Annotated in this window: 167 protein-coding genes and 10 pseudogenes (2 of these 177 only partly in view); 93 read left to right on the top strand and 84 right to left on the bottom strand. The window is 57.5% G+C overall.

Going from position 1 to position 230,686, the window contains the following annotated elements; translation table 11 throughout:
* The 5 genes from ABQ278_RS19015 to zigA all read left to right on the top strand — a co-directional run.
* A protein-coding gene (locus ABQ278_RS19015) for a PAS domain-containing methyl-accepting chemotaxis protein (protein WP_349322594.1) crosses the window boundary here: on the top strand, positions 1–1,297 show its 3' portion. Its footprint begins 182 nt before the window's first position; the window shows 1,297 of its 1,479 coding nt (coding positions 183–1,479); its start codon lies beyond the left edge, outside the window; the stop codon is at positions 1,295–1,297.
* 65 nt (positions 1,298–1,362) lie between these two features.
* The gene (locus tag ABQ278_RS19010; RefSeq protein ID WP_349322593.1) at positions 1,363–1,791 is read left to right on the top strand and encodes a response regulator; all 429 of its coding nucleotides are present in this window, start codon (positions 1,363–1,365) and stop codon (positions 1,789–1,791) included.
* A 69-nt stretch (positions 1,792–1,860) separates the two neighbouring features.
* Positions 1,861–2,271: a DUF6265 family protein gene (locus ABQ278_RS19005; RefSeq protein ID WP_349322592.1), complete on the top strand. Its 411-nt coding sequence runs from the start codon at positions 1,861–1,863 to the stop codon at positions 2,269–2,271.
* 342 nt (positions 2,272–2,613) lie between these two features.
* Positions 2,614–3,507 (top strand): universal stress protein, encoded by an 894-nt coding sequence (locus ABQ278_RS19000; RefSeq protein ID WP_349322591.1) that lies wholly within the window; start codon positions 2,614–2,616, stop codon positions 3,505–3,507.
* Positions 3,508–4,130: 623 nt separating this feature from the next.
* Positions 4,131–5,330 (top strand): zinc metallochaperone GTPase ZigA, encoded by a 1,200-nt coding sequence (zigA, locus tag ABQ278_RS18995; RefSeq protein ID WP_349322590.1) that lies wholly within the window; start codon positions 4,131–4,133, stop codon positions 5,328–5,330.
* Between the two features lie 333 nt (positions 5,331–5,663).
* On the opposite strand, the gene ABQ278_RS18990 is transcribed toward zigA, so the two are convergent.
* Positions 5,664–7,610, bottom strand: coding sequence for an EAL domain-containing protein (locus tag ABQ278_RS18990; protein WP_349322589.1), 1,947 nt, complete (start codon positions 7,608–7,610; stop codon positions 5,664–5,666).
* A 520-nt stretch (positions 7,611–8,130) separates the two neighbouring features.
* Here ABQ278_RS18990 and ABQ278_RS18985 point away from each other — a divergent pair.
* From ABQ278_RS18985 to ABQ278_RS18975, 3 genes are read left to right on the top strand one after another with little or no spacing between them, the layout of a single operon-like run.
* Positions 8,131–9,042, top strand: a complete 912-nt coding sequence (locus ABQ278_RS18985; protein ID WP_349322588.1) for a hypothetical protein — start codon at positions 8,131–8,133, stop codon at positions 9,040–9,042.
* Positions 9,043–9,094: 52 nt separating this feature from the next.
* A complete protein-coding gene (locus tag ABQ278_RS18980) occupies positions 9,095–10,270 on the top strand; it encodes a nucleotide disphospho-sugar-binding domain-containing protein (protein ID WP_349322587.1) in 1,176 nt (391 codons plus the stop codon).
* Complete coding sequence (locus tag ABQ278_RS18975; protein WP_349322586.1) at positions 10,267–11,118, top strand: alpha-1,2-fucosyltransferase; 852 nt, start codon at positions 10,267–10,269, stop codon at positions 11,116–11,118. The genes ABQ278_RS18980 and ABQ278_RS18975 overlap by 4 nt, the downstream gene beginning before the upstream one ends.
* A gap of 8 nt (positions 11,119–11,126) precedes the next feature.
* On the opposite strand, the gene ABQ278_RS18970 is transcribed toward ABQ278_RS18975, so the two are convergent.
* Positions 11,127–12,446, bottom strand: coding sequence for a hypothetical protein (locus ABQ278_RS18970; RefSeq protein ID WP_349322585.1), 1,320 nt, complete (start codon positions 12,444–12,446; stop codon positions 11,127–11,129).
* 232 nt (positions 12,447–12,678) lie between these two features.
* Between ABQ278_RS18970 and ABQ278_RS18965 the strand changes: the two genes are divergently transcribed.
* Positions 12,679–15,435 (top strand): TonB-dependent receptor, encoded by a 2,757-nt coding sequence (locus ABQ278_RS18965; protein ID WP_349322584.1) that lies wholly within the window; start codon positions 12,679–12,681, stop codon positions 15,433–15,435.
* A 98-nt stretch (positions 15,436–15,533) separates the two neighbouring features.
* Positions 15,534–16,601 (top strand): hypothetical protein, encoded by a 1,068-nt coding sequence (locus tag ABQ278_RS18960; protein ID WP_349322583.1) that lies wholly within the window; start codon positions 15,534–15,536, stop codon positions 16,599–16,601.
* On the opposite strand, the gene ABQ278_RS18955 is transcribed toward ABQ278_RS18960, so the two are convergent.
* Positions 16,598–19,588: a TonB-dependent receptor gene (locus tag ABQ278_RS18955; protein WP_349322582.1), complete on the bottom strand. Its 2,991-nt coding sequence runs from the start codon at positions 19,586–19,588 to the stop codon at positions 16,598–16,600. The genes ABQ278_RS18960 and ABQ278_RS18955 overlap by 4 nt on opposite strands.
* A gap of 223 nt (positions 19,589–19,811) precedes the next feature.
* Between ABQ278_RS18955 and ABQ278_RS18950 the strand changes: the two genes are divergently transcribed.
* The 15 genes and pseudogenes from ABQ278_RS18950 to ABQ278_RS18880 all read left to right on the top strand — a co-directional run bounded on the left by ABQ278_RS18950 (position 19,812) and on the right by ABQ278_RS18880 (position 40,443).
* Positions 19,812–20,402, top strand: coding sequence for an RNA polymerase sigma factor (locus tag ABQ278_RS18950; protein WP_349322581.1), 591 nt, complete (start codon positions 19,812–19,814; stop codon positions 20,400–20,402).
* A 33-nt stretch (positions 20,403–20,435) separates the two neighbouring features.
* The gene (locus tag ABQ278_RS18945) at positions 20,436–21,314 is read left to right on the top strand and encodes a FecR domain-containing protein (protein WP_349322580.1); all 879 of its coding nucleotides are present in this window, start codon (positions 20,436–20,438) and stop codon (positions 21,312–21,314) included.
* Positions 21,315–21,341: 27 nt separating this feature from the next.
* A complete protein-coding gene (locus tag ABQ278_RS18940; RefSeq protein ID WP_349322667.1) occupies positions 21,342–22,832 on the top strand; it encodes an alkaline phosphatase in 1,491 nt (496 codons plus the stop codon).
* 765 nt (positions 22,833–23,597) lie between these two features.
* The gene (locus ABQ278_RS18935) at positions 23,598–23,870 is read left to right on the top strand and encodes a hypothetical protein (RefSeq protein WP_349322579.1); all 273 of its coding nucleotides are present in this window, start codon (positions 23,598–23,600) and stop codon (positions 23,868–23,870) included.
* Positions 23,794–26,859 (top strand): TonB-dependent receptor, encoded by a 3,066-nt coding sequence (locus ABQ278_RS18930; protein WP_349322578.1) that lies wholly within the window; start codon positions 23,794–23,796, stop codon positions 26,857–26,859. The genes ABQ278_RS18935 and ABQ278_RS18930 overlap by 77 nt, the downstream gene beginning before the upstream one ends.
* 95 nt (positions 26,860–26,954) lie before the next feature.
* Positions 26,955–27,575, top strand: a complete 621-nt coding sequence (locus tag ABQ278_RS18925) for a CC0125/CC1285 family lipoprotein (RefSeq protein ID WP_349322577.1) — start codon at positions 26,955–26,957, stop codon at positions 27,573–27,575.
* Between the two features lie 342 nt (positions 27,576–27,917).
* Positions 27,918–28,604 (top strand): DUF6445 family protein, encoded by a 687-nt coding sequence (locus tag ABQ278_RS18920; RefSeq protein WP_349322576.1) that lies wholly within the window; start codon positions 27,918–27,920, stop codon positions 28,602–28,604.
* Between the two features lie 100 nt (positions 28,605–28,704).
* On the top strand, positions 28,705–30,246 hold the full coding sequence (locus ABQ278_RS18915) for a tryptophan halogenase family protein (protein WP_349322575.1): 1,542 nt from the start codon (positions 28,705–28,707) through the stop codon (positions 30,244–30,246).
* Positions 30,247–30,250: 4 nt separating this feature from the next.
* Positions 30,251–31,741 (top strand): tryptophan 7-halogenase, encoded by a 1,491-nt coding sequence (locus ABQ278_RS18910; protein ID WP_349322574.1) that lies wholly within the window; start codon positions 30,251–30,253, stop codon positions 31,739–31,741.
* A complete protein-coding gene (locus ABQ278_RS18905; RefSeq protein ID WP_349322573.1) occupies positions 31,738–33,246 on the top strand; it encodes a tryptophan halogenase family protein in 1,509 nt (502 codons plus the stop codon). The genes ABQ278_RS18910 and ABQ278_RS18905 overlap by 4 nt, the downstream gene beginning before the upstream one ends.
* Positions 33,247–33,271: 25 nt before the next feature.
* On the top strand, positions 33,272–34,783 hold the full coding sequence (locus tag ABQ278_RS18900) for a tryptophan halogenase family protein (protein ID WP_349322572.1): 1,512 nt from the start codon (positions 33,272–33,274) through the stop codon (positions 34,781–34,783).
* An 82-nt stretch (positions 34,784–34,865) separates the two neighbouring features.
* Positions 34,866–35,840: a hypothetical protein gene (locus ABQ278_RS18895; protein ID WP_349322571.1), complete on the top strand. Its 975-nt coding sequence runs from the start codon at positions 34,866–34,868 to the stop codon at positions 35,838–35,840.
* A gap of 7 nt (positions 35,841–35,847) precedes the next feature.
* Positions 35,848–36,867 (top strand): glycoside hydrolase family 43 protein, encoded by a 1,020-nt coding sequence (locus ABQ278_RS18890; RefSeq protein WP_349322570.1) that lies wholly within the window; start codon positions 35,848–35,850, stop codon positions 36,865–36,867.
* Between the two features lie 92 nt (positions 36,868–36,959).
* Positions 36,960–38,844: pseudogene (locus tag ABQ278_RS18885) on the top strand (NPCBM/NEW2 domain-containing protein).
* A gap of 33 nt (positions 38,845–38,877) precedes the next feature.
* A complete protein-coding gene (locus tag ABQ278_RS18880; RefSeq protein ID WP_349322569.1) occupies positions 38,878–40,443 on the top strand; it encodes an alpha-L-arabinofuranosidase C-terminal domain-containing protein in 1,566 nt (521 codons plus the stop codon).
* 113 nt (positions 40,444–40,556) lie between these two features.
* Here ABQ278_RS18880 and ABQ278_RS18875 read toward each other — a convergent pair whose 3' ends face one another.
* From ABQ278_RS18875 to ABQ278_RS18865, 3 genes and pseudogenes are all read right to left on the bottom strand, one after another.
* On the bottom strand, positions 40,557–41,084 hold the full coding sequence (locus ABQ278_RS18875) for a prolyl oligopeptidase family serine peptidase (RefSeq protein WP_349322568.1): 528 nt from the start codon (positions 41,082–41,084) through the stop codon (positions 40,557–40,559).
* Between the two features lie 83 nt (positions 41,085–41,167).
* A pseudogene (locus tag ABQ278_RS18870) lies at positions 41,168–41,211 on the bottom strand (hypothetical protein); the annotation flags it as partial.
* Between the two features lie 1,788 nt (positions 41,212–42,999).
* Complete coding sequence (locus tag ABQ278_RS18865) at positions 43,000–44,064, bottom strand: alpha/beta hydrolase-fold protein (protein ID WP_349322567.1); 1,065 nt, start codon at positions 44,062–44,064, stop codon at positions 43,000–43,002.
* A 547-nt stretch (positions 44,065–44,611) separates the two neighbouring features.
* On the opposite strand from ABQ278_RS18865, the gene ABQ278_RS18860 reads away from it, so the two are divergent.
* Positions 44,612–47,206, top strand: a complete 2,595-nt coding sequence (locus tag ABQ278_RS18860; RefSeq protein ID WP_349322566.1) for a TIM-barrel domain-containing protein — start codon at positions 44,612–44,614, stop codon at positions 47,204–47,206.
* Between the two features lie 215 nt (positions 47,207–47,421).
* On the opposite strand, the gene ABQ278_RS18855 is transcribed toward ABQ278_RS18860, so the two are convergent.
* A complete protein-coding gene (locus ABQ278_RS18855) occupies positions 47,422–48,252 on the bottom strand; it encodes an IclR family transcriptional regulator (RefSeq protein WP_349322565.1) in 831 nt (276 codons plus the stop codon).
* Positions 48,253–48,354: 102 nt separating this feature from the next.
* Positions 48,355–49,980, bottom strand: a complete 1,626-nt coding sequence (locus ABQ278_RS18850) for a DUF5597 domain-containing protein (protein WP_349322564.1) — start codon at positions 49,978–49,980, stop codon at positions 48,355–48,357.
* A 244-nt stretch (positions 49,981–50,224) separates the two neighbouring features.
* On the opposite strand from ABQ278_RS18850, the gene manD reads away from it, so the two are divergent.
* The 4 genes from manD to ABQ278_RS18830 all read left to right on the top strand — a co-directional run bounded on the left by manD (position 50,225) and on the right by ABQ278_RS18830 (position 58,696).
* On the top strand, positions 50,225–51,460 hold the full coding sequence (gene manD / locus ABQ278_RS18845; protein ID WP_349322563.1) for a D-mannonate dehydratase ManD: 1,236 nt from the start codon (positions 50,225–50,227) through the stop codon (positions 51,458–51,460).
* A 14-nt stretch (positions 51,461–51,474) separates the two neighbouring features.
* Positions 51,475–53,634: an alpha-glucuronidase family glycosyl hydrolase gene (locus ABQ278_RS18840; protein WP_349322562.1), complete on the top strand. Its 2,160-nt coding sequence runs from the start codon at positions 51,475–51,477 to the stop codon at positions 53,632–53,634.
* A gap of 244 nt (positions 53,635–53,878) precedes the next feature.
* Complete coding sequence (locus ABQ278_RS18835) at positions 53,879–56,557, top strand: glycoside hydrolase family 3 C-terminal domain-containing protein (protein WP_349322561.1); 2,679 nt, start codon at positions 53,879–53,881, stop codon at positions 56,555–56,557.
* Positions 56,558–56,608: 51 nt separating this feature from the next.
* On the top strand, positions 56,609–58,696 hold the full coding sequence (locus ABQ278_RS18830) for an alpha-L-arabinofuranosidase (RefSeq protein WP_349322560.1): 2,088 nt from the start codon (positions 56,609–56,611) through the stop codon (positions 58,694–58,696).
* Positions 58,697–58,931: 235 nt separating this feature from the next.
* On the opposite strand, the gene ABQ278_RS18825 is transcribed toward ABQ278_RS18830, so the two are convergent.
* The 5 genes from ABQ278_RS18825 to ABQ278_RS18805 all read right to left on the bottom strand — a co-directional run bounded on the left by ABQ278_RS18825 (position 58,932) and on the right by ABQ278_RS18805 (position 67,305).
* The gene (locus tag ABQ278_RS18825; RefSeq protein ID WP_349322559.1) at positions 58,932–61,307 is read right to left on the bottom strand and encodes an alpha-L-rhamnosidase C-terminal domain-containing protein; all 2,376 of its coding nucleotides are present in this window, start codon (positions 61,305–61,307) and stop codon (positions 58,932–58,934) included.
* Positions 61,308–61,574: 267 nt separating this feature from the next.
* On the bottom strand, positions 61,575–61,820 hold the full coding sequence (locus tag ABQ278_RS18820) for a hypothetical protein (RefSeq protein WP_349322558.1): 246 nt from the start codon (positions 61,818–61,820) through the stop codon (positions 61,575–61,577).
* Between the two features lie 64 nt (positions 61,821–61,884).
* Entirely contained in the window at positions 61,885–62,040 is a 156-nt protein-coding gene (locus ABQ278_RS18815) for a hypothetical protein (RefSeq protein ID WP_349322557.1), read from the bottom strand.
* A gap of 73 nt (positions 62,041–62,113) precedes the next feature.
* The gene (locus ABQ278_RS18810; RefSeq protein ID WP_349322556.1) at positions 62,114–64,216 is read right to left on the bottom strand and encodes a Tat pathway signal protein; all 2,103 of its coding nucleotides are present in this window, start codon (positions 64,214–64,216) and stop codon (positions 62,114–62,116) included.
* Between the two features lie 137 nt (positions 64,217–64,353).
* The gene (locus tag ABQ278_RS18805) at positions 64,354–67,305 is read right to left on the bottom strand and encodes a TonB-dependent receptor domain-containing protein (protein WP_349322555.1); all 2,952 of its coding nucleotides are present in this window, start codon (positions 67,303–67,305) and stop codon (positions 64,354–64,356) included.
* Between the two features lie 327 nt (positions 67,306–67,632).
* Between ABQ278_RS18805 and ABQ278_RS18800 the strand changes: the two genes are divergently transcribed.
* On the top strand, positions 67,633–68,631 hold the full coding sequence (locus ABQ278_RS18800) for a cupin-like domain-containing protein (protein WP_349322554.1): 999 nt from the start codon (positions 67,633–67,635) through the stop codon (positions 68,629–68,631).
* On the opposite strand, the gene ABQ278_RS18795 is transcribed toward ABQ278_RS18800, so the two are convergent.
* Positions 68,628–70,205 (bottom strand): family 43 glycosylhydrolase, encoded by a 1,578-nt coding sequence (locus ABQ278_RS18795; protein WP_349322553.1) that lies wholly within the window; start codon positions 70,203–70,205, stop codon positions 68,628–68,630. The two genes, ABQ278_RS18800 and ABQ278_RS18795, sit on opposite strands and share 4 nt — an antisense overlap.
* Positions 70,202–72,634, bottom strand: coding sequence for a beta-L-arabinofuranosidase domain-containing protein (locus tag ABQ278_RS18790; RefSeq protein ID WP_349322552.1), 2,433 nt, complete (start codon positions 72,632–72,634; stop codon positions 70,202–70,204). The genes ABQ278_RS18795 and ABQ278_RS18790 overlap by 4 nt, the downstream gene beginning before the upstream one ends.
* A 107-nt stretch (positions 72,635–72,741) precedes the next feature.
* On the opposite strand from ABQ278_RS18790, the gene ABQ278_RS18785 reads away from it, so the two are divergent.
* The gene (locus ABQ278_RS18785) at positions 72,742–74,502 is read left to right on the top strand and encodes a DUF885 family protein (protein WP_349322551.1); all 1,761 of its coding nucleotides are present in this window, start codon (positions 72,742–72,744) and stop codon (positions 74,500–74,502) included.
* 70 nt (positions 74,503–74,572) lie between these two features.
* Positions 74,573–75,436, top strand: a complete 864-nt coding sequence (locus tag ABQ278_RS18780; protein WP_349322550.1) for a glycoside hydrolase — start codon at positions 74,573–74,575, stop codon at positions 75,434–75,436.
* On the opposite strand, the gene ABQ278_RS18775 is transcribed toward ABQ278_RS18780, so the two are convergent.
* The 5 genes from ABQ278_RS18775 to ABQ278_RS18755 all read right to left on the bottom strand — a co-directional run bounded on the left by ABQ278_RS18775 (position 75,433) and on the right by ABQ278_RS18755 (position 79,627).
* Positions 75,433–75,705, bottom strand: coding sequence for a type II toxin-antitoxin system RelE/ParE family toxin (locus tag ABQ278_RS18775; protein WP_349322549.1), 273 nt, complete (start codon positions 75,703–75,705; stop codon positions 75,433–75,435). The genes ABQ278_RS18780 and ABQ278_RS18775 overlap by 4 nt on opposite strands.
* A complete protein-coding gene (locus ABQ278_RS18770; RefSeq protein WP_349322548.1) occupies positions 75,705–76,004 on the bottom strand; it encodes an antitoxin of toxin-antitoxin stability system in 300 nt (99 codons plus the stop codon). The genes ABQ278_RS18775 and ABQ278_RS18770 overlap by 1 nt, the downstream gene beginning before the upstream one ends.
* Before the next feature lie 62 nt (positions 76,005–76,066).
* On the bottom strand, positions 76,067–77,044 hold the full coding sequence (locus ABQ278_RS18765) for a class 1 fructose-bisphosphatase (RefSeq protein ID WP_349322547.1): 978 nt from the start codon (positions 77,042–77,044) through the stop codon (positions 76,067–76,069).
* 140 nt (positions 77,045–77,184) lie between these two features.
* Positions 77,185–78,366 carry a Xaa-Pro peptidase family protein gene (locus ABQ278_RS18760; protein WP_349322546.1) on the bottom strand — a complete coding sequence of 394 codons (1,182 nt, stop codon included), beginning with the start codon at positions 78,364–78,366 and terminating at the stop codon, positions 77,185–77,187.
* Positions 78,367–78,376: 10 nt separating this feature from the next.
* Positions 78,377–79,627, bottom strand: a complete 1,251-nt coding sequence (locus ABQ278_RS18755; protein ID WP_349322545.1) for an FAD-binding oxidoreductase — start codon at positions 79,625–79,627, stop codon at positions 78,377–78,379.
* Between the two features lie 82 nt (positions 79,628–79,709).
* On the opposite strand from ABQ278_RS18755, the gene ABQ278_RS18750 reads away from it, so the two are divergent.
* The 3 genes from ABQ278_RS18750 (at position 79,710) to ABQ278_RS18740 (ending at position 82,543) form a co-directional block, all read left to right on the top strand.
* Positions 79,710–80,624: a dihydrodipicolinate synthase family protein gene (locus ABQ278_RS18750; protein ID WP_349322544.1), complete on the top strand. Its 915-nt coding sequence runs from the start codon at positions 79,710–79,712 to the stop codon at positions 80,622–80,624.
* 71 nt (positions 80,625–80,695) lie between these two features.
* Positions 80,696–81,694: a 4-hydroxyproline epimerase gene (locus ABQ278_RS18745; RefSeq protein WP_349322543.1), complete on the top strand. Its 999-nt coding sequence runs from the start codon at positions 80,696–80,698 to the stop codon at positions 81,692–81,694.
* A gap of 183 nt (positions 81,695–81,877) precedes the next feature.
* A complete protein-coding gene (locus tag ABQ278_RS18740) occupies positions 81,878–82,543 on the top strand; it encodes a GntR family transcriptional regulator (protein ID WP_349322542.1) in 666 nt (221 codons plus the stop codon).
* On the opposite strand, the gene ABQ278_RS18735 is transcribed toward ABQ278_RS18740, so the two are convergent.
* From ABQ278_RS18735 to ABQ278_RS18725, 3 genes are read right to left on the bottom strand one after another with little or no spacing between them, the layout of a single operon-like run.
* Positions 82,540–83,205, bottom strand: coding sequence for an N-formylglutamate amidohydrolase (locus tag ABQ278_RS18735; protein WP_349322541.1), 666 nt, complete (start codon positions 83,203–83,205; stop codon positions 82,540–82,542). The two genes, ABQ278_RS18740 and ABQ278_RS18735, sit on opposite strands and share 4 nt — an antisense overlap.
* Positions 83,206–83,264: 59 nt before the next feature.
* Positions 83,265–84,086 (bottom strand): transglutaminase family protein, encoded by an 822-nt coding sequence (locus tag ABQ278_RS18730; protein ID WP_349322540.1) that lies wholly within the window; start codon positions 84,084–84,086, stop codon positions 83,265–83,267.
* Between the two features lie 9 nt (positions 84,087–84,095).
* Positions 84,096–84,992 (bottom strand): transglutaminase family protein, encoded by an 897-nt coding sequence (locus ABQ278_RS18725; RefSeq protein WP_349322539.1) that lies wholly within the window; start codon positions 84,990–84,992, stop codon positions 84,096–84,098.
* Positions 84,993–85,201: 209 nt separating this feature from the next.
* Between ABQ278_RS18725 and ABQ278_RS18720 the strand changes: the two genes are divergently transcribed.
* On the top strand, positions 85,202–85,396 hold the full coding sequence (locus tag ABQ278_RS18720) for a hypothetical protein (protein ID WP_349322538.1): 195 nt from the start codon (positions 85,202–85,204) through the stop codon (positions 85,394–85,396).
* A gap of 260 nt (positions 85,397–85,656) precedes the next feature.
* Entirely contained in the window at positions 85,657–86,397 is a 741-nt protein-coding gene (locus tag ABQ278_RS18715; RefSeq protein ID WP_349322537.1) for a Crp/Fnr family transcriptional regulator, read from the top strand.
* A gap of 7 nt (positions 86,398–86,404) precedes the next feature.
* On the opposite strand, the gene ABQ278_RS18710 is transcribed toward ABQ278_RS18715, so the two are convergent.
* The 4 genes from ABQ278_RS18710 to ABQ278_RS18695 all read right to left on the bottom strand — a co-directional run bounded on the left by ABQ278_RS18710 (position 86,405) and on the right by ABQ278_RS18695 (position 88,984).
* The gene (locus ABQ278_RS18710) at positions 86,405–87,004 is read right to left on the bottom strand and encodes a nitroreductase family protein (RefSeq protein WP_349322536.1); all 600 of its coding nucleotides are present in this window, start codon (positions 87,002–87,004) and stop codon (positions 86,405–86,407) included.
* A 77-nt stretch (positions 87,005–87,081) separates the two neighbouring features.
* Entirely contained in the window at positions 87,082–87,489 is a 408-nt protein-coding gene (locus ABQ278_RS18705; RefSeq protein ID WP_349322535.1) for a c-type cytochrome, read from the bottom strand.
* Positions 87,490–87,615: 126 nt separating this feature from the next.
* On the bottom strand, positions 87,616–88,167 hold the full coding sequence (locus ABQ278_RS18700; protein WP_349322534.1) for a BLUF domain-containing protein: 552 nt from the start codon (positions 88,165–88,167) through the stop codon (positions 87,616–87,618).
* A 271-nt stretch (positions 88,168–88,438) separates the two neighbouring features.
* On the bottom strand, positions 88,439–88,984 hold the full coding sequence (locus ABQ278_RS18695; RefSeq protein ID WP_349322533.1) for a hypothetical protein: 546 nt from the start codon (positions 88,982–88,984) through the stop codon (positions 88,439–88,441).
* 468 nt (positions 88,985–89,452) lie between these two features.
* Here ABQ278_RS18695 and ABQ278_RS18690 point away from each other — a divergent pair, with 468 nt between their 5' ends.
* From ABQ278_RS18690 to ABQ278_RS18670, 5 genes and pseudogenes are all read left to right on the top strand, one after another.
* The gene (locus ABQ278_RS18690; RefSeq protein WP_349322532.1) at positions 89,453–91,582 is read left to right on the top strand and encodes a TonB-dependent receptor; all 2,130 of its coding nucleotides are present in this window, start codon (positions 89,453–89,455) and stop codon (positions 91,580–91,582) included.
* Positions 91,557–92,435: a TonB-dependent receptor domain-containing protein gene (locus ABQ278_RS18685; RefSeq protein ID WP_349322531.1), complete on the top strand. Its 879-nt coding sequence runs from the start codon at positions 91,557–91,559 to the stop codon at positions 92,433–92,435. Before ABQ278_RS18690 ends, ABQ278_RS18685 begins: the two co-directional genes overlap by 26 nt.
* Before the next feature lie 90 nt (positions 92,436–92,525).
* Positions 92,526–93,411, top strand: a pseudogene (locus ABQ278_RS18680) (rhamnogalacturonan acetylesterase).
* 18 nt (positions 93,412–93,429) lie between these two features.
* A complete protein-coding gene (pelA, locus tag ABQ278_RS18675) occupies positions 93,430–94,740 on the top strand; it encodes a pectate lyase (protein WP_349322530.1) in 1,311 nt (436 codons plus the stop codon).
* A complete protein-coding gene (locus ABQ278_RS18670) occupies positions 94,737–96,344 on the top strand; it encodes a carboxylesterase/lipase family protein (RefSeq protein ID WP_349322529.1) in 1,608 nt (535 codons plus the stop codon). The genes pelA and ABQ278_RS18670 overlap by 4 nt, the downstream gene beginning before the upstream one ends.
* A 7-nt stretch (positions 96,345–96,351) precedes the next feature.
* On the opposite strand, the gene ABQ278_RS18665 is transcribed toward ABQ278_RS18670, so the two are convergent.
* A complete protein-coding gene (locus ABQ278_RS18665) occupies positions 96,352–97,725 on the bottom strand; it encodes a pectate lyase (protein WP_349322528.1) in 1,374 nt (457 codons plus the stop codon).
* A 164-nt stretch (positions 97,726–97,889) separates the two neighbouring features.
* On the opposite strand from ABQ278_RS18665, the gene ABQ278_RS18660 reads away from it, so the two are divergent.
* From ABQ278_RS18660 to kduD, 3 genes are all read left to right on the top strand, one after another.
* Entirely contained in the window at positions 97,890–98,957 is a 1,068-nt protein-coding gene (locus ABQ278_RS18660) for a LacI family DNA-binding transcriptional regulator (protein WP_349322527.1), read from the top strand.
* Positions 98,958–99,077: 120 nt separating this feature from the next.
* Entirely contained in the window at positions 99,078–99,938 is an 861-nt protein-coding gene (kduI, locus tag ABQ278_RS18655; protein ID WP_349322526.1) for a 5-dehydro-4-deoxy-D-glucuronate isomerase, read from the top strand.
* Positions 99,939–99,970: 32 nt separating this feature from the next.
* On the top strand, positions 99,971–100,729 hold the full coding sequence (gene kduD, locus ABQ278_RS18650; RefSeq protein ID WP_349322525.1) for a 2-dehydro-3-deoxy-D-gluconate 5-dehydrogenase KduD: 759 nt from the start codon (positions 99,971–99,973) through the stop codon (positions 100,727–100,729).
* Between the two features lie 149 nt (positions 100,730–100,878).
* Here the strand turns inward: kduD and ABQ278_RS18645 are convergent, their stop codons facing one another.
* From ABQ278_RS18645 to nhaA, 10 genes and pseudogenes are all read right to left on the bottom strand, one after another.
* A complete protein-coding gene (locus tag ABQ278_RS18645) occupies positions 100,879–102,294 on the bottom strand; it encodes a metallophosphoesterase family protein (RefSeq protein ID WP_349322524.1) in 1,416 nt (471 codons plus the stop codon).
* A gap of 67 nt (positions 102,295–102,361) precedes the next feature.
* Complete coding sequence (locus tag ABQ278_RS18640; RefSeq protein WP_349322523.1) at positions 102,362–105,517, bottom strand: TonB-dependent receptor; 3,156 nt, start codon at positions 105,515–105,517, stop codon at positions 102,362–102,364.
* Between the two features lie 98 nt (positions 105,518–105,615).
* Complete coding sequence (locus tag ABQ278_RS18635; protein ID WP_349322522.1) at positions 105,616–106,584, bottom strand: FecR domain-containing protein; 969 nt, start codon at positions 106,582–106,584, stop codon at positions 105,616–105,618.
* Positions 106,577–107,140 (bottom strand): sigma-70 family RNA polymerase sigma factor, encoded by a 564-nt coding sequence (locus ABQ278_RS18630; RefSeq protein WP_349322521.1) that lies wholly within the window; start codon positions 107,138–107,140, stop codon positions 106,577–106,579. The genes ABQ278_RS18635 and ABQ278_RS18630 overlap by 8 nt, the downstream gene beginning before the upstream one ends.
* Before the next feature lie 194 nt (positions 107,141–107,334).
* Positions 107,335–108,732, bottom strand: a complete 1,398-nt coding sequence (locus ABQ278_RS18625) for a glycoside hydrolase family 30 beta sandwich domain-containing protein (RefSeq protein ID WP_349322520.1) — start codon at positions 108,730–108,732, stop codon at positions 107,335–107,337.
* A gap of 17 nt (positions 108,733–108,749) precedes the next feature.
* Positions 108,750–110,283: pseudogene (locus tag ABQ278_RS18620) on the bottom strand (tryptophan halogenase family protein).
* Complete coding sequence (locus ABQ278_RS18615; protein WP_349322519.1) at positions 110,280–112,205, bottom strand: glycoside hydrolase family 3 protein; 1,926 nt, start codon at positions 112,203–112,205, stop codon at positions 110,280–110,282. Before ABQ278_RS18615 ends, ABQ278_RS18620 begins: the two are co-directional and overlap by 4 nt.
* Positions 112,206–112,402: 197 nt before the next feature.
* Positions 112,403–115,243, bottom strand: a complete 2,841-nt coding sequence (locus tag ABQ278_RS18610; RefSeq protein ID WP_349322518.1) for a TonB-dependent receptor — start codon at positions 115,241–115,243, stop codon at positions 112,403–112,405.
* Between the two features lie 298 nt (positions 115,244–115,541).
* Positions 115,542–116,597 carry a LacI family DNA-binding transcriptional regulator gene (locus tag ABQ278_RS18605; RefSeq protein ID WP_349322517.1) on the bottom strand — a complete coding sequence of 352 codons (1,056 nt, stop codon included), beginning with the start codon at positions 116,595–116,597 and terminating at the stop codon, positions 115,542–115,544.
* Between the two features lie 202 nt (positions 116,598–116,799).
* Positions 116,800–117,966: a Na+/H+ antiporter NhaA gene (gene nhaA, locus ABQ278_RS18600; RefSeq protein WP_349322516.1), complete on the bottom strand. Its 1,167-nt coding sequence runs from the start codon at positions 117,964–117,966 to the stop codon at positions 116,800–116,802.
* Positions 117,967–118,173: 207 nt separating this feature from the next.
* Between nhaA and ABQ278_RS18595 the strand changes: the two genes are divergently transcribed.
* Positions 118,174–119,739: a dienelactone hydrolase family protein gene (locus ABQ278_RS18595; RefSeq protein WP_349322515.1), complete on the top strand. Its 1,566-nt coding sequence runs from the start codon at positions 118,174–118,176 to the stop codon at positions 119,737–119,739.
* A 43-nt stretch (positions 119,740–119,782) separates the two neighbouring features.
* Here the strand turns inward: ABQ278_RS18595 and arsC are convergent, their stop codons facing one another.
* The 6 genes from arsC to ABQ278_RS18565 form a co-directional block, all read right to left on the bottom strand.
* Positions 119,783–120,205, bottom strand: a complete 423-nt coding sequence (arsC, locus tag ABQ278_RS18590) for an arsenate reductase (glutaredoxin) (RefSeq protein ID WP_349322514.1) — start codon at positions 120,203–120,205, stop codon at positions 119,783–119,785.
* Positions 120,202–120,897, bottom strand: coding sequence for an MIP/aquaporin family protein (locus ABQ278_RS18585; RefSeq protein ID WP_349322513.1), 696 nt, complete (start codon positions 120,895–120,897; stop codon positions 120,202–120,204). The genes arsC and ABQ278_RS18585 overlap by 4 nt, the downstream gene beginning before the upstream one ends.
* A gap of 21 nt (positions 120,898–120,918) precedes the next feature.
* Positions 120,919–121,251 carry a metalloregulator ArsR/SmtB family transcription factor gene (locus tag ABQ278_RS18580; protein WP_349322512.1) on the bottom strand — a complete coding sequence of 111 codons (333 nt, stop codon included), beginning with the start codon at positions 121,249–121,251 and terminating at the stop codon, positions 120,919–120,921.
* Between the two features lie 150 nt (positions 121,252–121,401).
* Positions 121,402–123,609, bottom strand: a complete 2,208-nt coding sequence (locus ABQ278_RS18575) for a TonB-dependent receptor (protein ID WP_349322511.1) — start codon at positions 123,607–123,609, stop codon at positions 121,402–121,404.
* Positions 123,528–124,622 carry a TonB-dependent receptor plug domain-containing protein gene (locus tag ABQ278_RS18570; protein ID WP_349322510.1) on the bottom strand — a complete coding sequence of 365 codons (1,095 nt, stop codon included), beginning with the start codon at positions 124,620–124,622 and terminating at the stop codon, positions 123,528–123,530. Before ABQ278_RS18570 ends, ABQ278_RS18575 begins: the two co-directional genes overlap by 82 nt.
* 1,288 nt (positions 124,623–125,910) lie before the next feature.
* Positions 125,911–126,993 carry an IS5 family transposase gene (locus ABQ278_RS18565; protein WP_349320966.1) on the bottom strand — a complete coding sequence of 361 codons (1,083 nt, stop codon included), beginning with the start codon at positions 126,991–126,993 and terminating at the stop codon, positions 125,911–125,913.
* A gap of 82 nt (positions 126,994–127,075) precedes the next feature.
* On the opposite strand from ABQ278_RS18565, the gene ABQ278_RS18560 reads away from it, so the two are divergent.
* From ABQ278_RS18560 to ABQ278_RS18500, 13 genes are all read left to right on the top strand, one after another.
* Entirely contained in the window at positions 127,076–130,294 is a 3,219-nt protein-coding gene (locus ABQ278_RS18560) for a hypothetical protein (protein WP_349322509.1), read from the top strand.
* A 346-nt stretch (positions 130,295–130,640) separates the two neighbouring features.
* The gene (locus ABQ278_RS18555; RefSeq protein WP_349322508.1) at positions 130,641–131,120 is read left to right on the top strand and encodes an Lrp/AsnC family transcriptional regulator; all 480 of its coding nucleotides are present in this window, start codon (positions 130,641–130,643) and stop codon (positions 131,118–131,120) included.
* Positions 131,121–131,333: 213 nt separating this feature from the next.
* The gene (locus ABQ278_RS18550) at positions 131,334–131,804 is read left to right on the top strand and encodes a PLP-dependent transferase (RefSeq protein WP_349322507.1); all 471 of its coding nucleotides are present in this window, start codon (positions 131,334–131,336) and stop codon (positions 131,802–131,804) included.
* Positions 131,805–131,839: 35 nt separating this feature from the next.
* Positions 131,840–132,547 carry a PLP-dependent transferase gene (locus ABQ278_RS18545; RefSeq protein ID WP_349322506.1) on the top strand — a complete coding sequence of 236 codons (708 nt, stop codon included), beginning with the start codon at positions 131,840–131,842 and terminating at the stop codon, positions 132,545–132,547.
* A 190-nt stretch (positions 132,548–132,737) separates the two neighbouring features.
* Positions 132,738–135,173, top strand: a complete 2,436-nt coding sequence (locus tag ABQ278_RS18540; RefSeq protein WP_349322505.1) for a TonB-dependent receptor — start codon at positions 132,738–132,740, stop codon at positions 135,171–135,173.
* A gap of 94 nt (positions 135,174–135,267) precedes the next feature.
* A complete protein-coding gene (locus ABQ278_RS18535) occupies positions 135,268–136,689 on the top strand; it encodes an amidohydrolase family protein (RefSeq protein WP_349322504.1) in 1,422 nt (473 codons plus the stop codon).
* 31 nt (positions 136,690–136,720) lie between these two features.
* Positions 136,721–138,028 carry an MFS transporter gene (locus tag ABQ278_RS18530; RefSeq protein ID WP_349322503.1) on the top strand — a complete coding sequence of 436 codons (1,308 nt, stop codon included), beginning with the start codon at positions 136,721–136,723 and terminating at the stop codon, positions 138,026–138,028.
* Positions 138,025–140,820: a M14 metallopeptidase family protein gene (locus ABQ278_RS18525; RefSeq protein WP_349322502.1), complete on the top strand. Its 2,796-nt coding sequence runs from the start codon at positions 138,025–138,027 to the stop codon at positions 140,818–140,820. The genes ABQ278_RS18530 and ABQ278_RS18525 overlap by 4 nt, the downstream gene beginning before the upstream one ends.
* 6 nt (positions 140,821–140,826) lie before the next feature.
* Complete coding sequence (locus ABQ278_RS18520) at positions 140,827–141,660, top strand: carbon-nitrogen hydrolase family protein (RefSeq protein ID WP_349322501.1); 834 nt, start codon at positions 140,827–140,829, stop codon at positions 141,658–141,660.
* Entirely contained in the window at positions 141,657–142,466 is an 810-nt protein-coding gene (locus tag ABQ278_RS18515; RefSeq protein WP_349322500.1) for a creatininase family protein, read from the top strand. The genes ABQ278_RS18520 and ABQ278_RS18515 overlap by 4 nt, the downstream gene beginning before the upstream one ends.
* Positions 142,467–142,482: 16 nt before the next feature.
* Entirely contained in the window at positions 142,483–143,112 is a 630-nt protein-coding gene (locus ABQ278_RS18510) for an RraA family protein (protein WP_349322499.1), read from the top strand.
* Positions 143,113–143,142: 30 nt separating this feature from the next.
* Positions 143,143–143,493 (top strand): carboxymuconolactone decarboxylase family protein, encoded by a 351-nt coding sequence (locus ABQ278_RS18505; protein WP_349322498.1) that lies wholly within the window; start codon positions 143,143–143,145, stop codon positions 143,491–143,493.
* Between the two features lie 78 nt (positions 143,494–143,571).
* The gene (locus tag ABQ278_RS18500; protein WP_349322497.1) at positions 143,572–144,237 is read left to right on the top strand and encodes a TetR family transcriptional regulator; all 666 of its coding nucleotides are present in this window, start codon (positions 143,572–143,574) and stop codon (positions 144,235–144,237) included.
* A 411-nt stretch (positions 144,238–144,648) separates the two neighbouring features.
* Here the strand turns inward: ABQ278_RS18500 and ABQ278_RS18495 are convergent, their stop codons facing one another.
* The 3 genes and pseudogenes from ABQ278_RS18495 to ABQ278_RS18485 form a co-directional block, all read right to left on the bottom strand.
* The gene (locus ABQ278_RS18495; RefSeq protein WP_349322496.1) at positions 144,649–145,734 is read right to left on the bottom strand and encodes a GSU2403 family nucleotidyltransferase fold protein; all 1,086 of its coding nucleotides are present in this window, start codon (positions 145,732–145,734) and stop codon (positions 144,649–144,651) included.
* A 140-nt stretch (positions 145,735–145,874) separates the two neighbouring features.
* Positions 145,875–146,090 (bottom strand): annotated as a pseudogene (locus tag ABQ278_RS18490) (glutathione S-transferase N-terminal domain-containing protein); the annotation flags it as partial.
* Positions 146,091–146,164: 74 nt separating this feature from the next.
* Complete coding sequence (locus ABQ278_RS18485; protein ID WP_349322495.1) at positions 146,165–147,052, bottom strand: LysR family transcriptional regulator; 888 nt, start codon at positions 147,050–147,052, stop codon at positions 146,165–146,167.
* A 179-nt stretch (positions 147,053–147,231) separates the two neighbouring features.
* Between ABQ278_RS18485 and bla the strand changes: the two genes are divergently transcribed.
* Together bla and ABQ278_RS18475 are read left to right on the top strand one after the other, a co-directional pair.
* Entirely contained in the window at positions 147,232–148,077 is an 846-nt protein-coding gene (bla, locus tag ABQ278_RS18480) for a subclass B3 metallo-beta-lactamase (protein WP_349322666.1), read from the top strand.
* A 606-nt stretch (positions 148,078–148,683) separates the two neighbouring features.
* The gene (locus ABQ278_RS18475) at positions 148,684–150,753 is read left to right on the top strand and encodes a TonB-dependent siderophore receptor (protein WP_349322494.1); all 2,070 of its coding nucleotides are present in this window, start codon (positions 148,684–148,686) and stop codon (positions 150,751–150,753) included.
* Between the two features lie 617 nt (positions 150,754–151,370).
* Here the strand turns inward: ABQ278_RS18475 and ABQ278_RS18470 are convergent.
* Positions 151,371–152,642 (bottom strand): aminotransferase class I/II-fold pyridoxal phosphate-dependent enzyme, encoded by a 1,272-nt coding sequence (locus ABQ278_RS18470; protein ID WP_349322493.1) that lies wholly within the window; start codon positions 152,640–152,642, stop codon positions 151,371–151,373.
* 305 nt (positions 152,643–152,947) lie between these two features.
* Positions 152,948–153,481, bottom strand: a complete 534-nt coding sequence (locus ABQ278_RS18465) for a response regulator (RefSeq protein ID WP_349322492.1) — start codon at positions 153,479–153,481, stop codon at positions 152,948–152,950.
* A gap of 179 nt (positions 153,482–153,660) precedes the next feature.
* Here ABQ278_RS18465 and ABQ278_RS18460 point away from each other — a divergent pair, with 179 nt between their 5' ends.
* Entirely contained in the window at positions 153,661–153,987 is a 327-nt protein-coding gene (locus ABQ278_RS18460; protein ID WP_349322491.1) for a response regulator, read from the top strand.
* Complete coding sequence (locus ABQ278_RS18455) at positions 153,884–154,186, top strand: helix-turn-helix domain-containing protein (protein ID WP_349322490.1); 303 nt, start codon at positions 153,884–153,886, stop codon at positions 154,184–154,186. Before ABQ278_RS18460 ends, ABQ278_RS18455 begins: the two co-directional genes overlap by 104 nt.
* Positions 154,187–154,200: 14 nt before the next feature.
* Here the strand turns inward: ABQ278_RS18455 and ABQ278_RS18450 are convergent, their stop codons facing one another.
* Positions 154,201–154,725: a copper chaperone PCu(A)C gene (locus ABQ278_RS18450; protein ID WP_349322489.1), complete on the bottom strand. Its 525-nt coding sequence runs from the start codon at positions 154,723–154,725 to the stop codon at positions 154,201–154,203.
* Between the two features lie 134 nt (positions 154,726–154,859).
* Here ABQ278_RS18450 and ABQ278_RS18445 point away from each other — a divergent pair, with 134 nt between their 5' ends.
* The 11 genes from ABQ278_RS18445 to ABQ278_RS18395 all read left to right on the top strand — a co-directional run bounded on the left by ABQ278_RS18445 (position 154,860) and on the right by ABQ278_RS18395 (position 166,010).
* The gene (locus ABQ278_RS18445; RefSeq protein ID WP_349322488.1) at positions 154,860–155,525 is read left to right on the top strand and encodes a Plug domain-containing protein; all 666 of its coding nucleotides are present in this window, start codon (positions 154,860–154,862) and stop codon (positions 155,523–155,525) included.
* Entirely contained in the window at positions 155,494–156,903 is a 1,410-nt protein-coding gene (locus ABQ278_RS18440) for a TonB-dependent receptor (RefSeq protein WP_349322487.1), read from the top strand. Before ABQ278_RS18445 ends, ABQ278_RS18440 begins: the two co-directional genes overlap by 32 nt.
* Positions 156,904–156,955: 52 nt before the next feature.
* On the top strand, positions 156,956–157,387 hold the full coding sequence (locus tag ABQ278_RS18435; RefSeq protein ID WP_349322486.1) for a copper uptake system-associated protein: 432 nt from the start codon (positions 156,956–156,958) through the stop codon (positions 157,385–157,387).
* A gap of 33 nt (positions 157,388–157,420) precedes the next feature.
* Positions 157,421–157,711 (top strand): hypothetical protein, encoded by a 291-nt coding sequence (locus tag ABQ278_RS18430; protein WP_349322485.1) that lies wholly within the window; start codon positions 157,421–157,423, stop codon positions 157,709–157,711.
* 76 nt (positions 157,712–157,787) lie between these two features.
* Entirely contained in the window at positions 157,788–159,155 is a 1,368-nt protein-coding gene (locus tag ABQ278_RS18425; RefSeq protein ID WP_349322484.1) for an ATP-binding protein, read from the top strand.
* A complete protein-coding gene (locus ABQ278_RS18420) occupies positions 159,145–159,705 on the top strand; it encodes a response regulator transcription factor (RefSeq protein WP_349322483.1) in 561 nt (186 codons plus the stop codon). The genes ABQ278_RS18425 and ABQ278_RS18420 overlap by 11 nt, the downstream gene beginning before the upstream one ends.
* A gap of 295 nt (positions 159,706–160,000) precedes the next feature.
* Positions 160,001–162,139: a TonB-dependent siderophore receptor gene (locus ABQ278_RS18415; protein WP_349322482.1), complete on the top strand. Its 2,139-nt coding sequence runs from the start codon at positions 160,001–160,003 to the stop codon at positions 162,137–162,139.
* 261 nt (positions 162,140–162,400) lie between these two features.
* On the top strand, positions 162,401–163,255 hold the full coding sequence (locus ABQ278_RS18410) for an MbnP family copper-binding protein (protein ID WP_349322481.1): 855 nt from the start codon (positions 162,401–162,403) through the stop codon (positions 163,253–163,255).
* A gap of 3 nt (positions 163,256–163,258) precedes the next feature.
* Positions 163,259–164,443 carry an MbnH family di-heme enzyme gene (locus ABQ278_RS18405; protein WP_349322480.1) on the top strand — a complete coding sequence of 395 codons (1,185 nt, stop codon included), beginning with the start codon at positions 163,259–163,261 and terminating at the stop codon, positions 164,441–164,443.
* Complete coding sequence (locus ABQ278_RS18400; protein ID WP_349322479.1) at positions 164,440–164,790, top strand: copper resistance CopC family protein; 351 nt, start codon at positions 164,440–164,442, stop codon at positions 164,788–164,790. Before ABQ278_RS18405 ends, ABQ278_RS18400 begins: the two co-directional genes overlap by 4 nt.
* Positions 164,787–166,010 (top strand): copper chaperone PCu(A)C, encoded by a 1,224-nt coding sequence (locus ABQ278_RS18395; protein WP_349322478.1) that lies wholly within the window; start codon positions 164,787–164,789, stop codon positions 166,008–166,010. Before ABQ278_RS18400 ends, ABQ278_RS18395 begins: the two co-directional genes overlap by 4 nt.
* A 218-nt stretch (positions 166,011–166,228) precedes the next feature.
* Here the strand turns inward: ABQ278_RS18395 and ABQ278_RS18390 are convergent, their stop codons facing one another.
* The 3 genes from ABQ278_RS18390 to ABQ278_RS18380 are packed head-to-tail and all read right to left on the bottom strand — an operon-like array spanning position 166,229 to position 169,757.
* Positions 166,229–167,584 (bottom strand): DUF3526 domain-containing protein, encoded by a 1,356-nt coding sequence (locus tag ABQ278_RS18390; RefSeq protein WP_349322477.1) that lies wholly within the window; start codon positions 167,582–167,584, stop codon positions 166,229–166,231.
* A complete protein-coding gene (locus ABQ278_RS18385) occupies positions 167,581–169,011 on the bottom strand; it encodes a DUF3526 domain-containing protein (RefSeq protein ID WP_349322476.1) in 1,431 nt (476 codons plus the stop codon). The genes ABQ278_RS18390 and ABQ278_RS18385 overlap by 4 nt, the downstream gene beginning before the upstream one ends.
* Positions 169,008–169,757, bottom strand: coding sequence for an ABC transporter ATP-binding protein (locus ABQ278_RS18380; protein WP_349322475.1), 750 nt, complete (start codon positions 169,755–169,757; stop codon positions 169,008–169,010). Before ABQ278_RS18380 ends, ABQ278_RS18385 begins: the two co-directional genes overlap by 4 nt.
* A gap of 82 nt (positions 169,758–169,839) precedes the next feature.
* Between ABQ278_RS18380 and ABQ278_RS18375 the strand changes: the two genes are divergently transcribed.
* Positions 169,840–171,945 carry a TonB-dependent siderophore receptor gene (locus ABQ278_RS18375; protein WP_349322474.1) on the top strand — a complete coding sequence of 702 codons (2,106 nt, stop codon included), beginning with the start codon at positions 169,840–169,842 and terminating at the stop codon, positions 171,943–171,945.
* A 156-nt stretch (positions 171,946–172,101) separates the two neighbouring features.
* The gene (locus ABQ278_RS18370) at positions 172,102–172,353 is read left to right on the top strand and encodes a hypothetical protein (protein WP_349322473.1); all 252 of its coding nucleotides are present in this window, start codon (positions 172,102–172,104) and stop codon (positions 172,351–172,353) included.
* Between the two features lie 26 nt (positions 172,354–172,379).
* Here ABQ278_RS18370 and ABQ278_RS18365 read toward each other — a convergent pair whose 3' ends face one another.
* The 7 genes from ABQ278_RS18365 to ABQ278_RS18335 all read right to left on the bottom strand — a co-directional run bounded on the left by ABQ278_RS18365 (position 172,380) and on the right by ABQ278_RS18335 (position 183,346).
* Entirely contained in the window at positions 172,380–173,006 is a 627-nt protein-coding gene (locus tag ABQ278_RS18365; RefSeq protein WP_349322665.1) for a histidine phosphatase family protein, read from the bottom strand.
* 73 nt (positions 173,007–173,079) lie between these two features.
* Positions 173,080–174,975, bottom strand: coding sequence for a sodium:solute symporter family protein (locus tag ABQ278_RS18360; RefSeq protein ID WP_349322472.1), 1,896 nt, complete (start codon positions 174,973–174,975; stop codon positions 173,080–173,082).
* Between the two features lie 45 nt (positions 174,976–175,020).
* Complete coding sequence (locus tag ABQ278_RS18355) at positions 175,021–176,133, bottom strand: AGE family epimerase/isomerase (protein WP_349322471.1); 1,113 nt, start codon at positions 176,131–176,133, stop codon at positions 175,021–175,023.
* Positions 176,134–176,207: 74 nt separating this feature from the next.
* Positions 176,208–177,431 carry a glycosidase gene (locus ABQ278_RS18350; RefSeq protein WP_349322470.1) on the bottom strand — a complete coding sequence of 408 codons (1,224 nt, stop codon included), beginning with the start codon at positions 177,429–177,431 and terminating at the stop codon, positions 176,208–176,210.
* 273 nt (positions 177,432–177,704) lie between these two features.
* Positions 177,705–179,192, bottom strand: a complete 1,488-nt coding sequence (locus tag ABQ278_RS18345; protein ID WP_349322469.1) for a tryptophan halogenase family protein — start codon at positions 179,190–179,192, stop codon at positions 177,705–177,707.
* A gap of 19 nt (positions 179,193–179,211) precedes the next feature.
* The gene (locus tag ABQ278_RS18340) at positions 179,212–180,231 is read right to left on the bottom strand and encodes a cupin-like domain-containing protein (RefSeq protein ID WP_349322468.1); all 1,020 of its coding nucleotides are present in this window, start codon (positions 180,229–180,231) and stop codon (positions 179,212–179,214) included.
* Positions 180,232–180,316: 85 nt separating this feature from the next.
* On the bottom strand, positions 180,317–183,346 hold the full coding sequence (locus tag ABQ278_RS18335; protein ID WP_349322467.1) for a TonB-dependent receptor: 3,030 nt from the start codon (positions 183,344–183,346) through the stop codon (positions 180,317–180,319).
* 475 nt (positions 183,347–183,821) lie between these two features.
* On the opposite strand from ABQ278_RS18335, the gene ABQ278_RS18330 reads away from it, so the two are divergent.
* A complete protein-coding gene (locus ABQ278_RS18330; RefSeq protein WP_349322466.1) occupies positions 183,822–185,039 on the top strand; it encodes an ROK family transcriptional regulator in 1,218 nt (405 codons plus the stop codon).
* 284 nt (positions 185,040–185,323) lie between these two features.
* Here the strand turns inward: ABQ278_RS18330 and ABQ278_RS18325 are convergent, their stop codons facing one another.
* The 5 genes and pseudogenes from ABQ278_RS18325 to ABQ278_RS18305 all read right to left on the bottom strand — a co-directional run bounded on the left by ABQ278_RS18325 (position 185,324) and on the right by ABQ278_RS18305 (position 191,670).
* On the bottom strand, positions 185,324–186,133 hold the full coding sequence (locus ABQ278_RS18325; RefSeq protein ID WP_349322465.1) for an oxidoreductase: 810 nt from the start codon (positions 186,131–186,133) through the stop codon (positions 185,324–185,326).
* A gap of 42 nt (positions 186,134–186,175) precedes the next feature.
* Positions 186,176–187,522: an efflux transporter outer membrane subunit gene (locus tag ABQ278_RS18320; protein ID WP_349322464.1), complete on the bottom strand. Its 1,347-nt coding sequence runs from the start codon at positions 187,520–187,522 to the stop codon at positions 186,176–186,178.
* On the bottom strand, positions 187,515–190,583 hold the full coding sequence (locus ABQ278_RS18315; protein ID WP_349322463.1) for an efflux RND transporter permease subunit: 3,069 nt from the start codon (positions 190,581–190,583) through the stop codon (positions 187,515–187,517). Before ABQ278_RS18315 ends, ABQ278_RS18320 begins: the two co-directional genes overlap by 8 nt.
* A pseudogene (locus tag ABQ278_RS18310) lies at positions 190,580–191,158 on the bottom strand (efflux RND transporter periplasmic adaptor subunit); the annotation flags it as partial. The gene ABQ278_RS18315 and the pseudogene ABQ278_RS18310, both read right to left, overlap by 4 nt.
* Entirely contained in the window at positions 191,092–191,670 is a 579-nt protein-coding gene (locus ABQ278_RS18305) for a biotin/lipoyl-binding protein (protein WP_349322462.1), read from the bottom strand. The gene ABQ278_RS18305 and the pseudogene ABQ278_RS18310, both read right to left, overlap by 67 nt.
* Before the next feature lie 90 nt (positions 191,671–191,760).
* Here ABQ278_RS18305 and ABQ278_RS18300 point away from each other — a divergent pair, with 90 nt between their 5' ends.
* Positions 191,761–192,420 (top strand): TetR/AcrR family transcriptional regulator, encoded by a 660-nt coding sequence (locus ABQ278_RS18300; protein ID WP_349322461.1) that lies wholly within the window; start codon positions 191,761–191,763, stop codon positions 192,418–192,420.
* Positions 192,421–192,590: 170 nt separating this feature from the next.
* Here the strand turns inward: ABQ278_RS18300 and ABQ278_RS18295 are convergent, their stop codons facing one another.
* Positions 192,591–193,076 carry a MarR family winged helix-turn-helix transcriptional regulator gene (locus tag ABQ278_RS18295; protein WP_349322460.1) on the bottom strand — a complete coding sequence of 162 codons (486 nt, stop codon included), beginning with the start codon at positions 193,074–193,076 and terminating at the stop codon, positions 192,591–192,593.
* A 66-nt stretch (positions 193,077–193,142) separates the two neighbouring features.
* Here ABQ278_RS18295 and ABQ278_RS18290 point away from each other — a divergent pair, with 66 nt between their 5' ends.
* Entirely contained in the window at positions 193,143–193,433 is a 291-nt protein-coding gene (locus ABQ278_RS18290) for a DUF1330 domain-containing protein (protein WP_349322459.1), read from the top strand.
* Between the two features lie 560 nt (positions 193,434–193,993).
* Here the strand turns inward: ABQ278_RS18290 and ABQ278_RS18285 are convergent.
* The gene (locus tag ABQ278_RS18285) at positions 193,994–195,484 is read right to left on the bottom strand and encodes a LytTR family DNA-binding domain-containing protein (protein WP_349322458.1); all 1,491 of its coding nucleotides are present in this window, start codon (positions 195,482–195,484) and stop codon (positions 193,994–193,996) included.
* A gap of 134 nt (positions 195,485–195,618) precedes the next feature.
* Between ABQ278_RS18285 and ABQ278_RS18280 the strand changes: the two genes are divergently transcribed.
* From ABQ278_RS18280 to ABQ278_RS18265, 4 genes are all read left to right on the top strand, one after another.
* The gene (locus tag ABQ278_RS18280) at positions 195,619–197,058 is read left to right on the top strand and encodes an alpha/beta hydrolase (protein ID WP_349322457.1); all 1,440 of its coding nucleotides are present in this window, start codon (positions 195,619–195,621) and stop codon (positions 197,056–197,058) included.
* A 411-nt stretch (positions 197,059–197,469) separates the two neighbouring features.
* Positions 197,470–197,676: a hypothetical protein gene (locus ABQ278_RS18275; protein WP_349322456.1), complete on the top strand. Its 207-nt coding sequence runs from the start codon at positions 197,470–197,472 to the stop codon at positions 197,674–197,676.
* Between the two features lie 493 nt (positions 197,677–198,169).
* Positions 198,170–198,877 carry a HAMP domain-containing sensor histidine kinase gene (locus tag ABQ278_RS18270; protein ID WP_349322455.1) on the top strand — a complete coding sequence of 236 codons (708 nt, stop codon included), beginning with the start codon at positions 198,170–198,172 and terminating at the stop codon, positions 198,875–198,877.
* Positions 198,874–199,191: a hypothetical protein gene (locus tag ABQ278_RS18265; RefSeq protein ID WP_349322454.1), complete on the top strand. Its 318-nt coding sequence runs from the start codon at positions 198,874–198,876 to the stop codon at positions 199,189–199,191. The genes ABQ278_RS18270 and ABQ278_RS18265 overlap by 4 nt, the downstream gene beginning before the upstream one ends.
* A 181-nt stretch (positions 199,192–199,372) precedes the next feature.
* Here the strand turns inward: ABQ278_RS18265 and ABQ278_RS18260 are convergent, their stop codons facing one another.
* The 4 genes and pseudogenes from ABQ278_RS18260 to ABQ278_RS18245 all read right to left on the bottom strand — a co-directional run bounded on the left by ABQ278_RS18260 (position 199,373) and on the right by ABQ278_RS18245 (position 202,854).
* Entirely contained in the window at positions 199,373–199,756 is a 384-nt protein-coding gene (locus tag ABQ278_RS18260; RefSeq protein ID WP_349322453.1) for a hypothetical protein, read from the bottom strand.
* Between the two features lie 43 nt (positions 199,757–199,799).
* Positions 199,800–201,399: pseudogene (locus tag ABQ278_RS18255) on the bottom strand (oleate hydratase).
* Between the two features lie 591 nt (positions 201,400–201,990).
* A complete protein-coding gene (locus ABQ278_RS18250; RefSeq protein ID WP_349322452.1) occupies positions 201,991–202,287 on the bottom strand; it encodes a response regulator in 297 nt (98 codons plus the stop codon).
* Between the two features lie 87 nt (positions 202,288–202,374).
* Entirely contained in the window at positions 202,375–202,854 is a 480-nt protein-coding gene (locus ABQ278_RS18245; RefSeq protein ID WP_349322451.1) for a hypothetical protein, read from the bottom strand.
* Between the two features lie 243 nt (positions 202,855–203,097).
* Here ABQ278_RS18245 and ABQ278_RS18240 point away from each other — a divergent pair, with 243 nt between their 5' ends.
* On the top strand, positions 203,098–206,292 hold the full coding sequence (locus ABQ278_RS18240) for a chemotaxis protein CheB (protein WP_349322450.1): 3,195 nt from the start codon (positions 203,098–203,100) through the stop codon (positions 206,290–206,292).
* Positions 206,207–207,547, top strand: coding sequence for a response regulator (locus tag ABQ278_RS18235; RefSeq protein ID WP_349322449.1), 1,341 nt, complete (start codon positions 206,207–206,209; stop codon positions 207,545–207,547). The genes ABQ278_RS18240 and ABQ278_RS18235 overlap by 86 nt, the downstream gene beginning before the upstream one ends.
* Here ABQ278_RS18235 and arcC read toward each other — a convergent pair.
* Together arcC and ABQ278_RS18225 are read right to left on the bottom strand one after the other, a co-directional pair.
* Positions 207,544–208,452: a carbamate kinase gene (gene arcC, locus ABQ278_RS18230; protein WP_349322448.1), complete on the bottom strand. Its 909-nt coding sequence runs from the start codon at positions 208,450–208,452 to the stop codon at positions 207,544–207,546. The genes ABQ278_RS18235 and arcC overlap by 4 nt on opposite strands.
* Positions 208,453–208,455: 3 nt before the next feature.
* A pseudogene (locus ABQ278_RS18225) lies at positions 208,456–209,112 on the bottom strand (agmatine deiminase family protein); the annotation flags it as partial.
* A 1-nt stretch (position 209,113) separates the two neighbouring features.
* Here ABQ278_RS18225 and ABQ278_RS18220 point away from each other — a divergent pair.
* The 3 genes and pseudogenes from ABQ278_RS18220 to ABQ278_RS18210 all read left to right on the top strand — a co-directional run.
* Positions 209,114–210,079, top strand: a pseudogene (locus tag ABQ278_RS18220) (aldehyde dehydrogenase family protein); the annotation flags it as partial.
* A gap of 531 nt (positions 210,080–210,610) precedes the next feature.
* On the top strand, positions 210,611–211,627 hold the full coding sequence (locus ABQ278_RS18215; RefSeq protein ID WP_349322664.1) for a zinc-dependent alcohol dehydrogenase: 1,017 nt from the start codon (positions 210,611–210,613) through the stop codon (positions 211,625–211,627).
* 144 nt (positions 211,628–211,771) lie between these two features.
* Complete coding sequence (locus ABQ278_RS18210) at positions 211,772–212,326, top strand: heme-binding protein (protein WP_349322447.1); 555 nt, start codon at positions 211,772–211,774, stop codon at positions 212,324–212,326.
* 56 nt (positions 212,327–212,382) lie between these two features.
* Here the strand turns inward: ABQ278_RS18210 and ABQ278_RS18205 are convergent, their stop codons facing one another.
* The 11 genes and pseudogenes from ABQ278_RS18205 to ABQ278_RS18155 form a co-directional block, all read right to left on the bottom strand.
* A complete protein-coding gene (locus ABQ278_RS18205; protein WP_349322446.1) occupies positions 212,383–214,905 on the bottom strand; it encodes a cation-translocating P-type ATPase in 2,523 nt (840 codons plus the stop codon).
* Positions 214,906–215,051: 146 nt separating this feature from the next.
* A complete protein-coding gene (locus ABQ278_RS18200) occupies positions 215,052–216,050 on the bottom strand; it encodes a zinc-dependent alcohol dehydrogenase family protein (RefSeq protein ID WP_349322445.1) in 999 nt (332 codons plus the stop codon).
* Complete coding sequence (locus ABQ278_RS18195) at positions 216,047–217,534, bottom strand: NAD(P)H-hydrate dehydratase (RefSeq protein ID WP_349322444.1); 1,488 nt, start codon at positions 217,532–217,534, stop codon at positions 216,047–216,049. The genes ABQ278_RS18200 and ABQ278_RS18195 overlap by 4 nt, the downstream gene beginning before the upstream one ends.
* Before the next feature lie 95 nt (positions 217,535–217,629).
* Positions 217,630–218,277 carry a BON domain-containing protein gene (locus ABQ278_RS18190; protein ID WP_349322443.1) on the bottom strand — a complete coding sequence of 216 codons (648 nt, stop codon included), beginning with the start codon at positions 218,275–218,277 and terminating at the stop codon, positions 217,630–217,632.
* A 314-nt stretch (positions 218,278–218,591) separates the two neighbouring features.
* Positions 218,592–219,632, bottom strand: a complete 1,041-nt coding sequence (locus tag ABQ278_RS18185) for an Acg family FMN-binding oxidoreductase (protein WP_349322442.1) — start codon at positions 219,630–219,632, stop codon at positions 218,592–218,594.
* Positions 219,633–219,686: 54 nt separating this feature from the next.
* A complete protein-coding gene (locus tag ABQ278_RS18180) occupies positions 219,687–220,277 on the bottom strand; it encodes a general stress protein (protein ID WP_349322441.1) in 591 nt (196 codons plus the stop codon).
* A 96-nt stretch (positions 220,278–220,373) separates the two neighbouring features.
* A complete protein-coding gene (locus tag ABQ278_RS18175) occupies positions 220,374–221,690 on the bottom strand; it encodes an efflux transporter outer membrane subunit (RefSeq protein ID WP_349322663.1) in 1,317 nt (438 codons plus the stop codon).
* Between the two features lie 44 nt (positions 221,691–221,734).
* Positions 221,735–223,738 carry a MacB family efflux pump subunit gene (locus tag ABQ278_RS18170; protein ID WP_349322440.1) on the bottom strand — a complete coding sequence of 668 codons (2,004 nt, stop codon included), beginning with the start codon at positions 223,736–223,738 and terminating at the stop codon, positions 221,735–221,737.
* 3 nt (positions 223,739–223,741) lie between these two features.
* A complete protein-coding gene (locus ABQ278_RS18165; protein WP_349322439.1) occupies positions 223,742–225,031 on the bottom strand; it encodes an efflux RND transporter periplasmic adaptor subunit in 1,290 nt (429 codons plus the stop codon).
* Between the two features lie 8 nt (positions 225,032–225,039).
* Positions 225,040–225,246, bottom strand: coding sequence for a hypothetical protein (locus ABQ278_RS18160; RefSeq protein ID WP_349322438.1), 207 nt, complete (start codon positions 225,244–225,246; stop codon positions 225,040–225,042).
* A 291-nt stretch (positions 225,247–225,537) separates the two neighbouring features.
* Positions 225,538–225,861: pseudogene (locus ABQ278_RS18155) on the bottom strand (hypothetical protein); the annotation flags it as partial.
* 388 nt (positions 225,862–226,249) lie between these two features.
* Here ABQ278_RS18155 and ABQ278_RS18150 point away from each other — a divergent pair.
* The 4 genes from ABQ278_RS18150 to phnE form a co-directional block, all read left to right on the top strand.
* The gene (locus tag ABQ278_RS18150; protein ID WP_349322437.1) at positions 226,250–227,602 is read left to right on the top strand and encodes a ferric reductase-like transmembrane domain-containing protein; all 1,353 of its coding nucleotides are present in this window, start codon (positions 226,250–226,252) and stop codon (positions 227,600–227,602) included.
* A gap of 707 nt (positions 227,603–228,309) precedes the next feature.
* On the top strand, positions 228,310–229,233 hold the full coding sequence (locus tag ABQ278_RS18145; RefSeq protein WP_349322436.1) for a phosphate/phosphite/phosphonate ABC transporter substrate-binding protein: 924 nt from the start codon (positions 228,310–228,312) through the stop codon (positions 229,231–229,233).
* The gene (locus ABQ278_RS18140; protein ID WP_349322435.1) at positions 229,233–229,997 is read left to right on the top strand and encodes a phosphonate ABC transporter ATP-binding protein; all 765 of its coding nucleotides are present in this window, start codon (positions 229,233–229,235) and stop codon (positions 229,995–229,997) included. The genes ABQ278_RS18145 and ABQ278_RS18140 overlap by 1 nt, the downstream gene beginning before the upstream one ends.
* On the top strand, positions 229,994–230,686 hold the 5' portion of the coding sequence (phnE, locus tag ABQ278_RS18135) for a phosphonate ABC transporter, permease protein PhnE (RefSeq protein ID WP_349322434.1). Its footprint extends 321 nt past the window's final position; 693 of the gene's 1,014 nt are visible here — the first part of the coding sequence; its start codon is at positions 229,994–229,996; its stop codon lies beyond the right edge, outside the window. The genes ABQ278_RS18140 and phnE overlap by 4 nt, the downstream gene beginning before the upstream one ends.

The raw sequence follows: 230,686 nt of genomic DNA, 5'->3' as shown, positions 1-230,686 counted from the left end.
TGTCAGCAGCGACGTCTATCGGCAGTTCTGGCGGAACCTGTCGTCTGGGACGTTTCAATCGGGCGCCTTTAAGCGCGTGGGCCGTGGCGGACGTGTCGTTTGGCTGCAGGCGACCTACAATCCGATCATCGATCGCAAGGGCCTGGTATGTAAGGTTATCAAATTTGCTGCCGACATTACGGAGACGAAGCTGCGGGAACTGGATTCAATCGGCAAGATGGCGGCCATTGACCGCGCTCAAGCCGTCATCGAATTCAGCCCGGATGGAACAGTCCTTGCCGCGAATGAAAACTTTCTGGACGTCCTTGGATATCGTCTGGATGAGATCAAGGGCCATCACCACCAGATGTTCTGCGACCCGACCTATGTGGCCTCTCCAGACTATAAGCGTTTCTGGTCGAGGTTAGCGGCAGGCGAGTTCATTGCCGACGAATTCCGCCGGATCGGCAAAGGCGGTAAGATCGCTTATATCCAGGCGTCCTATAACCCGATTTTCGACGACACGGGCGCCGTCATCAAGGTGGTGAAATTCGCGACCGACGTCACCCCCGGTGTTGAGCGTAGGTTGGCCAATGACACGATCGGTCGGGCCATCGACGGTCAGCTTGGCGATGTGCTCTCCCAGATGGATGGCGCTAATCAAATGGCCTCTGGCGCGTCGAGCGCGTCGACCGAAACCAGCGCCATGGTCAATGCCGTCGCGGCGGCGGCCGAGGAGCTTAGTGCGAGTGTTCGTGAAATCGCCGAAAGCATGACGGCGGCGAAGTCAGGTGTTGAGAGCGTGTTCCGCCATGCTGAGACGGCCAACGGCTCTGCCGCCAGCCTGGCGACATCGGCCGAGTCCATGAACAGTGTAGTGACGTTCATTCAGGACATCGCCTCCCAGATAAATCTCCTGGCGCTGAACGCAACCATAGAGTCGGCCCGCGCCGGAGAAGCCGGTAAAGGCTTTGCGGTTGTGGCCTCCGAGGTCAAGTCACTAGCCAATCAGGCGTCGACCTCTACCAAGACCATTGGCGACGAAATTGCCAGGATCCAATCGATCAGTGGTGAGGTGGCGGCCGCCCTCAACCTCATTTCGGACTCTCTGACCCACGTGCTTGACAGTGTCGGCAATGTTGCCAGCGCGATCGAGGAGCAGCATGCGGTGACGGGTGAGATTTCCTCGAATATGCAATCCGCCGTGTCGGCGATTCAAGACATCGAGAATAGCCTAATCCGGATAACAGGGGCGTTTGGCGCCGTGGTCACCGCGTCAGGGGATGTGAAGATCAATGTCGAACGCCTTGTGGCGTAGGATAGCTACAGCGGGCGCGACCCCGGTGATGTGTTCAGCTGACGCTTTTTTTAGCGAGTAACCCTATGACGAAGACAGTTTTAATCGTGGAAGACAGCCGCGTCCAAGCCCAGGCGATCGGGGCTATGTTTCAGCAACTCGGCTTTCGGACAGACAACGTGGCGTCCCATGCGGAGGCGCGGGAGAAACTGGCTGGAGCGTCTTTCGACCTGCTTTTGCTGGACGTTTTTCTGGCGGAGGATAATTCGCTGGATCACCTCCACGAATATAAGGCGCTTCAGCCCGGGCTGGCGATCGCGGTTATGACCGCCGGTGATTTTAAGGAAAGTGACAGCATCGCTAAGGCGATCAATCGCGCGCGCAGGTCCCATGTCGACTACGTCCTCGCCAAACCTTTCAAGCTCATTGATGTCGAGCACATCAGCAAGGAACTGGAAAGCCGGCAGGTCGACGCTATGATCAGTATTGAGTTTGGCACGGTTTTTCTTCAATAAATCATCTGATATAAGTGACTATATCAGAGGTGTCGAATGCTAAAAATCGTTCTGCTGGGGGTGTCCCTGATGTCTGAACCTGCTCTCCCGAACTGGATGGCCGGGCATTGGCTCCAATGTACGCCGGGGCGCGAGGTGTCAGAAACCTGGACGGACGCGCGAGGCGATGTTTTGCTGGGCATGAGCAAGACGCTTGGTCGTCGCACAAGCTGGGAATTTTCGAGAATTGGCCGAGGGTCTGAGGGGATTAGTTTTTTTGCCTATCCATCCAACCAGCGTCCTGCAGAGTTTCGCGCCATTGAGAATGCCGATCTTCGGATTGTGTTTGAGAACACCGGGCATGATTTCCCTAACCGTATAACTTATCGGCGGGAGGCTGATCATCTGATTGCCCGCATTGAAGGCACGGTCGATGGTAAGCCTCGGTCGAGTGAATGGACCTACACGCTCTCACCGCTCAAGGCTCTTTGTCCTTTGTAGAGGCTCCGGGGCCCAGAAGGATTAAACCGCGGGGGGCGCGTGCGCCTGATGCTCATTACGTAAATCTTGCCACTCATGCATCACTGCGACTTTGTGACACCAACCTTACGAAGTCATCGCCCTATTGCGACCGGAGCGTCGACGGGATGTAGGAATTGATCAAGTGCACCCTGCTGACCCGTGATTGTTCGACTATCTTATGCGCCGCAATTCCGAGCGTATGGAAGGCGCCAAAGCCCTCTCAAAAGCCGTTAATGTGCATCTATTTTTTGGATTTGATTACAGACAAACCGAAATCCCGGCATTGGCCTATCCTGCAACCCATCAGATAGGATCCACGTCATGTCTATAAGATCAATCCTGTGCGTTTACAGCGGCAACGCCGATGAAGCGAATGCACTGACTACGGCCTTCAATCTTACGCACACGGTCAAGGGCAGCCTTCGGGTTTTACATCTCGCCGAGCCCCCCCTACTTTATGCGGCGACAATTGGCGCCGGTTATGCCTCAGGTCAGTATCGAGATGGGGCCGCAGTCAAAATCCTGGAACAAAGCGCCCGCGAATTGACCGAGACGGCCCTTAAATCCGTCACGAGCCTTTCACAGGCCCATTCTGTTGAGCTTGTCGAAGATAGTGTCAAGGCGGTGGCAGGCCTTGCACAGGCAAGTTTTCGAACCTTGGTCGGGACGACGGCGGAGTGCCTGCCAAAGGACGGGCGTTCCGTAGATATAATTGTGGTAGGCTCTGATAACAGCTCTGACGGCAATCTTGAAACCGTGTTGACGGCCCTGTTTAAGACGGGCAGCCCGGTTTTGGCCATTCCCAGATTGCTCGGAGCCGCCCTGTCAACGACGGGTTTCGCGCGCAAGGTTGCGATAGCCTGGGACGGTAGCTTGACAGCATCACGCGCCCTTCGAGCCGCCCTGCCTTACCTTTTGCAGGCTGAAAGCGTCTACTTGGTCAGTATCGAGGGTATGAGCGATCCTGTCGATACGATGGGTGACGCCGATATCGTCCGCTATCTGGCGGTTCACGGAATTTCTGCCGAGTTCATTCACTGTGAGCGCGTCGCGCACGGTATAGGCCACATTTTGCTCGAAAAGGCTAACGACCTGAAGGCGGATATGTTGGTAATGGGGGCTTATGGCCACGGTCATTTGGGCGAGATGATTTTAGGAGGTGTGAGCAATCACCTTCTAAAGCACTCGCGAATTCCGCTTCTCCTTGCCCATTAAGAATTGGTTTGTCGATTATCACCAAAAACATGGGATAATCGCGAGGGCGCGCTTTCCTCTATAAAAGCATTCGGCAACTTGGCTTGAGGCGTTTCTCTCCGATCATAAGATGAAATACGGGATCACGACGCGGTGTCAGTCCCAGCGTCAAAAGAAGAGCAACGTGTTTGATTATATCTGCTTAGAAGTCTCTTTGGAAGAGACGGGAATATCGATTAGAGCCCTCGCAAGCGTTTGATCTCAATCAAGGCCTTGTCGCATTTTTAGCGCTGGCGCCCAGAAGCGGCTAGCGGGTTGCACTTAAGTGTCTTCCTGACGTCGCGAAGGGGGTACTGATTGTTCGCATAATCTAAACGGCCGGAAAGCCTGAACGTTTTGTGTGCATATCTGGGCGACATTGAGATGCGCGAAGCCACTCGTCGACCAAGCAAGCCGTGGTAGAGCCGGGTCGCAACCTGTGCGGCGGGTTGATGTACAGCTTCCAGTTTCGTCGCGAACAGCCTGAACAAAAGCTGTTCATCGCAAGATGAGCAATTTTTTCTACGTCTTACTGTCACAAACACCTTGAACACGTTCCATTTAATGTTACGATATAACATATCGAAAAACGTATGGAGCTCCTCATGTTACCTGTAACCGTTTTATCCGGCTTCCTGGGGGCTGGGAAGACGACCTTGCTGAATCATGTGCTGCGCAATCGTGAGGGGTTGCGCGTGGCGGTGATCGTCAACGACATGAGCGAGGTCAATATAGACGCCGCCCTGGTAAAGGGAGGAGATGCCAATCTGTCGCGGACCCAGGAAAAGCTCGTCGAGATGTCGAACGGCTGCATCTGTTGTACCTTGCGCGAGGATCTTCTGGAAGAAGTGCGCGATTTGGCTCAGTCTGGTCGGTTTGACTATCTGCTTATCGAAGGCACGGGGATTGCCGAGCCGTTGCCGGTGGCTGCGACCTTCGATTTTGTAGAAGAGAGCGGGGCAACGTTGAAGGACTTCGCGCGCCTCGACACGATGGTCACGGTCGTTGATACCTTTAACTTCCACCGGGACTATGCCTCGCGCGATTTTCTCGCCGACCGAGGTGAAAGCCTGGGCGAGGATGACAACCGCACCGTCGTCAACCTCTTGGTGGAGCAGATCGAGTTTGCCGATGTCATCATCCTCAATAAGCTCGACCTGGTAACGTCCGAAGAGGCCCGCACAGTCGAGGGTATATGCCGGTCTTTCAACCCGCTTGCCAAAATCCTGCGGGCAGAGAAGGGGGTGGTACCTCTGACCGAAATACTTAACACGGGCCTGTTCGATATGGAGCGCGCGCAGACGGCAGCCGGGTGGCGTCAGGCGTTGGAATTCAACAATGTACCCGAAACCGAAGAATATGGCGTATCGAGCTTTGTCTATCGTGCCCGTAAACCGTTCCATCCCGCCCGGATCAAGGCTGTGTTCGACAGGGAGTGGCCGGGCGTTTGGCGTTCCAAAGGTTTCTTCTGGCTTGCATCGCGTATGGACTATGTCGGGACGTGGTCACAGGCAGGCGCTGTCGCGATCAATGAGTGGGGTGGATACTGGTGGGCGGCCGTGCCGGCGAAACGCCGTCCGACCGATCCGGAAAGCCGCTCGTTCATCGATACCATGTGGCGTGCACCATATGGGGACCGCCGTCAGGAAATCGTCATCATCGGCAGCGGTATGGACAAGGATAAGATAGAGGCAATGCTCGACGCGGCGCTGTTGACCTCGCACGAAATGCGGCGCGGCGAGAAGTGGTGGGCTAGGCTTCCCGATCCGTTCCCGAAATGGGGACCGCGGCGCGATGCCGCCTGAATATACGCAAGGAATGGCCAATGGACTGGGGCGCTATCGAGCGCTTCACTCCCAGAGCTTTTAAAATCGCCGGGGCGTACTGAGTGTCGGGTTACCGTTGTTGCCGAAGCCTTTGTAGAGGGGCTCACGTGACGGAATTGTCTCCGGAATAAATCGCTCATACCGTGCCGCAAGCCGACGTCGCCCACAGGCTTGGTGTCACCGAAATTGCTGCTTTCAGTATACTTCTGTACGCCTGTCAACGACAAACGATAAAAGCGTAATAGTTGTATAGGGTTATGGAGCTTATTCAGGCGTTCTAGGCGGCTGCCAGGCTCTAAGTGTGGGTTAGGCTTATCGGAGGCCGGAGTAGGACAAGAAGGAAGCGCCATCCCCGTCTGTCGTCAGCGGGACTTCAGACGTCCATTGGGGATCAAAGCCCTTCTGGCAAGCCACAGCCGAAGGCCGCCCGAAATAATAGCCCTGAAACTTGTCAACGCCGATGTCGTACAGGGCTTTTGCCTGCTCAAGCGTTTCGACGCCTTCGGCGATCACCTCAAAACCAAATCGCCGCGCGATCATGACCGCGCTTTCGACGATGACACGGCCCTGGCCATTGACATCATTGACAAAGTGGCGGTCGATCTTGACACCGGTCACAGGGAATTTGTGCAGACGTGAGAGGGATGAATAGCCGGTGCCGAAGTCATCAATTTGGATCTCGACGCCGAGTTCGCGCAGGTTTTTTACGCAGCCCAGAACCTGTTCGAGATGCTCATCATCGAAAAGGGATTCGGTGACTTCGATCTCAAGGCGCGACGGGCTGAGGCCAGTCCGGTTCAGTATCTGAACGACCTTGAGATCAAAATGGCCGTGAAGCAGTTGTTTGATGGACGCATTTACCGCAATCTTAACGCCTGCGCCGTCCTGCCCCCAATTGACGGCATCTGTGCAGGCACGCTCTAACGCCCAGTCGCCCAAGGCCACGATCCTGTCGGTATCTTCTGCCAGTTTTATGAATTCATCGGGGCTTATGGCGCCCAGAACAGGATGCTTCCAGCGAGCGAGCGCTTCCTGGGCCACCACGCGACCCGTTTTGGCGCTGATGAGCGGCTGATACACCAGACTGAGTTCATCCTTACCGATGGCCTCACCCAAAGCGCGGCTCAGATCGTATCTGCGGCGCTGAATTTCCGCGTAGGTTTCGCTATAGGCAAGGGCGCGTCCGCGCTCAGTGCGCTTGACCTCGGTCACCGCTAGATCCGCAGCGTGAATGACGTCTGTAAAGGACTTGTCGTCATCCGGGTAGAGCGCCAACCCGATGCTGACGCCCAATTTGATGGTTTCGCCGTTGAGCGTAAAGGGCAGGCTGACCGCCTCGATTATCTGATCAGAGAGGCTATGAACCCGGCCGGGTGCTTCGACTGTGCGGGGGACGGCCACGATAAATTCGTCGCCCCCCCAGCGGGCCAGTATGGCGTCCGGCGGCAACTGGGTTTTGATCTGCTCTGCCACGCTGACCAGAACGCGGTCCCCGATGTCGTGTCCCAGGGCATCATTGATCTGCTTGAAGCGATCGAGATCCAGAAACATGACGGCGACGGATAAGTTGTTATGGTCTTTTATAAAGGCCCTGGCCCACTCCATCAGTCCGCGCCGGTTGGGCAATTGTGTGAGAGCGTCCAGATGCGCGATCTCTTTCAAGGCGCGAGTGCGGTCGATGATTTTTGTTTCGAGCGTGCCATTGAGATCCTTAAGATCTGCAATCAACTTGATGTTTTCATGCTGCAAATTCAGGCTTTGGCGCAGAATGGCGTTGTTGTTGTTGTGGCTCACAAGCATCACAACCCAGAAGACAAGACCAAGCGCCGCAATAGCGATATCGACGGGGCTGAAGATAGCGAGCGCCAAAGACCCCGAGAGCAGCAATATGCTGATGTAGCATCGGCCCTCATATTTCAAGGCAGCGGTGACCCCGGTGGCCCCGCCCGCCAGGGCGGAAACGATGATAATCAGGGTATATTTTGCCACGCACCCTTCATGCTGTGCCTCGCCGTCAATCACCGCGCAGGCAAGAACAGCCCACAGAACGGCCGAGGCACATAACCATACGCCATAATTTTGTTGCCAATACGCAATCTGCGCCGGGGCGCCGACCGCGCCCGATGTCAGGGCGGATCTGTATTTCCACCAGTCAAAGAGCCGAATAGCGGTCAAGACCAGCATCAAGACGAGCCAACCCCATGCAAGCTGGTAGCCTTCTCCCAGCACAGTCCAGGTCGCCCCAAAGGCGGCCGCCATGTTCACGCACAGCATGGGCGGTATATTTTTATAGGCGGCTTCTATCAGCTTGGCCTGAAGGGGGAGGTCTCTCTTGATATCTGAAGTCATATCAATGCTGCCACCTTGGCGGCTTCATTTTATCCGGCAAAACAGGCGCGATGAAAGTCATAATTGGCAATTTTAGTATCCGGTAAAACTTCAGGGTGGCTGTCGCCATGCGAATATTCACGATCAAATCCTGGCCTGGCCGATATCGCCCCGACGGTTTTACAAGGCTTGCGCTTGGCGAGACGAACCTGTGAACCATGTTACGCCAATTTCACTAACGCTCAGTTTACAAAAGAAATGTTCGTGTGAGCTGGGTTTCATCGGTTTGGCGAAGGCCTTGCAAATCGAGGCCTTGAGAGGCGTTGCAAACTGTTGCAACGGCGTAAAGCAACCATACACCTCGCTTTGCAACACCTTACCGTCTTCTCCATGCCGGGGAAGTGCGAAAGTCTGGCGTCCTGTACTCATCTCTCAATCAGGGGTCTATTGGATGCTTCAAAATTTCTCACGATCAAAACTGGCGCTTGCTCTTGTCGCCACGACGGCTGTGGGCCTATCGCCGGAACTGGCGGCGGCTCAGTCCGCGGCGGATAGCCATGCTTGGTTCCGTGTCGAAGGGTTTGCCGGGACAACAACGGACACACGCCCCCTTGGCAAGCGGGAGACAAAAGATAGCAAAGGCCTTCTGCCTTCCTTAAGCTTCTCTTACGGTGAAACCTTCAAGGGACAGGTTGATCTCTTGGCGGCTGAACATGCCGGCGACAGCACGGTCGCCGGCGCAGCACATCTGGGTTTCAAAGCTTCCGCGCACACCACATTGGGCGTCTACGCCTCAAAAACCCATGTTAAAACGCCGGTAAAACTAAACAGCGAGCGCGTGGGGCTCGAACTTGTCTATCAGGGCGATAAGACCGCTTTCACCTGGGTCGCCGGTCATGAAAAGGTGGGTGCCGCGACGGTTATCGCCGGTACGATTCCAGGTTACACGGTGGTCGATACCTATGGTGCCAAGGATGGCTTTTTCAGCCTGGCTGACGTTACCTACTATCCGCGGCCCAACTGGGCGCTGACGCTTGGTCATCGTTATGGCAGCGGACGTCATGGCGGTGTGGCGGGTGTTGAGCGTGCCTATAAGTGGCAATCCTCGACGGTCTCTGTGTTTGCTGAGGGGCGTTTCGGTGACAAGGCCTATAGCGGCGCATGGGTGGGGCTGCGCGTGCGTTTTGGCGGCGATGGCGGGTCGCTCAAGGCCATTCGCGATCAGGAAACCTACACCAACCATCTGAAGGACGATATGTATGGCATCGGTCATTCACGTCGCCGCACCGATGTTGCCTTGCCGCCGCCGCCGCCGGAAGATGACGATAATGACTGCGTTTGCGGTGCCTGCTACGCTCAGTAAGCCTGTGGCGACTGAACATGGCCAGTCTCCCAGCGTGGCGGAGTTTTGACCTATGAAGCCAAGAGTTCTGCTGGCCTGGGAGGCGGGCGCCGGGCGAGGGCATGTTGTCACCTTAAAGACGGTGGCGGCGGCCCTCGGTGATGGCTTCGTCTACGATGCCGCTCTGTGCCGGATGGATTACGTGGCGGAGCTTCAGCCTTTGTGCGAAATGGTCTTTCCGGCGGCACGTCTCAGATATGACGCGGCCCGTCGAGAAGGTCCGGTGCGCACCGCCACGTGGGGTGAATTCCTGGGCGATAGCGGATTCCGCGATCCCGCGTTTCTGGCCCGACAGGTCGGCTGGTGGAAAGCCGCCCTGACAGCGCGACGCAGCGATCTGGTTATTGCCGACTATGCGCCATGCGCCATGCTGGCTGCACAAAGCCTTGGCATACCGACGGTTATAACCGGTACTGGCTATGGTATTGTGGCCGAGGGACTGACGGAATTTCCACTTTTCCTGCCCGAGTATGGCCAGCGGCTTTATGACGAAGCGGAAATGGTGCAGACGATCAACACCGCTTTGGAACCGCTGGGCGTGCCTAGGCTTGGTGTCCTGCCGGATATCTATCGGCGCTCGCAGGAATTGGTCCGCACGCTTGACATACTCGATCCCTACAATGGTTTACGTACGCAAAGGCTTCTGCCGCCCGTCGCGGATGTGGCGGCTGAATATGGCGGGGAAGGCGATGAGGTCTTCTGTTATTTTTCCACAACCGAACTGGCCGATGCGGACGTACTTGACGCCATATGCTCGCTGGGACTGCCCACACGGGCCTATTGTCCAGGCCTTGACAACGATCACGCCAGCCGGCTCGTGGCGGCCGGCGTGCGCCTTGAAAATGGTCCGGTGCCGGTCGATCTGATCGCGCGGCGCTCTCGTCTGATGGTCCATTCCGGCCAGCACGGCATCTTGTCTTTGGGCCTTGCCGCCGGTGTGCCGCAGGTGGCTATCCCGCAGCATCTTGAACACCTCTACCACGCGCGCCGGTGCGAAGGCCAGGGTTGCGCGCACGTGGTGACGATCTCCGAGCGCGCGGCGCCAAGCGTGCGCCAGGTCATTCGTGACCGTTATGACGACACGGCCTTTCATCAGGCGGCCCAGGATGTCGCCAACAGGATAAGACCGCAATTTGCGGTCACGCCGGGGGCGCTTATTCGCGAACGCATCGGGGGCTTGGTCACATGACCACCTATATCCGAGTCCAGCCTGGCAATCTCGGCAATCAGATGTTTCGTTACATGGTGGCGCACCATTTGGCCGATCAGGTGCCCGGCGCGCAGATCGTTGGTTACCAGATGCCTGACTGGGGGTTATGCTCGACCGTGGAGGTACCGCCCTGGCGTGCGCCTTTCGTCGTACCGGCACGGCACCGCATCGACATAAAGGCCGTGCTGCGCCGACTGGCAACGCATGAGAACGATGGACTGGACATCTATGCCTACGCTCAGAGGTTGGAGTATTTTGGCCACAATCTCGCGCGCTTTCGCAACCTATTTGATGCGCGTGTCGCCGGGGCACCGATTGGTGATGACGAGATTGCCGTCAGCATACGGGCAGGTGACATTCTGGCAGGTATACATCCCGATTATTTTCCTCTGCCGATAAGCTTCTACCGATCTTTATTGGCGCCGCTTCGTTTGAGGCCTGTGTTTGTCGGGCAACTGGATGACAGTTGGTATGAACATGCCCTGCGCGATGCCTTTCCCGACGCCCGCTTTCTGACCCACGATACCGCGTGCGAGGATTTCCAGAGCCTGCGCCATGCCCGTCACAAGGTTCTGGCAATCAGCACCTTTTCCTGGCTGGCGGGTTGGCTCTCCGCACCCGACAGCATCATTCACTATCCGTTGGCAGGCCTTTTGAATCCCAGCCAAAGGCCCCAGATTGATCTGGCGCCCTTGGGTGACGCGCGGTACAGATTTTACGTCTTTCCGGTATGGCACTATGGCGGTCATGCTGAAGATGTAGCCGCGCTACTTAGCGCCCGATCTCGCTTTGGCGGGTATCCAGAAACCATGTCGGTGCGGTTATGATCCACGACTTACTCGACCGGCTCGGCCCGGCGGCGCCGCACAAGTTCGGCAATCTCCGTATCATCAAGCCATATCTTGTTGATCTGAGCTGTGGTTGCAGCATTTCCCCAGACCTCCTTGCGCGCTTCCGCCTTTTCGAGCAGGGCGATTGTCTGTTTTCGGTTTTGCGCCAGCGAGGCCAGAAAGACCGGCTGAATGTGCGTTTTTTGTTCGCCAGACGCGATCGCGGCCAGGGCGCGCTGCATCAGGACGTCCTGAACGGACGCTGTACCTGTTTGCAACGCTGCTCTCAAAATCTCGACATCCTTGAGCAAGGCTTCGTCCTTGCGCAGGCGCGCATAGGTGCCCAGGTTTTGAATATAACCCACATAGTCCCCGTCGCTCAGCTTGATTTCGCCGAGGCAATCGAAGGTGACGGCAAAGTCCGGATGACTGCGTGCCAACTCACTCAAGGCCTGTCGCGCTTCGGTTTCGTTACCGGCGCCCCATTTCGCCCACGCCAGATCGACCTGAATGGCGACGGATCCCGGCTCAATCAGGCGCGCCATATTCAGCTCGCGCATGGCGGCGATGTGCAGACCGTTATCTGCCAGAATATTTCCATACCAGAAATGGGTTTGAGCATCGCGCGGCGTCAGCGCCAGCGCGCGACGAAAGTCGAGACCGGCTTCACGTGGGGCATTGTCCCACCAGTAATGCACAAAGCCAAGCGCACGGTGCGCGCTGGCAAGATCGCGATCAAGACGCAAGGCGGTTTCAGCGGCGGCCTTCGCCTTGGGGAAGGCGTTGGCATCAGGGATTGTGCCGAACTCCCGCGCCAGAATGTAGGCATCGGCCAAACCAGCCCAACCGGGGGCGTAATCGGGTTGCGCTCGGGTGAGGGTTTCAAAACTCACGATGGCGCGCGCCAGGGTTTCCGGTCGTCTCTGCGCCCAGTCGTCCCGGGCCTGCAGATAGAGTTGGCTGAGGGCGGGATCGGATGGCAGGGCCTGCGCAGTCGGTGCGTTAGCGTCGTGCGACCACAGAAGAGCTATGGCTATGACAACAGCTATCAGGACGGCCACGCCCGCCGTCAGAAACAACCAGATCCTTCTTGACGGAATGGTCCCTTTATCCGGTGTATCGCCAGGCGAATCGTCATCAAGGTTGGATTGGCTGGAAGCCCATTGATCCAGGTCTTCGCGCAACGCAAAGACCGTTGAGGTCTTGCCACCCGGGAGGCGGCGAACCGGCAGGTTACGCGTACGAGCCCAGCGCATCACCGTCGTGCGATCCCGGTTGAAGTACGCCCCGATAGCCTTCCACCCGTTGATACGATCTGATGACACCGCGCCCCCTCATTGCGGTGCAACTATAGTGTAGGGTTGCCGTAATGATCAATCCTCTTCATGACAGGTTCTGCTTCTTAGTCTGGCGGCGGAGGGTGCTGGGGCTTTTAACACGCCGGCGCCGATGTCAGAGTTTTGTGAATTTTTTATAAAAATCTGCGTGTTGTGCCAGGCCTTGCGTCTCTCGCTTTGGGGGGCGGCGTCGTGTCGCCCTGTCTCGCTGAGGACTCACATGACAAAACGCAATTTCAAACAAGGCCTGATGGCTTCGGCCCTTACGGTCATGACTTTGGGCATGGCCTGGACGGCTGCCCACGCTCAGGATGCGGCGCCGAGCGATACTGAGGCTGCTGACCAATCGACCGTCGTCGTGGTCTACGCTACCCGCGACAAGGCCATCAACGCGCAGATGAAGGCCATCAATACCATTTCGGTCCTGTCCAAGGACGATCTCGATCACACCGCCGTGCACAATGTGGCCGAAGCGCTCGGCACCTTGCCGGGTGTCAACGTCATGAACACCGGCAACTCCTTCTTTGGTGGCATCGATGGCGCCTCGCGCGGTGAGGGCATGTTCGTGTCGCTGCGCGGCATGAACAGCGAATACAATGTCAACATGATCAACGGCGTGACGGTGGCGCAGGGCATGCCCTATTCGCGCGGCGTCCAGTTGTCGCTGCTGCCGCCTTCCGGTTTGCAGACCATCGTGCTCAACCTGACCTCGACCGCGGATATGGACGGCGACGCCATCGGTGGCACGGTCGATTTCCGCACGCCGACGGCCTTCAACTTCTCCGACAAAACCCACGCCAGCGTTACCCTGTCGGGCCGTCTGGAAAGCCGTGCGCGCGATTACGACGACTCCGGCCTCGGCGGTGGTATCGCTGGTGAATACGCCATCAAGTTTGGCCAGAATGAGCAGTTCGGCTTCTACGGCAGCCTGTTCTATGACGAACGCGCCTACGCCAACTCGGAATTGGCCGGCATCATGGCGGCCCAGAACGACGGCGGCTGGGATTACCTGGTCACCGATGTGAACGGCAAGAGCTATGCGGGCATCGATAAGGAAGCCAACATGGTCCAGACGGGGCTCAACGTCGGCGTCTCGAACGGTTCGACTAAGCGCTGGGGTGGCAATCTGTCATTCGACTGGAACGTCGACGACACCCTCAGCCTCTATGCCCGCGCTTCTTACGCCCGTGCCGACACCGAGCAGAACTCGACCCTGTCGCAATTCGCCAGCGCCTCCAAGAGCCACAAGCAGGTGGGCACGACAGATCGCTACGCCCTGAGCGTCGATCAGATTTCAACGCGCGTCTGGTATGAAACCAATCCGGAAGTGGCGACCCTCTCCACCTTTACTTTGGGCGGCGAAAAGCGTGCCGGCGCCTGGACCCTATCGCCCAGCGTCTTCATGAGCTATGGCAATAACGACCGTCCTGATCACATCGAGGCATCGGCTCGCATCAATCAGAGCGATAACTACAATCATGGTGTCAACCGTCCGCTCGGTGGCCTGTCTATCGGCTATGATAATAACGGCTTCCCGATCCCGCTTTACACGACCGACATCTATAACGACCTCAACAATTCGGACACCGCGCTGCTGGCCCGTCGTTCCGGTCAGTTGACGGAGAGCTTCTCCAACCAGACCAAGGGCGGTTTCAAGCTGGATGCCCGCTATGACGCCGATGGCGGCGCGCTGCAATATATCAAGACAGGCTTCAAGTTCACCGAGAGCCTGCGCCGCGTCACCAACCGTGACTGGACCAATGCCCACTTCGCCAATTCGCTGGGTCATGGTGGCGAGACCTGGGCATCGCTCGGTATCGCTGATGGCGAATATAGCTCTGTCTTCCCGGGCGTTTACAACTGGGCTGTTCCCAAGGTGAATGAATCCGTTCTGCTGAATTACTTCAACAAGTTCAAAACCGACGCCAGCTTCGACACCTGCGGCGGTGACTATGCCAACAACTATAACTGCAATACGCAAAAGGGTAACGAAGCCGTCACAGCGGCCTATGTGATGGCGGACTATAGTTTCGGCAGTCTGGAAGTTCTACCGGGCGCCCGTTATGAACATTCGCAGATCCACAACACCTACTGGGTCCAGGGGAAGGGGCAATTCGACAGCAACACGACGACCTACGACAAGGTCTTGCCGAGCGTCTTTCTCAACTATCGCCCCGCCGGCAATGCCGTATATCGTGCCTCGATCTGGACATCGTACACCCGTCCGCCCTTCACCCAACTGGGCGGTGGCGCGCAGACCTCAACCTCCGAAGATGGCACCACCACCATCACCAAGGGCAATCCGGACCTGAAGGCGATCGACGCGGTCAACTATGATCTGGCGGCGGAATGGACGACCTCGGCCGGCGGTCACGCCCAGATATCGGCCTATTACAAGGCCCTGTCGAACTACATCTTCGACAATGGCAGCAATTACCTGAACGGCACGGAAGCGGTTGAGGGCAAGGTCTATACCACCATGCCGCAAAACGGTGGCGATGGTCATGTCACCGGCCTGGAAGCGCAAATCCGCCAGAAGTTCACGACCCTGCCGGGCTGGATGAGCGGCTTTGGTCTGAGTGGCAATGCGACGCGCCAGTGGACGATCGTCGATCTGGGCTCTGATCTTGGCAGCGGCCAGAAAAAGCCGATGCAAAACGCCCCGGAATGGCTCGCCAACGCCTCTATCTTCTATGAAAAGTACGGCATGAGCCTCGACCTGAACTATGGCTACAAGGGCGCCTATCTGGCCAACTACGCCGTGATCGGTGGCGTCGATGTCTGGGTCAAGCCGACCCGTCGCGTCGACCTGCACGCCGGTTACAAGGTCAACGACCATGTGAAGATCGACCTGTCGGTGGCCAACCTGCTGAAGGACTACAGCTACTGGGCGCATGTCGGTAAGCGCAGCTTTGCCATCAATGACATTGTCGATACCGGCCGCACCACCTTGCTGACCGTGAAGTACGATTACTGATCCCCGGAATGCCGACCGGTAGGCGTTCCGACCGGCGTTCTTAACTTGGAGCGGAAGGCCATAAGGCTTTCCGCTTCTCTTTTTTCAAGGTTAAGGCTGTGAAGATATTGTTTGTGATTGCGCTCATTTTGAGCCTGCCGACCTGTGCGTATGCACAGACCGGTGCTGGCAATCAGGCCGCGACTGCTATCGCCGCGGCTTCACCCTTTGTGCAAAGAGCCTATGCCGAGCTGAAAGCCGCCGCCGAGGGCATAGGCGACCGCAGACTCGCAGGGGCGACGCGCGACGGGCTTGAACCGGAGACCTGCATCGCGCACCGCGTCGGCCTGACCGATAAGGACAAGCAAGGAATTGTAACCGCGCTCATCGCTCAGGGTTTTCTAAAGGGCGGAGGAGATTTGACGGACGGCGTTTTCCCGCTGGTTGTCGGGGATGAAAGTCCGTGTCCGCATCTGCCACAGCCGATTTTTGCGGCGCCGGGTGGCAACGAGGGCAGCCACCATGACTGGCCCGGTGGTCTTGTACAACATGAGGCGTTCAATTTGCTCAACGCGCTTGATCTGGCAGAGGCCTACCATGATCAGTCGGGCTTGACGCCTGACCGTGACACCTTGACGGCCGCTGTTATCTGGCATGACTGGGCCAAGAGCCTGGTCTTCCAGTGGCAGGATATTGGGGTGGAAATGCCAGAAATCAGCATAGCCGGCACAGGCGCGCATCATATTCTAGGGCTGGCCGAAACCATGCGACGCGGTTTGCCGGCGAGCCTGGTTCAGGTGCAGGCCTGTGCCCACGCCGCACCGGAAGACGGTGACAGGATAGAGGTAGACAACTGGCTGCGGGCGGCGGCGATCATAGCACGTGTCGATCCCAGCAAATATCTGCCGGCGAAGGGCGTCTGGCCGGAAGAGTGTCATATCCACACCCTTTCCGATCAGAACTGGATGGTGGCCGAGCCTGCTGCTGTCATGGCCAATGAAGCTTTGGCGGCGGCTGCCGGTGCATTCGGGTTCGATCCGGCTGACGTGAAAACCTACACCTGGCACTTCCGGTTGATTGCTCTCAGTACATTAGGCGCTGATCGCATAGCCGAGGCCTGGCGCAGAGAGGGCGATCGTGGCGTACTGGCGCTCCTTGAGCCGCTCAGGGCACGCGGTCTGTTTTAAAACGTATATTTGAGGCTGATGTTCAGGGTCTGTCCCGACTGGATGACATCCGAAATATTGAGCGCATGTTTGCCGACGTGCGCCCAGTAGGAATACCCTCCCAGCACATGGGCGAGGCTGGCGTCGAGCTGAATACGGGTATTGACGCGGTAACCCAGATGGAGATTGACGTCGTGATGGGGCCGCACCCAGGTGTCATCCCATGTGCCGGTGGCGCCCAGCGTATTGTAGACCGAGAGATAGGCCGAGGTGTAGCTGTAGATCACGTCGCCGCTCCAGTTTGCGCCCGTATACCGGAGGGTGCTGCTGGCCAATATCCCCGGCGCGTTCTGGATCGGCTTGCGGCGGCCAAGCGCATCGCTGCCCAGATCCACCTGCGTATGTTGCCCGGTCAGGGCCATGCCGGCGGTGAGACGGTCGGAAAGATGTTGCTCGATCTCGACCTCGACACCGGTGACCTGACCCTTCCCGCCGTTGCGCGGCTGAACATATCGGACCGTGCCCGTTTGCCCGTCCATCGCCGTGTCTAAGGTGGTGCCGTAATCGAAGAGGTAATCCCGAAGGTGCTTGCTATAGAGGTTCAGGGTGACGCGCCGGTTCTGCGTTCGCCAGGTGCCGGACATGTCGAGATTGAGCGCGGTCACTGGCTTCAGATCGGGATTGCCCTGGGTGATGGTGGTGACACCGTTCGTTACCGTCGTCTTGGCACCGCCGGCGAGTTGGACGAAGGAGGGGCGGGCATAGGCTTGCCATAAACCGAAGCGAAACTCACCGCCGGCGCCCTGCCACGTCATGAACAGGCTGGGCAGCCATGCCTCATATGTTGACCGGCTCTGCCGCCAGCCTCCCGGCTGCTCGACTTCGTCGTTATAGGGTATGAGCCAGTAGGTGTTCTGAAGGTCGCTGTGCTCGAAACGCAGGCCCGGCACGATCTCCAGCCTCTGCGTCACAAAACGGGCGGAGATATAGGCGGCGGAGACGTCTTCCTCGCCTTCCTGCGTGTCGCAATTGTAGTTGTTGACCGCCAGCACGCCGCAGGTGTCGAGGCTGGCCTCGGTCTTGTAGGTGTTGAAATAATCCACCAGACGATTGTGGTCGACCTTGGGAATGCGCCAGTCATAGAGACCGGGAAAGGCATGATCGTAATATCGGTCGGAAATCCCAAGCGCCGCCCACGTCAGGCCGGCTTGCCCCGTCACATCGGCGAAAAAGCCGTTGGTCCAGTCCCGGTAGGTGGCGCGCCTGTGGCTCGCGCTGTATTTGAGGCCGGCGTCGAGACTTTGAAGGGCGCCTGAATTTAGGGTGTAGCTCGCATCCAGCTTCACACCCCAGCGAATCTGACTTGAGGTTTGCGCGGTGACCTGTCCCGCCCGGCGCGCCAGCAGGGCAGTGTTGGCGTTGTCGAGATCGCTATAGATAGCGTTCGTCATCATCGGCACGGGCAAACCGTTGTCGTCATAATATATAAGATTGCCGTTGAGCGGCCTGGCGGTCTGGTCGATATTCTGGCTGTCGTTCTGGTTGACGCGCGTAGAGGCCTCAATGTGGCCTGGCAAGGTGTTTTCGGAATAGCCGGCAAAGAGGGTGGGGGTGAGCGTCAGGCGCGCGATGCGGAATCGACCGCCCAGTTTAAACTGGGCCAGGGTCATGGCTTCGGGGTTGGTCTCATACCAGACGCGCGTCGATACCGTGCCGACGTTCAGGCCAAAGAGACCAGTCGTGGCATCGGCGAGCCAGGTAACATCACCCGGCACCAACTGGCTTAAGGTCGAGTTCTGTTCGGTATCGGCATGGGCTGCGGCCAGTTTCAAAAACAGGCTGATCGCGTCGGACGGGCGCCAGTCCGCCGAGACAAATCCGCCGGTACGTTGGGTAGAGCCTGTGGAAACACCGGCGTCAAGTCCGGTCAGGATGGCGTTATCGGCCGGATCGACGCCATCCGGATTGTCACCGGTCGGACCATCGGCCAGACGAAAGGCCCAGGCCCTGTCATTCTGAGCGCTCATGATGCCGGCCAGCTCGGCGTTTGCGTAGTAACGCTGGTCAGAATAAAGGCTGAGATAAAGACCCAGAGTATCCGAGGCGCCGAACCGGCCGGCGAATTCGGCAGAGACGGCATTGCCGGTCCTTGTGTCGCCGTAAGCCACCGCCTGACTTTCCGATCGCAGGCCGATGCTAAAGCCAGCGTATCGCCTGCGGCTGAAATCAAAAGCGCTTGGGGTGCGCCAGTCAAGCGTGGCGCCGATGGCGTCGCCGTCCATATCGGCCGAGGAGGTTTTACGGATGACGACCTCGGCCAGACCGTCGGGCGGGAGCAGGCTGAGTTGCACCGCGCGGGTGTAGGGCATGCCCTGAGCCATGGCTATGCCATCGATCAGGTTGAGCGACAGTTCGGTATTGAGCCCGCGAATGGCGGCGTACATGCCCTCACCGCGAGAGGCGCCATCGACCCCGCCGATAAAGGAATGGCCGGTATTGAGCACGGTAACCCCGCTCAAGGTCGCCAGAGCCTCGACGGCATTGCGCGTCCCGCTTCGCTCAAGGCCGGAACGTGACATGACAGCGGCCGGCGCGGTGGCTAGGCTGGCAAGGTTTGGAGCGGATGAGGCATCCAGTTTGTGGCGCCGGGCAATCACGGCGACCTCGATCGGCCTGGCTGCTTCCACACGGGTGACGACAGGTTTCGCGCGTGGCGGCGGCGCTGGCGATATCACGAAGGTGGTATCGCCGACGGCGCTGACCACGAGATCGCTGCGCGCCAGCGCGCGCTGAAAAGCCGCCAGTGGCTCCATATGACCGCGCACCGGTGCGCTGTTCCGGCCCGAGAGATGATCGGCGGAAAAGAGTAGCTGCACATGACCTTGGGCGGCGAGCTGGGGAAGGGCGTCTGCCAGACTTTGTTCGGGCACATTGAAGGCACGCGGCATGGCCGTTGCCGACAGGGGAAGGCACAAGCCCGCAGCTATGAACCAGGCGATCTTGAACATGAAAGCGCCGGCTATCCCGTACCAACGAAGGGTGATAATCGTGGCGAAACAGGCGTCAGGGCCTGTCGGCCATCGTCTGGCCTTAGCGGGCTATTGCTATGGATTTGTGACGTCAGGCGGTGATCCTCCGCCCTTTCATAAAAATGTTGGCATTTGTGGCGTAAAGGCCGCAGGCGCGCGTCTGTTAGTAAAAGGGGCATATGCTGTGCCTGAAGGTCATGACATGAGTAGGGCGGGTTCCGCTATGGATCTCGAAGATGCGGTCTTGCCGTCGAAAACTATTGGTGTAACCACCTTAGGTGATGACGCGCGTCTGATGCATGAGGTCATGGCGCGTTTCGGGGTGCGGCTGAAGCGCTACCTGTACCGGGCTGTCAAGCCCGAAGACGCCGATGACGCCTTGCAGGATATTTACGCGCGGCTTTCGCGCCTGGCCAGGGGCGTGCCACCGCCGGACTTTAATGCGACCTACGTCTTCAAGACGGCAGACAGCGTCTTAAGAGACCTCTATCGCCGGCGCCGGACGCGCGAGAGCGAGACACACATTGAATTGCCCGAAGCCCTGGCGACGGAAAGACCATCGCCGTTCGATGAGGTGAGGTGGCGGCAAAACGCTGACCTGATCCGTCAGGCGATCGGGCGTTTGCCGCCGGCGGAGCGAAGGGTGCTCTTGCAACATCGCGTTGAAGGCCGCAGTCTGGCCGATATATCGCAAAGAAGCGGGACGCCAATGCGCACCGTTCAGCGTCAGTTGAGCCAGGCCCTCATTCAGTGCCGCGCCATACTTAAGGATAGCGGATGGTTCGAAACATAATTTACAAAGTTCAGGGACGATCAGAAGTCATCAATGACCGACAAGCGTAACACAACGGCCGCCAATGATAGCGCGGACTTTCCGGACGACGTGGAACTGCAGGACGTCTGGGACGCCATCGGCTTGCTGTCCTTGGATGATGCGGCGGAATTGACCGCGCCGGTGCGCAAGCCTGCTCGCTATGCCACTTTCGGTGTATGGGGTGCGCTGGCCGCGACTCTGGTGGTGGCCGTGTGCGGCTATGGGGTGTGGCGCGATCGCCCCTTGACCTATCAAAGCGCCATTGGCGAACAAAAGAGGGTGGACCTGGCCGATGGTTCGCACGTCACCTTGAACACCAACAGTCGTATCGAGGTGCGTGTCCGCGGTGACAAGCGTGAGGTGGCTCTGCTGTCGGGCGAGGCCTTCTTTGATGTGGCTCATAAGTCCGATACCCAACCCTTTTATGTGGTCAGTGGGGAGACCCGGGTACGGGTAACGGGCACGAAGTTCGACGTCAGTCTGCGACCGGATCGCACCGTCGATGTCAGCCTGCTTGAAGGCCATGTCAGGACCGGTCCGCGACGGGACAAAAACGTGGAGGGTAATGGGGTTGTGGCCTTGTCGCCGGGTGAGGGGGTGCGTATGAGCGCTGAGGGGGTGGCTGTGGCGCGCTATCCGGCGGCACGCCTGCGCATCGAAAACTGGCTTGAGCATCGCATCTATTTTTCGGATACGCCGCTGGCCGAGGCCTTGAGCGAAATGAACCGCTATAATCCTGTGCCGATCAAACTGAGCGACCGCAGGCTGGAAACGATCCGTGTCAGCGGTATTTTCGATGCTGGAGATTCAGATCATTTCGTTATGGCCCTGCAAAAGCTATACGGCATAGATGCCAAGACGACCGGCAGTGCGACCGAACTGTCGAAATAGGCCTTAAAATTTTTGGAAAGTACCGTGATGCGTTCTTTTGCTCTGTTGTCGACCGTTGCCATGCTGGCCTTCCTGCCGCTGACCGTTCAGGCGCAATCGGCTGACAAGGTTCCGCCGACCGTAGATGCGAAAACCAACATCTATTTCTACCAGGGTGAGCAGGCTCTGGCTGAGGCCCTCAAGCGCACGCCCAATACCGGTCGCGCCAGGAACGTCATCCTTTTCATCGGTGACGGCATGGGCATTAATTCGGTGACCGCCGGACGCATCTTCGCCGGCCAGCAGCGCGGGCTTGATGGCGCCAGCTATGCCCTGTCGTTCGACAAACTCCCCTATACCGGCTTCTCAAAGACCTATTCGACCGACAAACTGGTCACCGATTCCGCCAACGGCATTTCGGCGATCACGACCGGCATCAAGACAATCAACGGCGCGATCGGTGTAGATGGCACGGTCGTCGGGAAAAAGTGCCGTGGCTCGCTGAAGGCGCGGGTGCAAAGCGTGGCCGAACTGGCGAAACTCAATGGCCTGTCGGCTGGGGTTGTCACAACGGCCGGGATTACCGACGCCACCCCGGCGGGGGGCTATGGCCACACACCGTATCGCAACTGGCGCGCCGACAGCGACCTGACGGCCGAAGCGGTTGAAAACGGCTGCATTGATCTGGCGCGGCAACTCGTCGAAGCGCCTGCCGCCATCCGCATGGATGTGGCCTTAGGGGGCGATTTGACCAAATTTCTGCCCGATACCGATCCGCGCAAAGGGGGGCGCGTCGACGGCCGTGACCTGACGAAAGAATGGCAGGGTCAGTCCTCCAGTGCCCAGTTCGTCAGTGGCGCGGCCGATCTCAAGGCGGTGGATGCAACAAAGACCGACCATCTGCTTGGCCTGTTTGCCGAAGGCGACCTTCCGTCGCCCGTTGATACGGCACAGCATTTCGATGTGCCTGGACTCGACGACATGACGGCCAAGGCGATCGATGTGCTGGCGAAAAATCCTAAGGGCTATTTTCTGCTGGTGGAATCGGCCTCCATCGACAAGTGGCATCACCAGAATAACGCCTATCGCGCCATGACCGACGTGGATGAATTGTCGAAGGCCGTCCAGGTGGCGATGGAAAAGACCAGCGCCGCCGATACCCTGATCATTGTGACGGCGGACCACAGTCATGGTCTTGTGTTCTCAGCCGGCTCGACCCGCGAGGAGCCGATCATGGGGCTGGCGCGCAATCACGGGAAGGACGAACTCGACGGCAATGGCCATGCGCGCACGACGCTTTCCTACGCCACCGGTCCCGGCGGTCCCAAGAACGGGGTAGCGAGACCCGCGCCAACCGAAGACGAGGCCGTAAGCCCCGACTATACCCAGCCCGCCCTGACCTATGTCGACAGCGCCCAGCACGCCGGTGAGGACGTGCCGATCTATGCCAGCGGCCCGCAGGCCCATCTGCTGACCGGAACGGTCGAGTTGAGCTACATCTACCAGGTTATGGCTTATGCACTGGGGTTGAAGCGTTAAGAGCTGTTTGACACGCGATGCTCGGTAGGGAGACCTGTGTCGATTCGCGTGTCTTTATCCGCATTTGTTCAGGATCACTCCAGAGTAACGTCAAAGTCGTTCGGTCAATAGGGCTAGTAAATTGCTATCCAAAAGTGTGCGCGCCACCAGCGCCCGGCAAGGTGGCGTTGTGATTATTAGCAAAAATAATTACCATATATAATTCGCCCGGGTATTATTTGACAGTTTTGTCAAATTTGAACTAAATGGCAAAATTCCTTGTCATATTGATTTAATGTTCAAATACAATGCCTTGTTTTAAGTCGGCTTTGTAAATTCTCTTGCGGGTCTAATAAATGTAGGCGGATGTTGACCTAATCGTAGTCCGTCGCTAAAGTAGCATTATTGCAACAAAATTTCATATATTTTACATAACGCAGAGACGCCGATTGCGTTCAAAATGCGTCCATGTATTGTCTGAGTTATAAATAAGCTTCTCAGAGTAACGGCTGGATAGCCAAATCTCCGAGATTCAAAACAACATAGGGAGGTTAAAAACCAGGTATCGCTGCGGACGCGTGCGTCTGCATGGCGTCATTGAAACTGTATCCGAGAATGAAAGCGTGTGGTTTTCGGGGTCGCCGCCCCAAGCTTGACGCGTCGGTCCAGGTTCGCGGTCGTCTAAAAAATCTATCAAAAAAAATGAAATAAAACGGGGAGTTCATGATGAAATCAAAGTCAGTTATTTATCGTCTTTTGTTGGGATCTACAGCCATTGCGGCGGCTATGTCCTACACGACGGCTTTTGCGCAGGACGCTGCGCCAGCGGCTCAGCCTGCCGCTACCGAAACGACCGCAGCGCCCGACGATACACAGGTCGTGGTCGTCACCGGTATCCGTAACTCGCTTCAAACTGCCGCTACGACCAAGCGCAAAGCCTCGACCTTTGTCGAATTCGATCAGCGCCTCGGACGTGGCATCCTTGCCCGACCTGTCTGTCGCAGAAGCCCTGCAGCGCGTGCCAGGCGTAACCGTCACCCGCTTCTCCATTGGTGGTAGCCCTGACTTCCCGTCGCCCGAAGGTCGCGGTAACCTCATTCGTGGCTTGGGTTTCGTGCGCTCGGAGTTCAACGGTCGTGACGCATTTTCGGCCAATGGTGGCCGTTCGCTCGATTGGTCAAGCATCCCGCCCCAGCTCGTCGGCGGCGTCGACGTTTACAAAAACACCTCCGCCGACCTGATCGAAGGCGGCATAGGCGGTTCGATCAATCTGCGCACTCTAGAGCCGTTTGATCGCAAGGGCTATTTCGCCGCCGTCTCAATGGACGTGAACTATGGCGATCTCGCCAAGAAGTTTTCGCCCTCCTACAATGCCGTCATCGGCAATCGCTGGTCGACCAGCGTCGGTGAATTCGGTCTGATGGGCGCGCTGTCGACGTCGAACCTGAAGTCCACCTATAACGGTTGGCAACAGCCGGCGCCGATTCCGCGGGGTGCCAATACTGGCAATCCGGACACTAGCGCCAACGAGCCTTCGTCGGTCACCGAGATTGTCCCCGGCAAGACCGTGGGTGTCATCGAAGGCTTCCAGTTGCGTGCCAGTGACATTGATCGTGACCGTTCCAGTGCCTATCTGGCTGCGCAGTGGAAAAACGACAATATGCGCCTGACGGGTAAGTATATTAAGGTCATCAACAAAACCGCGAGCGTTGAGCATACGCTCGAATTGTTCCCTGCTGGTGGCAACAACCAGAGATATAAGATCACGGATGCGACCTTTGATAATACCACGTTGGCAGGTCTTAACAGATGTAACGTGCCTGAGGTCAGCACGTCTCCGGTGCGCCCCGTAGACTATTGCGAAACGCAGTTTGCGGTCGATGGTGGCCTGATGACGTCTGGCATGGTGACGAACGATTTCGACAGCTGGATTGGCGCCTATGGTCTGGGGCCAACGGTTCTGGGTATCGGCAAGCGCGAAACGACCACCACGGAAGATTTGAGCCTGAACTTCAAATGGCGTCCCTCGGATCGCTTGTTTATTGAGCTCGATGCGCAAAAGACCAAGGCATCGGCGAAATCTACCGAAATCTGGGGCGGTGCTCAGACCTGGGCAAATGCCTTCATCGTGCCGGGCCTTGATAACCCACAGGTTACCCTGACAGCGGATCCGCGCACGAAAATCAATCCGGGGCAAGTTGCTGGCGCTGTGCAAACGGGAGTGGATGGCAATGGCGACCCCGTCTACGCCTATACTCCCACTGCGCAAAACGGTATGGCTGACCCAAACGCCGCCTTCTGGCTCTATGCCGGTGAGGGTCACCACGATGGTACGGGCGAACTGACGGCGTTCAAGGCCGACGTGCAGTATGATTTTGCCGGTGAGACCTGGTTCAAGTCGGTCAAGTTTGGCGCGCGTTATTCGGAACGCAGCCAAGTGAACCAGGAAATGGATGTTAACTGGGCCAGCGTTGCACCTGCCTGGGACGATACCGGCCTTGGTCTGTTCGCCAGTCAGGCGACGCCCGCCTATGAAACGATCGACTATGCCGATTTCTATCGTGGCGGTGTGTTACAAGGCGAGAACACCAAGTTCCTCGCTATCCGGTCTGACTTGCTGCTTGATCCGATCAAGTTGACCAACTACATGAACAACGAGCCAACCTTCAACAATGCCGATGGCACCTCGAAGCTGGGCTGGAAGTCGCAACTGAAAGCGGATGGTTCGCCGAACTACGATCCCGCGCGTACCTCTGACGTCATTGAAAAAACCACCAACCTTTACGCCATGATGAATTTCGGCAAGGAATTCAACAACGGCATGTCGATCGATGGTAATTTCGGTGTGCGCTATACCTCAACCGAACTCGCCTCGACCGGCTTCATGGCCTACAAGCCGTTTGATGAGGATTTACAAACAGCGTCGACGGTGGGTAGTCCGCGGACGCCGGACGCCGAATCCCGTGACGCGCCGCAAGACTTCCTGCCGGAAACAACCCTGTTCCTGCAGAGCCTGGCGACCCCTCGCACGGTTTCTGTCAAGGACACACATTGGCTGCCTTCGTTTAACCTGAAGTGGAACCTGAACAGCGAGATGCTTATCCGTTTTGGCGCCAGCCAAAACCTGAGCCGCCCGAACATTCAGGACATGCGTGCCGGACAGGTGACCAACGCCGTCACTACCCGAACCGCGTATCCACCAATCGTGAAGTGCACTCCAGTAGCTCCAGCTACGACTTGCATAGAGGATCCTCTGTTCGGTGTGGATCGTGGCGCCCAAAATATCTCGCTCGACCAGATCCGGATCACCGGTGGTAATCCGAACCTGAAGCCCATCACCTCGGACAACTTCGATCTGTCTTGGGAATGGTACTTCAAGGGGGGTACTGTTTCGACCGCTCTCTTCTATAAGGATCTGCAGAACATCATTCAAGGCGGCGATGTTACCTTGGGTTCGAAGACGCTGGATGGCAAGACCGTCAATATCGTCTATGGTGGTCAGGTCAATGCCGACGAAGCCCAGATCAAGGGCGTGGAACTGGCCTATCAACAGTTCTATGACTTCTTGCCCGGTATCTTCTCGCATCTGGGCCTGCAATCGAACTTCACCTATATCGAAGCCAGCGCCACCCCACCTCCGGCGTCTATCGATACCGATGGTAATGGAGTACCTGACGACTTCGGCACCATCTACCGCTTCGGTGTCAAGGATCTCTTGGGCCAGTCCAAGTACATCTTCAACATCGTCGGTATCTACCAGGACAGCAAATGGGAAGCGCGTGCGGCCTATAACTGGCGGTCCGAGAACCTGACGACCTACCGTGACTACATCACCGGCGACCCGATTTATCTTTCGGATGTCGGATTCCTCGACGGATCGATCAAGTACAAGGTCAATCGCCAGTTGCAGATCAGCCTGAACGGTTCCAACCTGTTGGATACCAAAAACAAGGCGACGGCTCTGGTCAACGCCAATGGGCAGCGTGTCGACCGGTTCAGCTTCATGAACGACCGCCGCTTCGTGCTGAGTGTTCAATACCAGTACTAGGGCCTATGATGATCAAGGAGCGGCTTTCTGACCGCTCCTTGAGTCATGTCCCCCTTCAGACGCGTTCAAAACGCAAAAGACAAAGGAAGCGCAAGATGAGGCAATCTTTAGGACTGTTATCGGCCTTGCTGTGCCTCGGCACAGCCACGGTCGTCCTGTCGGGTCCGGCTTTGGCCAAGGCTCCCGTATATCAAGCGGCCGGCCCAAAGGGCGGTGTCGGATATTCAACCACGGCCATTGATAATGGCCGTTACGTTGTCACTTACACCGGTGACGCCAGAATGAAGCGCGATCAGGCAGCGAACCTGGCCTTGCTTCGGGCGGCCGAGTTCACTCAAGAATCTGGCTTTGAATGGTTCGCGGTCATCGCCACCACCATTCGCGAAGTCGAAGTCGGTAGCGCCAATGATATCGCCGGCCGGACGGGTGCATTCATGGGCAACGAGACTGCCGGTACCGGCTCCGGTGGAGATCAATCCGCCGGCTCTGGTGGCGGAGATGCGAATGTCAATATGGGGCCGTCTACCGGCGGATATGGTGGTGGTGATGTTCCGCCCTCGGTCCTGGAACGCTGGCGGCCAAAGACTGTCGTTCAGGCCGTACTCATCATCCAAATGGGCAAGGGCGACGAGGCCAATTTTGCCGGCCTCTCCAAGCAGCCTGAGATTTTTGACGCCAAGGCTACAAGCGAGGAAATTCGTGCCGGATTGAAGTAGGCTGTTCAATACCCCAAATGCACAGCCTTCATGGAAGCAATGAGGGTTGCGCATTATTGCAGATTTGACATTTTATTTAATTATTTCAAATAATTGCAGGTAAATGGGATTGATTTTTTAGTCAAATATCATACGATGTAATCGGTTTCAGTCTTCTCCCGAAAATTGACGCCATATGTGTGTTGGGGTGTCGCACCCGAGACGTGCGGCGCCCCTTTTTCTCATTTTAGGCATGGCTTCTTGCGTCGAAATCGGTCTTTAGTGGATTCAAAAACAAAAAGCCTTCAAAAAAGGCCCTAGTGCCCAAGCCATAGGGAGGCAAGCCTGGAGATGAAGGTTGACGTGCATGACATCGGAAACTCCGGATCGCGCGTTGTTGTCATCGATGACTTTTTAGATGACGCGCATAAGGTTGTGGAGGCTGCTGCGGCCCTTGCGCCATTCCCGCCGGAGGGCGCCACCGCATATCCTGGTCAGAGGCGTCAAATCTCACCCGGTGATGCGGCGTCGGTCTACGTGCTGTCCGCTTTGCAAACAGCGGCGCCGTATATCCTCAAAGGTTTTGCCGCCAAGGACTTTGCCGTTGTCGAGGCCAGTTTTTCACTACTGACAACAAGGCCTGAGGGACTGCGCGCGGTCCAGCGCGTCCCGCATGTCGATTGCGACGATCACAGCGTGTTGGCGGTTCTGCATCACCTGCATGATTTGCCGGGGACAGGGACCGCCTTCTATCGTCATATCGGCACAGGGCTTGAGCGGGCCGACACGGGTAACTCTCAAAGGTTACGGCAGGCGCTTTCCACGGAAGCGCAAAGCCTCGATCGCGCCTCGGCCAGTTATGTCTCGGCTTATGACGATCTGTATGAGAAAATTTTCTCGGTTGAAGCGCGCTTTAATCGCCTGGTGATCTATCAGGGCTTTCTGCTGCATTCCGGTTATATATCGCCAGATTTCGCCTATAGCGATGATCCGCGAAAGGGTCGCCTTACGGGCAATATATTTGTGCGCACCCAAGGGGCTACAGCATGAGTGTCTTCCTGTCTGGTCGTGATCTTCATGCTTTTCAGCAGCAGATGCAAGCTGGTGCCGTTACGGCAACCAGCCCAAATAAACGTGGAGACGACAGGCCATGAGTTTACCTCCTGACGCCATCGATACGGTATGTATCTTGGGTGGCGGCACGGCCGGCTGGATGACGGCTGCCGCGCTGTCGCATAAGCTGAAAGGCCTGCCGGTATACATCGTTCTGATCGAATCCGACGAAATCGGAACGGTCGGTGTGGGGGAGGCCACCTTGCCTGCCATCCGCAGCTTCAACAATGCACTGAACATAGATGAAGCCGGCTTTATGAGAGCGACAGAGGCCACGTTTAAGCTCGGTATCGAGTTTTGCAATTGGGGGCGGATCGGCGATCGCTACATCCATCCCTTTGGCGACTATGGACAAGAGCTCAACAATTTACCGTTTTACCAACATTGGCTTCGCCTGCAAAAGCTTGGCGAGACACACAGGCTTGATGAGTATGCCTACTCCATTATGGCGGCAGAGCAGTCTCGATTCCGGCATCCTTCCACGGATAAAAGCCAGATTGAATCGTCCTTTGGCTATGCCTATCAATTCGACGCCACGCGCTATGCGGCGTTTCTTCGCCAGTTTGCCGAGGCCAATGGCGTTGTCCGCGTTCAGGGCAAGGTCATGGCTACCGCTCTGGACGCCCGCACTGGTCACATTGACAGCGTCACTCTGGACAGCGGGCAGACGCTTCATGCCGATCTCTACGTCGACTGTTCCGGCTTCCGTGGTATCTTGATCGAGCAGGCCCTGCACACAGGGTACGACGACTGGAGCCAATGGCTGCCGTGCAATCGCGCGATCGCCGTACCTTGCGAGTCGCGCGGGACTTTGACGCCGTTTACGCGCGCGACGGCGCTGGAGGCGGGATGGCAATGGCGCATCCCCTTGCAACACAGAACGGGCAATGGCCACGTCTATTGCAGCGAGTTTATCTCCGACGATGCGGCGGCCGACCGTTTGCTGGGCAATCTCGATGCGCCAAAACTGGCTGACCCGCGGCAGCTATATTTTACGACCGGCCGCCGTCGCGCGTTCTGGAACAAGAACGTTGTCGCCATCGGTCTGGCGGCGGGCTTTCTTGAGCCGCTCGAATCCACCTCTATCCACCTGATTCAGGAAGGCATTACCGAGCTGCTTCAGATCTTTCCTGACAAGCGGTTCATGGAGTCAGACCGCACGGAATACAACCGCCGCATGGGTTTGAATTTTGAACGGGTGCGTGACTTCCTGCTCCTGCATTACGTCGCCACACAGCGCGATGACACTGAGATGTGGCGCCATTTCCGCAATCTGACCTTGCCGGACAGTTTGCAGGAAAAGATATCGGCGTGGCTGACACGTGGTCATCTGACCCGCTATGAATTCGGGGTGTTTCTGCCGCCAAGCTGGGTGGCTGTCATGCTGGGTCAAAATCTTTTGCCTCAAGGCTATGATCCTCGGGCCGACAAGGCGCCGGAGCAAGAGGTCAGGCAACATGCCGAGGCGTTGCGCCGACGTATCCAGATGTCGGTGGCGGACTTGCCGGATCATGCCGCCTATCTCAAACAATTTGGCGCGGCGTCGAAGACTGAACCGCTTGTGGCGAAGGCAGGGTAGGGCCATGACCGAACAGACGGCAACACCCTCCGACCCTGGTCCTCAGCATATCGTGCTTTACGGCTCTGGCCTGGCCGCACAAATGACGGCGGCAGCGCTGGCGCATCAGGCACCGGCGTCGCTTCGCATAACTTGGCTTGGCGGTAGCGATGCGTCAGCCACGGATGTGTTTTATGGCAGCGTCACGCCACCTTCGGCCTATGATTTCAATCTGGCCGCCGGCGTCTCCGAGCCGCAACTGGTCCTTCAAAGCAACACGGCTTTCTCATTTGGTACGCTCTACAAGGACTGGGGTTTAGATCGGGCATCGTGGGCACAGACCTTTCAACTGCCGTTCCCGATTCTTGAGGGCGTACCTTTCCAGCACTACCTGACGCAACAGGCTATCTATGAGATCGAGCCCTACCTCGCCTCTGCAGTCGCGGGGCGACGGGGCGTGTTTGCTCATCCACCCGAGGGGCAGGGGCATGCCCTGTCCCGTGCGGAATACGGTTATCAGATTGAGGCCTCGTCGTACGGGGCTGTGTTTGAACGCGCCGCCAGCGGTCGTGTCACAAAGCTCGCCGCCGCAGTGACCCGGATTGACCAGGCGGCTGGGGAGATTAACGCTCTTCATCTGGCGGATGGTCAAAGGCTGACCGCCGATCTCTATGTCGATTGTTCCGGCCCTGAGGCGCAGCTGATCTCGACGCTTGGCGTGCCTTTTAACGGTGATCGCCGGCTGGGCGCCCTGGCTGACTTTACGCTCAGAGCTGAATTGGGCGCCCCGTTGAGGACCGTAACGGGTGATGCGTTTGGATGGTCAGCCGAGACAACGCTTCAGGGGAAAGTGGCGCGATTAGTGGTCTTTGATCCGGACTCGGAAGATCAGGCGAGACAGGCTCACGAAGAGTCTGCGGCTCTCCAGACTGAGCTTACACTGGGACATCATGATTGCGCGTGGTCCGGCAATTGCGTCGCGATCGGCCAGGCTGCCGCTGTTGTTGAGCCGGTGACGCCGGCGCCCCTTATCTTGCTGCAACGCGATATTCAACGTCTGCTGAACCTGCTGCCTGTAAGCCGGCGCATGTCGGTAGAACGAAAAGCGTTTAACCGTGGCTATGTGGACGATTACCAGCACGCCGGTCTGTTCAATCGCGCCCTGTTTGAAGGTTTCGACTTCCCTGACACGCCCTACTGGCACGCCGCCCGCTTGGCCCCTGTCGATGAGCGGCTGACCGCCAAGATAGAGCAGTTTGAGAGCCGGGGCTTGCATGTCGCCTTTGACCTTGAGCCTTTCACGCCGGAAGACTGGATCATCCTGCATTACGGCATGGGGCGACGGCCCGCACGCCATGACCGCGTCGTCGATCGTGCATCCCGGGAAAAGGTCGCCCAGTATCTTTTGTGCATGCGGCGCGACATAGATCAGGCGGTAAACTCCATGCCGAGCCATAGCACCTACATGCAGGGACTGGCACGATTTCTGAAACAACAAAGCCTTGTGACGCCATGACTCAGCCATTCAAAAACATAGTCATTCTGGGCGGTGGATCGGCGGGCTGGATGACGGCCGCTGCGCTTTCCAGCCTGTTAAATCCGAAGGACGTTTCCATCACCCTGGTGGAATCCGATCAGATCGGCACCATCGGTGTTGGCGAAGCGACCATTCCCGATATCATCAATTTCAATCGTCTACTTGGCATCAAGGAAGACGAGTTCATGAAGGCGACGCAAGCTACCTTCAAGCTCGGTATTGAATTTGTCGACTGGAGGCGCAAGGGCGATAGCTACATCCATCCGTTCGGGAGCCACGGCGTCGATATGAATGGCATAGATTTTCACCATTACTGGCTGCATAGCCGCGCCGGCGGCAATGCCCACCCCATCGGCCACTACAGCATGTGCGCTGTGGCGGCCGCAGACAACCGTTTTGCACTGCCAGACCCCAACCCCCAGAGCGTGCGTTCGCATATCCGCTACGCCTACCATTTCGACGCGACTCTTTATGCGCGCTTCCTGCGTCAGTATGCGGAGCTGCGCGGGGTGCGACGTGTTGAAGGCAAGGTGGATGAGGTCGTCCAGGCGGCCGACACGGGCTATGTGACCGGGCTGAAGCTCGACAAAGGCGACCTGGTTTCGGGCGAACTTTTTTTTGACTGCACGGGGTTTGCGGCGCTCTTGCTCGGCAAGACGCTGGGGGTGTCCTATAAGGACTGGAGTCACTGGCTGCCGTGTGATTCCGCTCAGGCGGTTGCCTGCACGCATGCGGGGCCTTTGCGGCCCTATACGCGCTCGACAGCCAGATCGTCAGGCTGGCAATGGCGGATTCCGACACAACACCGTACCGGCAATGGCCATATCTATAGCGGTGCCTTCATGAGCGACGATGAGGCCGCTTCGATACTGGTGCAAAACCTGGACGGTGACATGATCGGATCGCCGCGCAAGATAAGCTTCAAGGCCGGTCATCGTGACACCTTCTGGAGCAAGAACTGCATCGCCATAGGCTTGTCGGCGGGCTTCCTCGAACCGCTGGAATCGACATCGATCTATCTCATTCAGGAAGGGATCAGCCGCTTCATAGCTCTCTACCCCGACGCTTCGATCCCCAGCATTGTCCGTGACGAATACAATCGGCATATGCGTACCGAATTCGAGCAGGTGCGCGACTTCATCATCCTGCATTACAGTGCGACTGAACGCGACGACAGTCCCTTCTGGAACTATTGCCGCACAATGAATCTGCCTGACAGTCTGTGCCACAAGATCGAGCTGTTCCGCGAAGCCGGACGCGCCTTTCGATACGAAGATGAATTGTTCGCCAAGGCGAGCTGGATCGCAGTTTTCCTGGGCCAGGGCGTGATGCCAAAGTCCTACGATCCGATTGTGCGTAATCTTCCATACGCGTCCGTCAGTGAAAGCCTGGAGTTGATGCGCACGGCGATGATCAATGAGGCGGGCCGTATGCCGAATCACGCCGACTTCATCCAACGTTACTGCGGGTCTGCTTCCCTTTAGATATCATAGAATTTAAATAGTGATTATGACTGATCTTAAGATACGTAACATTGTTATCGTCGGAGGCGGTACCGCGGGCTGGATGGTTGCCGCCGGCATGGCAAAGCTTTTGCGTGATGATGATATCAAGATATGTCTGGTTGAATCCGATGCGATCGCCACGGTCGGTGTCGGTGAGGCGACCATACCCCATATCCTTTATTACAATCGCCTGCTCGGATTGGATGAAGACGAGTTCATGCGCAGAACCCATGCCACCTTCAAGACGGGCATCGAGTTCGTGAATTGGGGGCGCAAGGGACAAAGCTACATACACCCCTTCGGCCCTTACGGTGCCAACATGGAAGGGTTGCACTTTCATCACTTCTGGATGCGCTACGACCATATGGGAAAGGCGCCGCCGTTAGATAATTACAGCCTGATGATACAAGCCGCGCGGATAGGCAAGTTTCAACGACCCGATACCCGGCAACCGAATTCGCCCCTTAGCGCGATTGCGTATGCCTTTCAGTTTGACGCGGCTCTTTATGCCAGATACCTCCGCGAGATAGCGGAGAAGGGTGGTGTCAAACGAACGGAGGGCAAGATCGTCAGGGTCAGCCAGCACGCTGAGACGGGGCATGTGCAGAGCGTCAGTCTGGAAAGCGGCGAGGTCATTCCTGGCGATCTGTTTGTCGACTGTTCCGGTTTTCGCGGATTGTTGATTGAGCAGACCCTGCAGTCAGGGTTTGAAGACTGGAGCGCCTACCTGCCCTGTGACCGGGCGGTTGCCCGGGGGTGCGAACGTGTCGGGCCGCCCTTACCCTATACACGGGCCACCGCCAAGTCAGCGGGTTGGCAATGGCGCATCCCTCTTCAGTCGCGCACAGGAAACGGGCACGTCTATTGCAGCGAATTTATGAGCGATGACGCCGCCCTTGAAAGTCTCAATCGCGATCTGGATGGCGCGCCGATATCTGAGCCAAATTTTCTAAGGTTCAAGGCCGGCGTTCGCAAGAAGCCTTGGAACAAGAATGTCGTCTCCATAGGTTTGTCGTCTGGTTTTCTGGAGCCTTTGGAGTCAACCTCGATCCACTTGGTGCAAACCGCCGTGGCGCGGTTGATGACGAACTTCCCGGACAAGCTTTTTAACCAGCCCGATATCGACTATTACAATCGCCGCACCCAGCTTGAATATGAGCAAATCCGCGACTTTATCGTTCTACATTACCACGCAACCCAGCGCGACGACAGTCCGTTTTGGAACTATTGCAGGACGATGGAGATACCGAAGACCCTATTGGAACGTCTTCAAATCTATCAGGAAAACGGCCGGCTTTATCGCCACGATAATGAATTGTTCAATGAGGTTAGTTGGTTGGCTGTCCTGCATGGGCAAAATATCAACCCCAAGCGGTATCATCCCATCGCAGACATCCTGCCGGAAGCGGAGCTGGAAAGTCGCATGCGTCGTATGGAAGCGAACGTGGCCACCTCGCTTGACCTCATGCCATTGCACCAGGCCTTCATAGAACGGCACTGTAAAAGTCGCGACTAAGGTGCGAAATCTGTCTTGTCGGCACCGCCGCGCTATGGTAGCGGTATCAATAGTCTGACAATTATAAAAACAGGTGGGAAACATGACGAAGCATGGCCGTGCTATGAGCGAGCGTTTGCGTGGATTTCCCAATTTAGCGCCTTATGCGGGCAAGCTATTCGCCCTCATCGCCCTTGGGTTTCTTGTTACATCGGGCCAGGTTGTGGCGCGCGAAACGTTACTGGCTGGCGATGAGCAGGGGAGCGGAGCATATCCAGCGACCTTTGAGGAAGACGCCACCCTGCCAGCGCATGTTGTGTATCGCCCGAAGACTTTAGCAGTCCTGAAAGGTGATAAACTCGGCGTCTATGTCTTCGGCAACGGCGCCTGCAGCGCAGATGGCACTAGTTCGCGCAATCACCTGCTCGAAATTGCCTCGCATGGCTATGTGGCTATTGCCGCAGGTGTAGACCCTGCTCGCCACGATGCGCCCCCGCCGGCGCCTCAGATGGCGAACGGCCAGTTGTCAGCGCCCACAAAGTCCAGTGACCTGACCGACGCTATCGACTGGATCATGCGCGAAAACAGCCGGGCGGAAAGCCCATATTTTGGCAAGATCGATACCCACCAGATCGCGGTATCCGGCTGGAGCTGCGGTGGCCTGCAGGCGCTGACGGTTGCGGCGGATCCGCGTATCCGCACTGTAGTTGTCATGAACAGCGGTGTTTTCAATGACAACGCGATGAAAATTTCGGGCATAGAGGTCGATAAATCGGCGCTCGGACGCCTCCATGGTTCCGTGCTCTATGTCATGGGAGGGCCGGAAGATATCGCCTACAAGAATGGCACAGATGATTTTAGTCGCTTGTCGGGTTTGCCGGCAGCCATGGTCAATATCCCCGTCGGCCATGGCGGCACCTACATGCAACCCCATGGCGGCATCGCAGCCGAGGTCGTAGTCAACTGGCTGGACTGGCAATTGAAGGGCCGCAACGCCGCCGGCCAGAGATTCCAAGGGGCAGATTGCGGCTATTGCCACGATGCCCGACTGACCTTCGAGCGCAAAGATATCAAGTAGGATTGTCATGACCAACCAAACTCGTCGCCAGTCACTGGCCATACTGGGCGGTGGCGCTTTCGCCCTTCTGGCGAACCGCGCCAGCGCTGCCGTTGCCGCGCCTGTGCCCGGCAACAATCCGATCATCACCAACGCCTTTACGGCCGATCCCGCACCGCTCGTTCATAACGGCCGGGTCTACCTCTATGTCGGCCACGACGAAGCGCATGGCCAACAGTTGTTCAATATGACCGAATGGCTGGCCTATTCCTCGGAGGACATGAAGACCTGGACGTCACATGGTGCCATCATGAAGCCGACCGATTTCAAATGGGCGGTCGGCGATGCCTGGGCGTCACAAGTCACCTACACCAACGGCAAGTTCTATCTCTATGCCACGGTCCAGCATGACAAATCTGACAATGGCAAGGCCGTGGGTGTGGCGGTCTCCGACAGCCCGACCGGTCCGTTTGTGGACGCGCGCGGCACGGCGCTGGTGGGCAACACCAAGACGACTCCCAATGGTCTCAGGCCGTGGGAAGATATTGACCCGACGGTTTTCACCGATACGGACGGTACCTCCTGGCTGGCCTGGGGGAATGGCCAATGCTATCTCGTGAAGCTAAAGTCCAACATGATCGAACTGGACGGTGAAATCCACACCTTCGACCTGCCGGACTATACCGAGGGGCCCTGGCTGCATAAGCGTGGCGAGTTATATTATCTGACCTATGCGGGCATGGATAAGGAAAAGCACGCGGAGAACATCGCCTACGCCACCTCTCACGCCATTACCGGTCCCTGGACCTACCGTGGTCTGATCACCGGGACGGCACAGAACAGCTTTACCATCCATCCCGGCATTATCGAATTCAAGAATCAGTGGTACCTCTTTTACCACAAAGCGACCTTGACGATTAATGGCGAAGCCGGCGCCACTGGGCGTCGCTGCGTCTGCCTCGACTACATGTACTATAACCCAGACGGAACAATCCAGGCGGTTGTGCAGTCGGAGGCAGGTGTCAGCCTGCCGCCGAAAGCCCTTTGAAACGCGTGGATATCCAAACAATTGAAAGATCAGGGCCTATGAAACCTCTCAACCTGCTTGGTCGTTGCAGCCTCGTCGCCATTGTTTTGGCGATGTCAGCCCTGTCGGTCGAAGCCGAAACCACCAAAACCGATCCCCTGGCGCCGACCGGCCAATGGAGCGCCTATACCGCCGGCCGTGCCACCACACCGCCTATGGGCTGGAGTTCGTGGAATGCTTTCGGCACGGACGTCACCGAGGCGCGTGTGCTTGATTCCGCCAATACCATCGTCGAGAGCGGTCTGGCCGCCAAGGGCTATCGCTATATCAATATCGATGACGGCTGGTGGTTGAAGCGCCGGCAAACAGATGGCCGGATGCAGGTGCGCAGCGCGATATTCCCCTCCGCAGCGGTCGGCGGTGCAGAAGAAACCAGTTTCAAACCCTTTACCGACCGCATCCACAGCATGGGACTGAAGGCCGGCATCTATTCAGACCTCGGTCGCAATTCGTGTTCGCAGGCCTATGGCGGACCGAACACGCCGAACCTGCCCGAAGGCACAGTGGCTGAGCGCGAGGTCGGCCTCTATGGTCACATGGCGCAGGACATGAAGCTCTATTTCGCCGACTGGGGTTTTGACTTCATAAAGGTGGATGGCTGCGGCGTTCGGGCGTTCACGGCCGAACTCTGAAAAAGTCAAAAGCGGCCAGTATCGCGTCCTGGGCCCGCTGATCGACTTCCAGTCAGTTAACCGCACCGATGTGGCCGAGGTGAAAAAGCTCTATGGCGAGATCGGCGAAGCCTTGAAGCGTGACAATCCGGACGGCGATTTTGTCTATTCCATCTGTGCCTGGGGTTCGGCTGACGTGCGGGCCTGGGGCAAAAATGTCGGCAATCTATCGCGCACCAGCGACGACCTGACGCCGAGCTGGGGGCGTATGCTGACCAATTTCGACAGTGCTGCGACCCGTGCCCTCTACGCCAAGCCTGGCACCTGGAATGATCCGGACATGCTGTTCGTCGGCCATGGTGATTTTGACGAACATCACTTGACGGAGGCGAAATCGCATTTCGCGCTTTGGGCCATGATCAATGCGCCCTTGATCATCGGTTATGACCTGCGCAAGGCGCCCAAGGAACTGATGGATATTTTCGGCAATGCCGACATCATCGCCATCGATCAGGATGGGGCCGGAAACCAGGCCGTGCTCGCCTATGACACCGACGACGTGCAGATATTCGTCAAGACTTTGGGGACCGATCCTGCTCACAAGGCGGTGGCCATCTTCAATCGTGGCGATGTGGCCCGCGATGTCAACCTCACCGCTGCGCATCTGAAATATGCGACGGATGGCAATATCCGTCTCAAGGATCTGTGGACGAAGGCCACGCTGCCGGATTTCAAGGGCGACGTCAAACTGCGCGTCGAGCCGCGTCAGACACTGATTTTCGATGCGCAAGGCACGCACGCTCTGGCCGGCGGCACCTACCTGTCCGAGGTGCCGGGGCGCGTAAATCCGGCCGTGGACGGCGTCGTCGTGCCCCAGGCTGATCCGTATATTCACCGCATGGTCAACCCGTGGGGTGGCACCTATGGTCGCGGTGATCTGCCGATGTATGCCGGTTGGGGCGGCGCTCAGGCCGATACCACGCCCTATGGCCGGTCGCTTCAGGTCGGCGGGCAGGTTTTTGCCAGTGGCCTTGGCGTTCTGGCCGGTTCGCGCCTTGAGGTGCGTCTGGCGGGTGAGCGGCGGTTTGAAGCGCGGGTAGGGATCGATGACTCGACCCTCAATCCCTCTCAATCGGTCACGTTCTTCATCTATGGCGATGGCAAACTTCTGAAGACCTCGAAACCTCTGCGCTTTGGACAGGCGCCTGAGCTTTTGACAGCGGATGTGATGGGCGTAAAGATTCTCGAACTGGTTGCACGTCCGGGCGGCGTGTCGAGCGTTCAGCCGACCACGGTCACCTGGGGCGATGCAGCGCTCTTAAAATAATAGCCACACAAAAAAATCAGACAGGGAATGACTATGCGCCACCTTATGACCGCCAGCCTGTGCGCGCTGGCCCTTGCCTTACCTATGTCGGCGAAGGCCGCCGATCCTGTGATCCAATTGACCGTCGATTCTGGCAAGCCAGGCGCCACGATTGATCGCCATATCTTCGGTCAGTTCGCCGAACAGTTAGGGCATGGGGTCTATGATGGTATATGGGTCGGCAAGGGCTCAAGCATCCCCAATACCCGCGGCATCCGCAACGATGTGGTTGCGGCGCTCAAGGCGATCAAGGTGCCAAACGTGCGCTGGCCGGGCGGTTGCTATGCCGACAGCTATCACTGGCGCGATGGCGTGGGTGAAAAACGCCAGACCCGGGTCAATACGGCGTGGGGCAATGTCGTCGATTCCAATGAATTCGGCACGGACGAATATATGGACTTCATCGACCAGATCGACTCGGAAGCCTATGTGTCGCTGAATGTTGGTTCTGGCACCGTGGGCGAGGCTCAGGACTGGATGGAGTACGTGACTGCCGACCAGCCGACAACGCTTGCCAAGGAGCGCGCCGCCAATGGTCATCCTGCGCCTTACCGTGTTGCCATGATGGGGATCGGCAATGAAAGCTGGGACTGCGGTGGCCTGATGACGGCGGATGACTATACCGCCGAACTGCGTAAATATGCTCGTTTCGTTGGCAGCTATAACCCCAAGGAACCCTCTCTTAAGATCGCAGTCGGCCCTGGCACACCGGATACTCGCTGGACAGAAGCTGTGATGAAAACGTGGAAGGAACGCCACGGCTGGTCCTTCGATATTCAGGGGCTGTCTCTGCATTCCTACACCGTCTATGACGGCTGGCCGCCGCACATGCCGGCCACCGGCTTTGATGAAGCGGCCTATGCGCACGTGTTGCAGGAAACGCTGAAAATGGGGCCGTTGATCGACAAGCAGTCGGCCGTCATGGACAGTTACGACCCGGAGAAGAAAATCGCGCTTGTTGTGGACGAGTGGGGCGCCTGGCTGGCACCAACTCCCGGCACGAACAAGGACTTCCTGATGCAACAGAATTCGCAGCGTGATGCGGTGATTGCTGCCCTCAACATCAATATCTTTGCGCGCCGTGCCGATCGGGTGCGCATGGCCAATATCGCCCAGATGATCAATGTGCTGCAGGCCATGATCCTGACCGATGGGCCCAAGATGGTGCTGACGCCGACCTATCATGTATTCAAGCTGTATGTCCCCTTCCAGGACGCCACCTTCCTGCCCGTCACCTATGACGCCGGCAGCTATGTTCAGGGCAATACCACCCTGCCACGCTTTGACGCCATTGCGGCTAAGGGCAAGGATGGCAAGATCTGGCTGTCCCTCACCAATCTCGATCCGAAAACGCCCCTTTTGGTCGATGCCGCAGCCCTGGGTTTCAAGGCGAAATCAGCTAGTGGTCAGACCTTGAGCGCCCCCAAGGTTGACAGCATCAATACATTCGAAAAGCCCGACGTGGTGACGCCTAAGGCTATCAGCGGGAAGCTGAAAAATGGCGCGGTCATGCTGACCCTGCCGCCCGCCTCGGTCACGGTCGTATCTCTGGAGCCATAAAAAAGCGGGCCGTTCCAACTGGAGCGGCCCGCTTTCCATCTGCAAGGATTGACGTGATTGCCGCTGTAAATTCCAATCCGTTGGCGACACTTCAGCCAATGTGAAATTACAGCCTACTTTGCGGGGTTGTTGATAGCCAGGAAATCGACCACGGCTTGGGCTGTGCCAAGGCGGCAGGCCTCGGTGGCGAGGTCATGGCCGCAATCAGCCAGTTCGACATAGGTGACCGGCTTGTCGGCCTTCTGCAGGGCATCGCGCAAAGTGCGGCTCTGGCTGGCCGGTACGGTCTTGTCGTATTGGCTGTGCACCAGCAGCACCGGCGTGCGGACCGCCGCCGCCGTGATGGCCGCAGGCGTCTGGCTGCCGAAGTAGCGCTGAGCCAGGGCCGGCGAGTTGGCATCGGCGCGGAAGGCGCGCGGTTGCGTCGGATCGGCCTTGAGCGCGGCGATCTCGTCGGCCACGGCGTTTTGCTTCGCGCTCTTCAGATAGTCATCAGGATCGGCAATGCCGTTGATGGCGATGGCGCAGCGATACGGGCTGCCGCTTTGCGCACCGGCCAGCGCCGCGTAGCCGCCATAGCCCTCGCCGGCGATGCAGACGCGCTTGGGATCGACCAGACCTTGCCTGGCGAGATAGCGCACGCCATCGGCCATGTCGCTCAAGATTTCGGCCCGACCATTCGCCCTTGCCGGCTTCGGTCAGGGCGGCGCCATAGCCATCGGAACCGCGGTAGTTCGGTTGCAGCACGACATAGCCGCGTGACGCCATGGCCTGTGCCAGCCCGTCAAAGCCACGTGCATCGTGGCCAAGCGGACCGTCATGCGGCAGCACGACCAGCGGCCGGTTCTTCGCCTCGCCCTGCGGCGGCAGGGTGATCAGGGCGCGGACCTCCAGGCCATCGGCCGCCGTGTAACGGACCGGCCGCTGCGACGCCACCCATTCCGCCGGCACCGACGGATACTGGCTGCCGATATCGACGCGCTTGCCGGTGGCGAAATCGTAATAGTGCCACGAACCCGGATCATCACCGCCCTGATTGAACAGGATCATCTGATGCGGATCGCGCGCGGTGGCGACGACGCGAACGGCCTGACCCGGCGCGGTATCGACGGCGTGCTTGTAGACCTCGGCGAGATCAGGATCGAAGAAGGTGTAGGTGGTGATTTCGCCATCGTGGGCGAAGCCTGACAGGGCGCCGGTCTGCGGATCGAAGAGCGGCCGGTCGCGGGTGGCGTCGCCGCTATCGAGCGCTTCGGACAGCTTGCCATCGGCCGACAACTCGTAATAGTGGAAGCGGCGCTGGCCATCGCTACCAATGGCCACATCGAGGATCAGCAGGGACTGGCCGTCGCGGCCTAACCCTGCCAGAAACGGCGCAAAGGTATGCGCCTTGGCGTCGATCTTGCGCTTGAGAATCGGCGTCCACTTGCCGGACTTTCTCATCTCGATGCTGAAGGTCTCATCGAGATAGGTGTAGAGCGCCCTGACGGTGGGTTGTCCGGTCTCATCGGTCAGCCAGTCATCGACATAGCTGCCAATGCGATCGAGGTCTCCGCCATGGTCATCGATGATGCGGCCCCGGCCGGTCTCGGGATCGACCCGCCACAGATAGGCACGCTGCGCCACCTGGCCGGCAATCGATTTGTCGCGCAGTTCGAGGAAGGGGCCAACGAGCGCAAGCTTACCGTCAACCATCACCGGCTTGGGCAGACCCAGCGCCATATGGTCATAGTCGCCTGCCATCTTAGCGCCCAGGCTGATGGATTGCTTGGTTCGTAAATCGACGATCGTTCCCGCGTCGTGCGACCGCACGCCGTAATCAGCACAGGCCGGCGGGGTTATGGCATGTGAGATCAATGTTCCAGTAATGCCCTCGTGGGGTTTATTCTGGCCGTCGGAAAAGGTTGGGGCTTCAGCATCAATACGATATGCCAAATCCGACAGAGCCTGAGCCGCTTTAAAGCTTTGACCTGAGCCCGACGGGCAAGTGCTGCGGAGGGCGGTCTCAGTCGCCGACAATATAATATGGTCATTGCCAAACCATGTGATCGCTGAAATGGGGTCTTCACTCAGCTTAATCGCCTGATTGCTGCCATCGATCACTTTGTACGTTGTCAGAAGACGTTGACCGCCTTTGCGCGTGACGAAGGCGAAGCGGCTGCCATCTGAGGACAGGGCGATGTGTTCGACGCGCGGGGATTGCGTAAACACTTCAAGGGGCGGAGGCGACGCCTCTTCGGCCAGTTTGGGGCGGATGGCGCCCTTGACGACGACCTCTGTGGCATCTTCTGGCGCCGTCTGAGCCATAGCCGCTGGAACTGCCAAAATCATGACGACAGCCAGCGTGGCGGTCAACCTATACATATAATTCCCCCTGATTGTTATTTTAAATCTATGTCATCATGGTTGCGCATTGATGGCAACCTTAAAATGCACCAAGATCATGTCCTGTTTGTAAGCCGGCCTTGGCCAACTTCGAACCACCTTGCCCGAGTCAGCGAGGGATGTGATGGGCCGTTCCAACCGGAGCGGCCCGCTTCCATCTGCGACGGCGATTTACTTTTTACTGTCGAAGACCAGGTTCTTTCCGAAGAAGGGCAGCACATGGTTCTGAAAGCGATCGGCGACATTGCTGACGTGATTGCCGCTGTAAATTTCAAAACCGTTGGCGATCCCGTAATTGTCGAGTGTTTCGTGCAGCTTCGTGGTATCGGTTTTCAGACCATCCTGATCGCCGACGTCCATTGAGATGGCGTGATATTGGCGCAGGTTGGAAATATACTGGTCGATCATCGCCAGGGGCGCGTTGGCGGCCCATTTGGCCAGGATGTCCGGCTGCGGCTGGCCGTTCTTGACGGGCAGATCGAGATAGAGCGGCGGGTTCTTGGGATTTGGCGACCAGGCGGCGGCGGTGGCCAGCGTCGCGCGTTCGCCCCACCCCAGCTTGGTGGCGTCTTCGGGGGTCTTAACCGCTTCGATGGCTTTCAGCGCTTCGGCCGGTGGCGCTTCGCGCGCCGACATGCAGCACGGGCTCATGATGTAGAGGGCGCTGAAGACCTCTGGATATTTCATGCCAATGCGTGTGGTGCCATATCCACCCATGGAGTGACCGGCCAAACCCCGGCTCGTGCGGTTGGCGATGGTGCGGTAATGCGCGTCGATATAGGCCACCAGATCATGCGCGATGAAACCCTCGAAATTGCCCACGGTCGGCGAGTTGGAATACATCGAGCCGTTATGCAGGGTGCGAGAGTTAGGGAGCACCACGATCATATCCTTGGTGCCGGTGGCGAAGGCGCCCTCAATCGTCTGTGGGGTCTTGATCTCATTCGACCACATCTCATGGCTGATCGAATAGCCGTGCAGGGCATAGACCACGGGATAGCGCTTTTCCGGGTGGCTCTTATAATCGGGCGGCAGGTAGACGATAACGTCACGATCCGCCGATTCCCCTTCCAGATTGCCTTCCAGGGCCGGGCTGTGGACCTTGATTTTTTCCACGATGACCGGCGCGGCGCCAGCGACGACCGGCGGTACAACAGTGGGGGGAGGGGCGGGCTGCTGAGCGTAAACGGGTGCGGCGGATAGCAGCAAAAACGCGGTGAGAGTAGAGATTTTCATGTCGGTTTCCTTATGTGGCGCTAGTGGCCACTTTGCCTGTCGGATAGATAAAATGCCTGAAGCGCATGTCATCTTCCTGTTGTGTTTGCCTTATAGGCTTATCTTTTAGGATCTGCCGCATCATAGGTCTCTGGAGCGCAATCCATGACGGGCCAGGTTTAGGTAACGGGCGGCCTGAGGTACGGTTTAGTACCGAGCAACCGGAACGCTGTCATACACGCGGTGTAGATGCCTTGAAGCTAAGGCAATGTCGCCACCGAGATTAACTCAGACATTTTATATTTGTAAAGGTGCTTTTACCGGTGGTCATGCACAATCAAAGGGCCGGATCAATCACACGCAGAAAGCTTTGCGAAAGTTAATTTCATATTTGACACTCAAGGCCAGTGTGCGATTGTCATGCCTATAAACAACCGAGGCGAAAAGCCTGGACGGGTACGAAAGGCCTCTGGTTCGATCAGTGCGCCAGACCAATGCCCGATAATTATAAAAGGGATGGAACATGCAGACGCCGAAGCCTCTTGCGCTTAACCGCAGGCACGTGTTGATGGCCGGCGCCGCAACCGCCGCGGCGGCTTTTTCTGTCGGCGATCTGCTGGCCGTCACGCACAGCCCGCCCGACTTTGTCTCCGCAGTGCCCGGTGGATCGCTTGAGGTGATAGCCTTGACAGATCGCGCTTTTCGCGTCCGGTTTGTTCCCTCATCGCGCCTTGCCGAAGCAACAAGTTCCATCCTGTTGGCGCAGGCCTCCAAGCCCCGGGTTCGCGTCACGCAGACCCGTCAGGGACGAAAGCTTCGCCTTCTGCATCTCATCTGCGACTGGAACGATCAAACCGAAACCCTGAGCTTTCTTGATGCGTCGGGCAAGGTTCTGTTGCAGGAGTCGGCAAGGCGGCTGACGCCCTCAACCGTCAGAGGCCAGCCAACGTTTGTGGCCGAGCAGACCTTTCAATCGCCGGCTGACGAACGCCTTTTCGGGACGGGATGCTTCCAGGATGGTTATCTCAATATCCGTGGCTTGCCCAGGCGGCTGACGCAGGTCAATACCCAGATCAGCCTGCCGTTCGTCCTGTCGAGCAAGGGTTATGGCTTGCTGTGGCATAATACCGGCATGAGCGAGCTTAACCCGCCCTCCCGCCCGATTGCTCTGAAACGGGTCGACGTTGAAGCAAAGGTGGAAAGCGCCAATGTCACGACCGCCGGCGGCAACGCGCAGGTGATGCGGCGCATGGCGACCTATACGGGCCGTTTTGATGTTGAAGAGACAGGACGCTTTGCCTTCATGCTCGATATCGGTCGCAAGATGGCCTCGCGTCACTATGTGGAAATCGACGGCGTCGCCTGTTGCGATTTCAGCAATCTGTGGCTGCCGCCGACGGCCAGTTTCATCACGGACCTATCGGCTGGATCGCATGACATCAAGGTGGTGGCCAATGAGGAGGACGCACCGTCCCTCCGCTTCGATCCCGTACGCGATCAGACCGTATGGCGCTCAACTGTGGCAAACTCCCTTGACTATGTAGTGATTGCTGGCCCCGAAGCGGCCGAAGTGATGGCGGGGTATCGAGCGCTTACCGGTGAAACGCCGATGATGCCGCTATGGGCCTATGGCTACATCCATTGCCGGGAGCGGTTTCATTCTTCAGACGAAATCTTGGAGACGGCGGCCGAGTTTCGCAAACGCAAGCTGCCGGTCGATATCATGGTTCAAGACTGGCAATACTGGGGCAAGCACGGCTGGAACGCCATGCAGTTCGATGAAGATCACTACCCGGATCCTGCCGCGCTGGTGCGAAACCTTCACGGCATGGACATGCGTTTCATGCTATCCGTCTGGTCGAAAATTTCGCGCGATACCTTGCTTGGCAAGGAGGTTGAACGTCAGGGCTTTTACATTCCGAAGACCGATTGGGTCGACTTTTTCAATCCGAAGGCAGCGGCCTTCTACTGGCAGAACCAGAGTCAAAAACTGGCCGCGCTGGGTATTGACGCCTGGTGGCAGGACGCGACTGAACCGGAAAACGACGATCTGGATGGCCGCGAAACCGCGGGCGGTGCGGGTGAGCGAGTCCGCCTCATCTATCCGGTTCAGGTGGCGCGCACCGTCTATGAGGGACACAGGCGGGACTTCCCCGACCGCCGCGTCATGGTCCTGACGCGATCAGCCTTTCTCGGTCAGCAAAGATATGCCGCAGCAACCTGGTCAGGGGACATCGGCCATGATTGGGAGACCCTGAAGCGGCAGATCCCCGCGGGCCTGAACATGGCGGCGGCGGGCTATCCTTACTGGACCGTCGATGCGGGCGGCTTTTTCCGGCCCGGTGAGGGCCAGTACAGCGATCCCGCCTACCACGAACGCTTCATCCGCTGGTTTCAATACGCCACCTTCCTGCCGCTTCAACGCGTCCACGGCTATATGACCAATACGGAGTTCTGGCGCTACGGCGACACGGTCGAGACCCTTTCGCGGGCCTTCCTTGAGTTACGTTACAGGCTGCTGCCCTATACCTATAGCTTAGCCGCTGCGACCCATCGCACAGGCACGCCGATTATCCGACCTCTGGTGTTTGATTTTGCCCACGACCCGCAGGCGCTGGATCAGTCTCACAGCTATATGTTTGGCTCGGCGCTGCATGTTGCGCCCGTGCTGGAACCGGGTGTCGCGCGTTGGCCGGTCTATTTGCCGCAAAGGCAAGGCGGATGGTTTGACGCCTGGAGTGGTGAACGTCGCGCCGGCGGACAACGCCATGATATTGCGACGCCAATCGACCACATTCCCCTGCACATGCCCGCGGGCGCGATCATCCCGCTCGGGCCCGTCGTGCAATCTACAGCGAATATCCGACGCGAGGATATCGACCTGTTTGTCTGTCCGGGGCAGGATGGTGCGTTCACACTCTACGAAGACGACGGCTTGACCTACGATTACGAGAAAAAAGCCTGCGCGCGCATCCCCATGTCGTGGAACGAAGTCCGTCGGCATTTCACTATCGGGGATCGTGAAGGCCAGTTTCCCGGCATGTTAGAGACCAGACGTTTTCGGGTTCATTTGGTGGGACCTGAACAAACGCCTTTAGCGTTTACGGGCGGCGTGGTGCTTGACTATAACGGGACAAAGATTTCCGTCACTTTGCCGAAATGACGTCAGGTGTCGAAGGATAGCCGGTATCCTCAAACGCTTGACGCGGGAACCTTGCGGTCCCGCTTTCAATTGTGATCTGAGTGCTCAATTCGAAGAAGATGCGGTATTTTTAAACGATTATGGGTACGATGGTCGTTCGTTTGGCAAGGGTTTGAACTCTGGTCGTGCTTGAACAGCCGGTTATCAATCTCGATACTCTGATGTGTGATTTAGGTTTATGCTAGGAGGTGGCCACCGGTGAGTTTTGAGAGACGGTCGGCGGTTTCCCGCACTTTGAGACCCAGTTCGGATAAACGGTCTGCTGTGAGCCGTGTGCTCGGCCCGGAGAGGGAAATGCCAGCACGCGCCTCGCCAAACTCATTGAAGACGGCCGCTGCCACGCACCGCATGCCTGGATTGGCTTCTTCATCATCGATGGACCAACCGCGTTCTCGGATCCGAGCGAGATTTTCGCGCAAATCACGCGGTTCTGTTATTGTGGCGGCTGTAAAACGTGTCAGGGCATGGGAGTTGAGAAAAATATCGATGCGTGACGCTGCCATTTCTGCCAGCAGGGCTTTGCCGATACCAGAAGCATGAATTGCACGTCGCTCTCCTATACGAAAGAAAGCGCGAATAGGCTCCTGACATTCTACCTGCGAGACAAAGACAATCTCATAACCGTCGAGCATCGCCATGTTGACGGTCTCGCCAGTCGCTTCCATCAATTCCGTCATAAGGGGGCGTGCAGCAACCAGAATCTTGTTGCGGCGCTGGAAGGCCATGCCAATGCGCAGAGCTTCGATGCCGATCGACCATTTTTGTGTCAAGTCGTCACAGGCGACCAGCTCGTGCGCGGCGAATGTCGCTAGAAGGCGGTGCGTGGATGACACCGGAAGGCCAGCTTTGTCCGCCAGCGCGGTAAGGGTCAGACCATCATGATGCGACAGAACTTTTAGCAAGTTCAGCCCTTTTTCAAGAGACTGATTGATTTTGGCGTCGCTGTCCTTTTGAAATTTGTCTTCGCGGGGACGCCCGCGAGGGCGACGTTCTGGGGAAGGACTCATGATGCACCTTAAGCTCAAAAGAGTGCACAGACTATGCCCAAACCTCAGAAATAGACATAGGCTTCAATGAAGGGGCTTATGGTTCATTATCATTCAGATGCCTTAGCGATAGGTGTAAAGTCTCAGCCGTAAGATAGAGGTCTTGCCATCCGGAATGGTCAGGTGACGCCCTTGATGGCTTTGATCACCATTCAGCCATCGCCCCTCAATGAACTTGCCCTCTTCCATATGACCTTCGACAATCTGCTCAATGCCGATCTGGTCGCGGCCGTTTGGGTCCTTGAAGGTCAGTGTGATGCCGGTGCCGGCGACGATAAACTCGTTCTTGCCGGTCTTGATGATCAGGCCGCCGTGGGCGGCGAGGTCCTGCTTATCCTTAGGCATCCACGGATAGATCATGTTGGCGCTAAAGCGATAGCCGTCGAGATCGAAGGTTTGCGACGTCTCGTCGACCTTGCCATCCAGAGTGACCGGCGCGCGAAAGCCGCGCATGGTGCCCTTGCCCTGATGGGCGAGGATCAAAGGCGTCAGACTTTTCAGCGTGGCGTAGGTTTCGATAAGTGGATCGCCGTTGGGCAGGTTCTCGATCGAGAAGGGGGAAAAGCTCATGGCGTCCAGTTCGCCGAAAGCGAAGAAGGCATTGCCTGGCGCCTGATGGAAGCCGGCCTGATTGGATTCCGGGATGAGCAGGGGATTGTCGTAGCGCTTGAAGCGCCTCGCCCAGTCGGTGAAATCGGCCCAGTAGTGGTCCATGGCCAGGATATCGATGGAGGGCGCGCCGGCCTTCCAGATATCGAACAGATGCGGCAAGGGGCCGGCGCTAGGATAGTCTCCAGGTCGCTTGTCTGGGCGATTGAGCGCAGCATTGACGTACATTGGCAGGTCATAGGCTGCCTTGCCTGCTTTGGCTTCGGCCTCGACAAAGGTGGCAAAGCTCCAGGCCTGGAAAATTTCCTCGGTCGCGTCGCTGTCGCCGAACACCTCGATCCATGTCCCTTGACTGCGATAGCCAGCCGCGGCCCACTGCGCTTCCAGTTTGGGGTCGAGCTTGGCCTTATGGGCCTTAAGCCAGGCGATGAGGGTGGTCGGAACTTGGCCGGCATAGGCCGCATTGGCCGCGGGGCTATAGTCTCTGACGACCGGCAACATGCCGATTTCATTCTCGACCTGCACCATGATGACCGTGTGGTGGCTATCCGTGGCCTTGAGATGTGTCATCAGCGCCACGAAGGCTGTCTTATCAGCCTTCAGGTTATCGGGATCAAACGGACTGAGAATATTTTGCGCCACACCGGTGTTGTCGCGCGCCAGAGCATAGGTGGTGCTATTCTGTTTGACCCAAGCCGGCGCGTAGGTGGACATCGAGTTTTTCCATGCGCCGAACCACAGCAAAACAAGGCGGGTGTCGTTCTGGCGCGCCTGAGCTATGGCAGCATCGATGACATGGAAATCGAACTGGCCCTGCACCGGCTCGATCTGATCCCATTCGACCGGCACAAACAGGGTGTTGATCCCCATGGCGGTCAGGTTTGGCCACAATGGCTTGAGATAGTCCGGATCGGAGGCCGTCGAATTGCCCAGTTCTCCCCCCAGTATAAGAAAGGGCTGACCGTCGACGATCAGTTGCGTCGCAGTACCTTGCCGTTGCAGTTGAGGCGCCTCATCGGCGTGCGCTGCACCGAACGAAATTATTGATATAAGGCCGGTAAGAATTGTCAGTTGGCGCATATAATCTATCCCTAGCGTCTTTCGTGTTTATCTGTTTAATCTGGTCGGAAGTCGGGACTGCTAAATTTGGTCATACCAAAATAGAAATCTTGAATCCCTTGTGTGCCAGGTTTTATAAGCATGATATGTTTAAAAGGCTGCATTTTTTCGTTGAGACGTTGGTCGCAATGGCATATTGGTCTGACCAACTCCATCGGTGAAGATTCCCTTGTCATTACTTTAGGCTGCAACAGGAAGCACGATTTTGGCTAATACTCCATCCTCCACACGCGCAAAAATACTATCCGCCAAGGTTATTGTGACCTGTCCGGGACGCAACTTCGTCACGCTGAAGATTGAGACCGATCAGGGCGTTTATGGCCTGGGTGACGCGACGCTGAATGGCCGCGAACTGTCGGTCGTCTCCTATCTCGAAGATCACGTTATTCCCTGCTTAATTGGCCGCGACGCCCATCAGATCGAGGATATCTGGCAATATCTCTATCGTGGCGCCTATTGGCGACGCGGACCGGTCACGATGTCGGCCATCGCCGCGGTCGACATGGCCCTGTGGGACATCAAGGGCAAGATCGCCGGCCTGCCACTTTATCAGCTTCTGGGTGGTGCCTGCCGCACCGGCGTCATGGTCTATGGCCACGCCAATGGCACAACTATCGAAAATACGGTCGAGGTGGCGCAAAGCTATCAGGCGCTCGGCTATAAGGCGATCCGCCTGCAATGCGGCGTGCCCGGTCTCAGCAGCACCTACGGCGTTTCCAAGGACAAGATGTTCTATGAGCCAGCGGATGCTGACCTTCCGACCGAAAACGAATGGAACACTGAAGCCTATATGCGCGTGGTGCCCAAGCTGTTCAAAGCGGCGCGTGAAGCCCTGGGCGACGACGTGCATCTGCTCCATGACGTCCATCACCGCCTGACGCCCATCGAGGCGGGACGTTTGGGGCATGATCTTGAACCTTATCGTCCGTTCTGGATGGAGGACGCCACACCCGCCGAGAATCAGGAAAGCTTCAAGCTCATCCGCCAGCACACCACCACGCCGCTTGCGGTCGGTGAAATCTTCAACACGCTCTGGGACTGCAAGGATCTGATCAGCAACCAGTTGATCGACTATATCCGCGCTACTGTCGTCCACGCCGGCGGAATCACCCACCTTAAGCGCATCGCCAGCTTCGCCGATGTCTATGGCGTCAAGACCGGCTGCCACGGCGCCACCGACCTGTCGCCGGTCTGCATGTCAGCGGCGCTGCATTTCGACGTGTCGATCCCCAATTTCGGCATCCAGGAATATATGCGTCACACCGAACTGACCGACGAAGTCTTCCCGCACAACTACAGCTTCACGGCCGGATCGCTCCATATCGGCGACGCGCCGGGCCTCGGCGTTGACATCGATGAGGAAAAGGCCGCCAAATACCCCTATCAGCGCGCCTACCTGCCGGTGAACCGACTGCAGGACGGCACCCTGTTCAACTGGTAATAAGGATCACCCGCATGACCCAGCGCATAGCCCGAATTGTCTCGCTTGTGCTGGGATTGATCCTTGGTCTGGTTACCATGGCCCATGCCGAGGACGGCTATGATCTGTGGCTGCGCTACCGGCCCTTACCGGTGGCGCGGGCTCAGGTCTATTCGCCGCATCTGACCTCGGTCGTCGCTGGCGACAGCCCGATGCTGAGCGCCGCGCGAAGCGAACTGCAGCGCGGTGTCTCCGGCTTTTTCGGCCGGGAGCTACCGGCTGCCACCTCGATCGGCGACGGTGCGCTCGTGATCGGCACACCGGCAGAGCAGCCTGTCATCAAGGCGCTGAACCTACCACTCTCCGGCTTGGGCGATGAAGGCTATCTAATCCGCTCGGTTACCGTGGACGGTCACAAGGTCACGGTCATCGCCGCCAACAGTGATCGCGGTAGCCTCTATGGCGCTTTCCGGCTGCTGCGACACATACAAACGGGCCAGAGTATAGATAAGCTCGACATAGCCGATGCGCCCAAAATCAAGGTGCGTGTGCTCAATCACTGGGATAATCTCGACAGCTCGGTGGAGCGCGGCTATGCCGGGGCGTCGATCTGGGACTGGTGGCGGCTGCCCGATCTCAAGGATCAACGCTATACCGATTACGCCCGCGCCAATGCCTCCGTCGGCATCAACGGCACGGTGGTCAATAACGTCAACGCCAAGGCGCTCAGCCTGACGGCGCCCTATATCGTCAAGACGGCGGCGCTCGCCGATAGTCTGCGGCCCTACGGTATCAAGATCTATCTATCGGCGCGTTTCTCTTCGCCCATGGAGCTGGGCGGCCTGAAAACAGCCGATCCGCTCGATCCGGCCGTGCGCGCCTGGTGGCAGGCCAAGACGGATGAAATCTACAAGGCGATCCCCGATTTCGGCGGCTTCCTCGTCAAGGCCAATTCGGAAGGCCAGCCGGGGCCTGGCGATTATCACCGCAGTCATGCTGATGGCGCCAATATGCTGGCCGAAGCCTTAGCGCCGCATGGCGGTATAGTGATGTGGCGCGCCTTTGTTTATAGCGAGCATGATGCCTCGGACCGCGCCAAGCAGGCCTATAATGAGTTCCATCCGCTCGATGGTCAGTTTGCCGACAACGTGCTGGTCCAGATCAAGAATGGCCCGATCGACTTCCAGCCACGCGAGCCTTTCTCGCCCTTGTTCGGTGCCATGCCAAAGACCCGCGAGATGATGGAGTTCCAGATCACCAAGGAATATACCGGACAGGCGACGCACCTCGTCTATCTGGCGCCGATGTTCGAGGAGACGCTGAAGGCTGATACCTTTGCCAAGGGCTCAGGCTCGACAGTTGCGCGCATCATCGATGGCTCGCTGGAAAAGCACGCCCTTACCGGCATGGCTGGCGTCGCCAATATCGGCGCTAACCGCAACTGGACGGGCTCGGATTTCGATCAGGCCAACTGGTATGCCTTTGGCCGATTGGCGTGGAATCCGGACGCTTCCAGCCGCGACATCGCCACTGACTGGGTGCACATGACCTTCTCGGATGATCCCGCCTTTGTCACGCCGGTGGTCGATATGATGATGAACTCACGAGAGGCTATGGCCGATTACATGACCCCGCTCGGCCTGCATCATCAGATGGCGACCGGTCATCACTATGGTCCCGGCCCGTGGGTACATGAGCTTGCGCGGCCGGAGTGGAATCCGGTCTATTACAACAAGGCCGACGCCGGCGGGATTGGCTTTGACCGCACAAAGACCGGCAGCGACGCCCTGGCGCAGTATAATCCACGCGCGGCGAAAACCTGGTCTGACCCGAGCAAGATGGATCAGCGCTATCTCTTGTGGTTCCATCACCTCTCCTGGGACTATCGTTTGCAGGATGGCCACACGCTTTGGGACGGCCTTGTCATGCGCTACCAGTCCGGTGTTGATCAGGTCGGCGTCATGCAAACGACATGGGCAGGACTTGCGCCTTACATAGATGCGCAACGCTTTGCCGCCGTCTCGCAAAACCTGACCATCCAGCGCCGGGAAGCGCAATGGTGGCGCGATGCCTCGATCAGCTATTTCCAGTCGAAATCAGGCCTACCTCTACCCGCAGGCTATCAAGCGCCAGCCTTACCTCTCGAAGCCTACGAAGCCCTGACCTTCCCCTATGCACCGGGGCAGGGCCATTAATTTGCTGGCGGCGTCCAACAGAAAGATGCCTTTGATACTGTGTCCGAAAAGTCGGGCACACGATGCCAAATAGGCCAGGCCGCCCGTTATAACGGTTAAGCCTTACAGGCCCTATTGGTTGTGTCTGCCAATTTTCAAAGGTCAGACAAATTAACTTTTCAAGTCGGTTTTTTCATGGTAGCGCTATCAGAAAGGCGACCTGATCGCCAAAAATATCGCGATAAAGCGGTACTGGGAGGACATCGTGAAACTGAAACACCCCAAATGGGCGTCAACTGGCCGTGGCCGTCATGTGGCTCTGAGCGCACTTGTCATGCTGATATCCATCGGCATGCTGCAGACCGCGCAGGCGCAAAATCCATTGGATGCTCAGGGCTATCATGACCTGACAAAACCCGCCGAACAGCGCGCCGCCGATCTGGTCTCGCGCATGACTCTCGAAGAGAAAACCGCCCAGCTCATCAATGACGCGCCGGCCATACCGCGCCTCGGCGTGCGGGAATATAATTGGTGGAACGAAGGCCTGCATGGCGTGGCGGCGGCCGGCAACGCCACGGTTTTTCCGCAGGCCGTGGGCCTGGCCGCGACCTTTGACGCGCCGCTGATCCATCAGGTGGCTGACACGATCAGCGTAGAATTTCGCGCCAAGAACCTGGAGCGCCTTCATCGATTCGGGGGTTCGGACTGGTTCCGCGGACTGACCGTCTGGTCGCCCAACATCAACATCTTTCGTGATCCGCGCTGGGGAAGGGGGCAGGAGACCTATGGTGAAGATCCTTATCTGACCTCGCGCATGGGGGTGGCCTTTGTTCAGGGGCTTCAGGGCGATGACCCCACCTATTATCGCACCGTGGCCACACCCAAGCATTATGCTGTTCATAGCGGACCTGAATCCGGTCGCCACCGGGATAATGTGACGCCCTCGCGCTATGATCTGGAAGACACCTACCTGCCGGCCTTCCGCGCCACGATCACCGAGGGCAAGGCGGCATCGATCATGTGCGCCTATAATGCCATTGATGGTCAGCCGGCCTGTGCCAACGACGACCTCCTCGTCACACACCTGCGCAAGGACTGGGGTTTCAAGGGCTTTGTGGTATCGGACTGCGATGCCGTGGGCGATATCTATTACAAAACCTCGCATCATTATCGCGCAACACCCGAAGACGGCGTGGCGGCTGCCTATCAGGCCGGTACGGATCTGATCTGCGGCAACGCTAATGAAGCCGATCACCTGACCAGCGCTGTCCGCAAAGGCCTGCTGCCGGAAACGGTTCTTGATACGGCGCTTGTGCGTTTGTTTACCGCCCGCTTCAAGCTTGGGCAGTTTGACCCGGCGCCAAAGGTTTTCCCATCGATCACGGCCGCTGATTATGACACCCAGGCCAATCGCGATCTGTCGCAGCGTGTGGCGGAATCCGCCATGGTACTGCTCAAGAACCAAGGCAACCTTCTGCCGCTCAAATCCGAGCCTCGCTCGATCGCGGTGATCGGGCCAAATGCGGACTCGATTGATTCTCTGGTCGGCAATTACAATGGCGAGCCTTCGCACCCCGTGACGGTTCTGGCGGGTATACGCGCCCGTTATCCGAATGCCACTGTTCATTATGCGCAAGGCTCAGGCCTGATCGACCCGGTCTTATCTGCCGTGCCGGACGCGGTGTTGTGTCGTGACAAGGCTTGCGCTGATAAAGGCGTGACCGTGAGTCGTTTCACCTCTCACGATGTGACGGCTGCACCTCGGGAAACAACGACCGAAGCCGGTATCCACCAAAGCTGGAGTGGGGAACTGCGCAGTGGCGCCGTGCGGTTTGAGGGCTACCTGACCGCTCCGGAAAGTGGAGAGTACCGTTTCCGCTACGATGCCGATGGCGGTTACCGCATCTGGATCAATGATAAGATGGTGGTGGACGCCTGGCGCGTCGATTGGCGGCCGTCCATTGCCACCGGTGCGATCAAGCTGGAAGCTGGCAGCCGTAATTCCATTCGTGTCGAATCCTTCCAGCGTCAGCCCAAGGGCGATGAAAGACTGATCTGGAGCGTACCTTCCGATGCGGGCGCACAAGCCGCCGTGGCGGCAGCCAAGGATGCCGATCTCGTGATTTTTGCCGCGGGCTTATCTCAGCGCGTCGAAGGCGAAGAAATGCACGTTGACGCCGTCGGATTTTCCGGCGGTGACCGAACCAGCATTGACCTGCCACCCATTCAGCAAAACCTGTTGGAGAAGGTGAGCGCGACCGGCAAGCCGGTTGTGCTGGTGCTCCTGAACGGTAGCGCCCTGGGCGTGAACTGGGCGGACGAGCATGTGCCGGCCATTGTTGAAGCCTGGTATCCGGGTGGGCAAGGCGGCGCGGCTGTGGCACGTCTGATCGCGGGTGATTTCAGCCCGGCGGGCCGCCTGCCTATGACCTTCTATCGTTCGGTCGATCAGCTTCCAGCTTTCAACGACTACGCCATGAAAGGCAGGACCTATCGCTATTTCAAGGGTGAGGCGCTTTATCCGTTTGGTTATGGCCTGTCCTACAGTCGTTTCCAGTACGCGCCGGTGACACTATCGGCGCGCCAGGTGCGCGGTGACGAACCCGTTACGGTTTCGACAAAGGTCAGCAATACCGGCGGTGTCGATAGCGACGAAGTCGTTCAGCTCTATGTCAGCCATCCCGGGGAAAAGAATGTCCCTATCCGCGCGCTGGAGCGCTTTGAACGCATCCACCTGAAGGCGGGGGAAAGCAAGACGGTCAGTTTCACGCTCGACAGTCGCGCCTTAAGCACGGTCAACCAGGATGGCACGCGTTCGGTCAAGCCCGGCAAGGTCACCATCTGGGTCGGCGGTGGACAACCGGACAATCGCAAAGGGTTGGAGAAAACTGCAGGCGCCGACGCCGCCTTCACGATTACGTCCACTCAGGTCCTGGCGCCATAGGTGCCAGGGGGCGGGTGACTATCCATCATAAATCAGAACAGGGGAAAAACCGTGACCAAAATAATGCCACAGATCTCGCGCCGGGACGCGCTTACAGCCATGAGCGCGCTCAGCCTAAGCATAACCCTGCCAGCCTATGCGGCCGGTAATCCATCCTTGGGCGGAAGCGTCAATGCCGCCGACACAAAGCCGCCCATTTCGCCGTTCATTTACGGTGGCTTCATCGAGCATATCGGTGATCTGATCAATGACAGCCTGTGGAGCGAGGTCCTTGACGACCGCAAGTTCTACTGGCCGGTGGTCAAGCCGGAACCGGCCCCTGCCGCCGCAGCCAACCGTCGCAGAGGCGCGCCGCCGAAAAAGTGGCACCCTACCGGGCCAGATGACAGCGTGACCATGGATACAAAGGCGCCTTATGTGGGCGCGCACAGCCCAGTGGTCCGCCTGACCGGCGGCACCCCGCTCGGCATAGGGCAGGGTGATCTGTCATTGGCTAAAAAAGCCTACAGTGTGCGTCTGGTGGTCGCCGCTGATGCCGGCGTCGCCGTCACGGCGACACTGATATGGGGCAGTGATCCGGCCATGCGCCAAAGCGTACCGGTCGCGACGAAGACAGACTGGACGACGGTGCCACTTAAGTTCGACTGTGGCGCGGCATCAACCACCGGGCGTCTGGAAATTACCGGCACGGGCACAGGCACATTCCGCGTTGGCGCCGTCTCCCTGATGCCAGCCGACAACGTCGGCGGCTTCCGGGCCGATATGATAGCTCTGATGCGTGAGATGGACTGCAAGATCATGCGCATGCCGGGCGGCAATTTCCTGTCGGCCTATGACTGGCATTTCACGGTCGGCGACCTCGATAAGCGCCCGCCGATCCTGGACCCGGTGTGGCATGCGGTTCAGCCGAACGATGTCGGTGTCGACGAACTCCTGCATATGGCCCGCCTGATCAATGTCGAGCCGTACTGGTGTGTCAGCACCGGATTTGATTCTCCGCGATCGGGCGCGGAACTGGTCGAATATGTGAATGGTGCTGCGACTACCGAATGGGGCGCCAAGCGCGCAGCCAACGGTCATGCTGAGCCCTGGCGTGTCAAATATTGGGACATCGGCAACGAGATGTACGGCCACTGGCAGATGGGCCACATCTCGCCGGAGCAATATTACGTCAAGCACAACCTGTTCGTTGACGCCATGCGCGCTGTCGATCCGACCATCTATATCGCGGCACCCGGCGGCTTCGCAGACGAAATGACGACGGGGCAGGGCATCTTTATCGAAGGCCAGCCCCAGGTCGCCATCGGCTCGGAGCGTGACTGGGCCTATGGCATGTTTAAAAACTGCATGGGCCGTTTCGACGCCCTGCAGACGCATGCCTATCCGGCGGAAAACAAGCGCTATGATCTGTCGACGGGCAAGCTGGTGGATATCACTCAGTCTCTCAATGAATGGTCACGCGGTATGGCGCAGCGCATCCAGACCATGGCGGATTGCTGGGAAGCCTATAAAAAAGCCTTTCCTATGCTGAATGACGGCAAGATCAAGGTGTTCTTCGACGAATGGGCCTACCATTTCCAATCGGACTATAAAGGCTGTCTGGCCGTGGCCATCGCATTCCATGAGTTTTACCGGCACACTGATTTCATCGACGCGGCTGGCTACACCATGGCGACCGGCTGGCTCAATTTCTCACCAACCGACTCGGTGATCAGCGCCACAGGCCGGGTGTTCCAGCTCTATAATCAACACTTCGGTGTCATTCCGGTGGCTGTGACCGGCACGTCGCCCGTGCCGCCGCCACGGTATCCGATTGGCGGCGACCAGCCCAGCGTCAATACGGGGAGCGCGACCTGGCCGCTTGACGTCTCCGCCGCCTTGACGGCAGACCGCAAGGAGCTGATCGTCTCTGTGGTCAACGCCACCGAAGAGCCCCAGAGCCTCAAACTCGCGATCAACGGCTTCGCGCCTGGCCGCACCGGCCGCACCTGGCGTCTGGATGCACCTGGCCTCGATGCGCAAAATGTGGTCGGGGCAGCGCCTCAGGTGAAGATCAAGGAAGGCAGCTTCAACCCGCGCGCGGGCACGCTTTCCTTACCTGCAACGAGCATTACGCTGTTTGAATATAAACTGGCCTGATCGCGATAATATGAATTCTCAAGTTCTGCGCGTACAGGTCTCTATAACATATATTACACGTGATAACATCCATTATCACGTGTATTAAATTGCCATATTTGTAGGTTTTGACTGAATATAGAGCCGAGCATCCGGCGAGAGTTCCGCCCCCTTTTCGGAAGAGCTCTCCACCCTCAGTGGAGGTTGTGTCGGATGATTTTGCATCTAAATGGAGCGCTAAAAAATCATCGCGCCTTCACAGGCCTGGAATATTCAATCGATTGCGGCCGGCATGTAAGGGATAGGACTTCCCCTGCCACACAAACCGGGTCGGCAGGCCTTTGGGAACTGTTATGGTCGCGCGCACCGATTTACCCGTTACGCGGTAACGAACGGAGAGACGTCCATTGGGCGTCGGGGTTGCCGCATCGACGGCCTTGAGCGTGCCGAGGTGGGGCGCAATAACGGCCGATCTGTAGCCGGTCGCATCGGGTCTGAGGCCTGCCACAATACCGATGAGATCGGCCGTGGGATGCGCTGACCAGGCGTGCGTATCTGAACGGGTCTCTCCACGGGTTTCTGGCCACGTTGTGAAGTTCTGTTTCAGCAGGTCGCGCCAGGTTTTGACCAGACCGAGATACTCGGTATCGAGATCTGCATGGTCAAAGGCCTTGATGAGGTACCAGGAGAAATAATAGCTGGTTTCGATCATGCCTGTCGGGGCATCCACGCCATTTCCTTTTGTAATCTGTCTTAGGATATCCGCTGCCTTATCCTTTGGGGCGACGTCATAAAGCACGGCCAGGGCATTGGCGTGCTGGCTGAATACAGTTCTGTCGGGCGAGTCGGCATACAGGCCTGTGCGCGCGTCCCAGCACTGATCCTGAATGGCGCGTGTGACGGTTTCGGCCTTTTGCAGGTCTTGGCTTGCCAAAGCCGGATCACCCGCGGCCATTTCGACGGCCGCCATGTCCTTCAGCGCGCCGAGATAGCTTAATGTGACGACGCAAGACGTTTTCGTTGTTGCATCGAACGAGGGAAAACGATCCGCTCGGGTCGCCTCACCCGGCTGTTGCGCTTCGCCAGCCCAGTCAATGTAGTTCCAATAGGGCGTCATGCCGACGAGCCCGTTTGTGGCGACATAAGGCGCATACCAGTCAAGGACCCGGCGTGCACCGGCCAGATTACGTTTCAGGACGGCGGTCTCCCGGTGGTATTGCGCATAGTCGCGCATCATCCCAATCCACAAAAGACCGAACGGCGGGATGATGTTATCTCCGCTTGAGGGATAGGCCGACTGAACCATGCCGTCCTTGGTTTGCGAGTGTCCGTAGGCGTCGATCGCCTGTATGGTCAGACGAGGATCGCCAGAGACCGTATGGGCGATGACGCTCTCTATTCGGGTGTCGCCCACATATTGAAGCTGTTCCCAGTACGCGCTGTCCATGAAAGTCTCATGGGCATTTATGGACAGGGTGCGCCAACCAATCTCCCAGATCTGATTGAGGCCGTCGTCGTCTGATTTAAAATAGCCGTGTTGCTGAAAGGGATAACCCGTCTGATAAAGGCGCAGGCCTTCGAGCGTAAGCGGCTGATCGGCTGTCTCAACATGGATCTGAAGGAAACGCCAGGTCCGCCACCACAGAGGGCGGAAGGCGACATGCGTCTGGCCGTCGGGCAAGAATGTATCTTCGATGCCAAGCGCCCGGCGGTCCTCAATGGCATTGCGATCCCCCTTCTTCTTGTCGTGGTCGTACAAGGCCTCAGAATAGGTGACGGTGATTTTGGCGCCCTTGCCGCCAGACACGATATAGGTCGGATAGGCTGACACCATGTGGACCTGATCGATGAGAAGGATGGCCGATTGCCTGGCGGCGATGGTCACGGCCGCCTTTGGGAATGCCGGTGCGGTCGGGAGATCAGTCCGGACAACCTTCCCGGGCGAAATTGGGGAATAGCGCATCGCGGGCAGTCTGTCCGCTTCCAGCGTCCAGGGAGCGACCTCAGCCGGTCCTGCGGTCGGAACTGCCTCAACCCAATCGGATCTGGATTCAGTCGCGCCGTTCCATGTCCAGTCCGCCTTGGAGGCGTCGACGATTTCTGAATTGCCAGCGGCATAGTAGGTGCCACCAAGAACCGCGTTCAGGTGGGGCCACGGGGCAGCGAACGTCCGGCTGGGGTCACGCGACACGCGCCAGCCTGCGCCTGTCTCAAAAACTGAAGCCTTTCCTGTCCCCCGTATCCAGAAGCCGGTGCGGGCGCTGATCTGCGCCAGAGGGGAAATGCCGCCAGAAACACTGTTCCAGACCTCGGCGGCCACGATATTTTTGCCCTTACGGAGATAGGGTCTGATATCAATCTGTTGATATCGCCAGTGCGCCAGGTCGCCACGAGACGGGCCTTGGGCCACACGCCGGCCGTTCACATAGAGCACGAAACGATTATCGGCGCTGACGTCAATCAGATAGGCGCTGGCCAGCGTGTCCAGATTTACTTCCCGCCGAAAGTGCAACACGACCGGCTTTTGGGCGTCCAAGGCTGGATGGGTGATCCACTGTGGCTCGGCCTGTGCGGCTGTCGCGCTCAAATCCAGGACCATGAGCAGAGCGCACATGAAGCTTAATCTGATCATGGGTATCCGCCTCCGTTTTCCACGAGAAGACGGCATTGTAAGCTTGTTGTAAAGTCTTGTGAGAGCTTTGCTGATAGAAAAATAACTGCCCCCTCCATCCTATTGTCGGGCAAAAATGAGTGTCTGACAGATAGGGGCGCAACGGAGCATAGAATAGAGCCATGCAATAACTAAAAGCCGTAAATCCCTAAGGATTACGGCGCTTTGCCCGCAATGCATGCCAAGCTGATCATGTTGAGAAAGTGTTTGCCGCTGTGATCAGCTTGCTTAAACCGTCGGGTCGATATCGCGATTGTAGGCCGTACGCAAACCAGCTTCCTTGGCCGATTGCAGGCTATGCAGGCTGACGATCGGCGGCGCGCCGGCCGAGGTGCTCAAGGCACGGCCGTCGATATCATACTGATGTTCGCCAACGTTGAACGCCGCCGGGTTACGACCGTCTTTATGTACCTGCAAAGGTTCCTGGCCGTTTTCGACAATTACCCAGGCACTGTCATATAGTCTGATGCTCATGCCCAGATCCTCACTTTATCCAATGACGAGGCCTTAGCATGGCCTTGTCTCTTTGTCGCGGAACTTAAACGCGTTCGGCTTGCAAGGTAAAGCGTGATGCGCTGCCGGGCGTAAAAATCAGCGTTTCTGTACCCGCTTCCTGGATTGTTTTCACGAGCTTGCCGTTCAGTTTCAGGCGCGAAAGCCTTTCTCCTGTTGGTAAACGCAGACGCAGGCGCACCTCTTGCGGACGGCTCTGGCCGTGGAAAATAATTTCACCGCTCAGAGTTTTTTTACCGCCCTGCAGCGACAGATCAACCCGGCCCCAACGCGTGGGCGCCCCCTGAAATCACTATGGGATCACCTGAGGCGATCCAGTCACGCGGTATAGCCTTGCCGAGATGAAGCGTTTCAGAATCTGATGCCTCAAACACCAGCATCCAGCGCACCAGCTTCGGAATCGTGAGTTGTGCCGGGATGCAGTAAAGCGGCAGGTCGCCGTCGATACCGGTCACCTCCCCTGCCACCCAGGTGCCGGGTGTATGCGAGTGGTAGCGATGCGAATGGAGGAACAGAAGATATTCCTCGATGCGATCCGAACGCAGAAGCTGTTGCGCATAGCCATACGAGATGAAACCCAACTGATCACGGTGCGTTTCATTGGCTGGTGCTATATTGGCGACCACCCCGATGCAGGTGCCGCCATGGCCTCGCACGCCATTGATCACGGTTTGCGCCAGATCATCGGGCAAAACATCGGCGTGCAGCATTTCGGCGTAGACGCGATGTGCCCAGCCATGTTCCGAGCTTTGTTTCTTCGCCTGCGCCTCAGCATAGGCCTCGCGGTGGGTCAGCTTCGTGCCTGGGAGCACCGCCAGATAGGGCGGCGTCACATCCTTGCGGATATTGGCGCGCATGGTCTTGACCAGTTGGACTTGCAAGGTGTCAGCACGTGCGTTCCAGTTCTTGGCCAGCGCCGCCTGATCGGGTGCGATCAAGGGCCAGACGCGGGCGATATCGCGCCAGCCGCGCACAGCGAAGGCCGAATTGTTCCAGTATGGTTTCCACCAGACGGACGGATCGGGATGCAGGCAGGCATCGGATTCGCTCCAGCCATCGAGCAGACCGAAGCCTGCGTCGCCGGCAGGTTTTTTCAGGCTGAGATCGTGCAGGTCGGTTAGGATGGCCGCCGTGCTGGCGATCTTGCCTGCATGCGCACGCACCGTGGCGAGATCGCCGGTATAGTTGAGATAACGCGCCAGCAGGCTGAGCGTCAGACCGAACTGCGGCACTTCCGGCCCACGCATGTTGATCATGCCGTCAGGTGCCGTGAAATCGTTGAAATAGTTATCGAGCACGCGCTTGGCCTGATCGAAACGGCCCCATTCGAGATTGGCGTAGAGCGATGAGGTCAGGATGTCCTGGAAGCCATCATATTCCGGCCCGAAATAGTCACGATCGACGACGCCATATTTGGGATAGACGCCTTGCGGGCGGGTGATCAGTTCCTTGGCGAAGGCGTGGGTGACCATGTCGCTTAGCGCCTTGTCAGGTATGGTCAAGGCGGATTGATCGCGCACTTCATTTTGCCAATAGGTCGCGAAATCGAACAGGCCCTTGTAGAAATCGGCGGCCTCAGGCTCAACACGACGCGGCGGGAATGGCGCGTAGGAATAGCCAAAACTGGTCTTGACCGGCTTGCCATTGTCGTACTGGATGGTGCGGTGCCAGGTCTGGACCAACAGAGCATCCGGCGCCTTGACGTCGGCAAAGATCAGCAGGTCGTAATAGCGCGTCGGCGATACCTCGATGATCTTGTGGATCGCCGGCATCCAGCCGCCAAGCAGACCTTCCCAGCGCTTCTTCACGCCATCGTCACCCTTCAGGTCTGGGAAGGCGTGCTCCGGGCGATAGCCGCGCGTGCGGCCATTAGGGAAGACGGGCATGGTGTCGCCTTGCTGGCGTGTGCCGACGAAATTGGTCCAGGCCATACGGGTACCGAGTTCATCGGCCTTGAAGTTCCAGCCGGCCGGCGGGGCCGCACGCCTCACCTGTTCCGGGTCGGGGTCCCCTCCTCCCGCCAGCAGTTTGTCAGCCAGCAGATCGGCATCGGCCAGGCAGATGTCTTTCAGTGCAAGGCCCAGCCATTTCGGCTCGATATCGTCGAAACAGGCTTCCGGGCGCTTTGACACAACGAGCGCCTGATCCCCTTTGAAAAAGGTTATGCTGCCATCCCGGCGGCCCTGATCCTCATAGACCGTCCAGCCGTCGAATTCGGCCAGTTTGGCGTGTCCGGCTACAGGTGCATCTTTGGCTGCAGAGAAAGCCGGAGCCGCAATCGCTGGCGCGGCTGCTGCGCCCATAGCCGCTATAGTCGAGCCTGTGAGGAAAGTACGGCGGTCGAAGGATAGAGGCATGGCGGTCTCCTGGATTGAAAGTGTATACGGTATATTATTTTGTCGACTGCGCTACTGCAATTTTCAGCAGCCGGACAGAAAAACGGCGCCGCCAGCTTTCGCTAACGACGCCGTCATCCGATCACATGATCATACTCTTAGAAGGCGGCCGAAAGGCCGATAAAGAACATGCGGCCCAAGGCATCATAGGTGCTGGGGAAGGTGTTGCCGTTACCATTTTCGAACAACAGGTTTGCCATGATAGCAGGTGGGTCCTTGTCGAAGAGGTTGTTGATACCGGCCCGTAGCACAACACCATGCGGCAGGTTCTTGGTCGCTGCCAGGTCGAAGTAATTATAGGCTTCGATCTTGGCATTCAGGGTCGACTTGGTGCCGGTCAGGTACTTGTCTGTGCTGTTGGTCGCGAGCTTTGCTTCACCGAAGTAACGCCAGTTGAGGGAGATCGAGGACGGGGCCCAGACCGAGGTCGATGAAGGCGTCCAGGTGGTGCGCAGGTTGTGGCGCCACTTGGGAGAAGGCTGACCGCAGGCGCCGCCGAAGAGGCCCTTACAATCATAGGACCCAAGACCCGGCAGAACTTCGGTTTCAAGCAATTCCAGCAAAGTCCCGACCATCGAGAAGTTCACATTGCCATACTGGGTATCGAGCAAATAGGAACCCGAAAAGTCGTAACCGGTTGTCTCTAGGTAACCAGTATTGACGTTGGTCGATGTGACATATCCACCCTTCGTATCACTGCCATACAAGGCGCCATTGTTCGGATTGCGATGAATCAGACCGCAATAGAATGCGTCACCCGTAGTGATACACTGCGAAACAGCCGTCTGAGCTTGGACTGAACCGATATAGCCATCAATGTGAATTTTATAGTAGTCGACGCTAACCGCGAGGTTGCGCACGGCGCTCGGGGTGAAGACCAGACCGAAAGTGGTTGTCTTGGCGGTTTCCGGATCGAGGTTCGGATTGCCACCTGACAAGGCCGTACCAGTACCTGCCAAAGTGTCCGGAATCTTACTGACGTCATACTTCGTGGCATCTACGCCCGTCGCCGCACATTGTGCCGCCGTAGGTGCGCCGGTCTTTACGATTTCGCTACGCGAACAAGGGTCGGTCAGGGCCACATTGCCCACGGCCTGTGATGAGAACAGTTCGTTGATATTGGCGGCGCGCATAGCCTTGTTGTAGCTTGCGCGGAATAGGATATCCCGTGTCGGCGCATATTTGACTTCGATCTTGGAGGTCTCGGTCTTCTTGGAATTGCCTTTGGATTTTGACGAGGACACATCGTAGTTTGACGTGCGGTAACCAAGTGAAGCATCCAGAGAGTAAATCCAGGGCTTATCAGAGACGATCGGCACAGCCAGTTCGGTGAAGACTTCTTCAACCGAGACCTTACCGTCTGAGTTGGTGGCATAGGAGAGCTGCAACTCGTCAAGCTTGATGTCGAGAGTTTCCTTACGATGCTCGACACCGAGAACGAGGGCGAGGCCCTGATCAGCCCAAGGCGACTTGATACCATAGTCACCCAGGTTTCCGCTTACGAAAGCATTGAAGACGTTGATAGTTTGCTCATTGTGGGTAAAGGTCGGGGCATAGATGAAGGCATAACCTTCCGCCGAAGGCCCTTTGGCGCTGAAGACGTCGATTGGCACGCACCCGCCCGAGGTGTCCTTACAGACAACCTGACCATTGACGGTGACGGCTTGCAGGGCCTGAGCTGCCTTGCTCTGATTGATGTCGTTCTGATAGTTCGATTGTGCAATCGTGCTGGCATACATATAGTTGGCGTCATACGACCAGGTGTCATTGATAGCGCCTCGGAAACCGCCGGCGAAGCGGTAATTGGTATGACGCATGTCGTTGCGACGCGGGGTGCCCGTCACAGCGCGCAGACCCAGCCATGTTGTCGCATCGGCTGTAGAGGTGGTCGAGCCGCACAGCATCATTTTTTGCGCATCGCTCATGAGTGGGTTGTCGCAGTTGACGACGAAGTCACGACCCGACCAGATGGCCGAAGGTGCAACCTGGCTGACCGAGTGATCATCCATGAACATGAAGCTGCCATAGGCTTCTACATGTTCGTTGAATGCGTAGTTAGCAAAGGCGCCGGCTTGATAACGTTCCGAATCGCGCAGCAGATAGTTGTCGGGCGCATAGTTGTAGGCATATGCCGAGCTATTAGGCACCCATGTCTTGGAACCGTCAGGGTTGTTGGCGTAGGCCTCCCCCTTGTTCGGGCCGGTTTGCGGCGTAAAGAAACCAAGGCCGTGCGTACCTGAACCGCCGCAGCCAAACTTGGATCCGGCGTCGTCGGCGAAAACCAAGGCGCAGTTCGAATAGTCACGCGCGTCCTGACGCACGGATTCCATCTTGCGATAGCCAAAATAAGCCATCACATTGCCCTTGCCGTCGTCAATATCGCCGCCCGCGGCAATGTTGAAGTCATACTTCTTGCCGTCCCAAACGTTCTCCTTGGCCAAGGCGATGCCCTTAGCCTTTTGAACCCCGCGCAAGCTATCGTCGTCATTGGTATGTTGGTAGATGCTGAACTGTAAATCAACGCGCACACCCTTCAGCTTTTTGCGCATGATGAAGTTGACCACGCCGGACATGGCGTCAGAACCATAGACCGACGACGCGCCGCCGGTAAGGACATCAGTGCGTTCAACGAGGGCCGCAGGGATAAAATTGAGGTCGACGCCGAGGGTTGGTAGGAAACGCTGCCCGTCGATAAGCACCAAAGAGCGGTTAACACCGAGGCTGCGTAGATTGACGCCGGCGGTACCATCGGAATTGTTCGACTGGTTTTCGTTGTTGCCGGCCTCGACCTGTGGCAAGGTCTTAAGAAAGCTATCGACCGCGATGGCACCCTGAAGCTGAACTTCCTTGGAGTCGACCGACGTGATCGGCGAGGCGCTTTTCAGGTTGGGGCGGCGGATACGTGTACCTGTTACCACGACCTGGGTCGCTTCAGGCTCAGCCGCACTTACCGGTGCGTCCTGAGCGAAGGCCGGCGTGATGAAGCAGGCTGTGCCGAGAGCGGCCAAAGCGACCCCGGACATGATCAGCGCTCTATTACTCGTTTTCATTGTTTAAATCCCTTTGCCATGATGTCGATACAAGTGCTGTCGCCCGCGCCAAATGTCGCAGAGGTGAAACAATTGTGACAAATATGAAAAAAACACCGATACAATGTGACGTCAATTATAAAATATACGATTTTATGTCATAAAGTATACAATAAGCGAAATGATGTGGCGGGTGAGACTTTTATATCAGCCTAAAGGTGTAAAAATACCTTATTTGTCCGACTATTAAGTCGTATAAAATGAAACAATGTCTCTGAAAGAATTGGGTTTGCGCCATCCGCAGCGCCCTGTAAACTTGCGCAGACGCGTATTTCGAGATTTGAACCTATGTCCACAGTTCCTGTATTTCAGCACATCACACCTGCAGAGTTTGAGGCCGTGGTGCGACCCCTCGGACAACCGGCAGTGCTGAAGGGAGTGATCAGCGACTGGCCCGCTGTAAAGCTCGCGCAGGAATCCGATGAAGCGCTGGTCGACTATTTAAAAGCCCATGAGAATGGGGAAGTTGTTGGTGTCTATGTCGGCGCGCCAGAAATACGCGGGCACTTCTTCTATGGTGCCGATACGCGCAGCGAAAACTACCGTCATGGCCCGACACCGCTGGCGATGGCACTGGATCGCTTGCTGGCCGAGCGCGATAAACCCAACCCGACCTCTATCTACGTCCAGTCCACCCTTATCGACAAGCATATGCCGGGCTTCGCTGTCGAAAACCATCTCGACCTTCTGCCGCCCACCGTCAGGCCACGTATCTGGATCGGCAATGAGGCCGTCACACGCGCGCACTACGATCTCAGCTTCAATATCGCCGCCGTGGTGGCCGGCAAGCGCCGCTTCTTGCTCTTCCCGCCGGAGCAACTGGTTAATCTCTATCCAGGCCCGTTCGATCGCACCATTGGCGGCGTGCCGGTCAGTATGGTCGATGTCTCAAACCCGGACCTTGAACGCTATCCGCGCTTTGCCGAGGCGCAGAAAACCATGCTGACGGTCGATCTCGAAGCTGGCGACGCCCTCTACCTGCCCTACGGCTGGTGGCACCAGGTGCATTCGCTGTCGCGCTTTAACGTGCTGGTCAATTACTGGTGGGACGATGCCCAGACCGCAGCCCAGCCTTACGATGCCCTCTTCCATGCTATCCTGGCCATCCGCGACATGCCGAAAAGCCATCATCCGCTATGGAAAACGCTTTTCGACTATTATGTCTTTGGTGAACACGGCGATCCTGTGGGGCACCTTAAAGCCCAGGATCAGGGATCGTTGGGATTGCTGACGCCGGAGCGTATCCGTCTCATCAAGCAATCCCTGATCAAAGCGCTGCAAGCTTAATTGGCAGCACAGACCGGCGACGCTGGCTCCTTGGTATCAGCGGCTTCGACTAGGACAGGCTTAGGATACAAAGCTTCCCATTCCTGCGCGGCCACGGCGGCATAGGTCTTCCCATCGGTTGAGGCATCGAACACCGCCCGCAGACAGCGTGTCGTCACCGTATCAAAGCTGACCGCGTTGAAGCCTTCGTTGGATGTGCCGTACGCGCTGGCGTTCGTAACCGGCACCCAGGCTTTTTCATTCCAGTATTCGATATGCCAGTCTTTCGGCGGCGCGACCCCAACACCGGAGCCGGCTGGCTGGTCATTCCAGAACTGGATGCGTGAGCCGTTGAACTTGAGCGGCTGTTCCCACTGGTAGACGACCCACTGCTGCTTTGGATTGTTTGGCGACCAGGTTCCCCAGGTATCGGGCGGCAGCGGATTTTCATGTACCTTGCCGTCATTCAGCGCACGTATCCAGTACTGCACCGGCACCGGCGAGTTGGACGCCACGATGCGGGCGGCGGGCGCAATATTGCGCGTCGGTACGGGGGCGCCTGCTGGCGGATGGGTCGGCTCGACCAACTCGATACGCGCTGGCGTTACGCTGTCGTCCCACTTGACCTCGTCGAGCGAGACACTGCGGCGGAAGTGATCGCCGCCCTTGGCGTCGGCATTGTGGTAGGCGATGTACCACTTGTCCTTGAACTGGACGATGCCGGCGTGCGAGGTGGTGGAGGATACCGGATCGAGCAACACGCCCTGATAGGTCCAGGGACCGAGCGGTGATTTCGCTGTGCCATAGGCCTGACAGGCGTAATAGACAGCCTCGGTGCATTCGGACTCCGGGCCCGCCGTATTGCCGGCATACATCATATAATAGGTGCCGTTGCGCTTGAAGAGCCAAGGCGCCTCGAAGAATCCCTTAAGCGTGCTGACATCGACGGTCTTGCCCTTGAAGGTCATCATGTCCTTCTCAAGCTCGACGCCTTTCAGGCGGCCAAACGTGCCCCAGTAAAAATAGATGCGACCGTCGTCATCGATCAGAACGGTCGGATCGATGTTCTGGATATCGTTGGCCACCGGCACGGATTGCGACACGATCGGACCGGACGGGTGGGCATCGATCCACGGACCTTCGGGACCGTCGGAGACGGCCACACCAATGGAAAAAGCATCTTTGTTCTTGCTGTCGGCCTCGATAACGGGGGCGTACATGTAATAGCGCTTATCGGGACCCTGTACGATCTGGGCGCCGTAGGCACGCGCCGCGGTCGCCCATTTGAACACCGCTTCCGGTCGCATGAAATGCGGATTGTGCCGCCACGTGCCGGACGCCGGATCGTCGGTCTCCAGCATCTGCCATTCCGGCATGATGAAGTCGTTGACGCCCGGTGCCGCAGTATCGCGGCCCGTCAGGATGTACAGTTTGCCATTGGCGACGAAAGGCGCCGGATCGGTCGTGTAGTCCTTGCCATCGGGCAGGATCGGGTTGGAGGCCGCCTTGATCGTTTCCCAATCAGAAGACGTTTGCGCGTGGGCGCAGGCGAGCAAAAGCGGCAAGGCGCAAAGCGCAGGGATCAGGCGCTTCATGCGGCGGTCCCCGTATTGGCAGCGGCGGTAAAGAGCTTGACGCCGAAGACCGGACCGGCGGTCTTGCCTTCCTTCGGATCGAACTTGATCGTCACCTTGGCCTTGCCCTTGGTTAGTTCAAGCGGGATCGGATAGTTGATGTCGATCCAGGCGCCGGGCTGGCGGCCGGTCAGTCGTTCGTGGGCAATGGTGACGCCATCGACCAGAATGTCAAACACGCGGTTGTTTTCCGAACCCCAATAGGTCGCCTGCAGGATCAGAGGTCCCACGTCCTTGCCGTCGCGTTGCGTCTTCATTTCGAACGAGAAGAAGCCAAGTGTGCGGGCGTCGCGGCCCTGACGGCCACGATAGACGACCGGGAACGAGATATCCGATTTCAGATTGTGGTCACGCTCGGGCTGCATTTCGCCAAGGTGCATCACATCGACCGAACGCGCCGCCTCGTCCTTGAGACGGGCCTGCTCGGCGGTATAGGCCACCTGTGCCGTCGCCCATTCTGAGTCGTTGTATTTGCTGAAATAGACGGCGTTGCGGCGCTCATATTGCGCATAGAAGGGCTTGAAGGTCATGTCGCCCGGACGGCCAATGCCGTTGGTCTTGTAAACCGCCTGCTCTATCGAGACCGGCGTAATGCCGGCCAGCAGATCCGCACCAACCAGGGCCGGTGCATCACCCTGCCAATCATCACTGGCCGCGCCGAGATCGGCCGCCATAACCATCGGGCCACGCAGCAGGGCTACGACCTTATCGTCGCCGGCTGTGTGCTCAAAACGCAGATCGAGCGGCAGGTCGAGCGTCACCACGTCGCCGGCGCGCCACTTGCGATGGATCAGGGCGTAACCTTTTGCCGTTTTTGCCAGGGCCGGCTTGCCATTGACAAGCAGGGTGGACGACTTGGCCCATGCCGGAATCCGCACGGCGACGGTGAAGGCTTTGGCGCCGGAAAGCTGGCTGACTTTGAAAGCGATATGACCCTCATAAGGGTATTTCGTCGTCAGTTCGAACGCGGCCTTTTGCGCCGTCCAGTTCAGCTTCGACGGGATGAACAGGTTGACGAACAGGGTCGGATTCAGTGTATTTGGCTGCTCCCAGTAGATCGAGTCGCCATGCTTGGAGTGGCTCTCTATGCCCGACAGCACGCAGCACCAGAAATCATTGTCCGGTGAGGAGTATTCACGCGCCGTGCCCGACATCAGCGGCATCATATAGGTGAACATGCCGGTCTTCGGGTTCTGATGCGCCAGAATATGATTGAGATGGGCGCGCTCGTAATAGTCGAAATAGGCCGCGTCCGGCGACCAGCTATAGAGGTGGCGCGTCAGCTTCAGCATGTTGTAGGTGTTGCAGCTTTCGCAGGTCTGCTCGGTGATATGGGTCGCGATCGTATCCGGCTCGAAGAAATATTCACGGTCGGCATTGCCGCCGATGACGAACGAATGGTGCTGGGTGACGCGCTGCCAGAAGAAGGACGCGGCCTTAGCGTCTTCGGGCTTGCCGGTCAGTTCATAGAGCCGCGCCAGCGCGATCACCTTCGGGACCTGGGTATTAGCGTGGAAATTGGCCAGTTTGTCCTCGCCAGCCTTTAGTGGATCGAGCACCTTATTATCGTAGATACGCTCGGAAAGCTTGAGCCAGCGCGGGTCCTTTGTCCGGCTGTAAAGTTCGGCGAAGGATTCGTTGAGCCCACCGTATTCGCAGTTGAGCATCTTCTGGGTCTGCGCGTCATCAAGCGCGTTGAAGACCTTCTCGATATAGCCGCCGAAGCCGACCGCCACCGTGATGGCCTTCTTGTTACCGCAGAACTTATCGGCATCGAGCAGGCCGGCAAACAGCTTATGCAGGCTGTAGAAGGGCGACCAGGCACCGTTGAGGTCGAAACCAGCCGAGCGAATATCACCCGCCATGATTTCCGGAAAGATTTCCTTGCCATCGACCAGACTGCCGTCCTTGCGCTTTCTCATAATGGCGCCGGTGTAGCCGTCGCCTTGGGCGGCCTGCACCTTGGCCAGTTCATCGACGATATAGTCGACGCGCGCCTTGCATTCCGGATTGCCGGTCTGGGCGTACATCAACGACAGGGCGCTTAAGTAATGGCCAAGCCCCTCGCCCGCGATGGTGTCCGATTCCCAGCCACCATAAAGTTCACCCTTGACCGGCAGACCGGCGAACTTATGGTAATTATGTAAGAAGCGATCGGCCGACAGATAGGTAAGGTATTTTGTGTTGGCCTCGATGGCATCGTAAAAAGGCGAAGGTGTCAGGCGTACATCCTGCATCGGCACCGGTTGCGCCATGGCGGGCAGAACTGCGTCGCCCGTCTTGGCGAAGGCGGTGCCTGAAAGGCTGCTGAGCAGGGTGCCCGCAGCGGCGGTACGGAAGAGGAAACGGCGGTCGACGGTGGCTGCACTGTGTGGCATTGAGCGGGTCATGAACGGCCTCGTTTTTGTCATTGGAACGGTTGCACCGAAATTATTATACTGTATACAATTCTCTTGCAACACCAGATACGTGTCTTTTGAACCGAGGTAATTCCCTGATGAAAGCCCTTCTGCGCGCCACCGCCATGGCCATCGTCCTATCCACCTTAAGCACGGCGCCCGCCTTCGCCGACGCCGCTACGGATCAAAAGTTCGAGACGATATATAAGACTGAATGGGACTGGCGTAGCAAGCAGGAAGCCGCCAATGAGGACAGCCCGTCGGGCGATGTGGCGCCTCACCTGCCAGATGTTTCCAAAAAAGCGCAGGACGCCAAGCTTGCCTACTGGCAGGACGTGCTGAAACAACTTGATGGGGTTGACACTAAAGCGCTGTCGCCGCGTGCGCTAGAGAATTATCAGGTCTATCGTTTCCAGATCGAGACCCTCATCGCCGGCCAGACCTTCAAGCTTTACGAGCGACCGCTGACCGGCGACACCTCCTTCTGGGGTGACCTGTCGGGCATGGCACGCGGCAGCTTCCGCACCGAGCAGGACTATCGCAATTACATCGCGCAACTGGGGGATATCCCGCGCTACTTCAAGGACAACACAGACAACATGCGCGCGGGTCTGAAGCGTGGCTTCACCCTACCGCAGATCTCGCTGCAAGGCCGTGATGCGACCATCACCAGCGTGACGGACGCCAAGACCCTCGAAGACAATATCTATTACCTGCCGTTCAAGTCCCTGCCCGCCACCCTCCCCGCGGACAAGCAGGCCGAGCTCAAGAAACTGGCCGCCGCCGCCATCACCGACAAGGTCGTGCCGGCGCACAAGGCCCTGCTGAAATTCATGCGCGAAGAGTATATCCCTGGCGCCACCAAATCGATCGCCGCCTACGACCTGCCCAATGGCAAGGCCTTCTATCAGGCTCAAGTGCACGAATACGCCACGGTCGATATGACGCCGGAGCAAATTCACCAGATCGGCCTCGATGAGGTGGCCAAGATCAAGGCTGAGATGCAGGCCGTCAAGACCGAGGTCAAGTTCGACGGCGACCTGCCCGCCTTCAACAACTTCCTGCGCACCGACCCGCAATTCTACGTCACCAAGCCGCAGGACCTGCTCGATCGCGCCGCCTGGACGGCCAAGGAATTCGACGGCGTGGCCGCCAAGTATTTCGGCCGGATGCCGCGTTCGCGCTTCGCCATCATTCCGGTGGCGCCGGAACTCGCGCCCTTTTACACCGGCGGCCGTGGCGGCCCTGGCGGCTACTGGGTCAACACCTGGAACCTGCCGGCCCGTCCGCTCTATTCCTTGCCCGCACTCACCCTGCATGAATCGGCGCCGGGCCATGCCTGGCAGATGCCGCTGGCTGCCGAAAACAAGGCGCTGCCGCCCTTCCGTCAATACACCTATATCTCGGCCTATGGCGAAGGCTGGGCGCTTTACAGCGAACGCCTCGGCGTCGAAATGGGCATCTATCACACGCCTTACGAACAGTACGGCATGCTGAGCTATCAGATGTGGCGCGCGGCGCGCCTGGTGGTCGATACCGGCATTCATGCCAAGGGCTGGACGCGCGAACAGGCGCAGAATTTCCTGCTAGAAAACACGGCCCTCTCAAAGCATGAGGTGACCACCGAGGTGGATCGCTATATCGCCTGGCCAGGTCAGGCGCTCAGCTACTATCTCGGTGAAATGGCGATCTGGAAGGCCCGCCACAAGGCTGAAGTGGCTTTGGGCGAAAAGTTCGATATCCGCAAGTTCCATGACGCCGTGCTGGAACTGGGATCGGTGCCACTGCCGGTGCTGGAAGCTCGCATTGACCGCTTCATCGCCGAAGGCGGCAAGGGCCCCTATGACGATGAAGAGTAGAGCGCTTTTTGCTCTCGTTGTCACGCTTCTGCCCTCCGTTGCCCTGGCCACGGAGGCGGAACGCTCAGTAATGAGCAAGGCTGAAATTTCGTCACTGGAGGCGCGCGTCATCACGACGCCGCCGGCCGCGCTGAACCTCGATCCCTTCTATCAGAAATATAGCGACGCCGATGGCATCCCGGTGATCGGCTCGCAGACTGTGCCCGATGCGGCCATCGTGGTCGCGCGCGATATCCTTCTCTTTATGCTGTCGGAACGGCCGGATATACGCAAACAACTGGTCCACGATGGCGCGCGCGTCGGCATTATGGCGATTGACGAGACCACGACCGATCTGCCGGAACAGAGCGACTGGAAGAAGCCGGCCATCGATGATCCGCGCCTGTCGAAATGCGATGTGCGCGATTACGCTAAGACCATAGGTTTGCAATCCGACCGCGATTACTGGGCTGCGCGCGCGCGCGGCATGGGCGGTATCTATACCACCGGCGCGGCTGAGAATATTCTGGGCGTGCCGGACACGCGCTATTACGGCGAGAACATTCTGGTGCATGAGTTTTCGCACAGCATTTTCAACGCCATCCGCAGCGCCGATCCGGCACTGGCGGCGCGCGTCGAAACCGCCTACGCCCACGCCAAGGACAAGCGTTTGTGGCAGGGCGCCTATATGGCAAACACGCTCGATGAATACTGGGCCGAGGGCACGCAGTTCTGGTTCAATTCCAACAAGGCATATATCACCGATACCCTGACGGTGGTCGATGCCGAAGACTTCCAGGCGCATGACGCAGAGCTCTATGCGCTGCTGGCCGAGGTCTATCGTCCAGATCACCACATTCCGGCCGACGCCTATTACAAACACCCGGCACGCATGAATAGCGCGCACATCAATCTCGACGCCAGCGGCAAGGCGAAGGACGATTGTTTTTCCTAACGGTTTTGGGCTCCGTGCAAGAAGCGGACGATTTGCACGACGTCGCCCTTGACCCGATAGCCGATGATAAAAGGCGTCTGCCGAATAACCAGCTCGCGCGTGCCTCTTATTTTGCCTGGACGCCCCATATTCGGATGTTCGAGAAGGCGGTCAGCCTGAAGTTCTATTTCATTCAGTTGGTTGAAAGCTGCCCGCAAACTTTCTTGCGCGACATATTCGATCGCCTGGTCGCGCTTCTGACGGGCGGACACCGTCCAGACAATTCGCATTATTCACCAGAGGCCTTCAAGCGTGCCAAGAGCGACTGGCGCTGACGCTCCATGTCAGCCTTGACCTCTTCATGCGAATTCCAGACTGTATCGGGATCATCGGCTTCGCGCAGCCCTTCTTCCATTTCCGCCACAAACCACGCATCGTATTCGCGTTGCTTTTTCTGCTTGTCGATGAAATCGCGCATGGCCTCGCGCACGATTTGCGACGCAGGCCTATGACTAGCCGCCGCTTCCGCCATAAAGGCCTCGCGCAGTTCAGGCTCTATCTTCATCGTGAAAACGGCATCTTTCGGCATGATAGCGCTCCCGGAAAAGGTACTGACAAAATATACACTTCGTCAGTACTTTTCACAAGCCATCAGCCCTCTTTGTGATAGGCCGTCACGCGTTCGACCTCCTCACGCGAACCCAAGACAACACCCACACGTTGATGCAGGGCCTCCGGCGCGATGTCGAGGATCGGGTTGACGCCATCGGTGGCCACACCGCCGGCCTGCTCGATCAGGAAGGCGATCGGATTGGCTTCATACATCAGGCGCAACTTGCCGATGCCCTTGCGGCTATCGACCGGGTACATGAAAATGCCGCCGCGCGTCAGCACGCGGTGCACATCACCCACCATCGAGGCCAGCCAGCGCATATTGAAGTCCGCGCCGCGCGGGCCGGTTTTTCCGGCCAGACATTCGTCGATATAACGACGCACCGGGGCGGCCCAGTGACGATGGTTCGACATGTTGATGGCGAATTCGCGCGTCGCGGCGGGGATCGTCATGGCAGGCACGGTCATTAGCCAGTCGCCCGATTTTTGATCGAGCGAGAAGGCTGAAACCCCCTTGCCGATCGACAGCACCAGGGTCGTTTGCGGACCATAGATGGCATAGCCCGCCGCCACCTGATGACGGCCGGATTGCAGGACATCGGCTTCGGTCACCTTACCTACTGGTGCCTTCAGAATTGAGAAGATGGTGCCAACCACGCCGTTCACATCGACATTGCTGGAACCATCGATCGGATCAAACACGAGCAAAAAGTCTCCGCCTTTCAACGGATAGATCTCTTCCATTTCCTCGGATACGAGCGCGGCGACCAAGCCTTGACCATCCACTCCGCTCCAGCGCTTTTCCTCGAGCATCATGTCATTAGCGATGACGTCGAGTTGCTTCTGCACCTCGCCCTGAACGTTTTCCTGATTGAGCGCCCCCTGCACGCCGTCGATGGCGCTGGTGTTGACGGCGTGGCCGATCTCGCGGCAGGCGTCCGCGACGGCGAGGATCAACTGGCGCAGACGATCAGGCGCGGTCTGTTCGGTGAGGTATTGGGAGAGAGGTTTCAGCATGGCATCCGATGTGGCTTGTTACTATGCCAAAATGCTGTGAACCGATCACAGCCTTTTGGCAAGGCCGAATGGCCGCCCGAGTCTAGGCGAGGTGCCATTCGGCCCTTGAGCTAAAAAGTGCCATCACCATAGCCCTCCTTTTATACCCGATCTATGGCTTCCTGCGGCTCGGTGAACCATTTCGCACCGTTCTCGGTGACGTACATATGGTCTTCGAGACGAACACCGAAGGTTTCCGGCACCACGATCATCGGCTCATTGGAGAAGCACATGCCGACATCGAGCGGCGTCTTGTCACCACGCACCAGATAGGCCGGTTCGTGGATGCTGAGGCCTATGCCATGGCCGGTGCGGTGCGGTGTGCCCGGCAGGTTGTAGTCCGGCCCCAAGCCATGCTTTTCGAGCACAGCGCGCGCCGCATAATCGACGGCTTCGCAAGGCAAGCCGATCTCGACACGCGCAAAAGCCGCAGCCTGGGCTTCTTTTTCGATATCCCAGATGCGCTGATACTCCGGCTTCGGCTGGCCGAAAATATAGGTGCGCGTGATATCGGAGGTATAGCCTTGCACATAGCAGCCGGTATCGACCAAAACGAGGTCACCCTCTTTCAGGCGCTGCTCGCCGGGCAGGCCATGCGGATAGGCGGTGCCATGACCAAACTGGGTGATAACGAAGGAATTGCCCGAAGCGCCGAGCTTGCGGTGCGCTGCCTCGATGAAGTTATTGACCTCACCCGTGGTGATGCCCTCATACAGCATCCGCGCCGTCGCCTTATGCACCAGGATGGTCATGTCCTTGGCCTGCTGCATCAGGGCGATTTCAGTGGCTGACTTGTACATGCGACAGCCATTGATAACCGACGAGGCTTCCTTGATTTCAAGACCGGTTTCGCGCCCCAGGCGGCTGACCATTTCGAACGATATGGCCGGATCAACGGCCAGTACGGCCGCGCCCAAGTCCTTCATGGCCTGCGCGATCAGGGCGTGCGGGCTTTCATGTTCCTGCCACAGACGCATATCGGCGGTGATCTGAAGATCGGCCTCCAGCGATCCGCGCTCAAAGAACGGGCAGATCAGGAGCGGTTCACCCGCCACAGGTATGATCATGCCGACCAGGCGCTCAGACGCGCCCCACGGCACACCGGCGAAATAGCGCAAGGAGGCACCTGCCCCGATCAGAAGCGCATCGGCGCCCATATCGCGCGTCAGCTTGCGCGCCTTTTCGATGCGTACCTGGCGCTCGGCCACGGTGATGGCGGGGGCCAGATGCGGATAGGCCGAGAGCTTGGCCAGTTCGGTGGCAGGTGTGGAAGAACCGATCATCAAAATACTCCTAGTTGAACCGGGCCAGATCAAAGGGCTTCGGCCCTTCGCCGCTGCGGATCATGTCGGCGACGATTTCGCCGGTAATTGCGGCCAGGGTTAGGCCGAGGTGCTGGTGCCCGAAGGCATAATAGAGATTTTTGACAGATGCCGCCCGACCGATCGCTGGCAGATAGTCCGGCAGGGTCGGGCGCGTGCCGATCCACTCCTGACCTTCCCCGCCAAACGAAAGGCCGAGGTCGCCGACATGCTTGCGCAAGCGCGCCCACTTGCGCGGATCGGGCGCGGTGCCGGCACGGGTAAACTCAACGAAACTCGCGGCGCGCAGCCCGCTTTCAAAGCCGGTGACGATCATCGAGCGATCTTCGAAGACTACCGGAGGCAGGCCCTGCGGCCACTGATGTTCATGGCTTTGAATATGATAGCCGCGCTCAGAGATCATCGGCACCTTAAGGGCCGCCTGTTCCATCAGTCTTTTCGAACCAATACCGGCGCTGACGATGATGGCGTCAGCCGTGCGCCAGTCGCCATCTGACAACAGGACGGCCGCACCCTCCGCCGTGATCGACAGTTTATCGGCGCGCGCCTTGATCAGCTTGCCGCCGCGTTCGATGAAGCGCTGCTGAAGCGTCTCTAACAGGCGTTTTGTATCGGCAATCTGCGCCGTGCCTTCAAAACGAATTGCCCCGTGGATCTTAACCGTAGAATTTCTGTGGATAAGAGACGACAGTTCGACCATTTCCGCCTCGGTCACCTCCCGAAATGAGGCCGTGCCGGTATCCGTGGCCCGCCATGAGCGCAGGCCTTTTGCGGCGCTTTCCGGCGTTTCCCAAACGACAAAATGACCGTCTTCGCGCAGCAAATCGGTCGCCTCCAGATCGGCCACACGGCGCTGCCAGGCGGGCATGGCTTTGGCGATAACCTCGCTCAAAGCCACCTTTCCTGACTTGAAATGTTGCGGTGCGGCAGCTCTCAATAAGCGTAATGAGAAAGGTAACCACGCGCCAATCCCTTGTGGTGGAAGGGAAAGCGCCCCTCCCCTGATGAACAGTCGGCGCCACGCAGAGCGCACCGTCGCCAATGACGCCAAGGGCTCAACCTGCTCTATAGCAATATGCCCGGCATTACCGTAAGATGCCGAAACGGGGGCATTTCCATCATCACACAAGGTCACGCTCTTGCCCTCCTTAAGGAGTTGCAAAGCCACGTTCAAACCGACAACGCCGCCGCCGAGTACGAGTATGTTTTGGGGTGCCGTCATGGAAGGCCATCATCCTTGTTGCAATAGACTATCGCATATAGTATACAGTATATGTTCTTACGCAAGCTCTAGGAGTATATAGATGAAAATCGATTGGCGGGGCGTGTTTCCGGCCGTAACGACGCAATTTAATGAAGATCTTTCGATCAATTATGTCGAGACCCAACGGGTTGTCGACGATCTGATCAAGGACGGCGTCACCGGGATCATCGCCATGGGCACCTGCGGTGAGAACAACTCACTGACGGCTGATGAAAAGCGCACCCTGCTGAAGGCGATCGTCGAAGTCGTTGCCGGCCGCGTTCCGGTGGTAACCGGTGTCTCTGAGCTGACCACGCCGCTCGCGATCTCCTGGGTTAAGGATGCCGAAAAGCTTGGCGCTAACGGTCTAATGCTTCTGCCGGCCATGGTCTATGTGCCGAAAACCGCCGAACTGGTCGAGCACTTCACGCAGGTCGCCAATGCGACAAGCCTGCCGATCATGCTCTACAACAACCCGACGGCTTATCGCGTGGCCATCACCAACGAAGCCCTCGAAGCGCTCCGCCCCGTGAAGAACATCGTCGCCGTGAAAGAATCGACCGCCGACACCCGCCGCTTCACCGACATGATCAATGCCTTTGGCGATCGCTACGTTGTCTTCGCCGGTCTTGACGACGTTGCCTTTGAAGGCCTGTTGCTCGGCGCTCAAGGCTGGGTTTCCGGCCTGACCTCGGCCTTCCCGCATGAATCCGTCATGTTGGTCAAGGCTCTGGAAGCTGGCGACATCAACACCGCCCGCGAAATCTACCGCTGGTTCCTGCCACTGCTGCACCTCGATGCCGAGCACGATCTCGTTCAGTCCATCAAGCTGGCCGAGCAGATCATGGGTCGCGGTTCCGAGCGCGTGCGTATGCCGCGCATGCCTCTGACCGGCGCCCGTCGCGCCGAAGTTACGGCCATGGTTGAGAAGGCGGCGGCTACGCGCCCGTCGCTCAAGATCACCAAAGCCGCTTAACTTAAGACTATTGCGTCATGAGGGCGGCTTGCGGTAACGCGAGCCGCCCTTCTTTGCCCTGGAGACAGCTCATGCGCCACACCTTCTTCTGTATCGATGGCCATACGGCCGGCAATCCGGTCCGTCTTGTCGCCGGTGGCGCCCCCCTGCTCAAGGGTTCCAACATGTCCGAGCGCCGTCAGGATTTCCTGGAGCGCTTTGACTGGATTCGCACGGGCCTCTGTTTTGAGCCACGCGGTCACGACATGATGTCGGGCGGCTTTCTCTATCCGCCCACTCGTGAAGATACCGATGCCGGCATCTTGTTTATTGAGACCTCCGGCTGTTTGCCAATGTGCGGACACGGCACCATCGGCATGGTCACCTTCGCGCTTGAAAACGGTCTGGTGACGCCGCGCACCCCTGGCAAGCTGAAGCTGGAAGTGCCCGCCGGCCTTATCGATATCGCCTACACAACCGAAGGCGCCAAGGTCACATCGGTCCGCATCACCAATGTGCCGTCCTATCTCGCCGCCACCGGCATCGAGATCGATGTGCCGAATTTCGGAGCGCTTAAGCTCGACGTCTCCTACGGCGGTAACTATTACGCCATTATCGAACCTCAAGGGGCTTATACCGGCCTCGACGACCTCGGCGCCGCGCGCATCATCGAGTTGAGCCGCACCATTCGCCAGCTCGTGCGCGACACGTACGAACCCGTGCATCCGGTAGATCCGACTATCCGCGGCGTCAGCCACGTCCTGTGGGCCGACAAACCTAAGAGTGAAAACGCCGACGGTCGTAACGCCGTCTTCTATGGCGAACGCGCCATCGACCGTTCGCCCTGCGGCACCGGTACCTCGGCTCGACTGGCGCATCTGCACGCCACTGGCCGCCTGAAAAAAGGCGATCGCTTCGTGCACGAGAGCTACATCTGCAGCCAGTTTATTGGTCGCGTGGAAGATGAAGTCATGCTGGGTGACCAGAAAGCGATCATCCCGTCGATCGAAGGTTCGGCTCTATCCACCGGATTCAACACCATCTGGATCGACCGCGAAGACCGTTTCTGGCAGGGTTTTCAGGTCCTTTAAGACAACATTGCGACAAAAAGGCCGCGTTAACGAACAAATTGTATACTTTTTATCACCGCAACCCTCGCTGGTCCCTTGTCAGCATGGAAAACTAATGCCTAGATAGCGGTAACAATAGAAAAAACAGGATTCGATGTGAGGGTAAGCGCTGTCACACCGCATCCCAATTAGCCGGACACACATATGACCCTCGTGGTTCAGACCCTCTCCGAACAAATTTTCTCGCTGGTGCGCGATCGCATTATTTCGGGCAAAATCCCGACCAACTCGGCTATTCGTCAGGATGCGCTGGCGGCTGAGCTCGGCGTCAGCAAAATCCCGTTGCGCGAAGCCCTGGCCCGTCTTGAGCAAGACGGGCTTTTGCTTTCCCAGGCCAATCGCGGCTTTTTCGTGCGTCCTCTCAACGCCGATGAGGTCGAAGAGGTCTACGCCCTGCGTCTGAAACTGGAACCCGACGCAGTCGGCGAGGCTTCCAAGGTGGCGACCGACGCCGACAAGCGCGCCGCCCGGCTGGCGCTGGACGCGCTCGATGTCGCCGCCAACACCGACAAGACCCAGGTCGGCAAGCTTAACCGCGCCTTCCATATGTCGCTGGTTCGTCCCCTGCACCGTCAGGTGACCATCCAGATCATCGAGCGTCTCAACATTATTTCGGAACGCTATGTCGGCAAGCATCTTGAGCCGGCCGGCCGCGATGACCGTGCGCACAGTGAACATCTGGCCCTGCTTGAGCTATGGGCGGCGGGCAAGTCCGAGGAGGTCTCGGCCCTGATGCGCAACCACATCGCCATGACTTTCGAGGATTTGCGCAAGCAGTTCGATAGCGACCACGCCGCCATCTCGGCTTAAGACCGCAAGGCATCCGCCAGACGCTGCGCCCATAGGGCAGCACCTTCATCACGGTCTATCAGATCATTGCGGATCTCGACCAGCACAGAAGGGATAAGTCTGTCGTCGCCATGAATGGGCACACCGTAATCCTCGGTGCGATCGCTCTGGTAGGGCACATTGGTGCCGACCTTCAGACCTGATGCCGCCAATCGCGCCACGAGGTCATGGCCAAAGGCCTGCGCCTTGTCGAACAGCACGCCGCCCTGCCATATGCGCGTTGTGCCCAAAAATACTGGCGTGAAACTGTGGATCGATACAAAGCGCGTCGGCCGGTTTTGCCGTTGACGCGCATCAAGATGATCGCTGATCGTCTGGTGAAACGGCTGGAAAAGATGGTCTCTTCGCCGCATAATTTCCGCTTCGTCCAGATCCCTATTGCCAGGTATATCCGTATCTTCGGAGCGGGTGACGATACTGGTTGGCGCATCCAGAGGCCGGTTGAGATCGATCAAAAGCCGCGAACAGGTGGCCAGATAGGCCGGCGCATCAAGAAGCGCCGACAAGCGTCGCGTGACATTGGCCGCACCGATATCCCAGCCAATATGCCGCGCCACATCCGAGGCCCTCAGGCCGAGATTGGCGTAGGCTTCGGGGATATGGTTCGAGGCGTGTTCGCACACCAGCACAATATCGGATGTGCCGGTCTCATTGAGCGTTTCAACCGCTGGCGGCCACGAGATTACGTTGGCAATGATGGCTTAACCTCCTCGGTGATCACCTTGAACGAACTGAGGATCGCCGGACCAAACTGCGTCGAGATGGCGACATCGGTGGCATCACGCCCAATTGCCATCAGTATGCGACCGACGCGTGGCTTGTTGTGGCGTGCATCAGCCGTGTACCAGTGACCGCCGAGATAGACTTCGAACCAGCCGGAAAAATCCATTGGGCCCGGCACCGGATCGACCTTGATATCACCAAGATAACCGGTGCAGTAGCGCGCCGGAATATTCATGCAGCGGCAAAGCGTCAGGGCCAGATGGGCGAAATCGCGGCAGACACCGACCTGTTGCATATAGCCGTCAAAGGCGCTGCGTGCGCGGTCGGCGAGCTGATAATCAAAGCTTAGATGATTATGAACAAAATCGAGAACGGCCTGGACGCGCGGCCATCCGGGCGCCACCTGACCGAACAGGTTCCAGGCCAGATCGGTCAGTTTATCGGTTTCGCAGTATCTGGAGCCCAGCAGGAAGACGAGTACTTCATCGGGCAGGTCACGGATGTCATGCTGAGGGGCCTCGAACGGTACAAAATCGGGCAGGCCGGTATCGTAAATCTCGAACACCGTCGAAATGGTGGTGCGGCCCGCCGGCGCGGTGATCCGCGTACACACATTGCCGAAGCTATCGACATAGTCCCATGACTTGAGATTGTTTGAAAACTTCAGCTCTTGCGCGGACAAAAGATCTACGCGCCGTGAGGTATGAATATTCAGGCAGAGCAGCACGGCGGTCGGCTGCGGACAGTCATAGGTGAGAGCGTAGCCGGCCTTAATCTGCATGGAATATCCCTATGTGATGATGGCCGGCGCGTCCTTTACGCCGACCGATGTCACATTAACCTGCACGGTCATGCCTAAAGAATTGATGCGTGAACCTGTGTGCGTGCCCCATAAAGGAATGGCCTGTCGCGGATCGCGCGTCACCCCGACGCGGATGAGATCACGATTACCGATGATGCCGTTGGTGGGATCGAATTCAACCCAGCCTGCGCCCGGCACAAACACCTGCACCCAGGCATGGGTAGCACCGCCGCCCAGATTTTCACCGGTATCTCGCGCTGGCGCATAGATATAGCCCGTCACGAAGCGCGCCGCGAAGCCAAGTGAACGTACAGCCTCCATCATCAGCAAGGCGAAGTCCCGGCAGGTGCCGCTCAGGCTATAGAGCGTCATCTCCGGTGTCTGCGTGCCCGGATTTGTGCGCCGGTTGTATCTGAAGTCATTCTTGATCGCGTGGGTCATGTTTTCAAGGATCGTCGCTGTAGCGGTTGACCCTACCCGGTTGATGAAGCGCCGCGCCCAGGTTTCGGTCACATCGTCAGGATATTGCCGATGCATGGAGGGGCGCAGATCAGGCGAGGTTTCGTTGTCATAGTGGAAGGGCCAGGTTCGAGCATCTTCGTCAGCGCGGAAGTGGGGGCTATGCTGCGGCGTATGATCGAGTACGATCGTCGTTTCAAAGCACAGGGCATCGGCGAGGCTGTCGAAGTCGGCGCAGGCGACGCAATTACCGAAAGCATCATGAATCCAGAAGATGTCGCTCGGTTCCGGCGATATCTTCAACTCCGAGCTTATCAGGCGCTGGTCATAGCTGTCGCGCGGACGAAACATCAGACGATGCTGTCCAAACCCCACCGGCCGGCGATATGCGTATCGGGTCAGGTGATGCACCCGTAGAATGGTCATGTCCGTGCCTGCCATCTTTTCAAATGCCGTGCGTGAAGCGTATGCGGCCGCGGGAAGCCATAGGCTTTTTTCTAATATTGAGCCACTTCCAATTAAATTTTTTCGCGCATCAGGCTTATCACGCGCACGTTATTAACGTTTTGTTAACAAAGGCTGGAGCCGCTTTCCAAATTCTGCTTACATGAACATGTAATCAGGAGTTTCTACCCGTGTTGGCTCGTATCAAGCGTCTTGCGCCCTATTTCCTCGTTGGCCCGATCAGTGGTCCACTTCTGGCCGGGGTGGTACATAATTTTCAGAAGGGCCGTCCGGTATTGGCCACCATGTACATGGTGGCGCTTGTCGAATGCGCCATCGCCCTGCCCCTCCTCGTGGCAAAGCTCGGCGTAAACGCGCTTAGTTAAGTTGGCTGCCTGCCGAATTGGAGCAGATTTAAGAGCCCGTTGGATAACTTCCGGCGGGCTTTTTCTTATCGTGGATCGATTTGCCAAAGGGAGGGCTTCCGCCCGAAGACAGAGATCACTTTTGCCGAAGGGAAGCCGGCGTTGACCGCTTTCGTCCTTCTGTCGCCTTTTCCCTGTCTTTCATCCTTGCGATAGCGTAAGGATAGCACATCATCCCGTGGCGTATCCGCCACCATCTTTGCGCATAACGCTGGGAAGCGATGAACAAACATATAGAAACACTGAAAACCTTGCCGCTCTTCAGCGATCTATCTGATGACGATGTGCTACGTTTGTCCGTCCACACTCACTTGCGAAACGTGCGACGCGGCGAATTCCTTTTCATGCATGGCGATGCGATAAAGAATTTTAAAATCCTACTGCGCGGAACGATTCAGATTTTTCGCGAGACCCCCGACGGCCATGAAGTCACCAGCGACATTCTAATTTCCGGCGACTGCATAAACGCAGAAGAAGTCATAGCCCGGCAGGTGACCCACATGACCAATGCGCGCGTCGTCGACGACGCCCAGATACTTGAAGTGCCGATTGCCTGGATGCGTGAGCATCTGAAGAATTTCAACACATTGGCGCCGCGTTTGCTTCAAGGCCTGGCCGAACGCCTTCATGATGCGCAAATGGAAGCCGAACACCGCTCGACCATGTCGGCAACGCAGATGGTGGCCTGTTATCTGCAAGGGTTGTGCGTTCTTTATAACTTTGATCCTGCCGGCTTTGACCTGCCCTATTCCAAAACCCTGATTGCCTCGCGTCTGCGGATGGAACTGGCAACCTTTTCGCGCACACTGCGAAAACTCAAGGAGGTCGGCATCGATATCCAGGGCAATCGGGTATCTTTCACCAATCTCAACAAGGCAGGCCGATTCGTTTGCGACAACTGCTCGATCGCGGAAGATTGCCCAACTCATCAGACGCTAATGAGCCCAGGTTCGCTCCCTTAAGCCTTCGTCAGAGAAGCCAGTTGAGAATGTCCGGCGGACGACGCTCTGTAGGGTCTATGCCCGGCGCCGGCTTACCCAAAGCAATGATGGCGACGGGGACCATACGGTCAGGCAGACCAATGAGCGTTCGTCCGCGTATGTCGTCTAAAGCCGGAACGGCCTCATGGATCAGACAACTGCCAAGCCCCATGCCCGCTGCCGCCAGCATGATGTTTTCAGCCGCCATCCAGGCTTCGGGAACAGCCAGAGGCGTCTGTTGCCGGATGCAGACCACAATGAGTGTCCCGGCATTATGAAACAAGGTAAAGTTGCTGACCGAAGCGACGTTAGCCGGCTCTCTTTCAATTGCATTATAGAGCCGGCCAGTATGCCCCGACAGTGCGCGCAGACGTTCCCGCCCCTGGACAACCAGAAACGCAGGTGCCGACAGGGAGTTTGTCGCCGGTGCCTGAGCGGCGGCATACAGCAAGGCATGTACGGCGTGTTCTGTAACATCATCGCCGGTAAAGGCCTGCACCGCGTGTCGGCTATAGATCGCATCCATGATCGTCATCGTGCGGCGCGGCGGTGCGCCATCCCCCGGCATCGGTTCGTGGATACGCGACATGGAGAAGGCCTCTTGGTAAGCGAGCAAAAGGCAGCCTTGGCCGGGGCAGCCCAAGAGGCAAACCCAACTAAGTGCCGCTATTTTCTGGGTGTCAGTGTTTTAAGATAGGCGGTTATAGCGGCCCGGGCGTTTGGCGTTTCAAAGTGCATGGGCATGCCGGTTCCCGGATACATGGCTTCCGGGCCGGACAGGAATTTTTTCAATCGCGTGACCGTCCAGGTGTCGCCGCGCGCTGCGGCCGCCATGAGCGCCGGTGAATAGGCGTAGCCCTCAACGGAGCCTACGCGACGGTCGACAACGCCAAAAAGCGCCGGGCCATTATCATTGACCATATATTGGCTATTGTCGTGGCACAGAGCGCACTTTTCGGAAAAAATCTGCGCCCCCTGCTCTGAAAGAGGTTGTGCCTGCGCACCGACGACATCGCTCACCAGAGCTGCTATAAGGCACCCGGCGATGATGTGCGTTTTCAATCTGACAACCATGCGAACGCTTCCTATGCAAAGGTTCTCAAGAGTTGCACGGGATTTTGTTTAAGGATTTGATCGCAATCAAAAACATGATCAATCTTTGATCAGGTCGCGGTTTTGTAAGGCGTGCTCCGCCAAATCTTACGAATTTGCGCGGGTTGTAATTCCGTCATGGTCGGGCGCCCTCATCGCTTCGTAAAACCGTGTCTGGCCACTTTGGGCTTGTGGCTCAGGGATTTTTACAGCAGGCCTGATATCAGACAGTATCGACGGTTGATCCAGAGCCACAAGAGCATTGGCCAAATCTATCAGGCGCTGAGGCTCGAAGCGACCGGTAGATTTCTGTGTCAAGAAGCGATGGCTGCGGAACAGGCTTTCATTCGCCTCGGATCTCACGAATCCCGCCATGGCCCAGACCGGAAAGTCACGAGCCGGTATAGGCGCATCCTGAATGATTCGTACAGCCTCGTGACGGTGGTCACCGGCTATCCGTTCAAAAGAAGTGCGCACCTTGTCCTCGCCACCTTCTATGATCTGAACGAAAATCTCCCGGTCAAACAGGAGGCAGCCCGTAAGTTGATTGTGATAGTTGTTGGTGCGGGATGACGTTAGAATGTTGCGCATTTCGCTAAGCATGCCTCGGTTGCCGGCAACAAAACGGCTGACATAGATAAGTTGAATGAGGCGGGTCACGCTACAGCCTTCCTGACGATAACCTTTCACCCGAAGTCGACTGTCGCTATCGCGAGGCTGAAACGGTCTGGAAGCCCGCGTCAGTTTCACATTGAGCCAACAAGCCGGTCGTTGAAGGTTTTCAATTACAATGGACGAAAGGTGCGTGAAAATACTTTCCACTTTGTTAAATCTGATATTTAACTCTTATAAATCAGACGCTTGATAAAAGTTGGAAAATCTCTTGATATTTATCAAGCTTCAAAATCGGCGCGCGGCGCCTGGCCGAAGGTCAATTCAGTTGCCTACTGATCGATGATAAGGCCCAGCCTCGTCCCGACGCCAGTCTGTCTGAAAGCAAGCCAAGCTCCATTGTCGGTGTACGTAGCCTCAATAGGGGCAGACCAATCGCCGAGAATAAAGCCAGATGCTGCCGTTCACAGGCCGCAAGGTGCAAAATGTCATCCCTCAGCGCCATAGGTACAATTGTCTTGTTCGCCATAAATCCCAGTAGATGCTCGACCTGCACCTCGGCCAGGCTGTAGTTTTTTTGCAGACGTTCCACGAAAGCCGAGACATCATCATCCGATTCCGTTCGTTCCATAAGGAACGGTATAAGTTCGTCGCGCTCCTGGGCTATGTGCAGCCTTATATCGCTTCTCAGCCAGGATGTGACCATCGAAACAAGCAGATCGTCGTCGAACACGGTCGCTTGCAAGCGAACACAGGCCCACTTCAGGCGATCATACTCGGAAGCCAGCCAATCAAAAGGTGAGGCGCACAGCAAGGCCAGCTCTCCGGCTGGTGACTGAGCACCATTCGCGTATTTTTCTGTCATCACACCCTCAGGATTGACAAGGCGCTCACGAGAGCCGGTGGAAATTATTGCAAGTAATATATTACATTGTACAATTTATGCAAATAAATCGCATGCGCATATATCTTGATAAGTTTCGGACGCGCGATTGATTTTTATCATGTCGAGCTAACCCCCTGCATGTCCAGCGGCTCAGTTGTCGCAAGGGCGCCAGCTCAAGAATTAAATCAGCTGTAAGACTATGGCATAATTACCGCAGTTTTGACGGAACAGCGATTTTTAATGCCACCGGTGTCATTTTCGTGCAGCGGCACCCTTGCCAGTCTAAAATTTCTATGTCTAGCTGTATTGTATCGAGGTCTGTTGTGTTTTGTACACCATCATGACACCGGTGTCACAACACAAGCCGAACCGGAGCTTGCTCCATTCATATAAGCGGCCGGACGTATGCACGACCGGACCGCCGGCCAAAACGGGGAGTAGAAACCTATGCTGAAAAAGACCGGCGCCCGAGTCGCGTCCAAATTTAACCACGCTCTCGCTTTGAGCGGTTCTGTGGCAGCCATCGCGCTCGCCATAGGTGGATTATATGTAGCCCCCGCATTTGCTCAGGAGACAGCGCAAGACGCCGCACCGGCAACTGCACCGGAAGACGAGTCGACACTCGTTATCGTCACCGGTTTCCGCGGATCACTGCAAACCGCCATCAGTGAGAAAAAACGTTCCAATGACATGGTCGATGTGATCAAGTCGGAAGATATCGGCCAGTTTCCTGACCTCAACCTGGCGGAAAGCCTGCAACGCGTTCCAGGCGTCTCGATCGACCGCGATGGCGGTGAAGGCAAGCAGATCACCGTGCGCGGCCTCAATTCAGAGTTTTCCCGCACACGCCTGAACGGTCTCGAGGCGCTCGCCACGACAGGGTCAAAGGATTCGTCCGGCGGCACCAACCGCGGGCGTGGTTTCGACTTCAACGTTTTCGCGGCAGACCTCTTCAACTCCCTGACCGTGCGCAAGTCGCTGTCGGCTGAAATCGAAGAAGGTTCGCTGGGTGCGACTGTCGATCTGCAGACCGCCCGTCCCTTTGATTACAAGGGCTTCACCATGGCCGGCTCCCTTCAGGCGGGCTATAATGACGCGTCTGAAAAAACAGAGCCACGCGGTACCTTTATGGTATCCAATCGCTGGGCCGACGGCCGGCTGGGCGCCCTGCTCTCTGTTGCTTACGGCACACGCACCGTCATCGAAGATTCAACCAACACAACACGTTGGGAGAACGCCTATGCAGCGTCTAATGTGGGACGTTTCCAGAGCTACAGCACGAATGGGGGCACGACTTTCATCCCTATTGCGCCCTGCACGCCCGCTGCGGCGGCCGTTTGTAACGTTGATGAAACCCACGTCAGCGGCACGGCGCCACTTAATCCGGCACTGACCGGCGAAGCGCAAAAGATCAGCCGGGCTGAGCATCCGCGTATCCCGCGCTACAATCACTTCGAAACCGAGCAGAAGCGCCTGGGCGTCACCGCCGCCTTCCAAATGCGGCCGAACCCCGCCACCTTGGTCACCCTGGAGGGCATGTACGCCACGTTTGGCTCGAACCGCGACGAATGGGAGATCGAGGCTATTTCGTTCAGCCGCTCCGGACAGGGCCTGCCGAAGACGGACGTGTATGATTACACCATCGACGATCAGGGCACGCTGGTAAAAGGCTCCTTCAACGATGTCGATATCCGCTCAGAGCACCGTTACGACGAACTGAAGACCACCTTTCAGCAGCTTAACCTGACCTGGGATCAGAACTGGGGTGACCGTCTTACCTCCAAACTGTTGTTGGGCGCCTCCAATTCGCTTCAGGACAATCCGGAACAGACCACCTTCACGTTCGAATCCTATGATGTCGATGGCTATAGTTATGACTATACCAACATGACCAGCCCGACCTTCAATTATGGCGCGTCATCGACCGGCTGCAACCCCGATCAGGCATGCTACTGGACCTATTCCAGCAGCACAACCAGTGGCGATGCTTCGCTCATCCGCCTGCGCCCGCAAAGCGTTGAAAACGGTTTTGCCACCGCCAAGCTTGACCTCAAGTACGAACTCAACGACCACTTCGACCTCAAAGGCGGCGTCTCCAGCAAGAAGTACGAGTTCACCTCGACCGAATACGGTCGGTACACGACCAGCGCCCTGACGCGCAACGAAAACGCCTCCGGCGCTATTGTCGCGGCCATCAATAGCGATATTGCCGGCTATTCCGAGACCGTCACTGTCAATGGCAACACTTACCTGATCCCGAATCTCGATAAGATCCGCGACACGTTCGATTACAACTGTAACTGCACCAACAGCTACGGCACGTTTAAGGTGAACAACACCAACTCTTCTTCGCGTGCTGGTAATCGTAACGCTCAGGAAATCGACACCGGTTATTACCTTCAGGCCGACTTCAGCGGGCAACTGGGTTCCATGCCTTTCCGCGGCAATATCGGTACGCGTGAGGTGCGCACGCAGCTCTCGGTGAGCGGCTATGTCGGCACCGCCTCGTCCTCGGTCCTGACCACCATCGAACGCAGCTACAGCGAACTCCTTGCCTTCATTCAACGTGATGATTGAGCCGATCGAAAACCTTTACTTGCGCTTTGCTGCCGCCAAGACGATGGCGCGCCCGACCCTCTTGTCCATGACGCCCGGCGGGGGCTCGATCAGCACCACCAACAAGACCATCACCACAGGCAACCCTTACCTCGAACCGACGCGCGCCAACACAATGGACGTCTCGATCGAATGGTATCCTGACCGTGATACACTTGTGACGCTGGGCATCTTCCAGAAGGAACTGAAGAGCTATATTCAGTCGCGCGCTCAATATTTTAAGCTGAGCGACCTGGGCTACAACTACGCCGAACTGGGTGAAACCAGTGACGTGGCCTATCTCGTGACCACACCGGTCAACACACCGGGTGGCGATCTGAAAGGTTATGAACTGAACCTGCAGAAGCCCTTTACCTTCCTGCCGGGCTTCCTCGGTCGCACCGGCGGCATCCTAAACTACACCCACGTCGAATCCAGGATCCAGTACTATACCTCGCCGACCGCCACGACGACGACCGAAGCGGATCTTCTTGGGCTCTCACCCAATGCGTGGAACGCGACACTGTACTATGAGGGTGAGGCGTTCTCCGGTCGGGTCGCGGCTTCCTACCGTGATGGTTACCTGTCTCAGCTCGCCCCCGGCTCGTCGGCTGATTTCTGGGGCAAGCACGAGACACTCAATATCGACGCTCAGCTCACCTGGAAGATCAACAGCCATCTGACAGCTGTGCTCGAAGGTATCAACCTGACCAATGAGCCCGACGATCGCTACATCGCTTACAACACAGCTCAGGGCAATACGGCACAGGATCTGCTGTATGACTACGGAACCTCGGGCCGCCAGTATTATTTCGGCCTGCGCTACAAGTACTAAACGCCTGAACTCCCATTGAACTGGGGCGCCGGATCTGTCCGGCGCCTCTTTTTATGAGCAGGACGTTCTGCCATGAGAAGAGGACTGCATATGACCTATAACTGTCGTTGCCGCTCTGATATGAAATCCTGGCTCGCGACTATAGCTTTTGCCCTCCTGGCGACGGGGGCCTATGCCCAGACAACGCCCCTGACCGATGCTGAAGCCCGCGCTCAGACCAGGAAGATCTCGGCGGTGCGGGTCATTCTGGTAGGCGAATTCGACCACCGCGGTGCAAAGTGGATGGGGGGGCGCCTTTTGTGCCGACCACGTGACGTCCTTCACCGCCTGCCTCAATCTGGCGCGCGGCGGACGCTCCAGCTATAGCTACCGCGCCGAAGGGTCTTGGGACATCGCGCTGGCCGAAATGCGTTCCGGCGGTTACGCAAAAACCTGGGTTCTGATCCAGTTCGGCCACAATGACCAGCCGGGCAAACCAGGACGCTCGACCGACCTGCAAACAGAATTTCCTGTGTTTATCCGACAATATGTCAATGATGTGCGCTCTGCCGGTGCCATACCGGTTCTCATCACCCCCCTGACCCGCCGTGGTTTTAAGGATGGTCAGCTTCAGGACGACCTTGCCCCCTGGGCCGCCGTCACGCGCCAGATCGCCGCCGACATGCAGGTGCCTCTGGTTGATCTCTACGCCCGCAGCCGGCAGGTGGTGCAGGCGCTTGGTCCAGTGCAGGCCATGACGCTGGCTCAGGCCTCGCCACCGCCCGAACGGGTGGCTGCCGCTGAGACGGGCACCACGATATCGGCGCCGGTTTCGGCGCCACCGAAGGCACCCACGCCGTTCGACCAAATGGCCTTCGCCAAACCCTCTTTTGATGACACCCATCTCGGCAGGACCGGCGCTGCGGCTATTTCCGGTCTTGTCAGCGAAGAGCTATCGAAAGCCGTGCCCGAATTGCGTGCCTTTATCATCCCCTGAATGTCCGGAGCCTGGATCATGACCTTGCGAGCCTTCGCGCTTTGCAGCCTCACGGCAGCCTTCGTGACAGCACACGCCTTTGCCACTGTGGTGGGCGTCAATAGTCCTCCTCAGGCCATTACGCTTGAGCGCATCGCCGGCCTTGCGCCTGAAGCGCAACCGGCCTGGCGTGCCTATCTCGCTCGCTCAATAGCGCAGATGAAAGCGGATCGTTCCGCACTCGCCGCCGAGGGACCGCCTTCGCACATCCCGTCCATCACGTTGCGGGGTGACAGCGAAAAGACCATGCCACTTGATCAGGAGTCCGCCTGGTACGTCACGGCCCAAGCCCGCCATATCGCCGATGTCATCGTCAGTTTCCAGACACCTGCCGGCGGCTGGAGCAAGAACCAGCCGCGTGATGGCGACCTGCGCGTGCCCGGCCAGCCCTATGCCGGCGCTGAAGGCATACGCAACGAGCCATCGGAACGGGGGGATACGGCGCAGGACACAAGCTGGCATTATGTCGGCACGCTTGATAATGACGCCACCATCACCGAACTTCGGTTTCTCGCCCGCGTCATAACTGCCCTCCCCGCCGGTGACGGCTCATCTTACCGCGTGGCCTTTGAAAAAGGCGTGAGCTATCTGTTCAACGCCCAGTTCCCCAATGGTGGATGGCCGCAGATCTGGCCGCTCGAAGGCGGCTACCATGACGCCATCACCTATAATGATGACGCCATGGTCCATGCCACCGAACTGATGTCGGCGATCGCCAGCGGCACTGGTGATTACGCCTTTGTCCCCGAAGCCATGCGGCGAAAGGCAGCAGATGCCCGCGATCAGGCCATTGCCTGCATCCTGGCCACCCAGGTGAGCGTGGCGGGCCGTCGCACGGTGTGGGGCCAGCAACACGACGCCCTGACCGAACGGCCGGTAGCCGCGCGCAATTTCGAGCCCGATGCGCTCTCCAGTTCCGAAAGCGCCGGTCTGCTCCTCTATCTGATGACCTTGCCCGAACCCTCGCCCGCGGTGACGGCGGCGGTGCATGAGGGTGTGGCATGGCTGCACGAAGCCGCCCTTCATGACGTGGCGTGGACCGATGGCGGCGACAAGACGGCGGGCCGGCGGCTGATTGCCAGCCCCGGCGCGCCGGATCTGTGGGCGCGCTATTATGTGGCAGCGTCCGGCAAGCCAGTGTTCGGCGACCGTGACAAAAGCCTGCATGATGATGTCAACGAGATCAGTCTGGAACGCCGCAACGGGTATAGCTGGTTCAACACCGCGCCCATGAAGGTCTTCAAAGCTTACGAAACATGGCGTCTTACCCATCCGGATACCAGACCATGACGCCCAGCCGCCGCGCATGCCTGAAACTGACTGCGGGCGCTCTCGCCAGCGCGATGGCCGCACCGGCGATAGCACGATCTGATCAGAATCCCACCCTCATGACGCAGGCTGGCCCTGTCACCGGCCAGAACAAGGCCGGCGTGCACGTGTTCCTTGGATTGCGATACGGACTGGATACGGCCAGAACGCGCTTTCGTCCGCCCCTCAAACCTGCCCCTTGGACCAGCCCTCAAGCCGCCACGCGCTATGCGGCGGCGGCGCCGCAAGCGGGCACACCAGACGACTGGGGCCAGAGCGAGGACTGCCTGTTTCTCAACGTCTGGAAGCCGGCGAAGGCCGCCACCCAACTGCGCCCGGTCATGGTCTATATCCACGGCGGCGCGTACACCACCGGCTCGGGTGGAAGCCCGCTCTATGATGGCACCCATCTCGCCCTGCGCGGTGATGTGGTGGTGGTGACCCTCAATCACCGTCTCAATGCCTTTGGTTACCTCTATCTGGCGCGGCTTGAGCGCGACGTGACCGGTGTGTCCGGCCCCCTCGCCTATTCCGGCAATTGTGGCCAGCTCGATATTCATCTGGCGCTGGAATGGGTGCGTGACAATATCGCTGCCTTCGGCGGTGACCCGGCTATGATTACGGTATTTGGTCAGTCCGGCGGTGGCGCCAAGATCGCCACCATGATGGCGACGCCGGCCGCAAAGGGCCTGTTTCATCGCGCCGCCACCATGAGCGGTCAGCAGGTCACGGCGTCAGGGCCAGGTAATGCTACCCTGCGCGCCAACGCCTTTTTGACGGCGCTCGGCTTACAGCCGGATGCGACCGGCCTGGCGCAGGTGCAGGTTCTGCCGGTGGCAGAACTGGTGAACGCTCTCAAAGCCACCGATCCGGTTATAGGAAAGGGTGGCCTTTATTTTGGTCCGGTGCTCGATGAGACGACCCTTTTTCGTCACCCGTTCTGGCCGGATGCACCGGCGCAATCGCATGCCATTCCCATGATCATCGGCAATACCCACGATGAGACCCGCGCCTTTCTGGCCGGAGATCCGCGCAATTTCGAGCTGTCCTGGGAAGACCTGCCGGCAAGACTTGCGCCGCAACTGCGTGTCGATATCGATCCGTATCTGGTGGTCGACACCTACCGCAAACTCTATCCCGCCATGTCGGCGTCGGACGTCTTCTTCGCCGCCACAACCGCCGGCCGGTCATGGCGCGGCGCCATCGAGGAGGTCGAGGCGCGCGCAAGGGCTGGCGCGGTGACCTATGCTTATCAGCTCGACTGGAAAACCCCCAAAGACGGCGGCAAATACGGTGCACCACATACGCTCGACATTCCGCTGGTCTTCCACAACACCGCCGTGCCCGATAGCCTCAGCACGGATAGCCCGGAGGCGCGTCGCATGGCCGATCTCATGTCAGACGCCTTCATCGCTTTCGCCCGCACAGGTGCGCCGCAGAGCTCCTCCCTGCCGGCATGGGCGCCTTACACGCTGGAACAACGCGAAACCATGCTGATGGATCTGTCGCCGCAACAGGCCTACGATCCGCGCGGTGACGAACGCAGGCTGTTCGGCAAGGTGCCCTTTGTACAGCAGGGCACCTGAACCGGCTTCAGTGCTTGGGGGCGGAGTGCGCGAACAGGGAAGCCCAGCCGGCTTTCGGGCTCATATCGTCGAGATTCCAGTCGGCTTGAACGAAGACTTGTTGCGTCGGTTTGTATTGGGGATAACCATAATAGTTCTGCGTTTCGGAATCGATGATCTCGCCGCGTCCTTCGGCCACATCCGACAACAGCTTGAAATCGACATCGTCGCGATCCCACGGCCGGGCGCCCGCCGCTCCATAGATTTCGTCTTCCAGGCGCGCCGCGGGCATGATGCGGATATCGCCTGGCAGATAAGGCTTCTGTGCCTTAATCATTTTCGCCGAGCCGGTCGTGTAGCGCCCCGTCTGAGGCACCGCCTGGCCGTTGGGATCGACGGCGATATTGTCGCGCATGTACAGCGAAACGTCACCCTCTCCCCCCAGCGAAAACAGCGGCGTTCCCGCCACGGTATCCGGTCCCTGGCGATAAACGTTGCCGATCAGGGTGATGACCCCGGTTTCGAACGGATAGGTTTCCCATTCATGGCCGATGAGGTTGTAATGGATGGCCTTGCGCTTGGGATTATAGATCATCGAATTGACCTCGGCAGCATGGACGCCACCTTTGAACAAGGCGTTGCGTTCCTCGTTGGAGGCGTAAAGATTGGCGTACAGCAAGATGCCGGTAGCATTGTCGTGAATCAAACCGCCCTTGGAGTGTTCGCCCTTGTTATGCGTGGATTTCGCCAGGCCTTCATAGACCAGATTGTTGCTATAGGTGATGTCGTGCGAGGTGTTTTGCCGCCACTCGGTGATGTTGGCACCTTTGAATCGCGGGCCGGAAGCCGACAGGTTCTCGTCGGTAGCCCAGGAAAAGCTGCAGTGATCGACGATGACATTATAGGCGCCGTTGGTCGATAAACCATCGGCGTTCCAGCCGCCTTTCTTGGCATGGCCGGCCTCGCCGGTGCGTATCATGACGTGCTGCATGATGACGTCATGGGTAGCGATATTGAACTCGCCGCGTATAAAGGTGATGCCGGGCGACGGCGCGGTTTGGCCGGCAATGGTGAGGTAGGGATTTTTGACGCGGATCGAAGCGCTGTCGAGATCTATGACCCCTCCGACTTCAAAAACGATAATGCGTGGTCCCTCAGCTTCGACCGCCGCGCGGAAAGACCCTGGTCCTTCGGCGTTTAGTGTGGTGACGCGAAGAATCCTGCCGCCCTTGCCGCCTTTGGTTGCCTTTGCCCACCCCAGAACGTCATAGGTGGCACGGTTGAGATGTACCTCTGGGGCCTTGGCTGAGGCTCGGGTCTTGGATGGGGTTGCGGCCATAGGTATGGCCGGTATGGCCAGAGCTACAAAACTGCACAGCAAAAGCATTTTTCGGAACGACATGCGCTTCCCTTTCATTGACCCTGTAATGACTTTATCGTCTTATTCGGAGCGCCGTTGCAATCGAGGCGTGACGTCCGTAGATTATTATGGTAACCGGTGTCATAAGCGCAAAACAAGGCTTTTGCAAGAAGCAGAATTCGGGAGCGCTCTTTAAAACGAGCCCAATGGACGAGATGACAGAGACAATTGAAACCTTCTTAAGCTTGCGCAGGAAAGCCACCATCAACGATGTGGCACGACTGGCGGGGGTGTCGAAAAAAACGGTTTCGCGCGTCATCAACAATTCACCGAGCGTACACGCCCGTACACGCGATACGATCGCCGAGGTAATCGCCCGCATCAGCTTCCAACCCGATCCGCAGGCGCGCGGCCTGGCGTTTCGCCGGTCGTTTCTGATCGGCCTGATCTACGACAATCCGAATGCGCAATATATCGTCAATATGCAGATGGGCGCTCTGGATCGCCTGCGCGGCACGGGCAACGAACTGGTGGTTCACCCCTGCGATTGGCGCAGCGCGGACTTCATACCTGAACTGCGTCAGTTTCTTGAACACCAGCGCCTGGCGGGCGTCATCGTTCTGCCGCCGATCGCCGAAGACCGCCGCCTGCTCGATCTGCTCGACGAGATGGAGGTGCCGCGCGTCCGCGTCACGGCGCGCGCCGGGGCCAGTAACCAGCCCACCATTTCAGGCAGGGAAATCGTTTCGCATGACCATATCGGTTGCGCCGAAGCTGGCGCCCATATCGCGCTTCTCGGTCATCGCCGCATCGGCTATATTGGTGGCAATCTCGACTACCCTTCGGCACACGAACGTCGCCGCGGCTTTGACGCCGGTCTGGCCCTTCACGGTTGCGCTATCGCGCCTGATCTGGACGAAGGCGGCAATTACGGCTTCGCTTCAGGTTATGAAGCGGCGCAGCGCCTGCTGAAGCAATCCGATCGGCCGACCGCCATCATTTGCGCCAACGATGAAATGGCGGCCGGCGCCTACAAGGCGGCCTATGAAAGCGGCTTGCGTATACCCCAGGATCTGACCGTGGTCGGGTTCGACGATGCGCCGATAGCCGATCGCCTGTCCCCTCCCCTGACGACGGTGCGCCTGCCGACGCGAGATATGGCCCGCATGGCCGCCGATCTCCTGATTTCACCGGAACAAGCCGCCATTTCTCACCTGCAGGTCGATTCCAAACTCGTGGTGCGTGGCTCGTCCGCCAAAGTGCCCAACGCTTAGAGCGCCTTTTGCGCAAATCTTGTTGTCAAAAGAAATGACACCGGTTACCAAAACTGATAAACACACCGCATCGGGGGTAAGAACCGGCCCCAAGACGCTTTTTTAGACAGGGACAGGCCTATGTGCACCAAGCACTTCACCAAGACACTTTACGCCACGCATCCGGACATGATGAAGGGCGCTGATAACGCTGATCTGCGTGACAAATACCTGATGACAGGCCTGTTCGCACCCGAAGCGGTCTCGCTGCACTACACCCACTTCGAGCGCTTCGTTATCGGCGGGGCCGCCCCCGTTAACAGCATCGTTAAGCTGCCGGACCAGACCGAGCCCGCTTCGGCCGCCGGCCATCCCTTCCTGGAGCGTCGCGAACTGGGCGTTATCAACGTCGGCGGCGGCTCCGGTAAGGTCAAGGTGGATGGTGTCGATTTTGACTTAAGCCCCAAGGATGGCCTCTACATTCCCATGGGCACGGCCGAAGTGCTGTTCTCATCAAATGACGCGGCCAATCCCGCCCTCTTTTATCTGACATCCACCCCGGCCCATGCGCGCTATGAAACCGTCAAGATTTCGATCGACAAGGCCGTGCCGCTGGAACGTGGGTCGCTTGAGCAATCCAACCAACGCGTGATCTACCAGTACATCGTGCCGACGACGGCCAGGTCCTGCCAGCTCCTGCTTGGCCTGACCATTCTGGCGCCCGGATCGGTCTGGAACACCATGCCGCCGCACCTTCATGATCGTCGTTCCGAGGTCTATTTCTATTTCGGCCTGGGTGACAATGATCGTGTCTTCCACTTCATGGGAGAGCCGGATAATGCCCGCCATATCGTCATGGCCAATAACGAGGCGGTCGTGTCGCCGCCCTGGTCCATCCATATGGGCGCCGGCACGTCCAACTACAGCTTCATCTGGGCCATGGGCGGGGAGAACCTCGACTATACCGACATGAAAGTGCTCGATATTTGTCAACTTGCTTAAAATCATAAAAAATTCAACGGGAAACCAGAAACATGTCAACAGCACTGTTTGACCTGACCGGCAAGGTAGCGCTTGTCACCGGCGCCAATACCGGATTGGGGCAAGGCGTCGCCCTGGCGCTTGCCGAAGCGGGCGCCGATATTGCCGCCGCCGGCATCGTGCCTGCCACCGAAACGGGCGAAAAAGTCGAGGCGCTCGGCCGCCGCTTTTTCAATATCGAAGCCAATCTGATGTCGATTGAGCCTGTCGAACGCATCGTGGCCGAAACCCTGTCCAATCTTGGCGGTCTCGACATTCTGGTCAACAATGCCGGCCTGATCCGCCGTCAGGACGCCGTCGATTTTTCGGAAAAAGACTGGGACGACGTCATGAACGTCAATATCAAGGGGGCTTTCTTCATGGCGCAGGCCGCCGGCCGCCACATGATCGCACAAGGCTCGGGCAAGATTATCAACATCGCCTCCATGCTGTCCTTCCAGGGCGGTATCCGGGTGCCGTCCTACACGGCCTCCAAGTCCGGAATCGCCGGGATTACGCGCCTCCTCGCCAATGAATGGGCGTCGAAGGGGCTCAATATCAACGCTATTGCCCCCGGTTACATGGCCACGGACAATACCGCTCAGATTCGCGCTGACCCCGCGCGGGAACAGGCGATCCTTGACCGCATCCCCGCTAACCGCTGGGGGCTGCCCTCCGATCTCGGTGGCGCGGTCATCTTCCTCGCATCCTCAGCGTCAGACTATGTCAATGGCGCGATCATCCCGGTCGATGGCGGCTGGCTGGCGCGCTGACAGCTCGAACTCTATGCTGAACTTCCAGGTCAAGCGTTTCAAAATGAAGTCACTTTTTTAAACCGGTCGTGCCCGGCCATAGAAAGCATGTCGAAGACATGCCCCGCCATTGCCGGGCGCGACCATAATTTTTAGGCAGAGGCTTCGTCCTATTGCACCAGATCGCCGGTCTTTGACACCTTCTTGCCGGGTAACCAGAGTTCCGGTGTTCCTGGTTTCATGTCCGTACGGGTCTTCAGGCCCTGCGCATTCTTGTGCAGGCTGAAGGCGTCGTACAGCACACCATTGGCCGTATAGGCCTTGTAGGTCAGGTCGTCACCTTCGACGCCGATCACCTGAAAAAGCTGGGTCTGTGAGGCCTTGCGGTCAGCCCAGGCAAGATCGGAAACCGCGTACATTTTTGGACCGGCGACAGACACGACATAGACCGTGGCGTTGTCGTCGGAGCGTGCCTCACCTGTAGGGGTTGGGGCAGCGCCACGGGCATAGCCGTGGTCATGCCCCTGCAGCAAAAGATCGACCTTATACTTGTCGATTAAGGGTTTCAGGGCTTCCCGCACATCGGGATTGTCACGTTCCGGTTCGGAAGAATAGAGCGGGAAATGCAGGGTGATAATCGTCCAGCGGTTCGGGTTATTGGCCAGAAGACCGTCCAGCCATTTTACCTGCGCGGCGCGCTCGGCCGGATCGCCATGCAGAAGCGGCGCATCCACCGAAATAACGCGCACACCCTGATAATCGACATAGAATGCGGTTTCCTTCAGTTTTACGCGGCCTTCGGGGCCGTTTTCCGGCAAGGTATATTGCGCCCGCCATTGCGGCGACAAGCGCGCGCCCGTCGCATCTATAGGGCGGCCATATTCATGGTTACCCGGCGTCATCAGTGACGGTGTCTGGGCGTGGATGAAACCGCCGGCGGCGAACCATTCGCCCCATTCCAGATCGGCATTGTGACGGTTGATCAGGTCACCGGCGTGCAGCATGAAGGCGGCCTTGCCGTCCTCGCGTTGGGATTCGCGCAAGACCCGTGACCAGTGCGACAGGATATCGTTCTGCGCGTCGCCCAGGTATATGAAGCTGAAGCGCTCGCCCGGCTTGCCGGCCGTCGAGAACTGGAACCATTCCGACCAATTTGTGCCATCACCAACACGGTAGACATAGCGCGTCGACGGCTCAAGTCCGGTCAGGACGAGCGAATTATAGCGTGCCTTGAAGCCGGCTTGTTCCTCAACATCCAGCGTAAGGACATCGGATTTCGCCATAACCTCGCGGATGTTTTTGACGAAGTTCGGGCCGGGTTCGGAGACGGCGTACTGCACCCTGCCCCCCGGACGGTCGGCGCTGGTCCGCCAGGTCACCGCCATTTCGTGCTGGGTGTCGTTCGTCAGGTTGAGGATGATGCGTTCGGGCGCGGCTGTGGCAGGCGTCAAAGGGCCTTGTGGTGGTGTTGCGACCGCTTGAACCGGCGCAGGCGTTGCCGCGGAGACGCGCGGCTCAGCCTGAGCGTTGCTTGCCAGCATGAGGACAGCGAGACTGAGACCCGACGCAACAAAAAATTTAGACATGAAATACTCCAAAAAAAGACGGCGGAGCCCCCGCAAGGAGGCTCCGCCAGTTACGCACAGGGGAGACTTAGTAGATGTAGTTAAAGCTGAGGCTGATCGTGCGGCCGTTCTTGGTGAAGGCGCGGCTGGAGGCCGTCGTCGGACCGTAGGACAGCCAGTAGGTATGGCTGTCGAACATGTTCTGAACGTTGAAGCTGACCGTGGCTTTCGGCGTCAGTTTCTTGCGCAGATTCAGGTCGACGAAGGTGTAATCCTGCTCATACGGATTGTTGCCGAAGTCCTGGATGCTCGACAGCATTTCCGACTGATAATTGGCTGCCAGATAGGCTTCCCAACCGTACTTTTCGTAGAACAGTTCGAGGTTCAGCACCTTCTCCGGCGTTTCCATCAGCGGCAGTTCATAGCCTTCCGGATGCCAGCTCATGCCGGTTACCGCACTTGAGGACTGGAAGGTTCCGTTGAAGGATACGCCAAAGCCGTCATAGGGCGATGGCAGCCCGTCGAATATCTGACGGGCGCTGACTTCAATGCCCTGAACATGCGCCTTCTTGCCATTATTGGCCATGGTGATGATGACGCCATTCGGGTCTTCGTTTTCACCAGCCGTACCGTTGCGGATGTTCGACGACGAAGACCGGAACAGGAAGTTCTTGATGTTCTTGTCGTAGAGCGCGATCGAATAGGCCCCGGTCTTACCGCGATACCATTCCAGCGACAGATCGACATTGACAGCCTTCATCGGCTTCAGATCAGGGTTGCCCTTTTCGATCGCCACCAGAAGCCAGTCGGCCACCGGATTGTCCGTGCCATCACCATCGGGATCCTGATTGTAGCTGTACTCGCTGGCCGAACTCATCCGCGCGATGTCAGGGCGTGCAAAGCTGGTCCAGACGGCGCCACGCAGGTAAAGGTCGGGGCGGAACTTGTAGGTAGCGTGCACCGATGGCAGGACATTGGTGAACTCGCTCTTGCTCACGCTGTACTCGTTGCCGAGCTTCTGGTCCATCGTATAGGCCGTAATGCTGTTTTCCGTCTTTTCGACGCGCACACCGGCGATGACATTGAGCTTGCCGAACGCAGCCTCACCCATGACATAGGCGGCGGTCACCTGTTCGTTGAACTTGAAGGTGTCTTCGTCGGATATGACGGGATCATCGGCGTTCAGAGCCGTGCCGGTAAAGAAGGTGCTCTTGCCTTCATTGGCGAGATTCAGCTCCGCAAGCATCTTGTCGTCATCGAGTACGATGCCCAAGCGATGATCGCCCGTATACTGGCCATCGAAGAGATCGGTCACCGGCGTGTCGTAGAACTGCGCGAAATCCGCCAGGGTGCCACTGCGAGACAGGTTCAGGAAGCTGCCCTCGAACTTCTTGCGGTCCGATTTATACAATTTGGCACCGGCCTTGATGTTGCGCAGCCAGTCATGATCGAACTCATAGTTGGCATTGATCTGCACCTGCTTCAGCTTTTCCGTCGATGATGAGACATCGGCGGTCATGCTGGCAAACTTGAAATTCGCGGGGTCTTGCGCCCCTTCTAGGCCCGCCTGGTTCAGCACCCATTTCGGGTATCGGCTGTCACCGGATGAATCGACCCCGACGCCTTCATTGCCCAGCCAGTGATACATGTCTGTGCGGAATTCCATCTCATAGTCGCCATCCGATTCATCGCGCGATTCCGAGACCGATACGTCATAATCGAGGGTCAGCTTGCCGAAGCGGCTGACACCGCCGGCATTCAATGAGCTGAGCAGGCCGGTCGAATAGCTGCCTTCCCAGAAGCGGCGCATACGGAAACCTTGCGGGTCCCAAACACCCGAACCACCGTCGAGCGAATAGAGCGACTTGGTTGACTTGTCCTTATCCGTGATGACGCCATCCTTGTCGCGGTCGACGATCTGGCTGGTGGTATAGCTATAGATATTGCCACGGCTGTCGCTTCCGGTGATCATGTCATCGGGATTGCCCAAAGAGGTGTCGGTCTTGTCGACCTGAGACAGGCGTGTGGAGAACTTGCCCGTATCGTTACGGAAATTGAGGCGGGTGGAGAATTCCTTTTTATTGTATTCGTTATAGGTGCCGCGCAGGTGGAACTGGTGGTCGTCACCGTGCCAGTCAAGTGAGGCATTGAGACCCTTGCGCTCGACCTCAGCGTGGCCCGTGGCGAGTTGCATACCACGAAAGACGAAGTCATTCAGATCGGCATCCAGGGTTTCCGAATTAGAGTACCAGGTGCGCGGCTGGCTATCACCATCGCCCCCGTTTTCTTCAAATTGCGTCTGTCGCTTCGAATAGGAAGCCGTGGCAAATATGCCCAACCGGTCACCGAACTTCTTGGCGAAGGACAAAGCCCCCTTGGCTGAGGTGGGGTTGTCGAACTTGTCCATCACGCTACCCTGAACGGACAGGCCCAGATGCGTTTTCTTGTAGTTGAATGCGGTGGGCGTATCGATCTCGACCGTACCCCCCAGGGCGTCACCATCCATGTTTGGCATGATGGTCTTGTGCACCGTGATGCCGGCAATACCTTCGGGCGGCAGGAAGCTCAGGCGCACGCCGCGATAAAACTGAGCGTCACGCGAACCAGCGCCCGACATTTTCACGCCGTTCATGGTGTAGTTGTTCAATTCCGTCGACAGCCCGCGAATGGTGATACGGTCGCCTTCGCCGGTGCGGCTATCGCGCACGGCGTTAACGCCCGGCACCTTGGCCAGGGCTTCTGCGACGTTCTCCACCGGTAGCTTGCCCATATCATCGGCGCTCACCCGGTCCGAGATGGTCTTGTTGCGACGCTTGTCCTCGACCGAGTTGGTCATCGCCTTCGCATAGCCGGTAACGATCACCTCTATAGAGGCCTCTTCAGGTGCGATGTCATTCTGTGCGGCCGGCGCGACAACGCCCGACCGGCGGATGATGACCGAACCGTCAGCGATCTGGCCGGAAAGGCCGGTGCCGGCTAGGAGTTGCGCCAGTGCCGCGCTGGCCGTCAGATTGCCGGAAACCGCTGAGGAGCGCTTGTTCGTCAGCAAATCCGGATCGGCCACGACCTGCAGGCCGGTGGCGCGTGAAAAATCCTTGAGCGCCGCGGCAAGGTCCTTGGCGGCGATGCGGAAGCCCTGTTCCTGGGTGGTGGCTTGCGCCTGCGCCATAGCCGGCACGGACAGCCCCGCAGCGACCAAAGCCAGCACAGATAGACCGTGCGCAAGTTTAAATTTCGTCTTCACGTTTAGATCTCCGGTAAACGCGGCCCCCTTGGCCTCGCCTTTGGAAGATGAAAAAAAGACGCGTCACCCGACACGGAAAATTATGAATTATTTATGACTTACAATGACTTCGTCAGTACAATGACGTTTTTTTCGCGCTTTATTCTGACGCCGTATACCTGTTTCAGGCTGCTCAAAACCCGGTCAGTCTCAGACACTTTGAACCGGCCGGAAACCTTGCGTGCCGCCAGATCCGGCGCATCTATGCGGACCGGCACGGACGAAAAGCGGTTGACCTCGCCCACCAGCCGCGCCAGAGAAATATTGTCGGCCTCGAACCAGCCACCCTGCCAATCCGGCATTTCGGCGACATCGAACGCGGCTGGCATCAGGGCGCCATCGGTGATAACGCGCTCGCCTATACCGAGATCGCGCGTTTCATGATGCGCCTCAACGCGGACCCGTCCGCGATAGACGGCGACTTCGGCACCGCCCGCCGGCAACAGATCGATATTGAAAGCTGTACCCAGAACGCGCACGTGTGAGCCCGCCGCCTCGACGGTAAAGGGTCTTGTAACATCGTGGGCGATATCGAAATACGCTTCGCCCCGCTTCAGGGTAATGGCGCGATCACGCCCAGCGAAATGGACATTGAGTTGCGTGTCGCCGTTCAGGGAGACCTGACTGCCATCCGGCAAACGCGCGGTGAGCATCTGGCCGGGGGTCGTCTCCAGCGTCTGGGTGTAGGCTTTTTCCGCTGGCAGCGTTCCGGGCACGCGTAAACCGCCGGACCACAGGCCACCGCCGATCACGACCAGCGCCAACGAAGCCGCCAGCGCGCCGCCCCAAACGAAGTATGGGTTCTGCGCGCTTTTTGCACTGGCCACATGCGCGGCCTCCTGTAAGGATGCACTGTCATAACAGGCCAGACATTCTGCGTAGGCCATGGCGTTGTCGGGGTCGGCGGATATCCACGTCTCGAACAAACGTTCGCGGTACGCCGGCACATCGGGACCCGACATGACCATGACCCAGTAGGCCGCAGCTTCCTCGCGGTCCATATCATTAAAAGCCTGAAGGTTATGCATGGTCGCAGGCCTCCGGAACCGGCGACACCGGGGCGTTTTCATGCCATTTGACGCGGGCCGCCTTAAGATCAACAAGCGCGCGCGTTATGTGTTTCTCGACCGCCTTCGGGTTAAGGTTGAGCGCGCGGCCGATATCCTCGCAACTCTGGCCATCGATGCGACGCCGCAGGAAAACTTCACGGCGCAAGGACGGCATCCGGGTTAAAACCGCCTGCATCGCCTTGAATTCTTCACGCCCTTCGGCCACCCGATCGGGCAAGGGCTCGGCACAGGCCAGATCTTCGGCGGCATCAAGCGGATCCGACGGGCGCGATTGCCGGTAGTGCAGATGGATCAGATTGCCGGCGATCCGCAGCGCCAGGGCATGTAGGCTGATGACGATATTATCCTGTTGATATTCGATCGCTTTCAGGACGGCCTGCTGGGCGATATCCTCAGCCATTTCCTTGTGGCGCAGACGTGATAGCGCATAGCGGCGAACCACCGCATGTATGCCTGACCATTCCTGATTGTGCCGGTTCGACGCCACACGCCCCCGCCTTTGATACGTCATCATGCCGTCGTCTTGGCCTCACAGGGATCGCTCTATAGGCCATTGATGACAGTTACGTGTCATCTGGCGGGAAGTGGCTGCGACACGTCATTCCCATGAAGGTATGGCCGCCCGGAAGTTAGATGCTTTGCAACGACAAAACCCGACAGTGAGCCAGCAAGAAATCGAACGAAGACTATGCGCCCCGAACGCCCGACCTACGGCTTCCAGACAAAGCTGGCCACCGCGCCCGCCGGTAAGGCATAGGCAAACGCCTTACCGGCGGCCTTCACGGAGAAGGTGCTGGCCTGTGTTCGCGTGTTGAGCACGATCAGCACTAGCGATCCATCCTGATTGCGGAAGGCCACATTGGAAAGGCCGTCCATTTCGTTGGAAGCGACCCTCACGGCCCCCACCTTGACGAACTTCGAGGCATGGCCAAAGGCATAGTATTCGATGTTTTTCTTAACCTCGCCGGTCTTGGAATTGATCGTCACGATACCACGGCAATCGCTGCAGCCACCCTTGTGCGGTCCGAAGTTCTCATCGAGCGCCAGGTTCCACATGAGCACGCCTTTTGACCAGTGACGTGTCGAGCCGATGATCAGGTTCTTGACCGTCCAGGCAAAGGTCTTGTCGAACTCCGGCGCCCATTCGCCGCCGGAGCATTCGGTGAAATAGGCGTCCTTGTCGGGATAGGCGTCGTGCACGGCGCCTTGCGCCGCCACATCACCCGCGTAGCAATGCCAGGCCACACCGGCGACGGACGGATTGGCCCGGGCGTCGGCCAGAACCGTCAGCGGTGAAGACGGCGTATCCCAGTTGTGGTCATAGTCGAGAATTTGCGTCTTCAAGTCTTCGGCCTTGAATTTCGGCCCCAGATAACCGCCGATAAAGGCGGCGCGCGACGAAGGTTCCACGCGCATACCCGGATAGGTATCCGGCTCGAAGCCGGGTTCATTTTGCAGGGTCAATAAGGAAATGGGCACGCCTTCCGCCTGCATGGCCTTGATATAGCGCGACAAATAATCGGCGAAATAGGTATAGGCCTCAGGCTTGAGCGAGCCCTGAATCAGGCTGTCGGTTGTCTTCATCCAGCCGGGTGCCGACCACGGCGAGGCCATGATGGTCAGTTTCGAATTTATCGCCAGGGCCTGCTTCACGGCGGGGAGGACATCGGTCCTGGCGGCATTTATCGAGAAATGCGCCATGTCCGGATCGGTCTGCCCCGCCGGCATATCGTCATAGGTATAATGCGTGCTGGAAAAATCCGAGGCACCGATGGTGAGGCGCATAAAGCTGAAATCCAGCCCCTTCTTTCCAAACAGATCATCCATAAGTGCGTCGCGCTGGCTGGCCGACATATGGTTGCGGATCAAATCGGCCGAAGCGTCGGTCATGGCGGCACCAAAGCCCACCATGGTCTGAAACTTTTGTTTTGGGTCTACAGTGATCACCGTGCCTGTGGCCGATTCACTAAAAGCGATATCCGGCTGTTGTGCCAGCAATTTCGACTGGTCGGCATTGGTCTGCCACACCCTGACTGGCCCAGCCTGAGCCATCATCGGTAGGGCCAGAATCGCTATCACCATCAGCCACTTTATCGAAAATCGCATGATTTCCTCCCTTGATGTCAGGCCTTGCAGACGGCCTCTATATAGTCGGCGTGGGTCGGCATGGCGGCCACGCATTTGTCTATCACCCGGCTGATGTCGTTGAGATATTTAATGATCTCATCTTCCGATCGCAGAATTCACAAACGGATCGTAGCTTTCCGGTATCAGCCCCTGTCCAATAAGAACCTGTATCCAGCTCTCGTCGGCGAAAAGCTCCTCGCCCTTCTTGAAGAACCGCCCGGCCGCACGCCACAGCGCCAGACGTTCGCGTAACGGCTCAGGAATATCCATATCACGGCACTGGCGCCACATTGGGGTGTCGTCACGCTGGGTGATTTTGTAATGCGTGATCAGGAAGTCGCGGATATCACGGTATTCCTCATCGACAAGAGCGTTGAAACTGTCGCTCTGCGCGGGCGCAAACCCGGCATCCGGAAAGAAGGCGATCAGGCGCATGACCACGCTCTGCACCAACTGGATTGAGGTCGATTCCAGTGGCTCCATAAAGCCCGACGACAGGCCCACGGCCACGACGTTCTTGTCCCACACCTTGCGGCGCTTACCCGTGCGAAAGCGGATGATGCGCGGATCGGTCAGCGCCTCGCCGTCGAGATTATCCATCAGGATCGCCGTCGCCTCGTCATCACTCATAAACCGCGAGGCAAAGACGTGACCGTTACCGATGCGGTGCTGTAAGGGAATGCGCCATTGCCATCCGGCCGGCCGTGCGATCGAGCGCGTATAGGGCGTCAAAAGCACCGATTTTCCGATGGCCGGCGCGGCGTCTGAGCGCTCAAAAGAACAAGGCACCGTAACCGCGCGATCACACGGCAACCAGTGCGACCAGTCCTCAAAGCCAGCGCCAAGCGTCTGCTCGATCAAAAGCGCGCGCATACCGGAGCAGTCGATAAACAGATCGCCTTTGATGACCGCGCCGCTTTCCAGCACCACGCCTTCGATAAAGCCATCCGTGGCGCGTTGGTTGACCTTGACGATCCGGCCTTCGGTGCGTTTAACGCCAAGGTTTTCGGCATAGCGGCGCAGATATTGCGCATAGAGGCCGGCGTCGAAATGGTAGGCGTAGGCGATATCGTTGAGCGGTGACGCCTTCATGTCAGGCCGCGCGCGCACGAACCTGTTGGCGTAGGCAGCCGCGGTATTGATCGAATAGTCGGCGAAGACATCGGACACCTTGCCGGTGCCGCGCAGTTTCAGCCAATACTGGTGCATTCTGAGCCAGCCGAGATTCTGACCGATCTTGCCAAAGCCGTGAATATAGCTGCTGCCGACCTGCCCCCAGTCGGTGAACTCGATGCCGAGCTTAAAGGTCGCCTGCGTGTTTCGGATGAAGTCGGTCTCATCGAGTTCGAGCAGATGGTTGAATTTTTTGATCGCCGGGATGGTGGCCTCGCCCACCCCGATCGTGCCGATCTCCTCGGATTCCACCAGCTCGATGGCGAGGCTGTTCTTCGACAGCTTGGCCAGCATCGCGGCGGACATCCAGCCCGCCGTTCCGCCGCCCACAATGACGATTTTTTTTATGGCGCTCATTGGCACTCAACCGGGACAGACACAGGCAGTTCGCCCACGCTTCCCGATTTAGCATAGCTGAGGCCATAGCCCAAGGCGAAGAGCGGCTGTGCTTTGGATGGGCATGTGGCCGATGGCCAGTCGAACGACAGCCGGCCCTTGAAGTCCTTATGCCCAAAGAGCACGTCCGACACGCCCTTGCCTTCTGTCCCTGGCAGCCAGGCCGCCACGAAGGCGTCCGAAAGATTGATCAGGTCGTTGGCATAGGCTGTGCGACCGGATTCAAACACGGTGATGACCGGCTTATCCTTGCCAGCGACGGCTTGCAGAACTTTCACATCTTCCGGATAGCGCGCCGTATGCGACAGATTGCTGATATCGCCCGCCGTTTCGGCATAGGGCGTCTCGCCGATCACAGCGATCACCACGTCGAATTGCGAAACGTCCACACCCTCGCCCGTCGCCGCATAGGTGACATTGGCCGCGCCGGCTTCCGCCTTGATGCCAGCAAGGAGGCTGTCGGCATGGGGGAAGTCGGCATTGGCGTTGTCGGTGCCCTGCCAGGTGATCGTCCAGCCACCGGTCTGGTTGCCGAGATTGTCGGCGCTCTTGCCGACTACGAGGATCTTCGCGCCTTTCTTCAGCGGCAGGACGCCGTTGTTTTTCAACAAGACCAGCGATTCCGACACCGCCCGGCGTGCCAGATCACGCGCCTGAACGGCCGACATCTTGCCGGCGTAAGGATTGGCGGAAGGCCGCTGCCCCCAGATGCCCGCGCGCATTTTCACGCGCAGGATGCGTGTCACCGCGTCATCGATCCGGCTTTGCGGGATCGCGCCGCTCTCGACATCGGCCACAGTCGCCTCAATAAACTTGTCCCATTCCAGCGGCACCATCATCATGTCGATGCCGGCATTGATCGCCTGCGGGCAATGGTAGTTGAGGCAGCCCGGAAGCTGGCTGACGGCGTTCCAGTCGGAAATTACGAAGCCATCGAAGCCCATCTTGTTCTTCAGAACGTCGGTCAGCAGGTATTCATTGCCGTGCATCTTGCCATAAACCTTGCCGGTCGCGCCATCCGTCCAGGAACTGTAAGACGCCATGACAGTCTGCACGCCGGCGCCTAAGGCGCCATAGTAACCTTGCGCATGAGTGTTCATCAGATCGGCTTCGGACGACCTGTTGACGCCCTGATCCTTGCCGTTGTCCGTGCCGCCGTCGCCGATATAGTGCTTGGCGGTGGCCACCACATTGCCGGCCTTCGAGAAGTCGCCCTGCATGCCTTCTACATAGGCTTTGGCGTAATCCCTGATCAGCAGGGGATCGGACGAGAAACCTTCATAGGTTCGGCCCCAGCGCTGGTCTTCGACCACGGCGAGCGTCGGCGCGAAGACCCAGTTAATGCCAGTGGCACGCACCGCCTTGCCGGTGGCAGCACCAATCTCCTTGATGAGCGCCGGATCGTTTGCTGCGCCAAGACCGATATTGTGCGGGAAGAGCGTGGCGCCGATCACATTGCCATGGCCATGCACAGCGTCGGTGCCCCACAGCAGCGGCACCTTTGTCTTCATGTCTGTTTTCAGACTGGCGTCGTAGAAGCCGTCCGACATCGCCACCCAGTCCTTGAGCGTGGCGTGCTTCATCATATAGGGCCAAGAGCCACCGCCATTCAGCACCGAGCCGATGTAGTTCTTGCGGATATCATCGGGCGTCACCGCCTTGATCTCCGCCTGGGTCATCTGGCCGATCTTCTGGCGCAGGGTCATCTGGCTGACCATCCTGGCGATCTTCGCTTCCATCGCCGCGTCAGGTTTGATGGCCGAGTCGACGTGCGGCCACTGGGTCAGGTTTTGCGCCAGACCTTGGGCATGACTGAGTGGCGCGAACAGAAGGCACAGGGATATCGATCCGAGCAGCGCTCGACGAAAAGATGACTTGATCATGAAAAACTTTCTTGAACCGCCCCGCTTGCGGGGGCGCCGGCCGGTGTCGGGGACTGCCCCTAATCTGCGGCGTGATGGTGGGGTCTTTTACGAACTGACGAAAAAGCTATCCGGGGAGAGACCGGGAGTGTCCCTCCCCGGATACCTTAGGCGCCACCCCACGCACGCAATATGGCGTGGGATGGCCTCGGGGGACTTTACTGGAAGCGGTAGCTGACGCCGAACAGGATGGTTTGGCCATATTCCTCGTAGTTTTCGGGGAAGGACGAACCATCGGCGGCGCGGTTTTCCGACACCTTCAATTGCGTCTGGTAATTGGAGTTGGTCAGGTTGTAGCCTTGCAACAGAAAGGTAACGCCTTTGAGCGGGCCATCCTGCATCTGATAGCTGATTTGCGCATCGACCTGATCGTCAGCCAGGATGCGGGTGACCGCACGATTGGCATAGAGCGCATAGGCCTCGCCCAGGAATTCCGAGCGGTAGCGATAGCTGAGGCGCGCCGAGAAGCCGGCCTTCTCAAAATACCCCGTCACGCTGGCCACATCGCCGGAGAAACCAGGCAGTTTTGATGGATCGATATCATCTCCCGACTGCACATTGGTCCAGCCGCGCGAAAAGCTGCCGATCAGGCCGAAACCGTCCAGCTTGTTCCAGATAAGGCTGCCGTCAACCGCGCCGGAGAGTTCGAGACCGCTGACATTCCCCCCGCTATCATTCACAGGAAGCGTAAAGCTGCCGATATTGCTGACCGGCGTGATACCGCTTGAATTGGTCCAACCGGTAAAATCGTAACTGGAGTCGGTCTTATTGCGGATGTAGTTGCGCAAGACTTTCTGGAAGGTGGCAATGCCAATATAGCTCGTCCGGTTGAAGTAGTGCTCGTACGAGAAGTCCACCCCATCGGCAATCCATGGCTTCAGGTCCGGATTGCCGCCGGAACCGCTCCATTGACCATCGACACCGACGCTCGCATTGCGGCTGCCGCGCATGTCTTCCATACGCGGCCGCGCCATCGAGCGAGCCAGCGCAAAGCGGAAGACCGAGTTATCACTGATATCGTAGATCAGGTTCAGACTGGGGAGGAAGTCGCCATATTCCTTGCTGGTCGAGACCCACTGACCAGTCGCTGGAATACCTGCCGCCTTGTCACTCTTCTGGATTATCTCGTTACCGGCTGAGGTCTGCTTAGCGCCGACATACTGCAGGCCGAGATTGCCGCGCAGCCCATGCCCGCCCAGAGTGGAGTCGATATTGAACTTGGCGAACAGGGTCGTCAGTTCTTCATCGACCTGCCAGTATTTATTCAGGTTATCCTCGTTCTGGATCGGTACCAGATCGTAGTACTTGTCTATAACCTTGCCCAGGTCATAGGACAGCACCTTCCCAAAACCGGCCCAGCTCAGGTCGGTGGCTTCTTCGAGGTCTGAAGCGTCGACGGCAACACGGGTGCCGTGGCAGTTGCCGCTCGAATCGAGTGTATAGCCCTTCAGGCAGAGATCCCATTCCTGGACGCCCTTGGCTTTTGTGCGATGTGAATAATCGACACCCAGTTCCAGGCTCTTAAAACCGGCCCAGTCCATATCATGCACGCCGCTGAAACGCGAGGTCAGCAACTGGTCGGTGACCTTAGGCTTGCGGATCGCGCCATCATGGCCCCAGCCGCCCCAGGGTGCCACATCGCCAAGATAAACATTATCGGCATCGGCGTAATTCAGGCCCGGATCGAGCTTCGGGAAATCACCATAAGCGATGTCTTCATCGATGGTATCGAACGTGCGCGACAGGGGCGTCGGATCGGTCCCGTAGCCGGCATAGGTTTCTGCGATCTGTTCCTTGCGTACGGTGCGCGAATAACCAAAATCGACGACCGAGCGCCACGCGCCGATGTTAAAGCGGTTGTTCGAACCAAAGCTGAACATCTCGTCCCGACGCAGGTTGTTGTCATTGCGGATGATCGGCACGACACCACTGACGGTCGCCTGCTGCACAACCGGTGAGCCGCCAATGTCGGCCTCCACCACATTCGAGAAGTGGATATCGTCGGCCCACTGCGACTGATACCACTGCGCGCCGTGTGTTTCTTCATTCTGGTCGAAGACCGAATAATAGAAATCGTTCACGCTGCGGAAATTGTCATTCGGCTTGAAGTCGAACACCGCCATATAGCCATCGCGGGTCTGTTCACGCGCCGTCGCCCACACTTCCACACCGTGCAGACCCATGGCATCGGCGTCACCCAAACGGGGCTCACCGGTGATCGAGTCATTTCCCTGCTTATCCCACCACCAGCTCTTGGAATGCTTCGTCTGCGACGGATCATCGAGGTGTGCGTAGGAGAAGGCGACGCCGAGCTTACCATCCAAGAACTGGTCTATATAGGCCAGACTGAAACGGTTGCCATTGGCGCTATAGCCGGGAACGACCTCGCCATTGGTATTGACCGAACCGCGCAGATTCACCGAAATGACACGCTTGGTGTAGTCGAGCGGACGCACGGTGTTGAGCACCACGGTGCCGGAAAGCCCCTGCCCCGTTATGCCGGCATCGGGCGTTTTATAAACGATGGCCGACGAGACCATTTCCGACGGATACTGGTCAAATTCGGCGGCGCGGTTATCGCCTGACGACACCTGCATGCGGCCATTGAGCAAGGTGGTGGAAAAATCGCCCGACAAGCCCCGGATCGAGATGGTCTGCGAGCGGCCGCCGACGCGCTGTGCCGCCAGACCCGGCAGACGCGCCAGCAATTCCGCAATCGAGGCGTCCGGCAGCTTGCCGATATCTTCCGCCGAAACGGCTTCGACGATCGAGGTGTTTCTTTTCTTGAGAGTCAGCGAATCCTGCAAGCCCTTACGAATGCCGGTGACAACGACGGTCGTGCTGTCCTCGGCAGGCGCGGCGGCGGTTGTGTCCTGAGCGCCGGCGGCTGTTGCAAAACCGCTGAGCGCAAGAGCGCAGGCAGCGGTTGTCATTAAAGCGGTACGAAGGGCCGCAGCCCTCGCGGACACAGACGGACTGCGTCGGGTGACAGATTTCATAGTTCCCTCCCTGGTCGGGGTTTAATTTTGCTCATGCGACGGGTTGATCCCGCCATTGGAAGCGCTCCCAATTTCTGCGCCCTACGTCATTGTCCTGTCAAGTCACTCAGCCGAATGAGGTTATAATTCCTCACAAAATGCCTGTAATAGACGAGGAAATGTGATCAATATGACACAAACTGGGCATGACTCAGCCTTCGGAGCGGTATAACTCCGACAATTGGCAGCGCTTTCAACGTATGAGAAATAGGCGCCGCGCAAACCTAAAAAAAGAGGCTTATTTACGCTTGCAAACGTCTCAGGCCTGGGGCGAGCTGGCCGATTCGCGCATCACGACCTTGTGCGGCACCACATCGAAGCGCACAGGCAGAGGCCCCGATGCCGTCTTACCGGCCTTGATGCGTTCGACAATCATTTCCACGGCGCGATAACCAATGGTTCTCAGGGGCTGGTTTACTGTGGTCAAGGGCGGCCAGATGATTTCTGATACCGGCGTGTCATCGAAACCCACAATGGAAAGGTCCTGCGGGATCTGCAGACCAATCTTATGTGCCGAGAACAAGGCACCAACAGCCATATCGTCGTTGGCGCAGATTAAAGCGCTCGGACGCTTCACATTGCCCAAGATGGCGGCCGTGGTTTCAACGCCGGAACGGAAAGTGAAATTGCCGCGCGCCACGGTGACATCGAACTCAGCCATGCCGGCTTCGGCCAGGGCACGCAGAAAGCCTGAAAAGCGCTCCTCCGCTGACAGGTGGCCTTCCAAACCCTTGATAAAGCCAAAGCTTTTATGGCCAAGCTGCAACATGTAACGGGCCATTTCGTAGCCGGCCACCTCGTCATCTATCCCGACGCCAGACACCATTTTTTGTGCCGCCAGGCCTGGCGAAATGCACACAACCGGGCAGTTGCGCGCTTCGAGCTCACGCAACAGATCACAATCATCTGAAAAGGGCGGTGTCAGGATCAAGCCGTCGCAGCGCCGCGCATCAACCAGTTCCAGAATCTTACTCGTCTTGCTTAAGCTATGCTGGTTGACCGTATGCATCAGGAGCTGAAAGCCAACCAAGGCACAGGCGCGCAGAGCTCCCAGTTCCAGGCCGGAATGATAGAAGGAATTCGGCTCCGAATCGAGATCGGAAGCATAGACCAGCCCGAGCACCTGGGTCTTGCCGCCGGCGAGGAAACGCGCCTGCATATTGACCTTGTACTGGAGCTTGTCGACCGCCTTGAGCACGCGCTGACGCACTTCTTCTCGCACATTGGGGCCACCATTGAGAACGCGCGATACGGTGGCGCGCGCCACGCCCGACAAGGCGGCTACATCATCAATCGTCGGTTTACCTGCGCTCAAGCCGCTCTCATCCATTGCAAACATGTTTCTTTCCGCTTTATGCGGTCTGAGCGTGCAGGTTACAAGTCCGAAGTGCATTGTAAATGAAAGCGCTCCCAATGATCTGATTTCGTAGCTTTCCGAAGCCTTTCAAAAACGGGACGTCAACCAAGACCATAGCGGCCGCCCCTTGAGCAAGCTCGGCAAGGTCAGATAAAACCCGTCAGGCCTTGGCGCCTCTTGCCGCCCGCAGAAGCAGGTAGCCTGCGACACCGGAAAGCGTCGACCCCAGCAATACGCCGATCTTTACCTCGTCCTGAAGAACAGGCGCTGTGGCAAAGGCGAGCCCGCCTATAAACAGGCTCATGGTGAAGCCGATCCCCGTAAGGACCGCCAGGCCATAAAGCTGAAACCAGCTCGCGTCCTTGGGCATTTGGGCCAGGCCTGCCCTGATTGCCAGCGTGGCAGTGGTGAAAACCCCCACCTGTTTACCGACGAAGAGACCCAGCGCCACGCCGAGCGGCACAGGATCGAGCAAAGCCTCCAGCTTGAAACCGCCCAGCGCGACGCCGGCATTGGCAAACCCAAACAGTGGCACAATAAAGAAGGCGACGGGTTTGTGCAGGGCGTGCTCAAGACGAACCAGAGGCGAATGGTGGTCATCACCCTGCCCTTTATGGCTATGCAAAGGAATAAAGAGCGCAACGGCGACGCCAGCGAGTGTGGCGTGGATACCGGATTTGAGCGTGAAAAACCAGATCACAGCGCCGATCAAGAGGTAAATCCAGATCGCCTTGACCTTGAGGCGATTCAGGACAAAAAGAACAAGCAGGCCGGCCAGGGCCGCGCCCAGCATCGCCAAATTCAGTTCGGCCGTATAGAACAAGGCGATGATGATAACCGCTGCCAGATCATCGATAATGGCCAGCGCCGTCAGAAAGATCTTGAGCGACGTTGGCACGCGGGAGCCAAGCAACGCCAGGACACCCAGCGCGAACGCAATATCGGTTGCCGCTGGAATGGCCCAGCCCTTCAGGCTTTCGGGATGCGACAGGTTGAACATGAGGTACACGCCAGCCGGTACCACCACGCCGCCAAACGCCGCGATGCCGGGCAATGCGCGTTGCGACCAGGTGGCCAACTCACCGGTGAGCACTTCGCGCTTGATCTCAAGGCCTACCAGAAGAAAAAACACAGCCATCAGGGCGTCGTTAATCCAGTGCAGCACACTCATGCCCCCGACATATAGGTGAAGCGTGTGGAAGTAGGTTTCGGCCAAGGGTGAATTGGCGACAACCAGCGCTATGACCGCCACAGCCATCAGGACAATTCCGCCCGCTGCTTCGCTTTTCAGGAAATCAGCGGTCATCAACATCGTCTTCTTCAACATAACGCCTGCACCTTATTTTTTCGTCTGAGACGACCTTACGGGGGTACGGTATAAGGCGGCAAGCCTTTTCGGAAGCGCCGCAGTTGCGTTCTCAAAGGCCGGAAAGCCCAGATAAATCGGTGATGTACATGTCTGCCCGATGAGACGCCGACATGACCAAAGCGTAACTTTGCTAAGTCGCGCAAAATGGCTAACTAAGTGCGCCCAATGAGCGAAAGACCCGGACGTATGCGCATATTGCCCTTGATATTATTCTTAGCTTTCCTGCCATCTATATCTTCGGCAGCGTCCAATTTTTCGCAAATTTCGCCCGGTCAATATGGCGTGGGCTTTCAAGTTGTGGCTCAATATGATGACAGCCGGGGATACGGTGGGGCCTCCGATCCGGTCACGGGCGAGCCCAAGGGACCGGAACGCGCACGCCCTATACAGACGCTGATTTGGTACCCCGCCACAGCCGCTGGCGCACCCCTGACGCTTGCGGATTATCTCAAGCTTGGTGCAAATGATGACAGATTGGGCCGGCCTGCCACTGAGCAGGCGGCGGCTGAAGCCGCGTTTACCATCGGTCATAGCGCTCGGCTTTCAAAGCAGCGTGCGCAGGATGAACTGAACGCACAGATGCTGGCTCACCGGGGGGCGGTGGCTGTCGCGGGTCGTTTTCCAGTTATTGTCTATGCCCCAAGTTTGAGCGCCAGCGCGATCGAGAATGCCGACCTGTGCGAGTTTTTGGCGAGCCATGGCTATATCGTCATATCGAGTCCCAGCTTCGGGGCAAGCACGCGCGAAATGACAACTGACATCGAAGGCATAGAGGCGCAGGCGGGAGATATTGAATTCCTGATTGGTTACGCCCACACATTGCCACAGGCCGATACCACCAAGATTGGTGTCGTCGGCTATAGCTGGGGAGGAATTGCCAACGTCTTCGCTGCGGCCAAGGATAGCCGGATCGGAGCTCTTGTTGCACTGGACGGGTCGGTTCGCTATTGGCCGGAAATGATGGCTCAGGCGCGATACGTCACGCCCGCGCGGTTGACGGCACCTCTGCTCTATCTGGCAGCCCGCCCCAAGGAGATTGAGCATATTGCCGCCGGCCTTGATGAAACGACCAGCTTTTTGAATAAAATGGTCTATGGCGACCTTTACCGCGTCACCCTCCACCCTCTGCAGCACCCGAACTTCTCATCAGTATTCGATCAGCGGCTTTTACCTGATGATGGATACGGCGAATTCGACGAGACTGAAATGTCGACTGCGTTCGGATGGATGGAGACTTACGTCCTTCAGTTTCTGAACGCTTATCTAAAAGATGATCTATCCGGCTTAGCATTCCTTAAGCGTACGCCACGCGAGAACCAATCGCCGCTCCATATGATAACGAGCGAAGTCAGGCCGGCCTCGGCCGTACCCGCCACGCAGGAGGCGCTCGCGGTTCAGGGGGCAAGGAATGACTTTGAAACGATCAAGGCCGACTATCAGCAGTTGAAAAAAAACACGCCTGATTTTACGCTTTCAGAAGGCGCTCTCAACGATTGGGGCTACAGATTGCTGGCTGTTGGTAAACTTAAAGCCGCCGTACGTGTTTTTGAACTCACAACGCAGCTCTATCCAGCCAGCGCCAATGCCTTTGACAGTCTTGGAGAAGCCTACGCCAAAAACGGCCAGGCGTCAGACGCCATAAAGTCATACCTACAGTCCGTGAAGCTTGATCCCACCAACGATAACGCCAAGGACCAGATCAAAAATCTGCGCTCATCAGCGGCTAAGTAATCCAGGACAAGACTGTCCAATCTGGAGCCTGTCCCGAACAGCGTCAAACGACGCGCTTGCCGTCGGCGTCGATCATCACCTGACCGTCTTCCTTGTAGAACGGCCCCGGCGGATAGGCGTCGATGAGGTCAAGCACCACTTCGGACGGACGGCACAATTTCGTGCCCTTGGGTGTCACAACGATCGGGCGATTGACCAGAACGGGCGCCTCCAGCATGGCGGACAAAATCGTTTCGTCGCTGACACCAGGCTCCAACAGACCGAGTTCTCTGGCGGGTGATTTGGTTTCACGCAGCGCCGTACGTGGTGTCAGGCCAGCATCAGTAAACAACTTCAAAAGCTGGTCTAAGGTCCAGCCTGTTTTCAGGTATTCAACCACGGTCGGCGTGTAGCCGGCGGCTTCGAGAACGGCGAGGACATTGCGGGACGTGCCGCAGTCGGGGTTATGGTAGATGGTGATGGTCATAGTTCGGCACTCGGATGGATCGGTTTGGCATTCGTTTGTTCGGACAGAAGCCAGGAAAAGACGACGACGCCGGCAAGGGCCCCGGCGCATTGGGCCGCGATAAACAGTGGCACGGAATGGGGCGCGATGCCGGCGAAGGTATCGGACAGGCTGCGCGCTATAGTGACGACCGGATTGGCGAAGGAGGTGGACGCCGTGAACCAGTAGGCGGAGGTGATATAAAGACCGATGGCGACCGGGGTGAACTCGTGCCTGAAGCGGATACAGCCGAAGATCGTGGCCATCAGGCCGAAGGTCGCGATGGCCTCCGAAAAGGCCAGCGACGGACCGTCGCGGAGCTTGGTGGATACCTGCATGATGGCTTGCCCAAACATCTCATGGGCGGCATAGACACCGACGACGGCGCCTACAAGTTGGGCTATGATATAGGCCAGGGCAAGGGACAGACCGATATCACGTTTCGCGGCGAAGGCCAAAGTCACAACCGGATTGAAGTGCGCGCCGGAGATCGGGCCAAAGATGGTGATCAGGACAACCAGGCCTGCGCCGGTGGCGATCGTGTTCCCAAGAAGGGCAATGGCCGTGTTCCCTCCAGCAAGGTCTTCCCCCATGATGCCGGACCCAATGACAATGGCCAAGAGCAGAGCCGTGCCCAGACACTCGGCGAACAGTTTGCGTGAGGTAGAAAACATCAGGTGTGATCCTTGGCGATATCAGCAAGCACAGGCTAAGGACGCTATGACGGGCTGGCAAAGCTGGGGCTTACCACCACAGCAATCTTCCAAAAGAAATTCCAGCAAGCCCTTCACCCCATCGATGTCGGAAAAATATCGAATAGCGCGTCCTTCACGCTGACTGCGCACCAGGCCCGCCCGGTTCAGAATGGCAAGGTTCGCCGACATGGTGTTTTGCTTGATGGCGAAGTGCTCGCCGATCTCACCTGCCAGCATACCCTCCGGCCCCACTTTGATAAGCAGGCGAAAGACATCCAGACGGGTTTCCTGACTGAGGGCGGCGAAAGCCTCAATAGATTGCTTTTTATCCATATATCCGGATTACATGATATATTGGCATATTGTCAATAGTGTCACCACTAATTGACAGGCTTGATGGTCGCCAAACAGCAGCAGCCACTTGCGCTAGACTTAAATGGAAGTGCACGGAGCCGATCCAGCCCGCCCCGTGCACATAACGACCTAGTACTGATAACGAATGTCGAGCACGAAGCGTCGGTCATTCAGGAAGCTGAACCGGTCGACACGCTGGCCGTCGGCATTGACCTGGGCATAAGCCTTGTTCTTGGTGTCCAAAATGTTGGAAGCGTTCAAGCTGATCTGTAAATTGCGATTGACGTTATACTTGAGCGAGGCATCCAGGAAGCCGACATCGCCAAGGTAGATGGGGTCACCGGTAATGTAATCTCGATAACTTGTCAGGTTCTCGGACCGCCAGTTGTAAGCCACGCGGCCTTCCCACTTTTTATCCTGATAGATGCCAACGATGTTGAAGATATATTTCGACTGCCCAAGCAGGTCCTTGACGCCAAAGCGGTAGATAGTGCCAAAGTCGTCCGGCACGCCATCGCCGTTCGCATCCACATAGGGCGGAGGCGGTTCAGCACTGGCATCGACAAAGGTGAAGTTGGACTGCAAACCCAGGTGCGAGAAGACGCCGGGCAGGAAGTCATAGAACTGCTGATAGGCCAGTTCGACACCTTTCACAGACGCCGTGTCGACATTGACAAGACCACTGTAGACGATGTTCACGGTCTTGCCATCGAGTGTGGTGGAACCCATAGTGATATCACCATTCTGGATGATATTCTTGAGATCCTTCTGGAAGAGAGCGGTCGAGACGGTACCGCCCTTGAAGTACCACTCCCAGGAAACATCGTAATTGTTGGAGGTAGTCGGTTTCAGGTTGGGGTTGCCCCCCGTAATGCGGATCTGGTCAAGCGAAATGTTAGAATAGCCGCGATCGACACCGTAAAGAGGATCTGTTTTGTCCGTTATTTCGGTATATTTCGCATTGCTCGTGACAGCGTTGACCACCTGGCCAGCGCGCATGTCCTGAATATTGGGACGGCTCAGGTTCTGGCTGGCGCCAAAGCGAATGAGCATCTCGCTGTTCAGGTTCCATTTCAGGTTAAACGACGGCAACCAGTGGGAATCTTTCTGGTTGACCGTTTGAGGCGTCGCCGCAGTCTGGAGATATAAGGTCGTCTCGGGCAAGAAGTCCTGAGGCGCATCGCGCGATTCAGCATCGTCTGTTCGCGGCGCCGCTTGCGTTGAAGTCGTTTGCGAATCCTCATCAAACGCCTTGTAGGCGAGGTAACCCGAAGAATGCAGTTCAGTCGAAGTATAGCGCACACCGAAATTACCATCAATCGACATGCCGTTGTCGAATGCCTTGTCGAAATTCATCATGGCATAAAGATTGGTTGTTTTTTCCGTTACGTCTGAGATACGGGCGGGGTCGTAATTGACGCTGCCATCGGCATTAAGCTGCGTCTTCCAGCCCACCTTAGAGGAGCCGTCGGCATTGTTGAATGTTGGCTCATTGTTTATGTAGTTGGCAAGCTTAACAGGATCGAGCAACAATTCCGATGAGATGGCAAGAAACTTAGTATTGTCTCCCTGAAGGACACCGCCGCGATAGAAGTCAGAGAAATCGACGGTAGTATAAGCCGGTGTCGTTTCAGTGGCGAACAGGCCCAGCCCCGTGTCATCCCAGGAAGGGGCTACGCTGGCCCAGTTCACGTCCATTTCTTTATTGATCTGGCTGCGCTCCGAATAACGCGTGCCGAATTTTACCGACTTGAACCAGGTCTCGCCGGCAAATTCGTACTGTACGTCGGCCTTGACCGCTGTCAGGTCGCCCGTGCCGTCGTGGTGTCCCTCGCCGGCATAAAGCCAGAAGGACGCGTTCGGATCGGCCGTGCTGGTTTGAACGCCAGGCGTGTAAGCATAGACGGGATCGCCATTGCTATCCACGCCGGTCTGCACAGCGCCGGCAACATTACCCGCATGGATCTGGGTTTGCGGGTTGGTCGTCAGGGTCACTTTCGGATTATCAAGGCCTGGCTCGATATAAGCGTCCGCCCAGGTTTGTGAGCCACCCCAAACTTCCGTCGAAGACGCCGATGCCTTGGTCTTCTGCGCATCCAGTTCAACAAACCAGCGCTCAGCCGGGCGCCACTTGAAGTTCAGGCTCAAATCTTCCGTGACCGTCTTCTCAGTCTTGCCGATGCCCAGAACCTGTATTCCAAGGCCGTAGGCCCCAATTCCACTGTCACCATTGTTGCTGATCACACCCGACGTCATCAGGCCGCCATCGACCGGAAATTGGGTTTCGCAGAAATCAACGCCGCGCGGCGGGTTTGCATTTGCGTCAACCGACGGCACATTACATCTATTGAGGCCGGCCGAAGTCCAACTTGTGTCGTAGGTCGCGTCGGTGACGGAATAGTTCTGGTTGTTGCTGCCATCCGGGAAGGATTCGAGCGTATACTCAAGAACTTCTCAGTCTTGTTGACGACCCGAATATACTTGCCCGTCAGACGCATAGTGTCGTTTTTCCATTGCCCGGCCAGATAAGCGCTCGAGCGGTCACGATCGATATCGCTGGTGCGAAGTTGGAAGCCTTCGACGACGCCGACAGTCTGGCCGTCCACCAGATCGGAACGGGGGATTGGCGCGCCCTGCTGCCAGCCATTATAGGCGGACTTCAGGTTTGAGGTCGATAGCGCGCCCATCAGACCGAATTCACCGATGCTGGTCGACCAGCGATTACCAATGACGCCATTATAGGAGGGGGAAAACTTCTTGGCGAGATCACCGTAGTTCACGTCCATAGAGACGGCGGCGAAGTAACCTTTGCGATCAAACGGCTCCAGCGTACGCAGATTGATTGTGCCGCCAATGCCGCCTTCGATGAGGTCGGCTGATGCGTTCTTGTAGACGTCTACGCCGCCCACGAGTTGGGGCGGGATGCTGGACCAATCGAGCGAACGGCCACCATTGGCCGAGAAGGCGTCACGTCCGTTGAATTCAGACCGCACAAAACCCAAACCGCGAATGAGGTTACCGCGGCCTTCGGGCGACGGAAAGTCAGGGCTGCCGCCAATGGAGAAGCGCGTCACCGTGACGCCCGGCACGCGCGCCAGAGCTTCGGCCACAGACAGATCAGGCAGCGCGGCAACGTCCGAGGCGGTGATTGAATCGACGAAGGTTGAGGCCTTGCGTTTGATCGTGGCGGCCGACTGAAGCGCGTTACGGATACCGGTGACGACCACGACCTGTAAATCGTCGGGTGCAGCAGCCGTTTCTGTGGTGGCAGGCTGAGCTGCCGACGCAGTCTCCTGCGCGAAGGCAGACGAAGCAAGCGCGCACAGAACTAAGGTCGACGCGCTGCTCAAGAAAATTCTACGTAACAGACGTCTCTGAGCGCCAATGTTATCGCTATCATTTCCAATCATAAGGATACCTTTCGAGATTATTTTTGAATTCGAGCTACAGACTTCCATCGTCGGCCTGAGCAGGCCGTACGTTTAGGGCTAATGAAGCTGAAGTAACGTCAACAGCTCGCAAGACGAGACTGATGCTTACGCGAAGTCGTATGAGAGTTTGTTGCCTCTGACGTTTTTATTCCTGAGTATTAAAGCCAACACACTTCGCAGGCGGGTGCCGACTTCTCCATTCCAATCCTGAGTTACTATTTTATTTGGCCTGTGGTTTTAGAAATGAAACACACGCGTTTAGGTGTGAATTTTCCACAAGCAAAATCATGATTAGCGCACTCTTTTAAATAATGAAATATATGCAGATACAATCTTTCCGGAATAAAAAAAATAACTAAAAACGTTAATTAATGCATGCATGACATATAAGTGCTTAATGTTTAAATTTGAAGGCACATTAAGTACATTAATGAGCTTAATTTATGTCAAATATGAAATTATATACTATGTATCATTACAAATGCGACACATTTTGATGTTGCCGGATCGCAACCGGCGCTCACTCGTTAGGCTTTTCAAGTACTTTCAACTCGATTTCTCGTCACAATGTGACATTATTGCTACTTTTTTATGGTAACATTTGCATGAGAAGACATGTCAGTGCGATCCGTAAGGGTTGGCGTTATCGCTGGGGCGCACTAAAGTCTTTTTTATTTTGAACGGGGTTGGCAGCCCAACGCGTTTTGCTAGTTCGCTTTGCACGCTAGCGTCCCAAGGGATCGTATAGTTGGGTATGCCTTTGCATTGCTCATCACGAAAGCCGCAGGTATCTGATCCTGAAGTTATAAAATTAGCTTTTTATAAATAACCCATAAACGGTGTTTTAATACCTGCGCTTTACTGGTGTAATAATAATTGTGCAGTAGGCATAGGACAGCGTAAAATGCGTAAATTAAACTCGATATCTCGTATGATGGCCGGTGCGTCTGCACTGGCTTTTATTGTTTCAACTTCAGGTGCGTTAGCAGATCCCGCACCGTCAACCTATACTATTTCAGATCAGACAGTTGATCAAATATTTCTAAACTCTCAATTTCTTAATAGCTCAACGCTCAATAGCCTTAGCAGTCTGCTGAAAAAGGCTTTGCCTTTGGCCTTTCCGCATTTTTGCGTAAGTCTCTTGGTCTTTTATGTGTCTTCATTCGTTGTTGTTTTTGTTGCTTTCCTAAATTTAGACGGACCCCTCCTATGCGGTTAGCAACTTGGGTATCCGGATGAGGTTGTAGGCTATGAGATTGAGCAGAAAATCTCCAGCTACAGCTTCAAGGCCGCGATGCTTTGTCTTACGCATCGTGCCGTGCTGCTTGCCCCAACCGAAGATGCACTCGATCATCTTTCGCCGGGTCTGTGACATTGCGTAGCCATCGCTGGCGGCCGTTTCATCGTCGATGATGGTCGTTCTGGTCTTGCCGGTTTTAGTCGTGGCGTTATTACGGGCGACATGCGGCTCCACGCCAAGATTGCGTAAGGCTTCGCCATGTGCAGCGACATCATAAGCCTTGTCTTCGCCTACGGTCGCCGGCTTGCCGGTGTGCTTGACCCTAACCGCCAGCATGGCTTCGGATGCCTCGCGCTCGGCCGTGCCGGTGGCTTGGGTGACAACGCTACCAACCGCCAGTCCGTTGCGGTTCTCCATCAGCGCGTGGCCCATGTAGCACAGCTTCGCTTCACGGCCCTGAGCCTTGCGGTACAAGCGGCTGTCGCCATCGGTCGTCGAGACGTGGGTGTCATTGCCGCGTTTCTGATTATGGAAGTCAGACCCGTCCGTATCGTCCGGCCCGTCCTTCGGCTTGAAGCTCTTGAACGAAGCCCAGGCTTCAATCAGCGTGCCATCCACTGAGAAATGCTCGTCCGAGAGTAAGGGCGTAACCTTTGGGTGGCACAGCAAGGCCGTCATGAACTTCGTAAAAACATCACCCTTCTGCAGGCGCTCACGGTTCTTGGTGAATGTCGTCGCCACCCACACAGCCGCGTCGGGTGACAAGCCCACGAACCATCGAAACAGAAGGTTGTAATCCAACTGCTCCATCAACTGGCGTTCCGAGCGGACGCCGTAGAACACCTGCAGAAGCAAGGCGCTCAGTAACTGTTCCGGTGGAATGGAAGGGCGCCCTTCCTCAGAATACATCGCCGAAAAGTCCGCGTTCAGGTCGACCAGAACCGCGCGAACCAACTCACGAACCTTGCGAAGAGGATGCGTATCCGGAACGCGTTCTTCCAACGATATGTACGAAAATAATCCGCCCTGATCCCGAAACTCGCCACGCATTGGTTCCTCCTTCTCGCTCAAGAAGGGAATCACGGCAAAATCAAAATGACCAGAGGTTTTTCAGCAGACTGTTAGTGGTCTGATGACAGGAAATTATACTTACAATTACGTCACAGTCTTCTTCACGCCGGATACCAGCGTCAACGGTGCCATCTTCGGTGTTTATGAAGCCAATTTCGATCCTGTATCGATCCTGTATTCGGGGTCTTTTGACCCGCTCAACCCCAGCGCTAATGCCATTGTCGGTAACGATGATGCTGACAATCTGATTAGCAATGTTGGCATAACGACAACTGGTTGTACGGGCGCGTGTTCCGCCTTCTCGGCCAACCTTGTCGCCGGGCAGACCTATTACCTGTTCTTGTCGACCTATCGCTCAAACACGGCCTTCACCACACCGGTTTCGTTTTTTGCCACGGGTACGACCTTCAACTGGGGCACCTTTACGCCGACCCCGACAACGCCAGTATCGACTGATATCGATACCTCTGCGCCAGGCGGGTTTGACGCCGCGCAACTGGGTAACGGCCTGAATGCGGTATTCGCAGGCGGGACGCTTTATTTTACGACGCCAGGCGCTTTTGCCCAAAATTTTCAGCTGGGCAATTCAACCACCAACACCATTGACCTGAGGGGGACTTCGGTAAATCTGGACGGAAATTTGACCGATCAGACTACGAACGGATCGCTGATAATTGCGAATACCGGAACAAGCGGCCTCACATCGATCCTCATGAATGGAAACAGCACCTATACGGGCGCGACGACTATCGAAAGTAACGTATTCGTCAGTCTTTATGGTTCGATTAACAACACCTCAAGCGTACAGGTCAAAAATGGTGCCCTCGTCATCGTCCGTAATGGTGCTTCGATCACCGCTGGTCATATTACTAATGAACTGGGCGGGCAATTGTTCATCCAGCAAGGCGGCACGGTAACGGACGATCTGGACAACGCTGGTGAGGTCGAGAACTCAGGCACCTATAACGCTATCATCAACACCAATACGGGCAGGATTCTGAACCTCTCAACTGGCACGTGGAACGGCGATGTGCGCAACAATACGGGTTACATAGCTAACTCGGGCACAATGAACGGTGCTGTAATATCTACCAGCGGCGATATCTATTCTGACGGCGTCTGGAATGGTAATGTTGTCAGCAACACGAACTCTCTTAGCAATCTAGGCACTTGGAATGGCAACATTACGACGGCTGGTGACTTCGTCCACAGAGGTACGCTCAACGGTAATCTGACCAACACAGGTCAGGCTCAGATCACTGGCTCCATCAACGGTTCCCTGGTCAATTCCACCGGTGGTTCAGCCTTTATCGCAGCGTCTGCAACAATAGATGACGTTTCCAATAGCGGCATCCTGACTCTTCTGAGTGATGCAGCGTTGAACACGCGCCTCGTTAACGACGCGGATGGACAATTAAGCATTCGCACGGGCGCAACTCTGAACAGCACGCTTGAGAATGCGGGCCTTGTTAGGAACTTGGGCATCGTCAACGGTGGCATCAGCACCAACCGCGGCAATCTCATCAACGACGGCACCTGGAATGGTGATGTTCTGATGAATTCGAACCTGATTAATAATAATGGAATTTGGAACGGTTCTGTGTCGGCAAACTCAGGGACTGTTTTCAATACCGGAACCTGGAACGGAGATATGACCAGTGCAGGCGAATTTACCAGCACAGGGACCTTTAACGGCACACTGGACACAAGCGCCAATGCGTATGTGCGAGGTGAGATCAATGGCGTGGTCAACAACTCCGGCAACTTTATTCTGCAAGGCGATGTGACTGGCGATGGGGCGGCATTTAACAATAGCGGCACCTTAAGGCTCGAAGATAATGGTTTTAGTGGTTTAGGCGCGCTCACCAATGCGGCGGGTGGCAAAATTTGGGTCGGTTCGTTCTCCAATGCCGGTGTCCTGAATGCCTCCAGCTTGAGCAATGCCGGTGAGGTGCACATGGTCAATGGTCGTACCGGTGATGTCATCAACATTGCAGGGGCCTATACCGGCGCTGTGGGTTCGGTGCTGTCGTTCGATGTCAACATGCTGACCGGCCAGACTGACAGGCTCAATGTCGGCACATTGTCGGGCACATCGACCGTGCGCCTCTATAATTCTGCCAACGGCCGGAAGTATCTGAGCACGCCTGTGGTCCTGGTCTCTTCCGGAGGCGGCGATGGCACACTGACGGCGGATACCGATATCGGTACTGAGGCTGCTTTGGGCAGCCATAGCCTGATGACTTACAGCCTGCAAAAGATTGCAGGCACTCATAATTGGGGCATCGTCTCCAGCCTGAACACGCCGGCCCTTTCAAGCCTGCCGGAAAGTCTGACGGCCTATGTCACGGCTCAAAACCTCAATCTGGCAAACCTGCCCGACGAGGTATTCGTTCGCGACAACAGTCTGGGCATCAACCAGTGGATGGGGCATAGCTGGGCACGGGCCTATACGGGTGAGTTGTCGTTGAAGGGCGATTTCACGATTTCGGATGCTTATTCGTCAGGCGCCACGACCAAGGCCAGATCTTCGCAAGATGGCACGCAGTACGGCTTTGATGTTGGCGTCTACAATATCCAGGGCACGGGCACCAGTGTGCGCGCAGGCTTCATGGGCGGTTCGACCCATGCTCGGATCGACGATCATACCCTCTCAGGCGCAAGCCTCAAGATCGACGCGCCAAACTATGGCTTCTATACGGCCATCACGCACAAGGGTCTTCGCCTGTCCGTTCAGGAACGTAACGAAGTCCTGAATTCGGATGTGACCAATCCGGTGCTGGGCTTGTCGAGCCGTCGACTGAAGGCGCGCTCACAAACGATTTCGGTGGCCCTGTCCAATCGCTTTGATATCAAGAGCGTCTTCGTTGAACCGGTCATCGGTTATGTGGGGACCAAGGTCAATGCTGACGCTCTCGTCATCCCGAATGACCTGGGACGTGTCCAGATCGCTTATCTCAAGAGCCAGCTTGCCCATGCGGGCGTGCGCGTTGGAACGAGCCTGACGACCAAGAGCGTCACATGGACTCCTTATAGCGAAGTGAACGTCTGGCAGGAAAATGCGCCGAAGAGCCAGGTCGCCTATGTGCCGGAAGGTACGTCCGACGCGGTCTGGCTGACCGGTCAGCGTACCGGAACCTTCGGTCAGGCTCTGGTCGGCGTAACGGCGCAGTCACGGTCGAACGAGAACCTGTCGGCTCACCTCACGGCAGATGCGCGGGCGGGCGATACACTCAATGGCTGGACTGTCCGAGCAGGCGTAAAATATCGCATGAACTAAGCGGCGCTTCTGTCAGGATCTTCAATACTGTCAGCCTTCTCGAAGGGAATGCGCATGGTTGTTATGTGTGTTCCCTTCGAACGTCAACCTGACCACCTGCCACCTGAATTCATTAGCGAAACGCAAAGTGACACTCGGCTTAAGGTGAATTTACTGCACGGCGGCGGTAGCCAGACAAATCGCCTTCCCATAGGCCTGGCCCGGCATTATGGTAAGAGCCCCAAGGCCGAGGCGATGGTGCCCTCGATGGTCGCTTCCAGATCAGAATCCTTGCACAAATCTATGCTTCTCTTTAGGCATCGTTCTAACGGCGGCAACTTTTTGCGCCTAATCGTATGGATTTAACATGTCCGATAGAACTTCTCTCGATGAAGCCGATGTGCGTATCCTGGGCGCTCTACAGGAAGATGGTACCTTGTCGGTGTCTGCCGTATCAGAGATCGTTCACCTGTCGCAAAACGCCTGCTGGCGCCGCATGAAGCGCCTTGAAGAAGATGGCGTCATCAGCAAACGCGTGACCTTGCTGAACCCGGAACGTCTGGGCCTGGAACTGACCGTCTTTGTCAGCATCAAGACCAGCGAGCATAGCGAAGCGTGGCTGAGCCACTTTGCCGAGGTGGTCCACGCCATGCCGGAAGTGGTGGAATTTTATCGCATGACGGGCGAGGTCGATTATCTTCTCAAACTAAAGGTCGAAAACATGGCGGCCTATGACCGGGCCTATAAGCGGCTGATTTCCCAGGTGCGGATTACGGACGTCAGCTCGGCCTTCGCCATGGAGGAAATTAAGCACACGACATCGCTACCTTTGAAGGTCACGATGTAACCATTGTGTACCAAATGGAACAGAGATATAGCGGCGCTAAATCAAATTAAAATTACATATTACGCCACCTTTTAGATCATTCATCCCAATTTTGGCAATTTTCATCAAAATTATGGTGAAGATTTCTTTGGCGGCCCTGTGTTAGGTTTGATGTTGTCGCTGTCCGAACAATCGGCTGGCATCCCCCTAATCCTTTCCGCCCACTGGTAGCCTATGTCATCCGCATCCCCCCGCTCTCTCAACACCCGTCTGATTGCCAGCCACGCCGATGGCGCCACACTGCGTCAGACGCCTGCGCCCGCTGTGCAGAGGGGTTCCACTATTCTTCTGGAATTGGCCAGAGACATCTATGATACGTCGCAGCAAACCTATGGTCGCGGGGGCCTGACAACGCACGTCTTGTTGCGCGACATGCTGGCCAAACTGGAAAACGCGGACGACGTGACCCTCTACCCTTCCGGCCTAGCCGCCATTACCGGCGCTGTACTGGCTCTCACCAGCGCGGGCGATGAGGTGCTGGCCGTCGACACCATCTATGGCCCAACCCGGCGTTTTTTTGAAGGCATGTTGCGCCGCTTTGGCGTCACTACGTGCTACTTCGCCCCACAATCAACGGCCGCAGATATCGCCGGCCTGATCACGGCAAACACCCGCCTGATCTTTCTTAATCCCCCGGCTCTCTGACATTTGAAATCCAGGATGTTCCCGCCATCGCCGCTATGGCGCGCAAGGCCGGTATCCTCACCGTCATCGATAACAGCTATGCCGCCGGCGTCTTGTTCAAGCCGCTCGATCATGGTGTTGATGTCAGCGTCCAGGCCCTGACCAAATATGTCTGTGGTCACTCCGATGTTTTCATGGGGATGGCCGCCGCCAAGGGGCCGGCGGCAGCCTTGCTAAAAACGGCTTATCGTGAAGTCGGCTGGATGGTGTCTCCCGATGACGCCTATACGGCGATCCGGGGTTTGCGCACCCTGTGCACGCGCATGACGCAACATGCCGCCTCCGCCTTGACGGTGGCGACGTGGTTAGAGAGTCAGCCGCAGGTGAGAAGCGTGCTTTGTCCGGCCTTGCCCACAGATCCCAACCACCGCATCTGGGCGCGCGATTTCTCTGGCATCAACGGCCTGATCGGCTTTGAATTTCATCCTGGCTATGCCGATCAGGTCGAGCCTTTTCTTAATAGCCTCAAGGTTTTTGGCCTAGGTTACTCATGGGGCGGCTTTGAAAGCCTCGCCATCAACGCCAATCCGCAACTGAAACAGCGCGTGTGCCGCGACGGCGTCGAGACAGGCCCCCTCATTCGACTGCATATGGGACTTGAAAATGTCGACGACCTGATCTCGGATCTGGCCCAGGCCTTTGATAACCTCGCTGTGAATACCGAAAGTTCGCGCCCCGACCTTCAGCACGCAAGCGCGGTCTGACGCCTAAACCCTCACGTCAATAAATCTAAATTGATTTGGTGGTGATTTTCTATATGGTCAGTGTACCATTTGGAACACTGACGCTACTGAATAAAAAAATGTGTCTGCACCTAATACGACAAAGCGCCTCAGGTTAAGCTCCCAGCCCCCTGATGCGTTTTGAAATTTCAGTTAAATCGAAGGGGATTACATGTCTTTACGCACCACCTTGCTGACCGCGTCAGCTCTCACCACCCTCGTTGCTGCGCCGGTTCTGGCTCAGGAAACCGCCACCTCAGATCCGACCACCGAAGTGATTGTCACCGGTTCACGCGGCAAACCACGCACCGTGACCTCCAGCCCTGCCCCCATAGACATCATCAGCGCTGACCAGATCAGCAAGCTGGCCGGCAGCCTGCAATTGCGCGATGTCCTGACCCAACTCGTCCCCTCGTATCAGGCCATGGCAGTCGGCAGTTCGTCGCAGGACAGCATCGTGCGCCCGGCAGGCCTGCGCGGCATGTCAGGCGTCCACGTCCTTGTTCTGGTCAATGGCCAGCGTCGCCATAACAGCGCCTCGATCAACCTCAATTCGGGCAACGTATCGGCTGGGGCCAATCCGGTAGACGTCGACCTGATACCGGCCAGCGCCATCGATCATATCGAAATCCTGCGCGACGGCGCCGCCGCACAATATGGCTCGGACGCGATTGCCGGTGTCATCAATATCATTCTGAAGACCAATAAGACGGGCAGTTCCGGCAGCTTTGAGGCGGGCCAACGGTTTGAGGGTGATGGCACCACGATCTCGGCGCAGGCATCGCAAGGCTTCGCCTTGCCGCACGATGGCTCCACCACAGTGTCGCTCGCGATCAAGAGCAGCGACAAGGTCGTGCGTAATTCCGACGTGACCGGCACCATGTACGATACGATAGGCGGCCAGCCCGATCCGCGTGAAGCCTCCGCCAATCGTCGCACCTATCAGGGCGGGCTACCGGAAATCAAGAGCCTCGACCTGGTGACCAACACCGTCATTCCCGTCACAGACACAACCCAGTTCTTCGCCACAACCACCTTCACGACCCGTAATGCCCGAGTTGGTCAGGCCGGTCGCAAGCCCAATGCCAATAGTAACATTACGGCGATCTATCCGAACGGCTTCACACCGTATTACACCATGAAGGAATATGACTTCCAGCTCTCGGCGGGTCTCAAGGGCACCTTCAAGGGCTGGGACAGCACACTTGGCACGACCTTTGGTCGCGACCATGTCATCAACGGCGCAGACAATTCGCTCAATGCTTCCCTGGGCGCCGCCAGCCCGACCAGCTTCGAGACCTACAGCTCTCAGTTCGATCAGTGGACCACGAACCTCGACCTCACGCGCCATTTCGATGTTTTGGGCGGCAAGGCCTTGCAGGTATCGACCGGCGCAGAGTTCCGTCACGAAAACTACCAGACCCATGCGCTCGATGAAGCGGCCTACGCCAACGGCGGCTACTATTACACCTCCGGCACCAACAAGGGCAAACCGGCCCTGACCGGCGCGCAGGGCGCTATCATCGTCCTGCCAGGCGACGAAGCCGATATTTCACGTAATGTCACCGCGGCCTATGTCGATCTGGCGCTTGACGTCACACCGAAGTGGCTGGTCACCGCCGCGGCACGTTATGAAACCTATGACGACAGCGCCGGCGATGTGGTGAGCGGCAAGGTTTCGACGCGCTACAAGGTCAATGACTGGCTGACTCTGCGTGGCGCCGCTTCGACCGGCTTCCGTGCGCCTTCGCTGGCCCAGATGGGTTATGCCCAAACCGGCACGCAATTCAACCTGGTCGGCACCACCTATCAATTGATCGAATCGAAGATCGTCAAAACCGACTCTGCTGTCGGCGTAGCGCTGGGCGCCCAGCCCCTCAAGCCGGAAAAGTCGCGCAACTACAGCGCTGGCTTCGCCTTGACGCCAGGCCACGGCTTCACCGTGACGCTCGATGCCTATCAGATCGAACTGGATGATCGTATTCAGTTGACCGGCCTGCTCTCCAGCGCCGGCGTCAAAGCCATCCTGATTGCCAACGGCTTCTCCGGCAATCAGTATGTCCGCTATTTCACCAATGCCATCGACACCACAACCAAGGGCATCGATCTGGTTGCCACCTATAATCTCTCAACCGAGCGATTTGGCCGTTTCCGCACCACACTCGGTTACAACCACAATGAAACCGAGATCGACAAGATCGCGCCGACGCCGGACGCATTGGCCGGTTTGGGGCTGACCCTGTTTGATCGTCAAACTCAGGGCTACATCACCGAACTTCAGCCGAAGGACAAGGTCATTCTCGGCCTCGACTGGAGCGCTGGCCCCTATGCCGTCAATATCAAGGAAACCCGTTACGGCGAGTTCAGCCTGTTGGGCGCGACGGCGGCCACCGACCAGAAGTTTGGTGCCAAGTTCATCACCGATCTGGAGGTGTCGCGTGCCTTCGGCGACGGCTACCGCATCGCGATCGGCGCTTACAATCTATTGGATGTCTACCCCGACAAGAACACCATCGCCAACACCATCGGCAGCTCGCCTTACGCTGCCTACTCCCCCTTCGGCGGCTACGGCGGGTATTACTACGCCCGCCTGTCGTGGAAGATGTAGCCCCTAGAGCTACAGTGTAAAGCGTACCTGTAAGGCGTATAAAGGGACAGTGTTCGCCGGGATCACTGTCCCCCCTTCCTCCCACGAGGCCACCATGTTCCTGTCTTTTTCCACAAAATCTTCAAGCCGTTTTCTGACCACAGGCGTTTTAGCGCTGACCACGCTGATGTCCTCCGCCCATGCTCAGGTCAGCCTTCAGGATCGCCGGCCGGTTCTGAAAGGGATTGAAACGGTCGACGACCCTCGGCGCATTCCGCGAAAACCCTCCGCCGAAAAGGGGAAAATCACCGTGCTGAGCGGCGGGCGCGTCTTTGACGCCGTCTCGGCTGCCGCACGCCCTGCCACAGTTGTTATCGAAGACAACCATATCCGCGCCATTCTGCCGGCAAGCTCAACCGACTGGCCGGCGGAGGCTCGCGTGATCGACGTCACCGGGGAGACCGTCATGCCCGGCCTGATCGACATGCACGTCCACCTGACCTATCCCGACAGCGACGCCAATATCGACGAACAGGGCAGCGCGGTTGATGGCGCCATGCGCGGCACCCGCAATTTGCGCTGGCTGATCGAATCCGGTTTCACCTCTGTACGTGATCTGAACGGCGTTGGTGAAGCCCCCTATGTGCTGGCGCAATGGAGCGCCGATAACGCGATCCCGGCGCCGCGCGTTTTCACCGCCGGCCATATCATCACCGGTACAGGCGGCCATGCCACCGAACGCCCTCTCACCCCAACCCACGGCCATGACTACGCCATCGAGGTCAATGGCGCCGACGCCTGGCGCGGAGCCGTCCGTCAGGTCTTCAAGGATGGCGCCAGCGTCATCAAGATCGCCAGCCATTTCGCGCCCGATGAAGTCCAGGCCGCCGTCGATGAAGCCCACCGCCTCGGTCTGAAGGTGACCTGCGACTGCGAGGGCATCTATACCGAAATGGCCGTCAAGGCCGGTATCGACATGATCGAACACCCGCTGCCGCGAACCGATGCCACCATCACCCTGATGGCGAAGAACCATGCTGCCTCGGTTCCGACGCTTCAGGTCTACCAGAATGTCATCGACCGCAATGGCGGTTTCTATGGCTCGACCTCGCGCCGCTTCGCCATGACCAGTCAGGATGATTTCGACGTCTTCAAGAAGATGAAGGCGGCCGGGATCGTTATGGGGGTCGGCACCGATACCATCGGGGATGCCAACAAGATGATCCCAAATGTCTATATCGCCGAGTTGAAATGGTTCGTCAAAGGCGGCTACAGTCTGGCGGATACCTTGAAAGCGGCCACCATCGTCAATGCCCGCCTGCTCGACATGGACGACAAGATCGGCAGTCTGGAAGCCGGCAAGCTGGCTGACATTCTGGTCGTGCGCGGCAATCCCGACCAGTCACTCGATGATCTGCAAAAGGTCGATCTGGTGATCAAGGACGGTATTTTTTATGTCGAGAACGGCCAGGTGGTGACGCCGCGCCATGTCGCGCAACCCCTGCTCAAGCCATCGCCCCCCGAGACAACCAAGTAAATCCTTTCCTCATGCCGACCGGAGTTGTGTTTTGACCTCTGCTGTGCCGACCTCTGAAACCCTAAAAGCGCCTCCGTCGAAAAAAGCCGTCGCCAAGGCGTTGGGCTCGGCCATGATCGGCAACTGGTTCGAACTGTTCGACTTCATCATCTATGGCTATTTCGCCGCCCAGATCGGCCGCGCCATGTTTCCGGCCGCCGATCCCCTGACCTCAATCCTGTCGAGCTTCGCCACCTATGGCGTCGGCTTCGTCATGCGTCCGATAGGTTCGATCGTGCTGGGGTCTTTGGGTGATCGCTTTGGTCGCAAGTTTTCGCTGATCATAACCATGTTCCTGATGGCCGCCTCGACCGGCATCACCGGAATGATCCCGTCCTATGCCCATATCGGTTACGCCGCGCCGGTCCTTCTGGTCATCTGCCGTCTGGTGCAGGGTTTTGCCGCCGGCGGAGAATGGGGTGGCGCCACAACCTTCATCGTCGAATACGCCCCACCACACCGGCGCGGCCTGTTTGGCGCGCTGCAACAGCTCAGCACATCGCTGGCCGTCGTCTCCGCCGTCTGCACGGCCCTGGTGCTCAATCTCATATTGCCGGCCGCCTCGGTCGATGCCTGGGGCTGGCGTATCCCCTTCCTGCTCGGCATTCTGGTGGCCCCGGTCGGCTTCTATCTGCGTGCCCATGTCGAGGATACCCCGCACTACACGGCCGAGGCAGACGCTACGCCGGTCAAACCTCTGCGTGAAGCCCTGACCCAGCATGGCCGCGCCGTCGCCACCATATTCGGCAGCGTCATTATATGGACGGTTGCGGGCTACACGTTCGGCGCCTTTCTCGTCAGCTTCGCCATCCGGATCCTCAAGGTGGCGCCGAGCATCGCCTATACCGGCACCTTGGTCGGGGCGCTGGCCAATATCCTCGTCATTCCTCTGGCCGGATTCCTGTCGGACAAGATCGGCCGCAAGCCCTTCCTGCTGATGAGCGCCGGCGGCTTCCTGATCATCGCCTATCCGCTTTTTGCTTATATGGATCATGCCCGCACAGGCGCCTCCGTCATCCTGACCACGGCGGTGGCGGGGATCTTTAGCGGTCTGTTCAGCGGTGTGGGGCCCACCTTTCTGTGCGAGCAACTGCCAACCCGTGTGCGGTATACCGCGCTGTCGATCGGTTATAACGGAGCCGTTATGCTGTTCGGCGGCTTCGCCCCCTTCATCGCCACCCTGCTAGTGCAACAGACCGGCTCCAATATCGCGCCCGCCTTTTACGTGATGTCGGCCGCTTTCATCTCCTTCACGGTGATCGCCTTCACACCCGACCGCTTCCGGAATCCTTCCTTATGATTCGCAAAACCACCGCCATCGCCGCGTTCGCCTGCCTGCTGCTGGCCACGACCGCACTCAGTGCGCCTGCCAAGGCGCCCATAAGCCCGCCCCAGGCGGTACTGGGTCATGTCATGGGGGAAGATCGCTATGTGCCCAATTATAGCGATACCGTAAAATACTGGCAGGTGCTGGCCTCACAAAGCGATCGCATCCAATTGGTCGATATCGGTGCAACCACCGAGAAACGCCGTCAGATCATGGCAATTGTCTCCTCCCCGGAAAACCTCGCCCTGCTCGATACCTACAAGGACATCTCCGCGCGTCTTGGTCGCGCCGAGGGGCTGACGGACGATGAGGCGCGCGCGCTGGCCGCCAAGGGCAAGTCGGTCGTCTGGGTTGATGGCGGCATCCATGCCAGCGAGGTCGAGACCGATCACGCCCTGATCCAGCAGGTTTACGACATGGTGGCGAGTGATGATTCCGAAGCGCAGAGAATCCGCGACAATGTCATCATCCTGTTCGCTGCTGACAATCCGGACGGTCAGGACTATGTCGCTGACTGGTATATGCGCTTTAAAAATCCGGCCGAGCGCGAAACCAATTTCGACAGCCTGCCCAAGCTTTATCACCCCTATATCGGTCACGATAACAACCGCGACTTCTACATGGCGGAAATGGCCGAGACGCAAAATATCACGCGTATTCTGTACCACGAATGGCGGCCACAGATCGTGCTTAACCAGCATCAGGTCGGCCCGGCCGGCACGGTCGTTTTCATCCCGCCGTTCCGCGATCCCTTCAACTACAACTATAATCCGCTGGCCATGACCAGTCTGCAAGAGGTCGGCGCGGCACTGAACAGCCGCCTGCTGTCCGAAGGCAAGGTCGGCGCCGTCACACGCGCCAGTGCCCATTACGATACCTGGACCAACGGCAACCTGCGCACCTCGACCTATTTTCACAACGCCATTGGTCTGTTGGTCGAGATCATCGGCGGTGTCGTGCCGGAGCCCATACAACTCGTACCTGAGCGGCAACTGCCGAAGAACGACCAGCCCGCGCCTATCGCGCCGCAGATGTGGACCATGGCGCAATCGGTCGCCTACAGCGTCTCGATTAACCGCGCCACCTTGACCTACGCGGCCTCCAACCGCGAAAAACTGCTCTACAATATTTATCGCATGGGCAAGGACAGTATCGACGCCGGCAACCGCGATAGCTGGACGGTGACGCCGGACCGCATTACCGCCCTGCATGCCGCCTCCGCCGCGGCCGGATTGAAACCGGTGCCGACGCGCACCACGGGCTCCAGCGCCATCGAGTTGCGTTTCTATGACGACGTGCTGCACGATCCGGCCTATCGTGATGCCCGCGCCTATATCATCAGCCCTAACCAGCACGATTTTCCGACCGCCGTGCGGTTCCTGAATGCCCTTATCAAGATGGGCGTCACAGTCGAGCGTGCCATAACCGGCTTCACGCAAGCCGGCAAGACCTATCCGGCCGGCAGCTATATCGTCAAGGCGGCGCAGGCTTATCGTCCGCATCTGCGCGATATGTTCGAGCCCCAGGACTATGCCGAGAATTTCGAATATCCCGGCGGTCCGCCGATCCCACCGGCCGATGCCTCCGGCTATACACTCGCCTACCAGATGGGCGTTCATTTTGACAAGGCTCAGGATGCCGTAAGCGTTGCCACAGAAGCGGTCGACGTTGTTCTGAAGCCGTATCCGGGCAAGATTGCGGGCGTTGGCAAGGCAGGTTTCCTGATCAGCCACGCCACTAATAACAGCTTCATCCTGACCAACCGGCTGATGAAGGCCAAACAGAAGGCGTTCTGGCTGAGCGAGCCCACGGCTGTGGGCGACGGCGCACCGGAATCGGGCGCGATCTGGGTGCCAAACACGCCGCAATCCGCCGCCATCATAAAGGCCGCCGTGACCGAACTGGGGATCGACGCCTATGCGCTTGCCGCCGTCCCCGCCTCCACCAAGACCGCCCTTAAAAGCCCGCGTATCGCTCTGGTCGATATCTATGGCGGGGTCATGCCGTCGGGCTGGACACGCTGGATTTTCGAGCAGTTTGAATTTCCATATACGGTCGTACATCCAAAGGAGCTCGACAAGGGCGGCCTTAACGCCAAGTATGACATCGTCCTGATGTCCGACAGCCTGCTGCCGAACCGCTTCACCAACAAGGGTGGCGGCATGTTCCGTGGCAAATTCGATCATAAACAACCCGATCCGGCGCGTATTCCAGCCGAATATCGCGGCTGGCTTGGCACGATCACGCCTGACAAAACCATCCCTGCACTCAAGGCTTTTGTGAAAAATGGCGGCGCCCTGATGGCGATCGGCAGTACCTCGCAAGGCATTATCGATGCCTTCGACCTACCGGTACAAAATGGCACGACCCAGATGGTCGATAGGCAGGAACAGGTGTTGCCGCGCACCAAGTTCTATATCCCCGGCGCCCTCTTGACCGCCACGACCGACCCGACCACCCCGCTCGGCTATGGTCTGGAACCAAAGGTCGATCTGTTCTTCGATTCCAGCCCGGTCTTTCGCCTGAAACCCGAAGCCATAGATGCCCATACCCCCATTCGTTTCGAGGGCAAGGACCTGCTTCACAGCGGCTGGGCGCTCGGCACCGACTATCTGCAAGGCACCGCCGCCGTGGTCGATCTGTCCTATGGCTCAGGGCGGGTTTTCCTGTTTGGTCCCGAAGTGGCGCTGCGCGCCCAGACACAAGGCGCCTTCAAACTGATGTTCAACGCGCTCTACGACGGCGCGCTCCCGCGTAAAAAGTAAAAGACCATGCTCAAAACCACCGTCATCCAGATGAACAGCCGCAACGACAAGGCGGCCAACCTCAAGCAAATCCGAGAGCTGGTCGAAACGGCCGTTCTTCACGATCAGCCCGACTGGATCTTGCTGCCAGAACATTGCGAATGGCTGGGCGGCTCATCCGGTGCTGCCGCCGTGGCTGAGCCCTCCACCGGCGGCGAGACCTACAACCTTCTGCAAACCCTGGCCCGTGAGAACAGGGTCTGGATTTACGGCGGCTCGTTCTATGAACAGTCCGGCGTCCCTGGCAAAGCCTACAATACGACGGTGGTCTTTGACCGAAGCGGCACAGAAGTGGCGCGTTATCGCAAGATCCACCTGTTCGATGTCACGACGGCTGACGGCGTCGCCTATCATGAATCAGCGACCATCCTGAGGGGTAGCGATATCGTCACCTATGATTGTGAAGGCGTGCGCGTAGGCTGCGCCATCTGTTACGATCTGCGTTTCCCAGAATTGTTCCAAGGCCTGATGAAGCAAGGCGCCGACCTGATCGCCCTGCCCGCCGCCTTCACGCTTCTGACCGGCAAGGATCACTGGGAACCTCTGATCCGGGCGCGCGCCATCGAGACCGAAACCTGGTTCCTGGCCTCGGCCCAGTGGGGCGGTTACAACACACCCAGCGGCCCCCGCCAATCCTTCGGCCAGTCGATGATCGTCGATCCGTGGGGCGCTGTCGTCGCCCGCGTCTCGGAAGGCGTAGGCTTTGTCAGCGCGCCGATCGACATGGAGCTGTCGGTCCGCGTGCGTCAGCAAATTCCACTGGCGCTCAATAAGGTGCTGCACGCGGAGGGCACAATATGACCAAACGCCGTCATGCCTTGCAGGATTTGACCTGGGTTGAATTCGCAGAACGCCTGAAGGGCGACAAACCGGTTATCCTCCTTCCTCTCGGTTCACAGGAAGAACAGGGCCCGCATGCCCCGATGGGCGATTATGTGGTGGCCGAACAGATCGCCCTGGCCGCGGCCGAACGCGCCAAGGCTATCTGTGCCCCGGTCCTGCCTTTTGGCTATGCGGAGTTTTTCCGTGGCATGGCCGGCGGCATCCAGTTACGCGCGGAAACTTTCAGCCGCGTTCTGGAAGATATGATCACCTCGTTCCTCGATCATGACATCGCCCATATAGTTATTTGCAACGGTCACTCGACCAATGCGCCCCTGATTGCCGACGTCACGCACAAGCTTCGGCGCCAACATGGAATCATCGTGCCCAGCCTCAACCTGTGGCGCCTGATGCCCGACAGCGTGTGGTCAGATATCCACGGTGCCCATGCGTCAAAAGTGCGCGGTCATGGCGCCGACCCTTTGACCTCCGTCGCCATGCACCTGACTCCCGATCTGATGAGGCCGGCCCTGTGGCAAGGCGCTGAACGCAAGACCGCACTCGGTTTGCCAATCACCAACCAGTTCAGCGGTCTTCAGTTTCAGGGGGGGACCATCGACGTCCCGCTCGACGTCACTCAGGTGGCTGGCGATGGCATAGGCAGCGGTGACGCCACCCTCTCCACCGCCGCCGCAGGGGCCGCCATGACCGAATGGCTCACCGCCTATGTCGCGGACTTCTTGATCCACTTCAAAACCTGTGACCCCCGCCACCCCAATGGATAGATACGATATCCATCCCATGCCAAAGCCTGCGTCTCCAGATCTGTTGGCACGCCTGTCGCGGCTGCACAGTTCGACCTTTGGCCACACCCATCTGTGGGGCTTTTGCCGGCGTGATATCCGCCCCCTTGGCGATTGCACGCCTGTAGCTGGTACAGCCGTAACCCTGGCATTACCCGGCCCCGATTCCAGCCTGTTGCACAGGGTTCTGGCAGAACTGCGGCTGGGAGATATCCTGATGATCGACCGGTTGCATGACGATCTCTACGCCTGCGTCGGTGGCATAGTAGCCCTTGCCCTGAAGCAAAAGGGTGTGGCCGCTGTGGTCGTCGATGGCCCGGTCACCGACCTGTCTGAGATTGCCTCGATTGGCTTACCAGTATGGTGCCGTGGCGCCAGCCCGCTTACCACACGGCGCCTCGACCTTGGCGGACGCATCAACGCGCCGGTCGGCGTCGGCGGTACGGTCGTACATCCCGGCGATCTGGTACTGTGTGATGCTGATGGCGTCTTCGTCCTGCCGCCCGACGAGGCTGAGGCTGCGATTCTGCAGGCAGAGGCACGCGAGGCCTGGGAATTTAGGATCGTTGCCGAAGTCGCCACAGGTCATGATCTGGCTGACGCGCTGAAAGCCTATCCACCACGCTAAATGTCTACCTCCATGTAAAGGACACACCCCATGGACAAGTCTTATCCCGCGATAACCGCCAATCTTTCGGCCAACCTGAAGACGCTTCGCAAGAACCTGCCGGACGTCACCCAGGCCTTCTCCGGTCTCGCCGGCGCCTCCTTGCGCGACGGTGCGCTCGATAAGAAAACCAAGGAACTGATTGCTTTAGGTATCGGCATCAGCACGCGCTGCGACGGCTGCATCGGGTTCCATACCGAGGCCCTGATCAAGCTCGGCGTCACGCGCGAAGAATTTTGCGAAGTCCTCGGCATGGCGATCTATATGGGGGGCGGCCCGTCATTTATGTATGCCGCCGACGCCATGGCGGCCTTTGAGCAGTTCGCGCCCGAGGGCGCCTGACGGTTTTTTGTTGACCGCGCCCCTGCCGCGATGACAGCTTGACGGCCCGTGAACCAGAAACGCGAAAATAGCCGATTGATGAAAAAGCCTACCGCCGCCCCCAAGAAGATCTCTGCGACCAGCAACGCACGTATCAATGACCCGGAGCGTACAAAAGAAGACATTCTGGAGATCGCTACCCATGCCTTCGCCCGTGACGGTTTGGCGGGCAGCCGCATCAACGATATCGGTGGACTGACGGCCGCCAGCAAGCGGATGATCTACTACTACTTCGAGAATAAGGAAGGCCTCTATCGCGCCGTTCTGGAACGCTGTTACGCCGATATCCGGTCACGTGAAGAGGCCATCCGTGTGGAAGACTTGCCCCCCGAAGAGGCTCTGGCACGATTGGTGCGGCTGAAGTTCACCTACCATATGGAACATCCTGAATTTGTCCGTCTCGTGATGGTCGAAAACATTCATCAGGGCGAGCATATGGGGTTTCTGAAAGAGGCTAAGACGCGCGGACTATTTGCCCTTCAGCAGCTTACGCGGCTTCTCGAACGCGGCGCGGCCATGGGCGTGTTTCGGCAGGACCTCAACCCCATCGACGTACATACGTCGATCAGTGCACTGTGCTTCTACAACGTGTCCAATCGCTGGACCGTCGCCCATTTGCTTGAACATGATATGGGCGAAGAGCAACATGCAGAAAAGCGGCGCGAGGCCGTTGTTGACGAGATCCTGCGCCTGTGCCGTAGGTAGACGAGCTAAAGCTTGCGGCCAATCAAACAGAATGTGCATGTGATCTCCCGTTCCACCTCTTTGGAGTCGCGAGCAGTGTCTGATGTCCCAGAGACACTGCCCCCGATCATCTCAACTGAGGTACGTCAGTTCTTGGTAAGCTGATATATTTCGACGCCATCAAGCCAATACCGGCAAAAAAAACCTCTTGGCTTTCGCCTCGGGGGTCTGTGTTATGCATTCTGATGGACTTCCTGTCACAACACCCGAAGGCGTAGTTAAGTTGGTTGCGGGGGCAGATTTGAACTGACGACCTTCAGGTTATGAGCCGCAGCGAAATTCGCACATCTTATTGAAGATAAATAGAATTTTATACGTTGAAAAATATTTGTGCTAAATGGTGTGTTAATAGATCACTCGAGTGCAAGGCAACTACCGCAACCCGTAACCGGAAGGGTCACCGCCCAGACGCCTCATACTCGCTGCTAAATTTGCGAGAAGACCCTCATTCCCTAAATAATGCATACTGCTTTCAATGGCTTCACGCCACGCCGGACCTCGGTCCCAAGCTTCCATGTATGCATCCGCGACAGCGTCACCTTGCCGGAGTTCGATCATTGTCTCCATTAAGCTTTGCGCCTGCTGACGGTCCTTGCGACTTTTCGCCGTTCCATCGTCATCGATCCGGCGACGAGACCCGACGATGAGTTTGTGAATCGCATATCTTTCCGGCGCGGGCACAAGTATCGGCAGCCCCGCCCCGTGAAGCACTACGGCTCGTACAGGTTGATGGATTAGGAAATCTAAAAAGTGTAACGGCTGCGCCGAGGCTCCCCCGAGTGCGGGCATCTGTGCCGGCCTGCCGGCATAGTCATCCGAGCCGGTATTCGGTGTCAAAAACTCCACCTTGTAACCAGATCGGGCGATGAACTGGGTTGAATAGCGGTTATCGGCCTGATGAGGTACTTCCCGAAATGTTGGGTCTACTTGGCGCAACACGTCGATGACCGGCGGCATCGTATCCCCGACAGCTACCGATATAGAATGGAATTGGGCAAAATCGACATCGCCCGTCTGCATAATCGTATTCGAGAGACGAACGCCCAGAAGAGCCGAATAACATTGAAACGCCACCGTGCCAACCATGACACCCCGGAGGCGGAAGAAGCCGGCCTCCACAAGAGCTCCGATTATGTTGCCTACGAATATTTCAGGCCTTGGCAAGTACGCCTCGCGTACAAGGGTTGAGACAAGCTTACGTCGTGCGCGATTATCCGCCTTAAGATCCTTGAACTTTTCAACTCGTTCTGTGATGACAGGATCATCAACTGGGCCAACATAAGTGCGTTGCTTTCCGCCTCCTTCTTTCGACAGGTCGAAATACCAGTATCGTCGTTCGCCACTCTCCATCGAGATGAAACGACCGTCGATAGAAAACCCCTCCGAAAACTGTGCGTCCAAGCTGCGTTGCGCCAGCTCGGAATACAAAGTCTGGTAGGTATGGTCGAGTATTTTCATGCCTATTACCTTTTTCGCGAAAACGGTAATAACACACACTCCTAAATAAATATATTACCATTTTTGCGAAAAGGGTAATAGCGGAAGAGGTCGCTGGCTAGCACATCCACAACATGGTGATATCAAGTTATTCGGCCACTGTCTGGCAGCAATCCCGTATAGCGCGTAGCGATATGAAGGACGATGGCACCCGCTTCAAACAGGACAAGGGCGCCCTCCTCAAAGACAGGAACCTGACCGAACGACTGTTTTTCAAAGAATGCAGGTGCCCTTAAAGCCTTGAATGAAACCCCTCGAACCTCGTAAGGAAGGCCCACCTCCTCCAGCGCCCGACGAACAGGCATGTCCCGCGCCAGCCCGTGCGAATTTCAGGGGAAAGGGGAGTGGAGAAAGCCCGCATTGTCAGTTCCCTAAAGCCGACGCTATTACATTATGAAGATTGGGATGGGTCGGCCGCAATCTCTTCCATCAACCAATTCCGAAAGCGCCGCATCGCGTCACTTTCGGGACGCGACAGGAGGCGAGTGAGCCAGTAACGGCCGACATCAATCGTGATTGCGAAGGGCTGAACAAGTAACTTTGACGCAAGTTCGCGCATGAACATCGCGGGCGGCACAAGCGCGATGCCAAGTCCCGCTGCGGCCGTCACTGCCATCAGCGCCGAACTGTCGAAGACCGGACCGCGCAGGACTGGCGCCGGCACGCCTGCGGCATTGAACCAGAGCGCCCATTCGTCTGGACGGTAGGAGCGCAGCAGTCTTTCGTGGACGAAATCGGCGGGGGACTGGAGCCGCCCCGCAATGGCCGGGGCACAAACCGGGGCCATCGGTGCCGCAATAAGAGGTTCGACATGGGTTCCATGCCAAGCGCCGTCACCGAAGCGGATAGCAAAATCCAACGCTTCACCGGCCAGGTCGACGCGATTGTTGTTGGTCGAGATGCGCAGGTCAATCGATGGGTGCGCACGAGCGAACGCATCCAGGCGCGGCAGCAGCCAGCCGGTTGCGAAAGTGCCGACGACACCGACTTTCAGCGCCTCGCGGAAGCGACCTTCGGTATATTGGTCGAGCGTCGCGGAAAGACGGTCGAACGCCTCGGCGAGCACGGGGACGAGCGCATGGCCCTCATCGGTTAGTGCGAGGCCCCGCGGCAGGCGGTGAAAAAGGCGCGTGCCGAGGCGTCGTTCGAGCTGCCCCACCTGATGACTGACCGCGCCTTGGCTAACACAAAGTTCGATCGCTGCTCGGGTGAAGTTGAGATGCCGCGCTGCCGCCTCGAAAGCGCGCAGGGCATTGAGTGGGAGTTGGGCGCGGTCCATGACCAACCATGAATTATACTCATGGCTTTGTCCAGAAATTATGCTTTGTCGGGTGCGGTATCAATTGGCATCCTAGACCGCAAAGGGAGACTAAGATGATTACAATAACGACAATTGCGACCCTACTGCTGGCTGCGAGCAATATGCCGCTGGCTATTATGGGAGACGCACATACCCCGATGATCGCGAGTGCGGGGAGTATAGATGAACCGGTTACAGATGACCCTTTGACGCGCCCGATGGCGGTAGAAAGGGCCAAGGAATGGCTCGCGCCTTTACCCCCCGAGAAGATTTTCGGGAACAGCTATCTCGTCGGCTTCCAAGGGCTTAGCGTTGCGCTGATCGACACAGGCGCAGGGCTGGTGCTTATCGATGGCGCACTGCCCCAGGCGGCACCAGCAATCCTGGCCAATGTTCGCGAGTTGGGGTTTGATCCCAAAGACATCAAATTTATTCTGAGCACTGAGCCGCATTTCGACCATAGCGGCGGGCTTGCCGCACTTGTGCGCTCTACTGGCGCGACCGTGGTCGCAAGCCTACGAGGTGCCGATGGTTTGCGATTGGGAGCGCTGGCCAAGGACGATCCGCAGTTCGACTATGGCGGCAGATGGCCGCCTGTGACGCGGTTGCGCGTGGTGAAGGACGGCGAAGTACTAAAGCTAGGCCGTACGGCGATTACCGCGCACGCGACGCCGGGGCACACGATCGGCAGTATGAGTTGGGGCTGGCAGGCATGTGAGGGCAAGACATGCAAGTCAATTGTCTTTGCGTCTAGCCTCAACCCCGTGTCGGCTGATGCCTATCGCTATATCGCCCCTTCGAGCGCTCCGATCGTCAGAGGTTTCGAGGCGAGCTACAGGCGTATGGACGGGCTGGCATGCGACATACTGATCTCCGCACACCCCGACAATGCGGGCGAAGGGCGATATAACAACAAACCTGGGGCATGCCGTAGTTATGCCGAGCGGTCACGAAAATTGCTCGCTAAGCGGCTGGCCCGTGAACAGAACCGAACGGCGAAATAGCCGTATCTTAACTCCTTTTGGACCACATGCATGGAGATTGGGGGAGCCCCGAAGGCAAAAGTAGACAGCTAGGAGTTGCGCCGCGACAAGGTCTCCCTCCAGGATCATCGCCTGCACGTCGTCGTGGATACCCTCTGACGTGAAGGTCGTAGGTGCCGGTTCAATCTTTCGGATATGTCTGTAATACCGGTGATCCGGCGCCCCAAGGATCGTAAAGTAAACCGACATGCCCGGCGTAATGTTGATTACGTCGGCCTATGCGATTTCAGCTTCAATGGTCATCTTGTCGAGTTGTCCCAGCGTAACGATGGTCGGGGCGCTCTGCGCGGCATTAACCGTCTGCCCCTCCGATGAGGCGTCACGGCCAGCCGCGACCAGAAATCATCGGACTGAACGGGTTTAGTAGACTGCTTCATCAATTGTTCCGAACGACGAAGCTCAAAATCGACTAATGCAGCGCTGAACCGGCTATTAAAATTTGACAGATTGTCTATCGGACGAAACGTCTCATCGTGGACTATGGTGGACTTGTTGCTTGGACAAAGTGCCCAAGTGCGCTGACGGCCGATGCCGACTATACCGCCCTAAACTCAAATTGGGGCCTCCATGAAATCGCATCTTTTGCTCACTGTTGCCATCTCCTGCCTCTGCGTATCGGGTTCCGCCTTTGCTCAGGCAACGGCGGACGACAGAGCGACCGAGGTCATTGTCAAGGGTAAACTCCAGACTTGTGGCCTCGGGGCGGCTGCGCCCGATAGCAAGGTCCCCTTGTCGACCAGCACAATCGATCTCGACACGGTTACGGCCCAGGGTGGCACGAGTTTTCAGGATGCGCTGCGAAATGTTCCTGGCGCTCAGGCCGATCTCAGCTTCACCGGCGCACATTCGCCCAATTTCATTTTGCGCGGTGCCATCGCCGACAGCGGAACAGGCAATAGTCGCATCCTGCGCGACGGGGCCCGACTGTCGAACTATGGCTATGCACAAGGCTTTATCGGCCGCATCGACGTGGTGCGTGGTGCCGGCGCGACGGCGGCCGTACGCAGCGAACCGGGTGGAACTGTCGACATCATCACCAAGACGCCGCAATTGCGCGATTTCAGCTCGGTATACGGCTTGATCGGAGCGCACAATCAATCCGAGGCCTGGTACGATACGAATTTCGTCATTTCCAAGGACAAGGAGTTGGCTGCGCGCCTGGTTCTCGGCCACTCTTCGGCCAGCGAATGGCGCCATGTCTCCGATACGCTCGATGGCGTCAAATTCGCCATCGCGAAAAGCCATAGCGATGCCTACCATCTGCTCTTCGACTTCGAAGGCACCAATCAAAGCTACCAGCCGGACTTTGGGGTTCCGGCGATCAATGGCAAGCCCGCCGCGATCCCTCTGGACCGCCAACTCGGTGAGCCGTTCGCCCATTCGAAGACCGACAATCGCATCTATACCGTCCACACCGATTTTAAGCTGGCCCCCGCCGTCACCCTGTACCTCGACGCTGTCCACGCCGACAGCGAACAGAGTTCCATCCGCAATTCGGTGTTCAGTGCAGTCGCCGGCCAGACGGGTGTCTATACCCGCGCCACCGCCTACGAACCTGGAAGCACGCGCAAGACAGATAATGTTCGGGCCTCGCTCGTCGCAAGCCTGCCCCAAGGGTCGTTAACCCACAATCTTTATGCCAGCGCCGAAACGTACCGGGAGACACTCGATCTAAAATCTCTCCGCGTTCCGGCCGCCAACAGCCCCAATATCGATATTTTCAATCCGGTATATGGCCTAGTCGTCGCGCCGACGGGGACCTTGGCGCAGACAATCACCAATCTTCGCCTCAATAGTCAGCTGTATTCCCTGCAGGACCGCATCGATGCCGGGAAGCTGGGTGTGGTCCTAGGCGTAGAATATGTCGACCAGGACTTCCTTTACGGAACGGCAGGAACTCTGTCTCGGCAGGAACACCGCCTCAATCCGAAGGCTGGCGTCACCTATGACCTAACGCTCAATCAAACGGTCTATACGTCCTATGCGACGGGGACGGCCCCCAACCAGGCGACGAGCAAGGCTAACCAGTCCCTGCCTTCGCGTCGAAGCACGCAGTACGAAGTCGGCTGGAAAGGCCGTTTCGCCAGCGGCACGCTTCGCGCGGGTTTAGCGGCCTATCAACTCGACGAGACGAACCTTCTGGCGGATGATCCATCCACAGCCTATATCTACGACAAGACCATTGCTGGTGAAGGCCGTTCGAAAGGTGTGGAGGCCACCCTCAACGGTCAAGTAACCGAGCGCCTATCGCTTGATATGGCCTATGCCAATATCGATGCCCGGTATACGCGTAACAGTGAATTCATCGGCAAGCGCATGGCCAATACCGCACGTGATACCTTGAGCGTCTTCGGTCACTATCAATGGAGCGATAGCCTGTTCAGTGGCGCCGGCGTCTATGCTCAAGGCAAGAGATTTGCCGACGAAGCCAATACGACCGTATTGCCGGGATATACGCGCGTCGACCTGGTTCAGGGCTACCGATTTAATACGGCAGGCAAGCCGGTCGTGCTTCAGCTTAATGTTAAAAATCTGTTCGATCAACGCTACTATGCCGCCAGCCATCTTCACGTCGCGCGCTATATTCTGCCCGGCGAAGGGCGCAACGTGTCATTGAGCATAGGCGTGAATTTCTGACGTCCGACTCGCGATGACAGAGTGTCCAAGTGAAGCGGGTCGCGAGGTGCACAATAAGGCCTATGGGCAGGCTCCTTTTTAAGCAGTTTGCTAGAAGAGAATGTTCCCTAACTGAGCAAAATAATGGGCCCGCATTTAAGCTGCGACGACGAGTTCTGTGAGTTCGCCAGAAAAAACATCAACGATTGATTTTCAGCAATAAAAAGGTTCGGATTCGATGCCACGGCCCGCTCAGCAGCCACGTTAAGGCAAACCTGGAAAAGCAGACCGCTCGTACCTTGACCTTTCGATCCCTTAGAACGGGGTGGCGCACATGGCTCTGCCCCCACCGTATCGCCATGCAATCGTCTATGTTCGAGGATGGAACGTAAATCGCCTGGCAAGGGTGCGCTCGATATTTAAAACGACCGCCTGAAGCCTGCTGGTTGCTAAATCATCCGGTCGGAAACAGGCTGGGTGAGCGTTGCAGTCCCGGCCGGATCGGTACATGCAATCCTAATATCGGTGCTGGGCTTTGTCTGCGATTCCATCGTCGATACAGAAGCCTATGTTAAGTTGTGAGCTTTCATAGCGCACCAGAGGAGTTAGGGCGCGGAATCAACCGCGCCCTAACTGCCTTATACCTTATCCAGAGCTTGCGACACATCTGCGATGATGTCGTCGATATGTTCAATGCCGATCGACAACCGGACCAAGTCCTCGGACACACCGGCCTTAACCAGTTCATCCGGGCCGAGTTGACGATGCGTGGTGGAGGCGGGATGACATGCGAGCGATTTGGCATCGCCGATGTTCACGAGACGATAGATCATCTGCAAGGCGTCGATAAAAGTCGCGCCAGCATCACGCCCGCCTTTAATGCCAAAGGACACAATGCCCGAGGCCTTGCCCCGGGTATAGGCCTGCGCCAAAGCATTATACCGGTTGTCCGGCAATCCCGCATAATTGACCCAGGCAATCTTAGGGTGGCTATTGAGATACTCCGCCACGGCTTGTGCGTTGCTGCAGTGGCGTTCCATGCGAAGACACAGGGTTTCCAGCCCCATTATAATCAGAAACGCACTATGCGGGGATAAGGCCGCGCCTTTGTTGCGCAACGGCACGACGCGACACCGACCAATATAGGCCGCCGGCCCAAACGCTTCGGTGTAAACGACGCCGTGATACGAGGGGTCAGGCTCATTCAAAGCCTTGAAACGTGCCTTTTGAGCGGTCCAATCGAACTTGCCGGAATCGACTATAATACCACCGATGGAATTGCCATGGCCGCCGATATATTTGGTCAGGGAGTGGACGACAATGTCCGCGCCGAAATCAAAGGGTCTGCACAGAAACGGGGTAGCGACCGTGTTATCGACGATCACCGGGACGCCGTGACGGTGGGCAATTTCACTGATGCGCTTGAGATCGACAATATTTCCGGCCGGATTGCCGATGGATTCGCAAAAGACCGCCTTGGTCCTGGTGTCGATCAGGCGTTCCAGCGTGTCAAAATCATCGGCTGCAAAAAGGCGGACCTCGATCCCCTGCCGCGGAAACGTGTGCATGAACAGATTATAGGTGCCACCATAAAGCTGGCTAACCGAAACGATATTGTCGCCGGCATCTGTAATGGCCTCTATGGCTGCCGTGATGGCGGCCATGCCGGACGCGACACACAAGCCACCTATACCGCCCTCCATTTCAGCGACGCGCTGCTCCAGAACGGCCGTGGTCGGGTTCATAATACGGGAATAGATATTGCCGGCAACTTTCAGATCGAACAGGTCCGCTCCGTGTTGTGTATCGTCGAATGTGTAGGAGGTTGTTTGGTAGATTGGCACCGCCGCCGGACGCTGTGGCGCCTCGGGCTTATAGGCGTGGTGTAGAGCCAGAGTTTGGAGTTTCATTAAGCATTTCCTCTGTTTATTGAGCGTTAGGCTTCCGAGGTCAAAGGGCATTCTTTGCTATTTTCAACCAAGGCTGACGCAACCGAGGTGAAATTCCTAGGTTGTGTCGTGCCATGTAAAACCCCTACTTCAGTTTTTAGATTTGTTAAACAGGCGTGCTACGAGATTGCGCTTTCGGCATTTTCCCGATTGTGGACCGCCCGGGTCTGCCGCGGGCTGTATCTCACAGTAGGATGGGGATACGACGAATACATTCTCTCGTGATGTCCGTGACCTCGACTGTTCAAGCGCACGCCCAGTCTCGCTTAACTTAACATCTTCAGCTTTCGCTGAAGTGATCGGCGATGAAGGCCCAGGCGTCTGGCCGCTTCGGATATGTTGCCGCCCGTTAAAGTCATCACCTCCTGTATCCCTTTCAACTCCTCGGCCCTTAAAACCGAGACTTGAGCAGGTTCGGGTTCTGCTAACGGTGATGGTGTCGCCTCACCCAGTGCAGCCAGAATATCGGGAACTGACGCCGGTTTGCACACATAGTGACACGCGCCAAACTTGATGGCCTCAACGGCCGTAGCTACGCTGGCGTAACCGGTGAGAAGCACAACCGTCAACTCGGGTTGTTGTGCCTTAAGAGCCTGAACACACCAAAGGCCGTTCGGCCCCTTTCCGAGATTCAGGTCGACAACGGCCATGTCCGGCGAGACCTCACCAGCCACGGCGATGGCGGCCGAAGCGTTTTGACAGGAGACGACGCGGTAACCGCGGCGCCGAAAGGACGCCCGCAGGCTGTCCATCAGTACAGCGTCGTCATCCACCAGCAAAATCGTTTTCTTGGTGCTCATCTTGGGCATTCCCGGCATCATGAACATCCTCCAAATGCCTCATTGTCATATCCGCACGACGACCGACACGGGGCAGTTTGTCACTTGGACAAAGTGACCAAGTGCGCCCCTTGTTGCGAGAGGCTATAAGTCGTGCAGTCCCGCTCGTATTGCCTTTGTGCGCAAGGTCTCTCATCGTCATGTCCCAAAACGTCCTGCTCGTCGATGATGATCCAGACCTGACGGCAAGCCTCGGCCGCGCCTTCACGCGCCGCGGTTTCAAGGTCTATATCTCCCACTCGACGGAACATGCCCTGCGGGCCGCTCCCAGGTTCAAGCCTGACTTCGCCGTGGTTGATCTGCGCATGGACGGCGCGTCCGGGCTCGACTGCCTTGCCGGTTTGCACGCCTTGAGTTCCAAAAATGCGGATTGTCGTCCTGACCGGCTACGCCAGCATTGCGACGGCGGTGAGTGCCATTCAGTCGGGCGCCTGTCATTATCTGGCCAAACCCGTCGGGGTAAATGATATCCTGTCCGCCTTCGGCCGTACCAACGGTTCGCTTGAGGTCCCTATTCCCACCGAGAAGACCACGCTTAAGGATCTGGAGTGGGAAAAGATCAATCGCACCATGATGGACACCAACTACAATGTCTCCGAGACAGCCCGTCGTTTGCGGATCGGGCGGCGGAACCTGCAAAGAAAGCTAAGCCTGGCAACCGAATAGCCTCCTTGCGCCGGTTACATGCCGTCCGACGACAAGGTATTCGTTACGGGAAGGTCCACCTTAACGGCGCCGGTCCTGGCGAAGGTCAAAACGACCGTCTTTGTCTGCCCGTCTTTCAGAGGCGCCTTCAGGCCAGCCAGCATGATATGGTTGCCGCCTGGGGTGAGCGATAGGGATTGCCCTGCTGGGATGGGGAAGCCATCCTTCGCCTCCCCCATGTTCATCATATTACCGTCCATGCTCATCGTATGGAGCGACACTGACGTCGCGCAGTCGCAAGTCACGCTCAGCAGACTATCATCTGTCTTGCCCGCATTGGTGACCTTTAGATAGGCCGCACTGGTGGTGCCGTTGCCCAGGGTCGCACGTGCCGCGTATTCGCTGATGGTCAGGTCACCGGCGACCACATCGGATACAACCGGCCACGACACAGACGACTTCGTATCACCCTGCGCGCCCGCATGATCAGAGGCCGGTTCACGCGAGCATCCTGCGCCGGCCAACAAGGCCAGGACGGTTATGGCGGCTATCGGTTTCATGCAATGCCCCTTCTTTTAGAGGCACGCAGCTTCTCCCTTATTGTGACGATCTGCCATTGGACAAAGTGTCCAAGGGTTTTCAGGGATAAAGGTGGCTATAAGGCCCAATATCTATCGACCAATTGGGACTATTTATGAAATCCTACCTCTATATCAGCGCTGCGGCCTGCGCGCTTCTGACGACGCCGGTTCTGGCACAAACCACCGACGGCCAAGACGCCGTCACGACGGTTATCGTGACCGCACAGAAGAACCCAGAAGATCCGAAGGTCGTGCAAGAGGCGCGTGCCGCCCTCGCCCGCACACCCGGTTCGGTATCCGTTGTCGCCAATGAAACCTATGAAACGCGTCTGGCCATTGGATTTCCAGACCTGCTGCGTGACGTCCCGGGTGTCCTGTCCAACAAGCGCTACGGCGAAGAATCACGTTTGTCGATTCGTGGCTCCGGCATCGACCAGTCCTATCACCAGCGCGGGGTCCTGTTGGCGCAAGATGGCGTTCCGTTCGCAGATGCCGACGGCTTTTCCGATTTTCAGAAGGTCGACGCCCTGAACGCGCGCTATATCGAGGTCTATAAGGGCGGCAACGCCCTGCGCTTCGGTGGCGCGCAACTGGGCGGCGCCATCAACCTGATCACGCCGACCGGCAAGACGGCTGAAGTCCGCCAATCTCCTGCGTGTCGAGGGCGGTTCATTCGGAACCCTGCGCGGCAATGGCGCGATTGCCCGCACCCTCGGCAACTGGGACGTCTATGCCTCCGTCAGCGCCATGAAGGCCGACGGCTACCGGACGCACAGTAAGCAGGATCAAACCCGCGCCTCGCTTAATGTGGGCTACACGTTCGGTGAAGAGCAGGAGGTCCGCCTGATCGTCACCGGCGCCGACATCAACCAGGAGGTGCCAGGCACCCTTAGTCTGAACGCGGCTCTGACAACACCTGAGAACGCCGGGGCGGGCGTCGAGGCCAACGACTGGGCGCGCGATCAGAAGGTCGGTCGCATGACCGTGCAGACCCACTGGCGTCTGAGCGATGACCTCGTCTTCGAAGGGGGTATCTACGCGACCGCGACCAGCCTGCATCATCCCATTTCGATCGTCATCGATCAGGAAATCCACACCCAGGGTCTGTTCGGGCGGTTCGACTGGAACGGCACCTTAGGGGGACATAAGGCCGATCTGTTCTATGGCCTGTCCTATCGTCAGGGCACCAGCAATCAGGGTCTCTACGTCAATATGGGTGGACAAAGCGGCTTCCAGTTCGGCCGTGGTCACCAGGAAGCTTCAGGTCTCGACATCTTCGCGGAGGGCCGTTATTTCACGACGGAGAAGCTTGCCGTGGTGCTCGGCGCCTCCTATGGCAAGGCGACCCGTGACTATACGGATCGCCTGAACGCCACTAACAACGCTTCAAAGGACTTCAACTGGTTCGCCCCGCGCATCGGCCTTCTGTGGCAGGGCGATACGGGCACCCAGATCTACGCCAATATCACGCAGTCGGTGGAACCGCCGCACTATGGCGCATTGGTCCAGTCGCCCGTGCCGCAATTCGTGCCCGTGCGCGCGCAAAAGGCCGTCACCGGTGAGCTCGGCACCCGTGGCAAGAGCGGCGTTTTCACCTGGGACGTCACGCTCTATCGCGCGCAGATCAAGGGCGAGCTGTTGAGCTTCAGCGCCGCGACGGGGTATCCGGCCGCCTTCTTCAATGCTCGCAACACAGTCCACCAGGGCCTGGAAGCCAGTCTCGACTGGCGGGCGCCGGTTGCGGTCGGCAAGCTGGTCGTTCGCCAGACCTATGCCTATTCGGATTTCAGGTTTGACAACGATCCGATCTATGGCGATGGCCGCCTGCCGGTCGTGCCGGAGCACCAATACCGTATCGCGCTCAACTACGCCCATCCGTCTGGCTTCTTCGTCGAGCCGGCGATCGACTGGCGCCTGTCCAAGGTCTATGTCGATTATGCCAATACCCTGAAGGCGCCGGGCTATGCGCTTTTGAACCTCAATACCGGCTGGAAGCTCAAGTCTGGCGTCACGCTTTACATCGATGCCCGCAATCTGACCGACGAAAAATATGTCGCGGAATTCGGCGCGGTGACCGATGCACGCACCGCCTCGACCGATGTCTTCTACCCTGGCGAAGGTCGCAGTGTTTTCGCGGGCGTCGCCTACCGGTTTTAAGCCATCACCTGGGCGGCGGATACGCCGCCCCTCAATTACAAGAAACCTAACCATGAAACGAAGCCTTATCGTCCTACTGCTCGTCGCCGGCCTCGGTATAACGGCCTGTGCGCCGAAGACTGACTCGTCCGACGCGCTGATCCGCGACACACTCCATAAACAGTTCGACCAGGCAGGCGTTACCCTTGAGCTCGATCCGGTTTTGGTGTCTGGGGACCACGCGCTGGTCGACTGGTCGCAAGGCACCATGGGCGGACGCGCCCTATTGCAAATGAGCGATGGCGGGTGGCGGGTCGTCCTGTGCGCCGGCGATGGCATAAGGTCGCAGGCTGCCCTGGAACAGGCGGGCGTACCGGCGGCCGATGCCCGCCGCTTGTCGGAGGCCCTGACCAAGGCGGAAGCTAGCATGCCGAAGGAGCGTTTGCAAAAACTCTCCCGTTTCGGCGGCATCATGCGCATGGACGGACAGACATCTCATAAATGACCGACACAGTCAGCCACTCACGGAGGGGGCGTTATGCGTTATCTGAAAGGATTTATCCATCTGCTGGCCACGCCCGTCTTCTGGGGCCTGGCCGCACTCCTCTATGTTAACCCCTCGTCAGGCCATGGCGCCATGGCCGAGCATATGGCCATGATGGGCATGGATATGAGCTCTCCCCCTCTGTTCGTTTTCGGGTACAAGCTGCCAGAGGCTGCAGGGACCATCCTAAACAGCATGTGGCTTATGTACGCCCTGATGGGTCTGTTCCACCTGGCGCCCTGGTTCGACCTTGTCAAAGGTGGACGCAAATCGTCTACTTCATGAGCAGCGACTGGTCCTTCACTTCGTGCGTCCAAAATTTATTAATCCAGCCCTGCCCGCAAGGTTCGTAATTCATAAGATGACATCCCTTCACGCCATTGATCAGACTGCCAATCGCCAGAACCTGCGTGTCCTTATCAATCTCCGGGGCATGGCCTTTTGCGCGCAAATGATCGCTATTTTTGTCACCTATTACGGCCTGAGCATCGTCTTGCCCGTAACCTACATGGTGCTGACAGCCTCTGTCCTCGCCGTCTTGAACCTCTACAGCTTGCACAGACTGCATGTGCTGAAGCCCGTCAGCAATCTCGACCTGTTTCTTGGCCTCGTGGTCGACGTTCTCGTGCTGGCCCTGCAACTCCATTTTAGCGGCGGCACCTCCAACCCGTTCGTATCGTTTTTCATGCTGCCAGTCATTATCGGCGCCGTCATGCTGAGTGCCGTCTATGCCTGGTCGATTTATGGGATCACCCTGCTGGCCTATCTCGCCCTCGCCGTCGCGGGCATGGGCCATCCCATGCCCCAAATGATGGATATGCCGGGCATGGAGGGGACCGGGCACGCCGCATCGAGTTTGATTGACCATTCCAGTCTGCACATGAACGGCATGATGCTGGGCTATGGAATCTGCGCCGGCGCTCTCGTTTACATGATCACGCGTATTCGCAACAACCTCAGGACCCGCGACACCGAACTGGAAGCCATGAAAGCCCAGGCGCTGGAGGAGAGCCATATCATCCGAATGGGGTTGCTGAGCGCTGGCGCAGCCCACGAATTGGGCACGCCTCTGACCACCCTCTCGGTCATTCTACAGGACTGGCATGATCTGCCGCTGCCGCGTAAAAAGTCCGACCTCAAGGCGGATATCCAGACCATGCAGATGCAGGTCAGTCGCTGCAAGGCGATTGTTTCTGACATCCTGACCTCTTCCGGGGATGCGCGCGGCGAAGGCGCTGGCGTTCAGACTTTGGAAGCGTTTCTGCGTGAGACGGCTGACACCTGGCGCCTGTCTCATCCCGAAGCGAGCCTTACGACTGAGATCACCGTGCCTGCGGTCGATGTCGTCGCGGACCGCGTCATTCAACAGGCGCTTACCAACCTTCTCGATAACGCCCAGGAGGCCGTCACATCGGCCGGCGCCGCCGGTATCCGGTTCACTGCGCGTCTTGAGGACGAACACGTGATCATTGCCGTCAGGGATCATGGCCCAGGCTTTACCCAGGACATTCTCGATCGCTTGGGTCAGCCCTATGTCACGACCAAGGGCGCAACCGGAAAAGGGCACGGGCGCGGCCTCGGGCTCTTTCTGGTGACCAATACGGTGCGTAAACTGGGCGGCACCTTCCAGGCCGGCAACGACATCTCTAAGGACGGCAGCCTCTTGGGCGGCGTTGTCACACTCACCCTGCCGCTTGATGCCATCCGGATGACGCCTCATGCCAACTGACAAGCCAAAGGCCATACCGCAGAAGCCTTCTAGGGTCCTGATCGTCGATGATGATCAGGTGTTGGCGGAGACCCTCAGACGGTCCTTTGAACGCCGGCACTTTGACGCGCGCGTGGCCCATGGCACCGACACGGCGCTTGCCGAGGCCGAAACCTTTCTGCCGGATTATGCTGTGGTCGACCTGCGCATGCTGGGCCCCTCCGGTCTCGAGTGCGTCAAGGGCCTGAATGCCCTGAACCCCACAATGAAGATCGTTGTTTTGACCGGCTATGCCAGCATCACGACAGCCGTCGCGGCTGTCAAACTGGGCGCCTGCCACTATCTGGCCAAACCGGCGAACCTCGAGGACATTCTGGCCGCCTTCGAAAAAGCCGACGGCGAAACCGACATTCCGATAACGGATAAAAAGAGTTCGTTGAAGACCGTGGAATGGGAACGCATCAACGAAGTGCTGGTCCAGTCCAATTACAACATCTCGGAAACCGCACGCCGGCTGAACATGCACCGTCGGACGCTGGCGCGTAAACTGGCGAAGCGCCCCATGACGTGAATAGCCAGGCTGAGCGGATAAGATCGCCTCAGCTTATACAATACCAAAACAATGAGATAAATTCGGGAGGCTGGCCGATATCCACCTGGACGCCCTCGACATATCTCTTCGTAGAGCGCCCCGCCTGGGCAAACTATCGCCCCCCGGCAGATTAAAAGCCTCTGTCGATGCAAGGCTCAATGAGCGTTTCCTTTGCGCAACAGTCATCGCGTCCGATGCGCCCTTGGGCATTTTGTCCAAGTGCTAAGCGCCACCACACCGTCTATGGCAATCATCTGTTCAACAGGTTGATCATATGAAACAGTTTCTTTTCCTCTCCGCCGCCACGTTCGCACTCATATCGGCCTCAGCCGCCACAGCGCAGGAGACGGCACCTGATGACACGAAGGGAACGGAGGTCATCGTCGTCGGTGAAAAGCTATTACCGGCCCAAACGACGACCGCCAACAAGACCAAGGCCCGCAACCTATTGACACCCCAAGCCATCCAGGTAGTACCTGAGCAGGTTTTGGACGATCAGCATACCCTGACCCTGGCCGAAGCCACGCGCAACGTAGCGGGCGTGACCACCGACTTCGGTTTCAACGGCGAAACACAGCCACTGCTCATCCTCCGCGGTTTTTCATCGACCTCGATGACGGCCATGGGCAGCATGTCGGGCAGCTCAACCTACTATGTGGATGGCGCCAAGGTGACCGGCCTTCCGGTCAATATGGCAGATGTGAAGTCTGTCGAGGTCATAAAGGGACCGAACTCCGTCCTCTTTGGGCGTGGTGAGCCTGGCGGTCTGGTCAATGTTGTGAGCCGCTCACTTAAGGTGAAGCCGGGATTTGATTTCGAACAGACCCTGGGTGAGTATGGTTTGTCACGCTCTGTTTTAAGCGCAAGCGGCGCGGTCAATGAGGACAAGTCTCTACTGCTGGGCTTTTCCACCAGCCAATATGATACCGATTCCTATCGGGATTTTGTTGAAGAGCATATGACGGCGTTCGGCCTGCGCGGCCAATGGTCTCCGAATACCAACAACACGCTCTATGCCAGCGTTGACTACGTCGACCATAGCTACCGCACAGACTATGGCTTACCCGCCATTGGAGATCGTGTCGCCAATCTGCCACTCAATACTCAGTACAATGACGCGCCACAGCTATCGGGCGAAAAAAGCGTCTCAGCGCGCGTCGAATATACCCACGCGTTCAGCGATGACTGGAGCCTGAAAATTCGTGGCGTCAAGGTGACCGCCGACACTGAGGAGGTCGATATTGCACCGTATCGTGTCGATCTGTCTGGATCGGCTGATCCTTTGTGCGATATCGGCGCCACCCCCGCAACCACCTGCCGCTATTACTACTACGTACGACCGGATGGCAAATATGACATGCATCAGGTTACGGCGGACCTGACCGGCACGATACGCTGGGGCGGCGCTACGCATAATGTCCTCGTCGGCGCCGAGACCTACGAAGCCCAAAAGTCAGGCACCACCTATTTCGAGCAGATAGCGTCCGTCGATCTATATAACCCGGCCTTGGGCGGTGCGCCCGGCCTCGACACCAGCCTTGCCATGCCGATGGACATGGAAGATCGGAATAGCTGGGAGGGTGTTTACGCGCAGGACCAAATCGATTTCGGCAACGGTCTCAATCTGGTGATTGCCCTACGTCACGACAAGACGAAGGCCATCTACGCCATGCCGGGCACAGCACCCAATGAGGTATCTTTCACCTCCCCGCGTGTCGGCCTTGTCTGGGCCTACAAGTCTAATCAGGTCTTTTACGGCCAATATCAGAAGTCATTGTCGGCTAATAACGGACGCGATGTGGACGGTATCACGGCGCTGAAGCCTGAAATCGCTCAGCAATCAGAAGTCGGTTACAAGTACGTCTCTCCTGACAATCGCTTGAGTGCCAATGTGGCCATATACGAACTTACTAAAAAGAACCGCAGCGATTATTCGCTCTACCCGCAAACGATTCTAACGACAGGTGAAGCCCGTTCCCGAGGCGTCGAAGTCGATGCGCTCGGTGAAATCACATCCAAACTTTCGCTCATCGCCTCATACGCCTACACCGAGGCCAAGGTGGTGGAAGACGCCTATTACACCGGCAAGACCCTCGCCAACGTACCCAAGACAGCCGCCAGCCTGTGGGCAAGCTACGATGTATCGCCAAAGTGGCGGCTGGGCGCTGGCGCCTTTTATCAGGGCGACCGGTGGGGCGATGTCGGCAATACCTTCATCATGCCCGCCTATACGCGTGTGGATGCCATGGCGTCTTACAGCTTTAAGGCCTCCGGCGCCCAAGCGGCCCTTCAACTGAACGTCAATAATCTATTCGATACCCGTTACTACACCGGATCGCACCAGTTTGTGGCGGACTGGGTCCATCCAGGCGCGCCGCGCACGGTGTCACTGAGCTTGCGCCTCGCCTACTAGAGCGCTTTCCGAAAAGTGTGACGCACTTTTCGGAAAGCGCGTCAAAACATAAAATTAGCGCCGATCTGATCCAATCAGATCGGAACACGCTCTAAAGGCATCGGCAAGGTTTTCTGCTCAAACGCAGCCAGAAGATCACCTCGTGTAAAATCACTGAGATAATGATCATGCCCCCTTGGACAAAGTGTCCAAGTGAACAAGGCCTCTCGATGCGGCATAACAGATCCGTCTAGTCCCGAAGAAAATAATTATGAGGTCCACATGCGCAAGCAACTGGCAACACTGCTCTCGGCCACCGTGTGTTTGCTGGCGCCACACGCGCTTGCAAAACCCAAGACGGTCGACATCAATTTCGCTGCCGCGGTCAATGGACAGCCCCTGCACTGTGGCACGGCCTATGACAATGTCGGTTCGACCGGCGCAACGCTCAAGCTTCAGGACTTCCGTATTTTCGTGTCCGCCTTGCGCTGGATTGACGATCAGGGCCGCGAAGTACCCGCCAAACTGGTGGCCGACGGCGTCTGGCAGGACAATAAGGTCGCCTTGATCGATTTTGAGGACGGCACCGGCAACTGCAACGGCAACAGCGCCTTGCACACCAAGGTTACCCTCGAAGCACCCAAGGCCAACTATAAGGGTCTCGTTTTCGAGGTCGGCGTCCCCTTCGACATCAACCATCAGGATCCGACGCTGGCGCCTGCGCCGCTGAACGTGCCGGCAACCGCCTGGCCCTGGCGCATCGGCTTCAAGTTCACCACCATCGATCTGGCGACCTCGCCGGCGCCCGGCAAGACGGCGACAGCCAGCGGTTTCTCGATCCATCTCGGCAGCACAGGCTGCGGCGCAGGAGCGATCACCACAGCGCCCACAGTGGCGTGCAGCAACCCCAATCGGCCTGAGTACCGTCTCTCCAGTTTCGAGGCGCGCACCCATGTCGTTGTGTTCGACCTGGGTGATCTGCTTGCTCAGACGGACATCACCGCCAACGCGCCGCAAAGCGCACCGGGATGCATGGCGTTCGAGGATGATGACGACTGCATCGCCATTATGGACCGCTTTGGCCTGCCCTTCCGTGGCAAGCCGTCCGCCGGTCAGCATTTCGTCTCCGTCAGATAAGCGATGAAGCGCTTCACGCTCGCCCTGTACCTGGCTGCCTTTGCGATTCTCGGGATAAAGGCCACCGGCGCCTCGGCGAAGTTGTCCGAGTTGGGCGACTTCGTGGTGAGCAAGTTCGACTTCCATCTACCGGCCTGGGCGCCGCAGCCTCTGGAGCCGAAAGGCAATCCGACGACCAAGGCCAAGGTCGAACTTGGGCGCTACCTGTTTTACGATACGCGGCTGTCGGTCGACGGCACCCTGTCGTGCGCCTCCTGCCATATTCAGTCGAAGGCCTTTACCGATGGACGTCCGACTTCGATCGGGGTGACGGGCCAACATACCCCGCGCAATGCCATGCCGCTGGTCAATGCCGCCTATTTTCCGGCCCTGACCTGGTCAAATCCGCTTCTGCACACCGCTGAACAACAAGCTCTGGTGCCCCTGACCAATGTGACGCCGCCGGAGCTTGGCATCGACAAGCACGAAGACGAGATGATCACCCGCCTGAAAGCGGAGCCTATGTACCCGAAGTTGTTCAGGGCCGCCTTTCCCGAAGCCAAGGGCGACATCTCACTGGCGACTCTTACCCGGGCGCTTGCCGCATTTGAGCGCTCCATCGTGTCCTTCCGCTCCCCCTACGACCGCTATCGCTATGACAATGACATGACCGTCATGTCGGATGCCGCCTTGCGCGGCGAGGCCCTGTTCTTCGGTGAGCGTCTGGAATGCCACCATTGCCACAATGGTCTCAACTTCACCGACTCCGAACGCCATGCCCGCAATCCAATGGGCACCTCGGCATTTCATAATACCGGGCTCTACAACATGGATGGCAAGGGCGGCTATCCGGCCGACAATACCGGCATTCGTGAGATCACGGGCCGCGACGATGATATGGGCCGCATGCGAACCCCCAGCTTGCGCAACGTCGCTGTGACCGCGCCCTATTTCCACGACGGTTCCGCCAAGACCCTTGACGACGTCATCGATCACTATGCCGCCGGTGGGCGCACGATTCAAAATGGCCCTAATGCGGGCGTCGGCAAGAACAATCCGCTCAAGAGTTCGTTCATCTCGGGCTTTACCCTCACGCCCTCCGAGCGCGATGACCTCAAGGCGTTTCTCAATTCTCTTACCGACGATGCCGTCCTGACGGATCCGCGTTTTTCAGACCCGTGGCCCAAACCCCAAAGGAAGATACCATGAAGTTCAGCGCCCTCGTCCTCTCCGCCGCACTCGCTGCACTTCCTCTAAGCGTAGGTGCGCATACCGCCTTAACAGGTTCGGTGCCCGAAAGCGGCGCGATCCTTGAGCAGTCGCCGCCTTCTATTGCCCTGACCTTCGCAAGCCCCGTCCGGCTGACCCAGATCCGTGATGTCAATGGATCCAAGTCAAAGCGCTTACCGTTCGCGCCAACCGGCAAGTCCGATAGCTTTACCGTCCAGGCGCCCAACCTGCCCGCCGGGCGAAATGAGCTGCGCTGGAAAGCCCTGTCCGAAGATGGGCACGTGATGGAAGGCACAATCCTCGTCGTCATTCGCCCGCATTCATGACGGTGGAAACCGTCCTCGCCATTCTGGCCAAGGCCGTCCTCTACGCAGCCACCCTGACGGCTGCCGGGACAGTGTTCAGCGCGATGACGCTGCGGACAAGCCTCTCGGGTGGTCTCGAAATGATCATCCGCCACGCGGCCCTTATGTCTGCTGGTGCAAGTCTCGCCAGTCTGTTTCTGTTGTTCCTGCGGCTGGGTGGCGGATTCAACATGCCGACGCTTAGTGCCATCTATGAAGAGCCGGTCGGGATCGGCCTCATAGTCCAGACCCTCAGCGCGATCCTGTTAGCCTGTGTACCCGTACAAAGGTGGCTGGCCCTCATCGCTGGCCTAGGCCTGATCTCGGGCTTTGGCATCGCCGGCCATTCTGCGGCGCACGGCGCGGCCTGGGGCTTGGTGGCAGGCGTTCATGTGTTGCTTGCCGCCTGGTGGGTGGGCGGTCTTTGGACCCTGCTCAATCTGAACAGTGCGAAGCCTCCGGCTCTCGTCATCAGAAGGTTCAGCCGCCAGGCCCTGTTCGGGGTCGCGGGCATACTAATGGCGGGTCTGGTGATTGTCATCGGTCTGTTGGGTACGGATATAGATTTCAGCGGCGACTATGTGCGCTGGCTGCTGCTCAAGCTGTGCCTCGTCGCTGTCCTGCTAGCCCTCGCGACCCTCAATAAGGTCGTACTGACGCCTAAGCTCGATACCGAGGTCACGGCGGTCCACCGTTTTCGCCTGGCTATAAAGGTCGAGCTTTCTATTATGGTGGCCATTGCGCTGGTCGTCGCCTGCATGACCACCGTGTCTATGCCCGATCGCAAGGTGATGGTATCGAACGATCTGGCCCCAACGGTTCGCTTGAGAGACCTGACCGTCCGTAACTATATGATGCGCGCCTCGCTGGGCAATGTCCCGACCTCAACTCTGTACCTCAACATCGTCAATTCCGGACCGAACGAAGATACTCTGCTATCGGCCGATTGCATCTGCGCTGACCGCGTGACCTTCCACAGGATGAAGATGCAGGGCAATGTGATGACGATGGAAGACCTTGATCAGGGGCTCGTTATTCCACCTCACGGCCATATACGCCTCGACCCCATGGGCACGCACCTTATGCTGACCGGCACGAAGCACAGACTGGTTGCAGGATCGAAGGAAACGGTCGTTCTGCATTTTCAAAGGTCGGGCGAGTTCGTGTTGCAAGTGCCGGTTAGTGACTTGCAACACGACTAAAGCCTAGTCTCACATCTGGCAGAGCGCATGCGTTCCCCAAAAGGATTGAAGCGGATGTGGCTTCCACTACGTCCCAAACAGATGTAGAACTACACCGCTGGACATTGGCCGTCACGAAGCGAACGCAAATGTCACGATGTGTCGCGCGCTCAAAGAGCGCGGGAAGCAAAATACTGTTGGCGTAGCTATTGGCCCTTGCTCGCATGGCTTCGCATTGTCTAACCCAGCCTTTGGCGCAATAGCCGAAGACCCGCCCACCAGATGAGCGCTGTCAGGCCTAGCAGGGCCACAAGTCCCAGAATTCCGCCGCCACTGGAATGGGGCTTGGCCTCGAACCGAGGCGCCTTAGCAAACTCAGTCTCATGGAACGCGACCTTGTTAAAGATATAGGGGTAATAAAAGTGCCTTAGAGCCGTATGAAAGTCCGCTACCTGCTGCTGATATCCCAGATAACGTTTGATATCGGTGTCGGCGAGCCGTTCCAACATAAGTTGAGTTCCCACTGACGGGAGGAAAAAGCCAACCCCTTGCGCATAATCCTGACGCCGTTCGATGCTGTCTCGATAGGCCTGAACATCGGACGATACGGTTTCGTCACCGAGTTGATGAAAGGCGAAGTACCATTTCCACTCAAAGGCTTCACCCAGCGGTGGCGTGTTCTTCCATTCGGGGTGGGTCTGAAAAAAGCGCTCCATAGTCAGAACTTTGGGGACTTCCCACGCCCCATGCACCGATTGGCGTTGTTTCAGCACGATATCGACACCCTGAGGCACGGGAACAGCGCGGCTGATGGCAATGTGAGCCACGACCGGCGCGATCAGAACCAGAACCATCCACTGACTGAGCAGAGCCAGCGTATTGAGTCGGGATCCTAAACCAAACGCTGAAGTCACCAGACAAAGCCCCGTCCAGAACGCAACATAGAGCGCCATGAGCCCCAGCACCTCCAAAGTTGCAATAAAGGGCGCCTGGGCGATCATCGCGCCCGCCATGAAGGGGACCGCCACGGCCGCCCAGATCAACATGCCCCGGAGCCCTGCCCGTCGCGCCCAGAAGCCTCCGCCAACTTTCGGCGAGGCGCGCAACAGATTTAGACGTCCGGTTTCAGCTTCATGCGACACCAGATCATGCAACAGCACGACCAGGAATAGTGGTGCCAGATAGATGAGGACAAAGCTGAGATCAAAGCGTCCCGGCAAGGCCAGTTCCGGATTGAAAATATCGCCTTCGTAAAGCTGAGCCTGTAGGCCAAGTGCCCTCACTCTCAGATTATAGGGCAGGACATCACGTTGCCCGAGGGCTGCAAAGGCGAGGTTCGAAGGCGGATCAAAGGTATGAAAGAAGCTATAGTAGGCGACATAACCCGCATCGCCTTCGGGGCCGTAGGCCTTGGCCAAATCGGCCATGTCGCTTTTTTGCAGGCTCTCAAGATGAGAGATCACCGCGCTCTGACGGCCCACTTCGGTGAGGCCGCGTCCGACCGCGAAAATCGACAACAGGCTGAGGATTATGACCGCTATCAGCGTCGGCTTTGACCGCGTAAGCAATGTCCATTCAAATTTAAGCGCATTCATGCCAAAGCCCTCGTCTGACGCGCCGCCACCATCTGGCCAAGGGCAAAAACCACAAGTAACCACAAGGCCAAAATACCTAAGGCCGGCAGGCTGAGGTTTAACCGGGCGGACTCTGCCGGCGGAATATAGTTAAAATCAGGATAGGCCTGCCAATGGCTGTGCGAGATTCTGTTTTCTTTGGCTTTATTCGTATCGTCGGCATAGGTCAGGGCTTGCGCCTGAAGTTGGTTCAGGTTTTGCACCAGCCCGAAGCGGTAGGCTTCGCCTTGATTTAGGAAGGCGTGATAGGCCGTCAGATCCGTGCCGGACGCACTCATGGATACGCGCTGAACGGCAATAACCGGTGATAGCCAGCCAACGGCATCCATCATCCGCATCTGGGCCTCCTGCTGATTGAAATTGCGCTGTGTATAGGCCTTGAACAGACCGCTGGTCATTGCCTCCCCCTCGACCGCCAACAGGCCCTTATAATTGACCGGCAAATCCTCGACGCGTGTCACCCCGTAAGATTTCAGCACTCTGGCTTTGAACGCATTGAAATAGGGATCATTGGGGTCGTGGCTGTCTCCCATGGCCTTAAGCTCTTTGTGAATGCGAATATCGGTTTCCATCTGCGTCAACAACGGGCGCGAGTGCGCAATGAAATCAGGCGCGATACGCGGCACGAACACGCATACAAATGCCCATACGCCCATAAGAATCAGAAGCGCGTCGCGGCTTTTGCGCGCCAGGCCCGACACCACAAGAATGCCCCCGGACCAGATCAGGAGGTACAACACATATCCCGAAATGATCGAAGCGGTGAGCGCCACGCCTATACCCGCCCGTCCGGCCAGAAAGCTGACCGTCGCCAGCGATGGCAACAGGATAAGTCCGGCCACACCGATAAGGCACAGAGCCTTGCCCCAGAAAAGCTGTGCACCTCTGACACCCTGGGTGAGACAAAGCGCAAGCGTGCCGCTTTCGTGCTCCCGCGCCAGCATCCCAAAGCCTAAAAATACAAGCAATAGCGGCGCCAGGACCTGAAGGCTAAACGCTGGCGTCAACTGTCCAAAGCGCATTAGCGAGGTGTTCTGGCGCGTATCAGAAAAGTTGGCGCTGTTTTGACGATGCCCCTCCAGATAGAGCATGTGTCCAGTATAGGCATCAATACCGGGGTCGAAGGCCGCCATCGGATTGAGCGGCCTGAAAACGAAATGCCCGTAATGCACCATACGGTGTGGGTGACGATCGGGTTGTGCATCAAAAGCCTGGTTGGCAGCGGACTGATAGGTCTGACGCAGAGTCTGAGTATATTGGTATTGATCATAAGCATTGAGTGCCGCGATCAAGCTCAAGGCCAGAAACAAACCTGCACTGATGACGGCCGTTTTGTTGCGCCAGAGTGCGCGCGCTTCATTTAGCGCGACAGAGACAAGAATTTTCATGCGGCTTGCACCTCGACAGATTGATAGGCCAGGTACAGTGCGTTGATATCGAAGCCGGTCATGTCAGACTTTTGCTCCACGGTGATCATGCGGCCCAACTTCAAAAAGCCGATGCGGTCAGCGACCTGTGTCGCCCCCAGGAGGTCATGGGTGACCATCAATATCGCCGTGCCCTTTCCACGCAAAACATCCAGCAGATTATGGAATTCAGAGATGGCGAGCGGATCGAGTCCTGAGGTGGGCTCATCCAGCAGGAGGACAGGCACATCGCGCGCGACAGCCAGGGCAATCGCCACCTTTTGCCGCATACCCTTGGAATAGCCGCTTAAGTGTTTTTTGCGTGCGGCCGGATCAAGCCCGACAGCATCCAGGGCCTCTTCAATCCGTCCGCGTTCCGGGTCGACACCTGCCAGTGTCAAAAGGTAGGCGAGATTTTCACGGGCGTTTAAGTGCTCATATAGGGCGACATTTTCCGGCACATAGGCGATGCGCGACCGCGCTTTTGCGGGATCGGCGATGATGTCTTCACCGGCCACAACGACGTCGCCCGACTGCGGCTTGAGAAACCCTAAAAGCACCTTTAGTGTCGTGGATTTACCCGCGCCATTGCCCCCCAACAGGGCATAGATTTCTCCGGCACTCACCCCGAGACTCAACCCATTCAGAACCGCCTTGCCGCCATATCCTGCGCAAACACCCTTCAATGTCAGAGCCTCTAGGCCCGCCGATTGTGTTATTTCTGTCATTGCCATTGCCCTTACATTTCGCTAATGCGTCCCTAGTATTATGTTATTACGTAACACTTCAAGGGTGCAATTGGGGATTTTCATGAAATTACAAACGAAATATGTTGCGGCTTCGGTTTCTGCGGCGGCCATGCTTACAGGTGCCGGATGGGCAGGGCTTGCGATGGCCGACGAAGAGGCCGGCGCAGGCGCGACAACGACGGTTGTGGTCACCGGATCGCGCAAAGCCGCCGCGAGCATCAAGGGCATGGATATCGAACCATTGCGTCTGCCGCAAAATGTGCGGGTGATGGATGAGCAACTGATCAGCGACGCCGGTTTCACCAAGCTGGGTGAGCTTTATGATCTGGCCGGCGGCATGTCGCGTCAGAACAGCTTTGGCGGGGCCTGGGATGCCTATGCCATCCGCGGCTTTTCCGGCGACATCAATCAGGGGCCTGACCTGCTGATTAACCGCTTCAGCGCCAATCGTGGTTTTAACGCCAGACGCGACGTGGCGACCATCGAGCGCTTTGAAGTCCTAAAAGGCCCAGCCTCAGCCTTGTCCGGTAAGGGCGAGCCCGGCGGTTCAATCAATATCGTTACCAAGGCGCCGCTCAATCTACAACATTTCGGCTTCGATGTCTCGGCGGGCAGTTTCGACACCTATCGCGGCTCGGTCGATACCGGCACGCCTATTGGCTCACAGATCAAGACGCGGCTGATCGCCGTCGCCGAACGCTCTGACGGATTTCGTGATTTCACCGATTCTGACCGCGTCCTGGTGGCGCCCTCGATTGCCTACGAACCGCGTGACGGACTGCGCTTTCTCTATCAGGCCGAATTCAACCGGGTGAACTTTGTCCATGATCGCGGCCTTGTGGCGGTGGGTGGTGATGCTCTGGCATTGCCCGTAACGCGCTTTTTGGGCGAACCGAATGACGGCCATATCCATCAGACAAGTTGGCAACACCAGGTGTCCGGTACCTATGATCTATCCGAAGGGGTCTCGCTTGAGGCGGGTTTGGCTTATCGCGATGGCTCATTGGTGGGGCAGTCGACGCATAACCGCCTCCTGCAATCGGACGGAATCCTTCGCCGTCAGTTGCGCGTGCATGATTACAACTGGGATGATCTGAGTGGCCGTCTGGAACTCAGTATCCTGAAATCAGCCTTCGGGACCGAACACCAGATGCGTATCGGTGCAGATGGCTTCGGTTACAACCAGTACCGTCAGTTCTGGCGCTTTAACCCGACGGCAGCCAATCCTTACGGCATCAACATCTACAATCCGGTCTATGGGCAGACGAAGCCGGTTGCCCCGCTCAATACCGATAACCACGAGGACCTGACCGGGTCTGGCCTGTTTGTGCAGGATCTGATCAGCATTGGCGATCAATGGACTGTGCTTCTTGGCCTTCGCTACGACACTGTTGACCAGACCGTCACCAACCGTATCAATAACACTGCGATCTCACAGTCGGTGTCGAAGACCTCACCGCGCGCGGCGATTACCTATAAGCCTTCAGAGACCTGGTCACTCTACGCCAGCTACGGGCAGTCATTCCGTTACAATCAAGGGTCGGATCGCTTTAACAAGCCGTTTGCCCCTGAAGAAGGCGAGGCCTTTGAGGCCGGGGCAAAATTCAGCCTTATGAAGAAAAAGCTGACAGGAACTGTGTCGGTGTTCGACATCACAAAAGACAATATCCTCGCCACGGATCCGGCGGATTCGGCCTATCAGGTCGCCCTCGGTGAGGCGCGCTCAAAAGGCATTGAGATTGAAACGACCTATAGCCTGAACCGGGCAACCTACGTGACCGGCGTCTATACCTATGTCGATGCTAAGGTGACGCGCGATACGACGGCAGCGCTCGTTGGTGGCCCTTTGAGCAATATCCCCAAACACAGTGGCGCGATCTTCGTAAGTTATGCCCCGGCGCGTAAGGCCGTAGGATCATTCAACTATACCGGCGGATTCGTGTTTGTCGGAGATCGTCCAGGCGATCCGAACAATAGCGGGTTCGTACTTCCGTCCTACGTCACCGCCCGCGCCAGCATCGGCTGGCAGGCTACTGAGAAGGTGGAATTGCGGCTTGAAGGCGATAACCTGTTCGATAAAGCGTATGTCGATAACAGCTATGACAGCGTCTGGGTTACGCCAGGAACGCCAAGATCAGTAACGTTGCGCTTGCGGTATGGAATGTAGCAGTAACGGCGGAGACTTGCGGTATCCGCCGTTACTTTTCTTTCCCTCCCTGCGGCGCATGCGAGATATTACACCTGGGTATACATTTATGCGCGTTCATGGTGACGAGGATTCCGATCTCTATCGACCGCAGTCAGGGTGAGGCGAAATTTATCAATGAACGAACTCGAAGAAGACGAGGGCCACTTCGCCATCCTCAAAGCGAATGGCGGCTCGACCGTCTGGCGGCGCAAGGGCCTGCTGGCGCTCGCCAATACCGCTCTGATCCTTAAAGAAGGTGCGCGAATGCAGTTTCTGCCCGAATGCCTCGGCGGCTCGAAACTGTTCGGCCCAGGCGTGATGGAACAGCAATGGAAGATGAGCAGACTTTGGCAGGACAGCGAGAATGTTCCGTTTGCTGCCGAATAGCCAAGCAGGCGCCTAATCCGGCTTGGTCATAAGCAACCCCCTACCGCCAGAACCACCAGACAATTGGCTCGTCTGAGGGCGAGCTTATTGTTTTGGCGCCCGAATACAGCCGCAATCGGCCGGGCATCATGTAGAGTGGCAAAAGTTCGCATGAGATGGATGTCACCTACCTCAGGTTCCGCGATCAATAAACTTGCAGCCTGCATGAATTGGCCATGGCTAAAGGCGTAGACCAGTGCGTTGTCATCCAACTGGCTAAGCCAATGGAAAAACCTCTCGTATGCGATGCAGCAGACAATGAAAGCTCTCGCCCCCACCCCACTGGCATAATTGGGATCGCCCCTTTTCCTGTAGTCCTCAACGGCTGACCGCCTTTGAGCGTGCGTTGAACCACACAAAACAGAGGGATCAAGGTACACGAACTCCTCGTTTCTCAACATATGTACCGGCACGTCGATAAACCGTTCGATGGCCGGACCGGCTATTGATTGCGCACGCAAATAGGGCGATGTCGCGATCAGAGACGGCTTGGCTTTCCAGTCGTCCGCTACAGCTTTCGCTTGCACCTGGCTCTTTTTAGTTAGCGGTATGCGCGTCAGGTCGTAACTCGGTATATCGGCATTTCCGGCACTCTCGCCGTGTCGGACAAAGATGACCTTCGTACAGCGTCGAAACCCTCATCGTATCGAATTTGCTCCGAGAAAGCCGCATCATGACCTTTGCGCTTTAGATTGGCTCTGGCTCATCACGCATCCTGTCCCACCAGGTGAATTTCATGATGACCGAGCATAGTGCCACCAGACCAAGCGCCAGCCAGAATTTTTCCATCTCACGGATCATCAGAAAAATCGCCGAGGCGGTTATGGCGGTCTGCCAAAGAACACCGACAAGCGCGTTGAACATATCACGCCAGAAGTCCCTGTTCGGCTGTGCATTTGGCTCGTCAGTCCGTAAGGCGTGCAAGACCGGTCCCCAGACACCCCATGGACGCGTCTTTTTATAAAACAGCTTAAGGGTTGCCATATCAGTTGGCCGGGTCAGATAAGAGCCCGCCACGGCGACAAGGGCGCAGGCCGCGAATAGCCAGGGAAAGGCAGCCAGAGCGTCGATGGCGTGGCCATCCGCGTCCTTATAAATCACCATCCACATGGCGACCGCGACACCCAGAGCCATACTCGCCGCATAGCCCGTGCCATTCAGCCGCCACCAGTACCACTTAATGACATTGGCGACCGTGTAGCCCCCGTAGAGGCCCGTGGTAATCCAGCCTACGATATCGTTGATGGAGGTGAGCTGCCAGCCGATGAAGGCACCAAGCACAGCGAAGGTCAGGGAGGTGGCGTAAGACAGATGCACAAGTGTTTTCTCAGACGCATCCGGACGAAGGTACTTTTTATAGATGTCGTTGACCACATAGGCGGGGGCTGCGTTGAGCGAGGCCGAATAGGTAGCCATGAAGGCTGACAGCATGCCCGCCAAGGCCAGGCCCATCAGGCCCGTCGGCATATAGTTGCGGATCACCCACGGCAAGATGCTGTCGATATCGCCGGTATAGGCCTGCCCGGAAGCGACGGCTGCGGCTTCCAGATGCGTCCACTGGGGGCCGATAAAACACAAGGCCAGAATAGCCATACCGGCGATCATCAGATAGCGCGGAAAAAGCAGCACCACATTGACGAAGCCGGCGATCTTGGCGGCTTCGGTGGGCGATTTTGCCGAAAGCAGGCGCTGCATATCGTAGTTCGGCGCCGGCCCGGCCATGGCTTTGAAGACGCCCTGGAAGGTCATAAGGATAAAGAAGATACCGAAAGCCGAATGACCTTCTACAGCAATGACAGAGATGGCCGTTGTGGCTACCACCTTGTTCTCAGGCTTGGCCGCCTGGGCGACACTTGCCCAATCGAGATTGAGTTTCCAACCAAACAGGATGTCGTGCCAGCCGGTCGGCACCGCGGCGCGGATCATCTCGGGCGTCACCAGCGTCACAGCGATCCAGGCGATGGCGATACAGACGACCAGTTTGATAAAGAACTGCAAGATTTCGGTCATGACGACCGAATACATCCCGCCCTTGACCGAATAGACCGTGGTCAGGGCCACGACGATCAGGCCATAGAGCTTGTCGTTTAGCAACGGGTCAGCGGCGAGTTGCCAGGGACTGAATTCCGCCGCCAGCTTGCCGATACCTAAGAAACCGAAGGCCAGCATCCCCACGACGTTGATCAGGGCAAAAACGACATTGATGAGATGGGAGGCGCGCGCGCCGGCATCCTCGCCAAAGCGAAAACTGATCCATTCGGCGCCCGTCAGCTTACCCGAACGCCGCAGCCAGATAGCCAGGAATGCCATCAGGAATATCTGGTTGAAGACCGGCCAAAGCCAGGGAATGAACACCGATTTCAGGCCATAGACCACCAGCAGCCCCACCATCCACATGGTGCCCGCGACATCGAACATGCCTGACGCATTGGAAAGCCCCAGCACCCACCACGGCAGCTTGTTGCCGGCGAGGAAATAGCTTTGCAAACTGCCTGAGGATAGCTTCGCCACCCAGAAGCCGAGTCCGATCGTCAGGAGAATATAGCCTCCCACGATGGCCAGATCGATTGGTTGTAAGTTCATGTTTCCTGCCCTGTTATTTTTTCGGGTCGTATTGCGTCGATTGTCTCAGTGATCTTCGAGCCGGTGATCCAGTTCCATCATCGCGCGGCCATTATGATACGGGCATTTCCACATCCCTGCCCTGTACCGCTGCGCGCGCCCGGCATTGGCGGCATACCATGTCCATTCGTTGCCACCGTCGCCTATGAATTGCTCTTGAATATGGCTCCATAGCGCTTCGCTTGCCGCCAGATAGTCGTCGTCACCGCTTAGCTGCCAAGCATTGACAAACCCGACCAAGCCTTCTGCCTGACCCCACCATTCACCGGCCGCGTCCAGATGTCCGTCGAACGTCTTTTCGTAGCCCAAGCCGCCGTCGGAATTCCTTCCGTCAACCAGCGCGGCACGCGCCAGGTTGAGGCAGAGGCCGCGCACGCGCGCGGCCAATTCCCGGTCACGCAAAGCCACTACGGCTTCCCAAACCAACCAACTGGCTTCGATATCATGCCCATAGGACGTGGCTTGCGTCCGATCCGTCCAATCCATGTCGAAAAATAACTTTAGCCTGTGCGCGTCCGTATCGATGAAACGTTCAATGAAAATATTGAGCGCGCGTGACAAGGCGGCATGGGTAATTTCATCGGGCGCAGCGCGGTGCAGGTTAGTATAGGCTTCGAGAATATGCAGATGCGTGTTCATGGTTTTGGGACAATCGGCATCCTGCTCCGATAACCGCTGGTCGCCAACGCCCTGCCAATAGGCACTCATGGCCTCGATATAGCCACCGTGCTCATGGTCCCAAAAACGCTCTTCAATGTCGCGTTGCAACTGATGCGCAATCTTCAGCCAGGCCATGTCCCCTGTGGCGCGATAATATTCGGCGAAGGCGTAGATGGCGAAGCCTTGCGCGTAGGCCTGCTTCTTGGCGTCAATGACCTGACCGCGATGGTCGAGCAGCCAGTAAACGCCGCCGTGATCCGGATCGAGGAAGTGGCTCCGGATATAGTTGGCCGCGCGGTGGGCAAGTAACAAGGCTTCATCAGAATGCAGCCATGTGGCCATGGCTGAAAAGAACCATAACAAGCGGGTGTTCAGAATGGCGCTCTTGGGAGCGCCCAACACAGGCCGCCCTCCAGCGTCGACCTCACCTAGAAATCCGCCGTGCACGTCATCGACCATATGGCTCGCCCACCACGACATCAGGCTCTCGCCCTCTTGGCGGGCAGCTTTACGAAGGGTTTCGGTGCGACGCGTCATTGACCTGTCCCGAAAGCTGCGCTGTAGGCTTCGTTTTTGGCTATCAGCTCCATACGCTGGTGCACGCAGGCCGCCGAAGTCAACGGATCGGCGGGGGTATTTTTACAATAATCGACCAGTTGCGCCACCGACGATGTCGCCACATGCAGGCGCGTATCCGACGAGGCGTAATAGATGAAGACCTTGCCATCCGCGTCAGCGATCCAGCCGTTTGAGAAGGTGACGTTCGACACGTCGCCCACGCGTTCCTCGCCCTGCGGCGCGATAAAATGACCGCCCGGCGCATGAATGATCTTCCACGGCGCATCAAGCGCGGTCATGAACATGTAGAGCACGTAACGCAGGCCGGCAGCGGTGTTGCGCACACCATGCGCCAGATGCAGCCAGCCATCCGGCGTTTTGATCGGCGCCGGTCCCTGCCCGTTCTTGATTTCCTTGATCGTGTGGTAGGCCTTGTTATCGACGATGACTTCCTCGTCGATAACCGCCTGCGTCATGTCGTCGGTCAGCCCCCAGCCGATGCCGCCGCCCGAACCGACCGAGATAAAGCCATCCTGCGGACGGGTATAGAGCGCGTACCTGGTTTTTCCAGATTTATCGGCGACAAACTCCGGATGCAGCACGACATTGCGCTGCTGGCCTGAGTGGGTAATCAGATCAGGTAGCCGCTCCCAGGTGACAAGATCTTTCGTGCGGGCGATGCCGCATTGCGCCGTCGCCGCGGAAAGATCGTTGGGTAGGGCATGGTCTTTGCGCTCGGTGCAGAAGAGACCATAGATCCAGCCGTCTTCATGCTGCGTCAGGCGCATGTCATAGACATTGGTGTCCGGCTCATCGGTCTGCGGCAACACAACCGGTTTCGGCCAGAAGCGGAAATTATCGACGCCGTTGGCGCTCTCGGCGATGGCAAAGAACGACTTACGGTCATCCCCCTCGACACGGACCACAACGATATACTTATTCTGCCATTTCATCGCGCCGGCATTGAAGGTGGCGTTGATGCCCATCCGCTCCATCATGAAGGGATTGGTTTGTGGATTGATATCATAGCGCCATTCCAGCGGCACGTGGGCGGCAGTGATGACCGGATGCTGCCAGCGCTGATAGATGCCATTACCGGGCGCCAACAGACTGTGATGCGGCGCATTGGGCGCTGAAACAAGCGCCTCAAATTCAGCCCGCAAATCTGCAAGTCGCTGTTGCGCTGTTTTCAAACTCATACCCTGTCCTCGTTTCTTATCCTGGCTGCCCATTTATTATTAAATCAATTTGAAGTATTATTTCAAGGCGTATTTCGCTTGATACATAAACTTCAAAATCTCCGCTTACCTCTGATCCGGTTCAACGAACACATTAGTCATAGCTAGCCTCCTCGTCACTTTGATGAGCCTGTTGAAAATCGCTTTTACTGAGGTTGTAAGTAGATACGCAGGCGTCGTTCGGACCTACCCGGTGTACGCGCACCATGGCAGCTTTTGGCGTCCGGTCAGTCTTCATGCCTCAACTCTCAAGGACCTCGCCAGAAACTGCGCGTGGGTTTCGGCTGAAGCCACTCGCGACTGGATGTCGCGCGTCATCCGCGTACAGATATCGCGCAGTTGTGGCACATCGAACCTGTCCGCCGTCAAATCACGTGACGAAGCGTTTATGCCAAAACCAGCATACATGCTGAGCCAACTCGGGTCATGGAAGCTTTCCCATTCATAGCGCACCAGATGTCCCGACGCCCTGAACACATCGATCTTCTGCTGCAAGTGATCAGGCAAAGCCATCGCCTGACAGGCCTTCCACATCGGCTCTTTCCGGCCGGATGCCCAGTAATGCAGAATGATGAAATCGCGAACCCGTTCGTATTCGAGGGTCGTCGTCCGATTGTACTCGCGCAGGCTGGCAGCCACCAAACCCCTGCCAGGAAACAGCTTGATGAGCTTTTCAATGCCTGTCTGAATCAGCACGATGCTCGTGGATTCCAAAGGTTCAAGAAAGCCGGCGGCCAAACCGATGGCAACGCAGTTGGCTTTCCAGACTTCGGTGGCATGCCCGGTGACAAAGCGCAGATGGTTGGCGCTTGCCAGAGCCGGTCCTTCCAGACGGGATCGCAACCCTGTCTCGGCCTCATCCTGCGTGAGGTGGTCACTGGAATACACATAGCCATTCCCGACACGATGCTGCAACGGAATGCGCCAGGCCCACCCGGCGGACAAGGCCGTCGAACGCGTGTAGGGCGTGAGCGGGCCGGTCCTCTCGCATGGCAGGGCCACAGCGCGGTTACAAGGCAGCCATTTCTGCCAATTCTGATAACCGCTTTTGAGAGCGCCCCGTATCAGAAGGGCCCTGAACCCGGAGCAATCGATAAAGAGCTCTCCCTCGATGTCCCGACCATCGTCAAGCCTGAGACTTTTGATGTGGCCGTTGTCCGCTATCGCGACATCATGGATTCTGGCATCGATACGCTTTACACCCAGCCTTGTGGCAAAGGTGCGCAGGCATTGCGCGAACAGGCCTGCGTCAAAATGGATGGCCCAATCATAGGCCTCAAACGCGGCTTTTGGTGTTAGATTAGGTAGGGTAAAGCGTTCCGCGAGCGCCAGTTGCGTGCACAGATTATAGGCCGCCAAAGGTGTATCTTCACCGGCTTCACGTAACCGGTGACACAGGTGGTGGAAAGCTGTTTGACCGGCCGGCACACCATAGAGCCCAAAGGGATGGAAAAAACTGTCGCCGTCGTGCGACCAGTCGTCAAAGCGAATGCCTAGTTTGGCCGTAGCCTGCGTGTCGCGCATCACGTCAAAAATATCCAGTCCAAGCGAACCGATATAGTCTCGTATCGCAGGCACGGTGGCCTCCCCTACGCCCACTTTGCCGATATCGGACAACTCGATCAAGGTAATGTCTAGATCGAGGTGAGCGAGCTGATGCGCCAGGCTTGCCGCCGCCATCCATCCGGCTGTGCCGCCGCCCGCGATAATTACCTTTTTCATAGTCCCATCAGCCCCCACGTCATTTGCTGAATTCCTTCGCCAGCCAACGCTTTAAATGACGCGCCAGATCGCTGCTCATGGTGCCTAGCACCGACCTAGCCGACACTGGAATATGCGCTGCCGGATCGCCATGATCTTCGAAAACATAGTGGTCGACCATGGCGCGCCAGGCGTCACGTTCCGCCTTCGGCAAGTGGCGGACGCTGAGCAATCCATGCACCAGCCAGTTAAAAGGAGTGCCGCAAGCCGTCGGATAATCACGCCACCAGTAGTTTACCAGCATGTTGAGCTGAGACATCGCCGCCACAGAATGCCACCAGGGGCTCGGAATGTAGATGGCGTCGCCTGCGTCCAACTCAGCGGTCCGTGCCACGTCGAGTGCCTGCCGAAACCTCGGGAATCGTTCGAAATCCGGCGCATCCGGATCGGCAAGGCTGACCGGCTGACCTGCCAAGGTAAAATCGAGCGGTCCGACATAAAGATTGCTCACCTGATCGGGCGGAAAGAGTGTGAACCGGCGGCGACCGGCCACCACGACCGCGACATTGTCAGCCACATCGTAATGGGTGGCAATACGTGTCGCATTACCGATCCATGCACGGGGGCCAACCTCAGCCCCCAAAACAGTATTGGGATTTTCGGCCTGAAAGGCGGGCAAAATCTCAGCGGTCGGCGTTGACTGCAAGTAAAGCGTCGGCGCGTCAAGCGTGTTGCGCAAGGCCAGAAGGTGGTCGAGAAACGTACAAAGCGGCACGTTCTGCCTATTGAAGTTAAAGCCTTGAAGCTTAGCCTCATAGAAAAACAACCCTCGGGCGGAGGGCGGAGCCACCAGGACTTCATAAGCCCGTTTGTCGCTCATCCGGGCGAGATATTGGCATAAGGCCTCATCGCCGGATATCGCGGCCTTAACCGAAGGCCAGGCCCCGGCAAAGGCGCGAAGAACGACGGGCTGGCGCTCGCCGACGATCTTATCGAAAGCTGCCTGCGACAGATCATTCGCCGATATCGATGGGATCGAAGTCATAAAAGCCAGGCTCACACGTCAAGGAAAGAAGCGCCCTGAAGATTCCTTCAGGGCGCTTACAACGGTCATGTGTCAGGGAGCGCACACGACTGTCAGAGGTTTAGAACTTGGCGCGCACGCCCAGGGTGACCCGCTTTTCATAGATGTTTTGGTAAGCGTACTGATTTTCCCACTGGAAGTAGTAGCTTTCCTTTTCACCGGTCAGGTTGGAGCCCTGGATATAGGCCGTCATGTTGGGCGCAAAGTCATACGAGACGGAGGCGTCGACATAGTTGGTCGGCTTTTGGTAAAGCTCCAGGCCAGGCGTACCCCACAATTGATCGGCCGATACGGCGCGCTTGGAACGGTAATTATCCGCAATACGTGCCTGAAGCGGGCCCTTCTGATACCAGACCGAGAAGTTCACCTGATGGACAGAGTTGTCCTGGAATGGCAAATCGTCGCCGTTCAGATCCTTCTTGCCTGAGAACGAAGGGGAATAGGTGTAGTTGGCATCAACACCGAAATTCGACCAGATGCCCGGCAGATAGGTGAACGCTTGCTTGGCGTTCAGCTCGATGCCTTTCAGCGTGCCGCCGTCGCCCTGACCTGACGTGTTGATGGTCACGACGCGGTGGCCGCCACCGGTTTGATCGGGATAGTCGCGTTGCACACTCACGTTTTCTATGAAGCTGTCGATATCAACATAGAAGAGGCCGACGCTGAACAGCGAACCCGGTGCGTTATACCATTCGACGGACAGGTCATAATTGCTCGAACGCCAGGGATCGAGGTTGGGATTGCCCGATTCATTGCCGCCGGTAACCAGGAAGTTGCCTGTCACCGGATCTTTTGCGTAGTAGAGCGACAGAGCGCCGCCCCACTGTGCCGCATCCAAAATGGTCATGTTGCGAGCGTAGGCAGCGCGCAGCTTGACGTCATCGCGGATATCAAACGACATGTTGATCGAGGGCAGGATATCGGTGAACTTTCGCTTGGTTTCCTTGGTGCCGTTGTTGACGTTGGCAGCACCGTAAAGACCAGATGCGCCCGGCAGATTTTGAATGACATCAAGATTTGTCGTGATCACCTGAAGACCGGCATTCATGCGGAAAGGTACGCCGACATCCCCGTTGAGGTTAGCCTGAACATAGCCGCCGGTCTGCTTAATGCCGACCTGATAGGAAGCACCCGGGTTGGCGACACGGGTTTCACCGGGCCAGTACTTTTCATGCCAGGCCAAAGGGTCATCCATGGCATGCGGGTCAATAGCGTAGGCCGTGGGGATGCCGCTGATGCCACCAAAATTGTTGATCGCAATGACGTCGCTGCCATAGGCCGTCAAAGGAATCCCTTTCGAAGCCGTAAAGTAGCCGCCCGCGTCGCCGGCATGACAGCCGGCATTGCCATCGCCGCCATTGAGGACAACATCGGTGGACTTCCACTTGACGAGACACCCTGCACCATTGAGCGCGCCCGTGCCTACCGCCGAGTAGTCCTTGTAGAGGGGAGCCAGGTAGTCAAAGGCATCGTTCTTGATATCGCGGTCAGAGAAACGGGCGCCGAAATCGATCCGGAGATTTTCCGAGAACTTGTAGTGACCATCGAAGCGCGCCACGTCCATGGTCGAGGTACGATCGTAATTGTTTTCCGACGAAGCCCCGTCCATGACATAGTTGGCCTTGTTGCCAAGAAGCGCCGAATCCAAACCACTCCAGGCTGGTGAATCACCGCGGTAATCGACTGTAATGACCTGCAGACCACTGAAGCCTGTTGGGTTGGTGACATGGTTGCCATCGGGGAAATGGTTGAGTCCGACTGTATCGAGGTCGTTCGTTGCCGGATTCGGGCCGTCAGAATACTGGTACTCGGTGCCCAGGCTCTGGCCGGCATAGGAATTGATATTGAGCTGTGTGGCCTTGGCGTGCAGGACACGAGCCGTGAAGCTGAAGGCGCCGCCGTTGTCATAGTTGACGGCCAGGTTGAAGTTGTCTGACTTGGAATCGAACCGATTGTTTTCCGTATAGGTGCCAAGGCGCAGCGCGTTCAGTTTGTAGGTCTGGACGGTATAGAGCTCGTTACCATTATCGCTGTAGCCAGTGTCGGTGGCGTTCACCGGGCTGAACCAGCCCCAGCTTGCCCACTTGGATTTAGCATCAATGCCAACTTGGCGGTTCCACTGGGTTTGATCCGTGTGGAAATACTCTGCATTGACGTGCAGGGCATCGCTCACCATCCATTGGAAGGCGGCATTGACGCCCAGACGCTTGCGCTCGGTCGACTTGTTGAAGCCAACGTGACCTTCATAGGAGACGAATTCGTCGTTCAGCACGCCGTTGCCATTCTGGTCGCCGTTCATGAAGGCCAGGCCACCGGTGGTATTGTAGCCATTCGGTGCAAAACTCGGCGTGGCGAAAGCCCAGTTTTCGCCAGCCTTCCCGGCCCAACCCGAATTTCCGTTCATACCGTTATATTGATTGGCAGCGGTGATGTCCGAATAGGCCACCGACAGCAAGGCGCCAAAATCGGAGTTGCGCCAACTCACAAGAGCATTGGCGTTCGGTTCCCACTTTTGGGTCTGGTCGCCGTAGGTTCCTTCAAGCGCACCCGTTACCGTTACCCCCGTCTTGAAGTCGAAGGGCTTCCAGGTTTTCAGGTTGACAGTTCCGGTAATGCCGGCGCCCAGTTGGGTTGCGGTTGTCGACTTGATGACGTCAGCGCCCGACATGAGTTGCGACGGGATGTCGCCAAAGTTGGGCTGCACGTTGGTGATCGAATTGGCGCCCAGAAACGCTTCACCGTTCAACAGCGTGGCCACCTGCGGAAGGCCGCGGATATTCACGGCGCCGGCCTCTCCCGCTTCGCGGCGTACCTGGACGCCAGGAATACGCTGCAAAGAATCGGAGATGGTCGCGTCGGGAAACTTGCCGATGTCTTCAGAAGACACGGAATCGATGACTTGGTCGGCGTTGCGTTTCAGATTAACGGCGCGCTTCAGCGAGGCGCGGATACCTTTAACGACAACGACCGTATCAGCATCTGTTGTCTGCGCAGGTGCGGCTTCCTGAGCCACGGCAGCGGTGCCCATCAGCATCGCCAACCCGGACGCAGCCGTCAGCAACGCCAGGTAGCGTTTCGTATGAGATCTCATGATGTCATTCCCTGGTTTGAAACATTTTATTACGGCTGCGAAATCCGGCTGCCGTTAAAAGCATGCTTACGCCCGATTTTAGAGACTGGCAAATTAAATTGTTCAAATTGTTTTAATGATTGCCATTGTATAAAAAATTATTATTTTACAGCTACTTATGATATTTGACAGCGCTATCAAGGCAGTTTCTTTGGCGTGACTTTTGAGTCACACCCCATGACAGGTAGCGCTAACATCGCGGTAACACTATGTTGAAACGTCGTAATTTATTTCCCGGCAAGGTTGCCTTAAATATGAAAGCGAAGGACAAAGCGAAGGGCTAAGGGCGGAATTTCACCTGCTCAAATGGCAGAAAGCTGGGCTGCCAGAAGCGGCCATGCTGTTCGCGCGACTCGCGCCCTAACAGGGTTTGCGAATGCTGAACGATGGTCTAGGGATGAACGGATGATATGTAACTGTACAAGGAATTCCCTGCATGGCGCATAAGACCCCAACGTCAACAGGTCGCGTTGATGGACTGTCGGGAACGAACCTGTCCAAGGCGGGAGACTACAATCAAAGAGTTGTTTTGCAAGCTATTCGGGCCAAGGGCGACGTAACCCGCCTTGAGCTGGCAAAGCTGACTGGATTGTCGCACCAGTCCGTTTTCAATATTTGCCGGCGCTTGATTGATGAGGGTACAATCTCTGAAGTCGGACGCACCAGCGGCGGACGCGGTCAACCCGCCACACGCGTCGCCATCAAAGCTGACGGCGCCTTCGCCCTTGGTCTTAACATCGATCGCGACCACATGACGCTCGTCTTGATGGATCTGTCCGGAGAGGTCAAATATCGCATCTACGCCGACAAGCATTTTGCCTTGCCGCATGATGTTCTTGAATTCCTTAGGATATCAATCGATGACATTTTGAAAAAAAACCTCATCCCCAAGTCGCGCCTCATTGGTCTAGGCGTTGCGATTCCTGACAGACTAGGGGGGGTGGAAGTTGCCGAACGCCCAAAGGATTACGATCAATGGTCGTCGTTTGACTTCTTAGGCGCGGCGCAAGCAGCGCTGATGATGCCCGTATATCGTGAAAACGACGCGACGTCGGCGGCCATTGGCGAGGCGCAGTTCGGTAGAGGTATCAACCATACCAGTTTCGTTTATATTTTGATCAGCGCAGGCCTTGGCTGCGGGCTGATCATTAACGGCAGATCCTACGCCGGCAGCCTCACGCATGCAGGCGAAATCGGCAATATTCCGATTGTGCTGAGAGATGGAAGTCCTGGCACGTTATGGAACGTCGTTTCGCTATACGCGCTCTATGTGGAGCTCGAAAAGTACGGCATTGCCGTAGATAGTCCAGACGACCTCTCCGAGTCCGATCAGGCTATGCAGCCAGCCATCGATGCGTGGGTTGAGATGGCTGCAGATGCGATGCTTCAGCCGTTCTTGGCGATTACCTACATCCTGAGCCCGAATGTCCATTTCATAGGCGGCCAGTTACCGCACTTCATCACAATCAAACTATGCGATGCCCTTAATATCCGAACGGCTGCGCAAGAAGGCGCTATCCCTCTGACGCGGTTTGAACCCTCTACGACGTCGAAGGATGCGGCCGCGTTGGGCGCTGCGGTACTTGTCATTCAAAGTCGCCTGTTGCCCCGTGTTGAGTTGCTAACGAACGATGCTTTGGGGCGTACCGCCTAACTCAAGAGGCTAGGCACCGGTCACTGTGGAGGTTTGAACGCTCCTGACAAGGCATGCTGTCGGCTTGCCTTGACTTGACCAAGGCCCTGGTGGGCTGATAGTTGCTGCCGGTCTCAAGGTCCAGGCGTTTAGAGATTTCGCTCGTAAACAAATCTCGGAACCGAGCCATCCCCCCTCGGGAAGTCTGAAACCACATTGGGTTCATGATTAGTCATGACATGTTGTGTCCTGAACGCAGGCCACCATTTCTAACCAGCCAGCGCCCGCTACATGGATTGATGCCACTATTTACCCAAGCCAAAACTTTTACGCAGGCTGCCATCAACCGCGGTCGCCGGCATGAAGCGACGTAAGCGGCTCAGCAGTTTTGCGCGACCATCGGCCGGCTGGCGCATCCGATAAGGCGCATCGATTACCGTCAGAATCTTCTGTGCGACAGCCTCAGGCGCAGGCGCCAATTTGATCTGCGCCAGCACGGATTTCATGACCGCCTCGGCTCGGAGCGCGTACGTACCGAATGGCTCGCCCACCAACCTCGCATTGGTATCGAAGTTCGTTTTCGTGAACGATGGTTGGAGCAAAACAACACGGACATTGTATTCGCGTACCTCGTGATCGAGGAACTCAGACAATCCTTCCAGGGCATGTTTGCTGCTGGCATAGAGCCCCATGAATGGTGCCGGCAAGAAGCCGAGAACAGAACTGATATTGATGATCAATCCGGATCGAGCCTTGCGCATCGACGGCAAGGCAGCGCGGACCATCCGTAAAGGACCGAACACATTCGTGTCGAATAAGGACTGAGCTTCCTCGACCGATGTCTTCTCTACAGGCCCGACCAAGGATCCGCCCGCATTGTTGATCAGGACGTCGATCCGTCCCGCTTCGGCCAGGACCCAATCGACAAACTTAACGGCAGAGGCTTCATTCGTCACGTCGAGATACCCGTATTGAACGTTCAGCATCGGCTTTGCGCGCTCGACATTCCTGACGCCTGCATAAACCCGGAATCCTTTTTCAGACAAGAGACGGGTTGTCGCCTCCCCGATCCCGGACGACGCCCCGGTTATGACGACGACTTTGTGCTTTGACATAGTTCAATCCTTAAAACTTTAGACTGTTCAATGAGGTAACGGCTAGAGCCCTTCGGCCCGGTAAAGTGCCGCCGCCCTGATCGAGCGTTCAGCATCGGCATCTATCAGCGCCCGACGGGACTGCTCATTGCGTATGACCGAGGCCAAATAGGCGATCTTCGGAACGAGACCCACCTGGTATTGCTGCGTGGCTTCGCCATGCTGTCGGTTTGAAGACTGAACGTCAGCCGAGGCCAGGCTTTGGCGCCGGTCCGCCTGTTCGACTGCGCTCAACTTCGTACGCACGTCGGCGAGCGCGGCAACGGCGGTCAGGCGATAACCTTCATAGGCCTCGACCTCGCGCGCCGATGCCATATCTATTTGGCTTTTGATCCGGCCGAAATTCAGGAGTGGCCAATACACAGATGCGGCCGTGTTCCATACGTCGAACGACGATCTGACACTGGTATCCTGATTGCCGTAAAAGGCAGTGATTGATAAATCAGGAAACAACGAGGCCTGGGCCGAACGCGTCGAAGCCCTCGCGGCCGTCAGGTTCGCCTCAGCGGCCTGTATATCCGGGCGCTGACGCAGGATGCTCATGGGGGCATCGGTCGTGTCCGGGTGACGCAAGGCCGGAACTGCCCCCATAGCCAAAAGCCGCTCTCTCAGGTGCATCTGGTCGTCGCCCGCCAGCACGCTGATGGCGTTGACATACTGTTCGCAGGCCTCGGTCAGCCGGCTGACACCCGTATCGGCGGCTCTCGCTTCGATCTCCGACGAGCGGAATTGCCCCTGGGTAATCAGCCCTTTGCGCCATTGCTGTTCATAGCTTGCGGAGATTTCATGTGCGGCGGAAGCCATTGTCCGGAAACTTTCGAGATCCTGCTGGCATTGTCTCAAACCGATATAGGTTGCCACGATTTCGAGGCGCACAGCGCCGCGAACATCATCCAAAGAGGCACCTGCGGCCTTTGCCGCAGCGCCGGCGGCCTTTGAGCGCGCCTTGAGGCCACCGAACAGGTCCAGGTCATAACTGGCATTGAGCTGTCCCTGCGTGATGTCGATCGTTTTGTAATTGTAGGTCAGACCCACATCGCCACGCTGCTCGGCACCCGTAGCGCTGATATCGGGGAAGAGAAGTGAGCGTGCCGTAACGTGAGAGGCGCGAGCCTCCTTTAACCTTGCCTCGGCCATCCTGATGTTGTGGCTGTCGTGGTTGGCAGCGGCGATCAGGTCCAGAAGGATCGGGTCAGCACCTTGCGTCCACCACGCCTTTGCCTGGAGCTGTGCGCTATCGCTTGCCACAGGCCAACTGACAGGTGACGGTGCTACGGGAAGACGGGCGGTGGGGGTCGAACACGCCGCGAGCACAGCTAATGTCGGGAGTAGGATCTGGAACTTAAGCATTAGAGATCTCGCTTTGCGGCTTACGGACCTTGAACCAGAAGGCATAGAGGGCCGGGAGGAAGACAAGCGTCAGCACGGTGCCAACGCCGACGCCACCAATCAGGACGAAGGCCAGGGCGCCCCAGAAGACCGAATGGGTCAGGGGAATGAAGGCGAGCATAGCGGCGGCGGCCGTCAGAATGACCGGACGCGCGCGACGGACGGTTGCTTCGACGACGGCATCGTAGTCGGAGGCCCCCTGCGCCTTGTTGTCATTGATCTGCTGGACAAGAATCAGGGTGTTGCGCATCAGGATGCCGGACAACCCGATCAGGGCCAGAATGGCGTTGAAGCCGAAGGGCTGGTTGAAGATCAGCATGGTGGGTACGGCGCCCACCAGACCGAGTGGCGCGGTGGCAAAGACCATCCACATGGTGGAGAAGGCCCTAACCTGGATCATCAGCACGACCAACGTCAACAGGATCATGACGGGCACAACAGCGGCGAGTGCGACGTTGGCCTTGGCGCTTTCCTCCACCGAGCCACCAGTATCGATGCGATAGCCCGCAGGTAGGTTGGCCTTGATGGCCGCAAGCTTTGGCAACAGCTTTGCCGTGGCGTCCGGCGGCTGGACTCCGTCGCGCACGTCGCCCTGTACGGCGACGAAGAGGTCGCGGTCGTAGCGCTTGATCTGCTGACCTTCGCTAGCGAAGGTCGCGTGAACGACGGCGCTGAGCGGAATGGCCTGGCCAAGGGTATTGGTAACCGTCAGACCGGTCAGATTGGCCGGGGACCGTCTATCGCTTTCAGGCGTGCGCAGCACGACGCCTATCGTCCGTGTTCCGTCGCGGATCTGGGTGGCCTGAACACCGGACACCAGGCCCTGCATCTGCAACTCCACAGACTGCCGGGTCAGATTGAGCTGAGCCATGCGGGCGTCGTCGATGGCGTAGTGCATGACAGGCGTCTTGTCGCCCCAGTCGAGGTGCGGATCGAGAACATCGGGGTTCTGCTGCATGACGCCCCTGACCTGTTCGGCGATCTTCATGATTCCGCTTTCCTCAGGCCCGGCGACGCGGAACAGCACGGGATAGGGAACAGGCGGCCCGAAGAGGAATTGTGTCACACGTATCCGAGCCTCGGGATAGCGACCATCATTCGCCCACTGACGGATGCGGGCCTTGAGCCGACCGCGGGCCTCGACATCCTTCGTCTGGATGACGACCTGGGCATAGGCCGGGTTCGGCAGTTCAGGATTTAACGAGAAGAAAAAGCGCGGGGCACCCTGACCAATATAGGCCGAGACATCGGCGGCTTCGGGCTGCTTCTGCAGGTCCGCCTCAAGCAGGCGTGTCAGGCCTTTGGTCGCCTCGAAGGCCGATCCGACGGGCATCTTGATCTCAACGGTTAGTTCCGTGCGGTCCGAGTTCGGGAAGAACTGCTTCTTGACCAGGACCATGCCCGCGCCGGACAAGAGGAACAGGCCGATCGTTACGCCGATGGTAATGCCGCGGCGATCGATCGCCATCCGTACCAGGCTACGGAACCGGGTATAGGTCTTGGTAGCATACATGGAGTCGTGATCATGTCGCGGCTTGATGTTCGGGAGCATGACAACACCAAGGTACGGCGTGAAGGTGACGGCCACCACCCACGAGGTGATAAGGGCAAAACCGACCACCCAGAAGATATTGCCGGCATATTCCCCGGCCGACGACTGCGCAAAGCCTACAGGGATGAAGCCCAATATGGTCACGAGCGTACCGGAGAGCATTGGCGCGGCAGTGGTGGTCCAGGCAAAGGTCGCGGCCTTGATCCGGTCATACCCCTCCTCCAACTTGACCACCATCATTTCGATGGCGATGATGGCGTCGTCGACCAGTAGGCCAAGCGAAATGATCAGGGCGCCGAGCGTCACACGGTCGAGATCGCGGCCAGTTAGCAGCATGATGATAAACACGATGGAAAGCGTCAGGGGCACGGCGGCGGCAACGACCAGACCGACGCGGAAACCGAGCGCGACCAGGGAGACAAGCATCACGACGCCAAGCGCCATCATGAACTTCATCATGAACTCGTCGACGGAATGGTGGATGGCCTTTGCTTGATCCGAAAACTTGGTGATTGTTAGCCCTTGGGGAAGCAGGGCACGCAAGGTTTGCTCTTCGCTATCCAAGGCCTTGCCGAGCGTCAGCCCATTGTACCGCGGGGCCATGACGACGCCGAGGACGACAGCCGGTTGCCCGGCATGGTTGATTTCAAAAGTCGCAGGATCTTCGTAGCCTTTACGGACATCAGCAAAATTTCCGATCTTGAGAAGCTTGCCCCGAACGTTAAGTGTGACATTGCGGACATCGTCGAGGGAGGTCAGTCCACTGTCGAGACGGAGTTGCACCCTGGGCCCCGACGTCTCGATAGAACCAGACGGAGTGACATCGTTTCGCCCCCGCAGGGCGTTGACAATGTCCTGCGCAGTTACACCCAAAGTGGCCAGCCTGGCCTGCGGTATATCGACATATATCGCCTGAGGCCGCTCGCCGAGTATTTTGACCTTCTGGACACCGGGGACCTGCAACAATTGCTGCCTGAGATCTTCGGCCCGCTTTACGAGATCGCGATTGGGCAATCCCTTTGCCTGGACAGCATAGAGAGAGAAATAGACATCGCTGAATTCATCATCGAAGAACGGGCCATAGACGCCATTCGGCAGGTTGCGGGCTTCATCGGACAGCTTTTTGCGCACCTGGTAGAATTGGTCCGGCACGGCGGACGGCGGCGTTGAATCTTTCAGGATGACCTTGGCCTGCAACACCCCCGGCTGCGCCGTGGTTTCGACACGGTCGTAGTACTGGAGCTCCTGAAGGCGCTTTTCTAGAACGTCGCCGACGTTTTCGTCCATTTCCCTGGCAGTCGCGCCGGGCCACACGGCCGTCACCGTCATGATCTTGACAGTGAAGCGCGGATCTTCAGCCCGCCCGAGTTTGACGAAGGCGAAGGCCCCGGCCGCGAGAACGGCCAGAATCAGAAAGAGGGTCACGGCACGCTCGCGGACAGCCAGCGCGGAAAGATTGGGGAAACTCACAGTACACCCCCACGGACGGGCGATACCACTTCGCCTTCATGGAGCAACTGCGCCCCGGCGGCGACAATGACGTCGCCCTGCGACAGACCTTCGGTGATCGAAGCCGTCTCTTCATTGATGCGCGAGACCTTGACAGGTTGCGAGGTCACCCGCCCCTTCGCGTCGATGGTCCATACACTCGTCCCCGCACCCTTATCGACAAGCGCGGACAGCGGTACGTCGAGTCCCGGGGACGAGGCTGGGGCAACGGACGGTATTACTGTCACTGTGGATCCCAGGGGGGCGTCGGCCAAGGTGGCGTCTAGGACATAGCGCGCCTCGAAGAGGCGCGTCGACGGATCGGCCGATGCAGAAATCTGGCGAAGGCGAGCTGTATGCGTGCCCGATGGCGCACCAAAAACGGTGACGGTGGCGATTTCTCCGGGTGTGTGGCGTCCGTCCGGCAGGCCGACCACCGCTTCAGGCGGGCCGGCCATGGCGATTTGTATCACTGGCTGACCGACGCCTGTCACCTGGCCGGCTTCTGCCGGGATCGCTGTGATAATGCCGGCGCCGTCGGCGCGCAATTCAGTATAGGCCCTTTGATTTCGGACCGTCGCGAGTTGTGCCTGAGCGGCCCTAAGGCTGGCGTCAGCAAATCCTTGGCTGCCCTGGCCTGCTCAATGGTGTCCGCCGAGGTCGAACCGGATGCGGCAAGAGCGGTCAAGCGTTCAAAACTTGCGTTTGCGCGTGTTGCCTGGGCCTGAGCCGCGGACACCGCCGCCACCGCACCCTTGACAGCATCTTCGTAATCGACAGGGTCAAGGCGCATCAACAATTGGCCCGCCGTTACGCGGTCACCAACATTGACCTTACGCTCCAGGATTCGGCCACCGACGCGAAAGGACAAGTCTTGCTCGACGCGGGCGTGAAGGGTGCCGGAATAGCCAGTCCCTGCTTCTGTCCCCGCGCCTACCTGGAAAACGAGCACACGATGGCGGTCGCTCTTCTCCACCTTGTTCGGCGCATGACACGCACTTAGCAGGATTGTTGCCGAAGCCAGCGCTGCGAAAGCGACCTGCCCGGAAAAATTTGATTTGGAAGACATGGTTGACACTGATCCAACGGTTCGTGTAGTTTAGATACTGAGCGGTATCGTAAATCCGCAATATGGATACTGTCAAGTACTGTTATTATTATGACCGAAAAAAAACAAGGGCGCCGCGGCCGACCTGCCAACGAGGCGCTTGGACAAACAATAGTCGATGTGGCCTGTGACCTCTTTGTAGACTTGGGGTTCCAGGCGACCACAATGGACAAGGTCGCCCAGCACGCGAAGATATCCAAGCTCAGTATCTATCGGCATTTTGAGAATAAGGAGGCGTTGTTCAGCGCAGCGATTGCTGCCCGCTGTCATACATTCGCGCCACGATCTTTGTTCGAGGGGTGCGATGGATCGGCCGAGGAGCAGCTTCTGGCCGTTGGCACCAGTCTGCTTCGCCTCTTATTGAGCTCGGACGTACGCAGCGTCGAGACGATGATCATGGTTGATAAGACGAACCGAGAGCCTCTGAGCAAGCTTTATTACGAAGCCGGTCAGGCACGCTTCATCACCCAGCTCGAAGCTCTTTTAAATCAGTTACATACAAAGGCGGTCTTACATGTACCCGATCCTGCGCAATCCGCCCGTCTGTTTGCTGCGCTTTTCAAAGGCTCAGACCTACTGGCTGTCGCCCCTTTTGATACAGCGCGCGCTGAGAACGACTACGAAATCAACTCATATTGCCGCGCTGCCGTCGCGCTGTTCATCAGCGCACATCGCGGGACGACGAATACAGGTGAAAATGCCCCCATATAAAGAAAGTGGCCGCATCACTTTGCTGCCGGCGCTACACATCCACGACCTTTCTTCAGTCCAGGGCCACATCCCAGTGCTTCGTCAACTGCATGCCGATGTTTCCTTCGATGACCATATTGGGGAATATTACCAATCTTCCGTAATGTCACAAGAATTTCCGATGCTCAAATCTAAGTTCTTGAGGAACGAGTTGGCAGATGAGCTGAGTTGGCAGCTTCCGCCGCGATTGCGAGCCGGGACATGGCACTATGGGCTACACGCGATGGCTCCTCACCAAGAGTCCCAGCCAAATGAACCTGGGCGAGCTCCCAAACAGCTATCAACTCGTTCATCAGCCGTTGCCCTCCCTCGGTAAGTACAAGGCGTTTGCCAGCTCGACCACGTCCCCCATGACTACGAACGAGATCCCGCCGCTCAAGGCTCTTCACGTTGCGGCTAAGAGTGGTCGCGTCGACCCCGGCGCGCGCCGCTAGTTCAGCGAGCGTCGGCTTTTGACTGCCGCCAATCCCTACCAGAAGGCTGAACTGCTCACCGGTGATCCCCAAAGGCCGAAACCAGGAATTGTAGTATCGCGCGAGCACCCGCGTAGTGACCCGGGCTTGAAATGCCGGACACTCGGTTTCGAGGCGGCGATAGAGATCAGAAACATGGGTCATTTGCGGGCCTCGACAAGCTTCAATTGATATAATAATGCATATACAGCATTCTACTGGAGTCACGCAATGACAGCTTATGTCCACGTTAACCTACGTATAAAAGATCCGGCCAGACAAGCCGTGCTTGCGCCACGCTTCCAGGCAGCGCTACAGGCAGCAGGGGGCCGCATTCTTCATTTCGGGCCCGTATCACAGGTGCTAGAAGGGGATGTGGCGCCGTTGCCAATGGCCGGCATCTTTGAATTCAGGACGCTCGCCGATGCGCTGGCCTTCTATAATTCATCCGAATATGCGCCGATTAAGGCTGAGCGCGACCTGGCGCAGGAAGCTCGGATGTTTATCGTCGACGCAAACTGAAGGATTCAGAGCCCAGATGTTGTGTTATGCGCGTTTACGGTGATGAGGGCCGCCTGATTTAAATATCTAGGGCCGCAAGATCCGCTCTTTAAAACGAATTTTTCCGTGTTTTAATGCAAACACACAGGAGCGTGCAGGCCGGGCGTTCTTTTATGCGTTCTATGCCTCGTTCGGCTCGATCCACTTTCGAGACCCCCAAATTCATATAATCGCACTTTGAGCTGCGTCTGCTGCCACGCCTAACCTGCCTGAATTGACATCTCTCGAAGTGAATTTGGCAATCTGGTATGACATTGACTGAGCTGGTTCGCTGTCTGAATTCTGTCAAACATGGGGCATAACTGTCGATGTGGCTATCCGTGAATTTATCATCTTTCAGCACGTTCTTGAACGACTTAAGTGCCCAGGATCTTTGTCTCTGTTGGCGCGTCATAGCGCAATGGATTTCAGACTATAAGGGGGTAGACAGCCACTTATCAACGGCTAGGCCGAGATCGACGTGTTTGGAGGACCTGAAGCCTCTCAGAGAACGGAACAGCATGCTCAATAGAGGATGGCCATCACGCCCCACCTAAAACGTTTCTCACCTTCGGCATAATACGTCGGCTCACAGGAACTTTGGCACCCGTAGCAAGCGTGAGCATACCAACACCCGTCGCCTCGCGCGTAAGCTTTTCGACATAGCCCGTGTTTACAAGAAAGGAACGATGCACGCGCAGAAAATTTCTTGGGAGTACCTTTTCAAGGTCCACCAAGGCACCATTATGCAGTATCGAGCGACCATCGCTGAGATGCAGTTCGACATAGTCATCTGCGCCCTTACACATGGCGATGTCTGTCGCGTTCACCATGGTCAGCGCGCCGGCGCTATTTACCCGAATGACCGCAGGGGTCTTTGACTGCATGGCGCGCGCCAGAGCCAGTTCCAGGTCATGCGCTCGCATTTGCAAGCTCTCGTGCTTGCGTCGTTCCCTTTCAAAAAGGACAACGCGAACCGTGAACAGTATCAGGATCGCAGCAGCCGCTTCGTAATAAAACAGAGCGTCGAGAAAGCTACCCTGGAAGACAAAGATCGATACCGCAACCAGGCTAAACGCCCCCCCAGCGATGAGAGCGGCCCGACTCCCCTTAAGCGCCGCATATCCCGCTATGAGGGCGCTGGCTACCGTCGCGACAAGCAAAACAAACGTGGCCTTGCCATCATAACCAGACACGACGACGAGCGGAAACAAGATGACCGCCGTCACCCCACCCAATACAGATTTCTGCCATGACGGCACAAAACGGAAAATCACCAGCGCCGCAAGCGTTATGGCGAAGAGTGAGGCACAGGTGGCAAGGGTTATGAGACGCCAGTCCTGAACGGGGTACGGATAAGGTGCAAGGCCACGATACGCTTCGGCGAAGAGTTGTAGCGCTGCGATAACGGACATCACCGCCAGGAGGATGGGCTCCCGGCGATTGACTTTAGACAAGGCGGAGCTCGCAAAAACGAAGGCACCGGCCAGGAGAACGCCGAAGGTCACCAGTGACGGCCAGTAGGCGCGCAGGATCATGTCCAAAGGCTGGCCAAACGGCGCGATGGCTATGACATGTACAGGGCGGGCTAAGCGTAGAACATTGTGGAAAGATGACAGGCGCAGGACGACGTCGTTTTCACCGACATGCAAAAGCCCCGGCGGAATAAAGAAGACGGCATCCATGCGCCCTGGGGATTCTGATGCCGCCTGTGCTCCCGGCGTACCGTTTTGCCCGATCCGTACGCCATTTACATAGGCGACACTCGCTGCCTTGGCCGAAACAAATAGACCGAGCGGCCCTTTGCTCAACGCAGATGCGCCCACCCCCACCCGGGCATGTAACCAAAGATCGCGATTCTGAGGATCCAGATCGACCAATTCGCCTCGCGCGCACCCTAGCAGATCGAAGCGCACAGGCGGATGATCCGTACCGCCCGGACAGGTGACGACATCCTTTATAGGCGTCACAACAGCGGCACGAACCGGCAGTGATATGAGACAAAGGGCAATAGCAAGGAGAACTGATTTCATAGCCTACCGTTAACCGATATTGTGCGACCAGTCATTGCCGCTGACCGGAAATCCAGCACCACTGGCCGAAATCATAATGAAACGCGCAGGCCCTGCGCCTAGCCTCATCAGGCTTGCCATGAAAGGGCCCATATATGATTTTCGGAAAACACACCACGTCGCTTGTTGTCCTGACGGCTGTTTTTACCACGACCGCCTACGCCGCCAACGATCAGGCCTTTACTTTCGAAACCGCATCTGGCGAGACGATCGAAGCGTTCCGTGGCGCCTTCACTGTACCGGAAAACCGGGCGCACCCGAACGGTCGCCAGTTGGAGGTCCATTATGTGCGCTTCCCGGCGACCGGCACGCAACCGGGTGCCCCGATCATATATCTGTCCGGTGGCCCAGGTGGCTCAGGTATCGAGACCGCAAAGCATGAGCGGTTCCCGCTCTTCATGGCCATGCGTGAGTTCGGCGACGTTATTGCCCTCGATCAGCGTGGTGCCGGTGCGTCGGCAGACGCTCCCAATTGCGTATCAGATACCATCATTCCGATGGACCGCCACGTCTCCAGGACCGAGCGAAATGCCCTGTTGCGCCAAGCTGTTGAAAGCTGCGGTGCGTTTTGGCGTAAGGCCGGATTTGATCCCGCCGGCTACACAACAATTCAGAGCACACAGGATCTGGACGCGCTGCGCGCACATCTGGGCGCCCCGAAAATCTCGCTGTGGGGCATTTCCTACGGAACGCATCTGGCGCTGGCCGCCATAAAGGAAATAGGCCCTCGACTGGACAAGGTCGTTCTGTCCAGTGTGGAGGGTCTTGATCAAACCGTGAAGCTGCCTTCTGAGACGGACGCTTACTTTGACAGACTGCAAGCCGCTATCAACCAGGAGCCCGCGGCCAGGGCAGCCTATCCGGACATCAAAGCCCTGATCCGTCGCGTTCATGCCAAGCTCGATAGCGAGACCACCTTGATAACCGTGTCGACACCTACAGGCCCCAAGCCCATGCTGCTCACCACTGAAACCATGCAAATGCTGGCAAGCGGCATGATTGCTGATCCCAAGAACGCGTCAAACCTGCTGATGCTCTATCTCGCGGTCGACAACGGGATAACCCAGCACGTCGCTGACATCTTAGGGCGCTTCGTAACGCCGGGCGAACCGGAAGAATTTACGCTGATGTCGCTCGCCATGGATATCGCTTCCGGCATTGATGCGAAGCGCCTGTCGCGGGTCGAAACTGAGGCCCAGACGGCCTTGCTCGGTGACATGCTGAATTACCCCATGCCACAGGTCGCCGGCGCCCTTGGCCTCGATCTCGGCGAGGGTTTTCGCACGGCGCCCCAAAGTACCATCCCGACGCTGGTCCTGACCGGCACGCTGGACGGCCGGACCTATCCGGCTGAACAGGCCGCTGCCGTTGCCGGCCTGGTCAACGCCCAGACGGTCACGGTAGAAAACGCCGGACATAACCTTTTCATGGTGTCACCCGAAGTCACCGAAGTCATCCGCGACTTCATGCGTGGTGAAACTGTGCACACGCATACCATCAAGGTGACACTGCCCTCCTTCGCCCCCCCTTTTTGACAACTGTTAAGACGCATCCTGCGCAAGATCATGGGGAGCATGATAGCCAAGTTCGTACTCGAGCCGCTTCTGAAGAGAGATATGATCACTGGCGCGTGCGGCCATGCGTACGCCGCCGCCAGGTTGCTTGTTCAATTGCGGGGACAGCCAATGGACGTACTGTTCGAAGCCGGGGGTTGACCTGCTCAACGCCTGCGCTCGCCGGCGGAGGTCTGAAAAGGTGGCCGTAAGGGCGCCAGACATGACGCCAAAGATCCTTTCTGGAGCAGCTATAGAAATGAGAGACGAGTCCTTTGTTCCATCTTTGCTTCCGGTTAAGGCGGCGTGCCAAGTCAGATAGGCTGAACCGCGCGCAGTTTCCGCGAGATAGAAACCTCCAAGAGCATTCGCTTGTATGAAAGTGCCCGGGTCTTGCTCAGGGACAGCGACCAGCCTAAGCAGGCCTCCAGGAACCGCGCCAATCCGGCGATGTTCGATTTCGGTGGCTATCACTACGACATCGTCGGCAAGCCTTTCTTTGTTGCCGAAGCCGCGCCGGGTAGTGTGCGCACGGATAAGCTGATGTCGGCCTTAAGATTCATCTCGACAATTCGCCCGATGTTTAAGTCGAAAGCCTGATTCTGAGTTCATAACAGGCGATACCAATGAAATTCTGGATCGTCGGGGATGATGAGACCACCGTCCGCAAAGACCTCCATCTGGTTGCAGCCTTTTTCTTCAAGCCTCAGTCTTCGCTCGCCTAGGGTACCTGCCACAGACGCAATTACTGCAATCCAATTGGAACATGACGTAACCCCATGAGTAGATTCCGAGCCTGCTAAAAGACTGAGGATAGGTTAGAACAATACCTGCTTACCACTCCGCTAACCTACGCGCCGAAAACAGCGATCGCTTCGAAGAGAGATTATCAAGGGGCATAGTCCAACCTAGACTACGCAAATTCATCGGATTGAGGTTTGATGATCATAAAAGGGGACTTACGGTGACAATCTTAGCGTTGGAAACACCGGATCGGGCACGGGCAGATATAGTGCCTGGAGGCCGCCTCGCCGGCCAGCCACCCTCCGTCGGAGGTTTTTGCGGCGATCAAGACGCAGCACACTGCGGGCTGATGGCAGAGCGCCAGGCCTCAGCTCTGCGTGAGCAGTTTATCGCCGTCCTTGGGCATGACCTCCGAAACCCGCTCTCCGCGATCCTTTCTGGCATGGATATCATGGCCCTGAGCCCTTTGGACGAACGCCAGCGGCTCGTAGCAAAGGTGGTTAAAGGCAGCGCTGACAGAATGTCGGCGCTTATAGACGACGTTTTAGATTTTGCGCGTGGACGACTAGGTGACGGGATGTCGCTTAGCCGCACGCCCGTGCGGCTTGGGCCAATTCTCATGCAGGTGATCGATGAGTTACGTTCGAGCTACTCAGAGCGGCAGATATCCGCCGACATCAACCTGCCTGACGCCGTGGATTGTGATCCAGGCCGCCTGTCGCAACTCTTGTCCAATCTGGTCGCAAATGCGCTGGTTCACGGAAGCATAACAGGGCCGGTTACTATTCTTGCACACTGTAATGATGGGGCCTTGCTTCTCTCGGTTGCCAATTCCGGTGAACCTATCCCCAAAGCCGCCTTGGCCCGGTTGTTTCAACCGTTTACGCGAGATGAGATACGTCCTTGCCAGCAGGGTTTAGGCCTTGGTCTCTATATTGCCTCGGAGATTGCTCGCGCCCATGGTGGCCAACTCGCCGCAAAGTCCAATCCCAATGAAACCCTCTTTACCTTCGAAATGCCATTAACAACGCCTGAATTCACGGGACGACCATCATGACACCGACCTACTGGGACAACGCGATCTATACAATCCGTGGCGACCTGATCGAACTGCGACGACACATCACGGGTCTTCTTGAAGATGTCGGTTTCGTCGCTAAACACGACGCGATACGCGCAATAGAAAGCCTGGACGAAGAGGCATTTGCCGCAGCGCAGGGGCTAAAACGCGTCAGCCTGGAGCGTTTTTACATCGCAAAGCGCAACGTCGGTCTCCATCCACAGGCCGCTATTGTGGTATGTTGTTTAGCTGGAGCCGTGTCGGCCTGGGCGCTGTTACACGTCATGCACTCGACACAGCCTCGCCCCTAAAAGGCGCCTATTCAACAAGCTCATCGCCAGATAACGTCGTTATCCCCGCGGTAATTTCAGTGATCTTGATAATTGACCTTTTTGCCGCCAAGGCAACGACGACCGGCAAAACGAACGATCAGTTAATTTTGCTCCGAGCGCTTACCGGCCTGCCCCGCTAAATCATCTGCTGCGAAGGTGATCAGGTTGCGACGGGTGGTGATCCGGCCTCGCGTTCACGTGCGTTGAAGTAGCGTCTCGCGAAGGCCACCAGTTGCGGATCTGTGGGGTGATCCACCGTTTCCCAGCCCACGACCCTGTTCGCCACTGACGTATGATGCTTTTCGATGTTCCGGCGAAAATCCGCCTGAGCCATATGTGAGCCAACGACCAGAATCTCCGTGATCCCTGTCAACGCGTTGCAGACCTCGGCAAAGAACTCGTGCTCAGTTCGGACCTGGCTATTGTGCTGTCGGGTAAAGACGGTCTTCTCGAAAATTGTTTCGATCTCGACCTGCTCGGCATCAAATTGCAGAACCTTGGCGGTGTGATGGTCGATAAGCAGGACAGCATGAAAAAATGACATCTGGGAGTACCTTCGTGATCTGATGGTCTGAAAGAGGTTTGAATTAGACGAGGGCCTTGATGGCGGCCTGAATATCGATTTTGAGGGAATGATCGTGGTGCTTGATCGGCACGACCGGTCTTTGGATTTCCAACAACTGATAAACAGCCATCATGGCCGCGCGGATCGAGTATTCGACGGTGAAAACGACATCATCCTTGATTTCAACGAACTGGCTCACAAAGGCGAGATTTTTCGATGTCTCGGGGACAGGCAGCGGACGATCGGTGTGCAATCGCGGCATGAACATGCTTGTGATATAAGGCATTCGACACGGGATACACTGAGCGCCTTGGAAAATCTCCGGGTCTAAATTGAGATGCCCACAAAGCTCATGCAAGATGTCGAAGCCGTTGCAATCCGACATCGTCTTGGCAACGAAGTTCCCGACGCGACCGGGATGGAGGCCGTAACCCCAGAAAACCTGGACATCGGATGGCTGCCGGGCGAAGTGCGGCTGATGCGCCAGGACTATCGACATCAGCCAGTTGGAAATCTTTAAAAGTCACCAAGCCGCCAGTGCCCGCCACATTGCCTGAAAACGCCTGCATGGCGTCGAAGAACGCGGTGTTCGGCAGCGTGACGGTAAAGGACGTCCATAAGGTTTCCGGGACACTTGCGTTGAAGGCACCTGGATTGCCATATTCGGGGTTGTCCTTGGCCAACTTTTCCCAAAGTGACCAGTTTGCGCTCGAGCGTTTGCCCAATTTCGGCGGTGCCTCAGACATCGAACCAAAACTGGAGGCATCTGTCATGGAACCGTTCTGCAGAAAAACAAGGTCTCCGGACTTAACGGAAATGGCCTGCGGTTTGCCATCGCGCAAACAGTACAGGTCCGTTACGACCCGCTTTGCCAACTCGACTTTTAGACCGAGGTCCGTTACCCGGCAATGGGTCTGAAAGTGGACGCCCTGCCCTTCAAGCCATCGCACCAACGGCCTGACCATCGAGTCATATTGATTGTAGACGGTGCGCTTGACGCCGGCGAGTGTCTCGATGCGTGTGAATTCAAGCATGAAGCGGTGTAAGTAGCGTTTGAATTCTATGGCGCTGTGCCAGGGCTGAAAGGCAAAGGTCGTCTGCCACATATGCCAGAAGGGCGTTTCCAGGAAGGCCGGCGAAAGCCAGTCGGTTATCCGGCTGGCTCCCAGATCATCCTCGGTCGCCTCGAATATTTTGAGCAATTCTAGGCGATCATCCATGGAGAAGCCCATCGATGAAACCTCGACGACGTGATGGTTTTTGTCGACCAGACGCGCCATCGCGTGTGACTTATGATGCTCATTGAAATCGATCGTCTCCTGGTAGACGGTCATAGCCGGATCATTTAGCGAAGGGATGCTCCTGAATAGGTCCCATGTGCACTCATAATTGTCGGTCGTGAGCATGCGTCCGCCGCGAAGACGGTACCCTTCGGTCGGATTGCCCGCCCCGTCCAGGCTACCGCCGAGGGTGCCCTGCGCTTCGTAAATCGTAATCTGGCTGCCCGGCATATTACCGTCCCGGATCATGAACGCTGCAGCAGCCAGCGATCCAATGCCTCCGCCGATCAGGTGCGCGCAGCGGGCCGAGTTTTGTTCCGTAAGTTCAACAGAGGTGTCCATAGGCAAGCCCTTCAAATTAGCGATGTCGAATTTGGTCGATGCAGATGCGTCCGGAAGCCCAAGGCCAGATGCTCAGTGTCGAGAGCGCGGCGCGATCTCGAAGCGAGGCTCCCGGCCGCTGGCCACGCGCGCAAGATTACGCAAGGTCCTGCCAGAGAAGGGCGCCTCTTTGAGCGTAGGCGGCTGTACGAAGCCGGAGTTCCCTGCGGGTTGGGATGACGAAGCGGGTGTCAGGATAGGGGGCATGATTGTCCTTACGGGAATTGCGATTGAGGGTGGAGCCAGCTCCGTGAAGAGCTTGCCGTCGAATACAGGGTTCCCATTCTGGCTCTGCGACGACACGGTCTTTGACGATCTCATCCGTCAAAACAGAAACCAGAAGCGTTCGGGTTGAGCGGGCCGAGGCTGATCTTCATAGAGTTTAATCGCCGGCGTTGTTAAGTGTCGGAAACTACTCATTCGATCCGCCCAGGGCATTGACTAGTCTGCTCGGGTCCACCGCCCCGACCGGCGCGCTCTCAGCTACACAAGCACGGCTGAGCCCAAGGCTGTATCTATAGCGGCCTGAAGCTCCTCAATCTTGAAAGGCTTCTAAATCATCACCGCGTCTGGTCTCGACGCGCGTATGGCGGCGACATTAGCCGTCGCGAATATGTGCGGCGTGCTGCGGGCGAGGGAGATCCGGTCAATCGCGCCAAGTCCACTCCCCTCCAGCAAATTCATATCCGCGATAATAAGATCCGGCTGGGTACGCTCTGCCGCTGCTACGGCTCCATTCTCCGTGGCTTCCGCAGCGCAGACGTCGTAACCCATGTCCTCAAGGAGGATCGTCAACAGAAGACTAATCATGCCATCATCTTCGATAATCAAAACGCGAAACTTTTTCATGTAAGGACCCGTGGCTTTCTCAACCGCAGAGGCGAGTTTTGGAGAGCACAGGGACACAAATGGCGGGCTGATGTCCAATGAGGCAGGTCAATTGCCGGTGTCCCAGGCCACGCAATTCAGACTGACAAGTCTGTCGGCCAAGGCCTGCTGGTTGTCCGTGAGAGCGTCGTAAAGGCCACGTTCAAAGGGCTCGATGGTCTTGAGGCCAGCGAGCAGATTTTCAACATCCGAAATACGACGACGCATCTGATCTGGCGCCGTTGGACGACGAGGGAAATCGTTCACGATGCCCGCTGACAAGGATCGCCGCCTCGCCACGGTGGTCACAGAGTTGGCGTATCCTTCCCAGGCCGCCTCTTGCCTCGTGGTAATGGCCAAGGCTTGTCTCACATAGGCCAACCGTTTGAGGGCCCTGCCCAGGTCGGACTGGGAGGCCCCCATTGAAATTTGCACTAGCAAACCAATTTGAGGGCATGAAGCGTCCCGACGCGCCTGAGGCTGGGCTTGGGCCGGATCAAAAGGTGCACCGCTAATAATAATGGCGACAGCCAAGGCTATAGATCTCATGATGACGCTCATTGTATTATTACCGGTTTTCAGTGCCAAAATTTCATATTTTATAAAGCATACACTCTGGCCGATTCTGTCAGAGGGTCGGAAACTACTTATATACGGCTGCGACATGGGTAGGAATTGACACATCGAAACTTGAGGCGCACGCTCGATTTTGCATAATAGACATGGCCAACTATTTGCTTGATGAGGGCGGCGTCGCCGTTCTGCTACTTCTGAGCCGTTTCGCGAGACAATATGATAGCCGTCGTCACGCCGCCTGAGCCGGCGCACCCTCTTCCAAAGGAAGCGGGTATACAGATGCCGCGCGTGCAACCGGCGACACGGTCTGGCTTTCCCATCGTGGGTATTGGTGCGTCAGCCGGAGGGTTGGAGGCCTGCCGCAAGTTGTTCGCCGCTCTACCGGCTGATACCGGCATGGCGTTCATTCTCGTTCAGCACCTGGAGCCCAATCACGAAAGCCTGATGGTTGAGTTGCTGACGGGTCACACGGTGCTGCAGGTTTCACAGGCATCGGAGGGCGCCAGCATTGAGCCCGGACACCTCTATATCATTCCGCCAGGCACCTATCTGTCTGTATCAAAGGGAAGTCTGAAAATTACCCCGCCTGCACAGCCGCACGGCTTGCGCCTGCCTTTCGATTTCTTGTTGCACGCGATGGCGGAGGACCTTGGGTCACGTGCCATCGGTGTCGTGCTTTCCGGTACGGGGGCCGATGGCAGCGCCGAATTGAAAGCCCTTCGCGATGCAGGCGGCTATGTCATAGCGCAAGATCCGGAGGAAGCCGGGTTCGGTGGCATGCCGCGCAGCGCCATTCTGACCGAGTGCGTCGATGAGGTTCTGAAGATCGCCGATATTCCCGCAGCCCTCGTAAAGCGCGCATTACACCTAAGGGATGGCGCCACCTCAAGCCCTAAGGCATTGCCTAAACCCGAAAGAAAGGCTGATCCAAAAGCTGACGCTATTGAGAGCGTCGAGGGTTTCGACGGCCCACTGGCAGAAATCGTCGATCTGTTGCGACAAAACACGGCCCATGACTTCACCCTTTACAAGCCTGGAACGCTGCAACGACGAACAGAACGGCGTATGACGATGGCAGGCATCGCCGACGCCGACATGCCACGATACCTCGATTTTCTCCGCCACGATGCAGGTGAAGTGGATCTCCTGGCGAACGATCTTTTAATCAATGTCACCGGTTTCTTTCGCGACCCTAAGGTCTTCGACTATCTTGCATCGAAAATTGCCCCTGAGTTGATCGCCAAGCAGCCTATCGATTTGCCTTTACGCATCTGGATTGCCGGCTGCAGCACAGGAGAAGAAGCCTACTCGATCGCCATGATCTTCCGAGAGGCGATGGATGCCGCCAAGAGCGCGTTGACATTACAAATTTTTGCGTCTGACGTTGACCCCGATGCTGTGGCTAACGCACGCGAAGGCCTTTATCCGGGCTCAATAAGATCTGAGGTGTCCGCGGATCGACTGGCCAGATTTTTCTCAAAGGAAGGCGATCATTTCCGGGTCTCCATTGAGTTGCGCGGGCATGTGGTCTTCACCGTACAGGATGTTCTATCCGACCCGCCGTTTTCGCGTCTCGATCTCATATCATGCCGGAATTTGCTGATTTACCTGAAGCCCGAAGCCCAGGCCAAGGTCGTTGCGCTCTTTCATTTTGCCCTTCGCGACCATGGAATGTTATTGTTGGGTACGTCGGAAACAGTTGGCAGTGCCGAGAACCGGTTCTCGGTCATTTCAAAAACGGAGCGGCTCTATCGTCACGTTGGCCGCAGTCAACCCGGCGACCTGGCCTTTGGCCTTGGCAAGAGCGACGGACCCGCCGTCCTGAAGCCACGCACCAACGATCAAGCCCCAACACGTCCAGCGGCCCTCGCAGATCTGGCACGCAAGACCGTGATGGAGAGGTTCGCCCCGACCTCCGTCCTTATCAATGAAAAAAATGAGTGTCTTCATTTTACAGGCGCTACGGATCGCTATCTGACCATGCCCTCTGGACTGGCCGTATATGATATCCTTTCCCTTGCGCGGGACGCCGTCAGGACAAAATTGAGGTCGGCCCTTCAGCAAGCCATCCACGAGAAAAAGGCTGTGACCGTAAAGGGTGGTCGCATTAACCAGGCAGAAACGGACTTCGGCTTCAACATAGACATCCTGCCTGTCGAAAATGACGGCGAGCGTCTGTTGCTCGTGTGCTTTATCGAGGTACCATCGACCTCTCCCCCTGCCAAATCTATGGATGCGACCTTGGATCCCAGTCGCGTGACAGAGCTGGAAATGGAGCTCAAATCGACCCGGACTGAACTCTCTGCCGCTATTCGTAACCTTGAAATATCGGGCGAAGAGCAGAAGGCGATCAACGAAGAGGCACTGTCGGTCAACGAAGAGTTTCAGTCTACAAATGAGGAGATGTTGACCTCCAAGGAAGAACTCCAGTCGCTGAATGAAGAACTGACCGCGCTGAACACCCAGTTGCAGGAGACACTCGAGCGCCAGCGCACAACCTCCAACGATTTACAAAATGTCCTCTATAGCACGGACCTCGCCACCCTCTTTCTGGACCGGGACCTCAAGATCCGTTTCTTTACCCCCGCGACGCGCCTTCTTTTCAGCGTCATACCCGGTGATGTCGGCCGCCCTCTGGCCGACCTTAGATCGCTGGCAAGTGACGCGGACCTTCTGAAGGAATCAGAGCATGTTCTCAAAACCTTGCAACCGGTGGAACGCGAAATCGAGGCCGGTACAGGTGCGTGGTATATCCGTCGTATCCTGCCCTACCGTGTGCCCGGTGACGGTGTTGAGGGCGTGGTCATTACGTTCGCCGATATTACAGAGCGGCGCAAAGCGGCCGTGGCCCTTGAAGCCGCGAAGCAAGAGGCACAACTCGCCAATATCGGAAAATCCCGTTTCCTCGCCGCCGCCAGTCATGATCTGCGTCAGCCCCTGCAATCCCTGAAACTGATCCAGGGCCTGTTGCAACGGTCCGTCGAGGGGGAAAAGTCGCTTAAACTCGTGGGTCGCTTCGAAGATATTCTGGCCGCTATCACCGGCATGCTCAACGCCTTGCTCGATATCAACCAGATCGAAGCCGGGACGGTGCACGCCGAGCCCTTAGCCTTTCCCATCAATGACCTTCTGAACCGCGTGCGAGGCGAATTTGTCTATCACGCCCAGGCACAAAGGCTGGAGCTCGTCGTCATGCCTTGTAGCGCCTATGTGGTCTCAGACCCACGCCTGCTTGAGCAGATGGTCAGAAACCTGCTCAACAACGCGCTAAAATATACCAAAGCCGGTAAGATTTCTCGTCGGCTGCCGCAGACATGCCCAAACGTTGACAATCGAGATATTCGACACGGGCATCGGTATCCCAGAGGCAGCGCTCGGGTCGATTTTCAACGAATACGAACAGCTCGATAACCCCAGGCACGACACCAACCGAGGCTTGGGTCTGGGGCTATCCATCGTTCAGCGTCTTGGCGCCATGTTGGGTCATCGTGTTCGCGTTTGTTCCAAGGAAGGGCGGGGTTCGGTCTTTTCGGTTGAGGTCGGGCTCGATAGCAGCACAGGTCAGGTAACCCTTGCCACCCCTCCCACGTCGTTCGCAGAAAAGTCACTCAGTCGGAAAACGGGGACGGTGCTGGTTATCGAAGATGATGCCGATGAGCGCGATCTCATCGAGATCATGCTCAATGCGGAAGGCTATCTCACCTACACCGCAGCGGATGGTGATTCAGCGCTAGCCCTCATCAAGCGTCTGAAGATCAGGCCCGATTTGATTCTTAGCGATTTTAACCTGACCAACCACATGAATGGCCTGGAGACGGCTAAGAGATTGCATCAGGTCTTACACACCCCCCTGAGGCCGGCTGTACCCGTGATTATCATGACGGCAGATATGTCGAGCGCCACCCAGGCTGGAATTGCTGAGCAACAGTTTGTTCGCCTCATCAAGCCGGTCAAGCCCGCTCTCTTGACCCAGACTGTTCAGCGCGTGCTGGTGAATTCACTCCTCAAATCGAAGGAAGTGGCGCTCGCCGCCCGCTTGCCCGACAACACGACAAAGCCAACCGTTTTTGTCGTCGATGACGACAACGTCTTCAGGGATTCGATAAAATCGATGCTAATCCATGATGGGCGGCGCGTCGTGGACTTCGCGTCCTGCGAAGATTTCCTTGACGACTACGTGCCCGGCACCGAAGGCTGTCTTCTGATCGATGCCTATCTGCCGGGCATGAAGGGGGTAGAGCTGTTACAGCGCCTTGCCGAGGCCGGTCACCATCTTCCAGCCGTCATGATCACAGGTAATACGGACGTCGCAACCGCCGTCCTGGCGATGAAAGCCGGGGCCACAGATTTCATCGAGAAACCAGTGTCCTCCCAGGACCTGCTTTTGTCCGTCGAGCGCGCTCTGGAGGTGTCACATGACGAAAGCCGTCGCGGTGCCTGGCAGCAGAATGCCGTCAGCGTGTTAGGTGCCCTGACAATTCGGCAAAAGCAGATCATGGAGCGGGTCCTGGCGGGAGATCCGAGCAAAAACATTGCCGCCGATCTTGGCATAAGTCAGCGCACCGTAGAAAATCATCGCAATGCCATCATGAAAAAGACGAAGTCGAAATCTTTACCGGCCCTGGCAAGATTGGCTCTAGCCGCGTCAGGCACGGAGCCCGCCTAGTGACCGAAGACGCGGGTGCCCGCTGCACCTGCCATGACGGCTGAAGCCGCCTCGAGATTTCCTATGGAAACCGGCATCCCCGTTTCCCTGACAAACCAGCAAGCTGCCTCGACCTTCGGTCCCATCGTGCCGCCGGCGAACCTCATCGCTTGAAGTTCAGTCACGCCTATAGAGCGGATGAGCCTTTCGTCTGGTCCCCTCCAGTCCCTGTAAATGCCGTCGACGTCGGTCAGGATGATAAGGTGATCGGCACCGAGTGCGATGGCCAGAAGTGCCGCGCACAGGTCTTTGTCGATGACTGCCTCCACACCCCTGACGGCGCCAGCCGTACCAGATACGACGACCGGTATACCGCCGCCGCCACAACAGATCGTCAGGACACCAGCCCTCACAAGGCGCTGGATCGACTCTAACTCCATAATGCTCAAGGGCGTCGGCGATGGAACCACACGTCGCGTCCCTGCACCGTCCGGGCTAAAATGCCAATCCGATGGCGCTTTGATGGCCGCAAGCTCAGCTTCGCTGTAGACGGGGCCTATGGGCTTGGTCGGGTGGTTGAACGCTGCATCATCTTCGTCGACAAGGGTTTGAGTGACGAGTGCTGAAATCTCTCGCCCTGGGAGCACGCTGCGCATCGCCTGAGCGATGACATAGCCTATCATGCCTTGAGATTCAGCCCCCAAGACATCGAACGGATAGGGAGGAACCGCCTTATAGAGGGCAGCTTCAAGCGCGAGCAGACCCACCTGTGGGCCATTGCCGTGCACAAGCGCGACCTCGTGACCTGCGCAAACCGCTGCCAGACCCTTGGCGGACATGGCCATGTTACGTGCCTGATTGGCGGCGCTTAAGGGTTCACCGCGTTTCAACAAGGCGTTGCCGCCCAGCGCTATGACAAGACGCACAGGTCAGGCAACCGAACGCAGCGAAGCCGGAAGGGCCAGAGGTTGCTGCTGGGTGATACAGTGGACATTGCCGCCGCCCAGCAGGATTTCCCGGCCAGGTACGGCGATGATTTTCCGCGAAGGGAAGAGCTTGGCCAGGGACTGTTGCGCCGGCAGGTCCATAGGGTCGTCAAAGGCTGGCATGACGATAACGCCATTGGCTATATAGAAGTTGACGTAGGACGCAGCCAACCGGTCACCTTCTGTGCGCGGCAAGGTGCCTTCGACCTGATCCACACCGGCGGCCTCAGCCGCTGAGATCAGGACCGGGCTCGGTTGGTAGAGCTTGTGCACCGTCAGCTTGCGGCCATGGGCGTCGGCGGCCACGTTCAGGCGCATCAGGGCCGCCGTCGAAATAGGATATTGCGGGTCATTCTGATCGTCCGTCCACGTCAATATCACCTCGCCGGGCGCCACGAAGCGACAAAAGTTATCGGTGTGGCCTTTGGTCTCGTCAAGATAGACGCCATGTTCCAACCAAATGACTGTGTCGCAGCCCAGATAGTTGCGCAAATTCTCTTCGATTTGCTCACGGTTCAAGTCTGGATTGCGATCATGGTTGAGCAGGCATTGCTCAGTCACAATGACCGTCCCCTCCCCGTCGACATCGATCGATCCTCCTGTCGCCGGGCCGCACCTGATGGCTGGCAATGTGCTCATGATCAAGCATGCCGGCATCGTGCCTCAGTGCGGCATGCTGTTCGAGCAATTGTTGCTCGATGCTGGTGCACCTAAGGGCCTCTACACCAACCTCCTGATATCGCATAACCAGTCTGAAGCCATCGTCGCCGATCCACGCATCAAAGGCGTGGCCCTGACCGGCAGCGTCGCCGCCGGCCAAAGCCTCGCCGCCAAGGCAGGGCAGAACCTGAAAATTTCGTCGATGGAACTGGGCGGTAGCGATGCCTTCATCGTCTTCCCCGACGCCGACCTCGACGAGACCGTGAAATGGGCCGTGTGGGGCCGCATGTATAATACCGGGCAGACCTGCTGCGCCTCCAAGCGCTTTATTCTGGTTGGCGACATCGCCGGTCCGTTCATGGAGAAGTTTCAGGCAGCGCTCTCCAGGCTTGAAGCGGGGGATCCTATGGACGTCAAGACGACGCTCGGTCCGCTTTCGAGTGAGACGGCCCTTCTTCAGCTTCTGGCACAGGTCGATACAGCGATCGAGCATGGCGCAACCGTGCTTATGGGCGGCAAACGCCTCAATCGTCCGGGCGCCTTCATGCAGCCGACGATCCTGACCGACGTCACGCCGGAAAACCCAGCCTATCGCGATGAATTCTTCGGCCCGGTCGCGATGGTCTTCCGGGTCATGGATGAAGACGCCGCCGTGAAACTGGCCAACGATTCCGATTTTGGTCTCGGCGGATCGGTCTTCACCAAGGACGCAGCCCGTGGCAAGCGCGTCGCCAGTCGCGTCGACACCGGTATGATGTTCATCAACAATATCGACTGGACCGATGCCGAACTGCCCTTCGGCGGTATCAAGAATTCCGGCTACGGGCGCGAACTGGGCGACATGGGCATCCAGGCCTTCGTGAACAAAAAACTCGTGCGCACCAACGACATGCTGGCGCCGGCATAACTTTTTTCTCCTCAACAAGGACAATTCCCATGACCAAAGACACTATGAAAGCCTGCATCCAGAACTGCTGGGACTGCAGGGATATATGCCAGACGACGATGGTCAATCACGCCCTGTCTAAGGGCGGCGCCTTTGCGCAAAAGGACCACATCAAGCTGATGCTCGACTGTATCGAGGCCTGTCGCACATGCTCGGATTTCATGAGCCGCGACTCGGTTATGCACCCGCAAATGTGCGGCGTATGCGCAAGCGTTTGTGAAGCGTGCGCCGTATCTTGTGACGCCATGGGGACACCTGAGCTAAAAGCTTGCGCAGAGGCCTGTCGGACATGTGCGGCATCGTGCGCACAGATGAGCCGGATGAACATGATGGCCTGACGCGCTGTGCCGGACGGCTACAATCGCCGCCTGGAGAGCACGCCGCTCAAGCAGACCGAAGTGTCTGCGCTAAATTAAGCCAAAAAGGATAAATCCCATGCCTGATTCAATCCCCATCAAAGCGCCAAACGCCTCCCCCCTCAGTTCCGCACGGATGCATGGCGCTGTCGTCGAAGCGTTCGGCAAGCCCCTGGTCTTCAAGGATTTTGACATCCCCGTGCCGGGTCATGGACAGATTCTGGTCAAGACCGAAGCCTGCGGCGTCTGCCATACCGATTTGCATGCCGCGAAGGGTGACTGGCCGCTCAAACCCACCCTACCCTTTATCCCCGGCCATGAGGCAATTGGTATCGTCATAGGCATGGGTGACGGCGTCACCGCGGTCAGGATGGGCGAACGAGTCGGTGTGCCCTGGCTCTATTCGGCCTGCGGACATTGCGAATACTGCCTGTCAGCCTGGGAGACGGTCTGCCCGGAGGCTAAGTTCGGGGGTTATACGCAAAATGGTGGCTTTGCCGATTACGTCATCGCCGATCCCAACTATGTCGCCCATATCCCAGAGGGCTTAAGCGCCACCGAAGCCGCGCCGCTCATTTGCGCCGGCATCACGACGTACAAGGGCATCAAGGAGACCAAGGCGCGTCCGGGCCAATGGATTGCCATTTCCGGCTGCGGCGGTTTGGGACACCTCGGCATTCAGTACGCCAAGGCCATGGGGCTTAAGGTCTGCGCGGTCGATATCGACGACGGCAAACTTGAGCACGCCAAACGCCTTGGCGCCGATGTCACGATCAATGCCAAAACCGGTGATCCCGCCGCTGCGGTCAAGGCGGCAACGGGTGGCGGCGCACATGGCGTGCTCATCACGGCTCCGTCCCTGCCCGCCTTCAAGCAAGGCGTGGCCATGACGCGCAAGCGCGGCGTGTGCGTGCTCGTCGGCTTGCCGCCGGGCGAGTTCCCAGCGCCGTTGTTCGACATGGTCGCCAACTGCATCAGCATCGTGGGCTCCTTTGTCGGCACGCGCGCGGACATGGCCGAATGCCTGGCCTTTGCCGCCGACGGCAAGGTCAAGGCCGATATCGAACTTCAGCCGCTTTCCGCCATCAATGACGTGCTCGAACGTCTGGAGGCGGGCGATGTGCCCTCGCGCGTGGTCATCGACTTTAGCTAACCCTTCCACCTTGATCCTTTAGCGGGGCGCCTGCGTATAAGCTTTATGTTTATAACAAAAAGGCGCCCCACCTTGTCCAAGCCCCTCACAAGACGCCTTATCTGTGGCGGGATCCTCACGCTGGGGCTTACAGGGAGTGCCGCCATGGCCGTCGAAGAACCCGCCTACACCGCAAGTCAAACGGACGGAGACTGCGAACTACGCGATTATCCATCGCTGATCGCCGCAGAGGTTACGGTTTCAGGCGAGCGCCAGCCGGCCCTCAATACCGGGTTTCGTCTGCTGGCTGGCTATATCTTCGGTGACAATGTGCAGAAGCATAAGGTGGCCATGACCGCCCCGGTCATTCAGGCGCCGCACTCTGAAAAAATCTCGATGACAGCCCCGGTGATCCAGCAGGCCTCGGCCGAAGGCTGGGTGGTACGCTTTATCATGCCAGGCGGATACACGCTGGACACCCTGCCTATTCCGAACAATCCCAGGGTTCGCCTGGTCACCCTGCCACCGGCCCGTTTCGCAGTCGTGCGCTTCTCCGGACTGGGACAGGCCCGGGACATCGAGACGCAAACCGATGTGCTTGAGGTTTACGTGCAACGCCATAAGCTGAAAGCCATGGGGGCGGTTTTAATGGCGCGGTATGATCCACCCTGGACACTATGGTTCCTGCGTCGCAATGAGCTGATGATGCCGGTTGCGTAGCCCATCAGCCTAGGGGCTCTTCGCTCAGGCCCAGCATGGGACTCACGTCATAGCCCTTAGGGGGTCAACCATTTGCGCCAGGTGGGCTTTAAAAGCTCCAGAAAAACAAGAACGACAATGCCTGCTCCCAAACTGACGGCGAGATCATTCCAATGCAAAGGACCAAAGCGGAACAGATCCCGCGCGAATGGCCACAACAGCGTAAGGGACAACATGGCCAAAACGGCGCTGAGCACGTACACCAGAACCTGATTGGGTTGCTTCAGGGCGGTCAGAATTGAAGCGCTATAGGACCGATTGACGAAGATCAGGGCGAAGATGCTTAAGATCAGGGCAAAGAAGGCCAGTGCGCGAACTTCGCTTTCGGCCATACCCAGCCTCAAGCCGACTATAAATATCGCGGCCACGATCAAAAGCGCCACCACGCCCTGAAGCACACTCCAGCCGATCAGTTCCTTTGAGAACAAGGGGGCCTCTGCCGCGCGCGGCGGCCGCTTCATGACGTTGTCTTCTTCGCCTTCGGCTTCGAACACCAAGGAACAGACCGGATCGATAACCATCTCCAGAAAGGCGATGTGCATCGGCCCAAACAGAAATGGCAAGCCAAAGACCAGCGGCAATAGCGCCAACCCTGCGATAGGCACATGCACGGCAAAGATAAAAGCCATGGCCTTGCGCAGGTTGTCATAGATGCGCCGCCCCAGGCGTATGGCGGTTACGATCGACCCAAAATCGTCGTCAAGCAGGATCAGCGAAGAGGCTTCACGGGCGACATCGGTCCCGCGTCCGCCCATGGCGATCCCGATATGTGCGGCCTTGAGCGAAGGGGCATCATTGACACCATCACCCGTCATGGCAACGATCTCGCCATTGGCCTTAAGGCGCTGAACCAGGCGTAATTTCTGGTCGGGTTTGATGCGGGCAAAGACGGTCGCCGTATTGAGGCGCAACGCCAGGGCCTCGTCACTCATCTGAGCCAGAGCGTCGCCCGTGATGACGTCTTCGGATTTTGTTCCCGCATACAGACCGGCTTGCCGGGCAATGGCCTGAGCCGTGACCGGATAGTCGCCCGTAATCATGATGACACGGATACCCGCCGCACGGCATTCCATGACGGCGGCCGGAACACTTGCCCTCAACGGGTCAGCGAGCCCGACCAGGCCAAGATAATCGAACGCGAAGGCGCGCTGGGTATCGGGTAGGTCTGCCTCCGCATGACGGGCCCGAGCGACGCCCAGCACCCTCAACCCTTGCGCGGCCATAGCTTCGACCGAGATCCTTTGCGCAGCGATCTCTTCAGGCTTTAACCGGCAAAGGTCAGCCATAGCCTCAGGCGCCCCCTTCGCCGCGATGATGACGTCGCCATCGCCAACCTCTGACTGCCAGACCTGAGACATGACCAGTAAATCGGGTCTCAAACCATAGGATTTCACCAGCCGAGCCGGCCTGGCCGGATGATCGCGACCTTCGGCTTTGAACGCGTGAAAGGCCTTCTCCATGGGGTCATAGGGCTCGGGATTGCACGCCAGCCGACCATATTCGACAAGCTCAATAAAGGCGTTCGGCAAGGTGCCGCTGGCTTGCAGAACCTTACCATCCTTCAGACGAAACTCTGCCAGTGTCATCTTGTTTTCGGTCAAGGTCCCGGTCTTGTCCGTGCACAAGACTGTCGCCGACCCGAGGGTTTCAATGGAGGATGCCTTACGCGTCAAGACCCTCGCCTTGGATATACGCCAGGCGCCCATGGCCATGAAGACGGCCAGAACCACCGGAAGTTCTTCAGGAAGCATCGACATGCCTAGCGCAATGCCAGCCAGAAACGCCTCCAGCCAGCCTCCGCGAAGCAGACCATAAAGCACGACCACCAAGACACACACGACGGATGACACCGAGGCAAACATCAAAACCAGCTTACGGGTCTGGGTTTGCAACCTCGGCACTTCAGTCGTGAGGCTGTTGAGCGAGTGGCCAATCTGACCGATCTTGCTTCTGACACCCGTGGCCGTCACTTCAGCAATGGCCGTTCCGCGCACGACCAACGCACCGGAGAAAACCTGCTGGCTGTCGTCGCCCTCGTGGGTCGCTTTGAGCACGTCCTTGTGCACCGGCACAGATTCTCCGGTGAGCAAGGATTCGTCGACCTGCAGGTCATGTGTTTCCACCAGCCTGGCATCGGCAGGGATCCGATCGCCCTCGGCCAAAACGATCAGATCTCCGCATACCACGTCACGCCCCTCGATCTTGATCCGTTGCGATGCGCGAATGACCAGCGCCTGAGGACTGGTCAGGTCGCGCAGGGCTTCGAGGACCTTTTCTGTGCGGGTCTCCTGAATGACGGTGATCAGCACGGACAGAATGGCGAAGGCCATCAGCACCAAAGCTTCCTTCAAATCACCGAGCAGCAAGTAAATTAGTCCGCCGACCATCAGAAGGGACAGCATGGGCTCACGCACGACCTCGAAAATGATCCGAAGCGGCGTGCGTCTGTCGGGCGAAGGCAGTTGGTTGAAACCATCAACCTTCAGACGGGCCTCGGCCTCGGCAGGCGTCAGACCATCGGTCAGATGCTTATCGTTCATAGTCAAGACTCCTCAAAGAGCGAAAAGCAGGCGGCGGAGCCCAAGCGTTTCCGAAAAGTGTGACGCACGTTTCGGATCAAAAAGCGCGTTAAAAATTTAAAGCGCCGATCTGATACCATCAGATCGGAACACGTTTTATATCCCGATCAGGGGATCAAAACGGCCGCCCTATCGAACTTGCCGGCACGAAGATCGGCCAGTGCCTGATTGGCGTCTTGCAGGCCGTAGGTGGTGGTTTGGGTCGCAACGCCGATCTTCTGCGCAAGGGGCAGGAAATCGAGGCCGTCCTGTCGTGTGAGATTGGCCACCGAGACGAGTTGCCTTTCCTCCCACAATAGGCTGTAGGGAAAGCCCGGAATATCGCTCATATGGATGCCGGCGCAGACCACACGGCCGCCCTTGCGCACGGCCTGCAAAGCCAGGGGCACAAGGCTGCCTACGGGCGCGAAGATGATGGCAGACTCGAGGGCTACCGGCGGCATCTCCTCTGACCCGCCCGCCCAAACCGCTCCCAGGCTCATAGCGAAGGCTTGCGTGTCCTTGTCGTCGGTTTGGGTGAAAGCATAGACCTTCCAGCCCTCATGACGCGCGACCTGTGCCACGATATGGGCGGCCGCGCCAAAGCCGTAAAGTCCCAGGGCCTTACCCGCAATAACCTCACCGTCACCCGCAAGGCATAATGATCGCCATCCGATCAGGCCGGCGCAAAGCAGCGGCGCCAGGGCAACATCGCTACCCTCTTCGCCAAGAGGAAAGGCAAACCGCGCATCGGCGATCACAGATGAGGCAAACCCGCCGTCGCGCGTGTAACCGGTGAACAGAGGCTGATCGCAAAGATTTTCTCGATGCGCCTGACAATAGGGGCAGTGTCCGCACGTATGCCCAAGCCAAGGAATGCCCACCCGGTCGCCCAAGTGAAGCCCGTCGACGCCTTCTCCAAGCCTGTCGATCCTGCCGACAATCTCGTGGCCAGGGATGATCGGGTAAGTCATGTCAGGCAGTTCGCCATCCAGCACATGCAGATCCGTCCGGCAAACGCCGCAGGCCGTGACGCGGACACGAATCTCACCAGGCCCCGGAAAACGGTCCGGAAGCTCGGTGTACTGGAGCTCTTCGCCCGGCCTGTTCAGAATCATGGCCTTCATGAATTGGCCACCGTCATTTGTTCGTTCAGGCTGTGAAGCACCTGCGGCAATATATCGGGCAAGTCCTCGGCAATAAGGCCAACCCCCAGACGATTGGCAGCCTCACCATGGAGCCAGACGGCGGCGGCGGCGGCATGAAAGCCATCAAGCCCCTGGGCCAGAAGACCGGCGATGAACCCGGTCAACACGTCTCCACTACCACCCGTCGCAAGCGTCGCCGGCGCGTTCGCATTGATAATGGCGCGGCCGTCCGGCGCAGCGATCACCGTGTCGGGGCCCTTAAGCAGCACGACGGCCCCACTTTGCAGGGCTGCCGCGCGCGCGCGCGCCAGTTTGTCACCCTGGATCTTGAAAAGGCGGGCAAACTCGCCCTCATGCGGCGTCAATACGCAAGGCCCCGAGATAGCGCCGAACAGGTTTTGAGGCGCCTCAGCGAAGGCGGTTAGTGCGTCGGCATCGAGAACCGTCGTTCTGCGCGCGGCCAGCGCGGCTAAGACATACGCCCGGGTCGCCTCCCCGGCGCTGGCGCCTGGCCCTATAGCGATGACATTTCGGCGGGCGTCGGCCAGCAGATCTGTAAAGCCGGCCAAGCCATTGAATGGCCTGACCATCGCGCTGGTGAGCGACGCAGCGTAGATCATCCAGCTATCGGGGGGCGCCGCCAGCGTCACAAGGCCGGCGCCCGCCCGCATCGCCCCGCAGGCGGTCAGGCGGCTGGCGCCGGTCAGAACATCTCCGCCGAGCACCAGAACATGCCCGCGTTGATATTTGTTGCCATTGATCTCGGGCCATGGATACCGGTTGAGCCACAATGAGGGATGGTTTTCAAAACAGGTGGGGGCAATCGCCTCAAGGACGTTTGGCGGCGTGCCAATGTCGGCCAGCACGATCTCGCCGCACAGGGCCCGCCCAGGAAACAACAGATGCCCTGGCTTCTTCCGGAAAAAGGTCACGGTCAGTTTGGCAGGTGCCGCACCGCCCAGAACCTCGCCGGTCGCGCCATCGACACCGCTTGGGACATCGATCGCGCAAATATCTATCTCGAGATTTTTGAGCGCTTCGACCATGTCCCTGGCACCACCTTCGACGGGGCGCGACAATCCGGAGCCGAAAATAGCATCGATCACCAGACCAATGCCATCAAGGCTTCCCGATGAAAAGGGAAGCCACTCCCCCTGCCACGCCGCAGCAAAATGGGCAGCATCGCCTCGCAGATCGGTCACCTGACCGAGAAGCGCAATTTTGACAGGCCAGCCGGCGGATGTGAGGTGTTGGGCACAGACAAAGCCATCCCCCCCATTGTTGCCCGGCCCACACAAAACGAGCGTAGGCCTTTTCGTCCAGCGTTCCATAACAGCAGCAGCGACAGCGCTACCGGCAGCTTCCATAAGGTCAAGCCCGGATACGCCTGAAGCAATCGCTGCCTTATCCGCCGCGTTCATTTGCACCGGCGTCAACAAGGCGTGGTCATATGGGGTATGCATGTTCGTCTCCATAGGCGGCATGCCTTGCCGGGCGGTTCGAGGGTGTCCCATGTCTGCAAACCACAAAATGACGGTTCGCAGACTTGGGCCGTCAATCAGGCAATAACGATGTTGTTTTCAATCGAGGTCACGCCCTTGGCAGCCCAGGCGACTTCCGAGGCTTCCTGCCAATCGCTCCAGGTCTCTACCTTACCCGTCAGGGTGACCTTGCCGCCGATGGCTGTCACCTTGATGCGCTTTGTATCGAACCACGAACGATCGAGTGCGAACTCGATATCCTCGGCAAGAACTTCAGTATTCACCTTAGGCTTGACAACAGCCTCATTGGAGACGCCGACCACGCCCATGAGACGACGGATGTCCTGCGCGGCAGCCTCCTTCTGGAAGTACCATTCCACCTGGCCACTGAGCGTGACCCAGCCGTTGCTCACGGCAACCTTGATGGCATCGGAGGGCACGTTGCCGTCCCAGGCGAGGACATTGATCGCCGCCTTGGCGATGTCTTCGTCATCGCGCTTGGCATCCGATTTCAGCTTTATTTCGATTTCGTTCGCGATGGCCTTGGCGCCCTTGACGCGACGTACGGCGTGTTCCGCATCAAGTTTGTCGCTATAGGTTTCAACATGACCAGACAGGGTGACCACCCCGTCATGCGCAGCTACGCCAATGTGGGCGCTGTTCACATTGGGTGCCCAGGTCAGTTCATCAAGTACGTTTTGTTTCAGGTTTTTGTCGGAAGCCATGTTCGTCTCCATATCCGGAAAAATTGCACCAAAGCCTGAACGCGATCAGGTTGGCCCCGTTCACGCCTGGTCAAAGGTCAGAGCCCTGTTCAAGGCTGCACCTTCAAGGCTAAGCCCGCAAGACTGGGCGAGACAGAGTCGGAAATTACTTAGCTGACTTTGCCATGACGCACAGGTAACCCCTTAAAGCGCACGCAAATGATCGGTTGCGCAATCGCGTGCGACGCCTATGTCCTGGCAAGATCTCATCGCATGCCAAGGCCGTCGTGCCATCGCCACGAAGCTTGTGTCAGGCATAAGCTTCTTTTAGCGTCTTATGAGTGAGCCACAATGTCATCTACAGATCGCCGCAAGGACATAGGCATAGGCTGTCCGTAGCCGAACCTCAGCACGAAATCAGGTCGGGCCGCGCCGATGCCCAGCCACTTGGCGAACTCAGCCCGGATGGAGGGCACCTCAACCGGCTGATTGATCACGGCATATTTCAGGCCAAGCGCGGTCGCCTGCAAAGCAAAGCGCTGGACGCTTCGCCCCACGCGGGTCCAGTGGTCAGGATCGGCCTTGTCGCCGACGAAGACCGCTACCCCAGACGAGGACGCGATCTGTCTGGCATATTTGTCGTTTTCAGACTTTTCCACAAACAGCAGGGAAAAAGCCGCCTCCCCCACCCACGTCGGTATCTCCGGGCTCCCAGAGCATCCACTGAAGAGCCCGTCACGCCTCGCCAAGGCTTCACGCCGGTTGAAACTAATCCATGACTTGAGTTCGCGCATAAACGCGTGATCTTCCAGTTGCAGGCTGTTGCCGTGGACGACGAAATCTCGAACCGTATCCAGTTTTGGCCGGTCGGTAAGTATCTCGACCGACACGCCATCGATCCTGGCTGCCGCTTCGAGATGCCTGAGGTCAGATTTGGCGACAACACCCCCCGTATAAACGGATCGGGTACTTTGACGTTTGGGGATCGCGTCAAATAAAGCAGAGGCCCGCGCTACGGAGGTGTCGAGGTCAATATGGATACGCCCACCGACCTTAGGCTGAAACGAAATCGTCGCCGGTCGGCCATTGGCTTCAGCCGCGAGACTGAGGTTTTCACTGGCGCATCCAAGGCTCACAAACAAATGGTGATCATCGGGGTCAACAACCGGCGTGCGACGGCCAAAATCGGGCAGTATGGTAACAGTCCGCGGCGTCCATGCGAACCGCCAGGCTTGCGTATTGTGACCATTCGCCGCCAACGCGGCATAACGCACCCATTCACGTACATCCGCATTGGGGAACGCCGGCATACGCAGGGTGGTGGCCAGACGATCATAACCCGATACGACCGGCCTGGGCGCACAGGCGGTCAGCACGCCTGAGGCCCCCGCTAAAATAAGGTGTCGCCGCGTCGACATCTGGCTACCTTTTCAAAAGCATACAGGACCTATGCTTACACTTTCCCATGAACGATCGACGAGGCCATGGCTTCGCGTTTGCTTTCGGACTCCGAATAGACCTCGACGTTCGAAGCACGCGCGGCTGCCAGAATGGCCCGGGCGCGAAGTCATTTCGTCCGCAGGTCCATGCGCCATGACCAGGAACTTGTCGGCCTTAATGGCTTCCTCGTAACGTATCACACTGTCCTTGGGGGTACCAAGGCTGAACAAAGCGGCGCTTAACGCGCTGATCCCGCCGACCACGACCGCACTCTCCAGTGCCGTGACAATCATGCCAGCTACCGAGCCCAGTATGATCAAAGGACCGACGACAGGTGCTGTGACAAAAAGGCCGCCAATGAACAGCCCCCACAAGCCGCCCCAAAATGCCCCGCGCGAACCCCAAAACGTCACGCGATCGCCGATGTTGTAAAAGCCCACCACCTGTTCGTCGGTGTGATACCCTCGGCCGACGACACTGAGGCTTTTCATGTCAAAACCCGCGTCTCCAAGCGCCTTAATGGCCGCATTGGCCGCCTCGTGATCGTCGAAAACTGCAATCGTTACATCGGAGGTGTTCATAGGGCATTCCTTGCGTTTAAAGCGTTGATGCCACCGTCGAACGGTGGCGACGCCGGTTTCATGCACTTAAGGCCTTTCGACTGACAGACTCGGAAACTACTCACGGGACTCGGACGTCATGCCACCGCCCAATGCCTGGAACAAAGTCGCGCGATTATTGAACTGCGACAGTCGATTGCCATCATAGGCAAGTTGCGCCACCCGCAAGCTTTGCTGGGCATCAAGCCAGACGCGCAAGGCGACAGAACCAAACCGATAACGCACCCCATAAAGCCGCTCGGCCGTGGTAGCAGCCTCCAAAGATTTTTGGAGAGCTTCAGCCTGGTTTACCAGTTGGGTCCGATGTGACAGGGCATTATCGGTATCAGCCAGAGCTGCGTAAAGGGTCTGCCGGAAATTTTGGACCGCAATATCGTAATCCGTCTGGGCTAGCTTGTCGTTCAACCTATGCCGACCCAAATCCAGAAACGGCAGGGTTATCAAAGCAGCGATTGAGCCCGTGGGATGACTAAGCAGGGACGACAGTTCTGTACTGGTACCTCCTCCCGTGCCGGTGAGGCTAAGGCCAGGATAAAGGGTCGCGCGCGTGGCGTCGCCCGTTGCCAATGTCTCGCGTAGGCGCAGCTCAGCCGCTTTTAGATCAGGACGACGTGCAAGAAGTTCAGCCGGCAAGCCAGCCGCGATGGCCGTCAAGGGCAAGTCAGGCAGACTTCGAGGCTCCTGCGCTTCGGCAAGGGGCTCATTGCCCAGCAAGATCGCCATGGCAGCCCGGTCCTCGACCAAGTGCTGGGAAAGCTCCGACAGTGTGGATACCTGCACGTTGACGACCTGCTGGGCCTCTGCAACTTCGACCCCCGACACGGCACCTACGGTGTGCTGGTAGGTAACAAGGTCCAGTATCTTCTGCTGATAGACCAGTGTCGCGTTGCCGGTTGTGATCTGCTGATGCGTAAAGCCAATATCCCAATAGAGCTGACAGACCGTGCCAATCAGGGCCAATTCTGTGGAATTGCGGTCTTCCTGCGTGGCTTTCGCTTCCCAGCGCGCGGCGGATGTCGTCGACGCCAGGCGGCGCCAGAGGTCGACGTCGTAGCTTAGGGCGGCGTTGGCGGTGTAGCTTGTCGTGGCATTGGCCTGTGTCCCCGACACATTGCCTGAAACCCGAGGCCATTGATCAAGGGACGTTATACCCGCGACGGTTTGGGCCCGCTGAACGATAAAGGTGGCGACCAAAAGATTCGTATTAGAGGCCAGCGCCTTATCGACGACGATATTCAAGCCAGGGTCGTCGAAGCTCTGCCACCAACGGCTGTCGATCAAAGCATCCGTAGATGGTGGACCTGCGTGAGAATAATGGTCCGGTATTTGCGCGTCAGGCCTGTGATAGACGCTCACGCACCCGCCCAATACCATTGTCAAGCCAATCCCCACGGCAACGTTTTGCGCAAGACGGTGCCTCATTCCCTTGCCAGTGCGGCGACAGGGTCGAGGCGCGCAGCGGCGCGCGCCGGAAGAAATCCGAAGACGATGCCGATCAAGGTTGAGCACGTAAACGCCCAAAAGATCGAACTTACCGAATAGATCAATTTAAAGTCCTTGCTGAAGAGCGAGAAAATCCCTCCGAAGGCCAAGGCAAGGAGTATACCCATCACACCGCCGATCAAGCAGACAAGGACGGCTTCGATCAGAAACTGTTCCATGATATCGCGCTGCCTTGCGCCGACGGCCATCCGCACACCGATCTCGCCCGTCCGCTCCGTCACAGATACGAGCATGATGTTCATAACGCCAATGCCGCCGACAACGAGAGAGATAACCGCAATGGCGGAGATCAGCAGGGTCAGGGTTTGGGTGGTTGTGTTGATGGTCTGACGGATCGTGTCGTAATTGACGACGAAGAAGTCCTTGGCGCCGTGGCGCCCGACCAACAGTTTGGTCACCAAAGCCTCCGCCAGGGCATTGTCGGTCTTGTCGTTGGTCCGCACGGTAAGACTGCGCAAGGTTGTGGTGCCCAGCATCCGCGAATTGACCGCCGTGTAAGGCATGAAAATGCTTAAGGTGTCGCCGGCGCCGCCGAACGCCATCCCGGCCTTTTTGGTCACACCTATGACGCGCGCAGGAACGGACCCTACAAGGATCACCGCACCAATGGCCGCACTCTTGTTGCCGGCAAACAGTGTATTGACGCTGTTGTCGTCGAGGACGACATTCTGATTATAGGTGCTGACCGCTTTCTCATCGAAGAAACGTCCCTGAGCCAGTTCGAGGCCCGTGACACGGAAGTATTGCGCGCCGACGCCCGAGACCTGAGCATTGACGGCAATATTGCGGTACCTGACCGTCACGCTGGTCTGGACGACCGGCGTCACGCTGTCGACATAGGCCTGCTGCGCGATGGCATTGGCATCTGCGACATTGAGCGTACGCACAGCGCCCGCCCTTATATCGCCAAACCCGCTTCCCGCGCGAATATTGAGTGTGTTTGTGCCAATCGCGCTGATGCTCTCCAGGACTTTCTGACGGGAGCCAGCTCCAAGCGCCACCACACAAACGACCGATGCGATACCAATAATGATGCCGAGCATGGTCAGGAACGTCCTCATCTTGTGCGCCCGCATGGAGAGCACGGCCATGGTAAACGCCTCTCGCAGGCTATCGGAAAGGGCAGCCATGCCGCTGCGATGACTGCGATCAACGGCGGGAAGTCCTTGGTCCTGGCTCTCGCCTATCCCCTTGCCCACCCTGTCCCCGATAATCTGACCGTCCTTGATCTCGATCACACGTTCGCAATGCTCGGCGACCGCCATGTCATGCGTAACGACGATGACGGTATGACCTTCCTTATGCAGGCCTTTCAGGATGCGCATGACGTCTTCGCCAGATACGCTGTCAAGGGCGCCTGTGGGCTCATCGGCCAGGACAATCTCACCACCATTCATCAAGGCTCTGGCTATAGAAACCCTTTGCTGCTGACCGCCAGACAGTTGGCCAGGCCGGTGTTGTACGCGCTCAGCCATCCCCAGACGCTTCAGAAGGTCCAAGGCTCTTATCCGTCTGGCCTTCGCCGGCAGGCCGGCATAGACGGCCGGCACCTCGACATTGCCGAGCGCGGACAGATCAGGTAGCAGATGATAGCGTTGGAAAATGAACCCGAAATGCTCGCGGCGAAGCTCCGCCAATGCGTCCGGCAGAAGTTCGGACGTCGAGCGGCCGCCAATCGTGTAAAGACCCGAGGTCGGCTGATCGAGACAGCCCAGGAGATTCATCAAGGTCGATTTCCCCGAGCCGGACGCGCCGACGATAGCGACCATCTCACCGGGTTCGAACGTCAGGTCGATATCCTTGAGCACGGTGATCGAGGTCTCGCCGGCGGCATAGTCACGACGAAGTTTCGAAACGACGAGCCTCGGCGGCAAGGCGGCCGCTGACGGGCGAGACGTCTGCGCGGGTTTGTCAAACATGGCTTATAATCCGTCACCGCGGTCCGTACCGGGCGCGCCTGTCGCAGATGAGGACGCCGATGACGATGCGGCAGGCAAGACGCTGCCATCTCCGATGACGACGGTTTCGCCCTCAGCAAGTCCGGAGATAACCTGGGCCTTGGCGCCATCATTGATACCCATGACGACCTGTCGCAAGGTCGTCTTATGATCTTTCAGGACAACCGTGACGGCATAGGTACCATCCTTTGCCTGTTCACCAAGGGCTGTTGACGGAATCGTCAGGACGTGTCGGGCCTGGGCCAAAACGATGCTGACATTGGCTGTCATCGTCGTTTTGAGACGACCATCTGGATTATCGACATCGAAGAGGCCGTAATAGTAGACAGCCGTGCTGGTCGTTGTGGTCGCGGCGACATCAGACGCGAAGGTCGTGGGCGCCGGCTGGATGCGGCGTATATGCCCGTAATAGCGATGATCCGGAGCACCAAGAATGGTAAAATACGCCACCATTCCGGGCGTCACATTGATCACGTCGGCTTCGGCAATCTCTGCCTCGACGGTCATCTTGTCGAGTTGCCCCAGAGTGACGATCGTTGGCGCGCTCTGGGCGGCATTGACCGTCTGGCCCTGCTTGGTGACCACCGCCAGCACGGTTCCATCGATCGGCGCCAGTATGTGCGTATAGGCCAGATTGACCTGAGCGGTCCTGACGGAAACCTCAGCCTGACGGATCTGTGCGTTGACGGAGGTCAAAAGGGCGCGGGCACTCTTGACGGCCTTCGTGGCGAGGTCGAGGTCAGCCTTGGCGCCCGCATCTGCAGCGTAAAGGCGGGCCTCGCGATCATAGGCGGTCTGAGCCTGATCGAGCGAAGCCTGATCAGCTATCTTCTGCGCCTGAATATCCAGAAGCGCTGCCTGGGCGGTCGTGAGGCCGTTTGTCTGATTGGCGGCATCGATCTGAGCAATAATATCGCCCTTTTTTACCGTATCGCCTACATCGACGGTCAACGACGTTACAAGACCCGATGCGCGGGAGCCGACATTGATTTCAACGAACGGTACAAGCACGCCCGTCGAGAGTACAGTCTCTTCAACGTCAGCGAAGGCGACCGTTGCAGAAACCAGACTTGCTGTGTTCGGTCTATTGAAAAAGAGCAACCAAACGACAACGGCGACCACAACACAGCCTGCGGCCAGCGCACTCCCCAAGATCCAGACACGTCTTTGGCTTTTAGGACCGACCTTGTCTTCTTGAGCGGCCGGCGCAACCTGCTTTGGCAGGCTTTTTGGGGGTTCGATGGGCGTGTCCATGCGTCGTGTTATGCCACTTTTGAAACGATTTGCGCCGTGCCACCCGCGGCTCCAATCGCCGCTACAGCGGCTTCAACTGCATCAATGGCAAATTTCTCCTGAGTGAAGTCACCAAAAAACGCAAAGTCCTTGGTAATCGTCCAAATCTTGTGACGATGTATAATCTCGAAAAGAACAGGCATATTCGCAACGATCTCGGCGGTTTGGGCATTCATCCTTGAGCCTTCCGTGGTCTAGCTCCCTCCACAATTAAGACACGGAGCCTTTTTGATTGGGAGCACGCATTTGGCAGGTGGCCATGCGCTTAGGTCTATTGAAGTGCAAATTGCTTATCTTCGGTACCGTCGGAAATTACTCAGGGTTACCTCCGTCACTGAATGCGCGCCCCCTGAAACGCCTAGAGATTGAAACCGTATGATGAACCAGTCCGCGCCGGAGGCGAAGGTCGGGCAGAGCCTTCCCGTTTGCGACACATGCGGAACTGAACCTCGCACTTTGGTAATAAATTACCCGTGCTTGTCGGCCGCCTGTTCCGGTTGCACTGACCAGACCGCGGGTTTGTCGCCCTTGTCGGCTTCAGCTATTGAAGCGGTCGCCTGCACCCTGTCCGGCGCGTGATGCGCCGGAGCGTAGATCCTATAGACTTGCATTGGCGCTGCGCCAGTGTTTGTGATGTTGTGCCAGCTTCCCGCAGGAACAAGGACACACCAGCCGTCTGAGACTTCCTGGTACACGGTCAGCGCGTCTTTCGCGGTGCCCATCTGCACACGGCCGCAACCCGCGTCGAGACGAAGGAACTGATCGGTTTCCGGATGGGCTTCCAGGCCAATATCTTAGATTCTGTCGGAAGGGCTGCCCATGGTGGATCTCCTCATGATTTTTGGCGATGCACTCTATCACAGCGCCATCGCGCGATGTGAAACAGTGCGACAAGACTATCGCACCGACTTCCGACAGACGTAAGATTCTGAAACTACTCAGCAAAATTGTATTGGGAATGCGGCGCGCAAGTGGACGTTCATGACTTTATCGCAGCCTGCAAAATCTTATTGGACCTGAGTAGTTTCCGAGTTTGAGAAAGCGCTAGTCGATCAGGCATGCTCAGTCATGTCAGTTGGTAAAAGGGCGTGTGGTTAAACCAAGATAATCGTCTGCCTGCGGTGGAGGCGTGTTTGAGGTTCATTTGGCCCATATGCCGATCTTGGAAAAGGCGGCCTTATGCGACATATCCAGACCCTGTTCCTGGCGTTGATTATCTTACTCGGCGGTTTCTGGGCGCTCGCCGAGACATGGTCGTTCCCGATAACGAATGTCTTTGAGCTCAGAGGTATCGCTATCCAATTCAGCGGCGTGGTGGCGATCGGCTTTATGAGCATTACGATGATGCTCACACTACGTCTGCCGTGGCTGGAACGTTGGATGAGTGGCCTGGACAAAATGTACCGTCTGCACAAATGGCTTGGGATATCCATTCTGGTGGTGGCTATCTGTCATTGGCTTTGGGCGGTGGCCCCCAAATGGGCCAGCGGGCTGGGCTGGACGGTCCGTAGTGTCCGACCACCAAGAGTGCCGATAACCGATCCCTTGCAGGCCTTTCTTGTCAGTTTGCGCCACCCCGCAGAGAGCATCGGCGAGTGGGCCTTTTATGCGGCCGCTCTTCTGATTGTGCTGGCGCTCGTACGGTACTTTCCCTATCGGCTGTTTTACAAAACGCACCGGCTGCTGGCGGTGGTTTATCTGGCCGTAGCGTTTCATGCTGTTGTTCTTATCAAGTTCAGCTACTGGACGTCGCCCCTGGGTCTGCTCATGGCGATACTGCTCACGGCCGGGATACTATCCGCTGTGATCGTTCTGCTGGGGCTGCACGGAAAGGCGCGGCAGGTCTGGGGGCGCATATCGTCGCTCCAAGCCTACCCAGGCGTTCGCACCCTGGAAATTGTGCTCGACATGTCGCGGGAATGGCCAGGCCACAAGGCAGGGCAGTTCGCCTTCGCCATGTCCGACCCTTCAGAGGGCCCTCATCCCTATACGATTGCTTCCGATTGGAATGTCGATGACGGCCAGATCTGCTTCCTCGTCAAAGAATTGGGTGACCACACACGTCTCTTGAAATCCAAACTCAAGCCGGGTCAGGAGGTGAGGGTCGAGGGCCCCTATGGGGGCTTCACCTTTGATGACGGCTACAAACACCAGATCTGGGTCGCCGGCGGCATCGGCATTACGCCCTTCCTGGCCCGGATGAAGCATATGGCTCTGAATATTGACAAACCTGACTGGCCCAAGGGACAGATCATTGATCTTTTTCACACGACGTCTGACGTGGACGAACAGGCTTTCCTCAAACTGGCCGCCGATGCGAAGATCGCCAATATACGCCTCCACCTGATGATTGACCTGCGCGACGGCCGCCTCACCGGTGAACGGCTCCGGGCGGCCATACCGGACTGGCGTACGTCCAGCCTGTGGTTTTGCGGTCCTGAGGGTTTTGCTGCGGACCTGACAGCGGACCTTACCGCGCATGGCTTTCCGACAGGCCAGAACTTCCATCAAGAATTTTTTACCTTGCGCTAGCCGCTTTCAATATCGGCAAGCTGCTAACAGCTCCAGGCTGCACAAAGGACCGCTTTAGGCCGGTATCGTTGAAAAAGTCTTCACCCGCACGTCTTGAATATTTCGGTAACTGAACCCCGATCACTATTCCGGCGCAATACATCCTGAAGTTGCAGCTATGATCGAAAAATTGAAGGACAACCTTGAACGGCTTGCCCATCTTTACAAGATGGGGTTGTTATTGTGGCGCATCTTAGCGCTCAAAGTGTCGTGCCTTAAGTGACATGGACAGGAGTGGCGCACCATTCCGAATAGAACTTCGAAGCAGTATATTATTGAAATTACGGTATAAATTTTCAGCACGCAGTCAGTTTGGTTGCCTAGTCAGGTGCGCCAGGTTAATTTCGGATTACCGACAGCCAACCTTTTCTGAACCGCCATTGGATGGTTTCCACCGCACGGACATGCCGTGGCGCGATAAGGGCAACACCACTTGCAGGTTATCGTAGGCAACAGCGACGATTGTACCTGCGCCATTCAGCGCATGGCTTTTCGGCGCATCCTAATGCGTAGGGGGACGCCCCGCACCAGATTCACAAAGCTGTTTTCTTTGTGAGTTAAGTTCACTTTTTCTTTTGAGAAATAATGAGCGGCATTCACGCCACTGTCACTTTCCCCCAGTAAGCCTCCTCTAGTTCGGGTGATAAGCCCTAAAACAGGAGGCTCTCATGATACGCTTTATATTCGCCGTGATCGGGTTGTTTTTTGCGATCAGCGGCCCTTCCCACGCGATCGCGCCTCTGGGCACAAGCACACATCCGCTACGGGTCATCCTCATTCCTGCCGATGGCGGCACCGAAGACGGCACACGCGCTGACTATCAGCCTTTGTTCAACGCCGTCACCCGCACCACCAATCTCAATTTTGAAATTCGCGTCGGCCAGTCCTATTCAGCGGTCGTTCAGGCGCTGTGCAACGGCTCGGCTGATATCGCCTTCGTCGGTGCCGTCACCTACATACAGGCCAATGAACGCCACTGCGCCGAGTTGCTTGCCGTCGGCGTCGAGAAGGGGCAATCGACCTATTACGCCGGCCTGTTCGCAAAAGCCGGCACGCCAATCACATCGATCAAGGCCTTGAAAGGCAAGCGCGTCGCATTTGGCGATATCAACTCCACCTCCTCCTTCGTTTTTCCCATGGCAATGATTTTGGAAGCTGGCCTCGACCCGGTGCGCGATCTGTCTGCCATTCGCCTGACTGGTAGCCACGCCAACAGCCTGGCCGCGCTCGTACAAGGACAAGTAGATGTCGCCGCTTTGTCGTTCGACAGCTTTGACAAGGCCGTGCGCCAGGGCGCCGTTGATCCGAAAACCATTCAGGTCGTCGCCAAGAGCATGCCTATCCCCTACCCGCCTCTGGTCATGAACCAAAAACTGCCACCGGCGATCAAAAAGCAACTGAAGGCGGCCTTTGCAACCGTTCACACCGCCCCTGGTGTGACGCCGGATATGATCCGCGGTTACGGCGGTGCCAAGATTGATCGTTACGACACCGCCTATCCCGCCGCCAAGTTTAACGTCGCCGCCGCCAAGATGGCCAAGGTCAATGACCAGCTCAAGGGCGAAATCCTCAAGAAGGCAGCTCAGCGCTGATGCTTGAGTTTACGGATGTCACCAAGCGCTACAAGGACGGCCTTATCGCCTTGTCCGGGGTCTCCTTCAGCGTCCCGGAAGGCCAGGTGTGCGTGATCCTGGGCCCTTCGGGCGCCGGCAAGTCGACGCTCCTGCGCATGGTCAATGGTCTCACCGAACCCACATCGGGCAGCATCTCCATCAACGGCCAGACGGTGACCCGGAAGAGCTTGACAAAGTTACGACCAGGGATCGGCATGATCCACCAGGCCTTTAATCTCGCGGCCCGCGCGAGCGTGGCGGATAACGTCATGTCCGGCGCGCTACCGGTGGTCCCGACCTGGTGCGCGCTGCTGGGCCTGTTTACGCCGGCGCAACGCGCAACGGTCTGCGAACTCGTCAACGCTGTCGGGCTTGAGGAAGATCACCTGCGCCGGCGTGCGAGCGATCTCTCGGGCGGACAGCAACAACGCGTCGGCATCGCGCGCGCCTTTATGCTCGATCCAGCCGTCATTCTGGCCGATGAACCGGTCGCCAGTCTCGACCCGAAGATCAGCGACGACATTGTCCGCCTGATCGTCTCGCAGGCCCGCGTGCGCGGTTCCAGCGTTTTGTGCAGCCTTCACCAGGTCGAACTGGCCAAACGTTATGCCGATCGGATTGTCGCGCTGAAAGCCGGCCGCCTCGTCTTCGACGGCCCGCCATCAGCCTTGGACGTAGCGACAGTTTCCGACATCTACGGCGGGCAGCAGCCGGTCGAACCCGCCTTCGAGACCTTGCCATGATCCAATCCGAAACGACCCGTCAGCCGAAAGACTGGCAGTTCCCCAAACCTTACTCGATGGGCAAGATCGCGCTCATTATCGTCGCCTTCCTCGTTATCGCCTACACCGGCAAACGTGTTGAGATGGATCGCGCCGCCGCTATGACGGCAGATGCGGTCGCTTACGTCGCCGGTCAGCGCGCCGATAGCCAGGTGGCGCAAGGCCTCGGCGGACTGGTCAAACAACTCTTCCCCCTGGTGCTCGAAGAGCGCACAGAAACCAGCCGGATCGAACATTTCGATCGTGCGCACCTGCCGCCCTTCTCGCATATTGAAACGACAGAAACCAAGGTTGAGACCCTCAATCCGGACACCTACCAAATGGATGCCTCGGTGGAACGGACGGAGTTTCTGGTTGAACCTTATGGTTATGTCGTGCGCGTTGCCCTCAAGCTCGTGGAGACGCTGGAGATTGCCCTGTGGGGCACCTTGATCGCGGTCATTCTGGGCGCACCCCTGGCTATTTTCGGGGCCCGCAACCTGACGCCAAACACACTGGCCTATATTGTCAGCCGCGGCATTGTCAGCCTGTTCCGGGCAGTCCCCGAACTCATCAGCGCGCTGTTTCTGGTTCTGGCCTACGGCTTCGGACCTATCGCCGGTGTGCTGGCGCTGGCCTTTTATGGCGCCGGCTTCCTCGGCAAGTTCTAC

Origin of the sequence: Asticcacaulis sp. MM231, assembly GCF_964186625.1 — a bacterium.
GTDB lineage: Bacteria > Pseudomonadota > Alphaproteobacteria > Caulobacterales > Caulobacteraceae > Asticcacaulis.
The sequence above is the reverse complement of the archived record's forward strand: the minus strand, read 5'-3'. Positions and strand labels throughout refer to the sequence as shown.

Bases quoted from the DNA above. Each gene is read 5' to 3' on its own strand.
- ABQ278_RS18405 (WP_349322480.1), top strand. From the start codon at position 163,259: ATGAAGCGCTTCACGCTCGCCCTGTACCTGGCTGCCTTTGCGATTCTC.
- ABQ278_RS18330 (WP_349322466.1), top strand. From the start codon at position 183,822: ATGGCGCATAAGACCCCAACGTCAACAGGTCGCGTTGATGGACTGTCG.
- ABQ278_RS18160 (WP_349322438.1), bottom strand. From the start codon at position 225,246: ATGAATGCCCAAACCGCCGAGATCGTTGCGAATATGCCTGTTCTTTTC.
- ABQ278_RS18780 (WP_349322550.1), top strand. From the start codon at position 74,573: ATGAGCAAGGCTGAAATTTCGTCACTGGAGGCGCGCGTCATCACGACG.
- ABQ278_RS18485 (WP_349322495.1), bottom strand. From the start codon at position 147,052: ATGGACCGCGCCCAACTCCCACTCAATGCCCTGCGCGCTTTCGAGGCG.
- ABQ278_RS18690 (WP_349322532.1), top strand. From the start codon at position 89,453: ATGCTGAAAAAGACCGGCGCCCGAGTCGCGTCCAAATTTAACCACGCT.
- ABQ278_RS18280 (WP_349322457.1), top strand. From the start codon at position 195,619: ATGATTTTCGGAAAACACACCACGTCGCTTGTTGTCCTGACGGCTGTT.
- ABQ278_RS18985 (WP_349322588.1), top strand. From the start codon at position 8,131: ATGCTTCAAAATTTCTCACGATCAAAACTGGCGCTTGCTCTTGTCGCC.
- ABQ278_RS18545 (WP_349322506.1), top strand. From the start codon at position 131,840: ATGGCGCGCAAGGCCGGTATCCTCACCGTCATCGATAACAGCTATGCC.
- ABQ278_RS18320 (WP_349322464.1), bottom strand. From the start codon at position 187,522: ATGCTTAAGTTCCAGATCCTACTCCCGACATTAGCTGTGCTCGCGGCG.
- ABQ278_RS18535 (WP_349322504.1), top strand. From the start codon at position 135,268: ATGTTCCTGTCTTTTTCCACAAAATCTTCAAGCCGTTTTCTGACCACA.
- ABQ278_RS18290 (WP_349322459.1), top strand. From the start codon at position 193,143: ATGACAGCTTATGTCCACGTTAACCTACGTATAAAAGATCCGGCCAGA.
- ABQ278_RS18450 (WP_349322489.1), bottom strand. From the start codon at position 154,725: ATGAAACCGATAGCCGCCATAACCGTCCTGGCCTTGTTGGCCGGCGCA.
- ABQ278_RS18200 (WP_349322445.1), bottom strand. From the start codon at position 216,050: ATGAAGGCCATGATTCTGAACAGGCCGGGCGAAGAGCTCCAGTACACC.
- pelA (WP_349322530.1), top strand. From the start codon at position 93,430: ATGACCTTGCGAGCCTTCGCGCTTTGCAGCCTCACGGCAGCCTTCGTG.
- ABQ278_RS18635 (WP_349322522.1), bottom strand. From the start codon at position 106,584: ATGCATAACCTTCAGGCTTTTAATGATATGGACCGCGAGGAAGCTGCG.
- ABQ278_RS18300 (WP_349322461.1), top strand. From the start codon at position 191,761: ATGACCGAAAAAAAACAAGGGCGCCGCGGCCGACCTGCCAACGAGGCG.
- ABQ278_RS18505 (WP_349322498.1), top strand. From the start codon at position 143,143: ATGGACAAGTCTTATCCCGCGATAACCGCCAATCTTTCGGCCAACCTG.
- ABQ278_RS18730 (WP_349322540.1), bottom strand. From the start codon at position 84,086: ATGCAGATTAAGGCCGGCTACGCTCTCACCTATGACTGTCCGCAGCCG.
- ABQ278_RS18215 (WP_349322664.1), top strand. From the start codon at position 210,611: ATGCATGGCGCTGTCGTCGAAGCGTTCGGCAAGCCCCTGGTCTTCAAG.
- ABQ278_RS18260 (WP_349322453.1), bottom strand. From the start codon at position 199,756: ATGTCATTTTTTCATGCTGTCCTGCTTATCGACCATCACACCGCCAAG.
- ABQ278_RS18465 (WP_349322492.1), bottom strand. From the start codon at position 153,481: ATGAGCACCAAGAAAACGATTTTGCTGGTGGATGACGACGCTGTACTG.
- ABQ278_RS18180 (WP_349322441.1), bottom strand. From the start codon at position 220,277: ATGAACACCTCCGATGTAACGATTGCAGTTTTCGACGATCACGAGGCG.
- ABQ278_RS18345 (WP_349322469.1), bottom strand. From the start codon at position 179,192: ATGAAAAAGGTAATTATCGCGGGCGGCGGCACAGCCGGATGGATGGCG.
- ABQ278_RS18775 (WP_349322549.1), bottom strand. From the start codon at position 75,705: ATGCGAATTGTCTGGACGGTGTCCGCCCGTCAGAAGCGCGACCAGGCG.
- ABQ278_RS18630 (WP_349322521.1), bottom strand. From the start codon at position 107,140: ATGATGACGTATCAAAGGCGGGGGCGTGTGGCGTCGAACCGGCACAAT.
- ABQ278_RS18860 (WP_349322566.1), top strand. From the start codon at position 44,612: ATGGCCGGCGCCGCAACCGCCGCGGCGGCTTTTTCTGTCGGCGATCTG.
- ABQ278_RS18325 (WP_349322465.1), bottom strand. From the start codon at position 186,133: ATGTCAAAGCACAAAGTCGTCGTCATAACCGGGGCGTCGTCCGGGATC.
- ABQ278_RS18370 (WP_349322473.1), top strand. From the start codon at position 172,102: ATGAACGAACTCGAAGAAGACGAGGGCCACTTCGCCATCCTCAAAGCG.
- nhaA (WP_349322516.1), bottom strand. From the start codon at position 117,966: ATGTTGAAGAAGACGATGTTGATGACCGCTGATTTCCTGAAAAGCGAA.
- ABQ278_RS19000 (WP_349322591.1), top strand. From the start codon at position 2,614: ATGTCTATAAGATCAATCCTGTGCGTTTACAGCGGCAACGCCGATGAA.
- ABQ278_RS19010 (WP_349322593.1), top strand. From the start codon at position 1,363: ATGACGAAGACAGTTTTAATCGTGGAAGACAGCCGCGTCCAAGCCCAG.
- ABQ278_RS18755 (WP_349322545.1), bottom strand. From the start codon at position 79,627: ATGACGGCACCCCAAAACATACTCGTACTCGGCGGCGGCGTTGTCGGT.
- ABQ278_RS18555 (WP_349322508.1), top strand. From the start codon at position 130,641: ATGTCCGATAGAACTTCTCTCGATGAAGCCGATGTGCGTATCCTGGGC.
- ABQ278_RS18695 (WP_349322533.1), bottom strand. From the start codon at position 88,984: ATGACAGAAAAATACGCGAATGGTGCTCAGTCACCAGCCGGAGAGCTG.
- ABQ278_RS18165 (WP_349322439.1), bottom strand. From the start codon at position 225,031: ATGGACACGCCCATCGAACCCCCAAAAAGCCTGCCAAAGCAGGTTGCG.
- ABQ278_RS18525 (WP_349322502.1), top strand. From the start codon at position 138,025: ATGATTCGCAAAACCACCGCCATCGCCGCGTTCGCCTGCCTGCTGCTG.
- ABQ278_RS18520 (WP_349322501.1), top strand. From the start codon at position 140,827: ATGCTCAAAACCACCGTCATCCAGATGAACAGCCGCAACGACAAGGCG.
- ABQ278_RS18805 (WP_349322555.1), bottom strand. From the start codon at position 67,305: ATGAAAACGAGTAATAGAGCGCTGATCATGTCCGGGGTCGCTTTGGCC.
- ABQ278_RS18905 (WP_349322573.1), top strand. From the start codon at position 31,738: ATGACTCAGCCATTCAAAAACATAGTCATTCTGGGCGGTGGATCGGCG.
- ABQ278_RS18145 (WP_349322436.1), top strand. From the start codon at position 228,310: ATGATACGCTTTATATTCGCCGTGATCGGGTTGTTTTTTGCGATCAGC.
- ABQ278_RS18140 (WP_349322435.1), top strand. From the start codon at position 229,233: ATGCTTGAGTTTACGGATGTCACCAAGCGCTACAAGGACGGCCTTATC.
- ABQ278_RS18190 (WP_349322443.1), bottom strand. From the start codon at position 218,277: ATGGCTTCCGACAAAAACCTGAAACAAAACGTACTTGATGAACTGACC.
- ABQ278_RS18580 (WP_349322512.1), bottom strand. From the start codon at position 121,251: ATGGATAAAAAGCAATCTATTGAGGCTTTCGCCGCCCTCAGTCAGGAA.
- ABQ278_RS18500 (WP_349322497.1), top strand. From the start codon at position 143,572: ATGAAAAAGCCTACCGCCGCCCCCAAGAAGATCTCTGCGACCAGCAAC.
- ABQ278_RS18945 (WP_349322580.1), top strand. From the start codon at position 20,436: ATGACCGACAAGCGTAACACAACGGCCGCCAATGATAGCGCGGACTTT.
- ABQ278_RS18665 (WP_349322528.1), bottom strand. From the start codon at position 97,725: ATGTCGTTCCGAAAAATGCTTTTGCTGTGCAGTTTTGTAGCTCTGGCC.
- ABQ278_RS18240 (WP_349322450.1), top strand. From the start codon at position 203,098: ATGATAGCCGTCGTCACGCCGCCTGAGCCGGCGCACCCTCTTCCAAAG.
- ABQ278_RS18595 (WP_349322515.1), top strand. From the start codon at position 118,174: ATGAGCGAAAGACCCGGACGTATGCGCATATTGCCCTTGATATTATTC.
- ABQ278_RS18725 (WP_349322539.1), bottom strand. From the start codon at position 84,992: ATGACCATTCTACGGGTGCATCACCTGACCCGATACGCATATCGCCGG.
- ABQ278_RS18810 (WP_349322556.1), bottom strand. From the start codon at position 64,216: ATGCCTCTATCCTTCGACCGCCGTACTTTCCTCACAGGCTCGACTATA.
- ABQ278_RS18615 (WP_349322519.1), bottom strand. From the start codon at position 112,205: ATGATCAAGTCATCTTTTCGTCGAGCGCTGCTCGGATCGATATCCCTG.
- ABQ278_RS18770 (WP_349322548.1), bottom strand. From the start codon at position 76,004: ATGCCGAAAGATGCCGTTTTCACGATGAAGATAGAGCCTGAACTGCGC.
- ABQ278_RS18965 (WP_349322584.1), top strand. From the start codon at position 12,679: ATGACAAAACGCAATTTCAAACAAGGCCTGATGGCTTCGGCCCTTACG.
- ABQ278_RS18420 (WP_349322483.1), top strand. From the start codon at position 159,145: ATGCCAACTGACAAGCCAAAGGCCATACCGCAGAAGCCTTCTAGGGTC.
- ABQ278_RS18935 (WP_349322579.1), top strand. From the start codon at position 23,598: ATGTCCTACACGACGGCTTTTGCGCAGGACGCTGCGCCAGCGGCTCAG.
- ABQ278_RS18175 (WP_349322663.1), bottom strand. From the start codon at position 221,690: ATGGTATTGGGCGGGTGCGTGAGCGTCTATCACAGGCCTGACGCGCAA.
- ABQ278_RS18285 (WP_349322458.1), bottom strand. From the start codon at position 195,484: ATGAAATCAGTTCTCCTTGCTATTGCCCTTTGTCTCATATCACTGCCG.
- kduD (WP_349322525.1), top strand. From the start codon at position 99,971: ATGTCAACAGCACTGTTTGACCTGACCGGCAAGGTAGCGCTTGTCACC.
- ABQ278_RS18460 (WP_349322491.1), top strand. From the start codon at position 153,661: ATGTCCCAAAACGTCCTGCTCGTCGATGATGATCCAGACCTGACGGCA.
- ABQ278_RS18410 (WP_349322481.1), top strand. From the start codon at position 162,401: ATGCGCAAGCAACTGGCAACACTGCTCTCGGCCACCGTGTGTTTGCTG.
- ABQ278_RS18385 (WP_349322476.1), bottom strand. From the start codon at position 169,011: ATGAAAATTCTTGTCTCTGTCGCGCTAAATGAAGCGCGCGCACTCTGG.
- ABQ278_RS18625 (WP_349322520.1), bottom strand. From the start codon at position 108,732: ATGCGATTTTCGATAAAGTGGCTGATGGTGATAGCGATTCTGGCCCTA.
- ABQ278_RS18710 (WP_349322536.1), bottom strand. From the start codon at position 87,004: ATGTCGCGTATCCACGAACCGATGCCGGGGGATGGCGCACCGCCGCGC.
- ABQ278_RS18475 (WP_349322494.1), top strand. From the start codon at position 148,684: ATGAAATCGCATCTTTTGCTCACTGTTGCCATCTCCTGCCTCTGCGTA.
- kduI (WP_349322526.1), top strand. From the start codon at position 99,078: ATGTGCACCAAGCACTTCACCAAGACACTTTACGCCACGCATCCGGAC.
- ABQ278_RS18415 (WP_349322482.1), top strand. From the start codon at position 160,001: ATGAAACAGTTTCTTTTCCTCTCCGCCGCCACGTTCGCACTCATATCG.
- ABQ278_RS18455 (WP_349322490.1), top strand. From the start codon at position 153,884: ATGCGGATTGTCGTCCTGACCGGCTACGCCAGCATTGCGACGGCGGTG.
- ABQ278_RS18670 (WP_349322529.1), top strand. From the start codon at position 94,737: ATGACGCCCAGCCGCCGCGCATGCCTGAAACTGACTGCGGGCGCTCTC.
- ABQ278_RS18270 (WP_349322455.1), top strand. From the start codon at position 198,170: ATGGCAGAGCGCCAGGCCTCAGCTCTGCGTGAGCAGTTTATCGCCGTC.
- ABQ278_RS18210 (WP_349322447.1), top strand. From the start codon at position 211,772: ATGGCCGTCGAAGAACCCGCCTACACCGCAAGTCAAACGGACGGAGAC.
- ABQ278_RS18790 (WP_349322552.1), bottom strand. From the start codon at position 72,634: ATGACCCGCTCAATGCCACACAGTGCAGCCACCGTCGACCGCCGTTTC.
- ABQ278_RS18645 (WP_349322524.1), bottom strand. From the start codon at position 102,294: ATGTCTAAATTTTTTGTTGCGTCGGGTCTCAGTCTCGCTGTCCTCATG.
- ABQ278_RS18335 (WP_349322467.1), bottom strand. From the start codon at position 183,346: ATGAGATCTCATACGAAACGCTACCTGGCGTTGCTGACGGCTGCGTCC.
- ABQ278_RS18400 (WP_349322479.1), top strand. From the start codon at position 164,440: ATGAAGTTCAGCGCCCTCGTCCTCTCCGCCGCACTCGCTGCACTTCCT.
- ABQ278_RS18395 (WP_349322478.1), top strand. From the start codon at position 164,787: ATGACGGTGGAAACCGTCCTCGCCATTCTGGCCAAGGCCGTCCTCTAC.
- ABQ278_RS18890 (WP_349322570.1), top strand. From the start codon at position 35,848: ATGACCAACCAAACTCGTCGCCAGTCACTGGCCATACTGGGCGGTGGC.
- ABQ278_RS18380 (WP_349322475.1), bottom strand. From the start codon at position 169,757: ATGACAGAAATAACACAATCGGCGGGCCTAGAGGCTCTGACATTGAAG.
- ABQ278_RS18430 (WP_349322485.1), top strand. From the start codon at position 157,421: ATGCGTTATCTGAAAGGATTTATCCATCTGCTGGCCACGCCCGTCTTC.
- ABQ278_RS18515 (WP_349322500.1), top strand. From the start codon at position 141,657: ATGACCAAACGCCGTCATGCCTTGCAGGATTTGACCTGGGTTGAATTC.
- ABQ278_RS18585 (WP_349322513.1), bottom strand. From the start codon at position 120,897: ATGTTTTCTACCTCACGCAAACTGTTCGCCGAGTGTCTGGGCACGGCT.
- ABQ278_RS18940 (WP_349322667.1), top strand. From the start codon at position 21,342: ATGCGTTCTTTTGCTCTGTTGTCGACCGTTGCCATGCTGGCCTTCCTG.
- ABQ278_RS18360 (WP_349322472.1), bottom strand. From the start codon at position 174,975: ATGAACTTACAACCAATCGATCTGGCCATCGTGGGAGGCTATATTCTC.
- ABQ278_RS18305 (WP_349322462.1), bottom strand. From the start codon at position 191,670: ATGTCTTCCAAATCAAATTTTTCCGGGCAGGTCGCTTTCGCAGCGCTG.
- ABQ278_RS18800 (WP_349322554.1), top strand. From the start codon at position 67,633: ATGTCCACAGTTCCTGTATTTCAGCACATCACACCTGCAGAGTTTGAG.
- ABQ278_RS18350 (WP_349322470.1), bottom strand. From the start codon at position 177,431: ATGAGTTTGAAAACAGCGCAACAGCGACTTGCAGATTTGCGGGCTGAA.
- ABQ278_RS18990 (WP_349322589.1), bottom strand. From the start codon at position 7,610: ATGGCGGCCGCCTTTGGGGCGACCTGGACTGTGCTGGGAGAAGGCTAC.
- ABQ278_RS19005 (WP_349322592.1), top strand. From the start codon at position 1,861: ATGTCTGAACCTGCTCTCCCGAACTGGATGGCCGGGCATTGGCTCCAA.
- ABQ278_RS18855 (WP_349322565.1), bottom strand. From the start codon at position 48,252: ATGAGTCCTTCCCCAGAACGTCGCCCTCGCGGGCGTCCCCGCGAAGAC.
- ABQ278_RS18610 (WP_349322518.1), bottom strand. From the start codon at position 115,243: ATGAAATCTGTCACCCGACGCAGTCCGTCTGTGTCCGCGAGGGCTGCG.
- ABQ278_RS18390 (WP_349322477.1), bottom strand. From the start codon at position 167,584: ATGAATGCGCTTAAATTTGAATGGACATTGCTTACGCGGTCAAAGCCG.
- ABQ278_RS18660 (WP_349322527.1), top strand. From the start codon at position 97,890: ATGGACGAGATGACAGAGACAATTGAAACCTTCTTAAGCTTGCGCAGG.
- ABQ278_RS18715 (WP_349322537.1), top strand. From the start codon at position 85,657: ATGAACAAACATATAGAAACACTGAAAACCTTGCCGCTCTTCAGCGAT.
- ABQ278_RS18880 (WP_349322569.1), top strand. From the start codon at position 38,878: ATGCGCCACCTTATGACCGCCAGCCTGTGCGCGCTGGCCCTTGCCTTA.
- ABQ278_RS18980 (WP_349322587.1), top strand. From the start codon at position 9,095: ATGAAGCCAAGAGTTCTGCTGGCCTGGGAGGCGGGCGCCGGGCGAGGG.
- ABQ278_RS18170 (WP_349322440.1), bottom strand. From the start codon at position 223,738: ATGTTTGACAAACCCGCGCAGACGTCTCGCCCGTCAGCGGCCGCCTTG.
- ABQ278_RS18195 (WP_349322444.1), bottom strand. From the start codon at position 217,534: ATGCATACCCCATATGACCACGCCTTGTTGACGCCGGTGCAAATGAAC.
- ABQ278_RS18250 (WP_349322452.1), bottom strand. From the start codon at position 202,287: ATGAAAAAGTTTCGCGTTTTGATTATCGAAGATGATGGCATGATTAGT.
- ABQ278_RS18375 (WP_349322474.1), top strand. From the start codon at position 169,840: ATGAAATTACAAACGAAATATGTTGCGGCTTCGGTTTCTGCGGCGGCC.
- ABQ278_RS18445 (WP_349322488.1), top strand. From the start codon at position 154,860: ATGAAATCCTACCTCTATATCAGCGCTGCGGCCTGCGCGCTTCTGACG.
- ABQ278_RS18900 (WP_349322572.1), top strand. From the start codon at position 33,272: ATGACTGATCTTAAGATACGTAACATTGTTATCGTCGGAGGCGGTACC.
- ABQ278_RS18955 (WP_349322582.1), bottom strand. From the start codon at position 19,588: ATGTTCAAGATCGCCTGGTTCATAGCTGCGGGCTTGTGCCTTCCCCTG.
- ABQ278_RS18785 (WP_349322551.1), top strand. From the start codon at position 72,742: ATGAAAGCCCTTCTGCGCGCCACCGCCATGGCCATCGTCCTATCCACC.
- ABQ278_RS18560 (WP_349322509.1), top strand. From the start codon at position 127,076: ATGACAGGAAATTATACTTACAATTACGTCACAGTCTTCTTCACGCCG.
- ABQ278_RS18975 (WP_349322586.1), top strand. From the start codon at position 10,267: ATGACCACCTATATCCGAGTCCAGCCTGGCAATCTCGGCAATCAGATG.
- ABQ278_RS18355 (WP_349322471.1), bottom strand. From the start codon at position 176,133: ATGGTCGATGACGTGCACGGCGGATTTCTAGGTGAGGTCGACGCTGGA.
- ABQ278_RS18440 (WP_349322487.1), top strand. From the start codon at position 155,494: ATGAAGGCCGACGGCTACCGGACGCACAGTAAGCAGGATCAAACCCGC.
- ABQ278_RS18510 (WP_349322499.1), top strand. From the start codon at position 142,483: ATGCCAAAGCCTGCGTCTCCAGATCTGTTGGCACGCCTGTCGCGGCTG.
- ABQ278_RS18495 (WP_349322496.1), bottom strand. From the start codon at position 145,734: ATGAAAATACTCGACCATACCTACCAGACTTTGTATTCCGAGCTGGCG.
- ABQ278_RS18565 (WP_349320966.1), bottom strand. From the start codon at position 126,993: ATGCGTGGCGAGTTTCGGGATCAGGGCGGATTATTTTCGTACATATCG.
- ABQ278_RS18825 (WP_349322559.1), bottom strand. From the start codon at position 61,307: ATGATCAGATTAAGCTTCATGTGCGCTCTGCTCATGGTCCTGGATTTG.
- arsC (WP_349322514.1), bottom strand. From the start codon at position 120,205: ATGACCATCACCATCTACCATAACCCCGACTGCGGCACGTCCCGCAAT.
- ABQ278_RS18150 (WP_349322437.1), top strand. From the start codon at position 226,250: ATGCGACATATCCAGACCCTGTTCCTGGCGTTGATTATCTTACTCGGC.
- ABQ278_RS18295 (WP_349322460.1), bottom strand. From the start codon at position 193,076: ATGACCCATGTTTCTGATCTCTATCGCCGCCTCGAAACCGAGTGTCCG.
- ABQ278_RS18760 (WP_349322546.1), bottom strand. From the start codon at position 78,366: ATGATCGGTTCTTCCACACCTGCCACCGAACTGGCCAAGCTCTCGGCC.
- zigA (WP_349322590.1), top strand. From the start codon at position 4,131: ATGTTACCTGTAACCGTTTTATCCGGCTTCCTGGGGGCTGGGAAGACG.
- ABQ278_RS18470 (WP_349322493.1), bottom strand. From the start codon at position 152,642: ATGAAACTCCAAACTCTGGCTCTACACCACGCCTATAAGCCCGAGGCG.
- ABQ278_RS18705 (WP_349322535.1), bottom strand. From the start codon at position 87,489: ATGGTTGTCAGATTGAAAACGCACATCATCGCCGGGTGCCTTATAGCA.
- ABQ278_RS18910 (WP_349322574.1), top strand. From the start codon at position 30,251: ATGACCGAACAGACGGCAACACCCTCCGACCCTGGTCCTCAGCATATC.
- ABQ278_RS18915 (WP_349322575.1), top strand. From the start codon at position 28,705: ATGAGTTTACCTCCTGACGCCATCGATACGGTATGTATCTTGGGTGGC.
- ABQ278_RS18820 (WP_349322558.1), bottom strand. From the start codon at position 61,820: ATGAGCATCAGACTATATGACAGTGCCTGGGTAATTGTCGAAAACGGC.
- ABQ278_RS18750 (WP_349322544.1), top strand. From the start codon at position 79,710: ATGAAAATCGATTGGCGGGGCGTGTTTCCGGCCGTAACGACGCAATTT.
- ABQ278_RS18765 (WP_349322547.1), bottom strand. From the start codon at position 77,044: ATGCTGAAACCTCTCTCCCAATACCTCACCGAACAGACCGCGCCTGAT.
- ABQ278_RS18205 (WP_349322446.1), bottom strand. From the start codon at position 214,905: ATGAACGATAAGCATCTGACCGATGGTCTGACGCCTGCCGAGGCCGAG.
- ABQ278_RS18425 (WP_349322484.1), top strand. From the start codon at position 157,788: ATGACATCCCTTCACGCCATTGATCAGACTGCCAATCGCCAGAACCTG.
- ABQ278_RS18840 (WP_349322562.1), top strand. From the start codon at position 51,475: ATGACCCAGCGCATAGCCCGAATTGTCTCGCTTGTGCTGGGATTGATC.
- ABQ278_RS18850 (WP_349322564.1), bottom strand. From the start codon at position 49,980: ATGCGCCAACTGACAATTCTTACCGGCCTTATATCAATAATTTCGTTC.
- ABQ278_RS18895 (WP_349322571.1), top strand. From the start codon at position 34,866: ATGACGAAGCATGGCCGTGCTATGAGCGAGCGTTTGCGTGGATTTCCC.
- bla (WP_349322666.1), top strand. From the start codon at position 147,232: ATGATCGCGAGTGCGGGGAGTATAGATGAACCGGTTACAGATGACCCT.
- ABQ278_RS18540 (WP_349322505.1), top strand. From the start codon at position 132,738: ATGTCTTTACGCACCACCTTGCTGACCGCGTCAGCTCTCACCACCCTC.
- ABQ278_RS18265 (WP_349322454.1), top strand. From the start codon at position 198,874: ATGACACCGACCTACTGGGACAACGCGATCTATACAATCCGTGGCGAC.
- ABQ278_RS18795 (WP_349322553.1), bottom strand. From the start codon at position 70,205: ATGAAGCGCCTGATCCCTGCGCTTTGCGCCTTGCCGCTTTTGCTCGCC.
- ABQ278_RS18865 (WP_349322567.1), bottom strand. From the start codon at position 44,064: ATGAAAATCTCTACTCTCACCGCGTTTTTGCTGCTATCCGCCGCACCC.
- ABQ278_RS18950 (WP_349322581.1), top strand. From the start codon at position 19,812: ATGAGTAGGGCGGGTTCCGCTATGGATCTCGAAGATGCGGTCTTGCCG.
- ABQ278_RS18925 (WP_349322577.1), top strand. From the start codon at position 26,955: ATGAGGCAATCTTTAGGACTGTTATCGGCCTTGCTGTGCCTCGGCACA.
- ABQ278_RS18245 (WP_349322451.1), bottom strand. From the start codon at position 202,854: ATGAGATCTATAGCCTTGGCTGTCGCCATTATTATTAGCGGTGCACCT.
- ABQ278_RS18435 (WP_349322486.1), top strand. From the start codon at position 156,956: ATGAAACGAAGCCTTATCGTCCTACTGCTCGTCGCCGGCCTCGGTATA.
- ABQ278_RS18550 (WP_349322507.1), top strand. From the start codon at position 131,334: ATGTCATCCGCATCCCCCCGCTCTCTCAACACCCGTCTGATTGCCAGC.
- ABQ278_RS18740 (WP_349322542.1), top strand. From the start codon at position 81,878: ATGACCCTCGTGGTTCAGACCCTCTCCGAACAAATTTTCTCGCTGGTG.
- ABQ278_RS18745 (WP_349322543.1), top strand. From the start codon at position 80,696: ATGCGCCACACCTTCTTCTGTATCGATGGCCATACGGCCGGCAATCCG.